General features: G+C 61.6%; 228 protein-coding genes, 4 tRNA genes, 2 other RNA genes and 1 pseudogene (1 of these 235 running past the window's edge). 102 read left to right on the top strand and 133 right to left on the bottom strand.

Going from position 1 to position 224,201, the window contains the following annotated elements; genetic code table 11:
- On the top strand, window positions 1-646 hold the 3' portion of the coding sequence (locus tag JQ863_RS18120; protein WP_204115744.1) for a hypothetical protein. 452 nt of this gene lie to the left of the window's left edge; 646 of the gene's 1,098 nt are visible here — the last part of the coding sequence; its start codon lies off the left edge, out of view; the stop codon is at window positions 644-646.
- On the opposite strand, the gene JQ863_RS18115 is transcribed toward JQ863_RS18120, so the two are convergent.
- The 5 genes from JQ863_RS18115 to JQ863_RS18095 all read right to left on the bottom strand — a co-directional run bounded on the left by JQ863_RS18115 (window position 640) and on the right by JQ863_RS18095 (window position 5,702).
- Window positions 640-1,392 (bottom strand): SDR family NAD(P)-dependent oxidoreductase, encoded by a 753-nt coding sequence (locus JQ863_RS18115; protein WP_204115743.1) that lies wholly within the window; start codon window positions 1,390-1,392, stop codon window positions 640-642. The genes JQ863_RS18120 and JQ863_RS18115 overlap by 7 nt on opposite strands.
- A 19-nt stretch (window positions 1,393-1,411) precedes the next feature.
- Window positions 1,412-2,512 (bottom strand): ABC transporter ATP-binding protein, encoded by a 1,101-nt coding sequence (locus JQ863_RS18110; protein WP_204115742.1) that lies wholly within the window; start codon window positions 2,510-2,512, stop codon window positions 1,412-1,414.
- A 12-nt stretch (window positions 2,513-2,524) separates the two neighbouring features.
- Complete coding sequence (locus JQ863_RS18105) at window positions 2,525-3,433, bottom strand: carbohydrate ABC transporter permease (protein WP_204115741.1); 909 nt, start codon at window positions 3,431-3,433, stop codon at window positions 2,525-2,527.
- The gene (locus tag JQ863_RS18100; protein ID WP_338055545.1) at window positions 3,426-4,343 is read right to left on the bottom strand and encodes a carbohydrate ABC transporter permease; all 918 of its coding nucleotides are present in this window, start codon (window positions 4,341-4,343) and stop codon (window positions 3,426-3,428) included. Before JQ863_RS18100 ends, JQ863_RS18105 begins: the two co-directional genes overlap by 8 nt.
- 81 nt (window positions 4,344-4,424) lie before the next feature.
- On the bottom strand, window positions 4,425-5,702 hold the full coding sequence (locus JQ863_RS18095; RefSeq protein WP_204115740.1) for an ABC transporter substrate-binding protein: 1,278 nt from the start codon (window positions 5,700-5,702) through the stop codon (window positions 4,425-4,427).
- Window positions 5,703-5,946: 244 nt separating this feature from the next.
- Here JQ863_RS18095 and JQ863_RS18090 point away from each other — a divergent pair, with 244 nt between their 5' ends.
- The 3 genes from JQ863_RS18090 (at window position 5,947) to JQ863_RS18080 (ending at window position 7,872) form a co-directional block, all read left to right on the top strand.
- Window positions 5,947-6,729, top strand: a complete 783-nt coding sequence (locus JQ863_RS18090) for an SDR family NAD(P)-dependent oxidoreductase (protein WP_338055544.1) — start codon at window positions 5,947-5,949, stop codon at window positions 6,727-6,729.
- 89 nt (window positions 6,730-6,818) lie between these two features.
- Window positions 6,819-7,568, top strand: coding sequence for a FadR/GntR family transcriptional regulator (locus tag JQ863_RS18085; protein ID WP_204115738.1), 750 nt, complete (start codon window positions 6,819-6,821; stop codon window positions 7,566-7,568).
- Window positions 7,569-7,677: 109 nt separating this feature from the next.
- Complete coding sequence (locus JQ863_RS18080) at window positions 7,678-7,872, top strand: hypothetical protein (protein ID WP_204115737.1); 195 nt, start codon at window positions 7,678-7,680, stop codon at window positions 7,870-7,872.
- 49 nt (window positions 7,873-7,921) lie between these two features.
- On the opposite strand, the gene JQ863_RS18075 is transcribed toward JQ863_RS18080, so the two are convergent.
- Window positions 7,922-8,008 (bottom strand) — tRNA-Leu (locus JQ863_RS18075).
- Window positions 8,009-8,052: 44 nt separating this feature from the next.
- Between JQ863_RS18075 and lipB the strand changes: the two genes are divergently transcribed.
- The 5 genes from lipB to JQ863_RS18050 all read left to right on the top strand — a co-directional run bounded on the left by lipB (window position 8,053) and on the right by JQ863_RS18050 (window position 12,780).
- Window positions 8,053-8,847 carry a lipoyl(octanoyl) transferase LipB gene (lipB, locus tag JQ863_RS18070; protein ID WP_338055542.1) on the top strand — a complete coding sequence of 265 codons (795 nt, stop codon included), beginning with the start codon at window positions 8,053-8,055 and terminating at the stop codon, window positions 8,845-8,847.
- Between the two features lie 274 nt (window positions 8,848-9,121).
- Entirely contained in the window at window positions 9,122-9,643 is a 522-nt protein-coding gene (locus JQ863_RS18065; protein ID WP_204115735.1) for an outer membrane protein, read from the top strand.
- A 201-nt stretch (window positions 9,644-9,844) separates the two neighbouring features.
- Window positions 9,845-10,258 (top strand): c-type cytochrome, encoded by a 414-nt coding sequence (locus tag JQ863_RS18060; protein ID WP_204115734.1) that lies wholly within the window; start codon window positions 9,845-9,847, stop codon window positions 10,256-10,258.
- A 216-nt stretch (window positions 10,259-10,474) separates the two neighbouring features.
- Window positions 10,475-12,151 (top strand): cytochrome c oxidase subunit I, encoded by a 1,677-nt coding sequence (locus tag JQ863_RS18055; RefSeq protein WP_204115733.1) that lies wholly within the window; start codon window positions 10,475-10,477, stop codon window positions 12,149-12,151.
- A gap of 149 nt (window positions 12,152-12,300) precedes the next feature.
- Complete coding sequence (locus tag JQ863_RS18050; protein ID WP_204115732.1) at window positions 12,301-12,780, top strand: DUF2244 domain-containing protein; 480 nt, start codon at window positions 12,301-12,303, stop codon at window positions 12,778-12,780.
- Here the strand turns inward: JQ863_RS18050 and JQ863_RS18045 are convergent.
- Both JQ863_RS18045 and JQ863_RS18040 read right to left on the bottom strand, forming a co-directional pair.
- On the bottom strand, window positions 12,764-13,753 hold the full coding sequence (locus tag JQ863_RS18045; RefSeq protein WP_204115731.1) for a Hint domain-containing protein: 990 nt from the start codon (window positions 13,751-13,753) through the stop codon (window positions 12,764-12,766). The genes JQ863_RS18050 and JQ863_RS18045 overlap by 17 nt on opposite strands.
- A gap of 217 nt (window positions 13,754-13,970) precedes the next feature.
- Complete coding sequence (locus tag JQ863_RS18040) at window positions 13,971-15,044, bottom strand: Mrp/NBP35 family ATP-binding protein (protein WP_204115730.1); 1,074 nt, start codon at window positions 15,042-15,044, stop codon at window positions 13,971-13,973.
- A gap of 253 nt (window positions 15,045-15,297) precedes the next feature.
- Between JQ863_RS18040 and JQ863_RS18035 the strand changes: the two genes are divergently transcribed.
- A complete protein-coding gene (locus JQ863_RS18035; protein WP_204115729.1) occupies window positions 15,298-15,513 on the top strand; it encodes a DUF1127 domain-containing protein in 216 nt (71 codons plus the stop codon).
- A gap of 230 nt (window positions 15,514-15,743) precedes the next feature.
- Here JQ863_RS18035 and JQ863_RS18030 read toward each other — a convergent pair whose 3' ends face one another.
- On the bottom strand, window positions 15,744-18,077 hold the full coding sequence (locus tag JQ863_RS18030) for an ATP-dependent helicase (protein ID WP_204115728.1): 2,334 nt from the start codon (window positions 18,075-18,077) through the stop codon (window positions 15,744-15,746).
- Window positions 18,078-18,221: 144 nt separating this feature from the next.
- Here JQ863_RS18030 and JQ863_RS18025 point away from each other — a divergent pair, with 144 nt between their 5' ends.
- Genes JQ863_RS18025 through JQ863_RS18015 form a run of 3 tightly spaced genes read left to right on the top strand, consistent with a single transcriptional unit; the run spans window position 18,222 to window position 20,393 of the window.
- Window positions 18,222-18,779 carry a DJ-1/PfpI family protein gene (locus JQ863_RS18025; protein WP_204115727.1) on the top strand — a complete coding sequence of 186 codons (558 nt, stop codon included), beginning with the start codon at window positions 18,222-18,224 and terminating at the stop codon, window positions 18,777-18,779.
- Window positions 18,780-18,806: 27 nt separating this feature from the next.
- Entirely contained in the window at window positions 18,807-19,211 is a 405-nt protein-coding gene (locus JQ863_RS18020) for a ribbon-helix-helix domain-containing protein (protein WP_204115726.1), read from the top strand.
- Window positions 19,212-19,259: 48 nt separating this feature from the next.
- Window positions 19,260-20,393, top strand: coding sequence for an alpha-hydroxy acid oxidase (locus tag JQ863_RS18015; RefSeq protein WP_204115725.1), 1,134 nt, complete (start codon window positions 19,260-19,262; stop codon window positions 20,391-20,393).
- Here JQ863_RS18015 and JQ863_RS18010 read toward each other — a convergent pair.
- Entirely contained in the window at window positions 20,390-20,851 is a 462-nt protein-coding gene (locus JQ863_RS18010) for a rhodanese-like domain-containing protein (protein ID WP_204115724.1), read from the bottom strand. The genes JQ863_RS18015 and JQ863_RS18010 overlap by 4 nt on opposite strands.
- Window positions 20,852-21,075: 224 nt before the next feature.
- On the opposite strand from JQ863_RS18010, the gene pyc reads away from it, so the two are divergent.
- From pyc to JQ863_RS17995, 3 genes are all read left to right on the top strand, one after another.
- On the top strand, window positions 21,076-24,519 hold the full coding sequence (pyc, locus tag JQ863_RS18005; RefSeq protein WP_204115723.1) for a pyruvate carboxylase: 3,444 nt from the start codon (window positions 21,076-21,078) through the stop codon (window positions 24,517-24,519).
- Window positions 24,520-24,663: 144 nt separating this feature from the next.
- A tRNA-Gly gene (locus JQ863_RS18000) sits at window positions 24,664-24,738 on the top strand.
- A gap of 23 nt (window positions 24,739-24,761) precedes the next feature.
- A tRNA-Gly gene (locus JQ863_RS17995) sits at window positions 24,762-24,836 on the top strand.
- Window positions 24,837-24,879: 43 nt separating this feature from the next.
- Here the strand turns inward: JQ863_RS17995 and JQ863_RS17990 are convergent.
- The 3 genes from JQ863_RS17990 to JQ863_RS17980 form a co-directional block, all read right to left on the bottom strand.
- A complete protein-coding gene (locus tag JQ863_RS17990) occupies window positions 24,880-26,214 on the bottom strand; it encodes an 8-oxoguanine deaminase (RefSeq protein WP_204115722.1) in 1,335 nt (444 codons plus the stop codon).
- A gap of 122 nt (window positions 26,215-26,336) precedes the next feature.
- Window positions 26,337-27,137 (bottom strand): histidinol-phosphatase, encoded by an 801-nt coding sequence (gene hisN, locus JQ863_RS17985; protein WP_204115721.1) that lies wholly within the window; start codon window positions 27,135-27,137, stop codon window positions 26,337-26,339.
- A 56-nt stretch (window positions 27,138-27,193) separates the two neighbouring features.
- On the bottom strand, window positions 27,194-27,559 hold the full coding sequence (locus JQ863_RS17980; RefSeq protein WP_204115720.1) for a helix-turn-helix domain-containing protein: 366 nt from the start codon (window positions 27,557-27,559) through the stop codon (window positions 27,194-27,196).
- Between the two features lie 309 nt (window positions 27,560-27,868).
- Between JQ863_RS17980 and JQ863_RS17975 the strand changes: the two genes are divergently transcribed.
- Window positions 27,869-28,831 carry an NADPH:quinone oxidoreductase family protein gene (locus tag JQ863_RS17975; protein WP_204115719.1) on the top strand — a complete coding sequence of 321 codons (963 nt, stop codon included), beginning with the start codon at window positions 27,869-27,871 and terminating at the stop codon, window positions 28,829-28,831.
- Window positions 28,832-28,840: 9 nt separating this feature from the next.
- Here JQ863_RS17975 and JQ863_RS17970 read toward each other — a convergent pair whose 3' ends face one another.
- On the bottom strand, window positions 28,841-29,731 hold the full coding sequence (locus JQ863_RS17970) for a LysR family transcriptional regulator (protein ID WP_204115718.1): 891 nt from the start codon (window positions 29,729-29,731) through the stop codon (window positions 28,841-28,843).
- Between the two features lie 129 nt (window positions 29,732-29,860).
- Here JQ863_RS17970 and JQ863_RS17965 point away from each other — a divergent pair, with 129 nt between their 5' ends.
- Together JQ863_RS17965 and JQ863_RS17960 are read left to right on the top strand one after the other, a co-directional pair.
- On the top strand, window positions 29,861-30,070 hold the full coding sequence (locus JQ863_RS17965; RefSeq protein WP_204115717.1) for a DUF1127 domain-containing protein: 210 nt from the start codon (window positions 29,861-29,863) through the stop codon (window positions 30,068-30,070).
- A gap of 150 nt (window positions 30,071-30,220) precedes the next feature.
- Window positions 30,221-30,958, top strand: a complete 738-nt coding sequence (locus tag JQ863_RS17960; RefSeq protein WP_204115716.1) for a Bax inhibitor-1/YccA family protein — start codon at window positions 30,221-30,223, stop codon at window positions 30,956-30,958.
- Between the two features lie 66 nt (window positions 30,959-31,024).
- Here JQ863_RS17960 and JQ863_RS17955 read toward each other — a convergent pair whose 3' ends face one another.
- From JQ863_RS17955 to argH, 13 genes are all read right to left on the bottom strand, one after another.
- Window positions 31,025-31,534 carry a GNAT family N-acetyltransferase gene (locus JQ863_RS17955; protein WP_204115715.1) on the bottom strand — a complete coding sequence of 170 codons (510 nt, stop codon included), beginning with the start codon at window positions 31,532-31,534 and terminating at the stop codon, window positions 31,025-31,027.
- Between the two features lie 111 nt (window positions 31,535-31,645).
- Window positions 31,646-31,813, bottom strand: a complete 168-nt coding sequence (gene rpmG, locus JQ863_RS17950; RefSeq protein WP_007814563.1) for a 50S ribosomal protein L33 — start codon at window positions 31,811-31,813, stop codon at window positions 31,646-31,648.
- 174 nt (window positions 31,814-31,987) lie between these two features.
- Window positions 31,988-32,373, bottom strand: an RNA gene (gene rnpB / locus JQ863_RS17945) — RNase P RNA component class A.
- A gap of 98 nt (window positions 32,374-32,471) precedes the next feature.
- Complete coding sequence (locus JQ863_RS17940) at window positions 32,472-33,140, bottom strand: N-acetylmuramoyl-L-alanine amidase (protein ID WP_420826284.1); 669 nt, start codon at window positions 33,138-33,140, stop codon at window positions 32,472-32,474.
- 3 nt (window positions 33,141-33,143) lie between these two features.
- Window positions 33,144-33,935 carry a hypothetical protein gene (locus tag JQ863_RS17935; protein ID WP_338055541.1) on the bottom strand — a complete coding sequence of 264 codons (792 nt, stop codon included), beginning with the start codon at window positions 33,933-33,935 and terminating at the stop codon, window positions 33,144-33,146.
- A gap of 38 nt (window positions 33,936-33,973) precedes the next feature.
- Complete coding sequence (gatA, locus tag JQ863_RS17930) at window positions 33,974-35,461, bottom strand: Asp-tRNA(Asn)/Glu-tRNA(Gln) amidotransferase subunit GatA (protein WP_204115714.1); 1,488 nt, start codon at window positions 35,459-35,461, stop codon at window positions 33,974-33,976.
- Entirely contained in the window at window positions 35,461-35,748 is a 288-nt protein-coding gene (gatC, locus tag JQ863_RS17925) for an Asp-tRNA(Asn)/Glu-tRNA(Gln) amidotransferase subunit GatC (RefSeq protein ID WP_204115713.1), read from the bottom strand. Before gatC ends, gatA begins: the two co-directional genes overlap by 1 nt.
- Window positions 35,749-35,940: 192 nt before the next feature.
- On the bottom strand, window positions 35,941-36,258 hold the full coding sequence (locus JQ863_RS17920) for a DUF2834 domain-containing protein (protein ID WP_204115712.1): 318 nt from the start codon (window positions 36,256-36,258) through the stop codon (window positions 35,941-35,943).
- 304 nt (window positions 36,259-36,562) lie between these two features.
- Complete coding sequence (locus JQ863_RS17915; RefSeq protein ID WP_204115711.1) at window positions 36,563-37,978, bottom strand: serine hydrolase domain-containing protein; 1,416 nt, start codon at window positions 37,976-37,978, stop codon at window positions 36,563-36,565.
- 51 nt (window positions 37,979-38,029) lie between these two features.
- The gene (locus JQ863_RS17910) at window positions 38,030-39,568 is read right to left on the bottom strand and encodes an amidohydrolase family protein (protein ID WP_204115710.1); all 1,539 of its coding nucleotides are present in this window, start codon (window positions 39,566-39,568) and stop codon (window positions 38,030-38,032) included.
- Window positions 39,565-40,719, bottom strand: coding sequence for a serine hydrolase domain-containing protein (locus tag JQ863_RS17905; RefSeq protein ID WP_204115709.1), 1,155 nt, complete (start codon window positions 40,717-40,719; stop codon window positions 39,565-39,567). The genes JQ863_RS17910 and JQ863_RS17905 overlap by 4 nt, the downstream gene beginning before the upstream one ends.
- Before the next feature lie 639 nt (window positions 40,720-41,358).
- The gene (locus tag JQ863_RS17900; protein ID WP_204115708.1) at window positions 41,359-41,508 is read right to left on the bottom strand and encodes a hypothetical protein; all 150 of its coding nucleotides are present in this window, start codon (window positions 41,506-41,508) and stop codon (window positions 41,359-41,361) included.
- On the bottom strand, window positions 41,505-42,896 hold the full coding sequence (gene argH, locus JQ863_RS17895; RefSeq protein ID WP_204115707.1) for an argininosuccinate lyase: 1,392 nt from the start codon (window positions 42,894-42,896) through the stop codon (window positions 41,505-41,507). Before argH ends, JQ863_RS17900 begins: the two co-directional genes overlap by 4 nt.
- Window positions 42,897-42,918: 22 nt before the next feature.
- Between argH and JQ863_RS17890 the strand changes: the two genes are divergently transcribed.
- A complete protein-coding gene (locus JQ863_RS17890; RefSeq protein ID WP_204115706.1) occupies window positions 42,919-43,521 on the top strand; it encodes a TlpA family protein disulfide reductase in 603 nt (200 codons plus the stop codon).
- A 2-nt stretch (window positions 43,522-43,523) separates the two neighbouring features.
- On the opposite strand, the gene JQ863_RS17885 is transcribed toward JQ863_RS17890, so the two are convergent.
- Window positions 43,524-44,255, bottom strand: a complete 732-nt coding sequence (locus tag JQ863_RS17885) for a class I SAM-dependent methyltransferase (protein ID WP_204115705.1) — start codon at window positions 44,253-44,255, stop codon at window positions 43,524-43,526.
- A 135-nt stretch (window positions 44,256-44,390) separates the two neighbouring features.
- Between JQ863_RS17885 and JQ863_RS17880 the strand changes: the two genes are divergently transcribed.
- Together JQ863_RS17880 and JQ863_RS17875 are read left to right on the top strand one after the other, a co-directional pair.
- On the top strand, window positions 44,391-44,780 hold the full coding sequence (locus JQ863_RS17880; RefSeq protein WP_204115704.1) for a hypothetical protein: 390 nt from the start codon (window positions 44,391-44,393) through the stop codon (window positions 44,778-44,780).
- Window positions 44,777-45,703, top strand: coding sequence for a sterol desaturase family protein (locus JQ863_RS17875; protein ID WP_204115703.1), 927 nt, complete (start codon window positions 44,777-44,779; stop codon window positions 45,701-45,703). The genes JQ863_RS17880 and JQ863_RS17875 overlap by 4 nt, the downstream gene beginning before the upstream one ends.
- Before the next feature lie 2 nt (window positions 45,704-45,705).
- Here the strand turns inward: JQ863_RS17875 and JQ863_RS17870 are convergent, their stop codons facing one another.
- Both JQ863_RS17870 and JQ863_RS17865 read right to left on the bottom strand, forming a co-directional pair.
- Window positions 45,706-46,776 carry a hypothetical protein gene (locus JQ863_RS17870; protein WP_204115702.1) on the bottom strand — a complete coding sequence of 357 codons (1,071 nt, stop codon included), beginning with the start codon at window positions 46,774-46,776 and terminating at the stop codon, window positions 45,706-45,708.
- Window positions 46,773-47,378 (bottom strand): DNA-3-methyladenine glycosylase I, encoded by a 606-nt coding sequence (locus JQ863_RS17865; protein ID WP_204115701.1) that lies wholly within the window; start codon window positions 47,376-47,378, stop codon window positions 46,773-46,775. Before JQ863_RS17865 ends, JQ863_RS17870 begins: the two co-directional genes overlap by 4 nt.
- Before the next feature lie 86 nt (window positions 47,379-47,464).
- Here JQ863_RS17865 and JQ863_RS17860 point away from each other — a divergent pair, with 86 nt between their 5' ends.
- The 3 genes from JQ863_RS17860 to phbB all read left to right on the top strand — a co-directional run bounded on the left by JQ863_RS17860 (window position 47,465) and on the right by phbB (window position 50,555).
- Complete coding sequence (locus JQ863_RS17860; RefSeq protein ID WP_204115700.1) at window positions 47,465-48,307, top strand: EAL domain-containing protein; 843 nt, start codon at window positions 47,465-47,467, stop codon at window positions 48,305-48,307.
- A 151-nt stretch (window positions 48,308-48,458) separates the two neighbouring features.
- The gene (locus tag JQ863_RS17855; RefSeq protein ID WP_204115699.1) at window positions 48,459-49,634 is read left to right on the top strand and encodes an acetyl-CoA C-acetyltransferase; all 1,176 of its coding nucleotides are present in this window, start codon (window positions 48,459-48,461) and stop codon (window positions 49,632-49,634) included.
- Window positions 49,635-49,832: 198 nt separating this feature from the next.
- Window positions 49,833-50,555: an acetoacetyl-CoA reductase gene (phbB, locus tag JQ863_RS17850; RefSeq protein WP_204115698.1), complete on the top strand. Its 723-nt coding sequence runs from the start codon at window positions 49,833-49,835 to the stop codon at window positions 50,553-50,555.
- A 78-nt stretch (window positions 50,556-50,633) separates the two neighbouring features.
- Here the strand turns inward: phbB and JQ863_RS17845 are convergent, their stop codons facing one another.
- Window positions 50,634-50,792, bottom strand: a complete 159-nt coding sequence (locus tag JQ863_RS17845; protein WP_204115697.1) for a hypothetical protein — start codon at window positions 50,790-50,792, stop codon at window positions 50,634-50,636.
- A gap of 108 nt (window positions 50,793-50,900) precedes the next feature.
- Here JQ863_RS17845 and JQ863_RS17840 point away from each other — a divergent pair, with 108 nt between their 5' ends.
- The gene (locus tag JQ863_RS17840; RefSeq protein ID WP_204115696.1) at window positions 50,901-51,848 is read left to right on the top strand and encodes a transcriptional regulator GcvA; all 948 of its coding nucleotides are present in this window, start codon (window positions 50,901-50,903) and stop codon (window positions 51,846-51,848) included.
- Window positions 51,845-52,717: an aromatic amino acid exporter YddG gene (gene yddG, locus JQ863_RS17835; RefSeq protein ID WP_204115695.1), complete on the top strand. Its 873-nt coding sequence runs from the start codon at window positions 51,845-51,847 to the stop codon at window positions 52,715-52,717. The genes JQ863_RS17840 and yddG overlap by 4 nt, the downstream gene beginning before the upstream one ends.
- On the opposite strand, the gene JQ863_RS17830 is transcribed toward yddG, so the two are convergent.
- The 3 genes from JQ863_RS17830 to JQ863_RS17820 all read right to left on the bottom strand — a co-directional run bounded on the left by JQ863_RS17830 (window position 52,709) and on the right by JQ863_RS17820 (window position 53,982).
- Entirely contained in the window at window positions 52,709-52,873 is a 165-nt protein-coding gene (locus tag JQ863_RS17830) for a YdcH family protein (RefSeq protein WP_204115694.1), read from the bottom strand. The two genes, yddG and JQ863_RS17830, sit on opposite strands and share 9 nt — an antisense overlap.
- 145 nt (window positions 52,874-53,018) lie before the next feature.
- Window positions 53,019-53,789, bottom strand: coding sequence for a tRNA1(Val) (adenine(37)-N6)-methyltransferase (locus JQ863_RS17825; RefSeq protein WP_204115693.1), 771 nt, complete (start codon window positions 53,787-53,789; stop codon window positions 53,019-53,021).
- Entirely contained in the window at window positions 53,767-53,982 is a 216-nt protein-coding gene (locus tag JQ863_RS17820; protein ID WP_204115692.1) for a putative signal transducing protein, read from the bottom strand. The genes JQ863_RS17825 and JQ863_RS17820 overlap by 23 nt, the downstream gene beginning before the upstream one ends.
- A 56-nt stretch (window positions 53,983-54,038) precedes the next feature.
- Here JQ863_RS17820 and JQ863_RS17815 point away from each other — a divergent pair, with 56 nt between their 5' ends.
- Window positions 54,039-55,040 (top strand): polyprenyl synthetase family protein, encoded by a 1,002-nt coding sequence (locus JQ863_RS17815; RefSeq protein ID WP_204115791.1) that lies wholly within the window; start codon window positions 54,039-54,041, stop codon window positions 55,038-55,040.
- A 114-nt stretch (window positions 55,041-55,154) separates the two neighbouring features.
- Here JQ863_RS17815 and JQ863_RS17810 read toward each other — a convergent pair whose 3' ends face one another.
- From JQ863_RS17810 to JQ863_RS17800, 3 genes are all read right to left on the bottom strand, one after another.
- Window positions 55,155-55,991 (bottom strand): 4-(cytidine 5'-diphospho)-2-C-methyl-D-erythritol kinase, encoded by an 837-nt coding sequence (locus tag JQ863_RS17810; RefSeq protein ID WP_204115691.1) that lies wholly within the window; start codon window positions 55,989-55,991, stop codon window positions 55,155-55,157.
- Window positions 55,981-57,690, bottom strand: a complete 1,710-nt coding sequence (locus tag JQ863_RS17805; RefSeq protein ID WP_338055540.1) for a tetratricopeptide repeat protein — start codon at window positions 57,688-57,690, stop codon at window positions 55,981-55,983. The genes JQ863_RS17810 and JQ863_RS17805 overlap by 11 nt, the downstream gene beginning before the upstream one ends.
- 112 nt (window positions 57,691-57,802) lie before the next feature.
- Window positions 57,803-59,452 (bottom strand): electron transfer flavoprotein-ubiquinone oxidoreductase, encoded by a 1,650-nt coding sequence (locus JQ863_RS17800; protein ID WP_204115689.1) that lies wholly within the window; start codon window positions 59,450-59,452, stop codon window positions 57,803-57,805.
- Between the two features lie 260 nt (window positions 59,453-59,712).
- Here JQ863_RS17800 and JQ863_RS17795 point away from each other — a divergent pair, with 260 nt between their 5' ends.
- The 3 genes from JQ863_RS17795 to JQ863_RS17785 all read left to right on the top strand — a co-directional run bounded on the left by JQ863_RS17795 (window position 59,713) and on the right by JQ863_RS17785 (window position 62,856).
- Window positions 59,713-61,218, top strand: a complete 1,506-nt coding sequence (locus tag JQ863_RS17795; RefSeq protein ID WP_204115688.1) for a hypothetical protein — start codon at window positions 59,713-59,715, stop codon at window positions 61,216-61,218.
- Between the two features lie 135 nt (window positions 61,219-61,353).
- Window positions 61,354-61,824, top strand: coding sequence for a transcription elongation factor GreA (greA, locus tag JQ863_RS17790; RefSeq protein ID WP_204115687.1), 471 nt, complete (start codon window positions 61,354-61,356; stop codon window positions 61,822-61,824).
- Between the two features lie 9 nt (window positions 61,825-61,833).
- Window positions 61,834-62,856, top strand: coding sequence for a hypothetical protein (locus JQ863_RS17785; RefSeq protein ID WP_204115686.1), 1,023 nt, complete (start codon window positions 61,834-61,836; stop codon window positions 62,854-62,856).
- Between the two features lie 13 nt (window positions 62,857-62,869).
- Here JQ863_RS17785 and rpiB read toward each other — a convergent pair whose 3' ends face one another.
- The 5 genes from rpiB to JQ863_RS17760 all read right to left on the bottom strand — a co-directional run bounded on the left by rpiB (window position 62,870) and on the right by JQ863_RS17760 (window position 66,706).
- Complete coding sequence (gene rpiB / locus JQ863_RS17780) at window positions 62,870-63,319, bottom strand: ribose 5-phosphate isomerase B (RefSeq protein WP_204115685.1); 450 nt, start codon at window positions 63,317-63,319, stop codon at window positions 62,870-62,872.
- A 135-nt stretch (window positions 63,320-63,454) separates the two neighbouring features.
- Window positions 63,455-64,717, bottom strand: coding sequence for a molybdopterin-binding protein (locus JQ863_RS17775; RefSeq protein WP_204115684.1), 1,263 nt, complete (start codon window positions 64,715-64,717; stop codon window positions 63,455-63,457).
- The gene (gene mobB, locus JQ863_RS17770; RefSeq protein WP_204115683.1) at window positions 64,714-65,205 is read right to left on the bottom strand and encodes a molybdopterin-guanine dinucleotide biosynthesis protein B; all 492 of its coding nucleotides are present in this window, start codon (window positions 65,203-65,205) and stop codon (window positions 64,714-64,716) included. The genes JQ863_RS17775 and mobB overlap by 4 nt, the downstream gene beginning before the upstream one ends.
- On the bottom strand, window positions 65,202-65,822 hold the full coding sequence (gene mobA, locus JQ863_RS17765; protein WP_204115682.1) for a molybdenum cofactor guanylyltransferase MobA: 621 nt from the start codon (window positions 65,820-65,822) through the stop codon (window positions 65,202-65,204). The genes mobB and mobA overlap by 4 nt, the downstream gene beginning before the upstream one ends.
- A complete protein-coding gene (locus JQ863_RS17760) occupies window positions 65,819-66,706 on the bottom strand; it encodes a formate dehydrogenase accessory sulfurtransferase FdhD (protein WP_204115790.1) in 888 nt (295 codons plus the stop codon). Before JQ863_RS17760 ends, mobA begins: the two co-directional genes overlap by 4 nt.
- 53 nt (window positions 66,707-66,759) lie before the next feature.
- Between JQ863_RS17760 and JQ863_RS17755 the strand changes: the two genes are divergently transcribed.
- Window positions 66,760-67,473 (top strand): AzlC family ABC transporter permease, encoded by a 714-nt coding sequence (locus JQ863_RS17755; protein WP_204115681.1) that lies wholly within the window; start codon window positions 66,760-66,762, stop codon window positions 67,471-67,473.
- Entirely contained in the window at window positions 67,470-67,796 is a 327-nt protein-coding gene (locus JQ863_RS17750; protein ID WP_204115680.1) for an AzlD domain-containing protein, read from the top strand. The genes JQ863_RS17755 and JQ863_RS17750 overlap by 4 nt, the downstream gene beginning before the upstream one ends.
- A gap of 33 nt (window positions 67,797-67,829) precedes the next feature.
- On the opposite strand, the gene JQ863_RS17745 is transcribed toward JQ863_RS17750, so the two are convergent.
- The 5 genes from JQ863_RS17745 to JQ863_RS17725 all read right to left on the bottom strand — a co-directional run bounded on the left by JQ863_RS17745 (window position 67,830) and on the right by JQ863_RS17725 (window position 71,950).
- Window positions 67,830-68,456, bottom strand: a complete 627-nt coding sequence (locus JQ863_RS17745; protein WP_204115679.1) for a hypothetical protein — start codon at window positions 68,454-68,456, stop codon at window positions 67,830-67,832.
- A gap of 31 nt (window positions 68,457-68,487) precedes the next feature.
- Window positions 68,488-68,622 (bottom strand): aa3-type cytochrome c oxidase subunit IV, encoded by a 135-nt coding sequence (locus JQ863_RS17740; RefSeq protein ID WP_204115678.1) that lies wholly within the window; start codon window positions 68,620-68,622, stop codon window positions 68,488-68,490.
- 91 nt (window positions 68,623-68,713) lie between these two features.
- Window positions 68,714-69,172, bottom strand: a complete 459-nt coding sequence (locus JQ863_RS17735; RefSeq protein ID WP_204115789.1) for a DUF6173 family protein — start codon at window positions 69,170-69,172, stop codon at window positions 68,714-68,716.
- Window positions 69,173-69,188: 16 nt separating this feature from the next.
- On the bottom strand, window positions 69,189-70,235 hold the full coding sequence (locus JQ863_RS17730) for an MBL fold metallo-hydrolase (RefSeq protein ID WP_204115677.1): 1,047 nt from the start codon (window positions 70,233-70,235) through the stop codon (window positions 69,189-69,191).
- Entirely contained in the window at window positions 70,232-71,950 is a 1,719-nt protein-coding gene (locus JQ863_RS17725; protein WP_204115676.1) for an acyl-CoA dehydrogenase, read from the bottom strand. The genes JQ863_RS17730 and JQ863_RS17725 overlap by 4 nt, the downstream gene beginning before the upstream one ends.
- A gap of 117 nt (window positions 71,951-72,067) precedes the next feature.
- On the opposite strand from JQ863_RS17725, the gene JQ863_RS17720 reads away from it, so the two are divergent.
- On the top strand, window positions 72,068-73,006 hold the full coding sequence (locus JQ863_RS17720; protein ID WP_204115675.1) for an L-threonylcarbamoyladenylate synthase: 939 nt from the start codon (window positions 72,068-72,070) through the stop codon (window positions 73,004-73,006).
- A gap of 15 nt (window positions 73,007-73,021) precedes the next feature.
- On the opposite strand, the gene JQ863_RS17715 is transcribed toward JQ863_RS17720, so the two are convergent.
- Entirely contained in the window at window positions 73,022-73,600 is a 579-nt protein-coding gene (locus JQ863_RS17715; RefSeq protein ID WP_338055539.1) for a YqgE/AlgH family protein, read from the bottom strand.
- Between the two features lie 187 nt (window positions 73,601-73,787).
- On the opposite strand from JQ863_RS17715, the gene JQ863_RS17710 reads away from it, so the two are divergent.
- A complete protein-coding gene (locus JQ863_RS17710) occupies window positions 73,788-74,588 on the top strand; it encodes a protein-disulfide reductase DsbD domain-containing protein (RefSeq protein ID WP_204115674.1) in 801 nt (266 codons plus the stop codon).
- A gap of 4 nt (window positions 74,589-74,592) precedes the next feature.
- Here JQ863_RS17710 and JQ863_RS17705 read toward each other — a convergent pair whose 3' ends face one another.
- From JQ863_RS17705 to JQ863_RS17685, 5 genes are all read right to left on the bottom strand, one after another.
- On the bottom strand, window positions 74,593-77,991 hold the full coding sequence (locus JQ863_RS17705) for an efflux RND transporter permease subunit (RefSeq protein ID WP_239113568.1): 3,399 nt from the start codon (window positions 77,989-77,991) through the stop codon (window positions 74,593-74,595).
- A 7-nt stretch (window positions 77,992-77,998) separates the two neighbouring features.
- Window positions 77,999-79,456, bottom strand: coding sequence for an efflux RND transporter periplasmic adaptor subunit (locus JQ863_RS17700; RefSeq protein WP_204115672.1), 1,458 nt, complete (start codon window positions 79,454-79,456; stop codon window positions 77,999-78,001).
- A 92-nt stretch (window positions 79,457-79,548) separates the two neighbouring features.
- Window positions 79,549-80,091 (bottom strand): molybdenum cofactor biosynthesis protein B, encoded by a 543-nt coding sequence (moaB, locus tag JQ863_RS17695; RefSeq protein ID WP_204115671.1) that lies wholly within the window; start codon window positions 80,089-80,091, stop codon window positions 79,549-79,551.
- 30 nt (window positions 80,092-80,121) lie between these two features.
- Entirely contained in the window at window positions 80,122-80,736 is a 615-nt protein-coding gene (locus JQ863_RS17690; RefSeq protein WP_204115670.1) for a metallophosphoesterase family protein, read from the bottom strand.
- Window positions 80,736-81,536 carry a uracil-DNA glycosylase gene (locus JQ863_RS17685; protein WP_204115669.1) on the bottom strand — a complete coding sequence of 267 codons (801 nt, stop codon included), beginning with the start codon at window positions 81,534-81,536 and terminating at the stop codon, window positions 80,736-80,738. The genes JQ863_RS17690 and JQ863_RS17685 overlap by 1 nt, the downstream gene beginning before the upstream one ends.
- A 175-nt stretch (window positions 81,537-81,711) precedes the next feature.
- Between JQ863_RS17685 and JQ863_RS17680 the strand changes: the two genes are divergently transcribed.
- From JQ863_RS17680 to JQ863_RS17650, 7 genes are all read left to right on the top strand, one after another.
- Entirely contained in the window at window positions 81,712-82,665 is a 954-nt protein-coding gene (locus tag JQ863_RS17680; protein ID WP_204115668.1) for an aspartate carbamoyltransferase catalytic subunit, read from the top strand.
- Window positions 82,666-82,767: 102 nt separating this feature from the next.
- The gene (locus JQ863_RS17675) at window positions 82,768-83,322 is read left to right on the top strand and encodes a hypothetical protein (protein WP_204115667.1); all 555 of its coding nucleotides are present in this window, start codon (window positions 82,768-82,770) and stop codon (window positions 83,320-83,322) included.
- Window positions 83,319-83,759 (top strand): hypothetical protein, encoded by a 441-nt coding sequence (locus JQ863_RS17670; RefSeq protein ID WP_239113566.1) that lies wholly within the window; start codon window positions 83,319-83,321, stop codon window positions 83,757-83,759. The genes JQ863_RS17675 and JQ863_RS17670 overlap by 4 nt, the downstream gene beginning before the upstream one ends.
- Window positions 83,756-84,301: an aspartate carbamoyltransferase catalytic subunit gene (locus tag JQ863_RS17665; RefSeq protein ID WP_204115666.1), complete on the top strand. Its 546-nt coding sequence runs from the start codon at window positions 83,756-83,758 to the stop codon at window positions 84,299-84,301. The genes JQ863_RS17670 and JQ863_RS17665 overlap by 4 nt, the downstream gene beginning before the upstream one ends.
- A 2-nt stretch (window positions 84,302-84,303) precedes the next feature.
- Window positions 84,304-85,611 carry a dihydroorotase gene (pyrC, locus tag JQ863_RS17660; RefSeq protein WP_204115665.1) on the top strand — a complete coding sequence of 436 codons (1,308 nt, stop codon included), beginning with the start codon at window positions 84,304-84,306 and terminating at the stop codon, window positions 85,609-85,611.
- Window positions 85,612-85,614: 3 nt separating this feature from the next.
- On the top strand, window positions 85,615-86,223 hold the full coding sequence (gene plsY / locus JQ863_RS17655; protein ID WP_204115664.1) for a glycerol-3-phosphate 1-O-acyltransferase PlsY: 609 nt from the start codon (window positions 85,615-85,617) through the stop codon (window positions 86,221-86,223).
- A gap of 402 nt (window positions 86,224-86,625) precedes the next feature.
- Window positions 86,626-87,282 (top strand): ATP-grasp fold amidoligase family protein, encoded by a 657-nt coding sequence (locus JQ863_RS17650; protein WP_204115663.1) that lies wholly within the window; start codon window positions 86,626-86,628, stop codon window positions 87,280-87,282.
- Window positions 87,283-87,286: 4 nt separating this feature from the next.
- On the opposite strand, the gene lfb1 is transcribed toward JQ863_RS17650, so the two are convergent.
- The 4 genes from lfb1 to JQ863_RS17630 all read right to left on the bottom strand — a co-directional run bounded on the left by lfb1 (window position 87,287) and on the right by JQ863_RS17630 (window position 90,374).
- On the bottom strand, window positions 87,287-87,634 hold the full coding sequence (lfb1, locus tag JQ863_RS17645; protein ID WP_204115662.1) for an LIC10280 family protein: 348 nt from the start codon (window positions 87,632-87,634) through the stop codon (window positions 87,287-87,289).
- Window positions 87,635-87,709: 75 nt separating this feature from the next.
- Window positions 87,710-89,080: a glutamate--cysteine ligase gene (locus tag JQ863_RS17640; protein ID WP_204115661.1), complete on the bottom strand. Its 1,371-nt coding sequence runs from the start codon at window positions 89,078-89,080 to the stop codon at window positions 87,710-87,712.
- A 62-nt stretch (window positions 89,081-89,142) separates the two neighbouring features.
- The gene (locus JQ863_RS17635; protein ID WP_204115660.1) at window positions 89,143-89,652 is read right to left on the bottom strand and encodes a hypothetical protein; all 510 of its coding nucleotides are present in this window, start codon (window positions 89,650-89,652) and stop codon (window positions 89,143-89,145) included.
- Window positions 89,649-90,374: a 16S rRNA (uracil(1498)-N(3))-methyltransferase gene (locus tag JQ863_RS17630; protein ID WP_204115659.1), complete on the bottom strand. Its 726-nt coding sequence runs from the start codon at window positions 90,372-90,374 to the stop codon at window positions 89,649-89,651. Before JQ863_RS17630 ends, JQ863_RS17635 begins: the two co-directional genes overlap by 4 nt.
- 12 nt (window positions 90,375-90,386) lie before the next feature.
- Between JQ863_RS17630 and ubiA the strand changes: the two genes are divergently transcribed.
- From ubiA to JQ863_RS17615, 3 genes are all read left to right on the top strand, one after another.
- Window positions 90,387-91,352, top strand: coding sequence for a 4-hydroxybenzoate octaprenyltransferase (ubiA, locus tag JQ863_RS17625; protein ID WP_239113563.1), 966 nt, complete (start codon window positions 90,387-90,389; stop codon window positions 91,350-91,352).
- Between the two features lie 63 nt (window positions 91,353-91,415).
- Window positions 91,416-93,530, top strand: coding sequence for an OmpA family protein (locus JQ863_RS17620; RefSeq protein WP_204115657.1), 2,115 nt, complete (start codon window positions 91,416-91,418; stop codon window positions 93,528-93,530).
- On the top strand, window positions 93,517-93,843 hold the full coding sequence (locus tag JQ863_RS17615) for a hypothetical protein (RefSeq protein ID WP_204115656.1): 327 nt from the start codon (window positions 93,517-93,519) through the stop codon (window positions 93,841-93,843). Before JQ863_RS17620 ends, JQ863_RS17615 begins: the two co-directional genes overlap by 14 nt.
- Before the next feature lie 23 nt (window positions 93,844-93,866).
- On the opposite strand, the gene JQ863_RS17610 is transcribed toward JQ863_RS17615, so the two are convergent.
- From JQ863_RS17610 to pgsA, 4 genes are read right to left on the bottom strand one after another with little or no spacing between them, the layout of a single operon-like run.
- Window positions 93,867-95,066 carry a winged helix-turn-helix domain-containing protein gene (locus JQ863_RS17610; RefSeq protein ID WP_338055538.1) on the bottom strand — a complete coding sequence of 400 codons (1,200 nt, stop codon included), beginning with the start codon at window positions 95,064-95,066 and terminating at the stop codon, window positions 93,867-93,869.
- Between the two features lie 35 nt (window positions 95,067-95,101).
- A complete protein-coding gene (locus JQ863_RS17605; protein ID WP_204115655.1) occupies window positions 95,102-95,539 on the bottom strand; it encodes a molybdenum cofactor biosynthesis protein MoaE in 438 nt (145 codons plus the stop codon).
- A gap of 3 nt (window positions 95,540-95,542) precedes the next feature.
- Window positions 95,543-95,788 (bottom strand): molybdopterin converting factor subunit 1, encoded by a 246-nt coding sequence (gene moaD / locus JQ863_RS17600; RefSeq protein WP_204115654.1) that lies wholly within the window; start codon window positions 95,786-95,788, stop codon window positions 95,543-95,545.
- Between the two features lie 3 nt (window positions 95,789-95,791).
- Complete coding sequence (gene pgsA / locus JQ863_RS17595; RefSeq protein WP_204115653.1) at window positions 95,792-96,457, bottom strand: CDP-diacylglycerol--glycerol-3-phosphate 3-phosphatidyltransferase; 666 nt, start codon at window positions 96,455-96,457, stop codon at window positions 95,792-95,794.
- A 145-nt stretch (window positions 96,458-96,602) separates the two neighbouring features.
- Between pgsA and JQ863_RS17590 the strand changes: the two genes are divergently transcribed.
- Entirely contained in the window at window positions 96,603-96,932 is a 330-nt protein-coding gene (locus JQ863_RS17590; RefSeq protein ID WP_204115652.1) for a hypothetical protein, read from the top strand.
- 45 nt (window positions 96,933-96,977) lie between these two features.
- A complete protein-coding gene (locus JQ863_RS17585) occupies window positions 96,978-97,778 on the top strand; it encodes a class I SAM-dependent methyltransferase (protein WP_204115651.1) in 801 nt (266 codons plus the stop codon).
- A gap of 3 nt (window positions 97,779-97,781) precedes the next feature.
- On the opposite strand, the gene uvrC is transcribed toward JQ863_RS17585, so the two are convergent.
- The 16 genes from uvrC to hemE form a co-directional block, all read right to left on the bottom strand.
- Window positions 97,782-99,647 (bottom strand): excinuclease ABC subunit UvrC, encoded by a 1,866-nt coding sequence (gene uvrC / locus JQ863_RS17580; RefSeq protein ID WP_204115650.1) that lies wholly within the window; start codon window positions 99,645-99,647, stop codon window positions 97,782-97,784.
- A 294-nt stretch (window positions 99,648-99,941) separates the two neighbouring features.
- Window positions 99,942-100,718, bottom strand: coding sequence for an SDR family oxidoreductase (locus JQ863_RS17575; protein WP_204115649.1), 777 nt, complete (start codon window positions 100,716-100,718; stop codon window positions 99,942-99,944).
- Window positions 100,719-100,734: 16 nt separating this feature from the next.
- On the bottom strand, window positions 100,735-101,697 hold the full coding sequence (locus JQ863_RS17570) for a calcium/sodium antiporter (protein WP_204115648.1): 963 nt from the start codon (window positions 101,695-101,697) through the stop codon (window positions 100,735-100,737).
- Window positions 101,698-101,702: 5 nt separating this feature from the next.
- Window positions 101,703-101,867: a hypothetical protein gene (locus JQ863_RS17565; RefSeq protein ID WP_204115647.1), complete on the bottom strand. Its 165-nt coding sequence runs from the start codon at window positions 101,865-101,867 to the stop codon at window positions 101,703-101,705.
- Window position 101,868: 1 nt separating this feature from the next.
- The gene (locus tag JQ863_RS17560; protein ID WP_204115646.1) at window positions 101,869-102,666 is read right to left on the bottom strand and encodes a S49 family peptidase; all 798 of its coding nucleotides are present in this window, start codon (window positions 102,664-102,666) and stop codon (window positions 101,869-101,871) included.
- A 97-nt stretch (window positions 102,667-102,763) separates the two neighbouring features.
- Entirely contained in the window at window positions 102,764-103,525 is a 762-nt protein-coding gene (locus JQ863_RS17555; protein WP_204115645.1) for an ABC transporter permease, read from the bottom strand.
- The gene (locus JQ863_RS17550; RefSeq protein ID WP_204115644.1) at window positions 103,522-104,451 is read right to left on the bottom strand and encodes an ABC transporter ATP-binding protein; all 930 of its coding nucleotides are present in this window, start codon (window positions 104,449-104,451) and stop codon (window positions 103,522-103,524) included. The genes JQ863_RS17555 and JQ863_RS17550 overlap by 4 nt, the downstream gene beginning before the upstream one ends.
- A 93-nt stretch (window positions 104,452-104,544) precedes the next feature.
- Window positions 104,545-105,084, bottom strand: a complete 540-nt coding sequence (locus JQ863_RS17545; RefSeq protein WP_204115643.1) for an SRPBCC family protein — start codon at window positions 105,082-105,084, stop codon at window positions 104,545-104,547.
- A gap of 69 nt (window positions 105,085-105,153) precedes the next feature.
- A complete protein-coding gene (locus tag JQ863_RS17540; protein WP_204115642.1) occupies window positions 105,154-106,158 on the bottom strand; it encodes an ABC transporter ATP-binding protein in 1,005 nt (334 codons plus the stop codon).
- Entirely contained in the window at window positions 106,155-107,147 is a 993-nt protein-coding gene (locus JQ863_RS17535; RefSeq protein ID WP_204115641.1) for an ABC transporter ATP-binding protein, read from the bottom strand. The genes JQ863_RS17540 and JQ863_RS17535 overlap by 4 nt, the downstream gene beginning before the upstream one ends.
- Window positions 107,144-108,289 (bottom strand): ABC transporter permease, encoded by a 1,146-nt coding sequence (locus JQ863_RS17530; RefSeq protein WP_204115640.1) that lies wholly within the window; start codon window positions 108,287-108,289, stop codon window positions 107,144-107,146. The genes JQ863_RS17535 and JQ863_RS17530 overlap by 4 nt, the downstream gene beginning before the upstream one ends.
- A 5-nt stretch (window positions 108,290-108,294) precedes the next feature.
- Entirely contained in the window at window positions 108,295-109,299 is a 1,005-nt protein-coding gene (locus tag JQ863_RS17525) for an ABC transporter permease (RefSeq protein WP_204115639.1), read from the bottom strand.
- A gap of 118 nt (window positions 109,300-109,417) precedes the next feature.
- A complete protein-coding gene (locus JQ863_RS17520) occupies window positions 109,418-111,457 on the bottom strand; it encodes an ABC transporter substrate-binding protein (protein ID WP_204115638.1) in 2,040 nt (679 codons plus the stop codon).
- 297 nt (window positions 111,458-111,754) lie between these two features.
- Window positions 111,755-113,248 carry an alkaline phosphatase family protein gene (locus JQ863_RS17515; RefSeq protein WP_338055537.1) on the bottom strand — a complete coding sequence of 498 codons (1,494 nt, stop codon included), beginning with the start codon at window positions 113,246-113,248 and terminating at the stop codon, window positions 111,755-111,757.
- 162 nt (window positions 113,249-113,410) lie between these two features.
- Window positions 113,411-113,487: transfer RNA gene (locus JQ863_RS17510), tRNA-Met, on the bottom strand.
- A 68-nt stretch (window positions 113,488-113,555) separates the two neighbouring features.
- Complete coding sequence (gene hemE, locus JQ863_RS17505; RefSeq protein WP_204115636.1) at window positions 113,556-114,596, bottom strand: uroporphyrinogen decarboxylase; 1,041 nt, start codon at window positions 114,594-114,596, stop codon at window positions 113,556-113,558.
- A gap of 101 nt (window positions 114,597-114,697) precedes the next feature.
- Here hemE and hemC point away from each other — a divergent pair, with 101 nt between their 5' ends.
- Window positions 114,698-115,657 (top strand): hydroxymethylbilane synthase, encoded by a 960-nt coding sequence (gene hemC / locus JQ863_RS17500; protein ID WP_204115635.1) that lies wholly within the window; start codon window positions 114,698-114,700, stop codon window positions 115,655-115,657.
- A gap of 123 nt (window positions 115,658-115,780) precedes the next feature.
- A complete protein-coding gene (locus JQ863_RS17495) occupies window positions 115,781-116,356 on the top strand; it encodes a hypothetical protein (protein ID WP_204115634.1) in 576 nt (191 codons plus the stop codon).
- 73 nt (window positions 116,357-116,429) lie between these two features.
- Here JQ863_RS17495 and hemF read toward each other — a convergent pair whose 3' ends face one another.
- The 4 genes from hemF to clpS form a co-directional block, all read right to left on the bottom strand.
- Entirely contained in the window at window positions 116,430-117,323 is an 894-nt protein-coding gene (gene hemF, locus JQ863_RS17490) for an oxygen-dependent coproporphyrinogen oxidase (protein WP_204115633.1), read from the bottom strand.
- A gap of 67 nt (window positions 117,324-117,390) precedes the next feature.
- A complete protein-coding gene (locus JQ863_RS17485) occupies window positions 117,391-118,191 on the bottom strand; it encodes an SDR family NAD(P)-dependent oxidoreductase (protein WP_204115632.1) in 801 nt (266 codons plus the stop codon).
- A 38-nt stretch (window positions 118,192-118,229) separates the two neighbouring features.
- A complete protein-coding gene (locus JQ863_RS17480; protein ID WP_204115631.1) occupies window positions 118,230-119,210 on the bottom strand; it encodes a class I SAM-dependent methyltransferase in 981 nt (326 codons plus the stop codon).
- Between the two features lie 31 nt (window positions 119,211-119,241).
- Window positions 119,242-119,580 carry an ATP-dependent Clp protease adapter ClpS gene (clpS, locus tag JQ863_RS17475; RefSeq protein WP_204115785.1) on the bottom strand — a complete coding sequence of 113 codons (339 nt, stop codon included), beginning with the start codon at window positions 119,578-119,580 and terminating at the stop codon, window positions 119,242-119,244.
- Window positions 119,581-119,670: 90 nt separating this feature from the next.
- Here clpS and JQ863_RS17470 point away from each other — a divergent pair, with 90 nt between their 5' ends.
- The 3 genes from JQ863_RS17470 (at window position 119,671) to JQ863_RS17460 (ending at window position 122,712) form a co-directional block, all read left to right on the top strand.
- Window positions 119,671-120,372 carry an HAD family hydrolase gene (locus JQ863_RS17470; RefSeq protein ID WP_204115630.1) on the top strand — a complete coding sequence of 234 codons (702 nt, stop codon included), beginning with the start codon at window positions 119,671-119,673 and terminating at the stop codon, window positions 120,370-120,372.
- A gap of 201 nt (window positions 120,373-120,573) precedes the next feature.
- Window positions 120,574-121,965 (top strand): D-alanyl-D-alanine carboxypeptidase family protein, encoded by a 1,392-nt coding sequence (locus JQ863_RS17465; RefSeq protein WP_204115629.1) that lies wholly within the window; start codon window positions 120,574-120,576, stop codon window positions 121,963-121,965.
- A gap of 54 nt (window positions 121,966-122,019) precedes the next feature.
- Complete coding sequence (locus JQ863_RS17460; RefSeq protein ID WP_204115628.1) at window positions 122,020-122,712, top strand: fumarylacetoacetate hydrolase family protein; 693 nt, start codon at window positions 122,020-122,022, stop codon at window positions 122,710-122,712.
- Window positions 122,713-122,727: 15 nt separating this feature from the next.
- Here JQ863_RS17460 and ccoS read toward each other — a convergent pair whose 3' ends face one another.
- The 8 genes from ccoS to ccoN form a co-directional block, all read right to left on the bottom strand.
- Entirely contained in the window at window positions 122,728-122,886 is a 159-nt protein-coding gene (gene ccoS, locus JQ863_RS17455; RefSeq protein WP_204115627.1) for a cbb3-type cytochrome oxidase assembly protein CcoS, read from the bottom strand.
- 4 nt (window positions 122,887-122,890) lie between these two features.
- Window positions 122,891-125,080, bottom strand: a complete 2,190-nt coding sequence (locus JQ863_RS17450) for a copper-translocating P-type ATPase (RefSeq protein WP_204115626.1) — start codon at window positions 125,078-125,080, stop codon at window positions 122,891-122,893.
- Between the two features lie 5 nt (window positions 125,081-125,085).
- Window positions 125,086-125,544: a FixH family protein gene (locus JQ863_RS17445; protein ID WP_204115625.1), complete on the bottom strand. Its 459-nt coding sequence runs from the start codon at window positions 125,542-125,544 to the stop codon at window positions 125,086-125,088.
- Window positions 125,544-126,971: a cytochrome c oxidase accessory protein CcoG gene (gene ccoG / locus JQ863_RS17440; protein WP_204115624.1), complete on the bottom strand. Its 1,428-nt coding sequence runs from the start codon at window positions 126,969-126,971 to the stop codon at window positions 125,544-125,546. Before ccoG ends, JQ863_RS17445 begins: the two co-directional genes overlap by 1 nt.
- A gap of 434 nt (window positions 126,972-127,405) precedes the next feature.
- Complete coding sequence (gene ccoP, locus JQ863_RS17435; RefSeq protein WP_204115623.1) at window positions 127,406-128,281, bottom strand: cytochrome-c oxidase, cbb3-type subunit III; 876 nt, start codon at window positions 128,279-128,281, stop codon at window positions 127,406-127,408.
- On the bottom strand, window positions 128,278-128,463 hold the full coding sequence (locus JQ863_RS17430) for a cbb3-type cytochrome c oxidase subunit 3 (RefSeq protein WP_204115622.1): 186 nt from the start codon (window positions 128,461-128,463) through the stop codon (window positions 128,278-128,280). The genes ccoP and JQ863_RS17430 overlap by 4 nt, the downstream gene beginning before the upstream one ends.
- Window positions 128,464-128,474: 11 nt before the next feature.
- Window positions 128,475-129,203: a cytochrome-c oxidase, cbb3-type subunit II gene (gene ccoO, locus JQ863_RS17425; RefSeq protein WP_204115621.1), complete on the bottom strand. Its 729-nt coding sequence runs from the start codon at window positions 129,201-129,203 to the stop codon at window positions 128,475-128,477.
- Between the two features lie 14 nt (window positions 129,204-129,217).
- Complete coding sequence (gene ccoN, locus JQ863_RS17420) at window positions 129,218-130,819, bottom strand: cytochrome-c oxidase, cbb3-type subunit I (RefSeq protein ID WP_204115620.1); 1,602 nt, start codon at window positions 130,817-130,819, stop codon at window positions 129,218-129,220.
- A 196-nt stretch (window positions 130,820-131,015) separates the two neighbouring features.
- Here ccoN and JQ863_RS17415 point away from each other — a divergent pair, with 196 nt between their 5' ends.
- On the top strand, window positions 131,016-131,855 hold the full coding sequence (locus tag JQ863_RS17415) for a universal stress protein (RefSeq protein ID WP_204115619.1): 840 nt from the start codon (window positions 131,016-131,018) through the stop codon (window positions 131,853-131,855).
- Window positions 131,856-131,926: 71 nt separating this feature from the next.
- Here the strand turns inward: JQ863_RS17415 and fnrL are convergent, their stop codons facing one another.
- A complete protein-coding gene (fnrL, locus tag JQ863_RS17410; RefSeq protein ID WP_204115618.1) occupies window positions 131,927-132,673 on the bottom strand; it encodes a transcriptional regulator FnrL in 747 nt (248 codons plus the stop codon).
- A gap of 63 nt (window positions 132,674-132,736) precedes the next feature.
- Here fnrL and hemN point away from each other — a divergent pair, with 63 nt between their 5' ends.
- Window positions 132,737-134,092 (top strand): oxygen-independent coproporphyrinogen III oxidase, encoded by a 1,356-nt coding sequence (gene hemN / locus JQ863_RS17405; protein ID WP_204115617.1) that lies wholly within the window; start codon window positions 132,737-132,739, stop codon window positions 134,090-134,092.
- 32 nt (window positions 134,093-134,124) lie between these two features.
- Entirely contained in the window at window positions 134,125-135,051 is a 927-nt protein-coding gene (locus JQ863_RS17400; protein ID WP_204115616.1) for an endonuclease/exonuclease/phosphatase family protein, read from the top strand.
- Here the strand turns inward: JQ863_RS17400 and JQ863_RS17395 are convergent.
- From JQ863_RS17395 to JQ863_RS17375, 5 genes are all read right to left on the bottom strand, one after another.
- Window positions 135,048-136,646 (bottom strand): ABC transporter ATP-binding protein, encoded by a 1,599-nt coding sequence (locus JQ863_RS17395; RefSeq protein ID WP_204115615.1) that lies wholly within the window; start codon window positions 136,644-136,646, stop codon window positions 135,048-135,050. The two genes, JQ863_RS17400 and JQ863_RS17395, sit on opposite strands and share 4 nt — an antisense overlap.
- Window positions 136,643-137,749 (bottom strand): ABC transporter permease, encoded by a 1,107-nt coding sequence (locus JQ863_RS17390; RefSeq protein WP_204115614.1) that lies wholly within the window; start codon window positions 137,747-137,749, stop codon window positions 136,643-136,645. Before JQ863_RS17390 ends, JQ863_RS17395 begins: the two co-directional genes overlap by 4 nt.
- The gene (locus JQ863_RS17385; RefSeq protein WP_204115613.1) at window positions 137,749-138,834 is read right to left on the bottom strand and encodes a microcin C ABC transporter permease YejB; all 1,086 of its coding nucleotides are present in this window, start codon (window positions 138,832-138,834) and stop codon (window positions 137,749-137,751) included. Before JQ863_RS17385 ends, JQ863_RS17390 begins: the two co-directional genes overlap by 1 nt.
- Before the next feature lie 6 nt (window positions 138,835-138,840).
- The gene (locus JQ863_RS17380; protein WP_239113562.1) at window positions 138,841-140,775 is read right to left on the bottom strand and encodes an extracellular solute-binding protein; all 1,935 of its coding nucleotides are present in this window, start codon (window positions 140,773-140,775) and stop codon (window positions 138,841-138,843) included.
- 191 nt (window positions 140,776-140,966) lie between these two features.
- Window positions 140,967-141,494 carry a c-type cytochrome gene (locus JQ863_RS17375; RefSeq protein ID WP_204115612.1) on the bottom strand — a complete coding sequence of 176 codons (528 nt, stop codon included), beginning with the start codon at window positions 141,492-141,494 and terminating at the stop codon, window positions 140,967-140,969.
- A gap of 118 nt (window positions 141,495-141,612) precedes the next feature.
- Here JQ863_RS17375 and JQ863_RS17370 point away from each other — a divergent pair, with 118 nt between their 5' ends.
- On the top strand, window positions 141,613-142,449 hold the full coding sequence (locus JQ863_RS17370; protein WP_204115611.1) for a prephenate dehydratase: 837 nt from the start codon (window positions 141,613-141,615) through the stop codon (window positions 142,447-142,449).
- A gap of 15 nt (window positions 142,450-142,464) precedes the next feature.
- On the opposite strand, the gene JQ863_RS17365 is transcribed toward JQ863_RS17370, so the two are convergent.
- Both JQ863_RS17365 and nudC read right to left on the bottom strand, forming a co-directional pair.
- A complete protein-coding gene (locus JQ863_RS17365; RefSeq protein WP_204115610.1) occupies window positions 142,465-142,935 on the bottom strand; it encodes an SRPBCC family protein in 471 nt (156 codons plus the stop codon).
- A 49-nt stretch (window positions 142,936-142,984) separates the two neighbouring features.
- Window positions 142,985-143,953, bottom strand: a complete 969-nt coding sequence (gene nudC, locus JQ863_RS17360; RefSeq protein ID WP_204115609.1) for an NAD(+) diphosphatase — start codon at window positions 143,951-143,953, stop codon at window positions 142,985-142,987.
- A gap of 181 nt (window positions 143,954-144,134) precedes the next feature.
- On the opposite strand from nudC, the gene JQ863_RS17355 reads away from it, so the two are divergent.
- The 3 genes from JQ863_RS17355 (at window position 144,135) to rsgA (ending at window position 147,319) form a co-directional block, all read left to right on the top strand.
- A complete protein-coding gene (locus tag JQ863_RS17355; protein WP_204115608.1) occupies window positions 144,135-146,054 on the top strand; it encodes a bifunctional 2',3'-cyclic-nucleotide 2'-phosphodiesterase/3'-nucleotidase in 1,920 nt (639 codons plus the stop codon).
- Window positions 146,052-146,150: signal recognition particle sRNA small type (gene ffs / locus JQ863_RS17350), an RNA gene on the top strand. The genes JQ863_RS17355 and ffs overlap by 3 nt, the downstream gene beginning before the upstream one ends.
- A gap of 122 nt (window positions 146,151-146,272) precedes the next feature.
- Window positions 146,273-147,319 (top strand): ribosome small subunit-dependent GTPase A, encoded by a 1,047-nt coding sequence (gene rsgA / locus JQ863_RS17345; RefSeq protein ID WP_204115607.1) that lies wholly within the window; start codon window positions 146,273-146,275, stop codon window positions 147,317-147,319.
- Between the two features lie 30 nt (window positions 147,320-147,349).
- On the opposite strand, the gene JQ863_RS17340 is transcribed toward rsgA, so the two are convergent.
- Window positions 147,350-147,832 (bottom strand): phosphatase domain-containing putative toxin, encoded by a 483-nt coding sequence (locus tag JQ863_RS17340; RefSeq protein ID WP_204115606.1) that lies wholly within the window; start codon window positions 147,830-147,832, stop codon window positions 147,350-147,352.
- 116 nt (window positions 147,833-147,948) lie between these two features.
- Here JQ863_RS17340 and JQ863_RS17335 point away from each other — a divergent pair, with 116 nt between their 5' ends.
- The 5 genes from JQ863_RS17335 to recR all read left to right on the top strand — a co-directional run bounded on the left by JQ863_RS17335 (window position 147,949) and on the right by recR (window position 151,591).
- On the top strand, window positions 147,949-148,329 hold the full coding sequence (locus tag JQ863_RS17335) for a YidH family protein (protein ID WP_204115605.1): 381 nt from the start codon (window positions 147,949-147,951) through the stop codon (window positions 148,327-148,329).
- Between the two features lie 17 nt (window positions 148,330-148,346).
- Window positions 148,347-150,167 (top strand): DNA polymerase III subunit gamma/tau, encoded by a 1,821-nt coding sequence (locus JQ863_RS17330; RefSeq protein ID WP_338055548.1) that lies wholly within the window; start codon window positions 148,347-148,349, stop codon window positions 150,165-150,167.
- Window positions 150,168-150,178: 11 nt separating this feature from the next.
- Window positions 150,179-150,550 (top strand): hypothetical protein, encoded by a 372-nt coding sequence (locus tag JQ863_RS17325; protein ID WP_204115603.1) that lies wholly within the window; start codon window positions 150,179-150,181, stop codon window positions 150,548-150,550.
- Entirely contained in the window at window positions 150,550-150,903 is a 354-nt protein-coding gene (locus JQ863_RS17320) for a YbaB/EbfC family nucleoid-associated protein (protein ID WP_204115602.1), read from the top strand. The genes JQ863_RS17325 and JQ863_RS17320 overlap by 1 nt, the downstream gene beginning before the upstream one ends.
- 94 nt (window positions 150,904-150,997) lie before the next feature.
- Complete coding sequence (gene recR, locus JQ863_RS17315; protein ID WP_204115601.1) at window positions 150,998-151,591, top strand: recombination mediator RecR; 594 nt, start codon at window positions 150,998-151,000, stop codon at window positions 151,589-151,591.
- A 78-nt stretch (window positions 151,592-151,669) separates the two neighbouring features.
- Here the strand turns inward: recR and JQ863_RS17310 are convergent, their stop codons facing one another.
- Entirely contained in the window at window positions 151,670-152,431 is a 762-nt protein-coding gene (locus JQ863_RS17310) for a DUF1013 domain-containing protein (protein ID WP_204115600.1), read from the bottom strand.
- Window positions 152,432-152,573: 142 nt separating this feature from the next.
- On the opposite strand from JQ863_RS17310, the gene JQ863_RS17305 reads away from it, so the two are divergent.
- A complete protein-coding gene (locus tag JQ863_RS17305) occupies window positions 152,574-153,212 on the top strand; it encodes a ribonuclease T2 family protein (protein WP_204115599.1) in 639 nt (212 codons plus the stop codon).
- Here the strand turns inward: JQ863_RS17305 and JQ863_RS17300 are convergent.
- The 7 genes from JQ863_RS17300 to JQ863_RS17270 all read right to left on the bottom strand — a co-directional run bounded on the left by JQ863_RS17300 (window position 153,209) and on the right by JQ863_RS17270 (window position 156,580).
- On the bottom strand, window positions 153,209-153,592 hold the full coding sequence (locus tag JQ863_RS17300) for a hypothetical protein (protein ID WP_204115598.1): 384 nt from the start codon (window positions 153,590-153,592) through the stop codon (window positions 153,209-153,211). The genes JQ863_RS17305 and JQ863_RS17300 overlap by 4 nt on opposite strands.
- 93 nt (window positions 153,593-153,685) lie before the next feature.
- Window positions 153,686-153,946, bottom strand: a complete 261-nt coding sequence (locus JQ863_RS17295; RefSeq protein ID WP_204115597.1) for a hypothetical protein — start codon at window positions 153,944-153,946, stop codon at window positions 153,686-153,688.
- Between the two features lie 54 nt (window positions 153,947-154,000).
- Window positions 154,001-154,561 (bottom strand): F0F1 ATP synthase subunit B, encoded by a 561-nt coding sequence (locus JQ863_RS17290; RefSeq protein ID WP_204115596.1) that lies wholly within the window; start codon window positions 154,559-154,561, stop codon window positions 154,001-154,003.
- A gap of 4 nt (window positions 154,562-154,565) precedes the next feature.
- The gene (locus JQ863_RS17285; RefSeq protein ID WP_204115595.1) at window positions 154,566-155,117 is read right to left on the bottom strand and encodes a F0F1 ATP synthase subunit B'; all 552 of its coding nucleotides are present in this window, start codon (window positions 155,115-155,117) and stop codon (window positions 154,566-154,568) included.
- An 88-nt stretch (window positions 155,118-155,205) separates the two neighbouring features.
- A complete protein-coding gene (locus JQ863_RS17280; RefSeq protein ID WP_022572950.1) occupies window positions 155,206-155,430 on the bottom strand; it encodes a F0F1 ATP synthase subunit C in 225 nt (74 codons plus the stop codon).
- A 52-nt stretch (window positions 155,431-155,482) separates the two neighbouring features.
- Complete coding sequence (locus JQ863_RS17275) at window positions 155,483-156,190, bottom strand: F0F1 ATP synthase subunit A (RefSeq protein WP_239113580.1); 708 nt, start codon at window positions 156,188-156,190, stop codon at window positions 155,483-155,485.
- Window positions 156,191-156,247: 57 nt separating this feature from the next.
- Window positions 156,248-156,580, bottom strand: a complete 333-nt coding sequence (locus JQ863_RS17270; protein WP_204115783.1) for an AtpZ/AtpI family protein — start codon at window positions 156,578-156,580, stop codon at window positions 156,248-156,250.
- A gap of 378 nt (window positions 156,581-156,958) precedes the next feature.
- On the opposite strand from JQ863_RS17270, the gene JQ863_RS17265 reads away from it, so the two are divergent.
- Complete coding sequence (locus tag JQ863_RS17265; RefSeq protein ID WP_204115593.1) at window positions 156,959-158,296, top strand: metal-dependent hydrolase family protein; 1,338 nt, start codon at window positions 156,959-156,961, stop codon at window positions 158,294-158,296.
- 69 nt (window positions 158,297-158,365) lie between these two features.
- Window positions 158,366-158,719, top strand: a complete 354-nt coding sequence (locus JQ863_RS17260; protein ID WP_204115592.1) for a metalloregulator ArsR/SmtB family transcription factor — start codon at window positions 158,366-158,368, stop codon at window positions 158,717-158,719.
- A 6-nt stretch (window positions 158,720-158,725) separates the two neighbouring features.
- Here the strand turns inward: JQ863_RS17260 and JQ863_RS17255 are convergent, their stop codons facing one another.
- Together JQ863_RS17255 and JQ863_RS17250 are read right to left on the bottom strand one after the other, a co-directional pair.
- Entirely contained in the window at window positions 158,726-159,607 is an 882-nt protein-coding gene (locus tag JQ863_RS17255) for a DMT family transporter (RefSeq protein WP_204115591.1), read from the bottom strand.
- On the bottom strand, window positions 159,604-160,485 hold the full coding sequence (locus JQ863_RS17250) for a LysR family transcriptional regulator (protein WP_204115590.1): 882 nt from the start codon (window positions 160,483-160,485) through the stop codon (window positions 159,604-159,606). Before JQ863_RS17250 ends, JQ863_RS17255 begins: the two co-directional genes overlap by 4 nt.
- A 124-nt stretch (window positions 160,486-160,609) precedes the next feature.
- On the opposite strand from JQ863_RS17250, the gene JQ863_RS17245 reads away from it, so the two are divergent.
- The 9 genes from JQ863_RS17245 (at window position 160,610) to rpsP (ending at window position 166,270) form a co-directional block, all read left to right on the top strand.
- Window positions 160,610-161,152 carry an FMN-dependent NADH-azoreductase gene (locus tag JQ863_RS17245; protein ID WP_204115589.1) on the top strand — a complete coding sequence of 181 codons (543 nt, stop codon included), beginning with the start codon at window positions 160,610-160,612 and terminating at the stop codon, window positions 161,150-161,152.
- Window positions 161,153-161,229: 77 nt separating this feature from the next.
- Window positions 161,230-161,574, top strand: coding sequence for a DoxX family protein (locus JQ863_RS17240; protein ID WP_204115588.1), 345 nt, complete (start codon window positions 161,230-161,232; stop codon window positions 161,572-161,574).
- Window positions 161,575-161,843: 269 nt separating this feature from the next.
- Entirely contained in the window at window positions 161,844-163,352 is a 1,509-nt protein-coding gene (gene ffh, locus JQ863_RS17235; protein ID WP_204115587.1) for a signal recognition particle protein, read from the top strand.
- Between the two features lie 5 nt (window positions 163,353-163,357).
- Window positions 163,358-163,873, top strand: coding sequence for a GNAT family N-acetyltransferase (locus JQ863_RS17230; protein WP_204115586.1), 516 nt, complete (start codon window positions 163,358-163,360; stop codon window positions 163,871-163,873).
- Window positions 163,873-164,427 carry a GNAT family N-acetyltransferase gene (locus JQ863_RS17225; RefSeq protein WP_420826286.1) on the top strand — a complete coding sequence of 185 codons (555 nt, stop codon included), beginning with the start codon at window positions 163,873-163,875 and terminating at the stop codon, window positions 164,425-164,427. Before JQ863_RS17230 ends, JQ863_RS17225 begins: the two co-directional genes overlap by 1 nt.
- On the top strand, window positions 164,424-164,951 hold the full coding sequence (locus JQ863_RS17220) for a GNAT family N-acetyltransferase (RefSeq protein WP_204115584.1): 528 nt from the start codon (window positions 164,424-164,426) through the stop codon (window positions 164,949-164,951). The genes JQ863_RS17225 and JQ863_RS17220 overlap by 4 nt, the downstream gene beginning before the upstream one ends.
- Complete coding sequence (locus JQ863_RS17215; RefSeq protein WP_204115583.1) at window positions 164,951-165,556, top strand: GNAT family N-acetyltransferase; 606 nt, start codon at window positions 164,951-164,953, stop codon at window positions 165,554-165,556. The genes JQ863_RS17220 and JQ863_RS17215 overlap by 1 nt, the downstream gene beginning before the upstream one ends.
- The gene (locus tag JQ863_RS17210) at window positions 165,549-165,845 is read left to right on the top strand and encodes a chorismate mutase (protein WP_204115582.1); all 297 of its coding nucleotides are present in this window, start codon (window positions 165,549-165,551) and stop codon (window positions 165,843-165,845) included. Before JQ863_RS17215 ends, JQ863_RS17210 begins: the two co-directional genes overlap by 8 nt.
- A 44-nt stretch (window positions 165,846-165,889) precedes the next feature.
- On the top strand, window positions 165,890-166,270 hold the full coding sequence (gene rpsP, locus JQ863_RS17205; RefSeq protein WP_204115581.1) for a 30S ribosomal protein S16: 381 nt from the start codon (window positions 165,890-165,892) through the stop codon (window positions 166,268-166,270).
- Between the two features lie 165 nt (window positions 166,271-166,435).
- Here the strand turns inward: rpsP and JQ863_RS17200 are convergent, their stop codons facing one another.
- From JQ863_RS17200 to JQ863_RS17185, 4 genes are read right to left on the bottom strand one after another with little or no spacing between them, the layout of a single operon-like run.
- Window positions 166,436-167,218, bottom strand: coding sequence for a heme ABC transporter ATP-binding protein (locus JQ863_RS17200; protein WP_204115580.1), 783 nt, complete (start codon window positions 167,216-167,218; stop codon window positions 166,436-166,438).
- Between the two features lie 3 nt (window positions 167,219-167,221).
- Window positions 167,222-168,301: a FecCD family ABC transporter permease gene (locus tag JQ863_RS17195; RefSeq protein WP_204115579.1), complete on the bottom strand. Its 1,080-nt coding sequence runs from the start codon at window positions 168,299-168,301 to the stop codon at window positions 167,222-167,224.
- 4 nt (window positions 168,302-168,305) lie between these two features.
- A complete protein-coding gene (locus JQ863_RS17190) occupies window positions 168,306-169,175 on the bottom strand; it encodes a heme/hemin ABC transporter substrate-binding protein (protein ID WP_204115578.1) in 870 nt (289 codons plus the stop codon).
- Entirely contained in the window at window positions 169,172-170,209 is a 1,038-nt protein-coding gene (locus tag JQ863_RS17185; RefSeq protein WP_338055536.1) for a hemin-degrading factor, read from the bottom strand. The genes JQ863_RS17190 and JQ863_RS17185 overlap by 4 nt, the downstream gene beginning before the upstream one ends.
- A 404-nt stretch (window positions 170,210-170,613) precedes the next feature.
- Between JQ863_RS17185 and JQ863_RS17180 the strand changes: the two genes are divergently transcribed.
- From JQ863_RS17180 to JQ863_RS17135, 10 genes are all read left to right on the top strand, one after another.
- Window positions 170,614-172,635: a TonB-dependent receptor domain-containing protein gene (locus JQ863_RS17180; RefSeq protein WP_204115576.1), complete on the top strand. Its 2,022-nt coding sequence runs from the start codon at window positions 170,614-170,616 to the stop codon at window positions 172,633-172,635.
- Window positions 172,636-172,812: 177 nt separating this feature from the next.
- A complete protein-coding gene (locus JQ863_RS17175) occupies window positions 172,813-174,075 on the top strand; it encodes an imelysin family protein (protein WP_204115575.1) in 1,263 nt (420 codons plus the stop codon).
- Between the two features lie 85 nt (window positions 174,076-174,160).
- Window positions 174,161-175,216 carry a hypothetical protein gene (locus JQ863_RS17170; RefSeq protein WP_204115574.1) on the top strand — a complete coding sequence of 352 codons (1,056 nt, stop codon included), beginning with the start codon at window positions 174,161-174,163 and terminating at the stop codon, window positions 175,214-175,216.
- Between the two features lie 188 nt (window positions 175,217-175,404).
- On the top strand, window positions 175,405-175,698 hold the full coding sequence (locus JQ863_RS17165) for a (2Fe-2S)-binding protein (protein ID WP_204115573.1): 294 nt from the start codon (window positions 175,405-175,407) through the stop codon (window positions 175,696-175,698).
- On the top strand, window positions 175,646-176,131 hold the full coding sequence (bfr, locus tag JQ863_RS17160; protein WP_204115572.1) for a bacterioferritin: 486 nt from the start codon (window positions 175,646-175,648) through the stop codon (window positions 176,129-176,131). The genes JQ863_RS17165 and bfr overlap by 53 nt, the downstream gene beginning before the upstream one ends.
- A complete protein-coding gene (locus JQ863_RS17155; RefSeq protein WP_204115571.1) occupies window positions 176,091-177,623 on the top strand; it encodes a di-heme oxidoreductase family protein in 1,533 nt (510 codons plus the stop codon). Before bfr ends, JQ863_RS17155 begins: the two co-directional genes overlap by 41 nt.
- Entirely contained in the window at window positions 177,623-178,642 is a 1,020-nt protein-coding gene (locus JQ863_RS17150; RefSeq protein ID WP_204115570.1) for an imelysin family protein, read from the top strand. The genes JQ863_RS17155 and JQ863_RS17150 overlap by 1 nt, the downstream gene beginning before the upstream one ends.
- 11 nt (window positions 178,643-178,653) lie before the next feature.
- Window positions 178,654-179,718 carry a DUF1513 domain-containing protein gene (locus JQ863_RS17145; protein ID WP_204115569.1) on the top strand — a complete coding sequence of 355 codons (1,065 nt, stop codon included), beginning with the start codon at window positions 178,654-178,656 and terminating at the stop codon, window positions 179,716-179,718.
- Window positions 179,719-179,826: 108 nt separating this feature from the next.
- Window positions 179,827-183,204, top strand: coding sequence for an NHL repeat-containing protein (locus tag JQ863_RS17140; RefSeq protein WP_239113558.1), 3,378 nt, complete (start codon window positions 179,827-179,829; stop codon window positions 183,202-183,204).
- Window positions 183,205-183,228: 24 nt separating this feature from the next.
- Window positions 183,229-183,702, top strand: a complete 474-nt coding sequence (locus JQ863_RS17135; protein WP_204115568.1) for a plastocyanin/azurin family copper-binding protein — start codon at window positions 183,229-183,231, stop codon at window positions 183,700-183,702.
- Between the two features lie 13 nt (window positions 183,703-183,715).
- Here JQ863_RS17135 and JQ863_RS17130 read toward each other — a convergent pair whose 3' ends face one another.
- From JQ863_RS17130 to JQ863_RS17090, 9 genes are all read right to left on the bottom strand, one after another.
- Complete coding sequence (locus JQ863_RS17130; protein WP_204115567.1) at window positions 183,716-185,653, bottom strand: beta-galactosidase; 1,938 nt, start codon at window positions 185,651-185,653, stop codon at window positions 183,716-183,718.
- Window positions 185,650-186,258: a 2-dehydro-3-deoxy-6-phosphogalactonate aldolase gene (locus JQ863_RS17125; RefSeq protein WP_204115566.1), complete on the bottom strand. Its 609-nt coding sequence runs from the start codon at window positions 186,256-186,258 to the stop codon at window positions 185,650-185,652. Before JQ863_RS17125 ends, JQ863_RS17130 begins: the two co-directional genes overlap by 4 nt.
- The gene (locus tag JQ863_RS17120) at window positions 186,255-187,163 is read right to left on the bottom strand and encodes a 2-dehydro-3-deoxygalactonokinase (protein WP_204115565.1); all 909 of its coding nucleotides are present in this window, start codon (window positions 187,161-187,163) and stop codon (window positions 186,255-186,257) included. The genes JQ863_RS17125 and JQ863_RS17120 overlap by 4 nt, the downstream gene beginning before the upstream one ends.
- Window positions 187,160-187,930, bottom strand: a complete 771-nt coding sequence (locus tag JQ863_RS17115) for an SDR family NAD(P)-dependent oxidoreductase (RefSeq protein WP_204115564.1) — start codon at window positions 187,928-187,930, stop codon at window positions 187,160-187,162. The genes JQ863_RS17120 and JQ863_RS17115 overlap by 4 nt, the downstream gene beginning before the upstream one ends.
- Entirely contained in the window at window positions 187,930-189,639 is a 1,710-nt protein-coding gene (locus JQ863_RS17110) for a dihydroxy-acid dehydratase (protein WP_204115563.1), read from the bottom strand. The genes JQ863_RS17115 and JQ863_RS17110 overlap by 1 nt, the downstream gene beginning before the upstream one ends.
- A complete protein-coding gene (locus tag JQ863_RS17105; protein WP_204115562.1) occupies window positions 189,636-191,720 on the bottom strand; it encodes an alpha-galactosidase in 2,085 nt (694 codons plus the stop codon). The genes JQ863_RS17110 and JQ863_RS17105 overlap by 4 nt, the downstream gene beginning before the upstream one ends.
- Entirely contained in the window at window positions 191,717-192,565 is an 849-nt protein-coding gene (locus JQ863_RS17100) for a carbohydrate ABC transporter permease (RefSeq protein ID WP_204115561.1), read from the bottom strand. The genes JQ863_RS17105 and JQ863_RS17100 overlap by 4 nt, the downstream gene beginning before the upstream one ends.
- A 1-nt stretch (window position 192,566) precedes the next feature.
- Window positions 192,567-193,493 (bottom strand): carbohydrate ABC transporter permease, encoded by a 927-nt coding sequence (locus JQ863_RS17095; RefSeq protein WP_204115560.1) that lies wholly within the window; start codon window positions 193,491-193,493, stop codon window positions 192,567-192,569.
- A gap of 80 nt (window positions 193,494-193,573) precedes the next feature.
- A complete protein-coding gene (locus tag JQ863_RS17090; RefSeq protein WP_204115559.1) occupies window positions 193,574-194,812 on the bottom strand; it encodes an ABC transporter substrate-binding protein in 1,239 nt (412 codons plus the stop codon).
- A gap of 138 nt (window positions 194,813-194,950) precedes the next feature.
- Between JQ863_RS17090 and JQ863_RS17085 the strand changes: the two genes are divergently transcribed.
- Genes JQ863_RS17085 through glpK form a run of 4 tightly spaced genes read left to right on the top strand, consistent with a single transcriptional unit; the run spans window position 194,951 to window position 199,807 of the window.
- The gene (locus JQ863_RS17085) at window positions 194,951-195,736 is read left to right on the top strand and encodes an IclR family transcriptional regulator (RefSeq protein WP_204115558.1); all 786 of its coding nucleotides are present in this window, start codon (window positions 194,951-194,953) and stop codon (window positions 195,734-195,736) included.
- 30 nt (window positions 195,737-195,766) lie between these two features.
- Window positions 195,767-196,828, top strand: coding sequence for an ABC transporter ATP-binding protein (locus JQ863_RS17080; RefSeq protein ID WP_204115557.1), 1,062 nt, complete (start codon window positions 195,767-195,769; stop codon window positions 196,826-196,828).
- A gap of 13 nt (window positions 196,829-196,841) precedes the next feature.
- Window positions 196,842-198,332 (top strand): glycerol-3-phosphate dehydrogenase, encoded by a 1,491-nt coding sequence (gene glpD / locus JQ863_RS17075; RefSeq protein ID WP_204115556.1) that lies wholly within the window; start codon window positions 196,842-196,844, stop codon window positions 198,330-198,332.
- Entirely contained in the window at window positions 198,329-199,807 is a 1,479-nt protein-coding gene (glpK, locus tag JQ863_RS17070; protein WP_204115555.1) for a glycerol kinase GlpK, read from the top strand. The genes glpD and glpK overlap by 4 nt, the downstream gene beginning before the upstream one ends.
- Window positions 199,808-199,986: 179 nt before the next feature.
- On the opposite strand, the gene JQ863_RS17065 is transcribed toward glpK, so the two are convergent.
- Entirely contained in the window at window positions 199,987-200,373 is a 387-nt protein-coding gene (locus JQ863_RS17065; protein ID WP_204115554.1) for a pyridoxal-dependent decarboxylase, read from the bottom strand.
- Window positions 200,374-200,474: 101 nt separating this feature from the next.
- Between JQ863_RS17065 and JQ863_RS19495 the strand changes: the two are divergent.
- A pseudogene (locus tag JQ863_RS19495) lies at window positions 200,475-200,656 on the top strand (transposase); the annotation flags it as partial.
- A 60-nt stretch (window positions 200,657-200,716) separates the two neighbouring features.
- On the opposite strand, the gene JQ863_RS17060 reads toward JQ863_RS19495, so the two are convergent.
- From JQ863_RS17060 to JQ863_RS17020, 9 genes are all read right to left on the bottom strand, one after another.
- The gene (locus JQ863_RS17060) at window positions 200,717-201,559 is read right to left on the bottom strand and encodes a fumarylacetoacetate hydrolase family protein (protein ID WP_204115553.1); all 843 of its coding nucleotides are present in this window, start codon (window positions 201,557-201,559) and stop codon (window positions 200,717-200,719) included.
- Complete coding sequence (locus JQ863_RS17055) at window positions 201,556-202,464, bottom strand: dihydrodipicolinate synthase family protein (protein ID WP_204115552.1); 909 nt, start codon at window positions 202,462-202,464, stop codon at window positions 201,556-201,558. Before JQ863_RS17055 ends, JQ863_RS17060 begins: the two co-directional genes overlap by 4 nt.
- The gene (locus JQ863_RS17050) at window positions 202,461-202,793 is read right to left on the bottom strand and encodes an L-rhamnose mutarotase (protein ID WP_204115551.1); all 333 of its coding nucleotides are present in this window, start codon (window positions 202,791-202,793) and stop codon (window positions 202,461-202,463) included. Before JQ863_RS17050 ends, JQ863_RS17055 begins: the two co-directional genes overlap by 4 nt.
- Entirely contained in the window at window positions 202,790-203,953 is a 1,164-nt protein-coding gene (locus JQ863_RS17045) for an enolase C-terminal domain-like protein (protein ID WP_204115550.1), read from the bottom strand. The genes JQ863_RS17050 and JQ863_RS17045 overlap by 4 nt, the downstream gene beginning before the upstream one ends.
- Window positions 203,950-205,020, bottom strand: coding sequence for an ABC transporter ATP-binding protein (locus JQ863_RS17040; RefSeq protein ID WP_204115549.1), 1,071 nt, complete (start codon window positions 205,018-205,020; stop codon window positions 203,950-203,952). Before JQ863_RS17040 ends, JQ863_RS17045 begins: the two co-directional genes overlap by 4 nt.
- Window positions 205,021-205,024: 4 nt before the next feature.
- A complete protein-coding gene (locus JQ863_RS17035; RefSeq protein WP_204115548.1) occupies window positions 205,025-206,095 on the bottom strand; it encodes an enolase C-terminal domain-like protein in 1,071 nt (356 codons plus the stop codon).
- Between the two features lie 80 nt (window positions 206,096-206,175).
- A complete protein-coding gene (locus JQ863_RS17030; protein ID WP_204115547.1) occupies window positions 206,176-207,033 on the bottom strand; it encodes a carbohydrate ABC transporter permease in 858 nt (285 codons plus the stop codon).
- Window positions 207,030-207,917, bottom strand: a complete 888-nt coding sequence (locus JQ863_RS17025) for a carbohydrate ABC transporter permease (RefSeq protein ID WP_204115546.1) — start codon at window positions 207,915-207,917, stop codon at window positions 207,030-207,032. Before JQ863_RS17025 ends, JQ863_RS17030 begins: the two co-directional genes overlap by 4 nt.
- Before the next feature lie 25 nt (window positions 207,918-207,942).
- The gene (locus tag JQ863_RS17020; protein WP_204115545.1) at window positions 207,943-209,259 is read right to left on the bottom strand and encodes an ABC transporter substrate-binding protein; all 1,317 of its coding nucleotides are present in this window, start codon (window positions 209,257-209,259) and stop codon (window positions 207,943-207,945) included.
- 199 nt (window positions 209,260-209,458) lie between these two features.
- Here JQ863_RS17020 and JQ863_RS17015 point away from each other — a divergent pair, with 199 nt between their 5' ends.
- From JQ863_RS17015 to JQ863_RS17000, 4 genes are read left to right on the top strand one after another with little or no spacing between them, the layout of a single operon-like run.
- The gene (locus tag JQ863_RS17015) at window positions 209,459-210,478 is read left to right on the top strand and encodes a LacI family DNA-binding transcriptional regulator (RefSeq protein ID WP_204115544.1); all 1,020 of its coding nucleotides are present in this window, start codon (window positions 209,459-209,461) and stop codon (window positions 210,476-210,478) included.
- Between the two features lie 46 nt (window positions 210,479-210,524).
- A complete protein-coding gene (locus JQ863_RS17010) occupies window positions 210,525-211,580 on the top strand; it encodes a Gfo/Idh/MocA family protein (RefSeq protein WP_204115543.1) in 1,056 nt (351 codons plus the stop codon).
- 4 nt (window positions 211,581-211,584) lie between these two features.
- The gene (locus JQ863_RS17005; protein WP_239113556.1) at window positions 211,585-212,313 is read left to right on the top strand and encodes an SDR family NAD(P)-dependent oxidoreductase; all 729 of its coding nucleotides are present in this window, start codon (window positions 211,585-211,587) and stop codon (window positions 212,311-212,313) included.
- A 12-nt stretch (window positions 212,314-212,325) separates the two neighbouring features.
- Window positions 212,326-213,276, top strand: coding sequence for an amidohydrolase family protein (locus JQ863_RS17000; RefSeq protein ID WP_204115541.1), 951 nt, complete (start codon window positions 212,326-212,328; stop codon window positions 213,274-213,276).
- 96 nt (window positions 213,277-213,372) lie between these two features.
- Here JQ863_RS17000 and JQ863_RS16995 read toward each other — a convergent pair whose 3' ends face one another.
- Complete coding sequence (locus JQ863_RS16995) at window positions 213,373-214,614, bottom strand: L-rhamnose isomerase (RefSeq protein WP_204115540.1); 1,242 nt, start codon at window positions 214,612-214,614, stop codon at window positions 213,373-213,375.
- 23 nt (window positions 214,615-214,637) lie between these two features.
- Window positions 214,638-216,773, bottom strand: coding sequence for a bifunctional rhamnulose-1-phosphate aldolase/short-chain dehydrogenase (locus JQ863_RS16990; RefSeq protein ID WP_204115539.1), 2,136 nt, complete (start codon window positions 216,771-216,773; stop codon window positions 214,638-214,640).
- 154 nt (window positions 216,774-216,927) lie between these two features.
- Here JQ863_RS16990 and JQ863_RS16985 point away from each other — a divergent pair, with 154 nt between their 5' ends.
- The 7 genes from JQ863_RS16985 to JQ863_RS16955 all read left to right on the top strand — a co-directional run bounded on the left by JQ863_RS16985 (window position 216,928) and on the right by JQ863_RS16955 (window position 224,042).
- Window positions 216,928-217,734 (top strand): DeoR/GlpR family DNA-binding transcription regulator, encoded by an 807-nt coding sequence (locus JQ863_RS16985; RefSeq protein WP_204115538.1) that lies wholly within the window; start codon window positions 216,928-216,930, stop codon window positions 217,732-217,734.
- Window positions 217,735-217,830: 96 nt separating this feature from the next.
- Complete coding sequence (gene rhaS, locus JQ863_RS16980) at window positions 217,831-218,775, top strand: rhamnose ABC transporter substrate-binding protein (RefSeq protein ID WP_420826285.1); 945 nt, start codon at window positions 217,831-217,833, stop codon at window positions 218,773-218,775.
- Window positions 218,776-218,854: 79 nt separating this feature from the next.
- Window positions 218,855-220,375 carry a sugar ABC transporter ATP-binding protein gene (locus JQ863_RS16975; RefSeq protein WP_204115536.1) on the top strand — a complete coding sequence of 507 codons (1,521 nt, stop codon included), beginning with the start codon at window positions 218,855-218,857 and terminating at the stop codon, window positions 220,373-220,375.
- Between the two features lie 13 nt (window positions 220,376-220,388).
- Window positions 220,389-221,372: an ABC transporter permease gene (locus JQ863_RS16970; protein ID WP_204115535.1), complete on the top strand. Its 984-nt coding sequence runs from the start codon at window positions 220,389-220,391 to the stop codon at window positions 221,370-221,372.
- Window positions 221,369-222,352 (top strand): ABC transporter permease, encoded by a 984-nt coding sequence (locus JQ863_RS16965; RefSeq protein ID WP_204115534.1) that lies wholly within the window; start codon window positions 221,369-221,371, stop codon window positions 222,350-222,352. The genes JQ863_RS16970 and JQ863_RS16965 overlap by 4 nt, the downstream gene beginning before the upstream one ends.
- A complete protein-coding gene (rhaM, locus tag JQ863_RS16960; RefSeq protein WP_204115533.1) occupies window positions 222,352-222,666 on the top strand; it encodes an L-rhamnose mutarotase in 315 nt (104 codons plus the stop codon). Before JQ863_RS16965 ends, rhaM begins: the two co-directional genes overlap by 1 nt.
- The gene (locus JQ863_RS16955) at window positions 222,663-224,042 is read left to right on the top strand and encodes an FGGY-family carbohydrate kinase (protein WP_204115532.1); all 1,380 of its coding nucleotides are present in this window, start codon (window positions 222,663-222,665) and stop codon (window positions 224,040-224,042) included. The genes rhaM and JQ863_RS16955 overlap by 4 nt, the downstream gene beginning before the upstream one ends.
- Window positions 224,043-224,201: the final 159 nt, after the last annotated feature.

Here is a 224,201-nt window from a genome sequence, read left to right as displayed (position 1 = left end):
CGAGGTTCTCGAAACCGGCAAGATCACCCCGCTGCCATTGGGTCTGAACTATCACAAGCTCGACCCGGAAAGCCCGAACCAGAGCCGCGACATGGGGTTGCCCGCCTCTCCCGCCCAGCAACAGGCGGCGATGAACCGCATTCGCCGTGACATCGCCCCTATCCGCGAACGCCCCCTGAAGGTCTACGCGAATTTTCACCTCAACATGGACACGTTCCTGCGCCACCCCCATGCCCAGAAACGCGCCCTGGCACGCGCCGAAGCGCGCGATGCGCTGAAAGACAAGCCGTTCATGGTCTGGGAACCGATACAAGCACCACGCAACACGGTCTGGAAACGCCACCAGGAAGCAGCGTTCGAAGCATCTCCGCGTGGCAACTCGATCGACTGCCACCGCACCTATGAGGCGCTGATCCTGCGCTCGATTCCGATCGTGAAATCCTGCGAGATGGACCCGCTCTATGACGGCCTGCCCGTCGCCATTGTCGGGGACTGGTCAGAGGTCACCGAGGCGCAGCTGGCCAAGTGGCGAGACGAGTTCGCCCCCTGGTTCGACCAGCCGCTGCCGCCTGAGATGTTTTCAGACCACTGGATCAGACGCTTTCACAGCTTCAAGCCCGGAACCGGACAAAGACCCGGTCAATAGGTCGCGCGACCGCCGGAAATGTCAAAGACCGCACCGGTGGAATAGGAACATTCAGACGAACTCAGCCAGGCAACCATGGCGGCAATCTCGTCCACCGAACCCATGCGGCCCATTGGAATTTTCGACAGCATGAAGGCGATCTGTTCCTCGGTCACGTCGGCCAGCATCTCGGTTTCAATCACCGCGGGGGTGATGACATTTACCGCGATGTTCTTTTGCGCCAGCTCCTTGCCAAGGCTCTTGGTCAGGCCGATCACGGCAGCCTTCGAGACCGAATAGGCGCTGGCGTTCGGGTTGCCATCCTTGCCCGCCATGGACGAGATATTGACGATCCGGCCATAGCCCGCGACCTCCATCAGCGGCACGATGGCGCGGCAGGTGTGGAAGATGCCGTTCACATTGACGTTCTGCACCGCCTGCCAGACGTCCAGAGGATAATCGGCAAGCTGGGTGTTGACCCCGGCAATGCCCGCGCTGTTGACAAGGATGTCGATCCCGCCCAGCGCCGCATTCGTCGCTTCTGTCGCCGCCGCAACACTGTCATAGCTTGTCACGTCCACGACCTGCACATCCACCGTCCCAGCCGGCGTCAGCGCCGCCTGCGTCTTGGACAGAACCTCGCCATTTATGTCCCACAGCGACACCGCCGCACCCGAGCCGAGGAAACGGCGCGCAATCGCCAGCCCCATGCCACGGGCTCCGCCGGTAATCACGGCGCGTTTGCCGCTCAAATCAATCTGGTTCATTTTTACCGCCTTGTCGTGTTCAGGAAATGCGAAGCTCAGTAGCCGGATCAAACAGGCAGATCTTGGCCATGTTGATTGCCAGTTCCACAGCCTCGCCTTCGCGGGGCGCATCGTCCGGCTCGACGCTGGCGACCACGGATTGCCCTGCGACGCTGCTCATCAGGATGGTTTCCGAGCCCGTCGGCTCGACCATGTCGACCAGCACCTTCAGCCGCGCGGTCGGGTCGCCGCGATGGGCGTGGACCGGGTTGAAATGCTCTGGCCGCACGCCAAAGATCACCGCCTGCCCCGGCTTTACGCCCGCCGCCTTTTCTGTCGGCAGGGGCAGCACGCCGCCATCACCGCCATCGATGGTCAGACCCAGCCCGTCACCATCCGCCACCACCTTGGCGTCGAGGAAGTTCATCGTCGGAGAGCCCATGAACCCGGCCACGAACTTGTTGCGCGGACGTTCATAGATTTCCTTCGGCGTGTCGTATTGCTGCAGAACACCCTTGAACATGACCGCGATGCGGCTGGCCAAAGTCATCGCCTCGACCTGGTCATGGGTCACGTAAACGGTGGTCTTGCCGACCCGTTGATGCAGCTTCTTGATCTCTGACCGCATCTCGATCCGAAGCTTGGCGTCGAGGTTCGATAACGGCTCGTCGAACAGGAACAGCTTGGGATCACGCACCAGCGCGCGGCCCATGGCGACGCGCTGACGCTGACCACCCGAAAGCTGGCTGGGCTTGCGGTCCAGCAGCGGCCCGATCTGCAACAGGTCGGCGACCCTCTCGACGGTCTCTTTCTGCTCGGGCTTTGGCACGTTCCGACACTCCATGCCGAAGGTCATGTTCTCGCGGACAGTCATGGTCGGATAAAGCGCATAGGACTGGAACACCATGGCGATGTCGCGATCCTTCGGGGCGTCGTTGTTGACGACGCGCTCTTCAATGCGCACCTCACCCGAGGTCACGCTTTCCAGTCCCGCGATGATCGACAACAGCGTTGACTTCCCACACCCCGAAGGCCCGACCAGCGCGATGAACTCACCGCTTTCCGCCTCAAGGTTGATGTCGGTCAGAACCTCTACCGGGCCATAGCTCTTGCGAAGGTCTTTGATGGTCAGTGACGACATGATTTCTGCTTCCTATTTTACAGCGCCCTGCGTGAGACCACGCACGAAGTATTTGCCGCCGAGGACATAGATGATCAGCGGAGGAATGGCGGCCATGATCACGGCGGCGGCTTCGACGTTGTAGTGACGTTCGCCGGTGCCGCTGCCCGAGAAGGCAACAATGGCCGAGGTGATGGGCTGGTTTGCGCCCGAGGTGAAAACCGTACCGAACAGGAACTCGTTCCAGATGCCGGTGAACTGCCAGATCACGGTCACGATCACGATCGGCGGCGACAGCGGCAGGATGATCCGGCGGAAGATGCGCCAGAACCCGGCCCCGTCGATCCGCGCCGCCTTGATCAGGTCATCGGGGATCGAGACGAAATAGTTGCGGCAGAACAGCGTGGTGAAGGAAATGCCCTGAATGGTGTGGACAAAGACCAGACCAGCGATCGAGTTCGACAGCCCCAGCTTGCCAAGAACAAAGGCCCAGGGCAGCAGCGTCATCTGCTGCGGCATGAATACGCCCAGCGTAATCAGGCCAAAGATCACCCCATCATAGCGGAACCGCCATTTCGACAGGATGTATCCGTTCAACAGGCCGAACATGGTCGACAGCACGGTCGCCGGGATCGTCATCATGAGCGAGTTCTTGTAGAACCGCGACACGCCCTCGCAGGTGCCGCCGATACAAAAAGTACCCCACGCCTCGGCCCAGTATTTTAGCGACATCGTCTCGGCCTCGGGGAGTGCGATAAAGCCGGTGCGCACGATGTCGTCTAGCGGGCGCAGGGTATTCAGCAGGATGATCATCAACGGCGCAAGATAGATCAGGGCAAACAGGCCCAGCGCGCCATAGACGATCCCTTTTGACGTGATCCTGCGGCGGGTGCCGCCGGTGGCCAGCGGATCGAATTCCTGGTGGGTGGCAGCTTCAGCCATGACGCGCGCCCTCCTTGCGTTTCTGCCAGCCGGTCCAGACGGCATAGGGGATGAGTACCAGCGCAAGCGCGACAAGGATCATGACGGCTGCGGCGGCACCCTGGGCGATCTGTCCGCGCTGGAACATGAGGTCATAAACCACGATGGCCGGGACCGTTGTGGCCACGCCGGGTCCGCCTTGGGTCAAGGCAACCACAAGGTCGTAGGTCTTGATGGCAAATTGCAGCAGGACGACCGTCACGGCGACGAAGATCGGCCAGATCGTCGGCAGAACCACCTTTCGGTAGATGCGCGGCATCGACGCGCCGTCGATCTGCGCGGCTTTGACAAGGTCGCCGTCAACGGACCGCAACCCGGCCAGGATCAGCGCCATTGCGAACCCGGACGCGTGCCAGATGCCGGTGATTACCACGACATAAAGCGCAAGGTCCCGGTCGGTGATCCAGTCGAACTTGGCCGCAAGCCATCCCATGTCATGCAGCGCCAGCTCGACCCCCGTGTTGGGATGGAAAATCCAACGCCAGACCGTCCCGGTCACGATGAAGGAAATCGCCAGCGGATAGAGGTAGATCGTCCGCCAGATGCCTTCGAACCGCACCCGCTGGTCGATCAGCACCGCCAGCACCGTACCGACCACCAACGTGCCAATCACATAGAGCGAGCCGAAGATAAACAGGTTCTGATACGCGACGGTCCAGCGCTTGCTGCCCCAAAGCTTCGCGTAATGCTCGAACCCGTGATAGGTCATGTCCGGCAGCAGGGTGGAATTCGAAACAGAAATCCACAGTGTCCAGAGCGAAAAGCCGATCACCCAGATCAGCGCCGCGATCACGGTGGGCGCCAGCACCATTTGCGGTGTCAGGTCGCTCCACTTGCGCGATCCGGTCGAATTGTTGTTTGGGGATTGCACGATGTTTACCTCTTGCGATCAGCGCCCGACGATCTTGCCCCGGCCCGCCTCGAAAGGCGGACCGGAACACTTTGGGACGGTTTACATCTGCAGTTCGACGGCGTCGGCCAGCTGGTTCGCGGCCTCTTCCGGCGAGATGCTGTCATCGGCGACGAACTCGGTGATCACTTCCATCATCGCGCCACGGTATTTCTGAAGGACGGTCATGTTATGCGCCATCGAGCGTACCAGCGTGCCTTCCGACACCGACGCCTTCAGATCTTCCAGACCTTTCTGCTGACATTTGGTGAAGCCGCCTTCGGACAGGTCCACATCTGTCCGCGCCGGGATCGAACCCTTGGCAACGTTGAAAGTGACCTGGAATTCCGGTGACATGATGATTTCGGCCAGCAGTTTCTGACCTTCGACATAGTCGGGATCGTTCTGCTTGAAGAACACCACCGAGTCCGAATTCAGGATGAACCCGTTGCCGCCCCAGTCGACCGGCGACTGGGTGCAGACATAATCCACATCTTCCTTGAACCCGGCCATGTTCGCCGAAGCGACGGTCCAGTCACCCATCAGGAAGAACGCGGCCTCACCGGTCATGGTCATGGTCATCGACTGCTCCCACGAGCGGCCATTGATGCCGTCATCCATATAGCCGACCATCTTGCGCAGCTGGGCAAAGGCCGCAACCATGCCGTCCGAGCGCAACGCGTCCAGATCGGCCTCTTGGAAGGCCTTGCGGTAAAGCTCCTGATCCATGCCATAGACGACGCTGTCAAAGGTGGTCGAATCCGACCAGTCTGCCGCGCCATGCGCGATACAGATCTTGCCCGCGGCCTGGATTTTGTCGCAGGCGGCGTTGAACTCGGCCCAGGTCTTGGGCACGTCGATGCCCAGATCATCCAAAATCGCCTTCGAGGAATACATCCAGTTCACGCGATGGATGTTCATCGGGGCAGCAACCCAGGAACCGGTCGGCTTCATCACGGTCAACAACTCGGGTGCAACAACGTCGTCCCAGCCCTGCGCCGCAGCGGTTTCATCCAGATTGGCGGTTGCGCCGGTGGCGTTCCACTCTGCAATTTCCGGGCCTTTCAGCTGCACGGCGGCGGGGGCATTGCCTGCCACCACGTCCGACCGCAGCTTGGCCAGCGTGTTCGAGGTATGGCCCGAGATCGCCGTTTGCTCCCAGATGCCCCCAGCCGCTTCATACATCTCGCCAAGCAGCGCGATGGCCGCCGCCTCCGAGCCCTGGGCCCATTGGTGCATCATGTTGGTTTTCGGTTCAGCCTGGGCAACGGACACACCGATGCCGAGGGCCGCGATTGCCGCGCAGGTTGCACGCAGCTGGGTCTTGCTTGTTGCTTTCATTCGGAACTCCTCCCGTTTTGTTTCCCGGTCAGACTTCGAACGGTGCCCTCCTGCTCCGCCCGGCCATTTCCGGTCAGGTCGCGGTTCGGTCACATCGATTCCCGCTCCACTCAAAATTTGTTAAGTGGGATTTGATAATTTTACAAGTAGTATTTTAAATTTGACAAATACGACTTGTGATGATTGTTTTCCCGTTATGGTGCAGGCAGAGATTCTGATTGCCACCAAAGGAAGGGAGGCCCCAGTGAGCAATTCGAAGGACGTGTTTGGAACCTATCCAAGCCTGGAGGACCGCCCGGTTCTGATCACCGGCGGCGGCAGCGGCATCGGCGCGTCCATTGTGACGCGGCTATGTGCCCTGGGAGCGCGTGTGGGCTTCATAGACATCGACGCCACGGCAAGTGCCGCCCTAGTGGACACGATCGCGGCGACCGATCCCCGGCATCTGCCGCTCTTTCGCAAGGTCGACATCACCAACCTTGACGCGCTTGCCGCCGCCATTGCCGAAATCGCGGCGGAAACCGGTCCGATCCTTGGCCTAGTCAACAATGCGGCCAATGACACCCGCCACTGCATCGAGGACGTGAACCCGGACAGCTGGCGCGCCGCGCTCAGCGTCAATCTGGATCACCAGTTCTTCGCCGCCCAGGCCGTGGCCGGGGGCATGAAAGCCGCCGGGCGCGGGTCGATCATCAACATGGGGTCAATGAGTTGGCGGGTCGGTCTGGACAATCTGTCAGCCTATGTCACTGCCAAGTCGGGCATCGAAGGGCTGACCAATGGGCTTGCCCGCGAACTTGGCCCCCACCACATCCGCGTGAATTGCATCACGCCGGGCTTCATCCGCACCGAACGGCAGGTCAAGCTGTGGCTGACCCCTGAAATGGAACAAGAGGTCTATGACGGGCAATGCTTGCCGGAACTGATCGAACCTGATTTCGTAGCGAACCTTGTCGCCTTCCTTCTGGCGGACGATTCCCGCATGTGCACATCAGGCATCTTTCCTGTAAACGGGGGGTGGATCTGAGCCATGGCTGACGGAAACAGAACCCCGGCCACCTGTGTCACAGCCGCCAGGCGGCCCGCCCGCGCATCAAGAATTGGAACCGTATGAACATGTCAGGGCATCCCGAACCTTCGCAAGGGCACAACATAACTCAGCATATCGTCGATGTGCTGGGTCGGCGTATCGTGAGCGGGCAAATGATCCCCGAGGAAACCATCCTTTTCGAACAGGACATCATCGACGAATTCGGAGCCAGCCGGAATGCCGTCCGCGAGGCGGTCAAAACGCTTGCCGGAAAGAACCTAGTCGTGTCGGCACGCAAGAAAGGCACCAGCGTGCGCCCGCCCGAAGACTGGAACCTGCTCGACCCCCAAATGATCGACTGGATGATCGCGGATAACTCGACCAACGAGCAGCTGATCAAATCCCTGTCCGAACTGCGCAGGATCGTCGAACCGGAGGCAGCGGCACTGGCCGCAGAGCGCGCCAGCGCCACCCAGACCCTGCGCCTGTTTGAGTGTTACGAACAGATGGTCGCGCATACACATGACGCCGAATTGTCGGTGCATTGGGATGCCGAGTATCACAAGGTTCTGCTCGAAGCCTCAGGCAACCCGCTTCTGCGATCGCTGGCAAAAGCGATCGAGCGGCTTCTGCGCAGCAATTTCACGCTGTTTACCACCGCCAACGAGGGCTACATCCGCAATGTCCACGAGCATCTTCTGATTGCCGAGGCCATTCGGGACCGAAACCCGGACCTGGCGCGGCAGCGCTCCATTGACCTCTTGAACAAGAATGAACGCGACATCGACGAGTTGAAGAAAGGGCTTGACGAGATATCGTTGCCGCCGGCCGAATAACGCCGCGCTGCGGAAACTTGTCCTTGCATGGCAACATCCGCTAGGGTTTCTCCAATGCGCAAATTTGCCGGCGGACGCCCAGCGGCGTACCGCCTGATTGGAGTCACGAATGAAAGCGGTTCTTGTTTTGTTGATTGCGGCATCCGGCCTGGCCGCCTGCTCTGAATGCACACCCGGCGCAACCGGCAACGTGAATGTCGGCGTCGGTCCCGGCGGGGTCCATACCGGCGTATCGGTTGGAAAAAGCTGCGGCCCGGTGAACTTCTCGATCGGCACCGGCAATCGCTATCACGTGGCGTTCTAGCGCAGAACGCAACGGCGTATGCCGCTGAAACACCGGATGTTCGGGAAAATGGTGCGGCCGAGAAGACTCGAACTTCCACGGGAGTTACCCCACAGCGACCTCAACGCTGCGCGTCTACCAATTCCGCCACGGCCGCACGCCTTGACTTGGTGACCGGGTCTATAGCGAGTCGGTCTGGCGATGCCAAGCGGGAAAATGGCCGCTAGATCTCTTGGTGTTGGGAAAAATCGGGCCCGGTCATCTTCGGTGCGCAGAAAGTCGCGTGTCACCGCTTCAAATCCGCCTGTCCAGTGGCTATGGCATGGGGAAAGGAGCGCACAGATGGTTGAGTGGATCACGACAGACGGCCTTGTGGATTACGATGACGCCGTGGCCTTCATGGAAGACCGCGCCGCTGCCATCGCCGAAGGCCGCGCCGAGGAATGCATCTGGCTTGTCGAACATCCGCCGCTTTATACGGCCGGAACCTCCGCCCGGCGCGAAGATCTGACCGATCCCGACCGCTTTCCGGTCTACACGACCAAACGCGGCGGCCAGTATACTTATCACGGCCCCGGTCAGCGCGTGGCCTATGTCATGCTGGACCTGAACAAGCGGGGCCGCGATGTGCGCCGCTTCGTCGAGATGCTGGAACGCTGGGTGATCGAAACTCTGGCCGAATTCAATCTGAAGGGCGAAATCCGAGAGGGCCGCGTCGGTGTCTGGATCCGACGCGATGACAAGCCCTTGACCGTGACCGGCAAACCCGCCGAGGACAAGATCGCCGCCATCGGCATCCGGCTGCGGAAATGGGTCAGCTTTCACGGCATCTCGATCAACGTCGAACCCGATCTTGAGCATTTCAGCGGCATCGTTCCCTGCGGGATCACCGAATATGGCGTGACATCGCTGGTGGACCTGGGACTGCCTGTGACGATGGACGACGTCGACGTCGCGTTGAAACGCAGCTTTGAGCAGGTATTCGGCGAGGCCTGATGATGCCACGTCATGGTTCGCGCAGGAACACAAGCGCAATCGGATTCGGGGATCGGCAACAACCGGCCTAGCAGTTCGCCACCCACACCCCATATTTTCCCATTGCTTTCAATAGACTATCTTGCAGGCGCAAGATTCTGCCAGCGATCATTCACCCGGGTAAGCCATTTCCCGCAGACCGCGTCCCCACATCTGGTTCACCGCCTTCCGACTACATACCTGTGCGCTGCCCGATGGGCACGTAACGAGTCTAGTAAATGTGAAGGACACGAGAATGAAACACTTGAACAAAGCCGCGATCCTGGCCTCTGTTGTTGCTGTGGCGACCCCCGCAATGGCCGACGACTGGACCGGATTCTACATTGGTGCCCACGGCGGCTATGGCGAAGTGTCGGGCGGCGGCGCAGACAATTCCGACTTCCTGGGCGGTGTCCAGGCCGGTTACAACTATGATTTCGGCGGCTGGGTCCTGGGTGCCGAGGTTGATTATTCCTTCGACAACCGCAGCTTTGGCGCCAGCACCATGGACGACACCTGGTCGCTGAAAGGTAAAGTCGGATACGCGTTCAACGACACGATGGTTTACGGCACCGTCGGCGGCGTGCGCGGGGGCATCGCATCGGGCGGCACGACCACCTATGACAACGGCTACATCTATGGCGTCGGTGTCGAACAGCGTCTGGCCAGCAACTGGAGCGTGGCAGGTGAGATTCTGCAGACCCGTTTCGACAGCTTCGGTGGCGGCGCAGACGTCAAAGACACCAAAGCGGTTCTGAAAGTGAACTATCGCTTCTGATTCGTGTCAGCTTCAAAGAACATGGCGGCGCCTGTCCCAGTGCGCCGCCATTTTTGTTTCCTCGGTCAAAACGGCAAATCTCGGCCTGATTCCGGCCTGAGAACCCCCGCGCGGATTTGCGCGTTGCATTTTCTCTCTACATTTTCGATGTTGCCGCCAACGCGCAATTGACCAGACTACTACCGAAAGAGAGAGGATCTCATGAAAGTTATCATTGCAGCCGCAGCCGCGACTCTCGCACTGGCCGCGCCCGCGTTTGCCGAGGGCGACGCCGCCGCAGGCGAAAAAGAGTTCAAGAAATGCAAATCCTGCCACATGATCGTTTCGCCCGAGGGTGAAGAGATTGTGAAAGGCGGCAAAACCGGTCCGAACCTCTATGGCGTGATCGGCCGGACCGCTGGCGCAACCGACTTCAAATATGCCCCCGGCCTGAAGGAAGCCAACGAAGCGGGCTTCGTCTGGACCGAAGAAGCCGTGGCTGCCTATGTTCAGGACCCCAAGGCGTGGCTCAGCGACAACGGCTTTGCCAACAAGTCGAAGATGACCTTCAAGCTGAAGAAGGGCGCCGAGGACGTGGCCGCCTATCTTGCGTCGGTCGCCCCTGCCGCCGAGTAAGCAGTTACGAATCATGCATTTTGTATGTGGTTTCGGGCCGTGGCATTCGCCGCGGCCCGTTTTTTTGACCCAAATCAAACACGGCGCGGCAATTTTTCTTGATCTGCGTCAAAGACGGACATTGCCGCCAGCCGTCGCGCACACTAAAACAAGCCAGAATCCAAGGCGCGCGAAAAGGGACTCGCGCGGCCTTTAACGCACAACAGGAGGCGAGGCATGGCAGACGCAGCCATTCATGGCCACGACCATCATGACGAGCGCGGCTTTTTCACCCGCTGGTTCATGTCTACAAACCACAAAGACATCGGTATCCTTTACCTGATCGTGTCGGCGCTCGTCGGCCTGGTCGCGGTGGTTCTGACCGTATTCATGCGGCTGGAACTGATGGAACCGGGTGTTCAATTCATGTGTCTGGAAGGGTTCCGTCTGTTTGGCGGCGGCACCGAGGCCACATGTACCCCCAATGGCCATATCTGGAACGTCTTTATCACCTATCACGGTGTCCTGATGATGTTCTTCGTTGTCATTCCCGCCCTGTTCGGCGGTTTCGGCAACTATTTCATGCCCTTGCAGATCGGCGCGCCGGACATGGCGTTCCCGCGCATGAACAACCTGTCGTTCTGGCTTTACGTTGCGGGCACCTCGCTGGGTGTCGCCTCGCTGTTCGCACCGGGTGGCAACGGTCAGCTGGGTTCGGGTGTCGGCTGGGTGCTCTACCCGCCGCTTTCGACGACCGAAGCCGGCATGTCGATGGATCTGGCGATCTTTGCCGTACACGTCTCGGGTGCGTCGTCGATCCTGGGTGCGATCAACATGATCACCACTTTCCTGAACATGCGTGCCCCCGGCATGACCCTGTTCAAGGTGCCGCTGTTCTCGTGGTCGATCTTCGTGACCGCGTGGCTGATCCTTCTGGCGCTGCCGGTTCTGGCGGGCGCGATCACCATGCTGCTGACGGACCGCAATTTTGGTACGACCTTCTTTGATCCGGCCGGCGGCGGTGACCCGATCCTCTATCAGCACATCCTGTGGTTCTTCGGACACCCCGAGGTGTATATCGTGATCCTGCCGGGCTTCGGCCTTGTCAGCCACGTCTTCGCGACCTTCAGCCGCAAACCGGTCTTCGGCTACCTGCCGATGGTCTGGGCGATCATCGCGATCGGCGCGCTGGGCTTCGTCGTCTGGGCACACCATATGTACACCGTCGGCATGTCGCTGACCCAGCAGTCCTACTTCATGCTGGCCACCATGGTCATCGCGGTTCCGACCGGGGTCAAAATCTTCTCGTGGATCGCGACCATGTGGGGCGGCTCGCTTGAGTTCAAGGCGCCGATGCTGTTTGCACTGGGCTTCCTGATCCTGTTCACCATCGGTGGTGTGACCGGTATCGTGCTGTCGCAGGCAGGCGTCGACCGGGCCTATCACGACACCTATTACGTGGTGGCGCACTTCCACTACACCATGTCGATGGGCGCGGCCTTTACCATCTTTGCCGGGATTTACTTCTACATGGGCAAGATGTCGGGCCGTCAGTACCCGGAACTGGCCGCGAAGATCCACTTCTGGATGTTCTTCATCGGTGTGAACCTGACCTTCTTCCCGCAGCACTTCCTGGGACGTCAGGGCATGCCGCGCCGCTATATCGACTACCCGGAAGCCTTCGCTTACTGGAACAAGATCTCGTCCTATGGCGCGCTGCTCAGCTTCGCATCGTTCGTTCTGTTCTTCGGCATCGTGATCTACACGCTTCTGCGTGGCGCCCGCGTGACCGAGAACAACTATTGGAACGAATACGCCGACACGCTGGAATGGACCCTGCCCAGCCCGCCGCCCGAACACACGTTCGAGATCCTGCCCAAGCAGGAAGACTGGGACAAGGGCCACGCCCACTAAGGGCCAGTCCGCAACCAAAATCGAAAGGCCCCGGCACATCACCGGGGCCTTTTCTTTGATGTCCCCGCCCCTTTACCCTGCAACCCCGCCTTCTTTCTTGCCAAAATACTCCCGCCGGAGGCATCCCGGCCAGACCTTGCACAAAGCACATGCCCTATCGCTGGACCCCTGACCAACCAACCGTGCTGACACTGTGGCCCTATCGGTCACTGCCCCGGCGTGGCTTTGCGGCGATGATCCTGATGGCCTTCACACTGGGCACGATCCCGCTCTACGGACTTCTAGGCACGGTGCTGCTGTGGGGTATCCTGCCATTTGTCCTTATCGCGGTCGCAGCCCTGTGGTGGGGGCTAGAGCGCTCGTATCGGGACGGTGAGGTGATTGAGGAACTGTCGCGCCAGGGCGACGACCTGTGCCTTGTCCACCGGCCCGCGCGTGGCCCGGTGCTGACATGGCAGGCCAACGTCTATTGGGTCCGCGCCGAACTGCACCCGACGGATGGCCCGGTCGAGGATTATGTCACCCTGACCGGCAATGGCCGTACGGTTGAGATCGGGCGCTTCCTGTCACCTGAAGAACGCCAGCAGCTATTCGACGAATTGACCGACTATCTCAGGTCCGTGCGCTGACGGCCCGCAGCAATGCGCAGCCGGGACCGGTTGCGACCGGGCGCGACGTGACGCCGCCTTCTGCCGAACTGTGAGCGCTCAGCGCCGCCATCTCCCGGTCCACCGCATCAACGCCGCCCGGCAGATAGCTTTCGCTTTCCATGCCATCGGCCATTACGATCTCGTGCTGTTCAAAGACCAGGTGAAAATAGGTGATGCCATCTGTCGGCAACGTGGTGCGAATGGTGCTGTCATTGACCAGACGGGTTGCGGGCACAAGGACCTCATCCTCGCCAAAGAACAGTTCCGCCCGCCAACCGGAAACCAGAACCCGGTGTTGCGGGGACAAAAGCACATCGCGGGCCGGTACGCCGCGCCCTAGCGCATCCCGCTGAAACTGAACCGGACGGAAGGCCATGTGCCGCTTCAGGACCACGTCCGGCAGATGAGTGCGCAACAACCGCTTCAACGGCTGCAGACCCCGGTCCCGCGTTTTGACAAGATCGCCGGCCTGCAAGGTTTCAATCGGGCGCGGTCCGTCCACGGTTTCAATCATCGCCCCTGCGGTGAAACACGGCGGCGCGGCCAGATCGACATATGGCACCGAGGGGCCTTCCTGCGATGACACAACCGTCAGTTCCACGCCGATCGGCGGAAAGCCTCCCACAAAAGCCAGGCCTTCGACCGTGGCATAAGAGGCGCCGCCGCCTTCGTTGATGTTAAAACCGACAACCGTGTATTGATTGCCGTCCGGGTCTTCCAGGGTAAGGCTATATTCTGCCTCGACCCGAACGCCGCCGGAATAGGTCGTACCGTCGAAACTCTGGCTTCCATTCAGCGATTGGCTGTTGTCGCTGTCGTCGAAACTGGCCTCGGTGTCATTGATCTCAATCGCTTCCCAGGCGTTGGCGTTCAGCGTGATCGACCGCCCCACCAGATGAGACCCATTGCCCTGCGTGATCCCCGAAAGCTGTCCGCCCCGGGAGATGGTCATCTGGGACTCGCCCAACGCATAGATGGTTTCAACTGGCATCTGAATTCACTCAACTCTTCCGACGGAACAAGGCTTGCCCCATCAATGCGCCGCAAGTTGGGCACGGAAAAGGAAAGAAAAGGTGATTATTTCCCCCCTCATTTCGACCTTTTCCAGACCGCGCCGGGATCGTGTCGAAAAAAGGGGGGTGTAGCGTCTTGGAACAGGCTTTACCCGCTCAGGCAATCCCGCCGCGGATCAGTCCCTCGGCAATACGGCCAAAGGCCTCTGCCATCGGTCCATCACCGGCGGCAATGGGTGTACCGCCGTCGCCCGCCAGCCGCGTGTCCAGATCAATCGGCAAAGCACCCAGAAGCGGCACGCCCAGCTTCTTGGCCTCGGCGGCCACACCACCATGCCCGAAAATATGGGCCTCGTGGCCGCAATCGGGGCAGACAAAGGTCGACATATTCTCGATCAGGCCCAACACCGGGGTCTTGAGCGTCTTGAACATGTCCAACGCCTTGCGCGCGTCCAGCAGCGCCACGTCCTGCGGCGTCGAAACAAGGATCGCCCCGGTCAGTTCGGTTTTCTGGCACAGGGTCAGTTGCACATCCCCGGTGCCGGGCGGCAGGTCGACGATCAGAACGTCAAGTTCGCCCCATTGCACCTGCCCCAGCATCTGCTGCAAGGCCCCCATCAGCATCGGTCCGCGCCAGACCACGGCCTTATCCTCTTCCAGCATAAAGCCGATCGACATCAAGGTGACACCGTGCGAATGCAGGGGGATGATGGTCTCTCCGTCCGGCGACGCGGGACGTTTGTTGATACCCATCATGCGCGGCTGGCTGGGGCCATAGATATCGGCATCCAGCAGCCCGACCTTGCGCCCCTTCCGGGCCAGGGCCACGGCAAGGTTCGACGACACGGTCGACTTGCCAACCCCGCCTTTGCCCGAGCCGACAGCGATGATCCGTTTCACCCCGGCGACCTTCATCGGACCCTGCTGCGGCTTGGGATGTCCGCCGACCTTCAGTGACGGCGCTGGCTTGGCGGCAGGTGCGGGGCCATGGGCGGTCAGGGCGGCGCTGACGCGGGTCACGCCGGGCAGCTTGCCCACCGCATCCTCGGCTGCGCGACGCACCGACTCCATCCGCTGGGCCACTTCGGGGCTGGGGGCCTCGATCACGAATCGCACGGTGCCGCCGTCAACGGCCAGCGCCCGGATCATATCGCGCGAGATCAGGTCCCCGCCGTCGGACAGGCTGATGCGCCCCAGTGCAGCGCGGATATCCGCTTCGGAAATTGCCATGTTTCGCTCCTTGAATCGCCTTTTCCTATAGGTGGCAGATGCATTTGCAAGGGCAAGAGGCGAATTGCCTCAATGTTGTGCAACACGTTGATGTGACACAGTTGTTTTCGCTAACAGTTGACGTAGCGTCGCTATTCGCTTGCTGCATAGCAGCATTGTTCCTTCGTCCATTGTGCAGCTGCAGCATGACCCTATATGTTGATCACAACAGACGACGATGATGAAACGAAACACGAAAGTTCAGGTGATTAGTATGGCACTTGCAACCAACAACACAGCAGTCGCTGGCGGCCTGATCGCCACCCTGCAAACGCAAGCTCATGAGCTGGCCGCAAAATACCGCGCGCACCGTGAGTACCGCAAAACCATTGACGAGCTGCGCGCTTTGACCGACCGCGAACTGGCCGACCTGGGCCTGCACCGTTCGATGATCAAGCGCGTGGCAAAAGAAGCGGTTTACGACCGCTAAGACAGATTTCGCAGGGGCTTCCTCCCATTTGCTCCTGCGATTGCGGCCTCTTTCTCCTCCTCCCTAAGAGGTCGCACAAAATACCGGTTCTCCTCCTCCCTGAACCGGGCAAGACGCAAGGTCTCTTCTCCTCCTCCCTAGGGGCCTTGTTGACCAAGAACGGCGGCGCCTCTCCTCCTCCCTGGCGTCGCCGTTTCTTTTTTGGTTACGTGATTTGAGCGCCCTGCCGCTTAGAACGGCACGTCGTCGGGTGAGGTCACAAAGCTGGCAACCACCTTCTTGACCCCGGCCTTGTCGAAATCAACCTCAAGCTTGTCGCCCTCGATGTCGACCACCTGGCCGTATCCGAACTTCTGGTGAAACACCCGCTGACCAACAGCAAAGGACGACACCGCGTCCAGGTCGATCACCGTATGACGCGATTCACGAGGCTGGCTGAGACCGCGTTCCCCCGCCCGCGCCTGCATCCGCTTCCAGCCGGGCGAGTTATAGGTGTTGGCCTTCTGCACCTGCGCATCAATGCCTGATTGCACATTGCCATACCCGCTGCCGTAAAGCCCGCCGGAAGTCAGAACTTCGACGTGATCCTCGGGCAGTTCGTCAATGAATCGCGACGGCAGTTGCGACTGCCATTGCCCGAACACGCGGCGGTTCCCGGCAAAGGAAATCGTGCAGACCTCTTCCGCACGGGTGATGCCGACATAGGCCAGCCGCCGTTCCTCTTCCAATCCCTTCAACCCGCTTTCATCCATCGACCGCTGCGACGGGAACAGCCCGTCCTCCCAGCCCGGTAGGAACACGACGGGAAACTCCAGCCCCTTGGCCGCGTGCAGGGTCATGATGCTGACTTTTTGGGCAGAGTCCGCAGCATCGTTGGCATCACGAAGTTCTAAGTATTCTAGGTACTCGACTAAAGTTTCATATTTTTCCAACCGCTCCATTAGCGATTTCAAATTTTCCAGCCGACCGGCTGCATCCGGCGTCTTGGCGTTTTGCCACATTTCAGTGTAGCCGGATTCATCAAGAACCATCTCCGCGAGTTCTCTTAGCGAGACCTCTTGACGACTGGCGAGGCGAGCCCAACGATCTAAGTCAGAGATAAGCTTTGAAAGCTTTGTCGCTCCCTTTCCTTTGACCAGCTTTTCCTCGATTGCAAGCCGCGCGCCCTCGAAAAGGCTTAGGCCATGGGCGCGAGCGCATTGTTGTATGTTTTGCCTCGCCTTGTCCCCGAGGTGACGTCTCGGGGTATTCAAGATTCGTTCCAAAGCGAGATCATTGTCTTTGCTCGCCACAACCTTCAAATAGGCATGAGCATCGCGCCGCTCTACCTTATCGTCATCTCTTGGCCCGACGATTTGATAAGGCAAACCAATCGACATAAACCGATCGGCAAAAGCTTCAATTTGATTGGTGGTCCGAACAAGGATTCCTATTTCTCCGAACACGTAGGAACGCATGCCACGGGTGCCCGATTGCATCGCCTCGATTTCCTCGCCGATCCAGCGCGCTTCTTCCTCGCCATCCCAATGGCCGATCAGCCGGACCTTCTCGCCCTCCTGCGCGTCGGTCCACAACTCCTTGCCCAGCCGGTTTTCATTGCCCCGGATGACGTTCGACGCGGCGGCAAGGATATGCGGGGTCGAGCGGTAATTCTGTTCCAGCCGCACCACATGCGCGCCCGGGAAATCCTTTTCAAAGCGCAGGATGTTGCCCACCTCTGCCCCGCGCCAGCCATAGATCGACTGGTCGTCATCACCGACACAGCAGATGTTCTTGTGATCCGCCGCCAATAGGCGCAGCCACAGGTATTGGGCGACGTTGGTATCCTGATACTCGTCGACAAGGATGTAACGGAACCAGCGCTGATAGCGTTCCAGCACGTCGGGGTGGTTCTGGAAGATCGTGACCATATGCAGCAACAGGTCACCGAAATCGACCGCGTTCAGTTCCTTCAATCGCACCTGATACTGTTCATAAAGCTCGCCGCCCCGGTGGTTATAAGCGCCGGCATCCGCAGCAGGCAGCTTGTCCGGTGTCAGCGCGCGGTTTTTCCAGTCGTCGATGATCCCCGCCAGCATCCGCGCGGGCCAGCGTTTGTCGTCGATATTGGCCGCAGACACCAACTGCTTGAGCAGGCGCAGCTGGTCATCGGTATCCAGAATGGTGAAGTTCGATTTCAGCCCCACCAGTTCCGCATGACGCCGCAACAGTTTCACGCAGATCGAGTGAAACGTACCCAGCCACGGCATCCCCTCGATCGCATGGCCCAGCATGCCACCGACGCGGTTCTTCATCTCGCGCGCGGCCTTGTTGGTGAAGGTCACGGCCAGAATTTCGTTCGGCTGGGCGCGGCCCGTGTTCAGCAAATGCACGATCCGCGCCGTCAGCGCCTTGGTCTTGCCCGTGCCGGCCCCTGCAAGCATCAGCACAGGTCCGTCCAGCCGCTCCACCGCTTCGCGCTGCGCCGGGTTCAATTCGTCCAGATAGGGTGTGGACCGCGCAGCCATGGCGCGGGCGGCAAGCGAGGCACCCTCGAAGGCGTCGGATTCGTCAAAACTGCTCATGACGCGACAATACTGCGGTCCGCGCCCAAGGGAAAGGGACGTTCCGCTTATGTTCCTCACGTCTTTGTCGTAACCCGCTAACACCCGCGCCAACACGATCCGGCCTAGCCTTGCGATGCCATTCAGACATGAAGGAGGAGACAGATGGCCAAGATTCTGATGATCACCGGGGATTTCACCGAAGACTATGAAACCATGGTCCCGTTCCAGACCCTGCTGGCCTGCGGGCATGCGGTCGATGCGGTCTGCCCCGGCAAGATGGCGGGCGACACGGTCAAGACGGCGATCCATGATTTCGAAGGCGACCAGACCTATACCGAGAAGCCCGGCCACAATTTCGCGCTGAACGCCGATTTCGACGGGCTTGAGGTCGCGAGTTATGACGCGCTGGTCATTCCCGGCGGTCGCGCGCCGGAATACCTGCGTCTGAACGCGGATGTTCTGGCAGCGGTGCGGCACTTCTTTGATGCGGGAAAACCCGTCGCCGCGATCTGTCACGGCGCGCAGCTTCTGGCGGCGGCGGGTGTGCTGCAAGGCAAGACCTGCTCGGCCTATCCCGCCTGCGCCCCCGAGGTCGCGGCTGCAGGCGGCACCTATGCCGAGATCGAGGTGACAGAGGCGGTCACAGATGGCAATCTGGTCACCGCACCCGCCTGGCCTGCCCATCCCGCTTGGCTGAGCCAGTTCATGGCGCTGCTCTGACAAGGAAAGCCCCAAAAGGAACCGCTTATGTGCCAGCTATTCATCGGCTCTGATCCCGAGAATTGGACCCCGCGCACCAAGTCGCTGCGCATTGACGGGGTTGCGACCTCGATCCGCATGGAAAACTTCTTCTGGGACGTGCTGGACGAGATCGCGATCCGGGATGCCATGACGACGAACCAGCTGATCACGCGGCTTTATTTCGAAGCGATTGACGCGGGTCACGACCTTGGCAATTTCACCTCGTTCCTGCGGGTCTGCGCCGGTCGCTACCTGTCGCTGATTGCCGATGACGAACTGGCGCGCGACAGCAACGAGGCGCTGGCGGGTCTGGATGCCCCGGCACTACTGGACCGTGAAAAACACCGCGCCCGTAGCCGCGCCGACCGCCTGCGCCGTAACCAGCCGCGCGAGGGTGGTCGTTTGAACTGAAAACAGGAATGGGCTGGACATTTCCGGCCCCTCCGCCCCAATGGGCATATGGATCTGCACGCCCGATACCCTGCCCTGTCCGACCTGCGCGAAAAGGCGCGGCGGCGCATGCCGCGTTTCGTGTGGGAATTCCTCGACAGTGCCACGGGTGACGAGATGACCAAGCACCGCAACCGCGCGGCGCTGGATCAGATCCTGTTCGACCCTTCAATCCTGCATGGCGAGATCACGCCAGACCTGACGACGTCCTTTCTGGGTCACGACTTTCCGCTGCCCATCGGCATGGCCCCGCTGGGCATGTCGGGACTTGTCTGGCCGGATGCCGAACGCAGGCTGGCCCGCGCCGCGAAAGAACTTGGCATCCCTTATGCCATCTCGACCGTGGCCAGCCGCACCCCGGAAGAGGTCGCGCCCGATCTGGGCCCGCATGGCTGGTTCCAGATGTATCCTCCGCGTGACCCCGACATCCGCAAGGACATGCTGGAACGTGCGAAGAAGGCCGGGTTCAGGACATTGATCCTGACCGTCGATGTGCCCGTCGCCAGCCGCCGCGAAAGGCAGGTGCGTTCGGGGTTGACGACGCCGCCGAAACTGACACCACGCCTGCTGGCGCAGGTGGCGATGCGGCCTGCCTGGGCCTTGGGCATGGCGCGGATGGGCATGCCCCGGATGAAGCTGATCGACAGTTACGCCGGCAACCTGACGGGCCTCAGTTCCACCGCCCATGCCGGGTACATGCTGCGGACCTCGCCCGACTGGGACTATCTGCATTGGCTACGTGACCATTGGGACGGGCCGTTTCTGGTCAAGGGCGTCATGCGCGCCCGCGATGCCGCACCCCTGGAAAAGGCCGGGGTCGACGCGATCTGGATCTCGAACCACGCCGGGCGGCAATTCGACGGGGCCGCGGCCACCATCGACGCCCTGCCTGCAATCCGCGCCGAAACCGACCTGCCGCTGATCCTGGACAGTGGCATCGAGACCGGCCTCGACATTCTACGCGCCTTCGCACTTGGGGCGGATTTCGTAATGATGGGGCGCGGTTTCCATGTTGCGCTGGCCGCACTTGGCGACGCCGGGCCCGCGCATCTGGCGGATATCCTCAGGAAAGACCTTGAGGCCAACATGGGGCAACTGGGCCTGCATCGCCTCAAGGACGCACCCTCGGCCCTGCGGCGTTAATCGGCGGTCAGGTTCTTCGGCATGGCGTCGATGGCCTCGGCCGCGCTGACCACCGGCAATCCGCTGGCGATCCAGCCCTTGCCGTTTGGCCCGCCAACCATGCCTTCGGACACGTCCAGAACGTCGTTGATATTGTTCTTCTTCAGGATCGTCTGCAACTGACCCGACCGGTTCCCCGTCCGGCAAATGATCGCAATGCGGCGGTCCGGGTTGCGGGCGATGGTCTCGATCAGCCAGCCGCCGAACGCCTGCTGACGCATATCCAACGGCCATGCCCCCTTGGCCACACCCGTGGCCTCCCATTCATCCGGCCTGCGGATGTCGATCAGGATCAGTTCGCCCGCCTCTATCATGACATTGGCGCGGGTCGCGCTCAGAACGTCCTCGGACGCAAAGCCCAGCGTCGGCGTCACGAAAAAACCGGCAAGAGCGGCAATCAGGGTTCGGCGGAAAATCATGGCTTGGCCTTCCAAAACATCGACGGTGATCTTGTCGCATGAGCCACGGACAGGCGCAATGTCAGACGCGGATTGGCGTCAAATCGACACAAGAACCCCTCAGGAACGGAATGTTTCGGAAATATGTCAGACTCCGTGGTGGTGGGTATTGCGCCGCGACGCAGCGTAATTTAGCAATTCGCCAACTTTTCAGCGGACAGACCTGCAAAGGGGGGAAACTGCCCATGACCGACTTCCAGAAGATCCTGATTGCCAACCGGGGTGAAATCGCCATCCGCGTGATGCGCGCCGCCAACGAGATGGGCAAGAAGACCGTCGCGGTCTATGCCGAAGAGGACAAGCTGTCGCTGCACCGCTTCAAGGCAGACGAAGCCTATCGCATTGGCGAAGGCATGGGGCCGGTCGCCGCCTATCTCTCGATTGACGAGATCATTCGCGTCGCCAAGGAGTGCGGCGCGGATGCGATCCATCCCGGCTATGGGCTTTTGTCGGAAAACCCGGATTTCGTAGATGCTTGCGCCGCCAATGGTATCACTTTCATCGGCCCCAAGGCGGAAACCATGCGCGCGCTAGGGGACAAGGCATCGGCCCGAAAGGTCGCCATCGCCGCCGGTGTCCCGGTCATCCCGGCCACCGAAGTCCTTGGCGACGACATGGATGCAATCCGCGCCGAAGCGGCCGAGATCGGTTATCCGCTGATGTTGAAGGCGTCCTGGGGCGGCGGCGGACGCGGGATGCGCCCGATCTTCAGCGAAAAGGAAGTCGAGGAGAAAGTCCTCGAAGGCCGCCGCGAGGCCGAAGCCGCCTTTGGTAACGGCGAAGGCTATCTGGAAAAGATGATCACCCGCGCCCGCCACGTCGAGGTCCAGATCCTCGGCGACAAGATGGGCAATATCTATCACCTCTACGAACGCGACTGCTCGGTCCAGCGCCGCAACCAGAAAGTCGTCGAACGCGCCCCTGCCCCCTATCTTTCCGAAGCCCAACGCGAGGAAATCTGCGAACTGGGCCGCAAGATCTGTGCCCATGTGAATTACGAATGTGCCGGCACGGTCGAGTTCCTGATGGATATGGAGACCGGCAAATTCTACTTCATCGAGGTGAACCCCCGCGTGCAGGTCGAACATACCGTCACCGAGGAAGTCACCGGCATCGACATCGTGCAGGCGCAGATCCTGATCGCCGAAGGCAAGTCACTGGCCGAGGCCACCGGCAAGGCGTCGCAATATGACATCCGTCTGAACGGTCACGCGCTGCAGACCCGCGTCACCACCGAAGACCCGCAAAACAACTTCATCCCCGACTATGGCCGCATCACCGCCTATCGCTCGGCCACCGGCATGGGCATCCGTCTGGATGGCGGTACGGCTTATGCAGGCGGGGTGATCACGCGCTACTATGACTCGCTCCTGACCAAGGTCACCGCATGGGCGCCGACGCCGGAAAAGGCCATCGCGCGGATGGACCGGGCCTTGCGCGAATTCCGTATCCGCGGTGTCTCGACCAACATCGCCTTTGTCGAGAACCTGCTGAAACACCCGACCTTCCTCACGAACCAGTATACGACGAAGTTCATCGACGAGACGCCGGAACTGTTTCAGTTCAAGAAGCGCCGCGACCGCGGCACCAAGGTCCTGACCTATATCGCCGACATCACCGTGAACGGCCACCCCGAGGTCCAGAACCGCCCGAAACCCCACGCCGACCTGAAACCAGCGCGCTGCCCGGCAAAACGCGCCGACACCCCAGCCAAAGGCACCCGCAACCTGCTGGATGAACAGGGCCCCAAGGCAGTTGCCGACTGGATGAAGGCGCAGAACCAGCTTCTGTTCACCGACACCACGATGCGCGACGGGCACCAGTCGCTTCTGGCGACCCGGATGCGGTCTATCGACATGATCAAGGTGGCACCGGCCTATGCCGCCAACCTCCCGCAGCTGTTCTCGGTCGAATGCTGGGGCGGCGCGACCTTCGACGTGGCCTATCGCTTCCTGCAGGAATGCCCGTGGCAACGGCTGCGCGACATCCGCGCGCATATGCCCAACATCCTGACCCAGATGCTGCTGCGCGCCTCGAACGGGGTGGGTTACACCAACTATCCCGACAACGTGGTGCAGGAATTTGTCCGTCAGGCCGCCGTGACCGGCGTCGACGTGTTCCGCGTCTTCGACTCGCTCAACTGGGTTGAAAACATGCGCGTCGCGATGGATGCGGTGCAGGAAAACGGCAAGATCTGCGAAGGCACGATCTGTTACACCGGCGATGCGCTGGATTCCGGCCGCGCCAAGTACGACATCGCCTATTACGTCAACATGGCCAAAGAGCTGGAAGCCGCCGGCGCACATGTGCTGGGGATCAAGGACATGGCCGGGCTGATGAAGGTCCCGGCTGCCGAAGCCCTGTTCCCCGCGCTGAAAGATGCGGTCGATATCCCGATCCACTTCCACACACACGACACGTCGGGCGCCGCCATCGCAACCGTGCTGGCTGCTGCCCGCGCAGGTGTCGATTGCGTCGATGCCGCGATGGATGCCTTCTCGGGCAATACCTCGCAGCCGACCATGGGCTCGATCCTGGAAGCCCTGCGCTTTACCGACCGCGAAAGCGATCTGGACATTGGCGCCGTGCGCGAGATCTCGAACTACTGGGAGGCCGTGCGCGGCCAATACGCCGCCTTCGAATCCGGGCTTCAGGCCCCGGCGTCCGAAGTCTACCTGCACGAAATGCCCGGCGGCCAGTTCACCAATCTCAAGGCACAGGCCCGCAGCCTTGGTCTTGAAGAACGCTGGCACGAAGTGGCGCAGGCCTATGCGGATGTGAACATGATGTTCGGCGATATCGTCAAGGTCACGCCCTCGTCGAAAGTGGTGGGGGACATGGCGCTGATGATGGTCAGCCAGGGCCTGACCCGCGCCCAGGTCGAGGACCCCAAGACCGATGTCGCTTTCCCCGACAGCGTGATCGACATGATGCGCGGCAATCTCGGCCAACCTCCGGGCGGCTTCCCCTCGGGCATCGTCAAAAAGGTGCTGAAAGGCGAGAAACCCAATACCGAACGCCCCGGAAAACACCTGCCCCCGGTTGACCTGGAAGCCATCCGCAAAGAAGTGTCGGACCAGCTTGAAGGCTTTGCCGTCGATGACGAGGACCTGAACGGCTACCTGATGTATCCCAAGGTCTTCCTCGACTACATGGGCCGCCACCGCACCTATGGTCCGGTCCGCACCCTGCCCACGCGCACCTTCTTCTACGGCATGGAACCGGGCGAAGAGATCGAGGCCGAGATCGACCCCGGCAAAACGCTCGAAATCCGCCTGCAGGCCATCGGCGAGACGGATGAAAACGGCGAGGTCAAAGTCTTCTTCGAACTGAACGGCCAGCCGCGCACCATCCGCGTGCCGAACCGGATGGTGAAATCCACCACCGTTGCACGTCCCAAGGTCGAAGAAGGCAACCCGAACCACGTCGGTGCCCCGATGCCCGGCGTCGTCGCCTCGATCGCGGTCGCAGCCGGACAAGAGGTGAAAGAAGGCGACCTTCTGCTGACCATCGAAGCGATGAAAATGGAAACCGGCATCCACGCCGAACGCGACGCCACCGTCAAAGCGGTCCACGTGCAGGCCGGCGGCCAGATCGACGCCAAGGACCTGCTGGTCGAGTTCGACTGACCCGCCCGCTTCTTTCTTGCCCAAATACTCGCGCCGCAGGCATCGCGCCTGCGGCGCGATTTTTTTGGCTCTTTGGCCGGACTGGGTGAATTTTCCTCTTGCAGGCGGGGCCGAGTCTTTATATCTCACGCCTCACTCAATGATGCGGGCGTAGCTCAGGGGTAGAGCATAACCTTGCCAAGGTTAGGGTCGGGCGTTCGAATCGCCTCGCCCGCTCCATTGAGAAAAAGACCACTTGGTGCGCGGGCGTAGCTCAGGGGTAGAGCATAACCTTGCCAAGGTTAGGGTCGGGCGTTCGAATCGCCTCGCCCGCTCCAAGAGGAAACGAAAAGGCGTCGGTTTTCCGACGCCTTTCGCTTTTTAGCCCGCCAGTTTTGTCGCCAGCGCATTCTGACGCTCGATCACACGCGGCAGGTCGATCGTGGTGACATGGCCGTCGCGCACCACCTGCCGTCCTTCCACAAACAGGTCACGCACACGGGTTGGCCCCGCCAGCAACAGGGCCGCCGGATCCCAGCTTCCGGCGCTTTCAATGCCGCCGACGTCCCAGATGGCGATATCGGCGCGCTTGCCCACTGCGATCTGACCGCAATCGGATCGGCCCAGCACTTCGGCCCCGCCCCGCGTTGCAATCTCCAGTGCCTCGCGCGCGCTCATGGCGTCCGCACCTTGCGCCACCCGCTGCAACAGCATCGCCTGCCGCGCCTCCAGCACCAGATTGCCCGCGTCATTGCTGGCCGAGCCATCAACACCAAGACCAACCGGAACGCCCGCATCCCGCATCGCCCGCACCGGCGCGATCCCCGACCCCAGACGACAATTCGAACAGGGGCAATGCGCCACGCCGGTCTTGGACCGGGCAAACAGGTCGATCTCCTGTCCGTCCAGCTTGACGCAATGGGCATGCCAGACATCGTCGCCGGTCCAGCCCAGATCCTCGGCATATTGACCGGGACGGCAGCCGAAGGTCTCAAGGCTGTAGGCGATATCTTCGTCATTCTCAGCCAGATGGGTGTGCAGCATTACCCCCTTGTCGCGGGCAAGGATCGCGGCATCCCGCATCAACTCGCGACTGACCGAGAACGGCGAACAGGGCGCGATCCCAACCCGCACCATTGCCCCGTCACTCGGGTCGTGATGGGTATCGACCAGACGGATGGCATCGTTCAGAATATCCGCCTCGCGCTCGACCAGCGAATCCGGCGGCAGCCCGCCATCGCTTTCGCCGATGCTCATCGCGCCACGGGTCGGATGGAACCGCATGCCAATCTCGCGTGCCGCGTCGATTGTGTCATCCAGCCGCGACCCGTTGGGATAAAGATAAAGGTGGTCCGACGTCAGCGTGCAGCCCGACAACGCCAGTTCCGCCAGCCCGACCTGAGCGGAAATGAACATCTCTTCCGGGCCGAACCGGGACCAGATCGGATAAAGCGTCTTGAGCCAGCCAAACAGCAGCGCATCCTGTCCGCCCGGCACCGCGCGGGTCAGGGTCTGATAGAGGTGGTGATGGGTGTTCACCAATCCCGGCGTCACCACGCAATTGGCTGCATTGACGGTCTCGCCGGTCGTGGAAAGCCCCTGCCCCACGGCGGCAATCTCCCCGTCGCGGACCAGGATATCGGCAGACACAAGTTCATTGCGCGCATCATCCATCGTCAGAATGGTGCGGGCGTTCTTGATCAGAGTTTCGCGCATGTTTGTCCTTTCACACTTCGTCTGGCCCGTTTCGGAAACCGAAGTGTGAAAGCCCCCGACAGAAAGCGGGCAAAGGACTCGGGGGCTGATGGGCCCAGGTTAACGGACGGGCCCGGACAGGTTCAATCTGGTATTTCCGAAAGGATTTTCAGGGCAGCCGCGTGCAATTCCGGCGTCGCCGCAGCCAGGACACGGCCGCCCATGTGGATTTTCTCACCCTTCCAGCCGGTCACGATGCCACCGGCCGCCTCGATCACGGCAATCGGGGCCTGCACGTCATAGGCATGCAACCCAGCCTCGATCACCATGTCGATTTGCCCCGCAGCCAGAAGCGCATAGGCATAACAATCCATGCCATAGCGTGTCAGCTTGCAATGCCGCGCGACATTGGCAAACCCCTGCCCTTCGTTGGTGGTGCCGACCTCGGGGAAAGTCGTAAAAACGGTGGCTTGATTCAGCGCCTTGACCGATGAGACCCGCAACGCCGCGGTCCCTATCGGCCCCGTGACCTCGGCCACACCCAGACCGCCAGAGAACCGTTCGCCTATGTAGGGTTGATCAATCACCCCATGAATCGGCCCATCCTGGTTCATGACCGAGATCAGCACCCCCCATGTCGGCGTGCCACTGATGAACCCGCGCGTGCCGTCGATCGGGTCCAGAACCCATGTCAGGCCGGTGGTGCCGGGCTTGTCATCGAACTCTTCCCCCATGATCGCGTCGTCGGGGCGGCGCTTGGCAAGAATGGCCCGCATCGCCGCTTCCGAGGCCCGGTCCGCAGCCGTGACCGGATCGAATCCGCCGTCCAGCTTGTTGTCGGCAACCAGGTCCGTCCTGCGAAAGAAAGGCAGAATCGCTTCGCGCGCGACATCCGCCAGTTCGGATGCCACGTCGCGAATATCGTCTTTCTCAGATTGATCCATTGGCTGCTCCTGCACGATCGCCGTTTTACCAGCGCTACTGCAGGTGGATCAGGAACTCAAGCGACGTCCGAAAGGACCCGTGCAAGCTCGAACAGGCGACGGCGCTGGTTCTCTGGGATCGAGTAGTAAGACCGCACCAGATCAAGGGCTTCCTTGTCCCCCATCAGATCGGCGGGCACGGCGGTGGTTTCGCCTGCATCGTCCTTCTCAAGCCCTTCGAAGAAGAAGCTGACCGGCACATCAAGTGCGTCGGCAATATCCCAAAGCCGGGACGCGCTGACCCGGTTTGCACCGGTTTCGTACTTCTGAATTTGCTGGAACTTGATCCCGACCTGTTGCGCCAGCTGCTGCTGGGTCATGCCGGTCAGCCAGCGACGCTGACGAATGCGCTTGCCTACATGAACATCGACTGGGTGCGTCATTATCCGACTCCTTAATGTATTTTTTTGCGCCCGGCTTCCGCCGGCTTAACGCGCCAACTCCCACTGCTGGCGCGCCTCCCCTTGCATTAATGTCGCCGCGCATCCCTACAGCGATGTCAGGAAGCATAACACGTCACACGGGTCGATCAAGAATTTTGCACAAGCAATCGGTTAACCATATCGCGAGCAATACAATCATTGATTGCATCTTACCTTGGGTAAAGCACGCTAAAGCCTCTGATTGAACGGTTTTTTTGACCTTTCGAGGTGCCCGTGTATACCTCGGGGCGATCAAACAGGAGTTACCGGATGCGCGCTTTTTTGACCACTTCGCACGATGCCCCGCCCAGTTTGGCGGACATTCCCGTGCCCGATCCGGGCAAGGGGGAGATTCGGATTCGAATATATGCATGTGCGCTGAACTTTGCCGATCTTCTGATGCAGAAGGGTACATATCAGGACACGCCGCCCCTGCCGTTTGTCGGTGGGCTGGAAGTCGCCGGAGTGGTCGACGCGCTTGGTCCCGACACGGCGGGACCGGCCATCGGCACCCGCGTCGCGGTATTTGGCGGCAGCGGCGGATTGGCTGAATTTGCCGTCTATGACGCGCGCCGGGCTGTCCCTTTGCCCGACGGGATGAGCTTCGAGGACGCTGCCGCCTTCATGGTCGCCTATGGGACCAGCCACGTCGCGCTGGACTATCGCGCCCGAATGCAGCCGGGGGAACGGTTGCTAGTCCTCGGCGCGGCAGGCGGGGTTGGCCTGACGGCGGTTGAAATCGGCAAGCTGATGGGCGCCGAAGTCATCGCCTGCGCGCGTGGCGCCGACAAGCTGGCCGTCGCCAAAGGCGCCGGAGCCGACCACCTGATCGACGCCACCGATGCCGACATACGCGCCGAGGTGAAGGCACTTGGCGGTGCCGACGTGGTCTATGACCCGGTGGGTGGTGATCAGTTCAAGGCCGCCTTCCGCGCCTGCAACCCCGAGGCGCGGCTGTTGCCCATCGGCTTCGCCAGCGGCGACATTCCACAAATCCCTGCCAACCACCTGCTGGTCAAGAACCTGACGGTGATGGGGCTTTATTGGGGGGGCTACATGGGCTTCAAACCCAAGGTGATTACCGACAGCCTGACCACGCTTTTTGGCTGGTACACCGAGGGCAAGCTGCGCCCGCATGTCAGCCACGTCCTGCCACTTGAGGAAACTGCGCAGGCGATGGAACTGCTCAGAAGCCGGAAATCCACTGGCAAGGTCGTGGTGCGGATCGACTGATCCCGGAACCTAAAGCGCGACCACCCGGCGCGGTAGCGGGGCATCCGCCCGCGCAACCGGGGACTTGAAGCCCCGGCGCAACAGGTCGGCCAGGTGCGAGATCACCTCGCCCTTGGCCGCGTTGCCGCCGTAAAGGTTGATGTGCTGCACCCCCAGGTCCGGCAACGCGCCCCCGTGGTCAATGACCTCAAGGTGCGGCGGCTCGGTGCCTTCCAGCATCGCCATGATGCCAAGGTCGGCGCTGACCGTCGCCTCGACCGTGCGGTCGGATTCGGTTTCCACGGCCACATCCCACTCGATGCCGGCCTTGTCCAGTGCCGCCAGCGCGCGGGTGCGGAACACACATTGTCTGCCGGACGCAAAGGGCAAGGGCCGCCGCCGCCAGCACGCCCCGCCCGGCGCGCCGATCCACGCCAGCGGCAGTGTGCAAAGCTCTTCGCCGCCATGTTCGGCCTCGGTGGTCAGGATCAGGTCAAGCTCTCCCCGCTCAAACTGCGGCTTGAGCGCACGCGTGAACGAAGACACCAACTGCACCCGCACACGGGGATAGGTGGCATTGAATTGCTGCAAGACACGCGGAATGACGGGATAGACGATGTCATGTGGCACGCCCAGAGACACCTCGCCTTCGAAATCCTCATCCGTCAGGCGGCGCATCACCTCGTCGTTCAGTGACACCATGCGGCGGGCATAACCCAGCATCTGTTCACCTGCCGGGGTTAGGGCCACGCCACGGCCCGAGCGGTCCAGAAGATCGACGCCGATCAGCTCTTCCAGCCGTTTCAACTGCATCGACACGGCAGATTGCGTCAGGTGCAGGAACCCGGCGGCCTTGGTTACGCCCCCCAGATCCGCAACGGCGACAAAGCTTCTGAGCGTGGTGATATCGAGATTTCGCATTCCATCAAGCCTCGTGATGTATCACGTCACAAACATTCGTTTTCAATATTGATCATAGAATGCCACATACATCAAGCAATTTGATGAAATCAGGACAAAGCATAACGACCGCTTGAAAGGACAACCGCTATGACCTTCGCCAGCACCATTGAACACTCGCGTAAATCCGTGACCCGCAAAGCCATCGGCCTGCGCGCATTGTTTGCCCTTGCCCGTCAGCGCCGCCAATTGGCCCGTCTGGACGATGCCGCGCTGAAGGACATGGGCATCACCCGGGCCGACGCCCGGCGCGAAGCACAGCGGGCGGCCTGGGACGTCCCGTCCCACTGGCGCGGATAATCGGCTTCGACGGCGGGCGCGAATTGCCGCCCTACCGCGGCGATTTCGACTCTGAAATCCTTGAAATCGCCGCAAAGCTCACCGATATTTACACCAAAGGCCGCGGGGATCAGCCCTGCGGCCCCAATGGGTTCAATATCGGAGGCTTCAATGGCTCAATATGATACGGTCCGGACTGCTGCGGGTACCCGCGCGGCCGCGATTGACGAGGGGCTTCGCGCCCATATGAACAAAGTCTACGGCACCATGTCGGTTGGCATGCTGCTGACCTTTGCGGTTGCCTGGGCGGTCGGCACAAGCCCGTCCCTGCTTGGCGCATTCCGCGATCCCATCACGCTGCAACCCAACATCCTGGGCTGGATCGTCATGTTCGCTCCGCTGATCATGGTCTTTGCCTTTGGCGCGGCGATCAACCGCCTGTCCGCCGCTGGCGCGCAGCTGTTCTTCTATGCCTTTGCCGCAGTAATGGGACTGTCCCTGTCGTGGATCTTCGTGGCCTTCACCGGCTTCTCGATCGCACAGGTCTTCCTGGTCACTTCGATCTCATTCGCGGGCCTTTCGCTTTGGGGGTACACCACCAAGAAGGACATCTCGGGCTGGGGATCGTTCCTGATCATGGGTGTGATTGGCCTTCTGGTCGCGTCGATCATCAACATCTTCCTCGGCTCGCCGGCGATCTACTTCGCCATCTCGATCCTGGGTGTGCTGATCTTTGCCGGGCTGACCGCCTATGACACGCAGAACATCAAGAACACCTACCTGCAACACGCTCATCACGGTGACAGCGAGTGGTTGGGCAAAGCCGCCATCATGGGCGCGCTGAACCTCTACCTCGACTTCATCAACATGTTCATGTTCCTGCTGCAACTCCTTGGCAATCGCGAGTAAGCGCAGAACACTGCACACAGAAGGGCCGGCACTGCGCCGGCCCTTTTCTTTTGCGCATCATCCCGGTCAGGCCAGCACCCGCTCCATCTGCACCGCCGGGAAATGCACCCCCGGCGCAAGTGTCAGGTCGATGACGCCCAGCCTCTGAAACCCCACCGAAGCATAGAACCGTTCTGCCGTCAGCGTGCTCAGGCACTTGAGCCGTTCAAGCCCGAAGCCTCGTGCGCTGGTCTCGGCCCGCGCCAGAATCGCACGTGCAATGCCGCGCCGAAGGTGGCCGGGATGCACGGCGACATGGCGCATGTGCCCCTCTCCTGCGCGGGCCACGCCCCGGCTGGGGCTGATATCGGTCCAGCCTCCTGCCCCGACGATCTCACCCGTATCGGATTCGGCAACATAATACGTGCCACTGGTCAGCAGCGCAGGCTGCGCCGTGGTGATCAGCGGCAGCGCCGCCCGCAACAGGGCGGCATCATAGTCGCGCGGCAACAGGTCAGGATAAGACTGCCGGAACAGCCGGGTCACCGCAGGGGCGTCACCGGAACTGGCAAGTCGGATTTTGTAGTCGATGGTCATGTCGCGCGCCTCTTCTTTCGAGTTTCGCGCCGCGAGAGTCCGGGTCCCTGAAAAACAGAAAGCCGCGTCCCTCGGGGCGCGGCTTTGTGTCAGTTCGTCGGATAGGCGATCTTACTTGATCTTGCCTTCCTTGTACTCGACATGCTTGCGCACCACCGGGTCGTACTTACGTACGACCATCTTTTCGGTCATGGTGCGGGCGTTCTTCTTGGTCACGTAGAAATGGCCCGTGCCCGCGGTCGAGTTCAGACGGATCTTGATGGTCGTCGGCTTCGCCATTGTTTTTCTCCTACGACGAGGCCAAGTTCGCCCCGTGAAATCTTATGAAGCCTGCCTTTTACCGATGCGCGCCCCCGAGTCAATGGCAATCAACGGGGAAATCCGCCGATTGCAGCATTTTCTGAAAAATTCCTCAAAGCGCGGGTTTTTCCGCGAAAAATCGAAGGGCAGAACATGCGCAGAGGGCCTGTAAGCCGGATTCTGTTGCGGTGGTTGCCCACCGCCGATGACCATTCATCTTGAGCGCCCGTTGCCGGACGCCCTCTAGCTGCCAACCCGGACCTGCTCGGGGCAAGGCGCCCCTGTGGCCAAGGCCACGCGCGGTCCCTATTTGGCATTGCTCCCGGTGGGGCTTGCCGTGCCTTGCGTGTCGCCACGCAAGCGGTGGGCTCTTACCCCACCGTTTCACCATGACCCCGACGGATCGGGGCTGACTGTTCTCTGTGGCGCTTTCCCTCGGGTTACCCCGGCCGGGCGTTACCCGGCACCGTTGCCTTGTGGAGTCCGGACTTTCCTCGCAGGCGGGTTGCCCCGCCGAACGCGGCCATCCGGCCCTCTGCGCAGGCCCGACATAGGCGCGGGCGTCGCAGCCGTCAATTGGCAAGCCGTGTGGCGGGGGCGGGATTTGGGTATTTTCGACCAGCAAAAAGGCCGGGGTTCACAGCGCAGCAAGTGCGGCGGCGGTGGCCATGTCCTCTGGGGACAGAGGGCCGCGCGCCCAGGGGCGGAACCGCAGGCGCATGGCTTCAAGCAGATCGGGATCATCCACCGAGGGGTAACCGAAGGCGCAGAGATCGTCGCGCAGGCGGTTCGGGTCTGTGTCCGGGACCGCGTTCAGCTCGGGCCAGACCGCGTGCCCGGAAAGCGCCAGACGTCGCCAGTCGAAACGCCGTCCGGGGTCGGATTTCCGCCCCGGCGCCATATCGGAATGGCCAATCACGTTGCGCGGCGGGATCGCGTGTCGCTGGCGCAGGTCGCCCAACAGGGTCTCAAGCACCCGCATCTGAGGTTCGGGGAACGGGTGGTCGCCACGATTGGCCAGTTCGATCCCGATCGAACGCGAGTTCATGTCGCCGATGCCGCACCATTCGCCCGCCCCCGCATGCCAGGCCCGATGCGATTCCTCGACCAGTTGCCAGACCGCGCCACGTTCATCGATCAGGTAGTGACACGAGACTTCGGCAGCAGGGTCGCACAGGCGCGCAAGCGCGTCGGCGGCGCTGTCCATCGCGGTGTAGTGAAGAATGATGTGATCGGCCGCCGCGCCATCCCGCCTTTGGCCGAAGTTGGGCGACGGGCAGGACATGATGTCCAGCGATGCGGCCATGACTCAGCCCCTGGCGGCCTTGCGGAAGGGTGCCGGGTTCCAGGCACATGCAAAGCCATCCCCATCGGGATCAAGCCCAAGCCGGTCAATCTGGGGTCCGCCCTTCGACAGAAACGCCATCTGCGCCTGATCCGCCGAGGGGAACTTGGCGCAGTTCTTCTGATAACGCGACTTCGCGTTCAGCGTGATCCGGCTATAGATGCGGGTCCCGACCGGATTCTGGGTCTCAAGCGCATAGGCAACGACATTCGGGCCGCTTTCCACGCGCTCCGGCACAGTGGTCGCTGCAACCACCTGATAGGCATCGCGGTTGCGTTGCAGACGGTCGGCATCATCCTGGATCGAACGCCGTTCGCCCACGGCGGCAAAGTCGTTCTCGTTCGAGATGCCGGGATTGTTCAGAAGCACCGGCGCCGGGTTCGACGGGCTGGCCTGTACGACGCCGTTCTGTGTCTGCGGGGTGGTGCGGGTGGCCGGGGTGATCCCGGCAGGTGTAGCCGCAGCCGCGGTTTGGGTGGTCGCAGGCGGCAGGGCGCTGGTGGTTGTGGCGGTTTGGCTCTGGGGTTGATCCGTGCGCAGGACACGCGGCGGCGCCAGCGACTGAACGGTTTCATCGGACATCGCCCTTGCCGGGGGCACCGGACTGGCGAGGGGTTTGGACGCGGTTGTCGAAGCGACCGGGCGCCCCATGCCTGCGGACCAATAGTCATCAATCCCCGCCGCGCTGTCGGGAATCTGTGGTGAACACGCGGCCAGCGCCAACAGCGCACAGCCGCCCAGAACCAAGCGTTTCACGATTTTTCTGCCCGTATTTGTTTTCTTTTACGGGTCTTTTACCACCATTTGCCCGGCTTGGCTACAAATCCTGCCGCCTGCTCAAGCGCATAAGCCGTGTTCAGAAGGTCGCCCTCTTCCCACGGACGCCCGATCAACTGCAGGCCAAGCGGCAGGCCCTGATGATCGAGACCGGCGGGAACCGAGATACCGGGCAGCCCGGCAAGGTTCACGGTGACGGTGAAAACGTCGTTCAGGTACATCTTGACCGGATCGGCATCGTCCATCTCGCCCAGTCCAAAGGCCGCCGACGGGGTCGCCGGGGTCAGGATCGCGTCGACGCCTTGTGCAAACACGTCCTCGAAGTCCTTCTTGATCAGGGCGCGCACGCGGCGGGCGCGGTTGTAGTAGGCATCGTAGAAACCCGCCGACAACACATAAGTGCCAACCATGACCCGGCGCTGAACCTCGTGGCCGAACCCTTCGGCCCGGGTCTTTTCATACATCTCCGTGATGCCATCACCCTGCGCCAGTTTCGCGCGGTGGCCATAGCGCACCCCATCATAACGGGCCAGGTTCGACGACGCCTCGGCCGGCGCGATCACGTAATAGGCGGGCAGAGCATATTTGGTGTGGGGAAGCGAGATATCGACGATCTCGGCACCCGCGTCCTTGAGCATCTCGCGGCCATTGGCCCAGAGCGCGTCGATCTCATCGGGCATGCCGTCCATATGGTATTCGCGCGGGATGCCGATTTTCTTGCCGCGGATATCGCCGGTCAGCATAGCTTCGAAGTTGGGCACCGGCAGGTCGGCGCTGGTGCTGTCCTTCGGGTCGTGACCGCACATCGCCTCAAGCATGATTGCCGCATCGCGCACGTTCTTGGTCATCGGCCCGGCCTGATCCAGCGACGAGGCAAAGGCAATGATGCCCCAGCGCGAGCAACGGCCATAGGTCGGCTTGATCCCGGTGATTCCGGTGAAGGCCGCGGGCTGGCGGATCGAGCCGCCGGTATCGGTGCCGGTTGCAGCAAGACACAGGTCCGCAGCCACAGCCGAGGCCGACCCGCCGGACGAGCCTCCCGGCGTCAACTGGGCATCGTCATTGCCACGACGCCACGGGTTCACCGCGTTGCCATAGACCGAGGTCTCGTTCGACGAGCCCATGGCGAACTCGTCCATGTTCAGCTTGCCCAGCATCACCGCGCCCGCATCGAACAGGTTTTGGCTGACGGTGGATTCATATTCCGGCGTAAAGCCTTCCAGGATGCCGCTTGCGGCCTGGCTAGGGACGCCCTTGGTGCAGAACAGGTCCTTGATGCCAACCGGCAAGCCACACATGGCTGGCGCATCGCCTTGCGCAATACGCGCGTCGGCGGCCTTTGCCTGTTCCATGGCAATCTCGGGCGTCTTGTGAACAAAGGCGTTCAGCGCCCCGGCCTTTTCGATCTCGGACAGGCAGGCTTCGGTCAGCTCGACCGAGGTGACAGAACCATCGCGCAACTTATCGCGGGCATCGGCAAGCGTCAGTTTGTTCAGATCGGACATTATTCAACCACCTTCGGAACCGCAAAAAACCCTTCGCGCGCATCGGGCGCGTTCGACAGGATCTTGTCCTGCTGGTCGCCTTCGGTGACCACATCCTCGCGACGCTTGAGACGCATCGGCGTGACCGAGGTCATCGGCTCGACGCCCTCGACATCGACCTCGTTCAACTGTTCGATGAAGCCAAGGATGGTGTTGAATTCCTGCGCCAGCGCGGGCAGCGCGTCTTCTTCCACCTTGATGCGGGCCAGCTTGGCCACACGTGCGGCGGTGTCCTTGTCGATCGACATCGCGAAATCTCCGGGTTGCAACTTGGCACAAGCGTTTAGCGCCCACGCCGATGGGGTGCAAGCGGCGGTTAAAGGCAAGTGGCGCTCCCGCCCGGTTCATGCGCGGCAAAGCCGCGGACAAACCGGTTGGGCGTGGCCCTCGGCTGCGCCTCGGGAAGTGGGTATTTGCGACCAGTAAAAAAGCTGCCGTGTTCAGCGCACAGGCGCGGACCGCAGGAAAAGATAAAGCGGCAGGCCGCAGCTGACACCGATGAGGAACGTGGCCGGGATCGCGACAAGCGCAATCCAGTTGCGGCGCACCGCGACCTCGGCGATGATCCACACCGCCAGCGCAATGGCTGCGATGACAAGGTCCCAGTAGAGCCCTTCCACCGCCGGGCTGCCCTTCCATTCGGCAATCAGCGCAGAGAGGTTGCCGTCATTTGTCAGAAGCCACGGCGCGAAAAAGCTCATCGGGTGGATCGCGCCCCAAAGCGCAAGCCCGAGATAGATCCAACGCAACGGGGACATGGGCACCTCAATCTGATTACCGGGCCGAGACCCTTCTGAAGCGCTTGCATGTGATCGCAAATGACCACGGATCAGAAGGAACAGAACATGGATACGGTAACACACGCAACGAACATTGGCATAGATGTCAACCGTGACTGACGGGACATTCATTGCCTATGGTCAGGATCCAATACTGACAAAGGACAACTGCGCCCGGCGGCAATGGCCGCTGGCAAAATGCACGGTATTGTTTCGAAGCCACCAGTAGGCAGGAATGGCACCTGTCGCTGCGCCCGTCGACCGGGCGCAGCGATGTTTTGCGTCAGCCGCCGGCAAGGCGTTTTGCCGCTTCGCGCAGGTATCCCGGCGTGTAGTCAGGCATTTCGTTTGGCGAGGTCGAAAAGATCATGCCGCAGAAATCTCGGGCCGGGTCGGCATAGATCCCTTGGTGCATGTTGCCATGCTTGAACATGGCCCCATCCGGGAAGACCACATCCCATTGGGCTGAGTTGCGCTCGCCCTTTTCGCCGAACCACTGGGCGTGATAGCCCTCTTCAGTGCTGCCCTTATAGGCCGCAGGATCACCCAGCGTCTGGATGCGTTTGCGGAGATCATCGGTGATCACCTGTTCGTCCGACACCACGTTCCAGCTGGGGGTGAAGATCATCGCGTATTTCAGCATGTCCTCGGGGGTGGTCATGTTCAGACCGCCGCCCACGGCGGTGCCGTCCGACGCCAGGCCAACCATGTACTGGCTTTTCACACCGATCTTCGACCAGATGCGATCGTTGAACAGGTCGGCATATTTCAGACCTGACGCGTTCTGGGCCGCCAGCACCAGAACCTGCGTGATCGAGGTCGAATAGCGGAAGCGGTCGCCCGGTTTCTCGCCTTCCAGCGGCTCGACAACCTTCAAAAGTTCGATCCATTTCGTGGCTTCACCGGCGAAGAGAGTGCCAAAGAACTGCTCGATCCAGCTGGTCGGGTCCGAGAAGGCTTCGGTGGTTTCTTCCACGTTCAGCCCCGACGCCATGTTCAGCGCATTACGCACCGACACCATGTCCCACGCAGACCCGGCAAGCTCGACAGCGTAGTCCGTGACCGGCTTTTCAAGATCCATGCGGCCTTCGCTTTCGAGAATGATGCAGAGCGAACCGACGCAGGTCTTCGAGGCCGACATCCAGATATGGTAATCCCAAGGGTTCATGCCCGGAAACGCCTCGTAGACGACCTTGCCCTTATGGGCCATCATCACCGCCTGGGTGCGGTTTTCGCCAAAGACGTAATCATGCAGCGTATCCGACTGCGACCCGTCCTCGCGGGTGAAGGTCATCGTCTCCAGCTCTGGGCGGATGTCACGCTCCAATTCGCGCGGCGGGTGGCTGGGCATGGCGATGTCGGTCGGTTTGAACGACGGGAAATGCATGTTGACATAAACACCATCGTCCCCCGCCGATTGCCAGTTGGCGACGCTGAACCGCTCGCGCACGCCCTTGGCCTCTTCCAGAGAAAGCGGCAGCTTGGCCTTGGAAATCGGGGTCGTGCGCTCGGTGATCGGGGTGATCACCGGCTTGGCGGCGTCTTTGGCGCGGGCGGCAGTTGGTGCCACCATCGCGGCGCCAAGGCCACCCCCAGCGGCAGCCAGTGTTGCGGCTCCTGCCAGGACGCCACGGCGGGTCAACTTCGGGCCAGCGGACCCTGACGGGCTGCCAGGCTTGCGGGTGTTTTCTTGCGACATGGAAATGGTCCTTTCCTTTGAAATCAACCAGTTGTGTTTAGATAACAGCAATCATTCGTTCGTGATCTGGCGCCTGATAGGGACGCCAGGAAACAAGTTCGCCTGCACCTCGGACTTGTCGACGATCACAACACCGTTCACCAGAACATAGGGAATTCCGGTCGACGGCATGGTGTTCTGCCCGGTTTCCCAGGACGAGTTGTCGGTCACCGCTTCCGGGTCGAAGATGGTGATGTCGGCGATCATGCCTTCCTGCAGACGGCCCCGCAGCTTGAACTGCGGCACGCTGTCGTCAAGAAAATCGGCAAGCTCATAACTGAGCTTCGAAAGCGCTTGCATCATCGTCACAGGCGCATCTTCGCGTACGATACGCAGAAAACGGGCATGCGCGCCCGCACCGCGAGGGTGGCCGCGCCCTGTGCCATAGGGGGCGTCGATGCCCGGGCTTGTTCCATCTTCGTTGAAGAACGGCATCCCGTCCGATCCGAACACAACGCCCGGACGCTCCAGGGCGGCGCGCATGTCTTTTTCCTTCATCGAATACATCAGAAGGTAGGTACCCGGCGCTTCTTCGCGCAGCTTGTCGAATTTCTCATCATCCAGCTGCTCGCCGGTTTCGATGACAACCAAATCCTTGCCAGTGATACCAAGCTGTTGCTGATAGCCCGGCCGCAGGTAATCCGCATTGGCGTAGGTTGAGGCAAATGTGTAGGGGTAGAATTCCCCGACCACGCGAACACCATTGGCGCGCGCCTCGTCGATCAGGTCGAGGCAAGCGGTCGTCAGCCCAAGGCAATTGCTCGGGATATGGTGCAGCAGCAAGGGAACATCCTGCAGGTGCGCCACATTGATCATCTCTTGCATCCCCAGGAAGCCGCTGGGCGGAACCTGCGCAAGATAGCGGGCATGGCTGGTGATGAAGGCGCCGTATTCCTTGGCGATACCCGCGATTTCCATCACTTCCGGGCTACCGACAGCGGTATAATAGCCGATCGGGAAGCCCACACCCAGGCCGCCTTCCTTCAACCCGGTTTCGACGGCAGCACTCACATTGGGCATGTCCAGCGGATCAAAGGTCTTGGTCTGCCATTTTGCGCCATCAGCCAGTGAATCGGCCAGCGAGGTATTGTAGAACCCGCGCCCTTTCGGGTCGATCCCGTCGAGAACAGACATCCGCGCCCAAGGGTGACCGACGGACGCCCCGTAGTTGATCTGCGCCTTGCCTTCCCAGAATTCGTAATAGTCCGAAATCGGGTAGGCACCAAGTTCCAGGTCCATGGCGGTGGTAACACCGTCGCGCAGATAGAGCCGGTGCCCAAACGGATCCTGCGCATGGCTATGCCCATCTATGAAACCAGGGGCAACGACATGGCCCGTGGCGTCGATTGCGCGTTTGCCTTCGATTGCATCTGCCGTGATCCGGGTAATGAACCCGTTGTTGATCCCGACATTGGCAATCTGGTCAAACCCGGTTTCCGGGTCCATGACCCGCCCATTCAGAATGACGACATCGAAATCCTGCGCCGAGGCGGCGATGCCTGACAAAATCGTCAAGGCAATCGCCGCTGCAATCCCTTTGGCAGCCTTCATTCGAACAGCCCAGAGGTCGCGATCGGCCGAAGGAAGCGGTGGAAGGAATCGTCAGGCACGTTGGTCGAGAAAAACGCGATCACCAGATCCTTGTCCGGCGAGACATAGAGCGCCTGGCTCTGCAGCCCGGCCTTCCAGAAATCCCCGTCGGGCCAGACCGCATCCCATTGGCGGCTGTTGGAAATCATCGTGTCGTCGCCCAGACGGTCGGCAAAGACCGGCCCGTCAAACCCGGCGGTGTAGAACTCCTTGCCCCGGACACCGTCGCGAATGCGGGCGATCATGTCGTCGCTGACCACTTTCTCGGTCGCGGTCTTGTCCCAGCTGGGCGTATAGAGCATGCCAAACCGCGCCAGATCCGAAAGGCGGCTGGTGACCAGTCCATGTGCGCCCGCGGTCCCAAACGGCGAGAGGTGCATGTTGAGCGTTCCGTCGGCACCGACCTTGGACCAGACCAGGTCGTTGAAAAGATCCGACCAGCGTTTGCCGCTGACCGCCTCGGCGATCAGAACAAGCATTTCCGTTGTCGGAGACCCGTATTCCAGCTTGGTCCCGGCCGGGGCGACCGACTTTGCGCCTTTCAGGATCTCGGGCACGGTTTCATTGCGCTTGTTGTACTGGAACCCGAATTCGGCATTGAAGACCCGAATGGCGATCGAATGCGGATCGGCCCGGGTTTCGTCGTTTTCTTCGGTGTTCATACCGGGCGTCATGTCAAGAATGTCGATCAGCTTGATATCGTTCCACTCGGTCGATGCCCAGTCCGGCATGATTTCCCCGACGGTCTGCTCCTGATCCAGAAGCCCCTGATCGATCAGATGGTCGATCACGAGACTGGTGGTGGGTTTGGCCGAGGACATCCACAGGTGTGACTCCCACGGATTGAGGCCCGGGTATTCTTCGAAAACCACCTTGCCCTTGTGAACGACAACGATGCCCTTGGCATAGCTCTGGGGATGTGCCAGCCATTCATTCAAGGTCATTTCGCCAAGAAACTTGGTCTGCGCCTTGATCTCTCCGATCTCCGGCATGATGTCCCGCTCCAACGGCATATGCGGCACCTGCACCGGCAGTTGCGCGGTATAGAGAACTTCCGACGTGCGCTGAGAGAACCAGACCGACGCATCACCGCCGGTCAAAAGCGACGGCATGTCCAGCCGGTTGCGAAAGGCCTTGTCCTGCTCAAGGGTAAATCCGTTCTTCTTGAATTCAGCGACCGGGGTGCGGTCCTGCGTATCCTGCGCCAGAGCGGCTGACGACGCGCCGGCAACGGCAAGTGATGCCGCGGCCAGCAGCTAGCTAATTGAATTCATTCTCAAAACCTCTTTTTGACTTCCAAAAAACAGAACCGTCCCCGGCAATTGCAAGGGCACATGACGACATGTTTGAAACGACTAATCTAGGAATGTGCTGGCGACATGACAACCGGAGAGAAAGTGGAACCGACAAGGCACATGGCGCCAACTGGCGAATGTCCGCCGATTGACAACTGTCCGGCATTGAGCCCTGTTTCTGAACAGGTTTTTTTGGGTCAGCGACCCGCGCGGTAACTCATACCGCCCCGGGTCCAATTTCTATCCCGGCATTCTTTGTCGGCGGAACCGGCTCTCCGTCGGCGCCACAGCCGGAAAGGGCCGCCATGGAAACGAAGGCGGCAAGAACGGCGAAATGTCGGATCATCTTGTCCTCGACTGGTCTGTTTCGGCGCTTGGGCGCAAGGTCTGCTGTCCGGGATTCAGGCTACGCCGATTCGGGTCTGGCAGGAAGCCGGCCTTGGCCGCCCATGCCAATCACCCGTTATAGACCACACCCACCCTGGCCGACCCCGAGATCGTCACGCCAGACTTGGGCTGTTCCTTCGGCGCGGGTTGCACTGGTTGGCTGGCAGGGTCGCAGGCCGCCAGCACCAAAAGAGCAAGGACCAGACTTGCGTTTTTCATTTCAGAAGACCTTTCCAGCGCGCGACCTGCGCACGAACGTTTGCCGGTGCCGTGCCGCCGTAAGACAGGCGCGAGGCGACCGAGTTATGCACACCCAGAACGCCAAAGACCTCGTCGGTGATCGCGCCATGGACGCCCTGCATATCGGCCAGCGTCAGGTCGGGCAAATCGCACCCGCGGGATTCCGCCAGCGCAACCAGGGTGCCGGTCACGTGATGGGCGTCGCGGAACGGCATGTTCAAGGCGCGCACCAGCCAGTCCGCCAGATCCGTCGCGGTCGAAAAACCCGACCCGGCTGCGGCTTCGAGGTTTTCGACATTGGCGCTCATGTCCTTGACCATGCCTTCCATCGCCGCCAGCGCCAGCATCAGGTTGTCGGCGGCGTCAAAGACCTGTTCCTTGTCTTCCTGCATGTCCTTGGAATAGGCCAAGGGCAGCCCTTTCATCACCGTCATCAACGCGACATTGGCCCCGAAGATGCGCCCGATCTTGGCGCGGATCAGTTCGGCGGCATCCGGGTTCTTCTTCTGCGGCATGATCGACGACCCGGTCGAGAACCGGTCGCTGAGCGTGACAAACCGGAACTGGGCCGAAGACCAGATCACCAGTTCCTCGGCAAAGCGCGAAAGGTGCATGGCGCAGATCGACGCGCAGGACAGGAATTCCAGCGCGAAATCCCGGTCGCTGACCGCGTCCAGAGAGTTCGCGGCAGGGCGATCGAAGCCCAGCGCCTTGGCCGTCATCTCGCGATCAATCGGAAAAGACGTGCCCGCCAGCGCCGCCGCACCCAGCGGGGATTCGTTCATCCGGGCGCGGGCGTCGCGGAACCGCGACATGTCGCGGCCGAACATCTCGACATAGGCCATCATGTGATGGCCCCAAGTGACGGGCTGCGCGGTTTGCAGGTGGGTGAAACCGGGCATGACCCAGTCGGCCCCGGCTTCGGCCTGATCCAGCAGCGCACGGATCAGCGCCTCAAGCCCGGTCACGGCCGCATCGATCTGGTCACGCACCCACAGTTTGAAATCGGTCGCCACCTGATCGTTGCGCGAGCGGCCCGTGTGCAGACGCCCCGCCGGTTCGCCGATGATCTCTTTCAGCCGCGCCTCGACATTCATGTGGATGTCTTCCAGCGCGGTCGAGAATTCGAACGTGCCGCTATCGATCTCTGACAAGACCGTGAGAAGCCCTTCCCTCATCGCGCTTGCGTCGCTATCACTCACGATGCCTGTTGCCGCCAGCATCGCGGCATGGGCCCTCGACCCGGCAATGTCCTGGGCGGCCATGCGCTGATCGAAGCCGATCGAGGCGTTGATCGCCTCCATGATGGCATCCGGTCCGGCGGCGAAACGGCCGCCCCACATCTGGTTCGAGGTCTTGTTGGTCATCGTCTTCCCTTCGGAGGGGTTCATGAAGTTCAATCGTTCCGCGCTGGTTTATACGGCCCTTCTGGTGGGCGCAATTGTAGGCGTGATCTTTGTCGGCTTGCGCGATGCGGCCAATGCCGGCGGGATCGACACCAGCGCCGCAGCGGCGCTGCGTGACGGCGACATGAAGAAGCTGAACTTCCATTCCGACCCGCGCGGGGTTTCGCAAAAGGCGTTTGTCACCGTCGATGGCGGCGAGGGCCACCTGTCGGATTACCGGGGCAAATGGGTTCTGGTGAACTTCTGGGCCACATGGTGCGCGCCCTGCCGCAAGGAAATGCCGATGTTGGAAGAACTGCAGACCGAGTTGGGCGGCGACAATTTCGAGGTCGTGACCATCGCGACAGGCCGCAACATGCCGCCCGCCATCGACAAGTTCTTTGACTCGATCGGCGTCAAAAACCTGCCGAAACACCGCGACCCGAAATCCGAGATCGCCCGCGACATGGCCGTCTTTGGCCTGCCGGTGACGGTGATCCTCGACCCCGAAGGGCAAGAGGTCGCCCGGCTTCAGGGCGACGCGGACTGGGCCAGCGACAGCGCCAAGGCCGTGCTGCGCAGCCTGATCGGGTCGACAGGCGGTTAAGATCAGGACGCCACCACCAGCCGATAGCCGCAATCGCGGCTGTCCTGCGACAGGACCGCACCATACCGCGTCGCCCATGCCCCGCTGTCCAGATCGCGCCGCAACCGTTCCACCCCGTCGCTGACATCCCCCAGATGCCAGAATGACGACATCGCTGCGCGGATCTTCGGGTCAAGATAGGCATGTGGCCGCCGCCAATAGGCCGACAGGAACCCGTCACGACAGTCATGCGGGATTGGAACCGGCGTCACCTCGACCTGCCCCAGCCACGCGCCATAGGCCGCAATCGGCGGCATCTGTTCATCGTCCAGCGCCACGAGGCCGGGGAAATAGTCGAACAGCCAGAAGTCCCGGAAGGCGGGGTCATAGGTCAGGATCACGATGGGGCCGCGGCTGACCCGCCGCATCTCGGCCATGCCGCGCGGCTGGTCCTGCCAGTGATGCACGGTCAGAACCGCCATGACCGCGTCGAAGGACTGGTCCGCAAATGGCAGGGCCTCAACCACGCCCTGCACCACCGCGGCGGCCCCTTCCGGCCGCTGGGCAATCATCTCGGACGACGGCTCCAGCGCGGTCACCAGTCGGTCGGCAGGTTCGTAAGACCCGGTTCCCGCACCGACGTTCAGCACCGAGTGTGCCCCGCCCAGCGCAGCGTTGATATGGCCCGCAATACGCGGGTCCGGCTGCCTGAGATTGGCATAATCGACGCCGATCCGATCATATTTCGCTGTCATGGCCAGCCCCTCTGCGGTGGTACCGCCCCCCTGTCGCGCAATGCGTTTCAGCAATGTGACACCGAACCTGCCCCTACGCCACCTTTGACAATCCCCTACCCCAGACCCCAACCTGTAAAAGGGGAGGATGGCGACATGTCGCTAGAAATACTGGGCATTCTGGTCGTGGCGGGAATCGGCGGCATTGCCGTCCTGTTGCACCTTCTTGGCCTTTCAAACGGCCGTCGCTTTGATGGCAAGGACGACGCCCGCGCCGCGTGGCTGCGCGAGTTTCCCGACAGGGATGCGACCGACATCCTGCTCAGCGACGACGCCCGCGCCGCCCTGATCCGGGGGCCGGACGGGCTCGGCGTGACATGGTGTTTCGGGGCCGACACGGTGGCGCGGCCTTTGGTCGACTACGACATCGTGTCAAAGACGGACGGGATACAGATCGTGTTTCACGACATCGCCGCGCCGCGCGCAACGATCCGCCTCTCGCCCACCGCCGTGACCCGCTGGCAAGAATGGATGAGACCTGAATGACAGACCAATTGACTTACCCGGACGTGGTGCAGCTGGCGGTGCCCTTTTTCATCGCCGCGATCCTGCTGGAACTGGCGTGGATCGTCATCAAGGGGCGTGGTGGCCGCTATGAAACCCGCGATGCGCTGACCTCGCTCATCATGGGCGCCGGCAATGTCGCCAGCGGTATCCTGCTGGGCTTCATCGCCTGGGGCTTCTTCATGCTTCTGTGGCAGATCACGCCGCTGGACCTCGGGACAAGCTGGTATGTCGTTGTCCTGTGTTTCGTGCTGGACGACCTGCGTTACTATTGGGTGCATCGCTTTGGTCACCGCATCCGCTGGGTCTGGGCCAGCCACGTCAACCACCACTCCAGCCAGCATTACAACCTGACCACTGCCCTGCGGCAGACATGGACCGGCACGTTCACCTTCATGATGATCGTGCGCGCGCCGCTGATCCTTCTGGGGTTTCACCCGGCGATGGTGCTGTTCTGCGGTGGGCTGAACCTGATCTACCAGTTCTGGATTCACACCGAGGCGATCGGCAAACTGCCCCGCTGGGTCGAAGCGGTGATGAACACACCCAGCCACCACCGCGTCCACCATGGGCGCAACCCGCGCTACCTCGATTGCAACTATACCGGGGTGTTCATCATCTGGGACAAGCTGTTTGGCACATTCGTACCGGAACTCGACAGCGAAAAGGTCGATTATGGCCTTGTCCACAACCTTGGCACCTTCAACCCGCTGCGCGTCGCCTTTCATGAATGGGCGGGCATCTTCCGCGACATGACGCGGCGCGGCCTGACCCTGCGCGAACGCGTCATGTACGCCATCGCGCCACCGGGGTGGAGCCATGACGGAAGCCGCGACACCTCGGATGAGATCAAGCGCAAACACCTTGCCGCCCGCCCCGAAGACGCGGGAACGCCGGGCTTTTAGACCTATTGCGAGAACAGCGGGTCGATCTGCGCCGCGGCCCGAAGATACTGGTCGATGTCAAAGCGCACGGCGGGGTCGGTGAACACGCCCGCGCGGTTCAGCCGTTCGATCACCGCCTTTTGGGACCAGTCAGAGCGGATGCCGAACTGGCGCACAACCGTCGGGGCAAGCTGCGGCTCGGCCTCGATCAGGGCGCTGACCTGAAACCGCACATTGCGCTGCAACTCCCTGCCGCCGGTTTCAGCGTGGATCGCCAACGCCTCGATCAGCGCAACGCTCTCCGGGGTGCCCATCTGCCCGGCCCGCCTTGCCGCCTCGATCACCGGCGCGAGGCCGGCCTGCCCGTCGATCTCGATCAACGCCACGGCAAACGCACCGGCCAGGGCGCCACCCGGCAGTCCGCCGTCCTCGAACTGCCCCCGCAGGAATATACGCGCTGCGTCCGCACCGGACAGCCCCAGCAACAAGGTCTTGATCGGGACATGGGTGGCATTCTCTGCCGCCCAGAAATCCTGCAACAGCCACTCGGCGTCCGGGCTCAGTTGCAGCGCATCAAGAATGCTGTAAGGCGCCCGGTCAAGTTCGGCCAACGCAAGGGCCTGAATATCCGGGTGAGGGTGGTTCAGCAGGTCCGCGAAAAACTGAAACCTGTCCTCATCGCCATCCATGATCCAGTCATCCAGCCGCGCCAGAACCTGCGCCATGACGGGTTGGACGCTTTCGTCCAGATAGATCAGCTGCTGCCACGTCCCGTCCTCGGCGCTACGGGCAAACAGAACCGAATGACCCGGGTTCGCCGTCAGTCGCAGCCGGGTCTGGGTATCGATCAGATCCGACATGTCAGCCGCACCACCCGCACCAGCCGCGCCGCGAAAGACCTGTACCACTTCGTTACGAAGAGGATCGGAACGGCTTGGGCGCAGCGACACGACGCGATCGGCCGAGAACATCCGGTCGACGGCAGTTTCCGGCGGCAGATAGCCATGAAAAGCACAGGCCCCAACCGGGCTTGCCAGAACCGACCAGACCCCCAGCGCCACGATGGCAATACCGGCCCGAAATTGTCTCATCATGCCTGCCCTCCGTCTGATCCGACTTGCCTGCGCGAGATATCGGCATGACGAGGGCAACTGACAAGGTGGTCATTCACCAATCCGCAGGCCTGCAACCAGGCATAGACAATCGTCGGCCCGCAGAACTTGAACCCGCGTTGTTTCAAATCTTTCGAGATTTTTCGGGATAATTCCGTCTCGGCAGGAACCTCCGACAGGCTGGTCCAGCGGTTCACAACAGGGGTGCCGCCAACCGCGGTCCAGACGTGGCGCCCAAATGCTTCGGGGCCGCCCATTTCCATGCAGGCACGGGCGTTTGTGATCGTCGCCTCGATCTTGCCGCGATGCCGGACGATACCGGTGTCACCCAGCAGACGGGTCACCTCCGCGTCGCCCCACCCCGCGATCACAGCCGGGTCAAACCCCTGAAAAGCCGCACGAAAATTGTCGCGCTTCTTCAGGATCGTGATCCAGGACAACCCGGCCTGGAACCCGTCCAGGATCAGCTTTTCCCACAGCGCCCGACCATCCCATTCCGGCACACCCCATTCGGAGTCGTGATAACGGACATAGATCGGGTCCACCCCTTCCCAACCGCATCCAGAGTGCTGTTTTCCAGTCATGTCGCGCCAATCCGTCAAATTCTATCTTTAAGCTCCTGTTCAGCCATTTGGCACCAATCTGACCCCCGATTCCAGAGGAGGGTGGCATGGCGCGCAGGAAATACAGGATGGGACGGCCCAAGTCCGACCCGCTGTCCGAAGCGGTCGACGTGCGCGACGCGTCAACTCTGGACATGGTGAAAGAGGCGATCACCCACAAGCAGGTGCGCCTTGCCTATCAACCGGTCATCGCGGCCCATGACCTCAAAACCCGCGCGTTTTACGAGGGGCTGATCCGCGTGCTTGACGAAACCGGGCGGATCATCCCGGCCAAGGATTTCATGCCCCAGGTCGGCGCCACCGAAACCGGGCGGGACCTGGATTGCCTCGCACTGGAACTTGGCCTTGCGGAACTGGCCCGCAACCCCGGCCTGCGCCTGTCGATCAACATGTCGGGCCGCTCGATCGGCTATGGCCGCTGGATGCAGACGATGCACCGTGGCCTGAAACGCAATGCCGACCTTGGCCAACGGCTGATCCTTGAAATTTCCGAGGCATCCGTCATCGACCTGCCAGAGCTGGTGCGTGACTTCATGGACCAGCTGCACCCGCACGGGATCGCCTTTGCACTGGATGAATTTGCGGCCGGGCTGACCTCTCTCCACCATTTCCGGGATTTCTATTTCGACATCATCAAGCTGGACGGGCGCTTTTCCCGCGCCGTCGCCACCGATGGCGAAAACCAGATCCTCGCCTCGGCGGTGGCGCAGGTTGCGCGCGCCTTCGACATCTATTCCGTGGCCTCACGGGTCGAAACCCCGCAGGACGCCGAGATGCTGAAATCGCTGGGCTTCGACTGCCTGCAGGGGTTCATGTTCGGTGCCCCCTCGATCCAGCCCCCAAACATCCAGACCGGGAAAAAAGCCGCGTCAGACCGAAGCGCGGCATGAGGACCGGCAGGCGCAAAACGGATGAGACACACTGTCAGTTGCCGCATTGCGGCGAATCCTCTATTTACGCAGGGTAAAGAAGGCATATGCGGCTTGCACCTTTGAGTCTTTGGCGCAAACCTTCGCCCAGGATTTAAGAGAGGATATCCTTATGACCAATGTTGTGATCGCGTCCGCGGCCCGGACCGCCGTCGGCAGTTTCTCGGGCTCTTTCGCGAATACCCCCGCCCACGATCTGGGTGCCGCCGTGCTTGACGCCGTGGTCGCCCGTGCCGGTATCGACAAGTCGGACGTGTCGGAAACCATCCTGGGCCAGGTGCTGACCGGCGGTCAGGGCCAGAACCCCGCGCGCCAGGCGCATGTCAACGCCGGCCTGCCGATCGAAAGCGCCGCCTGGGGCATCAACCAGGTCTGCGGCTCGGGTCTGCGCGCCGTAGCACTTGCCGCGCAGCATATCCAGCTGGGCGATGCCTCGATCGTTGCCGCTGGCGGTCAGGAAAACATGACCCTGTCGCCCCATGTCGCCTACCTTCGTGCCGGCACCAAGATGGGTGACGTCAAGTATATCGACTCGATGATCCGCGACGGGTTGTGGGACGCGTTCAACGGCTACCACATGGGCCAGACCGCCGAGAATGTCGCCGAGAAGTGGCAGATCAGCCGCGACCAGCAGGACGAGTTCGCCGTCGCCAGCCAGAACAAGGCCGAAGCCGCGCAGAAGGCGGGTAAGTTCGTCGATGAAATCATCCCCTTCACCGTCAAGACCCGCAAGGGCGACATCGTCGTCGACGCGGATGAGTACATCCGCCACGGCGCGACCATCGAAGCCATGCAGAAACTGCGCCCGGCCTTCACCAAGGACGGCTCGGTCACCGCGGCCAACGCCTCGGGTCTGAATGACGGTGCAGCCGCAGCGCTGCTGATGACCGCGGACGAGGCCGAAAAGCGCGGCATCGAACCGCTGGCCCGCATCGCGTCCTACGCCACCGCCGGTCTGGACCCGTCGATCATGGGCGTCGGCCCGATCCACGCCAGCCGCAAGGCCCTGGAAAAGGCGGGCTGGTCGGTCGAGGATCTGGACCTGGTCGAAGCCAACGAAGCCTTCGCCGCCCAAGCCTGCGCCGTGAACAAGGACATGGGCTGGGATCCGGCCATCGTCAACGTCAACGGCGGCGCAATTGCCATCGGCCACCCGATCGGCGCTTCGGGCGCGCGCATCCTGAACACGCTCCTGTTCGAGATGAAGCGCCGCGACGCCAAGAAGGGTCTGGCAACGCTGTGCATCGGCGGCGGCATGGGCGTGGCCATGTGCCTCGAACGCCCCTGATCCATTGCCCCAGAACGGCAACACGGGAAAGGGGCGTCCAAACGGCGCCCCTTTCTTTGATATGACGGGAGGTGACCTGACGTCGAAACCGCACGAATAGCTGCGGTGCGGCAATTTTCACCGCGCAACAATGTTGCGCAATGCATCTTGATTGAGTAACAGAGTTATCAACGGAATACGCCAGATTGGAGGACCCCCATGGCAAGAACAGCACTCGTGACCGGCGGAAGCCGCGGTATCGGCGCGGCAATTTCGAAAGCCCTGCAAGCACAGGGCTGCACCGTCGCCGCCACCTATGCCGGCAATGACGAGGCCGCCGCCGCCTTTACCGCCGAAACCGGCATCAAGACCTACAAGTGGAATGTCGGCGATTACGAGGAAAGCGCCGCCGGCATCGCCAAAGTCGAAGCCGAGCTTGGCCCGATCGACATCGTGGTCGCCAACGCGGGCATCACCCGCGACGCGCCGTTCCACAAGATGACCCCGCAGCAGTGGCAGGAGGTGATCGACACCAACCTGACCGGCGTCTTCAACACCGTCCACCCGATCTGGCCCGGCATGCGCGAGCGCAAGTTCGGCCGCGTCATCGTGATCTCGTCGGTGAACGGCCAGAAGGGTCAGTTTGCACAAGTGAACTATGCCGCGACCAAGGCCGGTGACATCGGCATCGTCCGTTCGCTGGCGCAGGAAGGCGCGCGCGCGGGCATCACCGCCAACGTGGTTGCGCCCGGATATATCGCCACTGACATGGTCATGGCGGTGCCGGAAAAAGTGCGCGAGTCGATCATCGCACAAATCCCCGCAGGCCGTCTGGGTGAGCCGGAAGAGATCGCGCGCTGCGTGGCATTCCTGGCGTCCGACGACGCGGGCTTCGTCAACGGCTCGACCATCTCGGCCAACGGCGCACAATTCTTCGGCTGATCGCCGCCAGTACAAACCAAAGAAAGGGCCGGCCCATGCGACCGGCCCTTTCCTTTTGCCCCGTAAGTGCCCGATCCTTCAGGCGCAGCGGGACGGCTCCGTAAGTACCGGCTGGTTCAGCGGTGCCTTGAATTTCGCAGCGACCCAGTGAAACAGGGCGGCAAAGGCCTGTGCGCGTTCGCTGTGAGCCTTGCGATATGCGGCGGCGATGCAGGCGTTGTGGCTTGTCTCGATCATGGGGAATCCCCTTCATACTGGTGCGTCTGTGTCACTCAATATGACCTTACCTTCCACCCCTCACAAACGAGACTTTTCAACCACTCAGATTAGTTTTACTTAACTGACATGCCCGACCGCCTGCCCCCTCTCACTGCCCTGCGCGCATTCGAAGCCGCCGCGCGCCACCTGTCTTTTGCGCAGGCCGCCGCCGAACTGCACGTCACCCCCGCCGCTCTGTCCTTCCAGATCAAGTCACTTGAGGAACATCTGGGCCAGCCGCTGTTTCACCGATTGAACCGCGCAGTGACCCTGACCGAAGCCGGCCGCACCCTCGCGCCCGGCACCTCTGAGGGGTTCGACGCCCTCACCGCAGCCTGGCGCAAGACGTTGCGCCTTCAGGACGACAACAGCCTGACCGTCACCGCAGGCCCTGCCTTCACCGCAAAATGGCTGGCCCCCCGCCTGTTCGAATTTGCCCGCCAGTATCCCGATATCGACCTGCGGTTCTCGGCCACGTTGCGAATAGTCGATCTTGAGCGGGACGAGGTCGACGTGGCCATCCGCTTCGGGCTTGGCTCCGACCCCGGCCTTTACGCCATGCCACTCCGCAAGGAATGGTTCGTGCCGGTTATGACTGCCGACCTTGCCGAACAGTTCCAGACTGTCGAGTCGCTGCAACAGGCACCGCTGATCTTTGACGACTCGGTACATTTCCTGCGCCCCCGATGCGACTGGCCTACATGGTTCCGCGCCATGGGGCTGGACTTCACCCCCGAACACGGCGCGCGCTTCAGCCAGGCCGACCATGCCGTCGACGCCGCGATTGCGGGGGTCGGGGTTGTGTTGGGGCGGCGCTCGATGGTGATCAAGGACCTGGCCGAGGGCAAGCTTGTCGCGCCCTTCAAGACCGCCATTCAAACCAAGGCCCAGTTCCGTTTCCTGACCCTGAAAGGCGCTGAAGACAGGCCTCAAATTCGTGCCTTCCGCGAATGGATCCTTGCAGAGATCGAGAAAACCAGTTGGATTGCCGACGAATTCACCGTCATCGATGTTGAGGACGTATTGCCGAAATGACCCGCCGCACCGCCACCCTGATCGGGTTCATCGCTGTCCTGCTCTGGGCGCTTCTGGCACTGTTCACCGTGGGCTCGGCCCCGGTGCCGCCCTTGTTGCTGAACGCGATCTGTTTCTCGATCGGCGGGACGATCGGCATTGTCTGGACCCTGTCCACTGGCGGACTGGCGCGGTTGCGGTCGGTGCCGCTGCGCGTCTATGCCTTCGGGACCGTGGGCTTGTTTGGTTATCACGCGCTCTACTTCTCCGCGCTGCGGCTGGCGCCGGCAGCCGAGGCCGGGTTGATCGCCTATCTCTGGCCTTTGCTGATCGTCCTGTTCTCAGGCCTCTTGCCGGGCGAAAAACTGCGGGCGGGGCATCTGATCGGCGCGACTGTCGGCTTCGCGGGCGCGGCCCTGATCATCCTTGGCGGCGGGGGCGGCTTCGATGCAACTGCCCTGCCCGGCTATCTTCTTGCGCTGGCCTGCGCGCTGACATGGTCAGGCTATTCGGTGATCTCGCGCAGGCTGGGCGACGTGCCGACCGATTCGGTCGCGGTGTTCTGCGTTGCCACGGCAATCCTGTCGGCGGTGATGCATCTGGCGCTGGAAGACACCGTCTGGCCACAGACCACCATCGCATGGGCCAGCGCCATTGCCCTCGGGTTGGGACCTGTTGGTCTGGCCTTCTATGTCTGGGATATCGGGGTCAAGCGCGGCGACATCCAACTTCTCGGGACGGCATCCTATGCGGCCCCGCTGTTGTCCACGCTGGCGCTTGTGGCGGCCGGGATTGCCGAGCCGACAGGACGGCTGGCAATCGCGGCCTTGTTGATAACCGGCGGTGCGGTCCTTGCCGCCCGCGCTAGCCTGTCACCTTCGTCAGGCTGACAGGCGCTCAATCTCTTCCTTGATCCTGAGTTTCTGCTTCTTCAGATCGGCAATCTGAAAGTCACTGGAACCCGGAGCGCGTTGCTCGTCTTCCACCTGTTTCGAGAGGACCTCGTGCTTCCGTTTCAGTTCTTCCAAATGCGCGCTGACGCTCATGGGCAGTCCTCCTAGATTTGTTTCCAACACTTCAAGTCGAGCATAAAATTCCCGACCTGTCACGCACCGTTTGTATCGGTTTGATGACACACTAAAAGTTAAGCTGGATTTCGCCGGTCTCAAGGGGGACCGGGGCGATTCGCGATCAGGGAAACGGAATCGGCGATCCCTCGCGCAGGACATCGCCGATCAGGGCGGAATAGTCATCTTGATCGCGCAGATGCACGTCGCCCTCATGCATCACGATTGGCGCATGCAGCCGGAACGCGGCCCGCCCCCCTTTGCGGGCACGCACCAGAACCAGTCCGGGATCGCGACCCCTGCGGGCCGACAACGGCAAGACCTGAACCGAGCCCAGACGTCCCGAAAACGCGGCCAGAAGATCGGGCAGACGCTCGGCCCGGTGGATGAAACTGGCATACCCCTTCGGTGCCAGCCGAGCCGCCGCGACCCTGACCCAGGTGTCCAGCGGCGTGTCCTCACCCATCGCCGCCTCACGCGCGGCCCCTTCGGACGGGGTCGACGCCGCCCGGTCGAAATAGGGCGGGTTGGCAATCACATGGTCAAAACCGCGTGCGCGCAGATCACCCGGCAAATCGGCAAGATCGGCGGTCACAACGTCCATGGCGATGCCATTCAGTTCGCTGTTCTGCTGTGCAAGCGCGGCGTGGTCGGCTTGCCGTTCAACCCCGGTCAGGCGCAGCCCCTGAACCCGCCAGCCAAGGCACATGCTTGCCGTGCCGACACCACAGCCAAGCTCCAACACCGACTGCCCTGCCCGTGCTGGCACAGACGCGGCCAGAAGCACCGGATCAACACCCGCGCGATACCCCTTTCGGGGCTGGCGGATCGTCACACGTCCGCCAAGATATCCGGTATCCGTCAGTTCCACCCTAGCGCCCGGTCTCGATGCCATTGTCGGCAATCACTTTGCGGGCCTCGTCCAGATCCCCTTCGCGTACCAGAATGCGGCGCGGCAATATGCCGATGGACCCTTCGAGGACGCTCATATTTACGTCCATTTCAAAGCAGTCTATACCCTCACCCTGCAACAGTGCCGAGGCAAAGGCGATGACGGTTGGATCGTTGCTGCGCAGAAGCTCTTGCATGTTGGGGATGTAAAGGCAGCACGGGGCGCATGTCCACAGGCTGTGACAGGGATGTGATGGGTCTGGATCACGCAAGCACAAAACCGCACGAGGCGCTTGCCGCGCTCCTCGCAGATGAAATGGACGCGGTCAACGCGCTGATCACCGAGCGCATGGCCTCGGAACACGCGCCGCGCATCCCGGAGGTGACCGCGCATCTGGTCGGCGCAGGGGGCAAGCGGCTGCGGCCAATGCTGACGCTCGCGGCGGCGCGGATGTGTGGCTATGACGGCCCCTATCACGTGCATCTGGCCGCAACGGTCGAGTTCATTCATACCGCAACCCTCTTGCATGACGATGTGGTCGACGAAAGCGCCCAGCGGCGCGGACGGCCGACGGCGAACCTGTTGTGGGACAACAAGTCCTCGGTTCTGGTTGGCGATTACCTGTTTTCTCGGTCATTCCAGCTAATGACCGAAACCGGGTCGCTGGATGTGCTGCGCATCCTGTCGAACGCATCCGCCACTATCGCCGAAGGCGAAGTGCTGCAACTGACCGCGGCCACCGATCTGCGCACCGACGAGAGCGTCTATCTGCAGGTGGTGCGCGGCAAGACGGCGGCGCTGTTTTCCGCCGCAACCGAGGTCGGCGGGGTCATCGCCGGGGCGGACCCGGCCCACGTCAAGGCGCTGTTTGACTATGGCGACGCGCTGGGGATTTCCTTCCAGATTGTCGATGACCTGCTGGACTACCAGGGCGACACCAAGGCGACCGGCAAGAATGTCGGCGACGATTTCCGCGAACGCAAGCTGACCCTGCCGGTGATCAAGGCGGTAGCGCAGGCCACGGAAGAAGAACGCGCCTTCTGGGTGCGCACCATCGAGAAAGGCCGCCAGGAAGACGGCGACCTTGAACATGCGCTTGAGCTGATGGCGAAATACGGCACGCTGGACGCCACCCGCGCCGATGCGCTGGCCTGGGCGGACAAGGCAAAGGCGGCGCTGGCCGTGTTGCCCGAGACCCAGATTCGCGGGCTTCTGATCGACCTCGCCGACTACGTGGTGGCGCGGGTCAGCTGAGGCGCAAAAGGGGCGCTGCCCCTCGCTTCGAAAACAATTCGTTTTCGATGCTCACCCCGAGGTATTTGTCGCAAGAGGAAGTGGCCCATCAGAGTGGCCCGCCACAGTGGCCTGTCAGAGCAGTTTCCCTGCGGCCACCCACCAATTCGGATGTACTTGGGTGAGGGTGTTGGCTGCGCGCTGTGCGTTGCCCCGCCCCGGTTCATAGAGCGCAAAACACGTGGCGCCGGACCCGGACATGCGCGCGATCAGGCAGTTGGTTTCTTCCAGTGCGTCAAGGACAGCATCAATCTCTGGGACCAGCGTGGCGGCGGGTTTGTGAAGGTCATTGCGCATCATGTGCAGCCAGGTCGCAAGGGCGCGCGCGTCTCCCCATTTCGGCAGGGTATCGGGCATCGGCGGGTTGGTCTTGGTCGAAAGCGCTGCAAAGACCGGCGGGGTGGCCACGGCGATGCCTGGATTGACCAGCAGGATTTCGCACGGCGGCAAAGGCGGCAACGGGGTCAGGTCCTCGCCGATCCCGCGCAGGCGCTGCGGGACGTGGGACAGGCAGACCGGCACATCCGCACCCAACGACGCGATCTTCTCAAGCGGCGGCAATGGCGTGTCCCAGAGCCGCGACAGAGCGGTCAGCGCAGCGGCGGCATCCGACGACCCGCCACCGATCCCTGAGGTCGCGGGCAGGTGCTTTTCCAGCGACAGCGCGGCATCGCCATCAGGTGCCATCAACCGGGCCGCTTTCAGGATAAGGTTCGTGCCATCGGTGGGCACGCCATCCGCCATCGGCCCCGATACCGTCAGTGACAGCCCCTTGCCCTTCTCTGCTGTGACACGGTCGCCGATATCTGCAAAACCCACCAGCGAGTCGAGCAAGTGATAGCCATCCGCCCTCTGGCCGGTGACATGCAGTGTCAGGTTGATCTTGGCGGGCGCAAAGGCCTCAGCCCTCATTGGCAACTTTCAGGGGCGCGGCGCCCTCTTCCTCAAGCACCTGATCCAGCCCCACATCCAGCTTACGGCGGATGCGGTCGGGCTTGGCCTCTTCCGCGGTTTCGGCATCGACAAAAGACAGGGCACGCCGCCACTGGAAGGCCGCCTCAAGTTTGCGGCCCACCGCCCAATAGACATCGCCAAGGTGGTCATTCACGACCGGGTCAATCGGCATCAGCTCGACCGCGCGCTCCATGTGATCCACCGCCTCGTCATAGCGGCCCAGCCGGTAGAGAACCCAGCCCAGCGAGTCGACGATATAACCGGACTGCGGTTGCGCGGCGACGGCGCGTTCGATCATGTCCAGCGCCTCGTCCAGCTTGATCTGCTTTTCGACCAGCGAATAGCCGAGATAGTTCAGCACCTGCGGCTGGTCCGGGTTCAACTCCAGCGCGGCGCGGAAATCCGCCTCGGCTCGGTCCCAGTCATCCAGCCGCTCGTGGGAAATACCGCGGGCGTAATGCAGGAACCAAAGACCCGGGCTGCCTTCGTCGATCAACCCGATCGCAGTGTCATAAGCGGCCGCGGCGCGGGCAAACTCTTTCTGGCCCCGCAGCACGTCGCCAAGGCTTGAATGCACGATGGAAAGGCCAGAATGACTGCGCGCCAGTTGTTCCAGCACCTCGATCGCGGCCTCATTCCGGTCCGACCGGCGCAGCGCATCCGCACGGCCAAGCTCGGCCTGGTAATAGGACGGATGTTCGGGAGGAACGCGGCGATAGGCTTCGGTCGCCAGTTCAAATCGGCCCAGTTCCTCAAGCAATCCTGCCGAAAGGATCAGGGCGTCGAAGTGATCCGGGCGCAGGAATTCCGCCACGCGCGCATAAAGCAGCGTGTAATCCGCGTTGGCCTCGTGTTCCAGCGCACTGGCAATCGAGAAAAACACCTCGGCCAGACCGTCCTTGGCGCTGGTGATCTGTGTGAACGGCAGGGTCTCACCGGCTTCTAGTCGCGCGCGGATGTCATTGAGTTCCGGGTTCAGCCCGGCACCAAAGACGCCATCCAGCAGGCTGATCGCGTCGTCGCGGCGATCAAGCTGGCTATAGATCTCGACCAGCGCCCAGGCGCCGCGCTGGGTCAGTTGCAACCCGTTGTCCATCTGTTCCTCGAACAGCGCCGCCGCGCCTTCGAAATCCCCGACCGACGCCAGCGCCAGCGCCTGGTGGTAGGAAGAAAAGGCGATCAGGCCCGGTTCCGAGCCTACAGCCTGAAACGCGGCCAGGGCCTCGGACATCTGTCCGCTGCCGACATGGGCCCAGGCTGTCATCAATCCGTCGACCAGCGGGCCGACACCTTTTTCCGCGTTCATCCGGGCGATCAGGGCGTCATAATCGCCCTTTGACACAAGACCGGCGGCCAGAACCATGCTGGCCAACTGGCTGTCTGCGCCTTTTTCCTCAAGGTGACGCGCGATGGGCAGGGCTTTTTCCACCTCGCCCAGCGCGAGGAAGGACAACACGGCGCTTTCCATAAGCCCGACATTGCCCGGGTCACGGGCCAGCGCCTGGGTGTAATACTCGGCTGCGGCCGCAAAATCGCTGTTATAGCTTGCCTGGCGACCGGCAAGATAGGCCCCCGACAGACCCTCGGCCGTCAACTGCCCTGCCGACAGGGTCAGGACCAATGAGAAAACGGCTTTTTTGAATGTTGAGACGGGCACGGAAGGCTCCTTGTCAGAGGGGGTCCAAGGGAAACCTAGTGCGCGTATGGGCCAGACGCAATGGGGCGGCCCCAGGGCCGCCCGCATCGTGATAGGATTTGAGGATGTCAGATCACATATTGGGATAGTTCGGGCCGTCGCCGCCCTGGGGCGTGGTCCATGTGATGTTCTCGCTCGGGTCCTTGATATCGCAGGTCTTGCAGTGGACGCAGTTCTGGAAGTTGATGACGAAGCGCGGCTCGCTGCCTTCCTCTTCCACGATCTCATAGACCCCGGCCGGACAATAGCGCTGTGCCGGTTCAGCGAATTTCGGCAGGTTGACCTTCACCGGGATCGACGGATCGCCCAGTTTCAGGTGGCAGGGCTGGCTTTCCTCGTGGTTGGTCATCGCAAACGACACGTTGGTCAGCCGGTCAAACGACAGTTTTCCATCCGGCTTGGGATAGTCGATGACCTTGTGTTTCGATGCTTCCTCGGTCGCCTTGGCGTCATTCTTGCCGTGACCCAGCGTGCCAAACAGCGAAAAGCCGAACGTGTTGGTCCACATGTCGAACCCGCCGAACACGGTCGAGGCCAGCATGCCCCATTTCGACCACATCGGTTTGACGTTGCGGACCTTTTTCAGGTCCTTGCCGATGGCGCCGGTGCGTACTTCGACCTCATAGTCGCTCAGTTCATCCCCTGCGCGGCCCGCCTTGATCGCGGCGGCAGCGGCGTCGGCGGCGGCGATGCCCGACAGCATGGCGTTATGGTTGCCCTTGATGCGCGGCACGTTGACCATGCCGACCGAGCAGCCCAGAAGCGCCGCGCCCGGCGCCACCATCTTGGGCATCGACTGATAACCGCCCTCGGTGATCGCCCGTGCGCCATAGGCCACGCGTTTACCGCCTTCCAGAAGCTCGGCCACCATCGGGTGATGTTTGAAGCGCTGGAACTCCATGTAAGGATAAAGATGCGGGTTCTTGTAGTTCAGGTGGACCACGAACCCGACATAAACCTGATTGTTCTCAAGGTGATAGATGAACGACCCGCCACCGGCATTGCCGCCCAGCGGCCAGCCCATCGTATGGGTGACGCTGCCTTCCTTGTGCTTGGCCGGGTCGATCTCCCAGATTTCCTTCATGCCGATGCCGTATTTCTGCGGCTCCTTCCCGGCTTGCAGGTCGTATTTGTTGATGATCTCTTTCGCCAGCGAGCCACGCACACCTTCCGAGATGAAGACGTATTTGCCGTGCAATTCCATGCCCGGCTCGGTGTTTTCGCCATAGGATCCGTCGGCTTCCAGACCAAAGACCCCGGCGACGACGCCCTTGATCTCGCCATTGTCGCCATAGACCAGTTCCGAACAGGCCATGCCGGGGAAGATCTCGACCCCAAGTTCCTCGGCCTGTTCCGCCATCCAGCGGCAGACATTGCCCATCGAGACGATGTAGTTGCCGTGGTTGTTCATCAGCGGCGGCATCGGCCATGTCGGGATGCGGATCTCGCCCGCTTCGCCCAACATGTAGAAATTGTCCTCGGTGACAGGCACATTCAGCGGCGCGCCCTTGTCCTTCCAGTCCGGGATCAGCTTGTTCAGGCCAACCGGGTCCAGCACCGCGCCGGACAGGATATGGGCACCAACTTCTGATCCCTTCTCCAGCACCACGACCTCAAGATCGGGGTCGATCTGCTTCAATCGGATCGCTGCAGACAGGCCCGCAGGCCCCGCCCCGACGATGACAACGTCGTATTCCATGGTTTCGCGTTGGATGTCAGACATCTGGCTACCTTCCTCCGGGGTCGCGTGCGCGACAGAATATTTCGCGTTTTGCTACCGTGACCGGACCAGAAGCGCAATCAGAACCCCACGGCACAAACAATGTGAGCGTAAACATCCGGGTTTCGGTCAGGCATTGTGACCAATACCGGGAAAAATTTCCCCGAACGCATGATCTTTTTGACCTGCGAGTCGGGCAGGCGTAGGATTCAGGCAACAGGCGCAGGACCCGGCGAAGATCGGGGAAACGGGCGGAACCTCACGTGAACCAGCAAGGCATCATTCAATCAGCGGCCCAAAGCGGTCTTCCCATTGCCGCATCCGAGGCGCTGGAACGTGGGGAAACCATGGACCGGCTTTTCCCCGGCCAGTTCGTATTGAGTGAACAGGACAACCTGACCTTCAACGGCTGGGTCGGACACAGGCTGAACCGGTGGACACTTTATTGTGCGCCAGGGCCAAGGGTGCGGCGGCTTTTGGACCGCAATGGAACCCAGGTCGGCTGGTTCCTGGGCGAGGGTATCGCCGCCGACGGCGCTTATGTCCGGGACGGGACGAAACTGCCGTTCAACACGCGCCGCCCGGCCGTGTTGCGAAACACCGAACAGTGGATCGAGGGCATTGCCGGACGTTACCTCGTGATCTTCGACACGCCGGACCTGCATCGCATCTACGGCGATCCCGTTGGCGATTTCGCCTGTGTCTTTAACCCGCAGGATCGTCTGGTCGCGCCGATACCGGCGCTTGCGACATTGTCCACCCCGGTCGAACACCCCTGGTTCACATCTCAAAAGGTTCTGGGCGGGGGCTTTGTGTTCTCATTGCAGCAGACGCCGGATGCCAACGTGCTGCGCGCCTTGCCGAACCATTACCTTGACCTCGACAGCTTCGCCTGTGTCCGCCACTGGCCGCGCAAGGGTGACAATCTGACCACGCCCGACACGTCCTGGAAGGACAATGCCGACCGGATCAGCGATCGACTGGAACAGATCGTCGGCGCCCTGGCCGACAACACGCCTGTGATCCTGCCGGTCTCGGGCGGCAAGGACAGCCGCAACCTGATCGGCGCGGCGCGTCCGCATCTTTCCAAGATCGCGTTCGGCTTTGCCTGGCAGTTCCACAAGATGTCAAAGCTTGACGCCGATATCGGGGAAACCATCTGCACCCGCCTGGGCGTCCCGTTCCGGCGATTGACCTATGTCGAAACGACGCCCGAGCAGCGCGACCTCTACCTGCGTCGCACCGGCTTTACCCATGTCGGCACGCCGCTGCGGATCGAGGGAACCCGGTTGCAGCTTCCCCCCGGTCATGTGGCGCTGCGCGGCAACGTGATGGAAATCCTACGCGCCAACCAGTGGAACCGTTCGTCGATGACACGACGACGTCCGGCCACAAGCTTTGCCATGCGGCGGCTTCTGATCAACCGGGCCGGCGATCAGGACGCAATTCGTGCGGCCTGGCAGGACCGTTACCGCAGCTGGGCCGAAAGCCTGCCCAAATCCGCCTGGCGGCGTCAGCTTGACCTGCAATTCATCGAACATCTTTTGCCCAACAGCCTTGGAATCCGCCATTTCGGAACACCCGACAATTTCGTGATGAACCCCTTTTCCGACCGGGCGCTGATCCAACTGGCGATGCAGATCGACCCGGACGTTCGCAAGGACGACCTGCCCAACCACTATCTTTTGAACCGCAATTGTGCCGATCTGGGTGACATTCCGATGCAACGCGATTATTCCCGCGACCTATCCCTGCTGCCGCCGCCCTGAGCGCCACCTTTCCCTTGCAATCCCCTGCCGCATTAGGTCAGGTAGCTCAGCTTCAGGACGATCGCAGCCCCTGCCCAACGCGGGGAAACGACGACCAATAGACCACGAAACGACAAAGCGACGGACAAGAGAAAAATGGAAAAAGTGCCGATGACGCGGACCGGTTTTGCCGCGCTCGAAACCGAACTGAAACAATTGAAATCGGTTGATCGGCCAGCCATCATCAAGGCCATCGCCGAAGCGCGAGAGCATGGCGACCTGTCCGAAAACGCCGAATACCACTCGGCCCGCGAGAAACAGTCCTTCATCGAAGGCCGCATCAAGGAAATCGAGGGCCTGATCTCGCTTGCCGACGTCATCGACCCCGCGTCCCTGTCCGGCTCGATCAAGTTCGGCGCAACCGTGACGCTGGTGGACGAAGACACGGACGAGGAAAAGACATGGCAGATCGTGGGTGAACACGAGGCCAGCGTCGAAAAGGGGCTGTTGAACATCAAATCCCCCATCGCCCGCGCCCTGATCGGCAAGGAAGAGGGCGACAGCGTCGAAGTCCGCACACCTGGCGGCGAAAAAAGCTATGAAATCCTGACGATCCAATACGTGTAACCAAGCCAGATGCCGCAAGAACCCGAGCAGAAGTCAACGCCGCTGGACGTCTATAACCGTCCAGACCAGCCGCGTGTTACCGGGATCGAAGTGATCGCGGTGGCGCTCAGCCTGTTGTGGCTGGGCGGGACGGTGGTTTTCTTCATGGTCCTGGAACGCGGTGAACAGGGGGCAGAACCGGATTCTCTGCGCTTCCTGATGACGATCCTTGCGATCTTCATGCCGGTTGCGATGATCTGGGTGGCGGCGACGGCGGCACGCTCGTCCCGCGTCATGCGTGAGGAAAGCCGCCGCCTTCAGGCCGCTGTCGACGCGATGCGACGGTCTTACCTGAGTCAGGCGCAGGCCAAGGGCAGCGGCGGCGGGCTTGAGCCGACCGTGACAAAGAAGTTGGACGAGATCGCAGCCGCGCAGCGCAAGACAGAAACCGCGCTGGCCATGTTCCAGTCGACCCGCGACATCGGCGGTATCCGCAAAGCCGCGGACCCCGCACCGGCCCAGACCGAAGCCGAGGATCAGGGCCTTCTGGCACTTGGCACCCCCGCCGAAGACCTGTCGCCGCCCCTGTCGCGCGACACCTTCATCAAGGCGCTGAACTTCCCCGAGAACACCGAGGACAAGGAAGGGTTTTCGGCCCTGCGCAAGGCACTGAAGGACCGGCAGGCGGCGCAGCTTGTGCAGGCGGCACAGGACATCCTGACCCTGCTCAGCCAGGACGGGATCTATATGGACGACCTGCGCCCCGACCTCGCCCGCCCCGAGTTGTGGCGCCGCTTTGCCGCCGGGGAACGTGGCCGCGCCATCGCTGCGCTTGGCGGTATCCGCGACCGCTCGTCACTGGCGTTGGCGGCGGGTCGGATGAAACAGGACGCAATCTTCCGCGACGCGGCACATCACTTCCTGCGCCGGTTCGACAAGAACTTCATCGCGTTCGAGGAAACAGCGTCCGATGCCGAAATCGCGGCCCTGTCGGACACCCGCACCGCGCGCGCCTTCATGCTGCTGGGCCGGGTGGCCGGGATTTTCGACTGATCCCGGCGGGTCGCTACACGCCTGCGCCTTCGATCATCCCGACGCGCGTCGCGTGACGCCCGCCTTCAAAAGTGGCGTCCAGAAACGCGTCCACGATCTTCAACGCCAACCCCTCGCCCACCACGCGCGCGCCGATCGACAGCATGTTGGCGTCATTATGCTGGCGGATCATTTCCGCCGAGAACGTGTCGGAACACACGCCACAGCGAATGCCCGGCACCTTGTTGGCAGCCATCATGATGCCCTGCCCGGTGCCGCACAGGATAATCCCCAACGCGCAATCCCCCGACGCCACCTTTTCGGCGGCAGCCTTGCCATGCAGCGGGTAATGCGTGCTTTCAATCGTGGTCGGACCAATATCGACCACATCCCAACCCTTGGCAGCGATATGGTCGGCCACGGCCCGGCGCAGGTCGATGGCGGCATGATCGCTGGACAGAACGATACGCTTGGTCTGGGTCATTTGGGGGCTTTCGCTTGTACACCGCCTGCCCTCGCATGCCAGCACGGGGTCAGGGGCGTGTTTCACCTGATGTCATTCGCGCGCTTCATAACACGGGTGCGACCAAGGTCCAGACGGTTTGGGCCTCACACGCGTCTAAAGACCAAACGCGGCATAAGGCAGATAACGGACCAGTGTGCCGGGCGCGATCTCAGCGGCCTCGTCGGGCAATTCAACCAGCCCTTCGGCCCAGGAAAGCCCGCTGATCCGGCCCGACCCTTCCGAGCCGAAAACCTCGACCCGGCCATCCCGCAGCCGCGCCCGTAGGTATTCCCGGCGCCCCGGCTTCTTGGATTTGCTGAACGCGGCGGGCAGAAGCAGAGGTTCAGGCAAATTCCACCCCTCGCCAGCCAGCATCCCGAAGGCGGGGCGCGCAAAGATCAGCGCCGTCACCATCGCCGCGACCGGGTTCCCCGGCAGGCCAAACACCGGCGTGCCGTTCCACATCGCCAGCGCCAGCGGGCGGCCCGGCTTGATCGCAATGCGCCAATGCGACAAAGACCCGCTTTCCTTCAGCAGGGCCGAGACATGGTCCTCGTCCCCCGCCGACGCGCCGCCGGATGTCAGTATCACATCAGCAGCCGTGGACGCGGCATCCATCGCCGCCCGCAGACTGTCGCGGTCATCCGCCACGCGGCCCAGATCGACCGGGACAAAGCCCAGCCGTGCCGCCATCGCCAGAAGCATTGGCCGATTGGCGTCATAAATCTGGTCCGCGCGGGCTTTGGTCCCCGCCTCGGCCAACTCGTCCCCGGTCGAGATCACGCCAACCCGCAACGGCATCCGCACCTCGATCCGGTCCACCCCAACCGCCGTCATCAGCGCGATATCGGCAGGGGTCAGGCGGCGACCGACAGGCAGAATCTCGTCGCCGTCGTCCACATCCTCACCCGCGCGCCGCGTATTCGCCCCCGGTTTCAGCGGCCCGTGAAAGGCGATGTTCTGCCCGTCGGTGGCGATGTCCTCTTGCAGGATCACCGTGTCCACCCCCGCCGGGATCGTCGCCCCTGTCAGGATACGGATGGCGTGACCCGGTGGCACTGTGCCGGGGAACGGCTCACCCGCCGCCGAGCGACCTTCGACCAGCGGCATCCGGTTTGGCCCCGGCACGACCCCGGCATGGGCAAACCCATAGCCATCCACCGCCGAATTCGGCTGCGGCGGGTTGCTGCGGCCCGCGATTACCGGCACGGCCAGAATGCGACCCAGCCCATCGACGGCGCGGATCGTCTCAGTCCCGGTCACCGGCGCCAGCCTGTCCCGCAACGCCGCCAGCGCCTCATCGACCGGGGTCCAGTCGACACCAGGCGGCAGGGCGAAACAATCATTGGCCAGCGGCGGCGGGGTGAGGTCTGTCATGCGGCCAGATGCTCCTGAATGAAATCGGCAATCGCGCCGGTATCGTCGAGGTCAAACACAGGCCGATCCATATCCAGCGCCACGTCCGATGCAATGGCGAGGATCGTCGCATCGCCGGGCGCGATCAGCTCATGTCCGGCCACGGCGCGGTGGGTCTCGATCTTGGGGTGGTTTTCACGCTTGAACCCCTCGACCAGCACAAGGTCACAGGGCGACAGCCGCGCCAAGAGGTCATCCAGCCCCGGTTCCGCCGCGCCGCGCAGCTCATGCATCAGGGCCCAACGCCCGCCCGACGCCAGCATCACCTCCTGCGCGCCCGCCTCGCGGTGGCGATAGCTGTCGGTGCCCGGCTGGTCGGTATCAACCCCGTGATGCGTGTGCTTGATGGTCGAGACGGTCAGTCCCCGCGCGGTGAACTCGGCCACCAGCCGCTCCGTCAACCCGGTCTTGCCAGTGTTTTTCCAGCCAGTGATGCCAAAAACCTTCATACGTTTTGCCCCACCAATTCGCGGGCCAGCGCAAAGTCTTCGGGCGTATTGACATTGAAGAACGGGTCGATGCCGTCGACCGGAAACTCTGCCGTCCCCGCCCCGTGGCGGTCGGTCCAGATCACCACCTTGCGGATCCCCTCACCCAGCGCCGCGCGCAGGTCGTCGCGCAGGGCGACGGGCCACAGGCCAAATGTCGGCTGTCTCAGCAGCCCCCGTTTCGGATGCGGTGTCGCCGCCAGCGCCATCTGGTGCGGACGCCCCTCGGCGGCCAGCAACAGGCGCGGGACAAGGTCGCAGGGAAAGAACGGCGTGTCGGCGGCAGCGGTCACGATGGTCTCGGCGCCTTGCGCGGCGGCCCAGTCCAGCCCGGCCAAAACCCCCGCAAGCGGACCGGGAAAATCCGCGACACTGTCGGCAATCACCGGCAAGCCAAACTGTGCCAGCCGTGCCGGATCGCCGTTGGCATTAAGCGCCAGCCCCGCAACCTGCGGTGCCAGCCGGTCAATCACGCGGGACAGGATCGGCTGGCCCTCAAGCTCAAGAAGCCCCTTGTCGCCGCCGCCCATCCGGGTCGCCTGCCCCCCGGCCAGGATCACCCCCAATGGCTGTTTCATTCCGCCCCCTTGCGCCGGTGTTTGCGGTCCTCATCCGGCAGGCTCTCGGGGTCGATGTCGCGGTTCAGCCGATGCTCTCCGGCAAGACAGATGAACCGCTTGCCCCGCATCCGCCCGATCAGCGTCAGGTCGACCTGACGCGCGATGTCGACGCCCCATGCGGTAAACCCGGACCGCGACGCCAGCACGGGTATCCCCATCAGCGCCGTCTTGATCACCATTTCCGAGGTCAGCCGCCCGGTGGTGTAAAGCATCTTGTCCGCACCCGAGACACCTTCGCGGTACATCCACCCCGCGATCTTGTCGACCGCGTTGTGGCGCCCGACATCCTCCATGTAGACCAATGGCCGCCCGCCCTGACACAGGACCGAGCCATGGATCGCCCCGGCCTCAAGATAGAGCGACGGGGTGCGATTGACCGTCGCCGCGACGTGATAAAGCTCGGACGTGCGGATCACCGAGGGCGGCAGGGTCGTGTCCTCAAGGCCTTCCATCATGTCGCCAAAGACAGTGCCCACGGCACAACCGGATGTGCGGGTCTTTTTCTTTAACTTTTCCTCGTGATCGGTCTGCGTCTTTGTACGCACAACGACCGTTTCAAGCTCGTCATCGTAATCGACCGCCGTCACCACATCGCCATCCGACAACATGCGCTGGTTCCGCAGAAACCCAAGCGCCAGATATTCGGGATAGTCCCCGATGCTCATCGCGGTCACGATTTCCTGGCTGTTGAGAAAGATCGTCAGCGGGCGTTCCTCGATCACCGGGATGCTTGTGGGCGTCCCGTCCTGATCGGTGCCCTGCACCGCGCGCGTCAGTCCCGGCGCCGCCGGGTCCGGGGCGATCACGAAGTCGCTGAGGTCATCAAGCGTCGGCAATTGCATCTCCTCATGGGCCGCGATAGGCCGGGTCTTAGCGAACAATCTACGGTCATGCCATGTCGTCTTCCAGTTCCAAATCTGTCTTCTGGCGCGGGGTCCGCGACGGGATGCCCTTCACACTGGTGATCGCGCCTTTTGCGGTGCTGTTCGGCGTGGTTGCGACCGAGGCCGGCCTCAATGTGTTCGAAGTCCTGTCCTTCTCGGTCGTGGTGATCGCGGGGGCCGCGCAGTTCACCGCATTGCAATTGATGCAGGAAAACGCGCCTACCGTCGTGGTCCTTGCCTCGGCCCTTGCCGTGAACCTGCGGCTGGCGATGTATTCGGCGTCTCTGGTCCCCTATCTGGGCAAGGCTCCGCTGTGGCAACGGGCATTGGTGGCCTATCTGACCGTCGATCAATCCTATGCCACGGCGATGATCAAATACGAAAACGAACCCGAGATGCCGCTGAACGAAAAGGTGCGCTATTTCATCGGCTGCGTCATCCCGGTGGTGACGGTCTGGTACATCACCAGCATGATCGGCGCTCTGGTGGGAACGGCGTTGCCGGATGGACTGGCCATCGACTTTGCCGTGCCGATCACCTTCCTTGCCCTGACCGCGCCAATGCTGCGGACGCTGGCGCATGTGGCGGCGGCGCTGGTCGCAGTCGCCACCGCACTGGTCTTTGCCTTTCTGCCCTATAACCTTGGCCTGATCGTCGCGGGGATCGCCGGAATGATGACTGGCGCGCAGGTCGAACTGTGGATGACCCGGAGGGCCGCGCCATGATCGACAATTACAATATCTGGCTCATCATCATCGTCATGGGGCTGGGCAGTTTCGGCCTGCGCTTCGTATTCCTCGGCCTCGTCGGAGACCGCCCCCTGCCCGACTGGGTGATCCGGCACCTGCGCTATACCGCAGTAGCGATCCTGCCCGCGCTAGTCGCGCCGCTGGTGGTCTGGCCCGATGCCACCAGCGGTCATCTTGACCCCGCGCGCATGGCGGCAGCAATCGCGACCCTTGGGGTCGGGCTTTGGAGCCGCAATGTTCTGGCGGCAATCGCGGCGGGTGTGGTGGTGCTTTACGCCGGGCTCTGGCTGACGGTCTGATCCTGTCACAGGCCGACGGGCTTGACGTGCGGCCTAGCTGTCTTTCTTGACCAGCGACGGATCAAATTCGCGCAGCGCCTTGGACTTGTCGTCCTCGTCATACTCATAGAGCCGCTCGAAACTTGCGCCCTTCGCTTCGAAAGCATCCATCAGTTTCAGCGGCGAATAGCTGGGCTTGATGTCTTCGAACCCCGGAACCGTGGACAGGATCTGCGACGTCGACATGGCACAATGCGCCTCGGCGACGGCGCCATAGGCCTGGACCTTGCGCAGCGTCATTTCCGCAACCTCGGCGCTGACGGGAAGTTTCTGGACAACCACGTGGAACGTCTCGCGCGCATGGTAGCGCGTATAGAAATCCACCATGTAGGGGGTCATGCCGTAAACCACGTCGTCCCGCGCCACGATCCCGTCGGCACGGAAAGACCCGGCCGGATCCCAGGCCACGCGCTGAGACGCGTTGATCAGCAACGAGGTATGTGCACCGCTGCCCGACCGGTTCGAGATCATCGTATAAAGTGTCAGGCTGGGCTGCCCGCCATGATGATAGGCCGCGCGTGCGATCTCATCCGCGCTGGCCCCGCCCTTGCCCGGTACCGCACAGGCGCCAAGCAGAGACAAGGACACCAACACGGCGCACAGACGCAGGACTAGGGCCATGACCGGGCCTCCGGCAAATTGTGGAAATGGCTTAGCTGTTGACCAGCGCCAGGAAGATCAGGATGCCAATCGACGCGGCGGCCACCCAGGTCGCTGCCTTGATGAAGCCCGCAAAGGTCTTTTCCTGGACTTCGATGTTCATTTCGCCGTGCTTGTATTCAGCCATGATCGCGTTCCCTCGATACGTTTTTCCGCTCAATACCTGATATGAAACGGGCTGTCACCACGTCAATGGCGCACAGTGTCTTTCACCGTTGTCAGTCGCCGTTTGCAGATTGTTCCAACCCCGCCGCCAGCCGGAAACCGATCCGGTTCGGCGCATCGGTTTCGTGGACGATCGGCAAGGCGCGCAGCATGACGTTCAACTGGCTGACGTGCTGAACAAGCTGGGTTTTCACCCCGTTTGCATCCGAGCCGTAGAAGGTCACGATATCGGGATCGAAAAAGCCCATGCCCTCGATCCTGAGAACCCCGGCATCCCCGCCAGTAAAACCCATCGCAACCTCGTGTTCATTGTCCAGCTGCTGCTCAAAGTTCTGGATATAGAGAATCAGCCGCTCATAGGCCCATTCCGCCGGGCTTTTCTGCGACACCGGACGGGTGGTGACGGCACAGGGTTCGTCATCGCAAACCGCGCCATCGGTGCGCACCTCGTATCGGCGCGGAAGCACGTCCCGCTCTGCGGCCTCGGCAGTGGTTTCAATCTCGTCTCCCATCATCGTCGTGGCCCCCTCAGCCCATCTTCTGCCACAGGAACGCGCCATCGTCGCGGCGCGTGCGGCTGACTTCTCCGACATGATAGAGATGGTTCAGATGGGCGAAAGCTTCAACCAGTGCCAGCCCATATTCCGTCTTGCCGATCTTGCGCTTGAACAGGGGCGGAAAACACTCGCCGGCAGTTTTGGGCGTGTCGAGGTGCCCGGCAAGCCGTTTCAGCGCGCCGTGATGGTTGTCGATCAACTGCCGCATTCGCGTCGGCATTCCGGTAAACGGCAGCTTGTGCCCGCCCAGCGCCAGATGTTCGGGCCGTGCCAGCCGCGCCAGCCGTTCGCAGGATTCCAGCCAGTCGGCGACGGGGTCGGCCTCGGGTTCGGTGGCATAGACACCGATGTTCGAGCTGATCGAAGGCAGGATCTGGTCGCCGCTGATGACAAGGTTGTCATTGCGGCTCCAGAATGTCGCGTGTTCCGGCGCGTGGCCATTGCCGATATGGACATGCCATTCGCGCCCGCCCATCGCGATGATGTCATCCTGCTTGATGCGCCGGAACCCCAAGGGCATCGGCGCCACCACGTCCGAGAAGTTGAAAGGACGTTCGGATGCACGCTGGGCAAAGATGTCCTCGTCCATCCCGGCGCTGCGATAGAAATTCAGCGTCTCCTGCGTCGGCACCGCCTGCACGTCCAGGGACAGCATCCGCGCAAACAGCCAAGCGGTGCGGGTGGTCCATAACTCGGCGCCATGCTCGGACTGGAACCAGCCCGCCAGCCCGACGTGATCGGGATGGTGATGGGTCACAACGACACGACCCACCGGCTTGCCAGCCAGTGGGCCCTTCAGGATCGTTTCCCAGATCCCGCGACTGCGTTTCGAGGCGAAACCGGTGTCGATAATGGTCCAGCTGTCGCCCTCGTCCAACGCGTAGACGTTGACGTGGTCCAGCGCCATCGGAAGCGGCAGGCGGAACCACAGGATGCCGTCCGCCACCTCGATCGCCTCGCCCTCGGCGGGCGGTTCGTCCCACGGATAACGAATGCCTGCCTCGGGTGCCCTGCTCATGCTGACAGATCGTCGATGCTGAGCGCGTAGAGGTCGGATGCGCCTTCGGTGGCATGGGCCAGCAGCCCGGCATGCTCCGGCAACAGGCGGTTGACATAGAACCGCGCCAGCCGGGTGCGCGGACCGTCGCCGCCCTCGGCCATGGCCGCCTTCAGGTGGAAATGCCCACCCAGCACGCGGGCAAAGGCGCGCAGGAACGGCACCGCACCGGCAAACCGTTCATTCATGTCGCCCTGCTCCAGCATCCATTCGACGCCTTCGCGCAGGGTCTCGGTCGCCTGCCAGACGGGTTCGGCCAGTTCCGGCATGGTGCCACGGGCGGTCTCGGCATGTTCCTCGATCTCGTCCAGAATCAGGTTCGCCGCCTCGCCCTTGTCCATCAGCTTGCGGCCGACAAGGTCCATCGCCTGAATGCCGTTGGTGCCCTCATAGATCGCGGTGACGCGCACGTCGCGGCAGAATTGCGCCGCGCCGGTTTCCTCGATGAAGCCCATGCCGCCATGCACCTGCACGCCGGTCTCGGCAACGGCGATCCCGGTGTCGGTGCCAAACGCCTTGGCAATCGGGGTCAGGAAGGCCGCCCGCGATTTCCACGCCTTGTCGCCGGTCGCATGGCCCATGTCGATGGCCACCGCGCAGGACAGCGCAATCGCGCGGGCCGCGAACAGGTCCGCCTTCATCGTCGCCAGCATCCGGCGCACGTCGGCGTGATCGACAATCGTGCCGGTCCCACCTTCGACCGGGGTGCGGCCCTGCTTGCGGTCCAGCGCATAGGCCAGCGCGTGCTGATAGGCGCCCTCGGCGATGCCGATCCCCTGAACGCCAACACCCAGGCGGGCGTTGTTCATCATGGTGAACATGGCGCGCATACCGTCATGTTCCTCGCCGACAAGCCAACCTTTGGCGCCGTCATATTCCATCACAGCCGTGGGCGAGCCATGCAGCCCCATCTTGTGTTCCAGGCTGACCACTTTCAGCGAATTCGCCACGCCGGGATTGCCGTTCTCATCCGGCAGGTTGCGCGGCACCAGGAACAGCGAAATCCCCTTGGTCCCCTCAACGCCGTCCGGCAGGCGGGCAAGAACAAGGTGGCAGACGTTCTCGGTAAAGTCGTTGTCACCCCACGAGATGAAAATCTTCTGGCCGCTCACCGAATAGGTGCCGTCGCCATTGGGTTCCGCCTTCGAGCGCAGCGCGCCCACATCCGATCCGGCCTGCGGCTCGGTCAGGTTCATCGTGCCCGACCACTCGCCCGACACCAGCTTGGGCAGGAACATCGCCTTGACCTCATCGCTGGCGTGGTTTTCCAGCGCCTCGATCTGGCCCTGCGTCATCAGCGGGTTCAGTTGCAGCGACAGGTTTGCCGCCGACATCATCTCGTTGACCACGGTGGTCACGGTCATCGGCAGGCCCATGCCGCCAAACTCGGGATCGGCCGAGGTCGAGACCCAGCCGCCTTCCTTAATCTGCTCATAGGCAGCGGCAAATCCGGGCGATGTGCGCACCACACCGTTTTCCAGCACCGCCGGGGTCAGGTCCCCGTTGCGGCGGGCGGGTTCCAGCACCTCTTCGCACATGCGTCCGGCTTCACCCAGAATGGCGGTCACGAGGTCCTTGTCGGCCTCGGCGAACTTTTCGGTCTGGGACAGGGCCTGGAAATCGACGATATTGTCGAACAGGAAGGTATAGTCGGGCAGCGGCGCGCGATAAGGCATGGCGGGCTCCTGGTGTATTGGCTTTGCGGTCAGGCGCTTGTATTGAGCGATTTGCCTCAAGGTAAAGGTCCGGCCCCGACGCCGGAAGCGAAACGCAACGTCACGGGAGATACCCGCGTGGATACGGAAACTCTGGGACCGGACGAAGACGGGCTGTCCCGCGCGGCGGAAATCCTGACCGGGGGCGGGCTGGTCGCCTTTCCCACCGAAACCGTATACGGGCTTGGCGGAGACGCCAAAAACGACCATGCGGTGGCGCGGATTTTCGCGGCCAAGAACCGGCCCACGTTCAACCCGCTGATCGTGCATGTCGCCGATGTCGACACCGCGAAACGTTACGTCAGTTGGAATGACGCCGCCGAAATCCTGACAACCGCCTTCTGGCCGGGCCCGCTGACGCTGGTGCTGCCGATCCGCGACGATTCGGGATTATCGGAACTGGTGACCTCGGGACTGCCGTCGCTGGCGGTGCGCGTCCCTGCGCATCCCGCCTTCCGTTCCTTGCTCAAGGCATTTGGCGGCCCGCTTGCGGGCCCGTCGGCAAACCCGTCGGGCCGGATCTCTCCCACCAGCGCCGACCATGTGATTGCGGGGCTTGCGGGCAAGATCGACGCGGTTCTGGATGGCGGCCCCTGCGAGGTTGGGCTGGAATCGACCATCATCGGCCTGACCGACACTCCGGTCCTGCTGCGCCCGGGCGGACTGCCCGTCGAAGCAGCCGAGGCTGCGCTTGGGTATCCGCTGGGCCGTCACAATGACGGCGACCCCCTGGTCGCACCGGGACAGATGACCTCACACTATGCCCCCGGCGCCCCGGTGCGGCTGAACGTGACCGAGCCCCGCGAAAATGAAGTTCTGCTGGGATTTGGCCACGTGACCTGTGACCTGAACCTCTCGGAAAGCGGCGACCTGACCGAGGCTGCGGCGAATCTGTTTGGATACCTGCACAGGTTGGATGAAACCGGCGCGCCCATCGCCGTTTCCCCGATCCCCGATCACGGGCTGGGCCGCGCGATCAACGACCGCCTTCGCCGCGCCGCCGCGCCGCGTCCCTGACGAAAAGCAATCCGCTCAGGCGTGACCAGCCGTTGCCGACAGCATCAGCGCGCTGACCCCGATGCTTTCCAGCGCCGCTTCCCATTTGCGGTCATTGGCCCGGTCAAAGACCAGTTCCAGCGACGCATCGCAGGTCAGCCAGCCATTGGCGGCGATCTCATCCTCAAGCTGCCCCGGCCCCCAGCCGGCATAACCCAGCGCCATCAGCGCCCGCGACGGGCCATTGCCCTGCCCCATCTCTTCCAGCACATCCAGCGTCGCGGTCATGGCAAACTCTTCGTTCACCATCAGCGTCGAAAGATCCGAGCGGTAATCAGTGCCATGCAGCACGAAACCCCGGCTGCTTTCCACCGGCCCGCCAAAATGCAAGGGCGCCGAACCGGGGCGCGGCTGGCAGGGGATTTCCAGCTGATCCAACAGGGATTTAAAGCTCATCCCCGGCACCAGCTTGTTCACGATCAGCCCCATCGCACCCGTTTCGGAATGGGCACACAGGTAAACCAGTGAATTGGCAAATCGCGGATCGCCCATGCCGGGCATCGCTATCAGAAGGCGGCCGGTCAGGTCAAGTTGCTCTGTCTTGTCTTCAGTCACGCGCGGGAACCCTCGCTTTCAGCGTTGTTCATACCTTGCCTTTTCAAGATGATACCCAGCCGCCCCGGACGCAAGCCCCCCTGCGCCGCAGGTTTCAGAATCGTCGCATATTCTCGCCCGAATGTGAGTTGGCATTTACCGCGCGATAGCCCATGTCTGGGACATGTTTCAAAAACGTGTCTCCATAATGGCCCGTGTATTGGCCTGTGCGCTTGCTGCCCTCATCTCGGTTCCTGCGACCGTGATGGCCCAAAGCTTTGACCGGGTGGTATCGGCCAATATCCTTCCGGGGTGGCGCAATGGCGACGGCAGTCACATGGCCGGGCTTGAGATTCAGCTGAACCCCGGCTGGAAGACCTATTGGCGCGCACCGGGCGATGCAGGCGTTCCGCCACTTTTTGAATGGTCCGGCGCCAATATCGCCGGGGTCGAGGTGATCTGGCCGACGCCCGAAGTGTTTTCCCAGAACGGCATGAACTCTGTCGGCTACAAGCAAACCGTGGTTTTGCCGGTCAGAATCACGCCCCGCGACAAAAGCCAGGCGATCCGGCTGGACGGTGATTTGAACATTGGCGTCTGCCGCGACATCTGCGTGCCACAGGATCTGCACGTATCGGCGCACCTGCCCGCCAAAGGCAAACGAGATGCTCGGATTGCGGGCGCGCTGGCCGACCGCCCCCTGACGGCAAAAGAGGCCGGCGTACGCGACGTGACCTGCCGCATCTCTCCGACACTGGACGGGCTTGCCATCGAAACCCGCGTCGACATGCCCAGCGCCGGCGGCGCCGAGGTCATGGTGATCGAGGCCGGCGATCCACAAATCTGGGTGGCCGAAGCCAAGACCCGGCGGAACGGTGGAACACTGATGGCCAAAAGCGAAATGATGCACGTCTCGGGACGCGCCTTTGTCCTTGATCGGTCCGCGATCCGCGTCACCGTTCTGGGCCAGCGCCAGGCGGTCGATATCAAGGGATGCCGCGCCGGATAAACGGTCAGGTCAGGGCGTGCCGGCGGCGACGCAGCAACGCGATCAGAACCGCCGAGGCGACAAAAACCAACAGCGCGATCACCGCCGCACCGATGACAAACAGCGCCAGCGCGGGCAGCACGCCCGCCAGTGCCCCCGACAGTCCGGTGGCCGCGGTCAGCAGCGGGTGCATGGCACCGGTCACAATCGCATAACCCAGGGTCAGCGCCCCCCACCCCGCCGTGGCCAGCGCCGCCAGAATCACCGGAACCCGCACACCCTGCGCCCGCAGCCCGCGCCGGAACGCCACCGCCTGACGGCTGACGTCGGCCTGCACCGCGATCAGCGCAGGCACCACGACCAGCACCAGCACCATGCCAAACCCCAGCCCATAGACCAGCGTGATCACGGTCGGTTTCAGGAACTGCGCCTGTTGCGAACGCTCGAACAACAGCGGCATCAGCCCCAGAACTGTCGTCATCGTGGTCAACATCACCGGCCGCAGCCGGTCCGCCGTGCCATCAAGGATCGACGGCAACAGCCCGCGATCTTTGGCATAGTCGTCAATGGTCGTCACCAGAACGATTGAATCGTTGATGATGATCCCGGTCATGCCCAGCAAGCCGACGACCGTAAACATCGACATCGGCAGGTCATGCACCCAATGGCCAAAAATCGTCCCGACCAGCCCGAAAGGTATGATCGCCATCACCACGACGGGTCGCGTCCAGCTTGAAAACACCCAGGCCAGCACAAGGTAGATCCCGACAAGGCACATGGCGAAACCGAAAGTGGCATCGGTCAGGAAATCGCCCTCTTGCTCGGCCAGCCCTGCCAGCCGCCATTCAACCTGCTGTTCCTCGGCGATGCGCGGCAGGATGTCCGTGCGCAGCGCAGTCATGATCTCTTCGGCGCGCACCGGGTCGTCCTCGGAAATGTCCCCCGTGACCGAGATCACCCGCACCCCGTTTTCCCGCCGCACGGTCGAGAACCCCGACCGGCGTTCGACCGTAACGATGTCGGCCAGCGGCACATATTGCCCACCTGCAGCACGCATCAGGCTGCCTTCCAGGAAATCGGCGTTCAATTCGCCATCCGGCAACTGCACCCGAATCTCCGCCGTACGCGGGCCCGACGGGTAAGTCGCGGCCTCAAGCCCGTTCAGACGGTGCCGCAGCACCCGGCCCAGACCTTCGACGTTGAAGCCCAGCGCCTGCCCCTGCGGGGTCAGTTCAAGGATCAGTTCTTCCTTGTCATAGGCAAGATTGTCCTCGACCGCCGACACCTCGGGGAACCGGACCAGCGCATCCTTCAGCGCCTCGGACGCCGCCTTCAACACATCGCTGTCGGCACCAAAGAACTGCACATCCAGCGCCTCGCCCCCCGGCCCTGACCGCCAGCCCCGGAAGGACACGGTTTCGGCCAGCGGATGCTGCACGACGCGGTCCTGTAACTCGGCGACAAAGGCAAAGCTGGAATAGGGCCGCAGGTCCGCGTCGATCAACTCGATCGCGATACCGCCCAGCAGATCGCCATCCTTGGCTTCGGACCCATAAAGCGGACGGCCCGAGTTGCCGCCGATCTCGGCCAGCACGAAATCAATCGGATTGCGGCCATAGCGGTCTTCGTATTCGCGGCCCAGTTCTTCGACCGCACGCTGCATCTCGCGCATCTGGGCGAAGGAATCCTCGCGCGTCGCAGACGGCAGCATGGCAAAGTTCCCGGTGACCGAGCCGCGTTCCGGCGCGTTCCAGAACCGCCATTGCACGTCGCCCTTGATGAACAGGACCGATTGCGAGGCTAGGATCAGCACCGCGAAGGCCAGAACCGGATAACGCGCCCAGACCACAAGACGCATGACCGGGCGGAACACGTTTTCGCGGTACCAGCGGAACCCGGTATTCACGACACGGCTGGGAATGTCGTACCAATGTTCCTTGGCCGTGTGATGCAGGGCGTGCGCCATGTGATGCGGCAGGATCAGGAAACACTCGATCAGCGACGCCAGAAGCACCACGATCACGGTAAAGGGAATGTCGGCGATCAGGTTGCCGAAATGCCCGCTGACGAAGGTCAGGCTGAAGAAGGCGATCACCGTGGTCAGGGTGGCGGAAAAGACTGGCATCGCCATGCGGCGGGCAGCATTTTCGGCTGCGGTGAACGGCGCCTCGCCCAGCCTGCGGGCGCGCATGTCGGCATGTTCGCCGACGACGATGGCGTCATCGACCACGATACCCAGCGTGATGATAAGCCCGAACAGCGACACCATGTTGATCGTCAGCCCGGCAACATACATGAACGCAATCGCGGCCAGCATGGCCACCGGAATCCCCATCGCAACCCAGAAGGCGGTGCGCGCGTTGAGGAACAGGAACAACAACACCAAGACCAGCGCCAGCCCAGTCAGCCCGTTGTCCAGCAGGATGTTCAAACGGCCCGTGATCGCCTCGGCCCGTGTGCGGATCAGGTCCAGAGTCACGCCTTCGGGCAGCGTGACCTGCATTTCGGCCGCAACCCGCTCTACCGTGCGCTGGATGCCAATAGCGTCGCCCTTGTCGCTGCGGTCCACCCGGATCGAGATGGCCGGGTTTTCACCCACGTAATAGGCGCGGTTGCGGTCGATGCCCTCGACCGTGATTGCGGCGACGTCGCCGACAGTCAGCGTGGTGCCGTCGGGATTGGACCGCAGGATAATGTCGGAAATCTCGCGCGCACTGCGCTTCTCGGTGCCCATGCGCACACGGGCCGAGGCACTGTCGACGTCGCCAGCAGGGTTGGCATCGACCTCGGCGGCGATGGCCTGCGCGATCTCGGCCATGGTGATGTCATAGGTAATCAGCTTGACCGACGGCACCTCGACCAGCGTGCGCGGCGCGGCAAGGCCGCGGATCGTGGTGCGCGTGACCCCTTCGGCAAAAAGCCGGGTCAGGAACTCATCTGCAAACCGCCCCAGCTGATCGACTGCCACCGGGCCGGTGATGACCACATCCGTCACCCGGTCACGCCACGCACCGCGCCGGACCTGGGGATCGTCGGCATCCTCGGGCAGGGTCGAAATCGTGTCCACCGCGGTCTGCACGTCATCCGCCGCCCGCGCCATGTCCCAGCCCGGTTCGAATTCAAGCGATATCCTTGCGCTCCCTTCGGTCGATCGCGCCTCGGAACTGGCGACCCCCTCAACCGCAAGCAGCGCAGGTTCAAGCACCTGCACAATCGCCGCGTCCACGTCATCGGCGCCGGCCCCGTCCCACGCGACCGAGACCGAAACGCTGTCGACAATCACGTCGGGAAAGAATTGCGCGCGCATCCGGGGCGTCGCGGCAAGCCCGGCAACGATCATCAGGATCAAAAGCAGGTTCGCCGCCGTGCGGTGGCGCGTAAAATAGGACAACAGCCCCTGCGCCGGTCCGGGTATGCCGCGCATCACCACGTCAGCCCCCCATCCGGGCTTCGATCCGCTCGACCATCTGCGCCGGGACGCGGGGTTGCGCCAGCTGGCCAAGGATACGCTGCTTGGCCTCGTCGGGAATGCGGTCGTTGGCCTCGACAAAGGCAACCAGCTTGGCCCGGCGTTCCTCGCTCAGTTCCAGCGTGGCCGGGGCCTCGGGCGCAGTGCCATCGTCGGGGCGCAGCGGTTTGACGCGGATGCCCGCCCCTAAAAGCGGGGTCCGCCGGGTCACGACCTCACGCCCCGCCAGCCCGGTCGCACGGACCAGAACGTCATCACCCTGCCGCCGCAGAAGCGACACGGGCAGCGCCTCAAGCCGGTCGCCTTCGCCCAGAACCAGCACCTCGTTGGCAGCGTTCAGTGCCGCCGCAGGAAGCTGCACAACATTGTCGAGCGGCGGTTCGGCCACGCGCACCGTGACATAGTCACCCGGTTTCAACCCGCGAGACTGGTCCAGATGGGCAAACAGCTGCCGCCCCGACTGCCCCTGCCCCACCGACGCGCTGTCGCGGGTCACCGTGCCGTTTGCGGCCAGGTCCAGCCCAAGCACATCAAGCGTCACCAGCACGGTCACCGGCTTCAGCGCGCCGCTTTCATCCAGCAGTCGCGCATATTGCGGCGTCGACAGTCGGAACGCCACTTCCAGTGCATCCGGGTCGATCAGCTTGGCCAGTCGTTCATTCACGGTCACCAGCCCGCCCTCGATCACCGCGACCTCGGACAGGGTCCCGGCAAACTCGGCCCGGATCTCGGTGTCACGAAGACGCCGCTTGGCCTCGGACAGCCCTATCCGCGCGCGCTGAAGGCGGGTCGCGGCCTGATCCACACGCGCTTCGGCCTGCGCCAGCGCCTGACGGCGCGACAGCACCTGTTGCCGCGCGCTGGCGGCGGCCAGGTCTGCCGCCTCCACCGCGGCCTCTGTCCCAACCCCGCGTTTGCGCAGATCATCCTGGCGTGCCGCGGCCCGCGCCCGCAGGTCGGACTGCACCTCGGCGGCGGCAAGGTCATCGCGTGCTAGGATCAGGGCGCGATCCGCGTCGCGCACCTCTGCCTCGGCATCAAGAAGGTCGTTCTGCACCTTTTCCAGCGCCGATTGCGCATCCGCCGGGTCGATCTGCACCAGAACGTCCCCCGCCTGCACGTGACCGCCCTCTTCGAACTGCGGCGACAGTGCGATCACCGTGCCGCTGGTCGCGGCGCGGATATCCAGCGTCCTGCGGCTGCGGATTTCGCCATAGGCCGTCAGTTCGGGCGTAACCGTTCCCGGCACCGCCCTGACCACGTTCACCGCAAAGATGCGTTCACGCCCCTCGGGACGGATCGACTGGCGCTCCATCCGGGCTTCGACCGCAGATTTGATCATGTACCCGGCATAGAGCAGCGTCCCCACCGTCACGGACAGCAGGAACAACCCCATCAGGCTTTGTCGCAGGAACCTCATTACCGGTCGATCTCTCTTGTTCGGGCCGGGCTACAATCTGCGCCCAACGCCAGAAAATTCAAAGGCATTCCCGCTTCAAACGTGCGTGACGATCATTTCCGTCGCAAATGTTCGTCCAGCCGCGGCATTATTTCGACGAAGTTGCACGGCGCATGGCGGTAGTCCAACTGGTGAACAAGGATTTCGTCCCAGGCATCCTTGCAGGCCCCCGTGCTGCCCGGCAGCGCAAACAGATAGGTTCCGCCCGCCACGCCCCCGGTGGCACGGCTCTGCACCGCCGAGGTGCCGATCTTCTGCATCGACACGATGGTGAACACGGTCCCGAAAGCGTCGATTTCCTTTTCATAGACATCCCGGTGGGCTTCGACAGTGACATCGCGCCCGGTCAACCCGGTGCCCCCGGTCGAGATCACAACATCCACCTCGGGGTCGGCGCACCACGCGCGCAGCTGATCGGCGATCAAATCACGCTCATCGGGCAGAATCTTGCGGTCGGCCAGTGTGTGGCCCGCATCCTCAAGACGTTTCACCAGCGTATCGCCGGATTTGTCCTGATCCAGCCCACGCGTGTCGCTGACGGTCAGGATGGCGATGCGGACGGGAATGAACGGGTTGTCGGGATTGATGCGGGACATGGGGACTTTCTGCGGAATATGGAATACAAGTCAGATGTTTACGCGACGACGGTCGAGATTGAACCAGTTGGGTCGCGGGCCAAGGTTGAAAACGGTCGTCGCGCCGATCTTGCCCTTCACGCCCCAGCAGTCATGCACATGACCGCAGACCGCCAGCTGCGGCTGGACACGCTCGATCGCGTCCCGGATCGCAGTGGACCCGACCGACTCGCCCCGCGAGGTGCGGTCCGCCAGCCCCTTGGGGGGTGAATGCAGAACAAGGATGTCGGCGCGGTCGCAATGATCCAGCATCGCGGCGGCCTCGTCCTCGGACATGTCGCAGGACCACGCGCCAAAAGGGGTCTCGGGGATGCCATAGCCAAGGCCGAACACGGTCAGCTTGCCCACCGTGACCCCGGCCCCGTGCAGCACCGTGGCCCCTGTCGGCGCGGCCTCGGCCAGTTCTCCGGCGCTTTCGGCATTGCCGGGGACAAGCACAAGCGGCGCTTCAATCCCGGACAGGGCCTGCATCGCCTCGTTAAGCCCTTGTCGGGCATTACAGAAATCCCCGGCCCCGATGACTAGGTCGGCCTTGGCGCTGGCCTCGGTGATCTGGCGCGCGACACGGGCAGACCCATGCATGTCGGAAAACGCCAGGATCCGCATCAGCCCTGCCCCAACCGGGCCTTGAGACTGAGCAGATCAGCCCAGGCCTGTCGCTTGGCATGGGGCTGGCGCAACAGATAGGCGGGGTGGAACATCGGCAGGGCGGGCTTGCCGAACGCCTCATGCCATTTGCCACGCAGACGGGTGATCCCGCGTGTTTCGATCGCCGCCTGACAGGATATGTTGCCCATCAGCACCAGCACCTCGGGCGCGACGATTTCGACATGGCGCTGCAGGAAAGGCACCATCATCTGGATCTCTTCCGGCTTCGGATCGCGGTTCTGCGGCGGGCGCCACGGCAGGACATTGGTGATATAGACCGACTGCGCCGACATCTGCGCGTCACGGCCCATGTCGATGGCCGCGAACATGCGGTCCAGAAGCTGCCCCGCCCTGCCGACAAAGGGCTTGCCCGCGCGGTCCTCGTCCCGGCCCGGCGCCTCGCCGATGACCATCACCCGCGCGGCCGGGTTGCCGTCGGAAAAGACAAGGCTGCGCGCGCCGTTTTTCAGGTCGCAATGCTCAAACCCCGCCATGGCCGCCCTGAGACCGTCAAGGTCGGTCGCGGCCTCGGCTGCTTTTCTGGCCTCGGCCACCGGGTCGACAGAGCGGGTCTGTACCACCGGCGCGGCCGTGGCCCCGGCACTGGCAGCCCGCCGGGGCTTTGGGCCTGTGTCCGGCAGGTCATACCTGTTCACCGGCACATCAAGGATCGCCTCGGTCACGCCAAGTTCAACCTGCCATTCCAGCAGGGCACGCGCCGCGTGATAGTCGAGGTGAGTGTCGAGACCCGATTCCATGAACCAGAGATTATGCGCAGGTGGAAGCGGGGGAAAGGGGCGCTGCCCCATCGTTTGAAAATGCGGAGATTTTCAAACTCCCCCCGAGGTATTTTCCAGCAAGAGGAAGCGGCGGCTTGTGTGTGTGGGCGCGTGTTTCTATAAGCGGCTGAGTTTGGATGCGAAGGAGCGCGGCATGGCTTTTCGGCGGAAACACCTTCTGGGGATCGAGCCGCTGCACCCGTCCGAGATCACCGCCATACTTGACCTTGCCGACCAGTATGTCGACCTGAACCGGCGCGACGTGAAACACGCAGACGCGCTGCGCGGGCTGACGCAGGTCAACATGTTCTTTGAAAACTCGACCCGCACGCAGGCCAGTTTCGAACTGGCCGGGAAACGGCTGGGCGCGGATGTGATGAACATGGCGATGCAGGCCAGTTCGATCAAAAAGGGCGAGACGCTGATCGACACCGCGATGACGCTGAATGCGATGCATCCCGATCTTCTGGTCGTGCGCCACCCGCATTCCGGCGCCGTCGATCTTCTGGCGCAGAAGGTGAATTGCGCGGTCCTGAATGCCGGTGACGGGCGGCATGAACACCCGACGCAGGCCTTGCTGGACGCGCTGACGATCCGCCGCGCCAAGGGCCGGCTGCACCGGCTGAACATCGCGATCTGCGGCGATGTCGCGCATTCCCGCGTAGCGCGGTCAAACCTGATCCTGCTGGGCAAGATGGAAAACCGCATCCGCCTGATCGGGCCGCCGACACTGGTCCCGGCGCAATTCGCCGAGTTTGGGGCAGAGGTCTACGAGGACATGCGCGAAGGGCTGCGCGATGTCGACGTGGTGATGATGCTGCGGCTTCAGAAGGAACGCATGGATGGCGGGTTCATCCCCTCGGAACGCGAGTATTACCACCGCTATGGGCTGGACGCCGAGAAGCTGGCTTTCGCCAAGCCCGACGCCATCGTTATGCATCCCGGCCCGATGAACCGCGGGGTCGAGATTGACGGCGAGATTGCCGACGACATCAACCGGTCCGTCATCCAGGAGCAGGTCGAGATGGGGGTTGCGGTCCGCATGGCCGCGATGGACCTACTGGCGCGCAACCTGCGCGCGGCGCGGGCCGAACCGGTGGAGGCCTGAGCCCATGGAAGACCCCAAGGACCCGCGCGCATCCGGCATGGTGGCCATGGTAGCCCTGATCGTGCTGTTTGCCATTGTCGGGCTGATGGTCTGGGTGGCGGGATGACCGGGGCGCTGGCGGTATCGGAACACGAGACCGGGCGCGTCCGGGTCTTTGGGTTCGAACCGCGCCCGGGTGAGGTTGAATTCCTGAAAACCGAAGACCGGGTCGACGGTGCGGCGGTGGCGCATCTTTTTGGTGTGGCTGCGCTGGATGGCGGTCACGTCGACCTGTTCCGCATGTCCGAAATCGCCGACCTGGGCCTTGCCGGTTTTCTAATCGACGGTGCCGGAGTGCCCGAGGACCAGGTCGCGCCCCACGCCCCGGCGCTGGATCAGGCGCAGGGCGTGGTGATCGTGCTTTACTCCCGCGCCTTCGGCGGCACCGCCACGCAGCTGGTCCCGGACCCGCGCCTGATGCTGCTTGGGGATTTTCAACAGGCCAAGGCCGACTTCAGCTTCGACCCCCTGCCCAGCGCGGCCACCGTCGGGTCAGTGTCGCGCGCCGGGGAAACACGCACGCCTGCAAACCCGCACCTGACCCTGATTGCCGCTCTGGTTGCCTTGCCAGTGGTGGCGCTGATCGTTGGGGCGATCCTGTGGGGAGTATTGCGATGAGCGATCATATGCAACCGACCTCGCCGCTTTCCGAGGGCGAAGAGGTTCTGACCAGTTTCCGCGCCGACCGCGCCACCTATGTCCGGGCCAACACCTGGCTTGCCGCCGGCGCAATGGCCGCCGGCATGATCGTCCTGTGGCTTCTTGGGAACCCCTATGTCTGGACCGGCGCGGTGGGCGGGCTTCTGGCTGTGGCGGTCCGCACCTTCTACCTGATGTCCGAGGAACTGTCGGTGCGCTGGGACCTGACCAACCAGCGCCTCCTTGGGCCGCAGACCCGCGCGATCCGGCTGTCCGAGGTCAAGGCGCTGAACACGCTGGGGTCGATGGTGCAGGTGGTGACTCTGGCTGGCGACAAGCACCTTATCAAATACCAGGCCAACCCCGCGGACACCATCGCCCGGATCAACGCGGCCTGCGCCGGGGGTGCGACATGAGCGATCCGTGGCAGGGTCTCCTTGATCCCGGCGAGACGATCCTGTGGCAGGGCCGCCCGGAGCCCGGCATCAGCTGTGGCGCGGGGAATATCATGACCTCTGCCTTTGGACTGGTCTTTGCCGGGTTCGCTCTGTTCTGGATGATCATGGCGTCGCGGGCGGGCGGGTTCTTCTGGATGTTCGGGCTGATCCATTTCTCGGTCGGGATCGGCCTTGCCTTCGGGCCGTTTCTGTTCGGTGCCTATCGCCGCCGCCACACCTGGTACACGCTGACCGATCGGCGCGGCTTTGTGGCCACCGATCTGCCGGTGGTGGGCAAGCGGCTGAAGTCCTATCCGATCGACGCCGGAACGGTGATCGATTTCCTGCCCGGCCCGCCGCCCTCGATCCATTTCGCCGAAGAATTCCGGCGCACGAAGAACGGGCGCCGCCGCGTGCCTGTCGGGTTTGAACGGATCGCGGATGGCACGGAGGTTTACAAATTGATGCGCGGGATACAGACCGGGGGCACGGCCCCATCCGCCGCGGAAACGGAAGAATGACGATGACCACGATTTTCACCAATGCCCGCCTGATCGACCCCGACGCCGGGTCAGAGAGTTACGGAACCCTTGTGGCATCGGACGGCCTGATTAACGAAATCTTACCGCAAGTCATTGAAATTGCTGACTTGTTTCGCGCGCGAAACGTGACGGCGGATCAGGTCGAGGTCGTCGATTGTCATGGCAAATGCCTTGCGCCGGGGATTGTCGACATCGGCGTGAAGGTTTGCGAACCCGGTGAGCGCCACAAGGAAAGCTTTCGCTCGGCGGGACTGGCGGCGGCGGCCGGAGGGGTGACGACCATGGTCACCCGCCCTGACACGCTGCCCGCGATCGACACGCCAGAGGCGCTTGAGTTTGTCGCCCGCCGCGCCAATGCCGCCGCGCCGGTGAATGTTCTGCCGATGGCCGCCCTGACCAAAGGCCGCGAGGGGCGCGAGATGACCGAGATTGGCTTCCTGATGGATGCCGGTGCCGTGGCCTTTACCGATTGCGACCACGTCATCGCCAATACCAAAGTCTTCAGCCGCGCCCTGACCTATGCCCGCGCGCTGGGGGCGCTGGTGATTGCCCATCCGCAGGAACCGGGCCTTTCTGCCGGGGCCGCGGCGACCTCGGGCAAGTTTGCTGCTTTGCGTGGGTTGCCCACAGTCAGCCCTATGGCCGAGCGTATGGGGCTGGACCGTGACATCGCCCTTCTTGAAATGACCGGCGCCGCCTATCACGCCGACCAGATCACCACCGCCCGCGCCCTGCCCGCGCTGAAACGGGCCAAGAAGAACGGGCTTGATATCACCGCCGGCACCTCGATTCACCACCTGACGCTGAACGAACTGGACGTGGCCGACTATCGCACCTTCTTCAAGATCAAGCCGCCCCTGCGATCCGAGGACGACCGGCTGGCCACGGTCGAGGCCGTGCGCTCTGGCCTGATCGACATCATCAGTTCGATGCACACGCCGCAGGACGAGGAAAGCAAGCGCCTGCCCTTTGAAGAAGCCGCCAGCGGCGCGGTGGCGCTGGAAACCTTCCTGCCCGCCGCCATGCGCCTTGTGCACGCCGGTCACCTCACCCTGCCCGAACTGTTCCGAGCCATCGCGCTGAACCCGGCAAAGCGGCTGGGGTTGAACAGCGGGCGTCTGACAACCGGCGCGCCCGCCGACCTGGTATTGTTCGACCCCGACGCGCCCTTTGTGCTGGACCGCGCCACTCTGCACTCGAAATCCAAGAACACGCCGTTTGACGGGCAGCGCATGGAAGGTAAGGTGCTGGCAACCTATGTCGCTGGCACCCCCGTCTATCGGAGATGATTGATGCCCCCCGTTGAAACCTCGGTCACGCTGCTTCTGGTCTGGGCGGCCATTGGCTATCTGCTTGGGTCGATCCCATTTGGCATGGTGCTGGCCCGCGTCATGGGTCTTGGCAACCTGCGCGAGATCGGGTCCGGCAATATCGGCGCCACCAATGTGCTGCGCACTGGCAACAAGAAGGCGGCGGCGGCAACGCTGGTGCTGGACGGGGCCAAGGGCGCCGTCGCGGTGCTGCTGGCCCGGGCCATGACCGGAGAAGACGCGGCACAGCTTGCCGGGCTGATGGCTTTTCTCGGCCATTGTTATCCGGTCTGGCTGGGGTTCAAGGGCGGCAAGGGGGTCGCCACCTTCCTTGGCCTGATGCTGGCGCTGGCCTGGCCGGTGGGCATCGCCTGCTGCCTGACCTGGCTGGCCACCGCCGCGGTCAGCAGGATCTCGTCCCTCAGCGCGCTTGTCGCCGCGGCCAGTTCGACCTTCTGGATGCTGTTCCTCGATCAGGGCGGCGCGTTTTTTCTGGGGATCGTCCTGACGCTGACGGTGTTCTGGCGCCACCGGGAAAACATCCGCCGCCTGCGGGCAGGGACCGAGCCAAAGATCGGCAAGAAAGCCTAAATTGCAAGCAACCTCATAGGAAACCATTTCATCGTTTCGTCCGAAGATAAGGCTGGGCCAGTGTCAGGTCCGATTTCTCAGGCAGAGCGTCGCGGCATCCGGCGGGAAGCGCGTCGCGTCCTGGCGCATGTTCTCGACAATGGGTTGCTTGGCTCAAGCGGGCCGCCTCCGATAGGCACATTGCGCGGCATCGACGTGATGGGCAAAGACGAAATCGCCCAAAAGCTGAGCCGCGCCCTCATCATTGCCCGAAGCGGACGCGGCGTGACTCCCGACTTGCTTCGGCCCAGGACGTTCTTTGAGAAACTGGTGTTGGCAAAATTGTTTGCGCCTGTCCCCATGCCCTCGCCTGCGGACAAGTTGGCAGTCGGGGCATACATTCCGTGCGCTTGGCGCGAACAGGTGACAACGATACCGGTCAAATGGGCCAGCCGTGATCCGCAATTGTCCGACGCGCTGAACAATGCGCCAATCCCGTCCGGCCGCTATTGGTTGAAATCAAACTGCGGCTCGGGCGGAAACATACCCGTAGAGCTTCCTGCCGACCGCGAGAAACTTGAATGGCTTGAGATGAAGGCAGGCAAGTGGTTGAATTTTGAACATGGCGTCAAGTCCGGGGAGTGGTGGTATTCGTTGATCGGCAAACAGGTTTTTCTGGAAACCGACATGACCCCAACAGGTGGCAGCGCACTGACGGACTGGAAGTTCTTTACCGGCCGTGGCCGTGTTCTGGCGGTTCAGGTCGATCTCGACCGAAGCACACAGCACCGGCAATTGATGTTTGATCGGAATTTCAACTTTCTGCCGCACGAGATGTTCTTTCCAACCGGCGCTCCGATTGACCCGCCGGACATGTTTGAAACCATGCGGTCGGTGGCTGAGGCCATTGCCCAGCCCTTCGAATTCGCCCGCGTCGACCTTTATGAAACCGACAACCGCCTTTACCTGGGCGAAATCACCCTGGCTCCGATGGGCGGCGTGCGCCTGCCCCGCTCGGCGCAGCTGGATGAGATGATGGGGGCGGCGTGGGTCAGCCCGTTCTTCGAAGGTCTTTGCTAACGGCTCACGGGATCAGTCGTTCCAGTGCCGCGCCGTTGGCCCATGTGCCGTGCAGTTCTCCGCTTGGCATGCGGACATAGACCACCGGGTATGTGTCACCCCAATTGACGATGATGACATCGCCATTTCGCTCGCCCGTGCCCTGATAGGACTGCCCCGCGATACTCCAGGTCATGGCGACGGCCCCGCCGCGTTCGGTGATCTGGACGGTGCCGGAATAGGCTGTGCCATCCGGGTTGCGGCCTTCGGCGCGATAGCTTCCACTGATGGATTGGGCCAGTGCCGGGCCAGCGAGCGCCAGCGCGACAAGGCCACCAGTCAGGATGCGGCGGGTCATGGAACGGACGGGCATGGCGACCTCCGGGGCAATGGATCAGGATAGCCTATCCTGCCCCGTCAGGGTGTCCGTCGTCACGGGATTTGTCGGTTAATAGCTGAAACCGCTGTAAATCCGGGTCAGATCGCCATTCCAGTCGCCGTTGTAATGCTCAAGTAGTTCATCTGCCGGGACCTTGCCGCTTTCGATGCTTTCCTTCAGCGCGTTCAGGAAATGGGTCTCGTCCGGCAGCAGACCGCCAGCACCCTGACGCGCGCGGGCTTTCAACCCGGCCTCGGAGATCGCCAGAACCTCGCGGGCGAGGTCATGCATGTTGATGCCGCCGACCTGCGCCTGCAATGCCTGCTCGGATGCCGCGACCCGCAGACCTTCCCGCGTTTCGGCATCCCAGCCCTTGGCCAGATCCCAGGCCGCATCGAGCGACGACTGGTCATACATCAGCCCGACCCAGAAGGCGGGCAGTGCGCACAGGCGGCGCCACGGGCCGCCATCGGCGCCGCGCATCTCCATGTATTTCTTGATCCGCGCCTCGGGGAAGATCGTGGTCAGGTGATCGGCCCAATCGCTGAGCGTCGGGGTCTCGCCGGGCAGAGCCGGCAGTTCGCCCTTCATGAAGTCGCGGAACGACATGCCCAGCGCGTTGATATACTTGCCGTCGCGATAGACGAAATACATCGGCACATCGAGCGCGTATTGCACATAGGATTCAAACCCGAACCCCTCGTCGAAGACAAAAGGCAACATGCCGGTGCGGGCATCATCCAAACTGCGCCAGACCCGGCTGCGCCAGGATTTGTGGCCGTTGGGCTTGCCGTCGATGAAGGGTGAATTGGCAAACAGCGCGGTTGCAACCGGTTGCAGCGCCAGTGCCACGCGCAGCTTCTGGACCATGTCGGCCTCGGACGCGAAATCAAGGTTCACCTGAACCGTACACGTGCGGCGCATCATGGTCGTGCCGGTGGTGCCGACCTCTTGCATGTAGCTGTCCATCAGCTTGTAGCGGCCCTTGGGCATCAGCGGCATGTCCTCGTGCCGCCAGATCGGGGCCGCGCCCAGCCCGATGAAGCCGACACCGATCTTGTCAGCGATATCCTTCACATCCGCCAGATGGTGGTTCACTTCGTCACAGGTCTGGTGGATATTCTCAAGCGGTGCGCCCGAAAGCTCTAGCTGCCCGCCCGGTTCGAGAGAGATATTGGCGCCGTCTTTTTCCAGCCCGATCAGGTTGCCGCCCTCTTCGATCGGCGCCCAGCCATGGCCGTCGCGCAAGCCTTTCAGCACAGCAAGGATCGAGCGTTCGCCCTCATAGGGCAGCGGCTTCAGGCTGTCTTTGCAGTAACCGAACTTCTCATGCTCGGTGCCGATGCGCCATGTCTCGCGCGGTTTGCAACCGGATTCCAGATACTCGGCCAGTTGCGACTGGTGTTCGATCGGGCCGCCGCCGGATTGGGGGATGGACATGATGCGCCTCGTCTCGTCGTGTTCGCAGGTCCGGCCAGTGGTGCGCGGAAAGCGGGGGGGTGTCAATGCAGGCGGGGAATATCCTTTTGCCAGATCACGACAGGGTGATCCGCGCCGCCGTTCAGTTGGGTCAGCATGAATTCGGTCCTGAGACCGGGCAGCGTGGCAAAAGCGTCAAACAGCGCCTCGGCCCCAGTCGCATTGACCGGGATCTGCAGGTCGGGCTGCTGCGGCTGTCGGATCAGCCACGCCTTGGGCCGCGATGTCGGATCGAGCGAGACCAGCGTGACCTCGCGCAGGTCAACCGCGCCGCCGTTGAGCGGGCCGAAATAGGTCACGCGCCCCTCGTCCACCTGCACCACGCCCGGCCCGGCCTGATCGCTGCGAAACCGGGCGCGCTGCCATCCGATGAAGGCCAGCACAACGCCCGCCAGCAAGACCACGCCACCGACGATCTGCAAAAGGCCGAACCCCGAGAGCCACATGGCCCCCAACGCCATCACGGGCAGCGCCGCCAGCACCTCGCGCCAGCGCCACAGGGCGGCGCGCGCCTCGGGACGGATAAAGCTCATCCCCAATCCCCCAAGGCCTGCTGCCACAGCGTCATCGCCGCCACCGCCGCCGTATCGGCGCGCAGGATGCGCGGGCCGAGGCTGACGACATGGGTGAAGGGCAGGTTGTGCAATTTGGTGCGTTCGCGATCGGAAAAGCCACCTTCGGGGCCGATCAGGATCGCCCAGGGGCCAGTTTCTTGCGCGGCGAGCTTCTTTGCACTGCCAACCTCGGCCTCATCACAGAACATCAACTGTCGGCCCTCGGGCCAGCCCTCCAGCAGGGCCTCCAGCTTCTGCATCTCGCAGACTTCGGGCACATATGTTCCGCCGCATTGTTCCGCCGCCTCGACCGCGTGGGCCTGCAACCGGTCCTGCCGGATACGTTCGGAATTGGTGAAGTCGGTCTGCACCGGCATGATCCGCGCCGCGCCCATCTCGGCCGCCTTCTCGACGATGAAATCGGTGCGCGCCTTCTTGATCGGCGCGAAGATCAGCCACAGGTCCGGGGGCATCTGCAAAGGTTTGGTCAGATCGACACAGGCCAGCACGCCGCCGCGCTTGCCCGCCTCGGCGATCTCGGCGCGCCATTCACCATCCCGACCATTGAACAGCGCCACGACGTCGCCCACCGCAAGCCGCATCACCCCAAAGAGGTAATGCGCCTGCTCGCGCGACAGAGGAACCGATTGCCCTTGCCCCAGCGGGTGATCTACATAAAGCCTGACTTTTGCGTCCTTCATGGAGACCTACATATGACCGGCCAGCCCTCAACGCCAGAGCCAGAAGGACAGGTTTCCGACGCGGTGCGCGGCAATTGGGTCGATCATACCGCGCCCGCATGGTCGCGCCCCTACCTGCGCCTTTCGCGCGCAGACCGGCCGATCGGGACTTGGCTGCTCTTGTTGCCCTGCTGGATGGGCCTTCTGCTGGCGATGTTGTCGGACAACCGCGCCACGTGGCAGGACCTGTGGATCGCAGTGGGCTGCGCGGCGGGCGCGTTCCTGATGCGCGGTGCGGGCTGCACGTGGAACGACATCACCGACCGCGACTTTGACGCCAAGGTCGAACGCACGCGCTCGCGGCCCATCCCATCGGGTCAGGTCAGTGTCAAGGGTGCAGCGGCCTGGATGGGGCTTCAGGCGCTGATCGCCTGCGGCATCCTGCTGACCTTCAACACCAGCGCGATCCTACTCGGCGTGCTGTCGCTGCTGCCGGTTGCTATCTATCCCTTTGCCAAACGGTTTACGTGGTGGCCGCAGGTCTTTCTTGGCATCGCCTTCAACTGGGGCGCGTTGCTGGCGTGGACGGCGCATACCGGGTCGCTGGGTGTGCCTGCGGTTGTTCTCTATCTGGCCGGGATTTCATGGACGCTGTTTTATGACACGATCTATGCCCATCAGGACACCGAGGATGACGCGCTGATCGGGGTAAAATCCACGGCTCGCCTCTTTGCCGAGAAAACCGGGCAGTGGCTGCAGGGCTTCCTGATCGCAACCGTCGCGCTGATGGGGATCGCTGTCGTTCTGGCGGCAATCGGGCGGTCGCCCCTGTCGCTGGTGATTGCACTGGGCGGGGTCTGGGCGATGGGGTGGCACATGCAGTGGCAGCTGCGCCAGCTGGACACGGAGGACAACGACCGCCTGTTGATGCTGTTTCGGGCCAACCGCGATACGGGCCTTATTCCTCTGCTGTTTTTCGCCGGTGCCCTGTTCCTTTGATTGCATGGGCCAAGCGCGCGTCGTATCAACATCGCCAACAAACAATGACAAGACCTTGACCGGATGCGCCTTTCCTCACTTCTGACCCTGTTCGCGACCTTTGCCGTCGCCGCCATCCTCAGCCTCGTCGCGGCCAGCCTTTCGGCGGACCTGATCGAGAACACGTCGCAGGAAAGTGTCGAGATCGCGCTGCACAAGGAGGGGCTGGACTGGACCGAGGTCCATGCCGAAGGGTTGCAGGTCTTTGTTACCGGCGTCGCCCCCACCGAGGCCGCGCGCTTCAAGGCGATCTCGGTTGCCGGGGGGGTCGTCGATGCGGCCCGCGTGATCGACAACATGCAGGTCGAGGCCACCGCCGCCATCGCGCCGCCGCGCTTTTCGGTGGAAATGCTGCGCAACGAGGCCGGAATTTCGCTGATCGGGCTGATGCCCGAGGCGTCAAACCGCGAGGACGTGGTCAAACGCATCATCAAGCTGGCCGGGGACGCGCCGGTTACCGACCTTCTGGAAACCGCCGCCTATACCCCGCCGGCCGGCTGGACCGGGGCGCTGGATTACGGGCTGTTCGCGCTGGACCTGCTGCCGAAATCGAAGATCTCGGTCGAGGCCGACAGGGTCACGATCCGCGCCATGACGGACAGCCTTGAACACCGGGTCGAGACCGAGGGGCGCCTGACGCGCCGCGCGCCCGGCAACCTGCGGCTTGTTCTGGACCTGCAAGCGCCGCGCCCGGTCATCACACCTTTCACGCTGCGCTTCCTGATCGACGAGGCCGGGCCGCGCTTCGATGCCTGCTCTGCCGACAGCGACAAGGCCCGCACCCGCATTCTGACCGCTGCGCGCAAGGCCGGGGTTCCCGGCAGAGCGGATTGCACGATCGGTCTGGGCGTCCCCACCCCGCGCTGGGCCGAGGCGGTGGAACTGGCAATTGCCGGGCTGACCGAACTTGGCAGCGGGACGGTGACCTTCTCGGATGCCGATATCACGCTGAACGCGGCAATGGGCACGGATCAGGCGCTGTTCGACAAGGTCGTGGGCGGCCTTGAAAACCGCCTGCCCGAAGTCTTTGCCCTGCATGCCACCCTGCCCGCCCCGCCCGAGGGCAACGAGGCCGGTGTCCCGGAATTCGTCGCCACGCTCAGCCCGGAAGGGCTGGTGCAGCTGCGCGGTCGCCTGCGCGAGGAACTGACCCGCGCGACGACACTGTCCTATGCCCATGCCCGTTTTGGCAGCGAGGCCGTCCATATGGCGGCGCGGCTGGATGACACGCTGCCTGCGAACTGGTCGTTGCGGGTAGCCGCCGGGCTGGATGCGCTGGCCCAGTTGCACAATGGCGTCCTGACAGTCACACCGGACATGGTCACCCTGCGCGGCATTTCAAACCGCCCCGACGCCAACGACGATATAAGCCGTATCCTGGCCGAGAAGCTGGACCAGTCAGACCGCTTCCAGATGGATGTGACTTATAACGAGGCGCTGGACCCGATTGCGCAGCTTCCCAAACCCGAGGATTGCGTTGCGGACATCCAAACCATCCTGAAGGAACGCAAGCTGACGTTCGAACCGGGGTCCGGCACGCTGGATGCCAGCGCCGCCGAGATTCTGGACGACATTGCCGCCGTGCTGCGCGACTGCGTCGAGGTGCGGATCGAGATCCAGGGCTATACCGACAGCCAGGGCCGCGAAGAGATGAACCTGGCTTTGAGCCAGACCCGCGCCACCGCCGTTCTGAACGCGCTGCATGACCGCCGCATCCTGACCTCGGGTTTTGTCGCCAAGGGGTATGGTGAAGACAACCCGATTGCCGACAACGACACCGAGGAAGGCCGCGAGGCAAACCGCCGGATCGAATTTGTCCTGATCGACGGAGAGACCGACGACGCAACCGAAGAATCCACCGAAACCGGGGCGGAGTCGGGGGGGGAATCGTCACAATCCGAAGAAACGAAGGTTGATACGCCCAACGAATCAGGCGATGACGCTGGAAACGAGGCAGGCTCGGGCGATCAGGGCGCGGGGGACGAAGGTTCCAGCGACCAAGGTTCCGGTGACGGGGGTTCGGGCGACGATGGCAGCGGCGACGCGGCCGATGCGGAGTCGGGCGCAGAACCGGACGCAGACAATAACGCCGAAAACGGCGAGGCAGGACAGGAGGCTGGTACAAATGACCAGAATTGAATTCATTATCACGGCGGCCGTGATCCTGTTCGTGGCCTTTTGCATGGGCTGGTTCGCCAACTGGCTGGTGCATCGCTTTACCCGGGTCGCGCAATCCGATGTCGATCAGCTTGAGCGCATGAGCCAGGAACTGCACGAGGCCGAGGAAACCCGCGATCAGGCGATCACCTATCTGCAGCAGCGCGAAGCGGAATTGACCAACCAGCTGACCCAAACCGAGGCGGAACTGTCAGCGGCGATGGAAGGTCTGCGCGAAGCCCGGCACGAGGCCGAAGAACTGCGCGCCTATGTCGAGCGCACGAACCAGGGCTGACGATGACTGGCCCTGACTGTCAGTCAGGCCGCGATCTCGGGCTGAGCGCCACACATCCAGACGATTTCGGGACAACCGACAAAACGTGACATGCGCTGCAATTCTGCAGCCAGCTTGTCCGCGCGTGCGCCAGTCCATTTGATGCCGGGTTCGGCCCACAGACGCTGAACACGCAGTTCGTTGGCCTTTCTGTCGGCCTTCACCTCGATGCGGCCAACCATGCGGTCGCCTTCCAGGATCGGATAGACATAGTACCCGAAACGCCGCTTTGACGCGGGAACAAAGACCTCGATCCGGTAGTCAAAACCGAACAACCGCAGCAGGCGGGCGCGGTCGCGGATGACCGGATCAAACGGGTTCAGAATACGCAGCCGCGATGTCGGCGCGCGAAGGTCGGCCAGACGCTGTTCGATGTCCGGCGGGGCATATGCGCGATACCAGGTCTTGTCCGCACCCTGATACCTGACCTCGACCAACCCGGCCCCGGCAAGGGCCAGCCAGCTTTTCACCTCGTTGGCATTTGCGATGTCCCAGAACCGCTGAATTTCGCCGGCTGATCCGAAGGCCAGCCGGTCCAGCGCCGCGCAGTGCAGGAAATCCAGTTGATCCTGTTCCGGCACTTCGAGATCCCGCACCGTTTCGGGGATCACCCGGTCTGTCAGATCGTAGAATTTGACAAAATTCTCGCGGTGGGACGTCGTCAGTTCGCCGCAATGCCACATGTAGTCCAGCGCCAGCTTGTGCGGCGGGCGCTGCCACATGTGTTTTCGTTCCTTGATACGGGTGTCGAACGCATGGGACGACAGCGGCCCCTCTCGCGCGATCCGGTCACGGATTTCGGCGCGGCCCCTGGCGTCCGGCAGCCCTTTCAGCCATCCGGCCCGGTCCATCTTTTCCCGCATCCGGCGGAACTGCCGTGTCCAATAAGGAAAGACCTCGATCGGCATCAGGCAGGCGTCATGGCTGAAGTGCTCGAACACAGCGCGGTCTTCGGCGTGCAGCTTGTGCAACATCGGCTCACGGTAGTTCTGGTTGCGGGACCAGAGGATATGGTCATGCGCCCGCGCCACCACGCGGATCGTATCAAGCTGCAAAACCCCAAGCCGGTCCACGATATCGCGCAGGTTCACGGGGCCGGTCGGTGTCGTGGAAAGACCCTGGGACTCGAGCCAAAGCCAGCGGGCTTGGCGGTTGGTGATCTCTAGCTGTGTCATGTCCTGCATCGCCTCGCGGCGAACGTAACAGGGTCAGTTCCAAGTTACCACCGGGTCAGGGCGTCCTCGTCCTCGTCCTTGGCGGCGACCCAGGCGCTGCCGTCGGCGGTGAATTCCTGCTTCCAGAACGGGGCGCGGGATTTGAGGTAGTCCATCAGGTATTCAGCGGCCTCGAACGCGTCCTTGCGATGCGGCGCGGCGGTGGCGACCATCATAATCATCTCACCCGGTTTCATCGCGCCGAAACGGTGGATGACCAAGACATCGCCCAGCGACCAGCGTTCCCGTGCTTCGCCCGCGATCTTTTCCAGCGCCTTTTCGGTCATGCCGGGGTAATGCTCGATCTCCATCCGGTCGAGCCCGCCATCACCCCGAACGATGCCGGTGAATGTGACAACCGCGCCCATATCGTGATGCCCGGCGGCAAACTCTCCGGCTTCGGCGCCGAAATCGAACGGGTCGGACTGGACGACGATCCGCATGACCTAGCCGCCTGTCATTGGCGGAAAAAACGCGACCTCACGCGCACCGGCCAGCGGCGCGTCGAAATCGGCGAGATCCTGATCGATCGCCACACGCAGCGCGGTCAGATCGGCGAAGGCGGCCTGATACCGTTCCTCGCGGTTGCGCAGTTCCTCGACCAGTTCCATGACCGTGGTGGCCGATGTCTCGACCCGCTCTTTCGGCAGACCGATGCGTTCGCGCACCCATGCGAAATAGAGGACATCCATGGCCTACCCCTTCAGATACGGCAGCGATTTGCGGAAGTAATCGATACCCGTGATCAGCGTCAGCACGGCAGCAACCCACAACAGCACCAGCCCGATCCGCCCGGACCAGATCATGCCGTCATATTTCCACAGGATACCGTGCAAATCCTCGGTCTCGCCCGCCATGATCGACTGGAACAGCGCCTGATCCATGCCAAGGACCGACATGCCGAGGTAATGCTCGAACACGCCCTGTCCGAACAGCACGGCAATCGCCACCATCTGCGTCGCGGTTTTCCACTTGGCCAGCTTGGTCACCTTGAGCGTGCCGGCGACATCGCCCAGAAACTCGCGCAGCCCGCTGACAAAGACCTCGCGGAACAGGATCACGGTGGCGGGCAGCACCAGCCACGGCGTCCAGTGTTCCGCCGAGTATCCGACGATCACCATCAGCGCGATCACCACCATTGCCTTGTCCGCGATCGGGTCGATCATCGCGCCCATCTTGGTTTCCTGCTTCCACAGCCGCGCAAGGTAGCCGTCGAACCAGTCGGTCACCGCGGCCAGCAGGAACAGGCACAGCGCGAACCAGTCGGCATAGGGGCGCGTGAAGTAAAGGAACATGACCGCCACCATCGGCGCGGCCAGCAATCGGAGGATCGAAAGGATGTTGGGGATATTCCAGACCATGACGCTTAACTAATGCGTTTCCGGCGCAGTGGGAAGCGTCGAAAATGCCCCGCCCCCCGGAACGCGGCAATCTGTGCTAAACTGATTGTGCCGGTCCCATTTTCCGGGCCCGGCGAGAACCGAGCCTGCGAGGAAAGGAGACCACATGAAACCTGTTGTTCTGCTTGTCGGCAAACTCCGTCGCGTGATCGACGATATCCCGCGCCAGCTGGACCATTTGCCGGTCAACTGGCTGGGCGCGCATGACCACGCCGAGGTGATGCGGCAGCTGGATACCGAGCCAGGGATCGCCTGTGTGGTGATCGGCGGGTCGTTGCCGGATGATATCCGTGGCGATCTTGTCAGCCTGATCGCCACGCGGCGGCCTGATATCTGTATTCACGTGAAAGACCGTGCCTCGGGACCGGATGCGATGGCGGCGTTTGTCGAAAAGGTCGTGCGCATGCAATTCGGAAAGGAACGCGCATCGGCCTGACGGCAAAGCGCCATTTTGAATGACGCATTGATATTTGAGGTGATTATGGCCGACCCGTTTCAGGACCCCGATGCAGCGGGGCCCGAGTTCATCAAGCTGTTTGCCGACTCGATGGAGGTCCGGCAATCCGATCCGGTGATGGAGGCGGTTGTCGCCGACTACCTGTCCAAGCTGACATTTGCCCCGGATGGTCTGACTGTTGAGACCGGGGCGGGCGCCGGGGCGGTCACCCGCAGGATCGCCGCCCATGCCGCGCCCGCGCGGGTTCTGGGGTATGATCCGTCGACCGGCTTTGTCGCCGAGGCGCGGGACCGGGCCGCGGGGATCGACAACCTGGCCTTCGAAGTGGCGGACGGTGCGCAGCTGCCCCTGCCAGACGCCTGCGCCGACCATGTGATCATGCACACGGTCCTGACCCATGTGCCTGACCCGGCGGCGCTGATCTCCGAAGCGCAACGTGTATTGAAACCCGGTGGTCATCTGGTGATTTGCGACGTCGATTTCTCGAAAGCCTCGCTTGCCAGTTTCGCCAATGACCCGCTTGACGCCTGCGCGCGAGAGTTTGTGCGGGTCTTTGTCACCGACCCGTTTGTTGTCGGAAAACTGGGCCGGTTGATCGACGGTGCGGGACTGACCCAGGTTGAATTCACGGTGCAAAGCCGGGTGGTCTCCAGCACATCGCAAATGCTGCCGTGGGTCGATCTTGTGGCCAATGGGATGCAGGCAAACGGGGACATCAGCCCCGAGTTCGCCGCTGCCCTGATCGCGGAACACAACCGGCGGCTGGCTGCGGGCACGCTTTATGGCTATCAGGCCATCGCGACGGCCATTGCCCGCAGGGATTAGGCCCTAGCCCTTTTCGTGGAAGAAATCGTAAATGGTTTCCGCCAATGTCCCCGAGATTCCATCGACCGCCTTGAGATCGGCAAGGTTGGCGCGGCTGACCGCCTTGGCCGAGCCGAAATGCGCCAGAAGCGCGCGTTTGCGGGTCGCGCCGACACCCGGCACGTCATCGAGCGGGGTCGCGCCGACGGCCTTTGACCGCTTGGCGCGGTGGGTGCCGATGGCGAAACGGTGCGCCTCGTCCCGGAGGCGCTGGATGAAGTATAAGACCGGGTCGTTGCGGCGCAGGGCGAAAGGCATCTTGCCAACCCGGTGGAACTCTTCCTTGCCGTGGTCGCGGTCGACGCCCTTGGCGACACCGACCATGGGGATGTCCTCGACCCCGTATTCGGCCATGATTTCCGCCACCGCACTGACCTGCCCGGCACCGCCGTCGATCAGCAGCAGGTCGGGCCACATGCCGTTTTCCCGATCCGGGTCTTCCTTGATCAGGCGTTTGAAGCGGCGGGACAGGACCTCTTTCATCATGCCGAAATCGTCGCCCGGTGTCAGGTCGACACCCTTGATGTTGAACTTGCGATAGGCGTTCTTCATGAACCCGTCCGGCCCGGCGACAATCATCGCGCCAACCGCGTGAGCCCCTTGGATGTGGCTGTTGTCATAGACCTCGATCCGCTGAGGCGGGGCGTCGAGGTCGAACGCCTCGGCGATGCCGCGCAGCAGTTTGGCCTGCGTCGCGGTTTCCGACATTTTGCGGGCGAGGCTTTCGCGGGCGTTGCGGGTGGCGCTGATGACCAGTTCCGCCTTCTCGCCGCGCTGGGGCACAAGAATATCGACCCGTTTTCCCAGCTTCTGGGTCAGCGCCTCGGCCATAAGGTCGGCGTTTTCGATGGCATGGGACAGGATCAGCTGACGGGGCGGATCCTTGGTGTCGTAGAACTGGCCGATGAAAGCCTCAAGCACCTCTGCGGCCTCGATATCGGCCCCGACGCGCGGGTAATAGTCGCGGTTGCCCCAGTTCTGGTTGGCGCGGATGAAAAAGACCTGCACACAGGCCTGCCCGTTTTCCAGATGCAGCCCGATCACGTCGGCCTCTCGCACGCCGCGCGGGTTGATGCCCTGCGCGGTCTGCACCGATGTCAGCGCCTTGATGCGGTCGCGCAGCGCGGCGGCGCGTTCAAATTCCATGGCGTCGGACGCCTGCTGCATCTCGATTGCAAGGCTTTCCTGCACCTGGGTCGAGCGCCCGGACAGGAAGCGTTCGGCATCAGCCACCGACGCGGCATAGTCGGCTTCCGAGATCAGACCCACGCATGGGGCCGAGCAACGCTTGATCTGATAGAGAAGGCAGGGACGCGTGCGGCTTTCGAACTGCGCGTCCGAGCAGTTGCGCAGCAGGAATGCCTTTTGCAACTGGTTCAGCGTCCGGTTCACCGCGCCGGCGCTGGCGAAGGGGCCGTAATAGGCGCCCTTTTCCTTCTTGGCGCCGCGATGCTTCTTGATCTGGGGAAAGGCGTGTTCGGCGCTGACGAGGATGTTGGGAAAGCTCTTGTCGTCGCGCAGCAGGACGTTGTAGCGCGGTTTCAGCTGCTTGATCAGGTTCTGTTCAAGCAGAAGCGCCTCGGTCTCGGTCTTGGTGGTGAGGAACATCATCGACGCGGTTTCCGAGATCATCCTCGAAATGCGGGCCGAATGCCCCTGCGGACGGGCATAGTTCGACACCCGCGCCCGCAGGTTTCGCGCCTTGCCGACATAGAGAACCCGCGCCTGCGCATCCAGCATCCGATAGACGCCGGGGGAGCCGTCAAGGGTCTTGAGATAGGCGTGGATGCGGGCATGGCCCGTCTGGGGCGTGGCGTCAGAACTGGTCATATTGACGAGATATGATTCTTTCCCCCTCGCTGCAATCTTCGCGCGTCTCACGCAAGGGTAAAGACATCCACGAAAGCTGTGGATAACTCTATGGACAAACTTCGACGAATTGGAAATTTCGCTTGTTTTCGGCGGGTTTCGTTACTTTGCCTATTTTTTGAGCAGGTTTTTAACTCGTTGTTTTTAAACAGTATTATTTTGTGCGCCACGCAAATTATTGAAAACATTAGTGTTTTTGTAACACTTTTGTAACTGCACTGCCCCCAGTGCAAAACTTGCAAACCGAAGTCAGGTTTACTCTACCCCCACTACGTCCGGGGTCTGCCAGGACAGGTGTTGCCCGCCGTCGATGCAGACCATCTGACCGGTCACCGCCGGGGCGTCCAGCAGGTAGCCCAGCGCCGCCGTGATGTCATCCGGCCCAGCCCCCCGGCCCAGCACGGTTGCGGCGCGTTGGGCGGCAAACTGTTCGGCTGTCTGGCGGTGACCGGGCAAAGTGGGACCGGGTCCGATGGCATTGACACGCAGATGCGGAGCCAGTCCCTGTGCGGCGGTCCGGGTCAGCGCCCAAAGTCCCATCTTTGCAATCGTATAGGTCGAGAACTCAGGCGTAAGGCGGTGGACCCGCTGGTCGATCATGTTGACGATCAGCCCCGCGGCGACGGGTTCGCCATTCTCGTCCGGTGTCGCGGTCAGCCCCTGTGCCGCCATCGCCTGGGTCAAAACGTAGGGCGCGCGCAGGTTGCTTTCGATATGGCGGTCCCACGATCTGCGCGTCGCGGTTTTCAGCGTGTCATGCTCGAAGATCGAGGCGTTGTTGACCAGGCAGGTAATCGGCCCACCCAGCGCGTCGCTGGCACGCGGCAACAGGCCCTGCGCATCGCCTTCGGACAAGAGGTCGGCCTGCACTGTGACCGCGCGCCGCCCCAGCGCCCGGATGTCCTGTGCGACGGCTTCGGCATCTGCTTCGGAGGTCGCATAATGCACGGCGACATCATGGCCGCGCCGCGCAAGATAAAGCGCCATCGCGCGGCCAAGGCGCTTGCCCGCACCGGTCACCATTGCGCGCATCGGGATCTCCTTGTTGTCAGCTCAACACGACAACAACATAGAGGATATACAGCGCGGTCAAGGCCAGCCCCCACAAACGGTTGATGTCCCTGCCGAAGAATACAAACGGCACGATCAGGATCGACGCGCCCAGCATGACCCACAGGTCAAAGACCAGGAATTCATACGGCACGGGGATCGGGCCAACGAAGGTGGCGACACCGATGATGGCCAGAAGGTTGAACATGTTCGAGCCGATGACATTGCCCAGCGCCACATCCGCCTGACGACGCAGCGCGGCCATCATCGTGGTGGCAAGCTCTGGCAGTGAGGTGCCCAGCGCGACAAGGGTCAGGCCGATCACCGCCTCGCTGACACCATAGGAGAGCGCGATGATCTCGGCGTTTTCGACAAGGAGTTCGGCACCAAGGGGCAGACCGGCAAGGCCAAGGATCAGGAAGACGATGATCTGCCACCAGGGCATGTCCGGGTCGGCGCCTTCGATCTCGTCCGGGTTCTCGGTCGCACCAGCAGGGTTTGCGCAGGCTTTGCGATGGGCATGGGCGTCGCGCACTGAATCCGCCAGCACCAGGCCAAGACCAATCAGCAGGAATATCCCGCTGCGCCACGTATAGATGCCATCCATTGACAGGGCGATGAACAGCAAGGTCGCAAAGACCATGTACACATAGGTCTTGCGGCTGTCGCAATGGCTTGTGTGCAGGGTGGAGAAGATCGCCGGCAGGCCCAGAACAAGCAGGATATTGGCGGTGTTGGACCCGACCACGTTGCCGATGGCGATGCCCGGCGCGTTATCCAGGATGGCCTGGATCGAGATCAGAAGTTCCGGCGCCGACGTCCCGAAGGCGACGATTGTCAGGCTGACGATCAGCGCGGGCACCCCGAGGCGCAGCGACAGATTGACCGCGCCGCGCACCAGCGCGTCACCGGCCAGCAGCAGGATCACAAGGCCAAGGCCAACAAGAAACCAAGACATCATCGTGGTCAGCCCTTCCTGCCACAGGCACAGGGCCCGCGCCCGATGCGGTAGCGCCCGCAGGACGGGCATTTTGCCGAACTCAGCCGTTTCTGGCCGGGAAAGCTGAGCTTGCCGAACATCGCCAGCACGCCCATGCCGATCAGGAAGAGGACAACGACCTTCAGGATCATATCAACACCCGAACCGCGCGAATTCTGCGCGCTCTTCGATGCTGACCAGCGCATCCTGCGCCAATGTCGCCCCGAACCTCTGCCAGACCGGTTTGCGCATTCCATAGCGGCGGAAGCGCACGTCCTTGCCAAAGCGTTTCTGCATTTCCGGCACCAGATGGGCGATGCCGTCGATCAGCCCGATCTCGGCGGCCTTGCGGCCGATCCAGACCTCGCCGGTGAACATCTCGGGCACGGTGTCCAGTTTCGGACCGCGGCGCGCTTTCACATGGGCGATGAAATTGGCGTGGATTTGTTCCAGCATGGATTTCAGCCGCACGACATCCTCTTCCTTTTCCGGCTGGAAGGGGTCGAGCATGGATTTCGATTTGCCTGCGGTGTGGACGCGCCGTTCCAGCCCCTGACGGGTCAGGAACACATGCGCGCCGAAACTGGCCGAGATGACGCCGATCGAGCCGACGACCGAGCTTTCATCGGCAAAGATCTCATCCGCAGATGCCGCCAGCCAATAGCCGCCCGATGCGGCGACATCCTCGACAAAGGCGATCACGGGGACGTTCTTTTCCTCGGCCAGACGCCGAATGCGCGCCCCGACCAGCGAGGATTGCACCGGGCTGCCACCGGGCGAGTTGATCTCAAGCGCGACAGCAGCGGGTTTCCCCTTGGAGAAGGCTTTTTCAACAAGCGGCGCAAGCCGGCGGTCGTCGATGCTGCCGCGCCCCCCCGCACCGATCACACCTTGCAGGCGCAGAACGGCGACCGTGGGCCGGGATTTCAGGAAGGGGATCCAGCGTTTCATGGCTTCGGATGTAGAAGCCCGGAGGGGGACAAACAAGGCATGTCCCCCCACAAAGACGTAACGTGGCAGAAATATCAACGCCCGTGAACGGCGGGGATCAGCTTCGGATGCGCCAGCCGGTGCGGAAGATCCACCAGATCAGGCCAAGGCATAGCACCATGAAACCGCCGATCGCCATCAGGCTGACGGCCACCGGCACGTCTGCAAGGCCAAAGAAAGACCAGCGGAACCCCGAGATCAGGTAGACCACCGGGTTGGCCATGGCGATGGTCTGCCACGCGGCAGGCAGCATCGAGATCGAGTAGAACGACCCGCCGAGGAACACCAGCGGCGTGACCACCAGAAGCGGGATCAGCTGCAACTGTTCGAAATTCTGCGCCCAGATGCCGATGATGAAGCCAAACAGCGCAAAGCTGATGCAGGTCATCACGAGGAAGGCCAGCATCCAGATCGGGTGCTGGATCTGGAGATCGACAAAGAAGGACGCGGTGCCAAGGATCACCAACCCGATGAACAGGGATTTCGTCGCCGCCGCGCCGACATACCCCAGAACGATCTCGAAATAGTTGATCGGCGCGGACAGAAGCTCATAGATCGTGCCGATGAATTTCGGGAAGTAGATGCCGAAAGATGCGTTCGACAGGCTTTGGGTCATCACCGACAGCATGATCAGCCCCGGCACGATGAAGGCGCCATAGCTGACGCCTTCGACCTGATCGATGCGGCTGCCGATAGCAGAGCCGAAGACCACGAAGTAAAGCGAAGTCGAGATCACCGGAGATATGAAGCTTTGCGCCAGAGTGCGGAAAAACCGCGCCATTTCGGAATAGTAGATAGCCCAGACTGCGGAGAGGTTCATGCCGCGTCCTCCTTCACCAGACCGACGAAGATGTCCTCAAGGCTGGATTGCATGGTTTGCAGGTCGCTCATGTGGAGACCCGTCTTGGCGAGGTCCGACAGAAGCTGGGTGATGCCGGTGCGTTCGGCCTGGGTGTCATAGGTATAGATCAGCGCATGCCCGTCATCGACACGGTCAAGCGCATAGGCCGACAGCGCCTCGGGGATGGCGTCACAGGGATCGGACAGCTCGATCTTCAGCTGTTTCTGGCCCAGCCGCTTGATCAGCGATGTCTTGTCCTCGACCAGCAGGAGTTCGCCCTTGGTGATGACGCCGATGCGGTCGGCGATGGCCTCGGCTTCTTCGATGTAATGGGTGGTCAGGATTATGGTGACGCCGGAGGCCTTCAGCTCGGCGACCACGTCCCACATTTCCTTGCGCAATTCGACATCAACCCCGGCGGTGGGCTCGTCAAGGAACAGGATGCGGGGTTCGTGGCTGAGCGCCTTGGCGATCAGCACCCGGCGTTTCATGCCGCCCGACAGTTCCATCACGCGGGCATTGCGTTTGTCCCAGAGCGACAGCTGTTTCAGGATCTTTTCCAGATAGGCGTCGTCGCGGCCCTTGCCGAACAGCCCGCGCGAAAAGGCGACGCTGTCCCAGACCTTTAGGAAAGGTTCAAGGTTGATTTCCTGCGGCACCAGACCGATCAGGCGGCGCGCGCCGCGAAACCCGGTGACGACGTCGTGCCCTCCCACAGACACGCTGCCCGAGGACGGGTTGGTGATACCGCACACGGTAGAAATCAGCGTCGTCTTGCCCGCGCCGTTCGGTCCCAGAAGGGCAAGGATTTCGCCCTCTTCGATATCGAGGGTCACACCTTTCAGCGCCTCGAAGCCACCTTCATAGACCTTTTTCAGGTCCTTGATCTGGACAATGGATGTCATGGAAAAATCCCTGTTTCGCCGCGCGACCCTATCAGCACGCCAAGCGGATGAAATCTGTGATGACAAGAGAGGCGCCTGTGCGCCCGCGCAGGGTCAGCTGTCCCCGCCGCGCCCCGTAAGCCGTTTGATCCAGCCCTTTTTCTTCTGCTCCGGGTCGGCGTCGGCCGGGGTCTCGGCATCCCCTTCGTCAGGCGAGCCTTCCAGCGCCGTTTGCAGATTCTGGAAAAACTGGTCGGCCATCTTCTTGGCAAAACCGTCGATCAGGCGGCTGCCCAGTTGCGCCAGCTTGCCGCCGACCTTGGCGTCGACCTCGTATTCCAGCAATGTGCCGGTGTCGGTCGGGGACAGGGCCACCTTTGCTTCGCCCTTGGCAAACCCTGCGGCACCGCCCTTGCCTTCGCCCGTCAACGTCAGGCTTTCGTGTTCGACAAGATCGCTGAGCGCCACGTTGCCCTTGAAGGTCGCCTTCACCGGGCCGACCTTTTGGACCACGGTCGCCTCGAACCCCTCGGCGGCGGTGCCGGTCACTTCTTGCGCGCCGGGGACGCAGACCGCCAGCATCTCGGCGCTGAGAAGCGCGTCCCAGACATCCCCCACGGGTGCCGCGATTTCGCGGCTGTCATTCATGTGCATTGGCGCGCTCCCTCCCGTTTGCGTCCCCAGAAGATATGCACCCGCGCTCGAAGCACAAGTGCCCGCGCGTCATCCCGGCACCTGCTCCAGCAGTTCGCGCCAGCGATGGCAGGCGACCTCGTGCCCGTCGCCGGGGTTTTCCAGTGCCGGTTCCTGCACTTTACAGATGTCGATCGCGTTCGGGCAGCGGGTGTGGAACTTGCAGCCCGGCGGCTGGTTCGTGGGCGACGGGATCTCTCCGGTCAGCTTCTGCGCCCGGCCCCGGTCATCGGGGTCAAGCGACGGAATCGCCGAAAACAGCGCCTTGGTATAGGGGTGACGCGGGGCCGTGAACAGCTTTCGCGTCGGGGCCGTTTCCACCAGCCGTCCCAGATACATCACGGCGACATGATCGCAGGTATGGGCCACCACGCTGAGGTCATGGCTGATGAACAGGAAGGTGATGCCAAGATCGCGCTGCAATTCCTTCAACAGGTTCAGAACATCCGCCTGAATCGACACATCCAGCGCCGCGACGCTTTCATCCGCGACGATGAATTTCGGCCCCGAGACCAGCGCGCGCGCGATCGAGATGCGCTGACGCTGGCCGCCGGAAAAGGCATGCGGGAAGCGGCGCAGGTGTTCGAGGTTCAACCGGCACTTGGCCGCGATCTCGCGCACACGCTGGTCGGTTTCTTCGCGGGTCCTGGTCAGGCCCATCACCTCAAGCGGTTCGGCGATGATGTCGCGCACGGTCATGCGCGGCGAAAGCGCGGCATAGGGATCCTGGAAGATCAGTTGCGCGCGCTTGCGATAGTCTTTCAGGTCCGGTCCCTGCAGGGTGGTCAGGTCATAACTGACTTCGCCATCGTCATAAGACGCTGTCCCGTCCGAGATCGGCACCGCCTTCAGAAGCGCCCGCCCAAGCGTGGTCTTACCGGAGCCGCTTTCGCCAACCAGCCCGAAGAAGGACCCGCGCGCGATGTCGATATTGACGCCGTCGACGGCCTTCAGGATGTGGCTGTTGAACAGCCCGCCGCCGATTTTGAAGCCAACAGACAGGCCATCGGCGCGGATCAGTGTTTCGTCAGTCATGCCGCCCCCCCGGAATAGATGTGGCAGGCGACACTGTGGGTGTCATCGACCTGATCGGCGACAGGCAGTTGCGCACGGCACACATCGCCGACGATTTGCGCGCAACGGGTGTGAAAGACGCAGCCCGAAGGCCGTTCCAAGGGCGACGGGATGTCGCCGGGCACGGGCGTCAGCGGCGCGTCGAGGTCGTCGAGCTTGGGCAGTGCCGCCAAGAGACCCTGGGTATAGGGGTGTTTCGGGTTGCGGATGACCTCGCGGACCGGGCCTTCCTCGACCAGCCGGCCAAGATACATCACCGCCACCTTGTCGGCGGTCTGGGCCACGACGCCAAGGTCGTGGGTGATGAAGATGATGCCCATGTGGAATTCATCCACGAGGTCCTTCATCAGGTCGATCACCTGCGCCTGAATGGTCACATCCAGCGCGGTTGTCGGTTCGTCCGCGATCAACAACTTGGGTTTGGTCGACAGGGCCATGGCGATCATCGCGCGCTGGCGCATGCCGCCCGAAAGCTCGAAGGCATATTGGTCGAACCGCTTTGCGGCATCCGAAATACCGACGCGGTCCAGCATCTCGACCGACAGCGCCTTGGCCTGCGATTTGGACATGTCCGAATGCAGCTGCAACTGCTCGACCATCTGCTTGCCGATGGTGATCGCGGGGGCGAAACTGGCCATCGGTTCCTGGAAGATCATCGAGATCGCCCCGCCCCGCACGATCTGCAGGTCGGCGGGTTTCTTCAGCGACAGCACGTCCACCGGGCCGGCGTCACTGTGCAGGGTTATCCTGCTTTCAGGGGAATAGACCGCATTGCGGGCATTCAGGTGCATCAGCGATTTCGCCGTGACCGACTTACCCGAGCCGCTTTCGCCGACAAGCCCCATCACCTCGCCCTTGTTCAGGGAAAAGGACACGTTGTCGACGGCGGTGATCAGCCCCTCGTCCGTCCTGAATTGCAGGGTCAGGTTTTCGACGTCGATCAGGCTCATTTATTGGTATCCGAATAGGGGTCGGCGGCGTCGCGCAGACCATCGCCGACAAAGACGAAGGCCATCACGAGCGCGATGAAGAAGATGACGGGGATGAAATACCACTGGTAGTTCAGCATCACGTCGGCGCTGGTTGCCTTTTGCAGCATCACGCCAAGCGACGATACCGGGTCTTTGAGGCCCAGCCCGATGAAGGACAGCGCGGTTTCCGACAGCACCATGTAGGGGAAAGAAATCACCAGATCGACGATGATGTAGCTGGTGAACGAGGGCAGCAGGTGGCGGCGGATCACGTGGCTTGAAGATGCGCCACAAAGCTGTGCGGCCAGCACGTATTCCTGATTTCGCTCGGTCAGGAGATGCGTCCTGACCCGCCGTGCCAGCGTCGGCCAGCCGATCAGCCCAAGGATCAGGGATATGTAGAAGAACCGTGCCTCGGCCGTCATTTCGGGTGGCATGAAGGCCGCGACCGCCATGAAGAGCGGGATGGCAGGCACGGTTCGGACCGCGTCCGTGACCATCTGGATCACACCGTCGATCCAGCCGCCGTAATAGCCGGCAACCCCTCCGATAATCAGGGCCAGCACAAAGGCGATGAACACCCCGATCGAGCCGACCTTGAGCGAGGTCCAGATCGCATGAAGCGTACGGCTGAAAATGTCCTGACCGTCCTCATCGGTGCCAAACAGGTGGATCTTGCCCTCTTCGGCACCAAACAGATGCCGCGAGCCGGGGATGAAACCGAACAACTTGTAGCTGTCCCCCTTGGGCAAGAAGGTCAGGTGGATGCGCTTGTCCTCGTTGATCTTGGTCACCCAACGGAAGTTCGTCGCCATCGACCGTTCCCGTTCGACCGCGTGGATGAAAGGCCGGATCGTGCAGCCGTTCTTGTCGCAGAACTGCGGGATCTGCGGCGCGCCGTTGGTATAGTCCTTGTCGCGCCCCGCAATGGTCGGGTCATAGGGCGACAGGAAGGGCGCAAAAATGCCCGAGACGATCAGCACCACAAGTACCATCGCGGCAATCATGGCAGCGCGCTGTTTCTTGAACCGCGCCCAGATCAGTTGCCGCTGCGAGGCGGTGAAATAGGCCTCTTTCGATTTCTGGTCCTGCAGGGTCAGGTCGGTTGTCTGGTCTGTCATCGCGCCTACCTCATGATGGACTTGCGCACGCGCGGGTCGATGATCGCCAGCGCCACGTCAGTCACGAAGTTGAGCGTCACGATGGACGCGGTGAGAAGGAAGATGATCGCGCCCGCGAGCTGCTGGTCATTCGAGCGCGCAAGGGCTTCGATCAGAAGTGCCCCGGCCTCGGTCAGGGTCAGGATCAGCGCCACGATGGGCAATTCGTTGAAAATGCGGTTCAGATCGAACCCGAGCGAGTTGATGATCGGCCCCAGCGCATGTTTCGCCGGGTAGCGCCACAACAGCCGCCGCCCATGCACGCCGCGCGCCGCCGCCGCGGTGACGTAAAGCTTGCCGATCTCGTCCGACATCAAGGCGCGCACGGTCTGAAGTGCAAAAGCGGTCGCCGACCAGCCGAGGATGAAGATCGGCAGCCAGGCATGTTTGATGAGGTCGACGAACTTCGGCCAGCCCCATGGGGCATCGCGAAATTCCTTGGAAAAGAGCCCGGTCAGAGTTTCGCCGAACCATATGGTCGAGACCAGCATGATCAGGAGCGCCAGAAGGAAGTTCGGCATGGCAAGGCCCAGATAGCTGACCAGCCGCAGAGAGTTGTTGAGGAAAGCGTTGTTCGACGCCGCCGAGATGATCCCGACCGGGATCGCGATCAGATAGGCCAGCGCAAGCGAGGCCAGACAGACCCCCAGCGACAGCCAGAATTTCGAGCCCAGAAGCTGGGCGATGTTCACCCGCAGGATACAGCTGTCGCCGAACTCGCCCTGGAAGGCGTTGACGATCCACGTGCCCCATCGTTGCAGGAAAGGTTTATCAAGACCAAGGCGTTGACGTTCGGCCTCGATGTCGGCCACCGAAATGCCGGACCCTTGGGTGTTCTTGAAGGCCAGATACCGTTCGGCACAGTCGCCGGGCACCAGTTCCATCAGCGAGAACACGACAAGGGACACGATGACCAGCGTGATCATCGCCATGACAGCCCGCACCAGCACAAAACGCGCGAAACTCAGCATATCCCTGTTTCCCCCTCACGCGCTTGTTCCCGGTTCAGGACTGCGGTGACTTGTTTTTGTTGGGAAATGCAGGCGGAGAAATCCCCGCCTGCACCGTTGTTTCGGGATCGGGGTCCGATCACTCGTCCAGATACCACTGGGTCGCGCGATACGGATAGGTCCGATAGTACTCGTAGGAATGCGTCTGGAACTGGTGGAAGTTCTTCAGCGCGGTCCGGTGGATCATCGGCGCAGGCGCGTTCACGGTGCCGATGAACAGAAGGTTCTCGGTCATGTTCTTCACCATGCTCTCGGTCAGGGCCGCGAATTCCGGGCTGGACTGATCCGCCGATTGCAGCGAATTGATGTCCGCCATCAGAGCCTTGACGTATTCCGGCGGCTCAACCCCGGCGGACCCGCCGGATTCAACCCATTCAGCCCACAGCATGCCGTTGCGGTTGCCAAAATAGTTCTCGAACGGCGGCACCCACAGTTCGTTGTTACCAAGCACGATGGCCAGCGGCTGGCCTTTGCGCCACATCGACACGTCCAGCTTGTTGGCCGACTGCGCCGAGCGGTACTCATCCGGGGTCACCTCTTTAACCACCGAGTCGATGCCGACATCGCGCCAGAACTGGGCCACCAGTTCGACGGTCTGTCCGGCGATGCCCTGGGTCGAGAAGTTCAGGTTCAGAACCAGCTTGTCGCCGTTGGGCAGTTCGCGGATGCCGTCGCCATCGGTGTCCTTCATGCCAAGATCGTCCAGACGGGCGTTTGCGCCAGCGGGATCAAACTCGGTCATGTAGGTCATCCAGTCGCCGTTGACCCCGTCGGGCTTGGGCGAGAAGCCGATGTATTGCTGCGGCACGCCTTGCCCGAAGAAGCCGACCTCGTTCAGTTCCTCGCGGTTGATGGCGATCGACATCGCCTCGCGGAAGCGCAGGTCGCCAAAGACGGCGCGCTTGGCCTCGTCCTCATGCGTGACGTTGAAGCCGAAGGCACCCATGGTGATTTCAGGCCGCAGGTCGACGACATAGCCGCCCTTTTCCTGGTTCTCCAGAAGGATCGGCGCGGACGCCAGTTGCAGCGACTGCGACTTGTAGTCAACTTCGCCGTTCACGATCTTCAGCAGACGGACTTCGTTATCGTTGATATAGACCTCGTCCTGCTCAGAGATGTAAGGCAGCTGCTGGCCGGTGACGTCAACCTGATGGAAATAGGGGTTGGCAACCAGGTGCCGCCCATCCGTGGTGTCGGTGACGTAGATATGGCTTTCCAGCGTCGGGTAGGTGTGCTTGGGCAGACCGGCAACAAGGTCGGGTTTCGAGAGCATTGGCGTCGGCGTGTCGGTCCAGTCCGAGTTGCCGTAATACGCCTTGATCGCGTCATAGCCGTTTTCGAATCCCAGCGACTGCGCATAGCTGTCCGCGTCCGCGTTGATCGCGGGGTGGAACTGACCCAGGAAATGCTTGGGCAGGAAGGGCTGTGAATAATGCGTGGCAAAGTGGGCGATCAGGCCCGGCTTCGGCGCAGGCAGGTTGAAAATGACGGTGGTATCATCCGGTGCCTCGACCGTCATCGCCTCGCCCGCGACGGTGATATAGTCCTTGGGCGTTTCGAAGATGTTCGTGTCGTGCATGATGTTGTCATGGTAGAACACGATGTCGGCAGAGGTGAACGGCGCCCCGTCCGACCATTTGTGACCCTTGCGCAGCTTGATCGTCAGCTGGGTGAAATCGTCGTTCCACTCCCACGATTTGGCGATGTTGGGCACGATGGTCTGCAGGTCGTCGGAATAGCGCACAAGGCTGACGTGACGCACGGACAGGAAGTCCGATGTACCGGCCTCGGTCGCGTTGGACAGAACGTCCAGCGTACCGCCATAGGTGCCGACACTGTCATAGGGCACGACAACCAGCGGCTCGGCCGGGATGCGCTCGGCCAGCGGCGGCAGGTCACCGTTGCCGGCAATCTTGCTGTTCAGCATGGCAGAATCGGGGTTCGCCGAGAACTCCATCTTGCAGCCAGCGGCGGCCTCGAACTCGGCCAGATCATATTGTTGCGGGAAAGCCCCCGGCGCGACACCCATCATGTCGGCGACCGAGATCGCGGGACAATTGGCAGATGCCGCGGCTGGTATCACCAGCAGGGCAACGCCCGACAAAAGAATTCTTTTCATGTTCTCTCCTGTTGCTTTTAACAGTTTTTGGTACGGGTATTTTGTTTTTTTCCCGAAAGCCCAAACGCCACGGATCGTGACGCACAGGCGGTGAATGGATATGCTCAGAAAATTGGCCGCGGGTAGCGGCCAGGTCTCAATCCGGTTATCAGGTCCCGCAAGAAGTGATCTTGGCCCCCTTTGGCAAAACCCGTCAAGGCCGGACTGCGTGCCTCGGTCGCTGTGATGACCTGTGCATGTGACAAGGGTGTGACAGGGCAGGATGGCAACACCCACCGACCAAATATTTGTAATTTATCAAAAATCCCCACGCTGAAGGCCATCCGGGGTGACCATGACACGGGCAAACAGACCCTCGGCATGTCGCATCCTGTGATCCAGCATGGCCCGTGTCAGGCGCAAGAGATCGGACTGTGCCTCGGGCCGTGCCGCAATATTGACCGCTTCGCCTGCACCATCGGCATCAAAAAGAAGCGGGGGCAGACCGCCGTTGAAATGGACCAGAGTGTACCGGCCATCGCGCAGGATGCACAGGCCCGCCTCGTCCGCGCGCAGGCCCAGATCGGTTTGCCAGCGGGTCGGCGCGACCGGGTCTCCGAAGTCCAGCTCGGAAAAGCTGTGGCGACGCCAACCGTCGGGCAGATGGCCCTGCAGGAACGGCAACAGGCTGTGGCCATCCATCGTGTCCGGCGCAGCGCGCCCCATCCAGTCGAGGATCGTCGGCGCAAGATCCACGGACTCGGTCGGCACCGAGACCGCCTGACCACGGGTTTCGCTTGCATCCGGGTCGCGAATGATGAGCGGCACGTGATAGGCGGCGGCGTGATAGTTGGATTTCCCCCAGAAATGGAAATCTCCCAGCATCTCGCCGTGATCGGAGGTGACGACAATCAGCGTGTCGTCATATTGGCCCGTCTCTTTCAGGGCATCGACCAAGCGGCCGATATGGTGATCCACCTCAACCGCAAGTCCGAGATAGATCGCACGCAGCATCTGGATGTTTTCATCCGTTGGCTGAAGGTCGGGAAAGCCCTCGACCGCGCCGGACGCGGGAGACTTGGCAAGGGCTGAGGCGTTGAACGGATGTTTTGCCCCTTCGTCCTGCATCGACCCGGCGCGTTCCGGCAGGGGCAGCGTGGCCGGATCGACAATGCGGTTATAGGGGTCCGGCGCCACCAGCGGCGGGTGCGGGCGGATATAGGTGACATGGGCAAACCAGCCCTCCGGCCGCGCCTTCAGGTGCCGGATCACACTGTCGGTCAGGAAGGCGGTGTCGCTGTCCTCGGCCCGATAGAGCGCGGGGTCATCGGGGCGCGGGCCATTGGGCCGGAAGATGTCGGGATAAGGGGGAACGTCATAGCCCTTTTCGATCAGGTGCGCGCGCCAGGGCCAGCTTTCCTCGAGCCGCATCTCGACCACTTCCTCAAAACCGGGAATGACCTGTTCATAGGAGGTCAGGCGCGGGTCGGCGGGGTCATGGGCCCGCGGGTCGGGCGCGATATCGGTATAGCCGAACAGCAAAGGCAGATAACCTGCCTTGCGTGCTTCGGTCGCGACATTCGGCTTGTCCTGTGGCAGCGGGGTGCCATTGCGTGTGCTGCGGTGGTTCATCGCGTACTGCCCGGTCAGAAGCGACGCCCGCGACGGGCCGCAGGGATTGGCCACGGACCAGTGATTGCGGAAGCTGACCGCGTCACGTTCCAGCGCCTTGAGATTCGGCAAATCGACCGCGTCGGCCAAGGCCCCATGCAGGCAATCCGCCCGCATCTGGTCAATTACTACGAAAAGCACATTCCGGCGCGGTGCCACGCTGTTCCCCTGTCAAAGTCGACCTTCGGATCAGGAAAGACGCTTGCCGGGCCGCAATCAAGCAAAAGATTTGCGACAGGACACAGGCATTCCCGAAAAGCAAAAAGACCCGGACGGTTGGTCCGGGCCTTTTCAGGAATTCTGTGGTGGCGGTACAGGGACTTGAACCCCGGACACGCGGATTATGATTCCGCTGCTCTAACCAACTGAGCTATACCGCCACGGTGACGCGGGATTTAAGACAGGGGGTCGGGCGCGTCAAGACCGAAAAGACGTGTTTTTCGCCCTGTCACGACCGGTTTTCACGCACGGTATCAATCATCAGCTGCACGTTCTCGGGATCGGCGTCAGGAGTGATTCCATGGCCGAGGTTGAAGATATGCGGCCCGTTCGAAAACGCCTCGACAATGGCGCGGGTTTCACGCACCAGCGCCTCGCCACCGGTGACCATGTGGGACGAGGCAAGGTTGCCCTGCACACAGCCGTCTTTCTGGACATGCGCGGCGGCCCATGCCGGTTCGGCGCTGTCGTCCAGCGCGACACAATCCGCGCCCGTGGCTTTGGCAAAGCCTTCATAGCGCGGACCGGCCTGACGCGGGAAGGCGATGACGGGAATACCGGGATGGCGTGCTTTCAGTTCGGCGATGATGCGCTTTGCCGGGTCCAGTGCGTATTTGTCGAAATCCGCGCCGTTCAGCGATCCTGCCCAGCTGTCGAACAGCTTGACCACCTCGGCCCCGGCGTCGATCTGCATCGAGAGATAGTCGATCGTGCCTTCGATCAGCCGCTCGATCACCTGATCGAACAGCGCGGGGTTTTCGTCTTTCAACGCGTGGGCCGGGCCCTGGTCGGGGGTGCCGCGCCCGGCGATCATATAGGTCGCGACGGTCCACGGCATTCCCGCGAAACCGATCAGCGTGGTTTCCTTTGGCAGCTCACGCGACAGGATGCGGACGGTCTCATATACCGGGGCCAGCGTGTCGTGGATGTCGTCGCGCCCGCCCAGCTTGTCAAAATCCGACTGGCTCTGGATTGTCGACAGGCGCGGGCCCTCTCCGGTTGCGAACCAGAGGTCCGCGCCCAGCGCCTGCGGCAGCAGAAGGATGTCGGCAAACAGGATCGCCGCATCGAACCCGTAACGCCGGATTGGTTGCAGCGTGACCTCGGCGGCAAGGTCCGAGTTGTAGCACAGCGACAGAAAATCGCCGGCCTGTTCACGGGTCGCGCGGTATTCGGGAAGGTAGCGCCCCGCCTGTCGCATCATCCAGATCGGCGGCGTCGGAAGGGTCTCGCCCGCCAGCGCGCGCAGAATGGTTTTTGTCTCGGACATGATCCACCTCAAGTTCGTCCCCCGCTTGGTCGTGCTAGAGCGACAGGATGTCAAGGCCTGCACCGCTTGTCAGGACCAAAGGACGCGACTAGAGGACATATATGACTTTGCACCTGCCCACCCCCGACTCGCCCCTGAAGATCGGCACGCGCGGCTCGCCGCTGGCACTGGCTCAGGCCCATGAGACACGCCGCCGGCTGAGCGCGGCCTTTGACCTGCCGGAAGAGGCGTTCGAGATCGTGGTCATCAAGACCACCGGCGACGATGCCAGCCTGATCGCCAAGGATCGGCCGCTGAAGGAACTGGGCGGCAAGGGGCTGTTCACCAAGGAGATCGAAGAGGATCTGTTGTCGGGCGCAATCGACATCGCCGTCCATTCGATGAAGGACATGCCCGTGGCCCAGCCCGAGGGGTTGCTACTGGACACTTACCTGCCGCGCGAAGACACGCGCGATGCATTTGTCTCGCCTGATGTGGCGCGGCTGGCCGATCTGCCCGAAGGCGCGGTTGTGGGAACCTCGTCCCTGCGCCGCCGGGCACAGTTGTTGCATTTCCGCCCGGACCTGAAGGTGGTCGAGTTTCGCGGCAACGTGCAGACCCGGCTAAAGAAGCTGGAAGACAAGGTTGCCGACTGTACCTTCCTTGCCATGGCCGGGCTGAACCGGCTGGGTATGAGCCATGTCGCGTCCTCGGCCATCGAGCCCGAAGAGATGCTGCCCGCGGTGGCGCAGGGTGCAATTGGGATCGAACGGCGCGCCGACGACATGCGCACCGCCGAAATGCTGGCGGCGCTGCACGACACCCCGACCGGCCACCGGCTGGCGGCGGAACGCGCGTTTCTTGCCGCGCTGGACGGGTCGTGCGAGACGCCGATTGCCGGGCTTTCGGAACTGGAGGGCGGCACGATCCGCCTGCGCGGTCAGGTATTGCGCCCCGACGGGTCAGAAGCGATCGGTGACGACCGGACGGCCCCGGTCGAGGATGCCGCCAAGCTGGGCCGGGAAATAGCGCAGCATTTGCTGTCCCTCGCTGGACCTGACTTCTTTTCCTGGCGCGGCTAGGCAAATCCCACGCCGCCCCGGTTGGACTACAAAAATCCCGAAAAATTTTCCCGAAACCGGCCAGCTTTTGCCATCTTTCACCGCAAAGTTGAGAGAAAGTTACCCGGCTCGGGAGATAGGGACATGAATGCCATGAATGGTGTGGCACATTCGCTGGCGCAGGATGGCGCCGATTGGAAATCACCTCCGTCCAAGGAGGACAAGCGCGGGTATCAGGTCAGCAATACCAGAAGCGGTCTGAGCATCGGATCGGGCGTCGATGCGGTTGCGCGATTTGTCGGGGTTCTTTTGGTCCTTGGCGCATTGATCCAGTGGACCGTGCCGCGTGTCGACCTTTCGGGCAACGTCGTTCACAACCAGATCATGCTGTCGATTGCCTTTTCCGTCATCGGGATGGCGATTTACGCTTATGCCATTCGCGGCCACCGCAGCGAGATCGTCCTGGACATCCGCAAGGGCGAAATCACCGTCAACCAGCTGACCCGGCAGGATCGCGTCCGGTCATCCACAACCGTCCCGCTAAGCCGGATCAAAAGCATCTATGTGCGACGTAAGGCCGGGATCGAAGACACGGCCACCCTGCAAATCCGGCACAAAGACAGCAATTCAGAAATCTGCGCCATTCGCGGCGACTATCAGGAACTGGAAGACCTGCATCGCCAGCTGTGCCACGACATACGCATGGTGCGCCCGATCTGAGGGTCGCCTCCGCAATGATGTAACGAACGGCGCAAGGCACAGCTTGCGCCGTTTTTCGTTTCAGATCAGCGGGTCAGACCCATTTCGCCATGGGTGGCAAGCTCATCAATACCGCGTTGGCGTCATGCCCAGTCTCAAGTCCGAACTTGGTGCCCCGGTCATAAACAAGGTTGTATTCGGCATAAAGACCACGGTGGATCAATTGCGCGTTCTTCTCGGTCTCGCCAAATGCCATAGTGCGGCGCTTTTCGACCAGCGGAACGAACGCGGGTAGGAAAGCCCGGCCGAGATCCTGGATCAGGGAAAAATCAGCCCCCCAGTCGCCAGAGTTGTGATCGTCAAGGAAGATGCCTCCGACACCGCGCGCGCGTTTGCGGTGCGGGATATAGAAATACTCGTCGGCCCAGTCTTTCAGCCGGGGATACAGCGCGCGGTCATGCTTGTCGCAATGGGTCTTCTGGACTTCGTGGAAATGGGCGGTGTCCTCGTCATATTCCAGGCAGGGGTTCAGGTCCGACCCGCCGCCAAACCACCACGCGTGCGGGGTCCAGAACATGCGGGTGTTCATGTGGACAGCCGGGACATGGGGGTTCTGCATATGGGCGACAAGACTGATGCCGCTGGCCCAGAACCGGGGATCGTCCTTCATGCCGGGCAGCCCCTTGCGCGCCGCCATCGCCGCCTGCGCGCGCTCGCCCAGCGTGCCAAAAACCGTCGAGATGTTGACGCCAACCTTCTCGAACACCCGTCCGCCGCGCATCACCGACATCAGGCCGCCGCCGGCATCTTCGCCATCCGCACCTTCGCGTCGGGTTTCGGTGACTTCAAAGCGGCCCGGGTTCATGTCGCTGAACGGACCCTTGGCATGGCTGTCCTCAAGCCCTTCGAATGCTGCGACGATGTCATCCCGCAGGCTGCGGAACCATGTTGAGGCACGGGTTTTCTCGGCTTGCATCTGGTCGCTCATGGGTCGTCAACTTTCTGAATATCGTGCAAATTCCGGCCATCGGCAGGGCAATTGTCAATCGGACGGATCAGTGCGCCGGGGCGGCGACCGGATCAAGCAGAGTGCGTCCGCCATCCAGTGTCACGATCTGCCCGGTCATGAACCCGGCACCCTCGCTGGCAAGGAACTGCACCGCTTCGGCCAGCTCATGCGGCGCGGCCACCCGGCCCAGCGGCGTGTGATCCTCGATATCCTCGCGATAGCCGTCATTTTCGCGCAATGCGTCCTGGAGGCTGGCACTCATCACGGAACCGAACGAGACCGCGTTCACCCGGATGCGATGTGGCGCCAGCGCCACCGCCATCGAGCGGGTCATCTGGTCCAGCGCGGCAGTTGAGACGGAATAGCCAAGAAGGTCGGGATGGGTGCGGCGCGCCGCGATTGAGGACAGGTTGACGATCGACCCCACCTGGCCCTCTGGCTGATCCTCGCCCTGTTTGATCATGCGCTTGGCGATGATCTGGCTCAGTCGCAGGCTGGTCATCAGGTTCTGCTGGATCATCAGTTCGACAGACGCGTCGTCGGGGTCCAGAGGGTCGGTCGTCACCACCTGGCGGCAGGCATTCACAAGGATATCGACCTTGTCATAGGCATCCAGCGTCGCTGACAGAAGATTGGCAATCGACAGTCTTTCGCGCAGGTCGCAGGCAAAAAACCGGATATTGCCATCGTCGGGGTTTTCACCCAGTTCCCGCTTCAGGCTTTTGTCGTCCATGTCAGCAAACATGACATTCGCGCCGTTCTCGACGAAATGCCGCGCGATGGCGAGGCCGATGCCATTGGCCGCCCCGGTCACGATGGCAGTTTTGCCCGCGATGGAAAAAGACATTGGGCTGACCTCCTGATTCTGGCCGAGGTTACGCGGTTTCAGCGCCGCGTGCGAGTTGGTCTTTGCGCAAGGTGCAGCTTGAACCGGCTGTCGCCGCCGATCTCTTCGACCTTTCCAAAGCGCGCCTCAAGCTCGGCCTCGTAGGGCAGATGACGGTTTGAAACCATCCACAGCTTGCCCGACGGCGCAAGATTGCGGGCGGCGTTGGCGATAAAGGCGCGGCCCAGTGCGGGTTCGGCGGCGCGCGACGTGTGAAACGGTGGGTTCATCACCACGGCATCCAACAGTTGCGGCGCGGTCCAGGCGGTGCCGTCGGCCCAGTGGAAACTTGCGCGCGGGTCGCCGATATTGGTGCGCGCGCAGCTCAGCGCGTCATGGTCGGCCTCGACCAGATGCAGGGTTTCCACCCCCGGTCGGGTCAGCACGGCGGATGAAAGATAGCCCCACCCTGCCCCCAGATCGGCAACATGTTTACCCAGCTTCTCGGGCAGGGACGCTGCAAGAAGCCTTGAGGCCGGGTCGATCCCGTCGGCGGAAAACACACCGGGTCGGGTAAGGAACCCGCCGTCTATGGTCTGGCTTTCCGGGGCGGCCCAATCCGCGAAATCGCCATTTTGGAACCAGAACAGCCGGCCATGCCCCTTGGACATGCCGCCCAGAATATCGGCGCGTTGGCGGCAGGCTTTCCAGATCGAGTCGACTCCGTCCGTCTTTTGTCCGTCGACGATAACCAGCCGCGCCAGCCGCGCCGCAATTTCGATGCGCGCCTGTGCCAGCGCCTTCGCGCGCGGCAAGAACACCAGCGCCGCATCAAAGTCGCCCGTTGCCTCGGTCACGCAGTCATAACCCTGCGCCTGCAGCGCGTCGTAATCGGGTTTGAACCCGGTGACGACCTGCACCCGGTCACATGGCAGGACGGACAGATCGGTCAGGGCATTCGGTCCGAAAACCGCGATCCTTCCCTCAGGCAGGACCAACCCGGCCCCATCGAGCGCCAAAGGCAAACGCGCATGAGTCATTGGCAATCATGATCCCGCCAGACGGCGCGGATCACTCCTTTTCCATGGTGCATTGCAGGGGATGCTGGTGACGGCGGGCGAAGTCCATGACCTGCGTCACCTTGGTTTCGGCGATCTCGTGGCTGAACACTCCAACGACGGCGACGCCCTTCTTGTGGACGGTCAGCATGATTTCAAAGGCCTGCGCATGGCTCAGGCCGAAGAACCGTTCGAGAATATGAACGACGAACTCCATCGGGGTATAGTCGTCATTCAGCAGAAGCACCTTGTAAAGCGGCGGCCGCTTGGTGCGGGTGCGCGTTTGCAGGGCGACGCCGACGTCATTGTCGTCGTCCTTGTCGCCTGACATATGAAGCGGCTTTTGGGCCATCAAATTGCGCATCCGGTTTCCTTGCATCGAAACCCTATATAACCTGACCACGGCCCCAGAAAAGAGGGGCAAACCGCAGGAGACCCTTTCATGGCGCAAAAACTCACCACAATCGGTTTCGATGCGGATGATACGCTGTGGCACAACGAGCGGTTCTTCCGCATGACCCAGGAACGATTCGCAGCGTTGCTGGCGGATTTCGCGCCCGCCGATCATCTGGATCAGCGGCTTCTGGCGGCAGAGCGGCGCAACATCGGCCACTACGGGTTCGGCATCAAGGGCTTCGTGTTGTCGATGATCGAAACCGCCATCGAAGTGACCGAGGAACAGGTCCCCGCCCGCGTCATCTCCGAAATCATGGACGCAGGCCGCGAGATGCTGGCCCATCCGATCGAATTGCTGCCCCATGCCCGCGACGCGGTAGAGGCGCTGGCCGGGTCGCACCGGTTGATCCTGATCACCAAGGGCGACCTGCTGGACCAGGAACGAAAACTGGCGCAATCGGGACTGGGCGACATGTTCGACTGGGTCGAGATCGTGTCGCAGAAAACGCCGCAGGTCTATTCGGATGTCTTTGCCCGCCACGGCGACGGGGCGGATCGGGCGCTGATGGCGGGGAATTCGATGAAATCCGACGTGGTGCCGGCGATCGAGGCCGGAAGCTGGGGGGTGTTCGTACCACATGACCTGACGTGGGATCTTGAACATGCCGAGGCACCGGACAGCCATCCACGTTTTGTCGAGCTGCCCGACCTTGGCGGGCTGCCCGCGCTGGTCGAAACCATCGGCTGACCCCGCCATATTCCCGCCACAATCGACAGTGTTGGGGGTGCGGCGTGTGTTTCCACAAAATCTGGAGCGGCAGAAAGCAGACAACATGAAAAATCAATGCAAGCTATGGGTTTATTCGCGCATTGGGCTGTGTTAGCCTGTTAAGCAATTAATGTGACCAGCCGGAAAACCGGCGGCATGAGGCAAAAAAAGGCAGTTATCATGAAGGTTCGGCTGAGTGCGCCGACCCGCTTTGGGTTCATTCTGATTGCGGCATTCTGGATGTTGATCGCGGCGCCGGTTTCGGTTGCCGCCGCGCCCTATGCCGCGATGGTGGTTGACGCCCGGTCGGGTGAAGTTCTGCATGCGCGCAATGCCGATACCCGGCTGCACCCGGCCTCTCTGACCAAGATGATGACCCTGTATATTGCCTTTGAGGCGGTGAAAAACGGCGAAATCTCGCTGGATACCCGCGTGCGCATCTCGACCCACGCGGCCTCTGAGCCACCGTCGAAGCTGGGACTGAAGGCGGGGCAAAGCATCGCGCTGCGCTATCTGATCCGCGCCGCCGCTGTGAAATCGGCCAATGACGCCGCCACCGCGATCGGTGAGGCGATCAGCGGCAGCGAGGCCGCTTTTGCCCGCCGCATGAACCGCACGGCGAAGGCGCTTGGGATGACCAACACGACATTTCGCAATGCCCACGGGCTGACCGAGTCCGGGCATCTGTCGACTGCGCGGGACATGACCACGCTGGGACGGCACCTGCTTTATGACTATCCGCAATATTACAACCTGTTCTCGCGCCGCTCGACCCATGCCGGGATCAAGGAAGTGTCGAACACCAACCGCAGGCTTCTGGATGCCTATCGCGGCGCCGACGGGATCAAGACTGGATACACCCGCGCCGCCGGGTTCAACCTTGTGGCGTCGGCGGAACGCGGCAATGAACGTATCATCGCAACCGTGTTTGGCGGGCGCTCGACCGCGACACGGAATGCCAAAGTGGCCGAGCTTCTGGACCTTGGGTTCCGGCGCGCACCCAGCCAGGTGGCCTTTCGCAAGCCTCCGCTGCCCGACTACACCGGCACGGGTTCATCGGATGGCGGCAAACGCGTCCGCGTCGCGTCAGTGGTGAAACAAAGCCCACGCCCGAAACTGCGGCCCAATGGCGAAATTGCGGTGGCAAAGGCCACGCAGCTGACCACCGCAACCGAGATCGAGGACGACATCCGCCAGGCGCTGAAAGAGGCGCAGAAGGTGAAACCCGCCGAAGACGGGTCGTTGGTTCTGGCGTCCAAGGTTGAGGATGAAACGGCCGAAGAGATCGCATCCTCGGAACCCGAGGTCGTGACCCGGCTGTCCACCAGCGGCGGGCGGCACTGGGGTATCAATGTCGGGCGCTATGCCTCGCGCTATGCGGCCGAGAAGGTTTTGTTGAAAACCGCGCTGTCGGAGATGGCGACGCTGGATGGCGCGCTGCGCAAGGTCGTGCAGACACCGCGCGGGTTCGACGCGAATTTCATGGGGCTGAACCGCGAAACCGCGGAACTGGCTTGCCGCCGGTTGCAGGCGCGGCACGTCAATTGCTTCATGCTGGGACCGCCGTCCTGACCGTCAAATTGCCTTTTGCTTGCCAAGGTCCGAACCGCGCGGCATGACTGGCGCATGACCCAGTCCTTTGTCCTCCCCGCCCCTGCCCCGACTTGCCTGCCAGTTGCCGGGTCGGATGACCTGTTTCCGGTGCGCCGCATTTTCTGCGTTGGCCGCAACTATGCCGAACACGCACGCGAGATGGGAAATGACCCGGATGCCGAACCGCCGTTTTTCTTTACCAAGCCCGCCGATGCCGCAATTCCGTCTGGGCTGACGATCCCGTTTCCGCCGATGACGCAGAACCTGCATCACGAGGCGGAACTGGTTGTGGCCATCGGCAAGGGTGGTGCAAATATCGACGCGCCGGATGCCATGGAGCATATCTGGGGATTTGCCGCCGGAAACGATCTGACCCGTCGTGACCTTCAGGCCGAGGCCAAGGCCACGCGGCGGCCCTGGGACATGGCCAAGGGCTTTGACAATTCCGCCGTAATCGGCCCCCTGCACCCGATCGCGCAGACCGGGCCGATGACGTCCGGCGCCATCACCTGCACGGTCGACGGTGAAGCGCGGCAATCGGGCGATCTGTCCGAGATGATCTGGCCCACCGCCGACATCATCGCCTTCCTCAGCCGTCTTGTGACACTGGCACCGGGCGATTTGATCATGACCGGCACCCCGGCGGGGGTCGGTGCAATCGAACCCGGTCAGACCTGTGCTGTCGAGATTGCCGGGCTGTCCCCGGCAGAAGTGACCTTTGCCTGATCCGGGGACAGTGCGTCAGGATCGGGGCTTGTCGTCATACTGACCGCTGAGGATGCGGTTGGCGTCGCCCTCGGGGTCGTCATACTGGTTCGAGCGCACGGTATAGAGAAACGCGACAAGGCCCACGCCGCCCAGAAGCAGCGAAATCGGGATCAGGAAGAACAAGACGTTCATCGGCTTACCTCAGGCGCAGCGCGTTCAGGGACACTGTGATCGACGACAGCGACATGGCAAGCGCCGCAATCAGCGGTGTTGCCAGCCCCGCCACCGCCAGCGGAACCGCAATGACGTTATAGACCGTGGCGATCTGGAAGTTCTCGCGGATACGCTTGATTGCCGATCTTGCCGTGATCAGCGCGTCGGCGATCGGGCTGAGGTCGCCGCCAAGAAGCACGATATCCGACGCCACCCGCGCCGCATCCAGCGCAGATGCGGGTGAGATCGAGACATGCGCCCCGGCAAGCGCGGCGGTGTCGTTCAGCCCGTCACCGACCATCAGCACCTTCTTGCCCTGATCGCCCAGCGCCGCGATCCGGGCGGCCTTGTCTTCGGGCAGGGCCTCGGCGATCCATTTGGTGATGCCCAACCGGGTGGCAAGCTCCTCGACCGCGCAGGTGGAGTCACCCGAGATCAGCATGACCTCGATCCCGTCGTTGATCAGCGCATCGACCGCCTCTTTCGCGCCATCACGCAGCGAGTCGGTAAAGCTGAAGGCGACCGGAGCTGCGTCCCCGATCCGCAAAAACGCCGAGGTTTGGGCCAGCGGTTGCGTCCCTATCCAGCTGGCCCGCCCCAGCCGGACGCGTTGCCCGCGCCAGCCCCCCTGGGTGCCAAAGCCCGGCACTTCTTCGATATTTTCCACATCGGCCGCGATGATCCCGGCCTTTGTCGCGGCTTCGGCCAATGCGCGTGACAGCGGGTGGGCGGATCCTGCCGCCAGTGCCAGCGCAATGGACAGGTCGCGCGGGTCATGATCGGCAAGATTGGTCAGGCTGGGCGTGCCAGCGGTCAGCGTGCCGGTCTTGTCAAAGACCACCGTGTCCACGGTTGCCAGCCGCTCCAGCGCGGTGGAATGCTTGATCAGCATGCCCTTGCGGAACAGACGGCCTGACGCGGCGGTGGTGACGGCAGGAACGGCAAGACCCAGCGCACAGGGGCAGGTGATAATCAGCACCGCAGCGGCAATATTCAGCGCGGTGCGCATGTCGAAGGTGTAAAGATACCAGCCCAGGAACGAAAGCGCCGACAGGATATGCACGCCCGGCGCGTAAAGCTTGGCGGCGCTGTCGGCCAGCGAGGTATAGTTCGACCTGCCGGACTCGGCGATGGCGACAAGGTCGGCCATGCGGTGCAGCGAGGTCTGCTCTCCGACCGCAGTGGCGCGGATCAGGAGCGGGCCGGTGAGGTTCACCTCTCCTGCGCTGACCGCCAGACCGGGTTCGGCAAAGACCGGCAGGGTTTCTCCGGTCAGAAGCGAACGGTCCAGTTCCGAGCGGCCCTCGACGATCTCGCCGTCCACCGGCATCCGCCCACCGGGGCGCACCATGACCAGGTCGCCAACAGCCAGCGTTGCCACCTGAACGGTTTCCTCGACGCCATCCACGACGCGGATGGCGCGGGGCACTTCCAGCGCGGCCAGTTCCTCGGCGGCGGACCGGGCCACGGCGCGGGTGCGGTGATCGAGGTATCGCCCCGCCAGAAGGAAGAAGACCAGCGCAAGCGCGGCGTCGAAATAGGCGTGTTCACCCGAAAGGGAGGTTTCCCAGAGCGAGGTCACAACCGCCAGCACAATCGCCAGAACAATCGGCACATCCATGTTCAGGCGGCGGTGTTTCAGGGCGTTCCACGCGCTGACATAGAAGGGGCGGCCGGCAAAGACGATGGTCGGCAGCGCGATGGCGGCGGAAATCCAGTGGAACATGTCACGCGTCGCGGCCTCGGCCCCGGACCAGACTGAAATCGACAGCAGCATCACGTTCATCGACGCAAACCCGGCCACCGCCAGCCGCATCAACAGGTCACGCCCCGCCTTGTCCGTCTGCGTTGCGCTGAGGGTCCCGGCGTCCAGTTCATGCGCCTCGTATCCGACCTTGGCCAGCACTGCGACCAGATCGGCGGCGGCGACTTCGGGGTCGGCCTCGACGCTGGCGCGTTTCAGGGTCAGGTTCACCCGCGCCGACTTCACGCCCGGATGCTTGGCCAGCGCCCCTTCGACGGTCGAGATGCAGGCGGCGCAATGCACCCCCGGCACAGATAGCGCCACGCGCGCGTCCTGCTGTGCCTCGGCCCCGGCCGCAAGCGCTTCGGCGGCGGGGACGGCGTCACAGGCGGGACAGGCCGAAACAGGAGGGCGCAGGGTTGCGGTCACGTCATTCAGTCTCCGACAATCAGGACGACGCGCTGGGTGAACTCGGTGCCATCGGGCGCCAATGCGGTCATGCGGATGTTCCAGTTACCGTCCGACAGTTCCACGGGTGCGACATAGGCGGTGCCGTCAAACTTGAAATCGGGGGTCATGTCGTCCTGCACATGGGTTGGCCGGCCTAGCACGGCGTCCAGAGTCTGAACCTCAACCGGCTTGCCTTGCGCATCTGTGATCGACAGGATCAACAGGCCGCCGGTGGAACGGGCCTTCACGGTCCAGCCCAGCGCCTCTTGTGCTTCGCGGCGGTCGTCGAACTCCTGGCTGGCGACATAAGAGTTCTTGACCTCAAGGCCCGGGAAGGTCTTGACCGCGCTATAGGCCAGAACAATGTTCACGCCGATGATGATGGCAAAGGCGCCGATAAAGACCATGGCGGCATGGCGCCCGGTGAATTTGCGTTCGGCCATTATTTGCCCTTTCCGTTAAACACGGTGTCCTGATGGACCCGGTCGCCGTTTGCCGTATCCTCGACCCAGAAGCGGAAGTCGGTCAAGGCACTGGAGGCCGGTTCCGATCCCGGTGGTGCAACCACATAGACGCGCTGCAACTTGGTCGAGTCCGCGGGCACCTTTACCGTTTCATAAGGCGTGCCTTCAAGCTCGACCCGAAGGAAGTCGCTGCCTTTCAGGGTAATGCGGAACGGGCGTTCCTCGCCATGTTTGTTGCGCAGCCGCACCTCATAGGTGTTGCGGATCGACCCGTCGGACAGGGTCACGAAGGTCGGGTTACGCACTGGCGCAACCGTGACCGAGATGTCAGGCCGGATGAACAGAGCCACCAACAGCAGCACACCAACCAGCGACCAGAGCGAGGTGTAAAGGATAGTGCGGGGCCGAAGGATGTGCTGGATGACGGGCTTGGCGGTGCCGCCCCGCTTTTCGCGTTCTTCGTCGGACCATGCCATGTAGTCGATCAGACCGCGCGGCTTGCCGATCTTGTCCATGATCTCGTCACAGGCGTCGATACACAGGGCGCAGGTGATGCACTCAAGCTGCTGGCCGTCGCGGATGTCGATCCCCACCGGGCAGACATTGACGCAGGCCATGCAGTTGATGCAGTCGCCCTGCTCTTCCCCGGCGCGCACCTCGGCCGAGCCTTTGCGCGGCTCACCCCGCCATTCGCGATAACCGACAACCAGCGTGTCCTCGTCCATCATCGCGGCCTGAATACGCGGCCAGGGGCAGGCGTAGATGCAGATCTGTTCCCGCGCGAAACCGCCGAACAGGAAGGTGGTGAAGGTCAGGACGGCCATCGTGGTATAGGCCACCGGATGGGCGTTGCCGGTCACCAGGTCACGCAGCAGCGTCGGCGCGTCAGCGAAATAGAACACCCATGCCCCGCCTGTGGCGAGGCCGATCAAGAGCCAAAGCGTCCACTTCGTCATGCGCAGGCGGAACTTGCGGAAGTCCCACTTTTTCTGACGATGCAGGCGCAGGCGGGCGTTGCGGTCACCTTCGACCCAGCGTTCGACAAGGATGTAAAGGTCGGTCCACACGGTCTGGGGACAGGCATAGCCGCACCAGACCCGGCCCAGTGCCGAGGTGAACAGGAACAACCCCAGCCCGGCCATGATCAAAAGACCGGCGATGAAATAGAATTCATGCGGCCAGATCTCGATCCAGAAGAAGAAAAAGCGGCGGTTGGCGAGGTCAACGAGGATCGCCTGATCCGGCAGGCTGGGGCCCCGGTCCCAGCGAATCCACGGCGCGAGATAGTAAATGCCCAGCGTCACCGCCATGATGATCCACTTGAGATTGCGGAACGGGCCGGACACCCGCTTTGGGAAGATCGGCTCTCGGGCGGCGTAAAGGCTTTCTTGGGGTTCGGCGCTCACTGAATCACTCGCTCTCGGAATTGTAAGGGTCTTTTCTCAGGACCGGGCAAAGATCACTTTGACCTGCATCAATTGGCTGAAATCTCATTCGAAATTCCGCATGTGTTATTGCGTGTTTCGACACCTTCCACCATCTGACTTAGCGTCGCGCGAGGGATTGTCACACCTGGCTTGGCAGAAAAGATGTATTTGATATTAATGAAAAAGGCGCCGGCTTTCCAGGAAACGCGCGAACAGGACGGAAAGCCAGCGCCTGACACCCAAACCGTCGGTATTTCAGTTCGGGATAATGTGGGCGGCATCTCTGCCGCTCTTGTCCCGACCATGCCTGATTCGAACCGAAGCGCACTTGACTAAGATCAATTGCACCTTGTCGGGGACAAAAAAACCGGCCCCGAAAGGCCGGTTTTGTCTGTTTTTCGTGTTTCTGGCGCTTATTCGCCGCCACCAAGCTGATGGACATAGGACGCAACGGCGCGCACTTCTGCTTCGCTCAGACGCTTGCCCCAGGCGGGCATGACACCATAGCGGCTGTTGTAGACCGTCTCGTAAATCGAGTCGTAGTCACCGCCAAACAGCCAGATCGCGTCGGTCAGGTTCGGTGCGCCCTGCGCGCGGTCACCCGAGCCGTCCTCCATGTGGCAGGCTTCGCAGTTCTCGACATAGACTTCCTGACCAGCGGCCACCAGCGATGCGTCGACGGGATCACCCGACAGAGACATCACGTAGTTGACCACCGCGTCGATCTGGTCTTTCTCCAACAACTCGTCGCGGCCAAAGGCTGGCATCTCGGAGTAGCGCGCATCGTCATCCTCTTCGTTGCGGATGCCGTGCTTGATGGTGAGATAGATATTCTCGATGTCACCACCCCAGAGCCAGTCGTTGTCCAGAAGGTTCGGATAGCCAACCGCACCGGCAGCCCCCGAGCCGTGACACTGGGCGCACCAGGTCTTGAACACCGCGGCCCCGGCCGAGGTCGCATAACCGCCCAGTTCGGCGTCGCCGGCAATCGCGGTCAGTTCGGCGGCTTCCAGCTTGGCGTTGATCGGCGCGTTGGCCGCTTCCACCGCAGCGATGTCCGCCGCAACTTCAGCCCGCGTCGAATAGCCCAGCACACCGGCCGTTGCCGAGTTGATCATCGGCCACGCCGGATAGGCAATGGTATAGCCGATGCCCCAGACGATGGTCGCATAGAAGGTCCACAGCCACCAGCGCGGAAGCGGTTTGTTGTATTCGTGGATGCCGTCCCACTCGTGACCGGTGGTTTCATAGTCGAAAGACGGATCCGGGTTCTTCTTGTCGTCGCTCATGTCCTCGCCTCCTTGTCCGTGGCGGGTTTGTCTTCGTGCCGGAACGGGATGTCCGCGGTATCGCGGTATTCCTTGCTTGCCCCCGGACGGAACACCCAGAAGATGATTCCGATGAAGAAGCAGAACAGGAACAACAACATCCAGCTGTCAGCGAATTCACGCAGGAAGGAATATGTTTCCATGATGTCCCTCCTTACCGCGACGCGTCAGGCGTGAAGGTCGAGAAATCGACAAGCGTGCCCAACATCTGAAGGTAAGCGATCAGCGCATCCATTTCCGAGATACCCGGCTGACCATCGAAGTTGCGCACGTTGACCTTGTCGCCATAGCGCTCAAGCAGCCCGTCATAGTCGCTGTCGGGATCGGCTTGTGCGGCGAAGTCGGCCTGTGCGTTTTCAATCATCTCGTCGGTATAGGGAACGCCAACAAGCGCATTGGTCGCCATCAGGTCACCAATATACTTGCCGTCGATCTTCTTGCGCTCGAGATAGCCGTATTTCGGCATGATCGATTCCGGGACAACCGACTGCGGATCGCGCAGGTGGTCCAGGTGCCAGTCATCCGAGTAGCGGCCACCCACACGGGCGAGGTCGGGACCGGTTCGTTTCGACCCCCACTGGAACGGGTGGTCATACTTGGACTCGGCTGCCAGCGAGTAGTGGCCATAGCGTTCGACCTCGTCCCGCATGGGGCGGATCATCTGGCTGTGGCACACGTAGCAGCCTTCGCGGATGTAGACCTCACGGCCCGCCATTTCGAGCGGGGTGTAGGGGCGCATGCCCTCTACATCCTCGATCGTGTTCTCAAGGTAGAACAGCGGAACCAGTTGAACGATGCCCCCGATGGTGACGACCAGGAAGCTGAAGATCAGCAGGAGGGTCGCGTTGGTCTCGAGGATTTTATGTTTGTCGAGAATTGCCATTGCTCCGGCCCTCCTTATTCAGCCGGGACTGCGACAGTAAGGCTGGCTTCTTTGGCCGGCGCCTTTCTGACAGTCATCCACAGGTTGTAGCACATGATCACGGCGCCAGCGAGGAACATAAGTCCACCCAGACCGCGCACCACATACATCGGAAGCTTTGCAGCCACGGTGTCGGCGAACGAGTTCACGAGGAAACCGTTTGCATCCACCTCACGCCACATCAGACCTTCCATGATGCCGGTCACCCACATCGACGCGGCGTAAAGCACGATGCCGATCGTGGCGAGCCAGAAGTGCCAGCTGACCAGCGACAGCGAGTAGAGACGTTCGCGTTTCCACAGGACAGGCACGAGGTAGTAAAGCGCGCCGAAGGTGATCATGCCGTTCCATCCAAGCGCGCCGGAATGAACGTGACCGATGGTCCAGTCGGTGTAGTGCGACAGCGAGTTCACCGCGCGGATCGACATCATCGGACCTTCGAAGGTCGACATGCCGTAGAAACCAACCGAGATCACCATCATGCGGATCACCGGGTCGGTGCGCAGTTTGTCCCATGCGCCCGAAAGCGTCATCAGGCCGTTGATCATGCCACCCCAGGACGGCATCCAAAGCACGACCGAGAACACCATGCCAAGGGTCGAGGCCCAGTCAGGCAGCGCGGTATAGTGCAGGTGGTGCGGACCAGCCCAGATGTAGATGAAGATCAGCGCCCAGAAGTGGATGATCGACAGCTTGTAGGAAAACACCGGACGTTCAGCCTGTTTCGGGATGAAATAGTACATCATGCCCAGGAAGCCCGCGGTCAGGAAGAAGCCCACAGCGTTGTGGCCATACCACCATTGCGTCATGGCGTCCTGCACACCGGCCCAGACAATCACCGATTTCGAACCCCAGATGCTGACCGGGATGGTCATGTTGTTGACCAGGTGCAGCATCGCCACGGTGACGATGAACGACAGGAAGAACCAGTTTGCCACGTAGATGTGAGGCTCTTTCCGCTTGATGATCGTGCCGAGGAAGACCGCCAGGTAAGCCACCCAGACAACGGTCAGCCACAGGTCCACATACCACTCGGGTTCAGCGTATTCCTTGGATTGGGTGCCGCCCAGAACATAGCCGGTTGCGGCCAGAACGATGAACAGCTGGTAACCCCAGAACACGAACCACGCCAGGTTGCCGCCCCAAAGACGCGCGGCGCAGGTGCGCTGCACGATATAGAACGACGTCGCAATCAGCGCGTTGCCGCCAAAGGCGAAGATCACCGCCGAGGTATGCAGGGGACGCAGGCGGCCAAAGTTGGCAAAGCCCTGAGCCCACTCGAAGTTCAGTACCGGAAAGGCCAGCTGGAAGGCGATGAACACACCGGCCAGGAAACCGACAACACCCCAGAAAGAGGTTGCGATGACACCGGCACGGATCACATCGTCCATGTATTCGTCCTGCGGATGCGTCACCTTGGTGCCCACGTTCCGCAATGTGTAGATAAACAGCCCACCAGACACGCCCACGATAATGAGGGCGTGAACCATATAGGCCAGATCGCGCGCATAGTTGGCCGCCATCATCGCGAAAAGCGTGATGAGACCAAGCGCGATCAGCTTGATATAATTAACCATTTTGCGTCCCTTCGTCTTGCCGGATCGGATTCGTTTTTAGTGATCCGGTGGTTAGACTGTTCAGCGTTTTGCATTCGCAGCAATTAATATGCCTTGATCTGCATCAAAGCGCGTCTTCGTCAAATGTTTCCAAATCAAATAATACGGCAGGGCGGCGCTCTGTCCATCCTGCCCTGACGGTATCCCGGAGATTGAGATGGCTTTTAAATCCCTGCTCACAATTCTGACTGACCCGGATTTGGTGGACGGCCCGCTGGCTCAGGGCATCGCCCTGTCCCGCGCGCTGGATGCCCATTTTGATGCGCTGTGTCTTGGCGTGGACCGCAGTCAGACCGGCTATTACTATGCCGGGGCAAATGCGATGATCCTGCAGGAAACACTGACCCGCGCACAGCAGGAGTCAAAAGAGCTCGAATCCCGCGCCCGTGACATTCTGTCCCCCAGCGGAATTCGCTGGGGAACGGAGTCCGGTGTGGCCCAGATCGCCGACATCACCCGCCACGTGGCGGCGCGGGCGCGATTTTCCGATCTTGTTGTCCTGCCCAAACCCTATGGGGCCGAACATGGCGCCGAGCTTGAGCCGACAATCGAAGCCGCACTGTTCGAAGGTCAGGCCCCGGTCCTAGTGGTGCCGGACAAGGCCGAGCCCAAAACCGACTTCAAGGAAATCATCATCGGCTGGAATGAAAGCGCCGAGGCGCTGAACGCCGTGCGTGCGGCAATGCCATTCCTGACCGCTGCGGACAAGGTCCGGGTGGTGGTCATCGATCCGCCGACTCACGGTCCTAACCGCTCGGATCCCGGCGGGCAGTTGTCACAGTTTCTGGCCCGCCACGGCGTCCGGGTCGAGATCGACGTTCTGTCCAAGACCCTGCCGCGTGTCAGCGACGTGTTGATGCGCCACGCCCGTGACACGGAATCCGACCTTGTGGTGATGGGGGCCTATGGCCATTCGCGTTTCCGGGAGGCGATACTGGGCGGCGCCACGCGCAACATGCTGGAACAAGCCAGTATCCCGGTCTTCATGGCGCACTAGAACGATACCCCTAGAAGCAAAAAAGCGGGCCAATGGCCCGCTTTGTTACTTTGACTGTCCGCCGGCCGGCCTCAGGCCATCAGGCCGCCGTCACTGTCGTCGCCGGCCTCTTCCAGAAGGCGCGGGTAATCCGGCACGGTCACGTGGCGTTTTCCCTCAAGTTCGATAACCCCGTCCCGTTTCAGCGCCGACATTTGCCGGCTAACGGTTTCAAGTGTCAGACCAAGATAATCCGCCATTGCCTCGCGGGTCAGCGGCAGGTCGAAGACAATCGGCCCGGCGGTCCCGTTGGAATTGATCGAGGCATCGCGCCGCGCAATGATCGACAGAAGGCTGGCGATTTTCTCGCGTGCGGTCTTGCGGCCCAGGACCAGCATCCATTCGCGGGCGGCATCCAGTTCGTCCAGCGTCATTTCCAGCAGGCGCTGGGCGATGTGGGGCGTTTCGCTCATCAATTGCTCAAACGGCTTCTTGCGGAAACAGCACATCATCAGGTCGGTGGTTGCGGTCACGTTATAGGCCGCGCCATCGCGCCCCGGACGACCGACGAAGTCGCTGGGAAGCAGCAGACCCACCATCTGGGTACGCCCGTCCTCCATCGTCTGGCTGAGGGTGGCAATGCCGCTGACAACCGATCCGACGAACTCCATCTTGTCGCCCGACCAGATCACGGTCTGCCCGGCCTCAAAACTGCGGTAGTACTTGATCTCCTCCAGCCGGGTGAGTTCTTCCGAATCGCAACGGGCACAAACGGCACGGTGTCGAATGGGGCACCCCTCACATTCAATGGGGGCGGAAACTGAAATATCATTAAGCATTCGTGGTTCGCGCTTGATCTGCGTCAATGTGTGACGGTCCAGTCGGCATTAAAGCTGATTTTCATGACAACGAAAACCCAATTGGCAAAACTCGGACTGTTTGACGCAAAAGTGCCGCGCTACACGTCTTATCCGACGGCTCCGCACTTCAAGAATGACGTCACGCCCGACCTGTTCCAGAGCTGGATCGAAGCGATTCGACCGGGCTCGCAAATCTCGCTTTACCTGCATGTGCCCTTCTGCCGGCGCCTGTGCTGGTTCTGCGCCTGCCGCACGCAGGGCACGTCCAGCGCGTCGCCCGTTGCAGCCTATGTCGAGACCCTGAAAACCGAGCTGGCAATGCTGGCCCGACATTTGCCCGAAGGGGTCACGCTGTCCCGACTGCATTGGGGCGGCGGCACGCCGACTCTGCTGGAAGCGGGTATGATGACCGATCTGGCCGGGGCGGTTTTCGACGTCGCGCCGATGGCCGAGGATGGCGAGTTTTCGGTCGAGATCGACCCGAATGAGATCGACGATGCACGCCTGTCGGCGCTGGCTGCAGCGGGCATGAACCGGGCCTCGATCGGGGTGCAGGATTTCGACGACGAGATCCAGAAAACCATTGGCCGGATCCAGGGCTATGACGTCACCCGTGACGCCGCCGAAGCCATTCGTGCACATGGCGTAAAATCGCTTAATGCGGACATTCTCTATGGCCTGCCGCACCAGAGCCAGGCCCGAATCACGGAATCGGTTCAGAAGCTGTTGTCGCTGTCGCCGGACCGTGTTGCGCTTTATGGCTATGCCCATGTGCCATGGATGGCCAAGCGCCAGCAGATGATCCCATCAGACGCGCTGCCTACACCACAAGAACGGCTCGACCTGTTCGAAACCGCCCGCAAACTGTTCATGTGGGACAATTACGACGAGATCGGGATCGACCATTTCGCGGTGCCGACCGACGGTCTGTCGATTGCGCAGAAGAACGGCACGCTGCGGCGCAATTTCCAAGGCTATACAGACGACACTGCCGACGTGCTGATCGGGCTCGGCGCCTCGTCGATCTCGCGCTTCCCGCAGGGCTATGCGCAGAACGCGCCCGCGACCTCGGCCTATCAGGGCAAAGTGCGCGACGGCAAGTTCACCACCAGCCGCGGACACGCCTTCAGCGCCGAGGACAAGCTGCGCGGCCGCCTGATCGAGATGCTGATGTGCGATTTCGAGATCAGGACCGAGGACATGCGCGCCGAGTTCGACGTCTCGGCCGATGCGCTTGGCGGCTATTACAACCGGGTGGCCGAACAGTTCCCCGGCATGGTGCGGATCACCGATCGCGGGCTTTACATCCCGGCCGATGCCCGTCCCCTGACCCGGATGATGGCACGGGCGCTGGATGCCTATGACCTCGACAAGGCGGGGCATTCCTCGGCAATCTGAGCGCGGTAACATGATGGGCTTTGCCCTTCGAAATGCGACTGGCAACGTTCAACGTTCAGAATATGCGGCTGCGCCGGACCCCCGGCGCGGTATCGCTTGATGGCGCGCGCGACCGCGATTCACCGCTGGATGACACTGGCCCGGCAACATTGCTGGACAGCTATGACCGTGCGTTAACCGCAAAAGTCATCGCAGCGGCAAATCCCGACGTGATTGCGCTGCAAGAGGTGTTCGACGCCAGCACGCTGGATCACTTCCACGACACCGAATTGCGTACCTCGGGTGTCGCACCCTATCCATTCCGCTACTGCCTGCCGGGGAATGACGGGCGTGGCCTGGACGTGGCCATGCTGTGCCGCATCGAACCTGTAGCGGTGACCAGCCACGCCGGATTGCGCGCAGGTGATCTGGGGTTGGCGACCCCACAGGGCATGGATCCCGCGCAACCAATCTTTCGCCGTGACTGTTTGGAAGTCGCCTTTCGCGGCCTGACGGTGTTCAACTGTCATTTCAAGGCACCCTATCCCGATCCGGTGATCACCCGGACTGTGCGCCATTTCGAGGCTGTTGCGTTGCGCGCCCTGATCGAACAGCGCTTCCGCGACCCGGCCACCGCGCATTGGATCATCACCGGCGACCTGAACGCGCCCCGATCCAAGGCGCGACCCGCCGATTCCCCGGTTCGCCCGCCCTTCTCGGTCGATCTGATGGCGCGACGCCCATCTGGGGACCGCTGGACCTATCACGACCCCCATTCCGGTCGGTACGGACAACCAGATGTCATGCTGGCCTCACCCGCGCTGGCCTCTGCCTGCCCCGACGCCATCCCAGAGGTGGTGCGGACCGGCATGGGGCACGAGGCGTCGCGGCACCGGGGCGCTCGCCTGCCGAATGTAGGCCAGCATCGCCCCCATGCCAGCGACCATGCGTTGTTGGTGATTGATCTTCCGGGTTTCTAGGCCGGGATCTCGATCAGGTCGGGGGCCGCGGCAAGAAGCTTTTGTGTGTATTCGGTCTGTGGATCGGCAAACAGGGCCTGCGCCTCTCCGGTTTCGACCACGTCGCCCTGTTTCATCACCATGATCTTGTGGCTCATGGCGCGGACCACGTGCAGGTCGTGGCTGATGAAAAGATAGGCCAGCTGATACTTGCGCTGGAGGTCGCGCAAAAGGTCAACGATCTGCACCTGCACGGTCATGTCCAGTGCCGAGGTCGGCTCGTCCAGAACCAGAAGCTTGGGGCGCAGGATCATGGCGCGGGCGATTGCGATGCGCTGTCGCTGACCGCCGGAAAACTCGTGCGGATAGCGGTGCATGGTGGCCGGATCAAGCCCAACCTCGACCATCACCTCGGCCACCAGTTCCGGCACGTCGCGCCCGTCGGGGTTGCCATGCACGCCCAGACCCTCGGCGATGATCTGTTCGCAGGTCATGCGTGGGCTGAGGCTGCCGAACGGGTCCTGAAACACGATCTGCATGTCCTTGCGCAGCCGCCGCAATTCGCGGGTCGACCATTTCCGAACATCCTGCCCGTCGAAGGTGATCCCACCTTCCGACGAGATCAGCCGCATGATCGCAAGCGCCAGTGTGGTCTTGCCCGATCCGCTTTCGCCGACAATGCCAAGCGTTTCCCCGGCGCGGACCGAGATTGTGGCATCGTTCACCGCCTTCACATGACCCACGGTGCGCTTGAAGAAGCCGCGCTGGATCGGGAACCAGACCTTGAGGTGATCGGTTTCGGCCACCACGGGCGCGTTCGCGGGCACCGGGTCGGGCGCGCCTACCGCGCGGGCCGACAACAGCTTGCGGGTATAGGGATGTTTCGGATTGGCAAAGATGTCGGCAACCGGGCCGGCCTCGACGATCTCGCCGTCTTTCATCACGCAGACCTTGTCGGCGATGCGACGCACGATGCCAAGGTCATGGGTGATGAACAAAAGTCCCATGCCTTCGGATGATTTCAACTCGGCCAGCAATTCGAGGATCTGGGCCTGAATGGTGACGTCCAGCGCGGTCGTCGGTTCGTCGGCGATCAGGACGTCGGGCTTGTTGGCAAGCGCCATGGCGATCATCACCCGTTGCCGCTGGCCGCCGGACAGCTGGTGCGGATAAGCGCCCAGCCGGGACTCAGCGTCGCGGATGCCGACCTTGGTCAGCAGTTCGATGATCCGCTCACGCACGGCGTCGCCCACTAGCCCCTGGTGCAGGGCAAGGCTTTCGGCCAGTTGCTTTTCAATCGTGTGCAGCGGGTTCAGCGATGTCATCGGCTCTTGAAAGATGAAGCTGATGTCGTTGCCACGCACGCGGCGCAGGTCGCGTTCCGGCGCGCCGATCATCTGGGTGCCGTCATAGGTGACGCTGCCCGAAACCTCGGCGCTGGACGGTAGAAGCGACACGGTCGACAGAGCGGTCACCGATTTGCCCGAGCCGGATTCGCCCACAAGCGCGACCGTTTCGCCGCGATCGACACTGAAGCTGACGCCGCGCACCGCGTCGACGATCTTGCCGTCCTGCCGGAAGCCGATGCGCAGGTCCTTGACCTCGAGAATGCTCATGAAAACGTCTTCCGGGGGTCAAAGGCATCGCGCACGCCTTCGAAGATGAAGACCAGAAGCGACAGCATGATAGCGAAGGTGAAGAAGGCGGTGAAGGCCAGCCACGGCGCCTGCAGGTTCTGTTTTGCCTGAAGCGTCAGTTCCCCCAGCGAAGGTGCCGACGACGGCAGGCCGAAGCCGAGGAAATCGAGCGAGGCCAGAAGGCCGATCGTGCCGGTCACGATGAAAGGCAGCATGGTCAGCGTCGCCACCATCGCGTTGGGCAGCATATGGCGGAACATGATGACCCGGTCACTGACCCCCAGCGCGCGAGCGGCACGGACATATTCAAGGTTGCGGGCGCGCAGGAACTCGGCCCGGACAACGCCGACCAGCGCGGTCCAGCCGAACAGCACGGTGACGAAGACAAGCAGCCAGAAACTGCGCCCCAAAATCGCAAACAGGATAATGATGACATAGATCTGCGGGGTGGATCCCCAGATCTCGATCAGGCGCTGGAAGATCAGGTCGATCTTGCCGCCGAAGAAACCCTGAATCGCGCCGGCCATGATGCCAACCACACTGGAGAGCGTCGTGACGATCAGGGTGAAGAAGATCGACAGGCGGAAGCCATAGATCACCCGCGCCATCACATCGCGCTTGCGGTCATCGGTGCCCAGAAGATTGCCGTCGCCCGGCGGCAGCGGTGCGGCGCCGGGACGGTCAACGGGCGTGTCATAGGAATATGGGATCAGAGGCCAGAGCGCCCAGCCCTTTACGATCTCTTCGCCGTCGATCACGCCATCGGCGGCATCTTCGATCAGCTGTTCAGGTTCATCCAGGCACATATCCAACCCGCCCGTGGCGATCAGGCATTGCACCACGGGGTCGCGATAGTCGGCCTCGGTCTTGAAGTCGCCGCCAAAGGCGGTTTCGGGATAGAATTTGAACACCGGGGTGAAGTAATCGCCGCGATAATTCACGAGGATCGGTTTGTCATTGGCGATCAACTCGGCAAACAGGCTGAGGCCGAAGGCAATGGTGAAGATGATCAGCGACCAATAGGCTCGCCGGTTGCGCCGGAAATTGCGCCAGCGCCGCTGGTTCAGGGGGGACAATGCCATCAGCCCTCCCTCCGCTCGAAATCGATGCGCGGATCGACCACGACATACATCAGGTCACTGAGGATGCCGACCACAAGACCGATCAGGCCGAAGATAAAGAGGGTGCCGAAGATGACAGGGTAGTCCCGCGCGACCGCTGCCTCGAAACCAAGCCGCCCGAGCCCGTCGAGCGAGAAGATGGTTTCAATGATCAGTGAGCCGCCGAAGAACACGCCGATGAACACCGCCGGGAAGCCCGCGATCACGATCAGCATCGCATTGCGGAAAACATGGCCATAAAGCACCCGTTTTTCCGACAGACCCTTGGCGCGGGCGGTCATGACGTAGTGCTTTTTGATCTCGTCAAGAAACGAGTTCTTGGTCAGTAGCGTCAGCGTGGCAAAGGCCGAAATGGTCGAGGCGAGAACAGGTAGGGTGATGTGCCAGAAATAGTCGAGGATCTTGCCGATCAGCGACAGGTTTTCCCACCCGTCAGAAGTCAGCCCCCTGAGCGGGAAGATACGCCAGTATGACCCGCCCGCGAACAACACCAGCAAAAGGATCGCGAACAGGAAGCCGGGGATCGCATAGGCGACGATGATCGCGCCACTGGTCCATGTGTCAAACGGCGTACCGTCATGTACCGCCTTGCGGATGCCAAGCGGGATCGAGACCATGTAGGCAATCAGCGTGGACCAAAGCCCCAATGTGATCGAGACCGGCATCTTTTCCAGCACAAGGTCGATCACCGTGATCTTGCGGAAATAGCTCTCGCCGAAATCCAGCGTCAGGTAGTTGCCCATCATCGTCAGGAACCGCTCGAGCGGCGGTTTGTCGAAGCCAAATTCCTTCTCAAGCTCCTCGATGAATTCCTTGGGCAGGCCACGCGCGCCCAGATACTTGCTGTCCGAGCCGAAGGTGTCTTCGGTCAGGTTCTCGGCACCGCCGGCAAAGCTTGAAAACGCATCGCCCTCGCCCTGCATCTTGGCGATGACCTGCTCGACCGGGCCACCGGGGACAAATTGCACAAGCGTGAAGTTGATCACGAGAATCCCGATCAGTGTCGGGATCACCAACAACAGTCGTCTTAGGATATATGCGCCCAAGGCCAGTTACCTCAGCGCGCCTGCGGCAACCAGAGCCGCCCGTTTTTCTTCGTTCAGCCACCAGAAATCCAGCACGCCCAGCGAATAGGGCGGCAGGGTCTCGGGACGGTCGAACATGTCATAGCGCGCGATCCAGTATGCCGGCACGAAGCCGTCCGGCACCACGACCCGTTCATAGCGCAGGGCACGGTCCAGCGCGGTCAGGGCGGTGATTTCCTCTTCCCGCGACTGGGTGGCCAGGGCCTTGTCGATAATCGCGTCGACCATGGGGCTGCGCAGGGCACCGGGGTTGTAGGAAGACACCATCGCGGTTTCGGCGCCGAACATCTGGAACAGTCCCGTCCCGGCGGACGAGAAGGTCAGGTAACGGGTGTGGATCAGGTCATAATCCTTGTCGAGGAACCTTTGTTGTCCCTGAGCGCTGTCGACCTTGTCGGCGTTGACCTCGATCCCCCAGTCGCGCAGCGTATTGGCATAGGTCTCGATCACCGCCTGACGGGTGTCGTCCCATGTCGACAGCACGAGGAAATCCAAAGACAAGCGGTTGCCCTCAGCATCGCGCATTTCGCCCTTGTCATTGACGCTCCAGCCCTCGGCCTCGAGCATCCGCAGCGCGGTGCGCTTGTTGCGGCGATCGAGCGGCGTGTCGGGTTTCGATTCATGCGCCATGACCGCGGGTTCGGTCAGCACCTCAGGCGGAACAACGTCGCCCAGCGCCCTCAGAAGCTCAAGTTCGGCCCCCTCCGGCACGCCCTTGGCCTCCCACTCTTGGCGTTCGGCAAAGGAATGACGCTGGGTGGTCAGGCCGAATTGCAGCGAATCCCGCGTCCATTCGAAGTTGAAGGCGAGCGACAGCGCGTGGCGGATATTGCGGTTGTCCAGCGGCGGGCGCGAGGTGTTGAAAATCACCCCGGTATTTGTGGGCGCGTTGCTGTGCGGGATTTCTTCCAGCACCACATGGCCCTTCTGCACCGCCGGGAAGTCATAGCCCGTCGCCCAGCGCTTGGTCGAACCTTCAGAACGGAAGCTGTAGACACCGGCCTTGAACGCCTCGAACTCGGCGGCGTCATCGGCGAAATACTCGATGCGGATGCGGTCGAAATTGTGCCGCCCGGCGTTCAGTGGATGATCCCAGCCCCAGTAGTTCGGGTTGCGTTCATAGACCACGTAGCGGTTGAATTCGTAGTCGCCGACTTGATACGGCCCTGAGGCCATCGGCGACAGGACCGAGGGTTCGTCCAGCCGTTCGCCGGTTTCCTTGTACCATTCTTCCGAAAAGATCGGCGTGCCACCGACCTGGTCGATCAGCGAGCGGCGCGAGATGCCGTCGACGAACTTGTAGCGCAGGGTGTGGTCGTCCACGACCTCGACCGCTTCGATCCGCTCTTTCACGGAACGGGCATAAGACCGAATGCCCTGCTCAAGGAACAGATTGTGTGTGAAGGCCGCATCCTGCGCCCGCAGGGGCGAGCCGTCGCGGAACACCACGTCGTCACGCATGTGGAAGACGCACCACGACTTGTCCTTGGGATACTCGACCTCGCGCGCGATCAGGCAATAGGCGTCGGTAATGCTGTCGGCGGGCAGACCGCCGCCCCAGGGCATTTCACCGAACATCGACTCGGCCACGACGCTCGAACTGGTTTCGGGATTGCCGCGCCAGGCCCAGCGGTTGAACCCGTCAAAGGTGCCGCGCGATGACAGTGTCACCTCGCCGCCTTTCGGCGCGTTGGGGTTCACGTAGTTGAAATGCGAAAAGCCCTTGGCATATTGCAGGTCGCCAAAGAAGGAATACCCGTGCGAGCGGATGATGTCGTCATCAGCAGCAAACAGGCGTCCCGGCGCCGTGGTCCCCAATGCCAGCGCACCGGCGCCCATGAAGCCAAGCGCCTGACGACGGTTCATCGTCGGGCCGCTGATCTTGATCGTTTTCTCTTTCATTTCCGCCTCTCCTGCTGGTCGCAGTTTTGCGTGTTGCCCCGCTTTCCCTTCAATAAACAGGGTTCGGGTGCGCAGATTCAAGATGCGATTTCATAAACAGGGTGTGAACGCACTGTGTAGGTCGTCAAAAGGCAAAGAAAAAGGCCGCTGAGGATCAGCGGCCTTTCGCACATGGATACCTTGCGCGGCGATCAGTCGTCGAGACTGTCGAGATAGGCGATCAGGTTGGCGCGGTCCTCGGCCTTTTTCAGACCCGAGAAAGACATCTTGGTGCCCGGCGCATAACCTTTGGGGTTTTCAAGGAAGCCATCCAGGTTTTCCGGCGTCCAGACATCGGCGACCTGTTCAAGCGCACCCGAATAGCCAAAACCGTCAACCGAGTCGACCGCGCGGCCAACGATTCCGTACAGATGCGGACCGGTTGCGTTGGCGCCATCTTCCAGCTTGTGACATGCCTTGCACTTGCCAAACACCCTGGCGCCCTTGCCAACGTCCGCGCTGGCCAGCAGGTCCTCGAACGACGGGCCTTCTTCGGCTTCGGCGCCACCATGGTCGTCACCGCCTTCGACTTCGATCACATAGGCCTGCTGCGCATGATCGCCATGCCCGCTGGGTCCGGTGTGATAGATCGATTCGGCCGCCCAGGCCCCCATCAGATAAACCAGGAGCGCGCCGCAGAGGCCGCCCACAACCTTGGTAATTGTCATCGTGTCAAACATGCTACGTTTCCATCTCGTGGCGTTTGCGCGGTATCTATCCGCTTCCTCTTGCGGAACGCAAGGTATAGTTACCGCGACGAAACGCCTTATACCCGCCAATTCTACGGACACTGACCTCATGACGAACCGTATCGCGTTCCAGGGAGAACCCGGCGCCTATAGCCATGAAGCCTGCAAACAGGCCCGACCCGATATGGAAGCCCTGCCCTGCCGGACCTTCGAAGAGGTGATCGCAGCGGTGAAAGAGGGCAAGGCGGATCTGGCGATGCTGCCGATCGAGAACACCACCTATGGGCGGGTCGCCGACATCCACCGACTGTTGCCCGAAAGCGGGCTGCATATTGTCGACGAGGCGTTTGTGCGCGTGCGGATCTGCCTGATGGCCAATCCCGGCGTCGCACTTGAGGACGTGGCCAAGGTGCGCGCGCATCTGGTTTTGCTGCCCCAGTCGGCGCAGTTCCTGAAACGTCACGGCATCCGGGGCGAAGCCGCCGCCGACAGCGCCGGCGCCGCCGCCGAACTTGCCGCAACCGGCAGCCGCGACGTAGGTGTCCTGGCCTCGGACCTGGCGGCGGAAATCTATGGGTTGAACGTGTTGGCCGCGGATATCGAGGACCACGGCCACAACACCACCCGGTTCGTCATCATGTCACGCGAGCCCGATCACTCGCGGCGTGGCGAGATCGAGATGATGACGACTTTCGTTTTCGAGGTCCGCAACATTCCGGCCGCGCTCTATAAGGCGATGGGCGGCTTTGCCACCAACGGCGTCAACATGACCAAGCTGGAAAGCTACATGGTGGACGGATCGTTCACCGCGACCCGGTTCTATGCCGATATCGAAGGTCACCCGGACGACCCTGCCGTGCGTCGGGCGCTGGAGGAACTGGATTACTTCACCAGCACCCTGAAGATCGTCGGCGTCTATCCGGCGGCACTGCCGCGCCACAACTAGGCTGAAGCGGACCGCCTACCCGGCGCTGCGGCGATAGCGGTCTTCGATGTCCTTGGCGTGGCCAGCCAGCTTGCGGTCCATCCGTTTGGCGATCTTCGCCTTGGCCAGCTTCAACGACTGAACCAGAAGCTTGGACGGCAGCGACTGAGGCTTCAGGTCTGCCGCCACGTTGATCCGGGTGCGGGTGCGCGACAGGGCGACCAGTTCCACCCTGGAATCGACATCAAGCCCCTGCATATGGGACTTGAACACCATCTCTTCGGGGCGATTGTATTCGACAAGCTCCAGCTCAAGCTGCCTGTCCTTGCCGCGGAACTGGAACTTCAAATCCCATTTCGCGCCAACGCCCGCACCGCCAAGCGTGTCCAGACGTTCGACTTCGATCCCGCGCCGCAGGGCCGAACGTTCATATCCCTCAAAATCGCTGAGCGTTGCGAACACGTCCTCGATGGGCACGTCCAGCGTCGCCTTTGACTTGATTTCCATGATCTTCACCTGCTCATTCTCAAGGCCGCTTTTTGGCGGCAGTCTGGTCTCAATCCAGCCTGTCCGCAAGCCAATTGCGCAGGATAAAATGCGCGATGGCCCCCTTTCGGGCCGGCATCAGCACGGGATGCTCACCGGCGAAAGCGGCCATGATATCTTCCCGGCTTACCCAGATCGCATCCTCGATTTCCACCGGGTCGATTGTGATCTGGTCATCAAGCGCCCTGCCATAGCAGCCAAACATCAGGGACGACGGGTAGGGCCACGGCTGACTTGCCAGATAGCCAACGTCGCCCACCGGGATGCGGGCCTCTTCCATGACCTCGCGGCGGACGGCGGCCTCAAGCGTCTCGCCCGGCTCCACGAAGCCCGCCAGCAGCGAATACATGCCCTCGGGCCAACCGGGGCTGCGACCCATCAGCACGCGGTTGCCATGGGTAATCAGCATGATGACGACCGGATCGGTGCGCGGGAAATGCTGCCCCCCGCAAGACGGGCAGTTGCGCTGCCATCCGGCCATCGCCATTTCGCTTTCAGTGCCGCAGACAGCGCAGAACCGGTGCGACCGGTGCCAGCCCATGATCGCCTTGGCCGTCACGGTCAGTTCGGCATCACGCGGGGTCAGCCGGGTCATCACACCTCGCAGTTCGCGAAACACGTGGTCTGGCGGCATGGCCGGGTGATGCTGTTGTGACGGGTCGAAAAACTGTTTCAGCTGCTCTGGGTCCAGATCATCGGGCGTCCAAGGGCTGATATCGGTTGCGAACACCGCCGCGCCTTCGTCGCGCCCCAGGAAAACCGGCGGCGATTTGGCCTCGTTCAGAACGGGGTGATCCATCGGAACGCGTACAAGCTGATCTGCTGCCGCACCTGCGAGCATGGGCTTGCCGCGCCAATGCACGATACTGCGGGCGGCAGGATCGGCGCGCAGGGTTTGCAACGCCTCGGGGTTGCCGCGTAGTTCCGCAGCACGGTCCAGTCCCGAGCCCCCGAATGTCACTGTTTCCGCATGCTGCATCTGGCACCTCCTGTCGCGTCTAGCTGCCACACCAGGCAATCCAATGGCAATGGTCCATTCCACCCACCGCACTTCGTCCGATGATCCGCGAATGTGTTGTTGATACACGCACAAGTTGTTGTATGGTTGAGAAAAATCGCCTTGTCGAACACCCCGACCCCTTGAATGTGAAACGCGCCCAGTGACGACGAACCAGTTGAACGCCAAACCTGCGCCGGAAATAGATCTGCGGATACTGGCGACCTCGGACCTGCATGGCGATCTGTTGGGGGTCGACTATTTTTCGCGCGATCCGGCCCCGGCAAGCGGGTTTGCCCGATGTGCTGGCCTGATCCGTTCGGAACGCGCCTCGGCGACGAACTCGATACTGGTAGACAACGGTGACTTTCTGCAGGGCACCCCGCTTTCCGATTTCTTCTATGAAACACAGGCATTCCGGGACGGGCCGCACCCGCTGATCGCAGGGATGAACGCGCTTGGCTATGACGCCGTCGGCCTTGGCAATCACGAGTTTACCTTTGGTCTGGAGCCGCTTTTTGAGACCTTGCGGCATGCGCATTTCCCGGTTCTGTGCGCCAATATTCAAGGCGCGACCCAATCGATGGACGCCGTTTGGCGCGGGCGGGTTCAACCGGTTCACATCCTGGACCGCGCCTTGATGGATACGGACGGCACTTCCCATTGCGTCAAAATCGGTTTGTTCGCCGTGCTGCCACCTGCCGTTCTGAACTGGGAGGCAACGCGCGTCGGAACCCGCCTGACCGCGCAGCCAATTCTTAAGGCTGCACGGGAAGCCGTCGCGACGCTCAGGGACCGTGGCGCCGACGTCATTGTCGCACTGGCACATTCCGGGCTTGTGGCCACGGGATCCGATGGGCATGGCGAAAACGTCGGGGCAGATATCGCGGCGCTGGAAGGCATCGACGCCGTGATCGCGGGCCACACGCACGAGGTTTTTCCAAGTCCCGACCATCCGCCCCATACCGGGATCGACACAGGCACAGGGCTGGTGCATGGGGTGCCAGCCGTCATGGCCGGCGCGGGCGGCTCGCATCTCGGCCGCATCGACCTGCGCCTGACACGCAAAACCGACGGATGGGACGTCGCATCGGTGCGGGTTCAGGCGCTTTCGGTCGCGGGCCAAGCCGAAGACCCCGAGGCCGCAGCGCTTGCCGCGCCGTTCCATCGCCGCACGCTGGACCGGATCGACCAGCCTGTTGCCAGCCTGCCCCGCCCGGTTCATAGCTATTTCGCATTGCTGACAGAAGACTTGTCGACCAGGCTGGTCGCCGAGGCCAAGGCCGCATTCGTGCGCGATCAGCTGGGTGAAACCGAGTTTGCCGGCCTTCCGGTTCTGGGCAGCGCCGCGCCCTTCAAAAGCGGTGGACCGGGCCGCCGATCGCAGTTCACCGATGTTGCACCGGGCACCATCACCCAACGCGATATCGTGGATATGCAGCATTATCCCAACGACATTGCCGCTCTGGTTCTGACCGGCCACCAATTGCACGAATGGCTAGACATGGGCGCCGGCCAATATGCCCAGGTTCTGCCCGGCGACAGGGACAAGGCGCTGATCCTGCCGCAATTCCCATCTTACAACCGCGACCTGGTGTCGGGGGTGACATTCGAGATCGACCTCGCGGCCCCGCCCCGTTTCAGCGGGTCTGGCGAGGTGCTGAGCCCCCGCGGAACGCGGATCGTCAACCTATGCTATCAGGGCAGGCCCATCGCCCCAACGGACCGCTTTGTCATTGCAACCAACAACTACCGCGCTGGTGGAGGCGGTCATTTCCCCAGCATTGCGGACGCGCCGCTGGCTCTGGCAACGGACGTTCCGGTCCGCAACGCCCTTGCGACCTATCTGGAAGGCCCCCGCGACTTCTGCGACCTTGCCCGCCCCGGATGGCGGTTTGCGCATTTGCCGCAAACCTCGGTCCTGTTCGAGACCCACCCCCGCGCCATGGCGCATCTGCGCGATGTTCCCTGGCTCAACCTTTCGCCGGTCGCGGAAACTGCGGATGTGTTGACGCTGCGCCTGTCTCTGGATGCCGACAGCCGCCTTGCATCACGTGCAAACCACGACTATATCGACGCCTGAGAGGTTGGCGCGGGCAAGCGCCTCGCCAACCCGGTCAGATCCGGAAGGAAGCAGCCGTAACGAGTCCCGCTTGGGTCGATGTTCAACCTCTCACCTGTCGAAGCCCGATGAGGCGTTCATGCAAGCGATTGCCTGCCTTGGGGAAGCCTGCATTTCCCCAGACCGACATGACAGCACCGCCATGGTCCTGTCTTTCCCTGTTTGGCCCCGTGTCCCCGATGACAACTGATCCTGACCTGAAGGCGCTTGGCTGGTCCACGCATTTTGCGCGGCAGCTGGACGATGATGAAGCATCCCTGCCCCGTTTGCGTATTGCCAATATTCATCGTGATCGGTTGGGCGCGATCGGAATTAGCGGCGAAGTTACCCTGACCTGCCCGCCCGACATGCCGACCTCGTCCCTTGCGGTTGGGGACTGGGTTCTGGCCGAAGCGGACACCCCGGTAATCCGCCGCCGCCTGACCCCGCGCGGCGAGCTGCGGCGCAAGGCGGCGGGCAAGGTGGTGGAAAGCCAGCTGATCGCAGCAAATGTCGATACTCTGTTCATTGTCACATCCTGCAATGCCGATTTTAACATCGCCCGTCTGGAGCGCTATCTGGCGCTGGCCGAAGCGGGCGGGGCGCTGCCGGTGATCGTGCTGACCCGCGCGGACGAGGTGGATGATACCGCCCCTTTCCTGTCACAGGCGCGGCGACTGTCGCCGATCGTGACCGCGCTGGCGCTGGATGCCCGCGACCCGGAACAGGCGACGGCACTGACCCCGTGGTGCGGCCCCGGCGATACCGTGGCGCTGGTCGGGTCTTCTGGTGTGGGCAAGTCGACACTCCTGAATGCGCTGGCCGGGACTGACGTGGCCACCGGCGCGATCCGCGAGGACGACGCCAAAGGCCGACACACCACCACCCACCGCGACCTGAAACCGGCGAAGGCGGGTGGCTGGATCATCGACACGCCGGGGATGCGCGAATTACAGCTTGTCGACGCGGCCGAGGGGATCGATGCGGTGTTCGAGGATCTGGCCGAGCTTGCGCTGGAATGCCGCTTTTCCGATTGCGCCCATGACAGTGAACCGGGCTGTGCCGTGCGGCGAGCCATCGACACCGAAGAGGTGGAAGAGGCGCGTTTCGAGCGCTGGCAGAAACTGTTGCGCGAGGATGCCCGCAATACCGAAAGTGTTGCCGAGGCGCGGCAGCGCGACCGCTCGCTCAGCCGGGTTTACCGTGAGGGTCAAAGCCGGGGACGGTACAAGCGCGGGGACTACTGACGCCCGTTCAGACCCTTATGGCCTGTCGTTTCAGGGGCGTATTGCCCAAAGCTTCTGATCCTCGGTCTCAATCGCGCAGGGACGCACTTGCCTGAGACGCGCCAGTGCCGGGGCCGGGTCCTCGCCCATTTCCACCAAAATCCGGGCCGCCGCCATGCCGGACCGCCCACAGCCCCCGTAACAGTGGATCAGCACGCGCCCGCCCTGTTGCAACACGGCCTGCGCGCGCCGGGACGCATCAGGCCAGACATCCAGCGTCTTGCCTGTGGGAACGTCGAAATCGCGGACCGGCAGATGCACCCAGTCGATGCCCGCATTCCCCAGATCTCGGCCGAGGTCGCCTGCCCCTGCGCCCTGCATCTCGGCCCATTCGGTCATGCTGAGAACAAGTCCCGGTGCCCAGCCGATCACCCGCGCGAGGTCACCGGAATAGTCCCCGAACCGCCCCGGCAGGGGCGCGAGGGCCAGTTCTCCTGTTCCTGCAGACAGCGAAAAGATGTCGAAGCGCAACACGTGCCCCCTTGCAACCAAGTGGATCGGGTTTCGCGCAAAACACTAGGCGCGCAGTCGGATAGCCGGAAGAGAAATCGGCACTCGCAACCTGCCCGGGACGTCGATACTCTGGCGGCATGACACAGGATGTAGCGCAGGACGACGCGCCGGAAAAGGCGGAAGCGCGGACCAAATGGGCCGAGGACCGGACCATCATGGCCAATGAACGCACCTTTTCGGCATGGATGGGCACCGGGCTGGGCGCGGTGGGCGTGGCGATCGGGTTGAAGGCCGTGTTTGGCGATTTCGAACCGACTTGGGCGGCCAAGCTGGTGGCGACCCTGTTCCTTATCACTGCCATCGTGATCTATTGGGCGGCACGGCGACAGGCCTGCGCGACGCTGCGGCGGCTGAATGACAATGACGCCGAAGCGATGCCCGGAAGCGCGTTCACCCGGCTTGCCGTCCTGATGACCGTGGCCACGGTTGCGACCGGTGCGGTGCTTTGGGCGCTGTAGCCGTGATTTGACCGTGCATCGGCTGTGGACCTCGACCGGTCCGGGCCGTAGTCTCGACTGGACCTGACGAATCCCGACAAAGGCCCCCGATGAGCGACACCAAAGACTCTGCCTACCAGGTGCTGGCGCGCAAATACCGCCCCGAGACCTTTGCCGATCTCGTTGGGCAGGACGCCATGGTGCGGACGCTGAAGAATGCCTTTGCCGCCGACCGGATCGCGCAGGCCTTCGTGATGACCGGCATTCGCGGCGTGGGCAAAACCACCACAGCGCGGATCATCGCCAAGGGAATGAACTGCATCGGCGAGGACGGACAGGGCGGCCCGACGACGGAACCCTGCGGCAAATGCGAACACTGCGTCGCGATCATGGAAGGCCGCCATGTCGACGTGATGGAGATGGACGCCGCCAGCCGTACCGGGGTCGGCGACATCCGCGAAATCATCGACAGCGTGCATTACCGCGCGGCCTCGGCGCGCTACAAGATCTACATCATCGACGAAGTTCACATGCTGTCGACTAGCGCGTTCAACGCGTTGTTGAAGACGCTTGAAGAACCGCCCGCGCATGTGAAGTTCATCTTTGCGACCACCGAGATCCGTAAGGTTCCGGTCACCGTCCTGTCGCGTTGCCAGCGGTTCGACCTGCGCCGGATCGAACCCGAGGACATGATCGCCATGCTGCGTCGGATCGCGGATGCAGAAGGCGCCGCGATCACCGATGACGCGCTGGCGCTGATCACCCGCGCCGCCGAAGGCTCGGCCCGTGACGCGCAGTCCCTTTTGGATCAAGCCATCAGTCACGGTGCCGGCGAAACCACCGCCGATCAGGTCCGTGCGATGCTGGGGCTGGCGGACCGGGGGCGGGTTCTGGACCTCTATGACATGATCCTGAAGGGCGACGCGGCGGGCGCGCTGAACGAGTTGGGCGCGCAATATTCCGACGGGGCCGACCCGCTGGCGGTGCTGCGCGACCTGGCCGAGATCACCCATTGGGTTAGCGTGGTCCAGATCACGCCGGATGCCGCCGACGACCCCACGATCAGCCCCGACGAACGCGCCCGGGGACAGGCCATGGCGCAAAGCCTGAAGATGCGCACCCTGACGCGCATGTGGCAGATGCTGTTGAAGGCGATCGAAGAGGTCTCGGCCGCGCCAAATGCGATGATGGCGGCGGAAATGGCGATCATCCGCCTGACCCATGTTGCAGACCTGCCCAGCCCCGAAGAATTGGTGCGCAAGCTGCAGGATACACCTGTGCCGCCTTCCTCTCCGGGTGGTGGTGGCGGGGCACCGGTGCCGAATGGCGGTATGACGTCGGCACAGGGACAGCCGATGCCGACAGGCGGCGGCGGTGGTGGTGTCACCATGGCAGCGCTTGCCCCGGCAGCGGATCACGCGCTGGATCGCTATGCCACGTTCGAACACGTGGTCGAGCTGATCCGCAAGAACCGTGATGCGAAGTTGCTGATCGACGTCGAGACCGGCGTGCGCCTGGCGTCCTATCAGCCTGGCCGGATCGAGTTCGTCCCGGCCGAGAGCGCCCCGCAGGACCTGGCCCAGCGATTGGGGCAGCGTCTTCAGGGGTGGACCGGAAACCGCTGGGCGGTGATCCTTGTCAACGAAGGCGGCGGGGAGACCATTGCCGAAAAACGCGACGCCGCCGAAAACGCATTGAAAGCCGAGGCACGCGAACACCCGATGGTACAGGCCGTGCTTGCCGCTTTCCCCAAGGCCCGCATCACCCAGATCCGCAGCCGCGCCGACATTACCGCCGAAGCCCAGGCCGAAGCCCTTCCGGAAGTCGAGGACGAATGGGACCCCTTCGAAGAAGACTGACCCTTGCGTTGATGCTGATGCCGGGAGCCGCGCTGGCGGATGCCTGCACGGACCTTCGTCCGAACTGGGACGGCACTCCGGTTTCGGCGCTGGATGAATTCGTGGCGCTGATGTCGACACCGCCTGCATTGGTTCTGCTTCTGGCCACCGCGCTGGTTGTGCGCTTTCGCAAACCCTGGGGCGGGGTTGTGGTGGCGCTGTTGTGGGGCGGGTTCGGCACTTTTCTGACCTGGGGCGACCCCACGGGACTGCGCGACGCTGCGATTGCAGAGGGCTGCGTCGGTTCGCCCTCCTTGTTTATCGCCTCGACGCTTGCGATATGTGCCGCAATGATCGCAATCACCGCGCCGGCAAAGCGCGACAAGACGGACGGAGAAAACTGATGCTCAAAGGACTAGGCGGACTGGGTGGTCTCGGCGACATGGCCGGGATGATGAAAAAGGCCCAGGAGATGCAGACCAAGATGGCGCAGATGCAGGACGACCTGCACACCATCATGGTTACCGGAGAAAGCGGCGCGGGGCTGGTCAAGGCCACCGCCACCGCCAAGGGTGACCTGACTGCGCTTGATATCGACCCCTCGATCTTCAATGCCGATGACAAGGAAGTGGTCGAGGACCTGATCCTTGCCGCAATCAAGGACGCCCAGGCAAAGGCGGCTGAACGCGCGCAGGAAGAAATGGAAAAGATCACCGAGGGTCTTGGCCTGCCCAAGGACATGAAACTGCCGTTCTGACCAGACGGTTTCCGGCGCGGGTGGTTTTCGTTGGTCACCCGCGTCGATGCCCTGCTATAGTCTCGCGGACGCGCACAAACAAAAACGCCCGCACATGAGCAGCAACAACGATATCGACAACCTGATCGAGATGATGGCCCGCCTTCCCGGGCTGGGTCCACGTTCGGCCCGGCGCGCGGTGCTGACCATGATCCGCAAACGCGGGCTGTTGCTGACGCCGCTGGCGGACCTGATGCAAACCGTCGCCGCCACCGCGCGGGAATGCCTGTCGTGTGGCAACGTCGGCACCACCGAGATCTGCGACATCTGCCGCGACGAAAAACGCGCCACGGGCGAGATCTGCGTGGTCGAGGATGTCTCGGACCTGTGGGCGATGGAGCGGGCGGGTGTGTTCAAAGGGCGCTATCACGTGCTGGGCGGCACCCTGTCGGCGCTGGATGGCATCGGCCCCGAGGACCTGTCGATCCCGCGTCTGATTTCGCGTGTTGCCGATGAAGGCATCACCGAGGTGATCCTTGCGTTAAACGCCACAGTCGACGGGCAGACGACGGCCCACTACATCGCCGACCAGTTGGAAGGCCGCGTGGCGCTGTCATCGCTGGCGCAGGGCGTGCCGGTGGGCGGGGAACTGGACTACCTCGACGAAGGCACCATTTCCGCCGCGCTGCGCGCCCGCAAGCCGGTCTGACACTGGCACAGAGCCCACAAAGAAAAAGCCCCGGCCAAATGACCGGGGCTTTGATTTTCTTTGTCACGCAGCAGCCAATCAGGGCTGTTCGTCTTCGTCGTCGCTGTCGCCGGGCAGGTTGAAGAAGCTGTCGGCATCGGCGAAATCGCCATCCTTGCGCTTGTCTTCTTCGTCCTCATCATCCGAATCCGACAAGCTGAAGGTCTCAAGCCCTTCGATCGCGGTCGGGATCTTCGGCTCGGCTTCCATGCCAAGCGAGGTTTCGGTCGAGACCAGCTTGCGGCGTTCGTCATCGGACATGACCTCGCCCTCGGCGGCTTTCTTCGACGCGGCCTTTTGCACGGCGGCATCCAGTTCGGACTGTTTGCACAGACCCAGCGCGACCGGGTCGATCGGCTGAATATTGGCGATGTTCCAGTGAGTCCGCTCGCGGATCGCCTGAATGGTCGGTTTGGTGGTGCCGACCAGCTTGCCGATCTGACCGTCCGACAGTTCCGGGTGGAACTTCACCAGCCACAGGATCGATGCGGGGCGGTCCTGGCGTTTGGACAGCGGGGTGTAGCGCGGGCCACGGCGCTTTTCTTCACCCTCGGCGGCGGCGTTGGGCTTGAGTTTCAGCTTGTGCAGCGGGTTGTTCTGCGCGGCGTCGATCTCGTCCTGGGTCAGCTGGTTGTTGGCAACCGGGTCGAAACCCTTGACGCCGGTCGCGACGTCACCATCGGCGATGCCCTGGATTTCCAGTTCGTGCATGCCGACAAAATCGGCGATCTGCTTGAAGCCGATTGTCGTGTTGTCCACCAGCCAGACGGCGGTTGCCTTGGGGTGCAGCAGCTTGGCCATGTTCAATTCTCCTGTCTCTTGGCCCCGAATACATCTATCCCGTCGCCTGGAGGCCAGGCGGCACCTTTTGAGGGGTGCGGGTTTCCGTTGTCGGGGAACTTGTCGCCTATATAGTGGCATCAAGCGCGGAAGGGAAGAGTGAATGCGGTTACTGAATATCCTGGCTGTTTTGGCCTGCCTGAGCGGTTCGGCATGGGCCGAAGGTGAACCTGCCGGTCAATTCGACTATTACGTGATGGCACTGTCATGGTCGCCGAACTGGTGCGAGGTCGAAGGCGATGCCAAAAGCTCCGAGCAGTGTGACCGGGGCTCGGGGCATGGCTGGGTGCTGCACGGTCTCTGGCCACAGTTTCACCGCGGCTGGCCGTCCTTCTGCCGGACCACGGAACGCAATCCGCCGCGCAGCCTGACCAATGAAATGGCCGATATCATGGGCACGTCCGGGCTGGCCTGGTATCAGTGGAAAAAGCACGGGCGATGTTCGGGGTTGAGCGCCGAAGACTATTACGCGCTGTCGCGCCAAGCCTATGACAGCATCAACCGCCCACCGGTCTTTCGTCAGCTGGAAAAGCCGGTGAAACTGCCTGCCGCGGTGGTGGAACAGGCGTTTCTCAAGGCCAATCCCGGACTTCGGGACAACATGATCACGATCACCTGCCTGGACGGGATGATCCAGGAGGCGCGGGTCTGTCTGTCCAAGGACCTGACCCCGGTCCCCTGTGGCCGCGACGTGATACGCGACTGCACGCTTTCCGACGCAGGGTTTGCTCCGCTGCGCTAGAGATTGTTGATGCGCACCGATCCGCGTTTGGCATCGGCACATTTGCGGGCCGAGAACTTGGCGCTTTCGGGCGCCGCGTTGACCGCAAGAACATGCTGGCCCCGTCCGCGCATGTAAAACGGGACGTAGTCGCCATAGACGCCGTAGTCATCTTTGGCGGACATCGACCCGCAATAGATCCGGTCGCCGTTGCTGACCTGATAAACCGTGAAATCTTCGAACCGGGCCGAACCGGGATCCTCGGTTTGCTCGGCAATCGAGTTCTTGGCCCAGAAGGTTTCGGCGGCTTTGGCCGTCGTCGCTTTGGTCGACACGGAAGTGGTGCTGCCCGAGCATCCCGCCAGAAGAAGGGCGACTGCGCCAAATAGGATTGTCCTCATGATATTTACCTTGGAATTCATGTTGTTGGATACTTGATGCCAGCCCAATACGGCGAATTGAGGGCATTGCGTCGAAGGCGCCTAGGCAAGAGTCTAATCCAGCTTTGCCTGGACAACCGGGTGGCAGGCGGCGCTGCCAAACTTGGCAACACCGGCATTTATCAGCGTTCCGACCGCCGCCATTTCGACGCGTGAAAGATGATCAAGATGCAGGTGCTCGCCACGTTGAATCCGGTGCCTGATATCATGCAAGACCTCTTCCGGATCGCGGCGGTCTTCCCGCGTCGGACTCCAGAAACCCATGCTGCCCTCCATCGTTGCCGCATTGAGGATAGCACAAAAATCACAAGACACGAAAAAGCCCGGCGCGAGACCGGGCTTTTTGCAAAAGTCTTGATGTGAGCGGGCTTAGTGCAGCTTGGCGTCCACATCGTCGATGGCGGCGTCGATCAGCTTGTTGGCGTCGGCGGCGGTCATCTGCTTGGCGATGACGTCCTTGGCGGCGGCAACGGCGATGGTGATCGCCTGGTCGCGCACTTCCTTGACGGCACCGGCCTCGGCCGACGCGATCTGATCTTCGGCAGCGGCCAGACGGCGCGCGATCGATTTCTTCAGCTCGTCCTTGGCCAGTTCCGCGGCATTCGCGGCCTCGGCCTTGGCATGCTCGACGATACGGTCGGCCTGGTCCTTGACCTCTTTCTGCTTGCGCTCATAGGACGCCAGCAGGGTCTGAGCCTCTTCGCGCAGGGCCCGGGCCTCGTCCAGTTCAGACTGGATGCCTTCGGCGCGCTTGTCCAGCATGCCACCCAGCATCGACGGAACCTTGAAATAGAACAGGACCGCGACAAACAGGATGAAAGCCAGCAGCACGACAAAGTCGGTGTTGCCAAGCGAGAAGAACGGGCCGCTTGCGGCAAATGCCGGGCTTGCGGCGGCGCTCAGGGCGGCAATCAGGGTCAGTTTCCGCATGATCTTACCCTTTCATCCGTGCTTCGATAGCGGCGGTAACCGCCTTGGCGTCGGTCTCGCCACCCAGCGCGGAGACGATCTCGCCCGCGGTGTCGCCTGCGACTTCGCGGATGCTTTCCAGCGCGCCGGCGCGGATCGCAGAGATGGCCTTTTCCGACTCGGCAGCCTTGGCCGCGATTTCGGCGTCGGCCTGAGCGGTGGCGGCATCCAGTTCTGCCTGGATTTCGGCCTTGGCCTCGGCGACGATGCGCTGCGCTTCGGCGCGGGCATCGGCCAGCGCCTTGTTATAGGCGTCCTCGGCCTCGACCGCTTTCGCCTTCAGCTCTTCGGCTGCGGCGATGTCATTCGTAATGGTCCCCTGGCGCTCGGCCAGAACCGCGGCGATGCGCGGCAGCGCGATGCGCGACAGGACGAAGTAGATCACGACAAGCGTGACCAGCAGCCAGAAAATCTGGTTGCCCCAGTTCGAGAAGTCGAGCTGCGGCATGCCGGGCGCGGATGCGGCGTGTGCGGCATCGGCAGCGTGGCTTGTGGCTTCTGAAGTTGTAGATGCCATGTCGTCCTCCTGGGAACTTCCGTTAGATCACGGGCGGGGCACGGTCAGTCCGCGCCGCCGCCCGCACGTAAGGATAAGTCCAGTCGGCTTAGACGGCGAACATCAGCAGCAGAGCAACCAGGAACGAGAAGATGCCCAGTGCTTCTGCGAACGCGATACCGATGAACAGGGTCGCGGTTTGCGATGCGGCTGCCGACGGGTTGCGCAGGGCGCCTGCCAGGTAGTTGCCTGCGACGTTGCCCACACCGATTGCGGCTGCGCCGGAACCGATTGCTGCGAGACCTGCGCCGATATGTGCGAGTTGACCTTCCATGGGGGTATCTCCTTACGATTGGAAGTTAATAGGATGTGTTGAGGTTCAGACCTTAGTGCGACGGATGCAGCGCATCTTTCAGATACACGCAGGTCAGAATGGTAAAGACGTATGCCTGGATGAAGGCGACCAGCACCTCGAGGCCATACATCGCGGTGATTGCGACGACCGATACGGGGCTGACCACGGCGATGGCGGCGAAGCCCGCGAACACCTTGATCACCGCGTGGCCCGCCATGACGTTGCCGGCCAGACGAATGCTGTGGCTGACGGGGCGGACGAAATACGAGATCAGTTCGATCACGGCCAGGATCGGGCGCAACGCCAGCGGTGCCGACGAGACCCAGAACAGACCCAGGAAACCAACGCCGTTCTTGACGAAGCCGACGATGGTGACGGTCAGGAAGACCAGCAGCGCCAGCACCACGGTCACGGCAAAATGCGAGGTTGTGGTGAAGCTCATCGGCAGCAGGCCAAGGAAGTTGGCGGTCACGATGAACATGAACAGGGTCATGATATAGGGGAAGAACTTGACCGCGTCCTTGCCGGCAACGTCCTCGACCATCTTGTAGATGAAGCCATAGGCAAGTTCGCCGATCGACTGGCTACGGCTGGGAACGATCGCGCGGCGGCGGGTGCCCAGGACCAGAAGGCCGATGATCGCAACCACGGCAAGAACCATCCACAGGGTGACGTTAGTCGGTGTGTACCAGTGGATCGCATCGCCGCCAAAGAGCGGTTTCACGATGAACTGGTCCATCGGGTGGAATACCAGGCCGCCGGCCTCTTCTGCTCCGTGCGTGTCGCTAGCCACGTCTCACTTCCCTTCGTCTTTTGCGGCCTCTTGGTCGGCCACCTGTTTCGCCTGGATTTCCTTGGCACTGCGTAACATGACGTTTACGCCGGCCGCGAAGCCCAGAAATATGAACAGCACCAGGAAGATCGGCATTGTGCCGAAAAGGGTGTCCAACCCGTACCCGATGCCAAAACCGATCCCCAGACCGGTTACAAGCTCTATCACCATCCGCCAGGCAAGCTGTGCTTGCGAATAGTGCTCTTCCATATGAGGCTTGGGCGCGTTGGCCTTTTTGTGCGCTGATATCCGCTCTTCCAGCTGCGCCAGGCGCTCTTTCGGATCGAGATCGGACACGTCGCACCACCCCTCAGGACTTGGCGCATTGCTATTGGCGGGCGCGCAATGAGTCAAGCGCCACGCATCGCTCCATTGTTTCCGAATAACACGTTGAAAAAACTCTATAAAACGCTCCCGCGGATAGAAGGGGAGAATCCGCCACACCTGTTGAAACACCCAATTTTCCGAAATTCGCATATTCAACGAAATGGTTGAGTTTCTCATGTCGCCCTCTGCCCCATATCGGGCGCTGACCCTGCGGCACCTTGACCAAAGGATCAAACAACCTTGACGATGGCGACCACATTACTACCTTTGGGGCACGGCCCGAAGGGGCCGGGAGTCCTGAATTATTGTCACCTCCATTTATTGAACGCTTCAAGACTGGAAACCTCGATGACCCCAACAATCCGCGCCTTGCTGATGACGACCGCGACCGCCTTTGCCGCGTCCGCTGTCGCCGCAGAAGACACCCCCCCGATCCTGATTACGAACGTGAACGTGTTTGATGGTGTGAACGAAGCACTGATCGAAGACGCAAATGTCGTTGTCACCGGCAATCTGATCACCGCAGTCTCGACCGAAGACCTGGCCGTTGCAGGCGGCACCGTGATCGACGGTGGTGGCCGCACGTTGATCCCCGGCCTGATCGACGTCCACTGGCACACGCTTTATTGCTGCAACCCGCAGACCGCGGTTGTGACCGGCGACATTCTCGAGGTCGCCATTCGCGGTGCGAACGGTTCCGCAGATACGTTGATGCGCGGTTTCACGACAGTTCGTGACGTTGGCGGCAACTCTTTCGCGATCAAAAAGATGATCGACCACGGCGAGATCAACGGCCCCCGCATCCTGCCGTCGGGTCCGCCGGTAACGCAAACCGGTGGTCATTTCGACTATCGCCCCTATCAGGCCGTGCCCACCAACCCGGCGGATTCCAAGTGGTACTGGTACAGCGTTGGCCTGATGGCGCAGGCCGATGGCGTGCCTGAGGTCATCAAGACCTCGCGCGAGATTTTCCGCATGGGTGCATCGCAGATCAAAATCTCGGGCGGCGGCGGCGTGTCGTCTACCTATGACCCGCTGGACGTCAGCCAATACACCGTGGAAGAACTGAAGGCCTTTGTCGAAGTGGCCGAGACCTATAACAGCTATGTCGCGTCGCACCTGTTCACCGACAAGGCGGTTCAGACTGCCATCGAAGCGGGCATCAAATCGGTGGAACACGGCTTCCTCATGAGCCGCGAAACCATGGAAATGATGCGTGACAACGATGTCTGGTTGTCGGTTCAACCGCTTCTGGATGACGAGGACGGCTTTACCTTTGCCGATCCGGTCAGCCAGCAGAAATGGATTGACGTGACCAACGGCACCGATTTCACCTACAAGACCGCGAAAGAGGTCGGGGTGAAGGTTGCGTTTGGCACCGACATTCTGTTCGATCCCAAGCTGGCCGAGCGTCAGGGTGCCTTCCTTGCCAAGCTGCAACGCTGGTACACGCCTTATGAGGTGATGAAGATGGCGACCTCGACCAATGCCGACCTGCTGAAGCTTGCCGGTCCGCGTCACCCCTATCAGCAGGGTGAACTGGGCGTGATCGCCGAAGGCGCCTATGCCGACCTGATCCTGGTCGACGGCAACCCGCTGGAAGACATCAACCTTGTTGCCGACCCGCATGCCAATTTCGATCTGATCATGAAAGACGGCAAAATCTACAAGAACGAGATCGAATAAGCCAACAGGACGGTCAGGCCAAACACAGCGCGCTTGACCGTCCCCACCCTTTTCGCTTAGGCGAAAAACGTGACCCAGCCCCAATCCCTTGACGCGGTTTTTGCCGCCCTTGCCGACCCGACCCGCCGGGCGATCCTGTCCATGCTGTTGGAGGATGACATGGCGGTGACGGATGTGGCGGAACCGTTCGACATCTCGCTTGCCGCGATTTCCAAACATCTGGTGATCCTGACCAAGGCCGGATTGATCAGCCAGGAAAAGCGTGGTCGGGTGAAATGGTGCAAACTGGAGCCGGACGCCCTGCGAGAGGCCAGCGTCTGGATGCAAGGATTTGGTCAGTTTGAACCAGTCAATCTGGATGCGTTCGAACGTTTCCTTGAAACCGAGTTTGACAAGCAGGACGACGACACCAGCGCCAGCTAGCGCCGGTCAGTGTTCGTCGCGAAGCAGCAGGACCAGCGCAAACACGGTCATCACCACTCCGGCCAGCACCAAGGCGGGCGGAACACCATTGCCCAGCGCGATTTCCCACAGGATGACCCAGCTTGGCACCAGATAGGTATAGGCCATGACCTTGGCCGAGGGCAGCCGCAACGACGCATATTGCACCGCGACAAAGCTGGTCGCGGTGGCAAAGATGACAAGATATCCCAGCGCGACCCAGACCACGGCGGGCAGCGCCAGCCAGTCGGTCGCCGCAATGTCGCGCCAGCCATAGGCGGTAAGCAGCAGAAACCCCGCCACCAACACGCCGAAGGTAAAGACAATCGGGGTCTCGCCCCGGTTCAGCTTGCGGATCATCGGTGTGTAGAGCGCATGGGCCACACAGCCAATGAAATAGAGAAACTCGCCGCGCCCCACCTCGAACCGCAACAGCGCGGCAAGGTCGGCACGGAAAATCACCCAAAGCGCGCCGATCCCGCCTATGGTCAGGGCCACCCACATGCGGCCCGTCATGTGCTGCCCCAGAAGCACAAAGCCAAACCCCGCCGACAGGATCGGGGTCAGGGTGAACACCGCTGCGGTCGAGACCGGCGGCGCGGTTTTCAGCCCTTCGAACATCAGGACGAAATAGGCCGCGAACAGCCCGCCAAGCACAAGATACCGCCAGGGCGCCCGTGCCGCGCTGCGCGGTATGCCGGTCGTGGCGGCGGCGACGACACCGATGAAGATACCCGCCAACAGAAACCGGGCCGCGTTCAACGCAGCTGGCGCGATTTCATTCGCCGCCTGTGATCCCAGTGAAAACGACCCGGCGACCAGCGCCGAGAATGCCAGCATCGCAAGATGCCCGCGCTGCGGCTCGGTCATTCCAATTCCCAGTCTTTGGCCTTTTCCTTGAGGAACTTCAGAAATGTCTGCACTTTGGCCGTTCGGTGCAGATCGACATGGGTCACCAGCCAAAGTGCCGCTGACCAATCGTCCTGGGACGGCATGACCTCGACCAGCCCGTCGACGCGGCGGGCGTCCCAGTAGGTCATGAAACCGATGCCCGCGCCTTCCACAATCGCCCGGCTCCATGCTTCCGGGTCCGAGGCGCGAAAGACAAGCCGGTCACGCGGCACGTTTTCATGCAGCCAGGCAAAAAAAGGCGCGCGGCTGCGGACCGAATCCGAGCCGACAAAATAATGGTTCTGATAATCGTCCGGGCCGTCGGGCAGCCCATGGCGTGCGACATAGTCCTCACTGGCAAAAAGCCCCATCTTGAGGCAGGCCAGCTGCTGTACCACGTTGTCGGGCTGGTCTGGCGCCGCCCCTGCCCGTAACGCCACATGCGCCTCGCCATATTCCAGCCGAAAGACACGATCACCCGTCAGGTAGCGCACAATCAGCCCGGGATGCATGCGCTGAAACTCGGCCAAAACACTGGTCAATCGCGGGATCATGGAGGCCAAAGAGGTGACCACCAATTCGCCGGTCACGTCGGCTCCGCGCCCCTTGATGCGGCCTTCAAGCTGACCGAACTGGTCATCGGTCGCCTGAGCAACGCGCAACAGATCCTCACCAGCCTCGGTCGGCGTATAGCCGCGGGCATGGCGCTGAAACAGCTTCACGCCCAGCTTGCCCTCCAGCGCATCGATATGGCGGATCACCGTCGCGTGGTGGACACCCAGCACATCGGCGGCCCCACTGACGGTTCCCATGCGTGCGACCTGATAGGCCGTGCGGATCTCATCCCAGTTGTCCATGCCGCGCGCGCATCCTTTGTGTGCATTATTTCACAGCCAGTCTGCATTTGGCGGGATTGAGTTCGCGAATGCAAGAGCAAATGTAGGGTCCACAACATTGCTACACACCCATGAGGAAAGACCCATGACCACCACCGTTCTTCACATCGACGCTTCCGCCCGCAACGAAGGATCGATCAGCCGCATCAACTCGGCCCGTATTGTCGACGACCTGCAACCGGCCCGCGTTATCCGCCGCGACCTGGCCGCCGGCCTGCCCTTCCTGACCGAGGATTTCACCACCGGCACATTCGCCGATCCCGAAGACCGCAGCGCGGCGCAGGCCAAGGCGCTTGAATTCAGCGACCAGCTTGTCGCCGAACTGCAAGAGGCCGACGTCATCGTGATCGGGACCGCGATGTACAATTTCTCCATCCCCGCCGTGCTGAAAGCCTGGATCGACCAGATCGGCCGCGCCGGAGTGACGTTCAAATACACCGAAAACGGTCCGGTCGGCCTGCTGGAAGGCAAAAAGGCCATCGTGACCATCGCCACCGGCGGGACCCCGCTGGGATCGGATTTCGACTTCGCCAGCAATTATGTCCGCTTCATCCTTGGTTTTGTCGGCATCACCGATGTCACCATCCTCGACAAGGACGGCGCGGACGCGGCGCAAAAAGCGGCTTGAACGGAAACTGGTTGCGCGGCGCGCTCAAAAACGCCGCGCAACCACTTGATCCGCGACGAAAATCAGGAGACGCGACAATGCAAAAATACATTCTTATCGGCGCCAAGGCGCTTTTGACCCTGGCCTTTGCCGCAGCCGGCGTAGCCAAGCTTGCCGGGGTCGAGATGATGGTCGGCACCTTCGAGGCCATCGGATGGGGCCAGTGGTTCCGCTATGTGACCGGCGCGATTGAACTTGGCGCGGCGGTGCTGCTGTGGGTGCCCGGCCTTCAGGCAATTGCCGCTGGGCTTTTGGTTTGCACCATGGTCGGCGCGGTGCTGGCACATCTGTTGATCCTGGGCCCGTCCGCCGTGCCCGCGCTGGTTCTGGGGGTGCTGGCCGCTTTCGTGCTGTATCGCCACCGCGACCAGCTATCGGCCTGACCGATCAAACCCCAGCCTTTCAAGGGCGCAAGGCTTGACTCCTTGCGCCCGCGCGCGTAAACGCCGCCCAACATTCCGGGAGTCCGTCAAGCTTCCGGTCCCATGGCCACAGGCCGGGATCGCCCCCCGTCAGCGAGTTTCGCCCACGGGGGCGCAACGCATTTGGGCGTTGGTCTCACTGTCGCGGCAAGGGTGACGCATTGGCGAAAGAGCGGTCCGTGCTTATGTTCGGGCCAGGTTGCAACAGGCAGTGAAAGGGCCGGAAAGCGATGTTTGAAAATCTGAGCGAACGCCTCTCTGGTGTATTTGACCGCCTGACCAGCCAGGGCGCGCTGTCCGAGGATGACGTCAAGACGGCCCTGCGCGAAGTACGTGTCGCGCTTCTTGAGGCCGACGTGTCGCTGCCCGTGGCCCGCGACTTCGTCAAGGCGGTGCAGGACAAGGCAACCGGACAGGCCGTCACCAAGTCGGTCACGCCCGGCCAGCAGGTCGTGAAGATCGTCCATGACGAGCTGAAACACGTGCTTGCCGGCGACGATGAAGAGCCCGGCGAGTTGAAGATCGACAACCCGCCCGCGCCGATCTTGATGGTCGGCCTTCAGGGCTCGGGCAAGACGACAACCACGGGCAAGCTGGCCAAGCGGCTGATGGAAAAGAACGGCAAGCGGGTGCTGATGGCATCGCTCGACATCTACCGCCCTGCCGCGATGCAACAGCTTCAGGTGCTGGGCACGCAGATCGGCGTCGACACGCTGCCGATCGTGCCCGGTGAAACTGCCGTTCAGATCGCCAAGCGCGCCAAGCAGCAGGCGACGCTGGGTGGCTACGACGTCTATATGCTGGACACCGCGGGCCGGTTGCAGATCGACGAAGTCCTGATGAAGGAAGTCGAGGACGTCCGCGACGCGGTGAACCCGCGCGAGACGCTTCTGGTCGTCGACGGTCTGACCGGTCAGGTCGCGGTCGAGGTTGCCGAAGAGTTCGACGGCAAGATTGGCATCTCGGGCGTCGTGCTGACCCGGATGGACGGCGATGGGCGCGGTGGTGCCGCGCTGTCGATGCGCGCCGTCACCGGCAAGCCGATCAAGTTCGTCGGTCTGGGCGAGAAAATGGACGCGCTTGAGACCTTCGAGCCCGACCGCATCGCGGGCCGCATCCTTGGCATGGGCGACATTGTCGCGCTGGTCGAGAAGGCGCAGGAAACGATTGAGGCCGAACAGGCCGAGAAGATGATGAAGCGGTTCCAGAAGGGGCGCTTCAACATGAACGATCTCAAGACCCAGCTGGAACAGATGATCAAGATGGGCGGCATGGAAGGCATCATGGGCATGATGCCGGGCATGGCCAAGGCCGCCAAACAGATGGAAAACGCCGGGATCGACGACAAGATCCTGAAACAGCAGATTGCCCTGATCCAGTCGATGACCAAGATCGAGCGCGCCAACCCGCAAATCCTGCAAGCCAGCCGCAAGAAGCGGATCGCCAAGGGCGCTGGCATGGAGGTCAGCGACCTGAACAAGCTTCTGAAAATGCAGCGCCAGATGGCGGACATGATGAAGAAGATGGGCAAGATGGGCAAAGGCGGAATGCTGAAACAGGCCATGAAGGGCATGATGGGCAAGGGCGGAATGCCCGGCGGCATGGACCCGTCGGCGATGGACCCCAAGGCGCTGGAACAGGCGGCCAAGGCGATGGGCGGCAAGATGCCCGGCGGATTGCCGGGTCTGGGCGGCGGATCGCTGCCGCCGGGTCTGTCGGGTTTCGGGAAGAAGAAATAAACGGAATGAGCTTTGCGCCCACCATAACCACCGCGCGCCTGACGCTGCGCCATCACGTGCTTGAGGATTTCGAGCCGATGGCAACGCATTTCGCGACGGACTGGGCGCAGTACATGGGCGGCCCGGTATCAGCGGACGAACTCTGGCGCTGGCTGGGAGCCGAGATCACAAGCTGGCAATGGCTGGGTTTTGGCAGCTGGGCGGTGGACATCACTGATACTGGCGCGTTCATCGGTCAGGTCGGCATCAACAAGCCGCCACGTTTCACTGAACCTGAACTGGGCTGGTGCTTCTTCCCCGAAGCGCAGGGCAAGGGCTATGCGTTCGAAGCCGCCAGCGCCGTGCGCGACTGGGCTTTTGGCACTCAGGGCATGGCCACTCTGGTCAGCTATATCGACCCGCCCAACGCGCCCTCGATCCGGCTTGCCGAAAAGCTTGGCGCGGTGCGGGACGACGCAGCGCAACGCCCCGAACCGAATGACCTGGTCTATCGCCACCACGGGCCGGAGGGCACACAATGATGCTGCCCACCCCCCTGCCCGTTCTGGAAACCGAGCGCACCCTCCTGCGCCTGCCAGAAGCACGTGATGCCGAGGCGGTGATTGCCTTCCTGCTGGACAAGGACCGCGCCGAGGGTTTTGGCGCGGCCGAGAACCGGGGCGAGGCATGGCGCTGGTTTGCGCTGAACATCGGCCACTGGCACCTGCACGGCTATGGCTATTTCACGGTCGAGATGAAGGACAGCGGCGAACCCGCCGGGCTGGTCGGCATCTGGAACCCCGAAGGCTGGCCCGAGCCGGAACTGGGCTGGGTGATGTTCGCCGGTTTCGAGGGCAAAGGGCTGGCATATGAGGCCGCGCTTGCCGCCCGCGACTGGGCCTATGCAGTATTGGATTTCGAGACGCTGACCTCAAACATCGTGCCGGGAAACACCCGCTCGGTCGCGCTGGCCGAACGGCTGGGCGCGACCTACGAGCGGACCTATCAAAACGTCCACATGGGCGAGGACATGCTGTTCCGGCATCCCGGCCCTGACGCTTTGGACGCGGACGGATCGGTGGAGGCTTACGCATGAGTGCGATGACCCTGCCCATCCCCGTGATCGAAACCGACCGCCTGATCCTGCGTGGCCCGAAGGAAAGCGATTTCGAGGCATTCAACGCCTTTGGCGAATCCGAACGCGCCAAGCACATCGGCGGTCCCTACCCCCGCTTCCGCAATTGGGGTGGCTTCCTGACGACATTTGGTCACTGGGCGCTGCGTGGCTATGGCATGTGGATGCTGGAAGACAAAGCCACCGGGACCCCGGCGGGGCGCGTCGGCATGATATATCACGAAAGCTGGGACGAGCCGGAACTGGGCTGGCAGGTATACGACGGATACGAGGGCAAAGGGATCGCTTTTGAGGCCGCAACTGCCGCCCGAGACTACGCGGCCCGTCACTTTGGTCTGGATGGCGTCGTTTCGTATATCGACCCCGCCAATACCCGGTCGGTCGCGCTGGCCAAGCGGTTGGGCGCGGCGTTCGAGCGGGAAGGTACGGTTCTGGGACATTCCTGCCACGTCTACCGCCATCCCAAAGTGATGGAGGCCGCGTAATGGCGACCAAGAACATCCCCATCCTTGAAACCAAGCGCTTGAGCCTGCGCGGGCCGGAACCCGAGGACTATGCCGCGTTCAAGGCGACCTTCGCCAGCTATCGCTCGCGCTTCATGGGTGGACCGCTGAACGCCTATGAAACATGGATGCTCTACGCTGCCGAGATCGGGCACTGGAACATTCGCGGCTATGGCATGTGGATGATCCACGACAAGATCACGGACGAGACACTTGGCATGGCGGGCGGCTGGAAACCGGCACAATGGCCCGAGGCCGAACTGGCCTGGATCATCTGGCCCGAGGCCGCCGGCAACGGCTATGCACTTGAGGCGACCCACGCGGCGCGGCGCTATTTCTATTACACGCTGGGATGGGAGGGCGCGGTCAGCTATCTCGACCCGAAGAACCTCGACTCGATCCGCCTTGCCGAGCGTCTGGGCGCGGTCAAGGACAAGGACGCGCCATCGGTGGATGGCAATGACGTCGTCTATCGCCATCCCAGCCCCGAGAAGCTGCGGTCAAGCCAGATCGCCGACGCCATCGAGATGGAGATCAGCCACTATGCCGATCCCAAGCTTACCCCGAAAGGATACCCGCTTGACTGATCCTGTGACCAAAGCGGCCGAACTTCTCAAAGGCCACCGTGAAAGCATCGACCGGCTGGACGCGATCCTTGTCTATACGCTGGGCGAGCGGTTCAAGCACACCCAGGCCGTTGGTGTCCTCAAGGCCGAACACGACCTTCCCCCGTCCGATCCCGCGCGCGAGGCGCATCAGATCGCACGGCTTGAAGACCTCGCGAAAGAGGCGGACCTCGACCCCGATTTCGCAAAGAAGTTCCTAAACTTCATCATCGCTGAAGTCATTCAGCACCACAAACAACACCAATCCTGAGACCGGATATCCGGCTCATACTCGCCATTTAAAGGAGAAACCCCATGGCAATGAAAATTCGTCTCGCCCGCGGCGGCTCGAAAAAACGTCCCTTCTATCGCGTTGTCGCCACCGACAGCCGTATGCCGCGTGACGGCCGCTTCATCGAGAAGCTGGGCACCTATAACCCGCTTCTGCCGAAAGACAGCGAAGAGCGCGTGAAGCTGGACCTGGAGCGCGTGCAGTACTGGCTGGACCAGGGCGCACAGCCCACCGACCGCGTGTCGCGCTTCCTGGAAGCCGCTGGTGTCCTGGCCAAGAAAGAGCGCAACAACCCGAAAAAAGGTGAGCCCGGCCAGGCCGCCAAGGACCGCGCAGAAGAAAAGGCCGCCAAGGCGGCCGAAGCTGCTGAAGCACCGGCAGAAGAAGCAGCAGCCGAGGAATAAACCCCTCTGGCCTGCTGGCAAAAAAAGAAGAGGCATCGCGTTGCGGTGCCTCTTTTTTGTTGCCCTGATTGGCGCGTGCGACCTGTTTCAGGATCCTTTCCGTGGATTGGCAGCGCCGGCACGCCATTGCGCCGCGCCTTTTGTGCTGACAGGCGTCGACCTCGCTTAACCCGTCAACCGCGCCATCTGGGGCAAGACAAAGACACCATCTTTTGGCACGGTACCGACCGAGATAACGTAGCCATAGGCATCGGACAGGGTTGTATCGCTCAGAACATCGGATGTTGCCCCGAACCCCATGATCCGCCCCTCGCAGAACAGGGCCACGCGGTCGGCAAACATCGCCGTCAGATTAAGGTCGTGCATCACCGCAACCACCCCGCCCCCAGCGTCGGCAAAATCCCGCGCCACCTGCATGATCTGCAGCTGGTGCCCGATATCCAAACTCGACACAGGCTCATCCAGGAAAAGCCAGCGCGGACCGTCCTTGGCGACCGGCTGCCAGACCTGGCACAATACGCGTGCCAATTGGACACGCTGCTGTTCGCCGCCGGACAATTCTTGAAAATACCGCCCCTGGTAGCCGTCCAAACCCACTTGTTGCAGCGCCTGTGCTGCGGTGCGATCACAATTGAATGCCGCCCCCTGTGTTTGCCCCAACCGGACGACCTCCAGCACGGTGAAGGGGAAGGACAGCGGGGTGAATTGCGACAGCACCGCGCGGATTGCCGCCAGCGCCGGGGGGCTGGTGCGGGAAATGTCGTGGCCTTCCAGCGTGATCCGCCCGTGATAGGGCAATTCTCCGGTCATCGCCTTCAACGCCGTCGATTTTCCCGAGCCGTTCGGTCCGACGATTGCCGTCACCGTGCCGGGGCGGGCGTGCAGATTGATCCCGTGCAACACGGGCCGTTTGCCATAGGACAGAGACAGGTTTTCGACGCTCAGCATGGCTCAGATATCCACGACACTGCGTTGACGCAGCAGGATCCACAGAAAGAACGGACCGCCCAAAACGGCGGTGATGATCCCGATTGGCAGTTCGGCAGGTGCGATCACAACCCGACACAACACATCCGCGAGAATGAGGAGGGCCGCGCCCAGGATGGCGGAATTCACCAGCAGGAAGCGATGGTCTGGCCCCGTAATCAAACGCAGCAAATGCGGCACCACGATACCGACAAAGCCGATCCCACCGCTGACGGCCACCGCCGCGCCGCAGGCGCAGGCGACGGTCAGGAAGGTTGCGGTTTTGATCCGCTGAACGTGAATTCCAAGATGCAGCGCCGCCGCTTCTCCCAGTGCTAATGCGTTCAACCCCTTGGCCACACTTGGCCCCACCACAAGCGCCGCCACCATCAACGGGCCCGCCGCCCATAGTTTTGCCCATGTCGCGCCAGACAGCGATCCCATACTCCAGAAGGTGAAGTCGCGCAGTTGCGCATCATCGGCAGCAAAGACCAGAAGTCCGGTCAGCGCCGACGACAGAGCCGCCAGCGCGATGCCCGCCAGCAACATTGTCGCCACAGATGTCCGGCCCGCTCGGGTGGCGATCCCGTAAAGCGCAAAGACCGAGATCCAGGCAAAGACAAATGCCGACACCGAGACCAGGTGCGGCCCCGCAATCGCTGCCAGCCGGGGGGACACGACCCCGCCCAGAACGATCGCGCCGACCGCACCCAGCCCCGCCCCCGCACTGACCCCGACGATGCCCGGATCGGCCAGCGGATTGCGAAACAGTCCCTGCATCAATGCACCGCTCATGGCCAAAGCTGCCCCGACCAGCCCGCCCATCAACAGGCGTGGCAGGCGGATCTCGGTCAGGATGATCCGGTCCCGGGCGTCCATACCCCGTCCGGCAACAATATCGACCAGGACCTGTGGCAGGGAAACCCCCGACGCCCCCGTCGTCAGGCTAAGGGATCCGGCCAGGACCAGAAACGCAATCAACACCAGCCGGACACGCCGCGCCGCCCGCGACCGGTCGCCCGGCTCGTGCGCGGCTGCGGCGAATGTTACGTTGGTCGATACCATTGAATCAGCTTCCAGCATCCCGCAAGGCCGCGGAAAGTTCGGTCACCGCCTGCCCGGTGCGCACCGAGAACCCGAGCATCAACATTCCATCCATGCGGACCAGACGCGCCTTCTGCCCCGCTGGGGTAAGCGCAATCGCTGGGTGTCTGAGAATGTCATCATCGCTCAGTGCCATGCGACCGCCATTGGCCATGACCAGCAGAACATCGGGGTTTGCCGCAAGGACCGCTTCGTCCGAGAGGGGTTTGTAGCCCGACATGCCCTGAACGGCATTTGTTGCACCGGCCAGCTCTATGATGCCCTGCGCGGCCGTGTCACTTCCAGCGGTCAAGACGCGTCCGCCCTGAAGCGACAGGATGAACATGACCCGCTTTCCCGTCAGCCCATCCGTCATCTCTTGCGCCTTGCCGATCCGGGCATCGACCTCGGCCGCAAGCAGTTCCCCTTTTTCGGCCACCCCCAGCGCGTCGGCAACCGTGGTGATCTTGGCCGTCACTGCCGCTCGGTCAAAGCCAAGCGGCACTTCGACCACGGGAACACCCGCCTGTTTCAACAATTCGATTGCCTCCGGCGGTCCGGCGCCTTCTTCGGTCAGGATCAGGTCAGGGTTCACCGACAACACGCCTTCGGGCGACAGGCGGCGGATATAGCCGATGTCTGGCAGCTCCGCCGCTTCCGGCGGAAATGAAGAGGTCGTGTCGCGGGCGACAAGACGATGTTCCTGCCCCAGCGCATAGACGATCTCGGTGACCGAACCGCCTACCGAGACGATCCGCATCGCCGGCTCGGCCAGCGCCAGCCGTCCCCCGGCAACGGCCAGCAGAAGCCCGATCAACCCAACCTGCAGCCACGACAGCGGGGAAAGCCGGTTCATGCCTCTGCCCCGCGTAGTGCGCCCACCAGGTCGTTCCAACGCGCCGCTGCCCCGGGATCGGCCAGCACGCCGAAGAACTGCACGATCAGCGCGCCATCCTTGTCAAATGCCTCGACCGAGATCGCATCGCCGCGTTTTGTGGACTTGGTCACCTGCCAGACCTCGGAGATATGGTCACCGCGCAGATGGAGGTTGAAGCCCGGATCAAGGATGTTCAGCCACGGCCCCATGACCTTGTAGGTTTCAACGGCGCCGGTATGGATCTCGATACAGCCCATGTTGCCGACAAAGGCCATGATCGGGATGGCCTGTGCAGCCGCGGTCTCAAGAAGGGTTGCCACGCTGTCCGTCGCCAGCGGGCGGACATAGGGCGCGCCGGCCATGCGATAGGCGCCCAGCCGGTTCAATTTCAGCCGGCGCACCATCATCAGAAACTGGTGGGTATCGGTCAGCTTGTCCCATTCGGCGCGCAGTTTTTCGGCCTTTTCTGGCTCAACCTTTGGCGGCTCGACCGTCGCGCGGGCGACAACACCGATGGTATCGCCTTGCTCGGGTAGTCGCAGCGCTTCGACAACGGCGTCCCATTCCTCGACCACGGAGGTTTCGCGCAGGAAAACCTTGTGAACCGCATCACCCGCCGCGTCGAATACCTGGATCGAACGCTTCATTCCTGTCGCGGTCGGGGTTTCCAGGGCATAACCATGTACCCAGTGTTTGGGGAACATGCGCAGATCGATGTCGTTGTTCAGGATCATCGAGGCATGTTCGCCCGAGTGGAACTTGTCATAGATCCCGACCTTTTCGATGACGCAGCTTTCGTTGCGGGTCAGGGCCATGACCTCACCCAGCCGATTGAGCGCGGGCATGAGGTGGTCCAGCTCCGGCGAGATACGCGTGCCCCCGTGGCCGACCGACGCGGCAACCAGTTCGGCCTCGCTGATGCCAAGGGTGTCCGCAAGGTCACGCGGACGAAGGGTGCTGTCCTGTTGCGCTGCGCGAATGTCGCCGGGGGTAAGCGTGCTGCCGTCTTTCACCAGATGTCTCCGTATTGGGTGGATGTCTGGCTGGGCGAAGCGGGCTTCGAAAGCGGCTGGACGTGTGCTGAGATATAGTCGACTAAAATAGTTGGATTCAAGGGGGCCATTTTGTCGAACAGAACATGAAAGCAATTTTCCGCTCATAATACTGAAATATAACGATTAAATAGGAATGATCAGGCCGCCCCCCAGAAAAGCTGTATCCAGTTTACAACATTTTTTGCCCAAACAGGAAAATTTATCTTACTATTTTTGTCGGAAACATATATTCCCCCGCCGACCCCGCGCATCGCGCTGGGGGCAACTGACATCACCCAGCATTTCGCAAGGCAAGAAACGACCCCGCCAACCGGTGCGGGACAATAGTTTTGTGCGCCAAGCGAAGGCGCAGGGGGAACACTGTGAAACGAAACAACATCTTTCTGACAAACGTGTCGGCATTGACCATGGCCCTTGCCTTGCCCGCAACGACGGTTGCGGCCCAGGACATTGCGCCCACGGTCCTGGACGAGATCATCGTCGTCGGCACGGGATTGCCAACCGAAGTCATGCGCAACCCTTCCTCTGTGCAGGTTCTCGGCGAAACTGAAATCCGCCGGGTGCCGCCCAGTTCGGTGGCGCAGATCCTGGCCGGAGTGCCGGGTGTCCGGGTCTCGGAGTCCGGAATCGAACGGATCAAGATTCGCGGCGAGAGTTCCGAACGTGTGTCGATCATGATCGACGGGCAGGCGATCACGGATCACACCAACTATGGCACGCCAATCCTGATTGCGCCCGATTCGATCGAACGGATCGAAGTGGTGCGCGGACCGTCTTCGGTTGCCTCGGGCAACCGGGCGATCGGCGGGGTCGTCAACATCGTGACCAAGCGTGGCGCGGACAAGCCGGTCGAGATCACGGCCTCGGCGGGTTACCTGTCGGCCAACGAGGGCTATCGCACCTCGCTTTCAGCGGCGGGGACGGTCGGGGATTTCGACTATCGGCTGACGTGGTCGCAGTCTGAACTGGGTGACCGCCGGACCCCGGAGGGGACGTTGACACCGTCGGGCCGCGCCGACCGGGATTTGTCGGGACACGTCGGCTATCGGATCGGCAACCACTATTTCGGGGCAAAGGTGCAGGATTATGACCTGTCGGCCGATGTCTATACCGGCGACCCGAACTTCACCATCGACCTGCCCAAGCGCGACTTGCGCAAATATGGTGTTTTTTATGAGGGCACCGACCTGACCCCCTGGCTGACTGACTTCAAGGTCAACCTGTTCAGCCAGACCATCGACCGGGAATACAGAAGCGACATCACCTTCCCGACCGGCCCGTTCATGATGAATGTGCTGTCAACGTCGGATGACATGCAGACCACGAGCGGTTTGAATATCCGCGCCAACATGGACTTTGCCCCCGGACACCGCACAGTTGTCGGACTTGAGCTGGAAGACGACCAGCTTGAGGCCTACAAGACGTCGACCGTCTCGATGATCCCGCCATTTGGTCCGCCAACCGAATCCAGCAGTTACAGCGATGCCAGCATTCAGACCCTGTCGGTCTTTGCCCAGCACGAAGCCGAGCTTACATCACGGACCACGGCCACTTTCGGCGCGCGGTATTACCATGTGCAGTCTTCTCTCGACCGGTACGAGATCGACGGCGTGGCCCAACCGGGCGAAAAGAACAGCGATGACCGGCTGCTTGGCTCTGCAGGGCTGGTGCATGAGTTGACGGACAATACGATCCTGCGCGCAAGCATCAGCCAGGGATACACTTACCCGTCGCTCTCGCAGCTTTACCTGACCTCCAGCGGCGGCGGTGGCACCACGATCGGCAACCCCGACCTGAAGCCCGAACAGGCGACAAATTACGAGATCGGCGCGCGCATCAACACAGGTGCCGTGGTGTTCGACGGGACGCTGTTCTACACAGATTCCCGCGACTACATTGCCAGTATCGCAACGGGCAATCCCAACGAATACCAATATGAAAACGTCAACAGCGCAAAGTCCTACGGCGCCGAGATCGGGGCCGAGTTCGACCCCGCCGGTTGGGGTGTGCGCCCCTATGTCACCGCCGCCGCCATCCGCCGCGAGTTCAGGTATGAAAACGGGTATGCAACCGCCGACAGCGGTTCTCCCGGATTTATGGGCACGTTCGGTGTGCGCGGCGACTGGACAGCTGGTCGGGTCGAAGGCACCTGGGACGTTTTCCTGCGGGGCGAATCCGCTGCCCGGCAACGCGACGACACTGGCGCAATTGTAGATCAGTCGGATGCCTATGCCACGCTGAACCTGCGGGCCAGCGCGATGCTGACGGACAACCTTCGGATCAATTTCGAGGCTGCCAACCTGACGAATGAATCCTATCGCCCGATCAATCAGATTCAGGCAGCAGGACGCAGCTTCAGCCTGTTTGTGACCGGCACGTTCTAAAGCGCCGCCTCGGTCCAGAGGCTACTGACAACACTACAAGCGGCGGCATGTTGATGCCGCCGTTTTTATTCGCGCGACCATATCTGACCAATTTTGTCAGGTTGACATATCCGACCATTTCTCTCAGGTTGCACCGCAACACCAACAGCACAAAAAACCCGGAAGGACAGTCCCCGAATGAAACGAACGCTTCTTGCATCGACGCTGATCAGCCTGACCATGGGGTCGGCGACTCTGGCCGGAACCAAGGCAGAGGTTTTGACGACCTACGCCGACATAGCTGCCGCAAAATATGCCGACAGCCTGACGACGGCAAAAACACTGCAGGCTGCGGTGAATGCACTTGTTGCAAATCCGACAGACGCCACCCTTGCCGCCGCAAAACAAGCATGGCTGGACGCCCGCGTGCCTTATCAGCAGACGGAAGTGTTTCGCTTTGGCAACGCCATTGTTGATGACTGGGAGGGCAAGGTAAACGCATGGCCGCTGGACGAGGGGCTGATTGATTATGTCGATGACGGCTATGGCGGTCCGACGGACGAGAACGAACTGGCGATCCTGAATGTCATTGCAAACCCGACGTTCGAGCTGGGTGGCCAGACCATCGACGCATCAGAGATCACCCCGCAGCTTCTGGAAGAAACCCTGCACGAAGCGGATGGCGTCGAGGCCAATGTCGCGACGGGCTATCATGCCATCGAGTTCCTCTTGTGGGGGCAAGACCTGAACGGGCACGGCTCGGGCGCAGGCAACCGTCCGGCCACCGACTATGCGGCGGGCGACGACTGCACAAACGGCAATTGCGACCGGCGTGCACAGTACCTTGTCGCCGCAACCGACCTTCTGGTCAGTGACCTCGAGTGGATGGCCGCGCAGTGGGTTGACGGAGGCGCAGGCCGCGCAACCCTGACTGCAAACGAGGATGCAGGTCTGGTGGCGATGCTGACTGGCATGGGGTCGCTGTCTTATGGCGAGCAGGCCGGCGAGCGGATGCGCCTTGGGCTGATGCTGAACGATCCCGAGGAAGAGCATGACTGTTTCTCGGACAATACCCACAACAGCCATTACTACGACGGCAAGGGTATCCAGAACGTTTACTTGGGTAGCTACACCCGGATCGACGGCACCGTGATTTCGGGCGCGTCCCTGTCCGATCTCGTCGCTGCGGTGGACGCCGATCTGGACGCCGAGATGCGCAGCAAGCTGGCCACAACCATGGATGCGCTTGGCGCGATCAAGGCGGCGGCCGAAGGCGGGTTTGCCTATGACCAGATGCTGGAAGCAGGCAACGCCGAAGGCGAGGCGTTGATTATGGGCGGCGTGAACGGGTTGATTGACCAAACCAAATCCATTGAACGCGTCGTCACCGTGCTTGGACTGGATGGGGTCGCGGTCGAGGGATCGGACAGCCTTGACAACCCGGATGCCGTATTCGAATAAGCGGCCACGTTGCGGGAGGGTCCACAGATCGTCCCGCAATTCCCTCCCCAAAGTCCCGACCACTCCGGGCAATTAGGATAGTATCATGAAGAGTACCCCACTGCGGGCGCTGGGTTTTGGCGCCTCTTTCGTATTTGTTGCAACTCATCAGGCATTCGCCGAGGACACAGACTCCCAGGATCTGGCGCTGGGTCTGGCAGGCGCCAGTGAATCCGGCCTGAGCTGGGAAGGTGAGATCGAACTCGGGAACGAAACGATTCTACGCTCCGACAACGCCGCCAGAGAGGGCGGCGCATATTATGGCATCGGTTCAGTTGACGCGGCCTATTCCTTCGGCAATGGAATTGCGATTTTCGGTGGCGCGACCGTTGAGGAACTGGAAAACGGGTCAGGTGACACCGGTTATGGCGCATATGTCCATGAGCTGGGTGTGGAAATCGACCTTGGCAGCACCGCCCTTCAGGTCGGTAAAGTGTCGCCCCGGTTTGGGACGGCCTTCAACGAAACCGCGGGCTATTTCGGCGGCTCCCTTGCCGAAGACTACGAGCTGACCGAGCAGGTTGGTGTATTGGCCGCCATCGACATGGGCGCGGCAGGCACGCTGTCACTTGGCGCGTTTTATGCCGACAACACCTTCCTCAGCGAATCCGTAGGATTCAATCGCGGCCGCAATTCGACCACCGATGGCGGCGCGGGCAACACCGGGAAGTTGAACAACTTTTCGATCCAGTGGCAAAAAGAGTTTGGCGACACCCGCGTATGGGCCGGTGCCCGCCACCTGAGCGCAGGGGCTGGCGATGTCTCGGATGAAACCGGTGGCTTCGTGACCGTGGCGCATTCCTTTGGCTCAACCTTTGATCTTTTTGCCGAGGTCGCGGCATTCGAAGGGTTTGGCGGAACGGCAGACGACGCCACCTATGCCACATTGAATGGGGTCTATTACGTCGGCGACTGGTCGCTGTCAGGCACAATCGCGCGCCGTGAAGTCACCAGCACCGGCATCACCGACCTGGTCTCGGTCGGCGCGGAATATGAGTTGTCGAATGGCGCCACGCTGGGCGGTGCACTGGCGTTTGTTGACGAAGCTGGAACCAAGGACACGGTTCTGGGCCTCAACATCGTGATCCCCCTCGGCGGCTGATCGCTGAAACCTTCTGTCGGGGCCGCATTTGGTGGCCCCGATACCTCTACCCACACGGCAAACCGCATTTCTGGCGCGACCTGGCGTCGCGCCTAACGATTACCCGACAGTTTTGCTTTGCTTTTCCGTCTGCGCGGAATATACCCGAGGCAATCACTCGGGAAAAGCGCGGCTGGAGGTCGTCAGCAATGATCGTTTGCCACTGTATGAACATCCGCGACCGCGACATCCACGCAGCGATCAACTGGATGCGCACCGCGGACCCGAATACGATCATCACCCCCGGCAAGGTCTATCATGCCCTCGGAAAATCCGCCGATTGCGGCGGATGCATGCCGTTGTTCCTCGACACCATGCGCGGCAATGCTAACCTAGAAGTTCCCGCGCACCTGCGCGGATTGAAGCAACAGATTTCCAGGGAGAGCCACCATGAAAGGCGATCAGAAAGTCATAGAATACCTCAACAAATCGCTGCGCCATGAGCTGACCGCCGTCAGCCAATACTGGCTGCATTACCGCCTGCAAGAGGATTGGGGCCTGGCGCATATGGCGAAGAAAAGCCGCGAGGAATCGATCGAGGAAATGGAGCATGCCGACAAGCTGATTGAGCGCATCATCTTCCTTGGCGGGCATCCGAACCTGCAAAAGCTGGACCCGCTGAAGATCGGCGAAACGCCACGTGAAACGCTGGAATGCGATCTTGCCGCCGAAGTCAGCGCCGCCGCGCTTTACAAGGAAGCCCGCGAGGCCTGTCAAGCGGCGGGCGACTATGTCTCGATGAAACTGTTCGAGGACCTGCTGGCCGATGAAGAAGGCCATATCGATTTCCTCGAAACCCAACTGGAACTGCACGACCGGATCGGCGCAGAAAACTATGCAAAACTCAACGCAGCGAAAATGGACGAGGCCGAGTAAATTTGGCCTGACCCTTGCCCTGGCCGCTTCGGCGGCCTGGGCAACCGATCTGGAAGACATCCATCTCGACATCTTACCCCGAACGGAAGCCGAACAGGCCAGGATCGACGCTGTAACAGCGCGGGCCACGTCGTTCGATCAAGCCGAGCCTTATGAGGAAATGAGCGCCGGCGCCGCCACTGTGCGGGCGCGGTCGAACCGAGATGCCTTTTCCCAGCCGTCAGCAAACATGGCCTTTGACCGCGAACTGGATTTTAAAGTCGGCAACGGGTTGTTCAAGAAACTTTGGGTCTCGTCCCCCTCATCCACCAAGGCGTCGGACGGGCTGGGGCCGCTTTACAACGCCCGGTCCTGCCAGCGGTGCCACGTGAAGGACGGGCGTGGCCATCCTCCTGCCGGTAAGGACGACAATTCGATCTCGATGTTCCTGCGCATGTCCGTGCCGGGGGGCGAGACATTTGGCATCGACGGATACCACGCCACGAAGCCGCACCCGGTCTATGGCGGCCAGTTGCAGGACTTTGCTCTGGCAGGCATGGCGGCGGAATACAGGCTGGATATCAGCTATGAAGAAATCGAAATCTTCCTTTCCGACGGCGAGGTCGCCCATCTGCGCAAGCCGACCTATTCCGCCGCCGATCCCGGCTATGGCCCCTTTGGCGACGAAGCGATGTTCAGCCCGCGCATCGCGCCGCAGATGATCGGGCTGGGTCTTCTTGAAGCAATCCCAGCCGCCGACATCCTGGCCCAAGCCGACCCCGAGGATTCCGATGGGGATGGCATTTCCGGCCGCGCCAATATCGTCTGGTCCGAGGAGTTCCAACGCCCGATGCTTGGCCGGTTCGGGCACAAGGCGGGGATGCCCTCGATCCACGAACAATCGGCTGCGGCCTTTGCCGGAGACATCGGAATCTCGTCCCCACTGTTTCCCGATCCCTGGGGCGATTGCACCGCTCGGCAGACACGGTGTCGCGAGATGCCCCATGGGGATCAGGACGTGCGCGGCGCCGAAATCGACCAGACCGGCATGGATCTTGTGACCTTCTACAGCCGCAACCTTGCGGTGCCAGCCCGCCGCGATGTCGATGACGCGACTGTCCTGCGCGGCAAGCAGATGTTCTATGAAACCGGCTGCCCCACCTGCCACGTGCCCAAATTCGTCACGCATCGTTTGGCGGACCAGCCCGAACAGAGCTTTCAGCTGATCTGGCCGTATTCCGACCTCTTGCTGCATGACATGGGGGACGGGTTGGCCGACAGTCGCCCCGAAGCTGTTGCCAACGGGCGGGAATGGCGCACGGCCCCGCTTTGGGGTATCGGCCTGACGCAACAGGTCAATGGCCACAGTTTCTTCCTGCATGACGGCCGGGCGCGCAGCCTTCTTGAGGCAGTTCTATGGCATGGCGGCGAAGCCGAACCGCAGCGCGACAAGGTGATTTCCATGTCGGCAACGGATCGCGCGGCCCTGATCGCATTCTTGGAGAGTTTGTAATGTTTCAGAGACTTGCACTTGTCATTTCTTTTGCCTTGGCGACTGGAACCGCGACCGCCGAACCTGATCTGGCGCGGTTGAACACAGATGCGGTCAACGGACACATCCTGCCGCTGGTCGACAGTTTTCAGAGCGCCGCCAGCGCACTTCAGACGGCTGCGGAGGATAACTGCGAGGCCACATCGCCCGCGCTGGTCGCCGCCTTTCACGACGCGGTCGACGCCTGGACCCGGATGAGTCACCTGCGCTTTGGGCCAACCGAAAAGGATGACCGCGCCTTTGCCATCGCTTTCTGGCCGGACAGCCGTGGCAAAACCCCTAAGGAACTGACGGTACTTCTGAAGTCGGACGAACCGGCGTTCATGGATGCAACGTCCTTTGCCGAGGTCTCGATCGCGGCACGTGGAGTTTATGCGCTGGAATTCCTGTTGTTTGACGCCCGCGTTCAATCGGTAGGCACAGCCGAGGCATCCTGCCATCTGATCCAGGCCATTGCGCGCGACATCGCCCGAAATGCCGACGCCATCGCGACGGATTGGGCCAGCTATGCCGAACTGATCCTGTCGCCATCGGAAACCGGCCCTTATCGCAACGACGCCGAGGCCGCGCAGGAGTTTTACAAGGCTCTGTCGACGGGACTTCAGTTTACCTCGGACACGCGGCTGGGCCGTCCGCTTGGCACCTTCGAGAAACCCCGCGCGGCACGCGCCGAATTGCGACGCTCGGGACGTTCACTCAGACAGGTCCGGCTGTCGCTTGAGGGCACCCGCGACCTTGCCTTGATCCTGGCGCAGGATGCGCCTGCGCTTCAGGCGCAATTGGATGCGCTCTACATGGTCGCGTTCGAGGTGGCCGATGGTTTGGACGACCCGGTTCTTGCCGGGGTCGCGGATCCGCAGGGCCGTCTGCGGGTCGAGATCTTGCAGATGTCGGTCGACCAGATCCGCAGTCTGATCGGCGCGGAACTTGGCCCCGCGCTTGGAGTTGCGGCAGGCTTCAACGCTTTGGATGGGGACTGAGGGCAAGGGCCATGACGACACGCCGCCAATTCATCGCCGGAATGCTGGCCGCCGGCCTTGGCCCGGTACCGACATGGGCCGACGCGGGCAGCCCTGCGTTTCTGAGCGCCGCAAAAACCGCATCGGGGGATCACGTGCTGGTAGGGTTGCGCCCTGATCTGAGCGAAGCCTTCCGCATCCCCCTGCCGACGCGAGGCCACGCGGCGGCGGCCCATCCCAATCGCCCGGAAGCTGTGGGCTTTGCCCGCCGCCCCGGTACCTTTGCCCTTGTCATCGACTGCCGCTCGGGTCAGGTCGCGGCGCGGATGGACGCGCCCACGGGTCGCCATTTCTATGGCCACGGCACGTTTTCGCGCGATGGTGATCTGTTGTTCACCACTGAGAACGACTATGAGGCCGCGCGCGGCGTGATCGGCGTCTGGGATGTGACACGGGGTTACCAGCGGATCGCAGAGTTCTCATCCGGCGGTGTTGGACCGCATGAAATGGTGTTGATGCCGGATGGAGAAACGTTGGTCATTGCCAATGGCGGCATCGAAACCCACCCCGACAGCGGCCGAGCCAAGCTGAACATCCCGATGATGCGACCCAACCTGAGCTATTGCCGGCTTGAAGGAACGGTTCTGGACAGGGTCGAACCCGACTCCACCATGCGCCGCAACTCAATCCGCCACCTTGCCGTCAGGCCGGACGGCACCGTGATTTTCGGGATGCAATGGCAAGGTGAGGCCGAGCAGATTGTTCCGCTGGCCGGTACGCATCGGTTGCAAGAGCCGTTGAGACTGTTGGAAGCCCCCGATCAGGTCTGGCGCGACTTGTCCGGCTATGTCGGCAGCGTCGCCGCATCGCAATCAGGCGATCGGGTTGCGGTGACCTCTCCACGCGGCAACCGGGTGGTCGAGTTTGATGCTGACGGAACATTCACGACCGTTTCGGTTCACCAGGACGTATGCGGCCTTGCCGGGACAGACGAAGGCTTTGTCGCCACGACCGGCAATGGGTTGATTACATCTCTGACAGGTCAGACCATGCAGCAATCCGAGCTGGCGTTTGACAATCACCTTCTGCGGCTATGAGGCCCCAGCCGCCAACTATTTCCGACAAAAACAATCAAATTTGTTTAAAATCAAGTTCATGCATGGCGCAAGGCGATACCCCTTGCCGGGAACTTTGCCCAACACCCAATGAATGCACGGCCCGCGATGCACACCGACGCCACCAACAGCACAACATTCCAACGGAAACTGGCAACGGCGTCCTTCTGGAAACGTCAGGGATACCGATCCAAATCGGCCGAGCTGGTGCTTTACGGGCTGGCGATCAGCGGGATCATGTTGTGGGACGGGTTTGCTTTGCCTTGGCAGCTGCAGCGCAGCACGTTGGCGCTGCACATTCTGGCGTCGCTCTTGTTCTTTCCCGGCGTCGTGGTGCTGTTCTGGATGGCGCATCGGGATTTGCTCGCCAGCTCGACCAAACCCCGCTTGCGGCGCACCGGACAGATTATCGAAATCGGGCTGATCCTGCTGACGGTCAGCGGACTGTTCCTGGCGTTTTTCGGCAACCGTGGCGACTTTGCTGGCGCTCTGGCGTATTGGATGCACCTTCTGCCAGCCGTGCCACTGACGGCGCTGGTGATCTGGCACGCCTGGCGCTGGTCGATGTTGCGTTACGCCACATGGCTGATCGCGCTGATGCTGACCTTGCTGGCGCTCGCCGGGGCCGCCCTTGCCGGCGAAGAAAGTGGCTCATTGGTTCTGAGCGACGACGGCTCTACCCTGTTCAGCGCCAATTTCGAGACCGGTTCGGTCAGCTGGGTTGACCGTGAAACCGGCGCACGAATGGGCGAGATCCAGATCGGCGGCGACATCCGCCGGGTTGCCCTTGGCCGTGACGGAGAACTGGCGGTCACCGACATGACCGGCGGGCGTGTGGTCTTTGCCAATTGGAAAACGGGCAAAGTGACGGGCGAGATCGAGGTTGGCAACCGACCATTCGGTATCGTCTATGACGCCGCCCGTGACCGGTTCTGGGTCGCGCTATTCGAGGACCACCAGCTTGTCGCCGTCCACCCGAAAAAGGGGCTGATCTATCGCGTCGGAACCGAGGACACCCCGCGGGGTCTGGCGCTGTTGTCCGACCGGCGTCTTGTCGTAACTCATGCCATGGTGGGCAAGGTCTCGGTCCATGACGCCACCACGCTGCCGCTGCGCCACCTTGCCACGATCGACCTTGCGGTGACACAGGACAGGAACGAGTTTGTGTCGCAGGGTCATCCCCGCCTGCTGGACGACATCGCCGTCAGCCCTGACGAGACCGAGGCATGGTTGCCGCATGTGCTGTGGAATTTCGACCACCTGTTTCAATTCCAGTCGACCATCTTCCCGTTGCTGTCGGTTCTGGACCTGACAGCCGGAGCCGAGCGCGAAGTGACCGGCAGGCGCAAGCACCTGTTCCGCCAGATCGACCTGAAGGACCCGGTATTGACGCGGTTCGACGGGTCGCCGAAACCAATCATCGTCTCAAACCCGCATGATGCCGCGTTCTCGGAAGATGGATCGAAGGTCTTTGTCACCCTGGCGGGCAGTGAGGACCTGCTGGTTTTTGACCTGTCGGCCCGCGACGCGATCACCAACAGCGCCAATGCCAGCCAGATCCTGCGCCACCTGCCCGGCGCCAACCCGCGCGGGCTGGTGGTTTCAGGCGCAGAACTGTTTGTTCAAAACGCGATGAGCCTTGATGTGACCCGGCTTGGCGACGCGACAGGTGGGGTCGCGGTTTTGGACGACCGCTTTGCGTCACTGGTCGGCGCGGACCCGTTATCGCCAGAACTGCGCAACGGGCTGACCCTGTTTCACACCGGGAATACCGACCGCCACCCTGACACCCCGATGACCGGGGATTTCTGGATGAGCTGCCAGTCCTGCCACGTCGACGGGTTCAACTTCACCAACGGTTATCTCTTCGAGTCCACCGAGATTGACAAATACCGCTATGCCAGGGTCGGCCACGGCAACCTGTCGTCCATGATCGCAGGCGATTTTGTCGGTGACTATATCCGCATCATACAGGGAACGCAGGGAGGTATGGGGCATGACGGCGAGGGGATGGCCGAATTCCTCGATCCCGACGATCCGCCCGCGCCGGTCATCGACATGATGCTGGACCTGCACGAGGTCGTGACCGCCAAAAGCAACCTGCCTCTGGTTTCAAGCTGGCTGCGTTTGGATGACGAACGCGGCACGGTGCATGAAAGCGAATGGACCAATTCAGCCCAATGTGCGTCCTGCCATTCCGAAATGTTCGATCAATGGGCGGATTCTCTGCACCGTTTGATGGGGGATTCAAACCCCTATTACAAAGTCCTGGAAGACGTCGCCGCCGCGACCGAGGGCGAGGAGTTTCGCAAGTGGTGCATGGGCTGCCACCACCCGCAGGGGCTGTTGTCGGGGCTGACTGCGACATCGGATGCCGGGCACATGTTCGAAAAGGGCGGTGGGTCGCTGTTTGAGGCGCTGGATCGGGGCGAACCCGATCTGGACGAAGGCACGGGCTGTCTGTTCTGTCACCGCATCACCAAACTGGAAAGCGCGCAGGGGCGCACCGCCGGGGGCAATGCCAGTTTCACGGTGAATATCAAGGACCGCGCTACCTATGTTTTCGAGGACAGCCAGAACCCGGTCCTGGGTTGGCTTGGCAGGCACGGCATCAATGCCAAACCCGAAGCCCATGCCAAATCTTACAGCCAGGATTTCTACAGCGACTCGGCCCTGTGTAGTTCCTGCCACAATGAATTTGCGCCGGGTAGCGGAGCGGTGATCGTAGACACCTATGGCGAATGGGAAGCATCACCCTTCAACGCACCTGACAATCCCGAGCAGCATCGAAGTTGCATAGACTGCCACATGCATGGCGATATTGCCCGGATCGGAGAGGGCATTCCCGGTCGGTCCACCGACGGCGGGCGGATCAAGGACAATGTTGTGACCCACCAGTTCACCGGCGCCAATTACCATCTTGTCGGGCTGCGCAATGAAACGCTCAAACAGATGAGCATCGAATTGCTTCAAAGCGCGGCCCAGCTTTCCGCCAGCATGACCTCAGACGGCGACCTTGCGGTGCGCGTCTCAAATACCGGCGCGGGCCACGCGCTGCCCACGGGGGTTGCGGACTTCCGGCAGGTCTGGCTGGACGTGACCGTGCGCGACGTCACCGGCGCGAAGGTTCTGGAAAGCGGCAAAATTGATGCCGCCGGAACGGTCGACTCGCAGGCGCGGTTCTTCCGCAAAGTTTTTGGCGACAAGCGCGGCAACCCGGTCGGCTTTGCCTTCTGGCGGTATGAGAAAATGCTGGAGGACACAAAGATCCCCGCTGGCGGCTTCCGGGACGAGGTCTTTGCCCTGCCCCATGACACCGCCTTTCCGATTCAGGTTGACGTGAAATTGATGTTCCGCACCTATCCGCAAGCGGTGACCGATCTTGTCCGTCAGCAATACCCGGACCTTACCAATCCCCAAGCCGTGGTCATGACCACGCTGACCGCCCAATTGTCGCCGGACAGCTAAATGCCCCAATTGAGGACCAACACCATGAAACCTACCCTTCCCGGCCTTTTCCTCGGCGCGATCCTGTCGCTTGGGCTGTTGCCTGCGGCACAAGCCGAAGTCCACGACATCGACCAACTCATCGACCTGAACGCAATGACCCCGGAAGAAGTCTATCGTTTTGATCCAAGCTATCTCTGGATCGAAGAGGGCGACTCGGTCCGGTTCCTGAATTCAACCGGAAACCATACGGTCACCGCGCTTGAGGGAATGTGGCCCGAGGGGGCGGAACTGGTCAATATCGAGCATGCGCCGGAGGCGGTGATCTCGTTCGACCGACCCGGCATCTATGGCTTTCGCTGCAAGGTTCATGGCCGCCACGGGATGTATGCGCTGGTTGTCGTCGGCATGCCCGAGCCAAACATTGACCAAATCGACTTTTCCAAAGTCAGCACTCCGGGCCGCGCCCTGCTTGAGCAATTGCTTGCAGAAATGCAGCGCGACCGGGTCACTAGATAACCTTTGACGCCGGTCAAGTTTCGGGTTGCGGTGCCGGGCTTGCCACCCGCACCACGGACAACGGCGCGAGATCCATACCCTGTACCTGCGCGGCTTCGGTCGTGTGATTGAACCAGAAGCATTCATCCGCCGTCTTGCGGCGGCGCACACCCTCGGGCAGATCCACCGTATCAATCTGAACCAGGTCGGCCGCCCGTTGCAGCACCCGCCGCATGCCTACCGGGTCAAGCCAGCCGCACAGGTAGATGAGGTTGCCGTCCACAACGACGGCGGGTTGGTCGTCTTTGGTCCGCTCAAGAACGTCAAACGCGCCTTCCACGAACTCACGATACAGAATGACCGCACCGCCAGTTTCAAGTGGCAGCGGCATGTCGGGCCGAAGACTTTCGACACGACTGACCGTCAGGCCCTGCCCCGAAAGCGCGGGTGGCAGGGGGATCGGCGCGCGCATGGTTGCATCTCGCGCTCCGGTGCGCGGGCCCAGTACCCATAAGGCTTTGCTGTCTTTTTGCGCCTGTTTCAGAGCATCGGGCATGTGCATCAGCCCCGGTGCCAGGATCATGCGATAGCCGGTCAGCTCTCCGTCAGGACGCACGATGTCAATGGACAGCCCCAACTGGCGCAGAGCCCTGTAAGTGTCGAAGACCAGATCGAAATAGTCCATCCCGCGACCGTGCGGTTGGATCTGCCAGGCCCAGACAGCCTGGTAATCGAAGATCAGCGCCACATCCGCCAGACCAACCGTAACTTCGGGTGCATCGGCGATCTCTTGCGCCACTTGCCGGGCCTCGGCCAGTCCCTCAGCTTCGGCGCTGTCCGGGCGCAACAGACCTGCGTGCATTTGTTCCTGTGCCATGGGCGCCTGCCGCCAGCGGAAATAGCAGACGGCCTCGGCGCCGTGGGCAAAAGCCTCCCACGACCAGAGCCGCACCATCCCCGGCAACGGGGCCGGGTTAAAAGGCGCCCAGTTCACCGGGCCGGGCTGTTGTTCCATCACCCACCAACGCCCGCGGCCGACTGCGCGATACAGGTCGTGGTGAAACGCCTGAAAGTCCGGGTCACCCTGGCGGGCATAAGCGCGCTTATGGGCATCGTCAGCCTTGACCCGGTCTTCGAGAAACCCAAGCGGGTAGCTGTCCCAACTGGCGATATCGAGGTCATCGCCAACCTTGAAATGGTCGAAATCGGTGATCCGGCCCATGTAGTTATGTGCGATCGGTGCGTCGGAATGGGCACGGATGATGTCCACCTGCAGCCGGTTGAACACAACGACCTGATCCGAACTAAACCGCCGGAAATCCAGCACATGCGACGGGTTCGGCTCGGTCACGGTGAGGTTGGGCAGGTCGATCTGGTCAAAGCTGTCATATTCCATCGACCAGAACACATTACCCCAGGCTTTGTTCAGCGCGGCGATATCGCCGTCATTTCCATTCCCCGGATAGCGCGCCCTAAGCCATCGCTGAAAGGCGATGCGCGCCGCGGCGCTGTATGACACGGTCGTATCATGGCACCCGTATTCATTGTCCGTCTGCCAGGCGGCCACATTCGGGTTGTTGCCGTAGCGCTCGGCCAGAAGGGTGACGATCCTGGCACACTCGGCCTTGTAGCCTTCATGGCTGAAGCAATAGTGGCGGCGCGATCCAAATTTACGCGGTCGCCCCTCTGCATCCAGGGCCAGCATGTCGGGGTGGCGGTCCAGCATCCAGCGTGGCGGTGTGGCAGTCGGAGTTCCCAGAACGACTTTCAACCCGGCCGCGCCCAGAACCGAGATCGCCTGGTCCAGCCAGTCAAAATCATATTGCCCGGGTTGTGGTTCCAGCCGGGACCAGGAGAATTCGCCAATGCGAACCCAGGTCAACCCGGCCTCGGCCATGCGGCGGGCGTCTTCCTGCCAGATGTCGCGTGGCCAGTGTTCTGGATAATAGCAGGTGCCAATCGTTCGTTTCATGAGAGTTTCACCGCTTCGTAAGTGGTAACGATTTCCGCAGCACGCCGAGCCACATCATCCGGGGACATGCCGGGTTTGTACAGCGCCGATCCGATCCCGAAACCGGTCACGCCAGCTGCGAACCAGTCGGCAAAGTTTTCAGGACCGGCACCGCCGACAGCATAGGTCCGTGTGCCGGCGGGCAGTACTGCGCGAAGCGCCTTTAGCCCTTCTGGACCAAGCAGCGAACCGGGAAAGAACTTCAATCCGTCCGCGCCGTGGCGCAGCGCCAAGAAGCATTCGGACGGTGTCAGAACACCGGGATAGGAGGTCATGCCCAGCGCCTTCGTACGCGTGATGACGTCGGGGTTACAGTCCGGCGAAACGATCAGGGTTCCACCGACATCGTGGACCGGGGCCACGTCATCGGCGGTCAGCACGGTGCCGGCACCGATCTGCGCCCGTCCGCCCAGACCGTTTGCCAAAATGCCGACCGAGCGCAGCGGGTCAGGCGAATTCATCGGCACCTCGATCTGGTCAATCCCGGTCTCGACCAGCGCGCTGCCGATTTCGAGCACCTCGTCGGGGCGCACCCCGCGCAGGATTGCAATGATTTCACGGCTCATGTTGTGATCCCTTCTTGGGCGGCTTTCAGACCTGCCAGAACGATTTCAGCGCCATCGGCTTCGCGTACTTCGGCACCTTGCGCGGCAAGCGCATCATAATAGAGGGCGGTCAGCCGCGGCGCCCCGATCAGAACAACCTCGCGACCAAGCCAGTAGTCCCGCGCCCCGGCGATCTCCAAGCCCATGAGCCACCCGGAAAGACGGGCGCGGCCAGTTGCAACATCGGTTCCTTCAAGAAGAGACCCGGCCCGGATCGAGAACAGTCGCGCAGCTAATCGTTGTGGCGCGCTCATCGCGTCGCTGACCGCTTCGGCAAAGGCGGTGTTGTCCCAACCGTCCGCCGCCACCGAATGCCGAAGCACCGACTGTTTGGACAGGAGCGCGAACAGTTCGCCGGTCATGAAAGTGCGGAAACTGACCAGTTCCCGGGCGCTGATGTGAACCCATTTTGTGTGGGTTCCCGGCAGGCAGATCACACCGTCGAAAGATGGGTTTTCACGCAGGAACCCGGCGATCTGTGTCTCTTCGCCACGCATCACGTCGCACGGGTTGACCTGCTTGACACCGGGAAGAATACGAAGATCAAGGCGCGGGTCGGCAGCCGTCGGGTGTGACGCCTCGGACAGACCGGGCGGAGGGCACGGGACCGCTACATAGGGCGCCTCTGCCCACCCCTGTTTCGCGCCAACCATGCCGCAGGCGATGACCGGCACGCGGCCATCTTCCGACAGGTAGGCGCCGATGAGGTCCATGAGCGCGGGTTCGAACCCGTCCGGGTCCAACACCCCCATTCCCCGGTCAGAGCCCAGCGCGGCGATTACTGTGCCTTCCGGTCCCATCACCCATGCACGGAGGTTCGATGTTCCCCAGTCGACCGCAATCCAACTCGCCTTGCCGCCCGTCATCCCGTCCCCACAACACCGCCATCCACAACCATCGCCTGTCCGGTCATCATGCGGCTGGCATCCGACGCCAGAAACAGGGTTGCATCGACAACGTCCTGTGGCGCGAGGTGATCCTTGAGACACTGGCGTTCCAGATGGGCCGCCAGAGCCTCGGGCGAGGCCCACATGTCCATTTGCTTTTCGGTCAGCACCCATCCGGGCGCCAGCGCGTTGACGCGGATACGGTCTGGACCGAACTCGCGTGCGAGGCTGCGCGTCATGCCATTGATACCGGAGTTGGCGGTTGTATAGATGCTGTAGCCCGCATTCCCCATCATGTAGCTGATCGAAGAAAAGTTCACGATGGCCCCACCCCCGGCATTGCGCATCATCGGGATGACGGCCTGGCAGGCAAAGAAGTAGGCCTTGAGGTTAATCGCCTGCGACCAGTCCCAAAACTCTTCGTCAACTTCCAGCGCCGCGTGGCGCTTGTCGTTGGCGGCGTTATTTACAAGTACGGTGATCGGCCCGTGAGCATCGCTCGCCCTGGCGATGCAGTCGCGCAGCGTGGCGATGTCGGTTATGTCGCATGGCATATAGAGCGGCCTTTGTCCGTGCTTTTCCTGCATTTCATCGCAGAACTCCGAGGCATCCGACCGCTGGACAAAAGCCACCCGTGCGCCTTGCGCCAGGAATCCATCGGTCAGGGCCGCGCCGATCCCCGAGCCCCCGCCCGTAATGAAGACACTTTTTCCGTCAAGGTCGTGAAATGTGGCGGTTCGGCTCATCAATGGCTCTCTCTTGTTACGGGGCGGGTGTCCTTGCCGACGAGGAAATCCAGGTCGGCACCCTGGTCCGCCTGCAGGACGTGGTCGACATACATCTTGGCATATCCACGGGTGTAATGCGGGGCGGGAGGTGTCCACCCTGCACGGCGCATGGCCAGTTCTTCGTCAGAGATCAGAACATCCAACGCACCATCCCTTGCCGAGACCCGGATGCGGTCGCCGGTCCTGACAAGGGCCAGCGGTCCGCCGTCATTGGCCTCGGGCGAGACATGCAGGATCACCGTTCCAAAGGCCGTGCCCGACATGCGGGCATCGGAAATCCGAACCATGTCGCGGACGCCCTGTTTGACCAGTTTTGCAGGCAGTGGCATGTCGCCGACCTCGGGCATGCCGGGATATCCCTTGGGGCCACAACCTTTGAGCACGAGGATACTGTCAGCGGTGACCGGCAGGTCGTCGCGGTCGATGTTGGCTTTCAGGTCTTCGATGCTTTCGAAAACAAAGGCCTCGCCCTCGTGTTCCAGAAGCGCATCAGTGGCCGCCGACGGTTTGACGATGGCCCCGCGCGGGGCAAGGTTGCCGCGCAGCACCCGCAATCCAGCGGCAGGTTTCAACGGATCGTCGAAAGGCCGTATCACGTCGCGGTTATAGCATTCGGCACCGTCGTGATAGGCACCGATCATGCCGCCCAGAACGGTCTTGGCCGGGCGCAACAGATGCGCGATTTCCGACAGAACCGCCGGCATGCCACCGGCATAGCAGAAGTCCTCCATCAGGTACTTGCCCGACGGCATGCAGTTCACCAGAAGCGGGATATCGCTGCCGATCTCGAAATCCTTCAATTCAAGGTCGATGCCGACCCGCCCCGCCAGTGCCAGAAGGTGCACAACCGCGTTGGTCGATCCACCCACTGCGGCATTGGCAATGATCGCGTTCTCAAAGCTTTCGCGTGTCAGCACCTCGGACAGCTTCAAATCCTCTTCGACCATTTCGACGATACGCCGACCGGTCATATGCGCCAGCGCCATGCGGCGGGCATCCACTGCCGGAAGCGCGGCATTGGTCGGCAGCGCCATACCCAGCGCCTCGGTCAGAGACGCCATGGTTGATGCCGTGCCCATGGTCATGCAGACCCCTTTGGACCGGCTCATGCCGCTTTCGGTTGCCATGAAATCCGCAAGCGTCATTTCACCGGCCTTTACCGCGATCGCGAATTTGCGCACATCCGTGCCTGAGCCCAGATCGCGGCCCTTCCACTTGCCGTTCAACATCGGCCCCGATGACACAACGATGGTCGGCAGGTCGACCGATGCCGCGCCCATCAACTGCCCCGGCGTGGTCTTGTCACAACCGCCCAGTAAAACCACGCCGTCCATGCCATAGGCCCGGATCGACTCTTCGACATCCATTGCCAGCAGGTTGCGGAACAGCATCGCAGTGGGCTTCATCTGGGTTTCGCCAAGCGACATCACCGGGAATTCGACCGGGAATCCTCCGGCCTCCCACACCCCGCGTTTTACGCCTTCGGCGAGGTCTCGCAGGCCACTATTGCAAGGGGTCAGCTCGGACCAAGTGTTGCAGATGCCAATGATCGGCCGCCCGTCAAACGCGTGATCCGGGAAGCCCTGGTTCTTCATCCAGGAGCGGCGGACAAAGCCGTCCTTGTCGATCATGCCGTACCAGTTGCGGCTGCGGCGGCCCCTGGTCACAACAGCTCTCCCTTCACGACCCACATGGTTTCGGGGAAACTCCAAGGAAGTGTCAGGCCGTTGTTCATCAGGTACGCGCCGCTAAGCACCAGCGGGCCCGACTTTAGGGCCTGATCGCCACGCGACAGGCCGGGCGCATCGGCGCGGTTCACAAGCTCAACCCGATAGTTGCGATCCGCTGTCAGGCGGGTCAGGCGCAGCGGCCGTGGCGAGATCTGGGCCGAAGTCTGGGACTTGCCAGCGAAAACCACGAACTGACCACCGCCCTGCGCCAGATGCTGTTCGGCGATCACAGCAGGGTCCGCACTGTCCAGCCGAAGGATATCCGCCCCGGCCATCCAATCGCGATTGGCCTTCCACCAGGCGGTGACCTGACGCAGCACCTGGGCTTCGTCCGCGGTCAATTCGCGCGGGTCCATTTCGAACCCCATATGTCGCTGTGCAGCGACCCAGGCGCGGAATCGGATGTCGATGATCCGACCAGACGTGTGACAGGTACGCGGTCCGACGTGGCTTCCGGTCACCACCATCGGCAGGAACAGCGCGGCGTTGTGCTGCATCCTCAATCGCTCGACCGCATCGTTGCTGTCACTCAGCCAGACCCGGTGCGTACGCCCTAGAATTCCGAAGTCGATCCGCCCGCCACCCGACGCGCAGCTTTCGATTTCAACCGTCGGGAACGCGCTGCGCAGCCGGTCAATAAGGTCATACGATCCACGGGTCTGAGCCGCATCGGGCATGGGCAGCACCCGGTTATGGTCCCATTTCACATAGTCGATGTCGTTGTCTGCCAACACCTTGCCGACGCGTTCGAACAGGAAATTGCGCACCTCGGGCAGCGCCATGTTGAGCGCCATCTGCTGTCGCCCAAGGATCTGGTCTTCGCCCCCCAGCGCCCAGTCAGGATGCGCACGGAAAACGTTGGAATCCGCGTTGATCATCTCGGGCTCGAACCAGATGCCAAAGGTCATGCCCAGCCCATGCACGTGGTCAATCAGCGGCGTCAGGCCATCGGGGTACTTGCGCGGGTCGACCTCCCAGTCGGACAGCGCGCGTGTGTCGTCGTCGCGTTCACCGAACCAGCCATCGTCCAGCACGAACCGCTCGGCCCCCAGATCTGCGGCGCGGGCGGCGATCTCTTTCAGTTCTGGCAGGTTGTGATCGAAGTAAACCGCTTCCCAGCAATTGTAGTGAACCGGGCGCGGGCGGGCCGGGTCGGGGAATTGCACGATGCGGTCGCGCAGATGGCGCTGGAAGGCAACCGAACAACCGTTCAGCCCGTCATCCGAGAACATCGCAAAAAGCGTCGCCGTGGCAAAGCGCGTCGCCGGTTCGGTTTCGATCCGCGTGGCGTGACCGAACTGCACTTGCCGACGGCCGTCTGGCAATTCCTCTGCCACCATGCGGTGCCCGCCCGACCAACCGTAGTGGAAGCCATAGGCCTGGCCAGAGGCATTGGTCGCGCCACGGCAGGGAACGATCAGGCCCGGAAAATGTTCGTGACCTGTGCGGCCGGTTCGGTTCTCGCGATAGCGGATGCCGGCGGACCATGCGGTCCTGTTCATCTGGAACTCACCACACCACCGCCCCGCGAAATCGATCATTTCATCACTGAGCTGAGGCGCGGGAAAGACAGGCGCGGCAAGCCAGTGAAGATACATCGGCTGCGTGCTTTCAATCTCGGCCCGCGCTTCGATCACGTGTGTGTCCGGGTCGATTGAAAAATACGCACGGTAGGTCAGGACACCGCCCTGGTCGCGAAATGTCAGAATTAGCCGATCCTTTTCCGCCTGATCCTCGACAAAGCAGAACTTGGGCAGATAGGGCCGCCCTGCCCCGTCGCGGATCACCAATCCGGGCTGGCCCGGAAAGGTGCGGGTGGCCTCGGGACAGATCGACAGTTCCGGGTTTGTGTCCAGCATCCCGCCGGTTACGTCGATGGAATGGGCCCGGGTCAACGTTTCCAGCTGTTCGTCGTCAGGCAGGCGCGGTCCCCAATAGACCACCTCGGCGAGGTGGTCTTTCTGAGAAGCGAGGACCAAGCTTTGCCGGCTGTCATCCAGCCGCCAGCATCGGATCATTTCACGGCTCCAAGTGTCAGACCGGCGATAAAGTGCCGCTGCATCAGGAAAAACATCAGGACAGGCGGCAGGGCCGCGACGATCGAGCCGGCGGAAACAAGGTGCCAGGCGGCGACCCATTGGCCGTTCAGCGAATATAGACCCGCCGTGATCGGTTGGTTGTCCGCGCCCTGCGTCAGCACCGTAGCCCAGAAATAATCGTTCCAGATGAAGGTGAAGATCAGAACGCTGAGCGCCGCAATTGCCGGTTTCATCAGGGGCAGCACCACGTACCAGAAGATGCGAATTTCCGAAATACCCTCGACCCGGGCGGCCTCGATCAGTTCGAACGGCAGCGCCTTGATGAAGTTGCGCATGAACAGGGTGCAGAAGCCCGCCTGGAACGCAATGTGGAACAGCGCCAGCCCGTACCATGTGTTATACATGCCCAGATCAAGGGTCAGGTCGCGCACCGGCACCATCAGGATCTGAAACGGCACGAAGTTGCCCGCGATGAACATGAAGAAGATCAGCAGGTTGCCCTTGAACTTGTAGACAGCCAGCGCGAAGCCGGTCATGCAGCTGATGGCAACGGCACCGATCACCGTGGGAATGGTCACCTTGAACGAGTTGAGGATGTACTGACCAATTGGCGTCTGCTTGAAAATCGCAGTGTAGTTTTCGAGCAGATGGAACTCGGTGGGCCAGCCCCAGTAGTTACCGGCGGTTATGTCACCAGCGGACCGGACCGAAGTCAGAGCCACCGCAATCAGCGGCAACAGCCAGACAACCAGGGCAATCGGCAGAGCGACCTTGTAGACGGCTTGCACCGCAGCGGATTTCTTCTCGATCGGAGTGGGAAACATCTCAGCGTCCTTTCTCGTCGCGGTACATTTTCCAGAGGAAACCCACGATGTAGACCATCATGATCAGGAACAGCACCACGGCGATGGCCGCGCCATACCCCATGCGGAAGCCGTATTCGGAAAACGCCTGTTCATACATGTAGAAAGCCAGCACGCGGGACGATCCCCAAGGGCCGCCGTCGGTCATGATGGAGATCAGGTCAAAGCTGCGCAGCGCGCCGATCACTGTCACCACGATGGCAATGAACGTCGCGGGCCGCAGCTGTGGCAGGATCACATACCACAGCATCTTGACGCCCTTGGCGTTGTCCAACCGCGCCGCCTCGATCTGCTCTGGATCTACGGCATTAAGGCCGGTGAGATAGAGGATCATGCAATAGGCCGTCTGCGGCCAGAGGCCGGCAGCAATAATGCCATAGGTCACATAGCGCTCGTCCGCCAGGACCGCGATCGGGTCGATCCCGAACCAGCCCAGCGCAATGTTCAGCAAGCCGTAGCTGGGGTCATAGAACCAGGCGAACACCAGCCCCACTACGACCTGCGAAATCACAAAAGGAAAGAAGAACAGCGACTTGTATATGCGAATTCCCCGAACCGTCTGGTTCAGGAACAGGGCCACGAACAGCCCCATCGGGATCGCCAGCATGTACAGCACAAGCCAGATGACGTTGTTCTTAAGCGAAGTATAGAACGCGTCATCATCCATCAACTCAACATAGTTTCCGGTACCGACCCAGGTGGCTTCCCCCAGACCGTCCCAGTCATAAAACGAGATATTGATCGACTGAAAAATCGGGATGATCACGTAGACCAGGAACATGAAAATGCCGGGGGCCAGGAACAGCCACGGCGCGAGGCGCTGCTGATTTTCCTTCCACCACCCGCGCGAGGTTGGCGCGTCGGCATTCGGAACGGTCGGGCTTGTCATGATGTCTCCTCCTCGGGCGCGAAAATCGGTCGCGCGAACCCCGCCCGGCGACGCCGGACAGGGTCATTTCATGCGGAATGTTACTTGTAGACCCGCTGGCGGACCTTTTCGAGCCGCTCAAGGATGGCGTCCATGCGTTCAGGTTTGACCATGAACTCCTGGAAGCCCTCCATACCAGCCTTGGCCATTTCCGCCGGATAGTCCCGATCAAAGAACTGGGCGATCCCGCCGTCGGTGTTGGACAGCATCTCGTAGCCAGCCTGAAGGAACTTGTCGTCACCGACAGTCGAGCCCTTGTTGATCGGCAGCTGGCCAAGAGTTTCGTTGATCTGCGACTGCACGTCGGCGCGCGCGAGGTAGGCCAGGAACTTCTTGGCGTCTTCCTTGTTCTTCGCGTTGGCCGGGATGTGGATCGTATCGGTCGGCGCCTCTTCTGCCAGGGGCACCTCAGGATTGATGACCGGGAACTGGAAGAATCCCAGCTGATCGTCGGTCAGACCGGCCTCACGCAGCGGCGCAACAGCGAAGTTCCCCATGACATACATTGCCGCGTCACCCTGCACCATCGGGGCCAGCGCCTCTTGCCAGGAATAGGCGGCGTGGTTTTCGATGAAGAACCCGGCGTCCAGCAACTCTTTCCAGTTATTCATGGTGGCTTTGACGCGGTCGTCGGTCCAGGCCACCTCGCCCTTGCCCAGCGCCATGTGGAAATCATACCCGTTGGTACGCAGGTTCAGGTAGTCGAACACACCGCCAGCGGTCCACAGATACTTTGTCCCGATGGTGATCGGGGTGATCCCCGCCTCGTTCAACTTGGCACCGGCCGCCTTGAACTCTTCCCAATTGGTGGGCACGGCGATGCCATGCTGCTCGAACAGGTCTTTGCGGTAATAAACGCCCCACTGGTAATAGGTGTACGGCACGCCCCAGATTTTGCCATCGATAGTCATCGAGCCAAGCGACGAGCCAAGCGATTCTTTCAGCCCATGCTCTTCCCAGACATCATCGACCGGCTCAAACAGCCCCGCATTCACATAAGGTAGCATCCGATTGCCCGCGTACCAGTTCGCCAGGTCCGGCGCGTCGGCGGTCAGGAAGTTGCGGATCGACGTCTTGTAACCCTCGTGGTCAAACAGGTTCCAGGTCACCTCAATGTCGGGGTTTTCCGCCTTGAAACCTTCAATCAACGCCTCGAACGCGGCCTTGGGCGCGGGATCCGATGTGTCGGTATTGATGACCAGCTCTCCGGCGATGGCCGCCGAAGTGAATATCGTGGACGCAGCCAGAGCCGCCGTCAGAACCTTTACTTTCTGGAACATGAATCTCCCTTTCTCCTCCAGTGCAAAGTTCCAAATAATGGAACAATTGTTTTGCATGTTGACCTGATAGTCTCAAATTGCTATCAAGTCAATAGTTGCTTTCAGCGGCAGCCGGTCAACAATCGACGGAAATTGGGCATGAACAAGCAGGTCGGAAGCGATGGAACAGTCGGAAAGGCGCTTGATATCCTGGATATCGTTGTCGCGTTCGGACGTGCCGTGCGCTTTTCCGAAGTACTTGAAGCCAGCCCCTACCCCAAGGCGACCCTGCACCGAATCCTGCAGACCCTGACAAGCCAGGGCATGCTGGCTTATGACGAAGAGCGGCAGGTCTATGTTCCCGGAATGCGTCTGGTGCGGATCGCGCGGCACGCGTGGAACCAGTCGTCGCTGGCACCGCTGGCATTGCCCTTCATCGAAACCCTGGCGAATGACGTCGGCGAAACGGTCCATCTGGCGCAGATGGAAAACGGCCGCGTAGTCTTTGTCGAAAAGACGACCCCGTCACAGGGTTTCCAGACTATGGCACAGCCCGGCCGCCGGTCACCGGCCCATTGCACCGGCGTCGGAAAGGTCATGTTGGCCTTCATGGACGACGAGCGCCGCGCGAATGCACTGGAACAGCAGAAATACGAGCCATTCACACCGGCCACGCACAAAGGTCCCGAAACACTGCTGCCGGAGTTGGAACAGATCCGGGTCGAAGGCGTGGGCTATGACCGCGAAGAACATGAGCAGGGGATCATGAGCATCGCCGCCCCGATCTTTGGCAGTTCAAACCGCGTGATAGGTGCGATTTCGGTTGTGACATCGACATTCCGCCGGTCACCCGAAGAGCTTGAAAAATTCCGTCCCGCGCTGCTTCGGACTGCCGGACAAATCGGGTCGGAGGCAACCGTCTGGCCATATCCGCTGGCGCAATAGCCAGTTAGACTTCTAGGGAGAGAGTAAACCATGTCAGGTGTCGCACTTCAAAGTGCCGTGAAACGCTACGGCGACGTACAGGTGATCCACGGCGTAGACTTGCAGATCGAAGATGGCGAGTTCTGCGTTTTCGTCGGTCCGTCAGGTTGCGGCAAGTCCACGTTGTTGCGCATGATTGCCGGCCTCGAGGAAACCACCGACGGCCAGATTTCCATAGGGGGCCGTGATGTGACTCGTGCGGACCCGGCTGATCGCGGCGTGGCGATGGTATTCCAGACCTATGCGCTTTACCCGCACATGACTGTGGAAGAAAACATGGGCTTCGGCCTGAAAATGAATGGTGTCGACAAGGCCACCATCAAGTCCAAGGTCGGCGAGGCCAGCCGAATCCTGAAGCTGGACGAGTACCTTGCGCGCAAACCCAAGGCATTGTCGGGCGGTCAACGCCAGCGCGTTGCCATTGGCCGGGCCATCGTGCGCGGTCCGGAGGTGTTTCTGTTCGACGAACCGCTGTCGAACCTTGACGCCGAACTGCGCGTCGACATGCGGGTGGAAATCGCGCGCCTGCACAAAGAGATCGGCGCGACGATGATCTATGTCACCCATGACCAGGTCGAGGCGATGACCCTGGCGGACAAGATAGTCGTGCTGCGTGCCGGACATATCGAGCAGGTCGGCAGCCCGATGGAACTGTATCAGAACCCGGACAACCGCTTTGTCGCCGGCTTCATCGGCTCGCCCAGCATGAACTTCATGGCCGGCAAGGTTTCGGGCGGGCAAGTTGTTGTGCCCGCACTGGACAATGTCGCAATCCCCACCTCTGTCGCGCTTCCCGGCGAGGGCGCCGAAGTAATCGTCGGCCTGCGCCCACAGCACCTTGCGGTGCAAGAGGCCGAGGGCCCCGTGACAGTCGACATTCGCGAACGGCTGGGAGGGGTGGCCTATGACTATCTTCAGACCACCACCGGCGAACGTATCGTGGTCGAAACCAAGGGTGACGAGATGATCCCGGAAGGTGCAAGTGTAAAGGTCACTTTCGACCCGGCAGACGCCATGTTCTTTGACGCAACGTCCGAAAATCGGCTGCGCTGAGCGAACTATTCCGATGCAAACCGAACCCGTCGATCTTTTTGTCATCGGCGGCGGCGTGAACGGGTGCGGAATTGCCCGCGACGCCGCAGGCCGGGGCTTGTCTGTCACGCTGGCTGAACAGGGTGATCTTGCTCAGGCGACTTCGTCCGCTTCTTCCAAACTGTTCCATGGCGGATTGCGCTATCTGGAGTATTACGAATTCCGGCTGGTCCGCGAAGCGTTGAAAGAGCGCGAGGTGCTGATCCGGGCTATGCCGCATATCAGTTGGCCGATGCGCTTTGTCCTGCCGCATCACCGGGGTCTTCGACCGCGTTGGCTGCTGCGGCTTGGCTTGTTCCTCTATGATCACCTGGGCGGGCGCAAGATTTTGCCGCCGACGCGGGCGGTTGACTTTACCACCGACCCGACGGGCGCACCGTTGAAGGACATATATCGCACCGGGTTTGAATATTCTGATGGCTGGGTTCAGGATTCGCGCCTGGTCGTTCTGAATGCCCGCGACGCCGCCGACCGCGGTGCCGAGATTGTGACGCGCACGCGTGTCACCTCGGCGCGCCGCGGCGATGACGTCTGGACCATCACGCTAGAGGATGTTGAAACCGGAAAGCTGTCGGAACGCACTGCGCGCAATCTGGTCAATGCCGGCGGGCCGTGGGTTGCACAGATCCTGAACGGTACGATTGGCATGGACACCGAGGAAAAGATCCGACTTGTTCGCGGCAGCCACATCGTAACGCGCAAACTGTTCGACCATGACCAGCCCTATATCCTGCAGGGTGCTGACGGGCGCATTGTATTCGCAATTCCTTATGAGCAGGACTTCACCCTGATCGGCACCACTGACGTCGACCACGACGCCGATATGGACTCCGTGCATTGTAGCGATGAGGAAGCGGCCTATTTGTGCGATTTCGTCTCGGACTATTTCCGCACAGCCGTCACACCGGACGATATCGTCTGGCGCTATTCAGGTGTCCGGCCGCTTTATGACGACGGCGCAAGCTCGGCCACGGCTGCGACGCGCGACTATGTCCTGTCATTGAACACTGACGGCGCGCCGCTGTTGAATGTCTTTGGCGGTAAGATCACCACATATCGGAAACTGGCGCAGGCTGCCGTGAACAAGTTTTGCCCGTCGGGGGCATGGACAGCCGGGGTGCCATTGCCCGGCGGAGACTTTCCCTGGGACGGGGCGGCACCCCTTACCGACGGGCTTTTGCGCGACTACCCCTTCCTTGATCGAGCCCATGCAGGCCGACTGGTGCGCACCTATGGCACTTGCGCACGACAATGGCTTGGTGCCGCTCAGTCCGCGGCCGACCTTGGCCACGACTTCGGAGCAACCCTGACCGAGGCCGAACTGAGGTGGCTTCGTGACCGCGAATTTGCCCTCACCGGCGACGATGTTCTATGGCGCCGCACCAAGCTGGGGTTGCTTATGAACGAGGAGCAGAAAACCGCCGTTGACGCGTGGATGCGGCAGAACACGCGAGGTTCGGCGTGACCCATATTCTTGCCATCGACCAGGGCACAACATCGACCCGCGCCATCATATTCGATGCGGCCATGGCCCCCGTCGCAACGGCTCAGCAGGAATTCCCGCAGCACTTTCCAAGCAATGGCTGGGTCGAACACGACCCGATGGACCTTTGGGCCACAGCAGAGGCGACAAGTCGGGCTGCGATCCGCAAAGCCGACCTTTCTGCCGCGGGAATTTCCGCGATCGGGATCACCAACCAGCGTGAGACCACGGTCGTCTGGGACAGGGCAACCGGCCTGCCGATCCATAACGCCATTGTGTGGCAGGACCGCCGGACCGCATCCCTGTGCCGCGGGCTGTGCGCCTCGGGGCACGAAACGGTTGTCACCGAAAAAACAGGGCTTCTGCTTGATCCCTATTTCTCGGCGACCAAGCTGCGCTGGATCCTTGACCATGTAGACGGAGCGCGGGCGCGGGCGGCGGCGGGCGAGCTGGCCTTCGGTACGGTCGACAGTTGGCTGATCTGGCGACTGACCGGCGGCGCGGCGCATGTGACTGACGCCACCAATGCCGCGCGGACCATGCTTTATGACATCCGCAAAGGCCATTGGTCACAGACCATGTGCGACATGTTCGACATCCCGATGGCCCTTTTGCCCCAGGTCAAGGATTGCGCCGCAGAGTTTGGGGAAACGGAAATTTTTGGTGGGCGCATTCCCATTCTTGGCGTTGCCGGCGATCAGCAGGCGGCCGCGGTTGGACAGGCTTGCTTTGAACCGGGTATGATGAAGTCGACCTATGGCACCGGTTGTTTTGCCCTGATGAACACCGGGCAAAAACCCGTGACCAGCAAGAACCGCCTGCTGACCACGATCGCCTATCAACTTGACGGCACGCCAACCTATGCGCTGGAGGGGTCCATTTTCATCGCGGGGGCAGTCGTCCAATGGCTGCGCGACGGGCTGGGAATCATTGGATCCGCAAGCGACACTCAGTCTCTGGCAGAATCGGCCGATCCGTCTCAGGACTTGGTCCTTGTGCCCGCATTCACCGGTCTTGGTGCGCCCTACTGGAACCCGGGCTGCCGCGGTGCAGTGTTTGGACTGACCCGCAATTCGGGCCCTCGGGAACTGACCCGAGCGGCGCTGGAAAGCGTCGGTTACCAGACCCGTGATCTGCTGGAAGCGATGCAGGCCGACATGGGAACCTGCGGCAACGCAACGCTTCGGGTCGACGGCGGCATGAGTGCTTCTCGCCATGCCATGCAATTCCTGGCGGACATCCTCCATGCGCGGGTCGATCGGCCGAAGGTCATTGAAACCACGGCCATGGGCGCGGCGTGGCTGGCCGGTCAGTTTGCCGGCGTTTTTCCCGGCCCCGCAGAAATGGCTGCTCATTGGGCGCTGGACCACAGCTTTGAACCGCAAATGGACCTTGATACCCGCAACGCGAAATACAGCAGGTGGAAGCGCGCCATCAACGCGGCACAAGCGGTCTGACCCCCAAGCTTGGCTGGGCTGAGACGGTTCTCCAGACCCGGCGAATTTCGTCGTAGAAACCCCAGCCACGGGCCGAAGCCTTGTCCCCAGCCGCCTGATCGATGGTTTTTCTGCTTGTCTGAAAGAAAATCATCCTGCCGCGTGCAAACACTGATTGTCCCGTTTTCGCCGGATATTGCTCATCCCATAACAAGCCGCGACCGCGCCGCTTTCACGGCGTCCAGCGTTGTTTTTGTGTCGCTTTCCGTGGTCTTCCAGGACGAAACCGAGAACCGGATGGCTTCGCGACCGTTCCAGTGCGTGGGCCCGAACCATGCGTCGCCGCTTTTCTGCACGTCGTCCGATAACCTGCCCGACCAACCGTCCGCATCAGGAAGTGCTGCGACCACCTGGTTCAGAACAACATCATTCAAGATGTCAAATCCCAGTTCGGCCAGCCCATCGGCCAGTTTCCGAGCATGCCCACACGTACGATTGATCAGGTCTTCCAAACCCGAACGCCCCAATGAATGCAGTGCCGCCCAGATTTCCACCGCACGCGCGGACCTCGAAAATTCCGGCACCATGTCTTTCGGCACGCCCCAAAGACCTTGTTTTGAAACGTCCCAGCCCCGTCTTAAAAGAATGGCGGCTGTGCGTTTCACCGCGCAAAAAACAAGCGGCGAACGTGTCTGACCTTTTTTGGTTGAGCCAAGAGCAGATGGGCCGTCTCAAACCATATTCCCGAGGTCACACAGGAAACCTCGTGTGGAATAGTGTCGGGTGCAGAGTGGCATTAACTTCATCAGCCGCAACGGTTTACAACGGCGCGATGCGCCCAGGGAATACGACCCGCACACGACACTCTTCGCTGCTCTGCGCGTAAAGATCAGGCTACCAAAGCGCCATAATTCGACCCGTAAAAGCAGATTAGGTTTTGCGAACCAATTGCCGTTGTTCGCCCAATCCCTCGATACCCAACCGCATTTCGTCTCCGTCCTTCAGAAATCGCGGGGGTTGGAAGCCAAATCCGACGCCGGGAGGGGTTCCGGTCGAGATGATGTCGCCCGGTTGAAGGGACATGTAGCGCGAAAGGTATGACACTACTTGCGCAACACCGAAGATCATGGTCCGGGTCGACCCGTCCTGGACCCGTTCGCCGTTGACCTCAAGCCACATTCCCAGGTTTTTCGGATCGGCGACCTCGTCCTTGGTCACCAGCCATGGACCGGTCGGACCAAAGGTGTCCGCCGACTTGCCCTTGACCCACTGTCCGCCATGTTCCAGCTGAAAAGCACGTTCCGATATGTCGTTGATCACGCAATATCCCGCCACATGATCCATGGCGTCAGCTTCGGACACATCGCGGGATTCTTCCCCGATAACCACTCCAAGTTCCACCTCCCAATCGCCCTTTTCCGCGCCGCGCGGAAGGATGACATCGTCATTGGGACCGCAGATCGCAGAGGTCGCCTTCATGAAAACCACAGGTTCCGTCGGGACATCCATGCCGCTTTCCGCGGCGTGATCGGCGTAGTTGAGACCAATGCAGATGAACTTTCCTACCCGGCCGACGCATGCCCCGATCCGCTCGGACGGATCGATGGTCGGCAGGGTCGCAAGATCAATGGCGCGCAGTTGATCCAGTGACTCCTGTGATAGTGCAAGTCCGGCGATATCCTCGACGATCCCGCTTAGGTCGCGAATGCTGCCGTCGGCATGGAGAATGGCGGGGCGTTCGTGGTCCTTTGGACCGACGCGCATAAGTTTCATGTAAGTTCCTCTTGTTTTTGTTGTTTTTTCGACATCCGCGCCACCATTCTGTCGATTTCGGCCCTGGTGACCGGATCAGGTTTGGCGGTCGGGCACCTGACGCGGGCTGACTTGAAAACACCACGCTGCTCCAGCAACGCCTTGTGGATGTGATAGAACAGGTCCGCCGACTGGAACCCCAGACGACTGATAGGCAGAATGCGGTTTTCAATCAGTTGGGCGGCATCGTCGTCTTCACCCCTGTTCAAAGCCTGCCAGACCTGCATGAACTCGACCGCCTGGCTTGCAAAAGGCATCGTGCCACGCGCGCCGCGACGATATTCCTCGACCAGTGTCCCCCCTCCGGCTCCGCCAAGGATCGTCAGTTTGTCGCCAGCGGCACTGACCATTGACTGCACCTGCGCAACGGTGGGCTGCGTTTCCACCTTGATCGTGTCGACAAGCGGGATTGCTTCGGCGATGCGCAGAGCCAGCGCGGGTGAAATCGGGGCCTGCGGTACGTCCTGCAATACGATGGGAAGGCCGGTCGCGGATGCGATCCAGTCGATGTGTTCGATAACCGAGTCCGGCCCCGTGGCAAAGAAATCCGGGGGCCAGATCATCAGGCGTGTTGCCCCGGCCTCGGCGGCTTCTGTGGCAAGCTGAACGGCCACGTCCGTTCCCGGTGCCGACACATTCATGATAACGGGCATCTGTCCTTCGATTTGATCGGCAACGGCACGCAGCATGTCGCGTCGCTCTTCGCGGGTCAGCTTGAAGATTTCGCTGCCAATGGCGATGCCAACGCCATGTACGCCCGCCCCGATCATCGCATCCACTTCTAGCCGCAAACTTCCGTAGTCAATCGACCCATCAGCATTGAAAGGGGTTAGTAGGATGGGAACTATTCCGGTCAATCCGGTCATATGTCTGTCTCCGTTTCGGTCAGGGCAAAGACTTCGTTCAGGGGGTAGTGAATTGGCCGCCCGCTGGGATCCGTTTCCATCAACTCGGCCATCCGCGCCCACCAGCGCGCGGTGGTATCGCTCGGCGCGGTGTCCACTGCCGGAAACGGATGGTCCCGCTCCTGAAACGCAAAGATCGTCTGTCCACTGCGAAAAAGGAAGAAACGCCGGATTCCCGAAGTCCGCATCTGGGACAGAAGCTCGGGCCAAACGGCAGCATGTGCCGCGTCATAGTCCAGCTCTGCGCCCTTGCGCAGGCGCATGGTCCAGGCTTTGCGATAGGTGGTCATGCCGCCACCCGGTTATCGCCGATGTAGTCCCAGACAATGTCGTACCCGAGACCCGGTCGGTCCGGCAGCGGCACATAACCGTCGGCATCCATCGGGTCGCAATTGCCATTCAGGTAGGGGTGCGGCGCATCATAATCGACACCTGGCGCCAGAAGCCCCTTTTCGTACCATTCGCTGGTGTCTTCCGACGTCGCCCCCATGACCTGAAGGTTGCCCCAACCGGCCATGTGGATTTCGCAGCGCTGTCCGTAGGCTTCGCAGACGATGGCGGTCTTTCGGCAGCCGGTGATGCCGCCGCGCCGGATGTCCATGCGGCTCATGTCCGAGGCGCCTTGAAGGATCCATTCGGCCCGGGTGAACACCCCTCCTGCGGCGATTTCGGGCGCAAGGATTGGGATCGACAGTTCACGGCACAGGCGACGATAGCTTTCCACGCGGTATTCCGGCATTGGATGCTCGAACCAGTAAAAATCATTGCGCTCAAGCTCGCGCCCGACTTTGATGGTTTCCTCGATCGTGTGATATGTGCCCCAGACATCATACATAAGCACCATGTCCGGCCCGACCGCCTCGCGCACGAGGTTGATGGTCTCGATATCTGCGCGAATGTTCGAGGGGCGGCCATTGGTGGGCAACCCGGTGTCAGGGTTCCAGAAGTAATGCGGGTGGATTTTGTAGGCCTGATAGCCTTCCGCTTTGCAGGCAAGCGCGTGCTCTGCATAAACCTGCGGTTGCCCGATGTTGGGATAGGTCGACGCATAGGCGGGCACCTTGTCGCGCGCGCCGCCCATCAGCTTGTAGACCGGCAGGCCAGCGGCATTGGCGGCCAAGTCCCACAAGGCGCAGTCAATCACGCTTTGAGCCACTTCGGGAATGTTGCGCACCCACATCCATTTCCAGATCAGTTCCCGGTCGAAGGGATCAGCACCAAGGATCATGTCGCGGACCTGACCTTCGATCAGGCGTTGTTCGTCGGGCGTCATGCCATCCTGATCGCCATGTTTGCCGCCACCAAAGAAATGTCCGACCAGCCCCTCATCAGTTTCGATACGGGTTACAGTCTGGATGACTTCGGCGTTCTTTTTCAGCCGAGCATGACCGATGTCCCATCGGTCGGCATGGGTCTTGAACCGGATGACCTTGACGTCGCTGATCTTCATTGTCCGGCCGCGTCCTGACGGATGGCCGCCTCTGTCTCGGCGTCGAAGCAGTGCAGTTTGCCGGGCTCGATCTGAAGATGAACGGTGTCGCCAGGGCCGACAGAAATCCTGTCGCGCGTAGTAAAGACGATGTCACCGTCGGCCATGCGCAGCATCAGCTGGGTCTCGGCGCCAGTCGGCTCAACCACAACCACCTTGGCTGGCATGCCGCTGTCGGCCAGGCGCAGATCCTCGGGACGGAATCCGGCAATCACCGAGCGCCCCTCGTCCACCCCAGCGGGCGCTTTCCCCACCGAAACGCTGGACTTGGTAACGAGTGTTCCGCCCGTTGCCGCCGCTGGCAGGAAATTCATAGCCGGAGAGCCGATGAACCCTGCCACGAAGACACTGGCCGGTCGGTCGTAAAGCTCAAGCGGTGATCCTATCTGCTCCACGTGACCGCCGCGCATCACCACGATCTTGTCTGCCATTGTCATGGCCTCGATCTGGTCATGTGTGACATAGATCGTCGTTGTTTTCAGTCGCTGGTGCAGTTCTTTGATCTCAGCCCGCATCTGGACGCGCAGTTTGGCGTCAAGGTTCGAAAGCGGCTCGTCGAACAGGAAAACTTCGGGGTCGCGTACAATGGCGCGGCCCATGGCGACACGCTGACGCTGACCGCCTGACAGTTGACGTGGATAACGATCCAGTAACGGAGCGAGGTCGAGGATCTCGGCCGCGTCGCGCACCTTGCGGTCAATCTCATCCTTGGGCTGCTTGGCCAACCGCAGCGAGAAGGCCATGTTCTTGGCCACATTCATGTGCGGGTACAGCGCATAATTCTGGAACACCATGGCAATGTTACGTTCCTTGGGCTGCAACTTGTTGATGACCGCTCCGTCCAAGGCGATCTCGCCGTTCGAAATGGTCTCCAGACCGGCGATTGAGCGCAGCAGGGTGGACTTGCCACAACCCGATGGCCCGACCAGAACGGTGAATTCGCCGTCGGCGATATCAAGGTCGATGCCATGCAGGACCTCGACCGCACCATAGGACTTGCGGATGTTTCTAAGTGCAACAGATCCCATTGGATCAACCTCCCTTGGATGATGATGTGTCCGCCTCGAACGCGGGCAGAACTGAGTCAGGTGGGCGATTGCCCTCGGGGTCACGGGAAATGGCGACACGGCCATCCGAAATCTCGGGTCGCGGACCCATCAAACTATAGAGCGGAGACGTCTCGCCCCTATCGACACACTCCACCAGAGCATCAACCTGGCGCGTGGCAGCCAGAGCCAGCGCCCAAGGCTGTTCGCAGGTGTTGTGAAGGATTACTCTGGTCTTCGTTTCTCCGGCCAGATCCAGAATTCGAAGCGTTTCAGTGACACCGCCCGCCCATGCAACATCCGGCTGAAGGACACCGACCACACCGCTGCGCAACAGGTCGGCGCAATCAGCCAGCGAAAACGCGAAGTTCCCAAGCGCAAGGTCAATCTTCGGGTCCAATGCGTCGCGAATGCGCTGCAACCCCTCAATGTCCTGCGGCGGAATGGGATCTTCGATCCAAGCAACCGGCAGATCCGAGACGGCTTCGGCAAATCGCAGCGTATAGTCGGCGTCCCAGGCAAGGAAAGCGTCGATCATGATTGGAACGTCTGGACCCGCAGCTTCGGCAAATCGGCGCATCAGTGCGACATTGGCCTCAAGCCCTTCCTGCCCGCTTTCGGGGCCGTAGGGTGCCGCAGCCTTGAGCCCCGGCCAGTAGGTCCCGGCAAATGCCTCGGGGCGCGGCGTTGTCATGTAGACAGGCACGCTGTCGATTGAGGCACCCCCCAAATGATCCACCAGCGATGTCGCCTTGGACTTGGCCGTCAAGTCCCACAAGGCGATGTCGATACCCGCGACCGCCATCATTGCAAAGCCCGAACGGTCGTTCGGCAACAGGGACGCGGACATTTGTCGGTTTAGCATTTCGAGATCATCAAAGGACTCACCCTCGAGCAATCGGGCCAAGTGCGAATTGATGATCATCTCGACCACTTCACCACCGTTGGTGCAACTCCAACCGATGACACCAGTGTCAGCCTCGACGCGGACAAAGACCTTCTTGGTTGGCCACATCCAGCTGGCCCGCGCTTCGGCAAACCGGGGAAACTGAGACATCGGCGACGCAACGCGGGTTGTCTGAAGCGCCTGCCTCTGGAACCCGACGTCAACAGCGCGCGCAGTTATCGAACGGATCATCATCCTTTTACCGCCCCCGCCAATAGGCCGCGCGTGAAGTAGCGCTGACCGAAGAAGAAGACGAGCATGATCGGCAAGGCGACGATTGTTGCTGCCGCTCCGACGAACTGGAATTCGAGGGTGAAAAGTTCGACAAAGCTGGCAAGCCCGATGGTCACGGTCTTGTTCTCATTGGATTCCAGAAGGATCGAGGCAAAGGCGAACTCTGACCATGCGCCTACAAAGTGCCACATGGCGGCAGTGATCAGCGCGGGCGTCGCCAGCGGCAGAACAACGAGTGCCATGCTCTGCAGACGGCTTGCGCCATCCATCATCGCGCTTTCCTCAAGCTCACGCGGGATTTCGCGCAAGGAAGATGCGATGATCCAAGTCGCGAAGGGCAGACCAAAAGCTGAGTATAGGAGAACAAGGCCGATGGGGCTGTCTTGCAGGCCAATCATGCTCATCAGCCGGTAGGTCGGCAGAAGCAATGCGGCGCCCTGGAACATGCGGCTGATGAGGAGACCGCCAAGGATCAGGTCACGCCCGGGAAAGTGGAGCCGGGCGAATGCGTATCCAGCAAGTGTCCCGAAAAACACCACCAAGATTGTCGAACTGATCGCGATGAAGAAGCTGTTTCCGATCAGGCGCGGCCAGTCCAGAAGCTGTCCTTTCTGGTGTGTAGGCGAGAACAGCGCCTTGTAAGCGTCCAGCGTCGGAGCTTCCGGCCAGAACGAAATCGGCAGGGCTGCAAGCTCGGCCTGTGTCTTGAATGAAGCCAGGAACAGCCAGAAGATCGGAAACAGGATGTAAATGGCGATGACCAAACCGACCAGGCTGAGGGCCAACCAATAAAGCGTGCGGGGTGTCTCGTTCATTTCGAACCCTCCGATGCCCAGGAGCGGCGGTTAATGTAGAGGTAAAGACCAACAATCGACGCCAGCATCACGAGATTGATGACCGACATGGCCGACGCGACGCCCCAATTGAAGAACTCGAAGCTCTGTTGATAGATGTAGGTCGCCATGATTTGGCTGGCGTTGGCGGGCCCGCCACCAGTCATGATCCAGGGCAAGGCAAATTCAGCCGTGATCCAGATCATCGAGATGACAGTTACGGCGGTCAGCGAAAACGCGATGTTGGGAATGACGACGAAGCGGAACCGTTCGAACGCGGTGGCGCCATCCATACGTGCCGCCTCGATCTGATCATCGGGAACGGAGCGGATAGCGGCACAAAGGATCAGCGCGACCAGCGGCATCTTGCGCCAGATCAGCACGACAACAAGGGTCCACATGACCAGCTTTGGATCCCCAAGGAACGAGATCGTCTCTTCGGTCAACCCAGTGGATTCCAGGGTTTGACCGATGATCCCGACCTGCCCGTGCAACATCCACTTCCATGCCATTGCAGTCACCACGTCAGGCAAGACCCACGGCAGAAGGATCAGGGCGCGCAGCCCGGTCGTCATCCGGCTGTCGATGGCAAGGAAGGTCCCCACACCCAACCCCACCAGAACGCACATAAGCGTGCCGCCAAGGATCCAGATCGCGGTGTTTTTCATCACCAACCAGAACACCGGATCCGATGTCAGGGCGGTGAAGTTGCTGAACGTGCCAAAGCCGCGCTCTTGGCCCATGACGATTTTCGTCAGGCTGAGCGTGCCCACGTTGTAGGTGGGCCCGATGACGAACGCCAGAACGGCGGCCACCACGGGCAGTATCATGAAATACGCCAATAGGCGGTCGTTTTGCATGGTCATCGAGCCCCTTGCTTGCTGGTTCAGATCAGCCGCGGATCAGATCGATCTGCGCCTGTGCTGCTTTTGTTGCGTCGTCCAGCGCCTGCTGCGGCGTTTTCTGGCCAAGGACCGCCTCTTGAATGGCGGTTCCCAGCGCGGATTCGATGGCCGAAACGCCAATGAAACGCGGCATCGGGGCAGCACCTTCGAACAACGAACCCGCGTTGTAGGCTTCGACCCAATTCGGCCAGACCTCGGCAAGCTCTGCATTGTCCCACGCGGCCTTGCCTGCGGGAATTCGTGCGACCTCGGGCTGACCACCCCAGATTTCCAACTGCTCGTCCTGAGACCAGAAATCGAGGTACTCGACAGCTGCTTCAGGGTTCTTGGCACGCGACGACACCATCAAGATGGCAGTCGGATCCATGATCGCATTGACCGGGGCATAGCTGCCGGATGGTGTATCAGGGCGCGGCATCGGCACGCCGGTCCACCGAACGTCGTCGTTCACGCCCCAGGGGGTGTTCAGCCACGACAGGCCGATCCACATCGCCGAGCGGCCCTGACCGAACAGTTGCGCCGTGTCACGGAAGAATGTTTCTGTCAGCGATGTCGCCGCCGGCGTCGACCCGTCTGCGATCAGATCGACATAAAGCTGAAGTGCATCAACCACACCGGCGTCATTCAACGTAACCTTGCCGGTCTCTTCGTCGAAGATCCGACCACCATTGGCATAGGCGATGCCCTCAAAGATATTGATGTCGACAGGTGCTGTTGTCGCCGGGAAAGCAAGACCTGGACGGTCAGGCTTGGTCATGGCCTTGGCGTATTCACGCAACTCTTCCCAGGTCGCCGGGGGACGGTCGAAACCGGCCTCTTCCAGCGCATCTAGGTTCACGGCAAGGAAGCTGGCCATGTCAACGTAGGTCGGCAGGCCATAAAGCTTACCCTCATGCATTCCCGAGTTCATGACCTCGGGAACAATACGGTCTTTCCAGCCGGGGATCTTGTCGGCGGCAATGTCATCCAGCGGCTGCACCATGTCGAAACCGACAAATTCCGGGATATCTTGACCGAAGGCGATAATCACGTCGGCCAGACGTTTGGTCTGGAAACCCGCCAATATCTTTTGACGGCGGATCTGCCCGTTGAAGTATGAGTAGTTCAGGTTGATGTCGGGGTGACCCGCTGAAAATGCATCATTGCGCCCGGCCCACTGCTCGACCTCATTCGGCGTCCCACCGAATTTCCACACCGAAAGCTCGCCCGAGGCGGCAAACGCGCTGTTCAGGGGGGCAAGTGCAGCTGCCCCTGCTGCGGCCGTGGTGCCCAGGAACCGGCGCCGGCTAATTGGGTTAGTCATGGTTTTCCTCCCGTTTGTGGCGCGGCCCTGTGCGGCGCCGAGAATCGAATGACATACGTGTATCATTTGATATTGACGGAACCTAGATGCAATGATACCCGTATGTCAATTGAAAATCGAAAACTGAGTTTTTGATCTGTTTTGAACGCCGGCTGGCTCGCAAAAGCGGCGCGCGCGGCACAGGGGAAGTGAGAATCGCATGGCGAATGAGGTCGGCAAGAAAGTGACGCTCAAAGACGTGGCCAGCGCTGCGGGGCTGTCGCTTATCACCGTTTCCCGTGCGCTCCGAGAACCGGATACCGTTCACCCCGCGACGCGCGACAAGATACAAAAGACCATTGACGAGATCGGCTATATCCCAAATCTCGCCGCCCGCTCTCTTGTATCGCAGCGTTCGGACATGATTGGCGTGGTTGTGCCAATTCTCGCCAGTTCACTTTTTGCCGATTTTGCTGAGGGGGTTTCGAAGACACTCGAACCGAATGGGCAGCGAATGCTGTTGGCCGTCAGCAACTGGTCGCCGGAACTTGAAGAAGAGGCCGTCAGGACATTCATCGCCCGCCAGGCGGACGCAATCATCCTGACCGGGTTCTCACACACTGACGCAACCCGCAGACTTCTGGACCGTTTCCCCGGCCCCGTCGTCGAGGCGTGGAACGTGCGTGACAACGTGATCGACAGCGCGGTCGGTTTCAACAACCACGCCGCTGCCGCCGAGATGACTCGTTACCTGATCGAAAAGGGATACCAGGAAATTGTGATGGTTGGGGGCGCATCGCTCAACAATGACCAGGCCGCCGACCGGACACGAGGCTTCATCGACGCGATGACACAGGCCGGTCGAGAGATCCGCCCGGATACAATTGTCGAATTCAACAACCCTGCGACCATTGAGGCGGGCGGCCCTATTCTGCGCGAATTGATGGCCCGTGACCGCAAGCCAGACGCCGTGTTTTTCCTTGCGGAACTTCCCGCCCATGGCGCCATGCTTTGGTGCATGTCGCACGGAGTTTCTGTCCCCGACGACGTTGCCATCGCCGGATTTGGTGACCTGAGCCTGTCTGCCTTGTTGCCGGTCCCGCTGACCACGGTTCGCATCCGTGGACGCGAAATTGGTGAACAGGCAGCGACGCAGCTGATCGACAGATTGAATGGCGCAGCGCCCAGACAGCAGATCAAGGATGTCGGCTATCGCCTGCAGATCAGGGGCAGCACGTGAACCGCCTCGCCCCGTCCAAGCCGTTCAATTTCGGAGACCGGATCAAATGGTAAAAGCAGCAGTTATCGGTGCGGGGCATTTTGCTTATCGCATGCACATTCCAGTTCTCGCGGCGCGGCCCGAGGTGGAACTGGACAGCGTGTGCCGGTTGGGTCGGCCCGAGTTGGACTTGATTCAAAAGGAATTCGGTTTCGCCTTCGCCACGGAAAACTGGCGCGAAGTACTTGACCGCGACGTCGACATCGCGGTCATCGCGTCCCCGCATGACCTGCACTATGAGCAGGCAAAAGCCTTCCTGGAAAAAGGATGCCACGTGTTGGTCGAAAAGCCGATGTGCCTGGAACCGGCAGAGGCATGGGACCTTGTCAGAGTGGCGGAAGGATCAAAGCGCGAATTGCTGGTTGCGTATGGCTGGAACTACAAGCCCGGCCTGGACGCAGCACGCGAAATGATTTCCCGGATCGGTGAAATCGAACATGTAGTCTGCCACATGGCCTCTTTCACGCGCGGGATATTCTCGGGGCAAGGCATGGGGCGCTGGAAGCACATCGCAATCCAACCGGACCGCTCGACATGGGAATCCCCGGATCAAGGCGGCGGCTATGCTTACGGTCAGCTTTCTCATGCGCTTGGATTGCTATTCTGGCTGACCGATTTGCGAACGGCACAGGTGCAGTCCATGACATTCGACGCCCCTACCTTCATCGATCTGCATGATGCCGCGTCTGTGCGTTTCACAAACGGAGCGACCGGGGTTTTCTCTGGCAGTTGCGGCGTCCCGGACGGTCACGGTTTTGAAGTCGACATTCGTCTCTATGGTGCGAAAGGGTCCGTCGTGCTGGACATCGAAACCGAACGGTTGACCCTGAAGCTTGGCAACGGTGAAACCGAAACAGCCACGGTGCCAAAGGGTGCCTGGGCCTACAGCTGCGAAGGTCCCGCCGGTCGCCTTGTCGATATCGCGCTGGGACGCGGGAAGAACGAAAGCCCGGGGCATGTCGGGGCCCGCGCGGTTGAAGCGATGCACGCGATCCTCGGCTCGTCAAATGCCGGAGGCACCCCTTTCAACATTAAACTGGCCGAGATGGTCAATGCGGAGTGACACAATGGAACAAATGGCAGTTGTAACCGGCGGCGCGCAGGGAATTGGCCGGGCAGTGGCTGACAAACTGACCCGGAATGGTGTGCGTGTCGCAGTCTGGGATCTGGACACGGATCTTGCAGAAAAGGCCGCGACCGAACTTGGCAACGGGGCATTCGCCTGCCATGTGGACGTCAGCAATTGGCAAAGCGTGGAAGCCGCAGCAGAACGTACAATTTCTCTGGGTGGACCGGTTTCGATCCTGGTGAACTCAGCAGGAATTGCGGGGTCAAACGCACCCTTGGTCGATTATCCTGTCGATGAGTTCAAGGCGATTACCGAGATCAACTTGTTGGGCACGTTTCATGTCAACCGCGCGATTGTTCCTTCAATGATCTCGGCAAAATACGGGCGGATCGTGAACATCGCATCGGTTGCGGGCAAAGAAGGCAACCCCAATGCCTCGGCATATTCGGCGTCGAAAGCGGGTGTCATTGGATTGACCAAGTCGCTGGGAAAAGAGCTGGCGCACATGGATATTGCCGTAAACTGCGTGACCCCTGCCGCCGCGCGCACACGAATTTTCGATCAGATGAAGCAAGAGCATATCGACTACATGCTGTCGAAAATTCCGCGCGGGCGGTTTCTTGAACTCGAAGAGGCGGCATCCATGATCGTTTGGCTGTGCTCACCCGAGAACAGCTTTACCACGGGGTCAGTCTTTGATCTTTCCGGTGGTCGGGCAACTTATTGACCTGCGCAGTAAATGGACATCAGCCAACCCTCCCGGTCATCTGGCTTTGACGACCTGTTCGACAACCTGCCGATCATCGACGGCCACCACCATCTTTGGCAAATCGACCGTTTCCCGTATCGGTGGCTGGTGCCAGATGCGCCCGCCGCCCGGTTTGGGGACAAGCGCGGCATCGCGCGAGACTATCTTTTAGACGAGCATCGTACGGCCTTTGGGGACCGGCAGCTGACGGGCAGCGTTCATGTTGAGGCCCATTGCGGTGCGACGGACCCCGTGGAAGAAACCCGGTGGCTGCAGGATGTGTCGGATCAATCTGGCTGGCCGCTGGCGATTGTCGGTGCCGTGGACTTGATGTCAGAAGGCGCGCGCGACCTTGTTGATCGCCACCGCGCCTTTCCAGCGCTGCGCGGCGTGCGATCGCCGGTAGCTTGGGATCACGCCGGCAGGTGGCGCGTGGCTTCGGAATCAGGCGTTCTTGAGTCACCAGTCTTCAGAAACGTTGCGCAATACCTGGCCGACCAGGAACTGTGCCTTGAGATGGTTGTGGTCCCCGACCAGCTTGACGAACTGGCCGAGTTTGCGCACTCGGTCCCACAGCTACAGATTGTCGTAGATCATTTTGGCACGCTTGAGCCCGATCAGCCGGACAATGCCGCGCGCTGGCGTCGTGGTATTGCAAGACTTGCGTCACTGCCAAACGTGTGCGTCAAACTTTCGGGTTTGTGGACAGTCAGCAAATCCTGGGATGCGACCGCCCTGACCCCGTTTGTTCACCATCTTCTGGACAGCATCGGCGCGGACCGCGTGTTCTATGGATCAAACGCGCCGGTTGAGATTGTGAATTGCCCCGTATCGCGCCAATTCGAGCAGTTGAAGACGGTCTTGGCCGATCGCTCCAAGTCGGAGGTTCGCTCGATTTTCCACGACACAGCGAGCCGAGTTTTTCGGTTCTCTGACGCCTAGCCCAAAACGCATCAGCGCAGACGAAAAGATGAGCATGGCGCGAACGGCACGTTGACGGGGAGTTGGCAATTGCCGTTCGCGTTGTTGCCGCCCCGATCAGGTTCGTGCGGCAACCTTGGACTGATAGGACGCCAGATCCGAGATCAGCGCCTTTCCACAGGGCACATCCATCCGGGCACAGAATTCCGCCCAGACCGCGCCGAACGGCAAATCCTTGGCCTCTTCCGTCAGCATCAGGCGGCTGGTGAAATCAAGCGCATTTTCCACGTCCTTCAACTCGGACATCGGCAAAAGAAGCGCACGCAGCAGCGCCTTTTGCATGTTGCGCGTGCCGATCACCCAGGCAGCGGTGCGGCTGATCGTGGCATCGAAGAAATCGAGCCCGACATGGGTGCGCCCCAGAAGATCTGATGCCACCAATTCCTGCGCCATCATCAGGATGTCGTCGTTCTGCAGAATGACGTGGTCGCTGTCCCAGCGCATCGGGCGCGAGACATGGAGCAGGATCTCGTCCACCGACAGGGCCACCGAACTCAGCTTGTCGGCGATGTTCTCGGTCGGGTGGAAATGCCCCATGTCGAGGCACAACACCGTGTTGTTGCGGATCGCATAACCGAGATAGAATTCGTGACTGCCGACGGTGCAGGCCTCGACCCCGATGCCGAACAGCTTGCTTTCCACCGCGTCCAGCATCCGGTTCTTGTCAATCTTCTGCGCCAGCATTTGATCCAGCGATGCCTCAAGCCGGGCGCGGGCGGCCATGCGGTCGATTGGAACGTCCTTGTAGCCATCGGGCACCCAGATGTTGTTCACCACCGGGCTGGCCAGCGCGTCGCCCATCTGCGCTGCGATCTCACGGGTGCGCTTGCCATGTTCGATCCAGAAATCGCGGATTCCCTTGTCAGGGTGGCTGAGCGTCAGGTTGTCGTCGGCCTTGGCATGGGCAAAAAAGGTCGGATTGAAGTCCAGCCCTATGCCCTGATCCTTGGCCCAGTCGACCCAAGGCGCGAAGTGGCGGAACTCGATCTCGTCTCTCTCGGGACTTTCATCCGTGTCCAGATACATCGCGTGAAGATTCAGCCGATGACGGCCGGGAATGCGCGAGTAGGCATAGTCGAGATCGGCCCGCAATTCGTCCGGCGTGCGGGCACGACCGGGGTGGTTCCCGGTGGCCTGGATGCCGCCGCCGGAACTGCCCGACTTTTTCTCAAAACCGACGACATCGTCGCCTTGCCAGCAATGCATCGAGATCGGAATCTCTTTCAGCGCGGAGATTGCTGCCTCGGTATCCACGCCCCAGTCCGCGAACTGGGCCTTTGCGGTTTCATATCCTGTCACTGTCTTCCTCCCCAGGATGCAGGTCAGCGCGTGAACGCCTGAACGTTGCCTGCGTCGACATTGATGATATTGCCGGTCGACTTGGCGGATGTGTCAGCGGCAAAGAAATAGCACGCTTCGGCGATATCCTCGGGCAGAACCGACCGTTTCAGCATCGAGCGCTGGCGGTACATCTCTTCCAGCCCACCCTTGTCGGTGCCATAGGTGCCTGCGCGCTGTTCCAGCCACTCGCCTTCCCAGATCTTCGAACCGCGTAGAACCGCATCCGGGTTGACCACGTTGACTCGGATGCCCGCTTCGGCCCCTTCCAGCGCAAGGCAGCGGGCCAAATGGATCTCTGACGCCTTGGCGGTGCAATAGGCCGAGGCATTGGGAGACGCGGCCAGACCGTTCTTCGACGCCACGAATACGATTGACCCGCCCATGTCCTGCACGCGCATCACCTTGAAGGTTTCGCGGCTGACAAGGAAATAGCCGGTGCTAAGGATGTCCATGTTCCGGTTCCACAGGTCCAGTGTCGTGTCTTCGACCGATGCGGAGGACGCAATCCCGGCGTTGGAAACCAGAATGTCGACGCCGCCAAACTCAACCGCCACTTCAGTGAGAGCGGCCATAACGCTTTGTTCGTCAGTTACGTCCATGCGGACTGTGCGCACGACGTCTTTGCCAAACTGCGACGACAGTTGGTCCTGTGTCTTGGCCAGGTTGCCCTCGTCGATATCGGCCAGCATCACGCAGGCCCCTTCCGACAAATGACGTTGCGCCGTAGCGGAGCCGATCCCACCCGCACCGCCGGTGATCAGCGCCACGCGCCCGGCCAGAGATTTGGGTTTCGGCATACGTTGCAGCTTGGCTTCTTCGAGAAGCCAGTATTCGATGTCGAAGGCTTCCTGCTCGGGCAGGCCCTGATATTCGCTGATCGCGCTGGCGCCGCGCATGACGTTGATCGCATTGACATAGAACTCGCCCGAGATGCGGGCCGTGGCCTTGTCCTTGGCAAAGGTGATCATGCCGACGCCGGGCACGAGATAGACAACCGCGTTCGGGTCACGCAGGGCCGGGCTGTTGTCCTTCTTGCAGCGCTCATAATAGGCGGCATAGTCGTTGCGATAGGCTTCGATCTGCGCCGGCAGCCCTTCAAGAACCGCATCGATATTGTTGGCGGCCGGGTCGAAATTGACCACCAGCGGCCGGATCTTGGTACGCAGGAAATGGTCGGGGCAGGATGTACCCAGCGCGGCCAAGGGCTCCATTTCCCTGGCATTCACGAATTCCAGAACCGCGTCAGAATCGTCGAAATGGCCAACCATGTGCTGGTTGCCCGAGACAAAACCGCGGATTGCGGGCATCAGGCGGGCCGCAACCGCGCGGCGCGCCTCGGGCGCAAGGCTTTCATGTCGCGCGCCACCGAAGGCGGGGACATCGCCGGTCTTTTCGCCCAGCCATGCCGTTGCCGCGTTGATCACATCAATGGTGGTGTCATAACAGGACCGCGCCGTATCACCCCATGTGAAAAGCCCGTGGCTTTCCAGCACAACGCCATCCGCATCCGGGTTCTCAAGGCAGAACTTCTCAAGCCATAGCCCCAGTTCATAGCCCGGTTTTTTCCACGGCAGCCAGCCGATCCGGTCGCCGAAAATCTGGGCCGTCAATTCGCGCGAGTTTTTGGAGGCGGCGATGGCGATGATCGCGTCGGCATGGACGTGGTCGACATGTTTGCGCGGCACATAGGCGTGCAATGGTGTGTCGATCGAGGCCGCACGCGGGTTCAGGTTGAAGGTGCAATGCGGCAGGTAGCCGACCATCTCATCCTCGAACTCGACCCCGCGATAAAGCCCCTTCAGCGCCTGCAGCTTGTCCATGTAGAGGGTCGAGAACCCGTCCATCTTGATCGAACCGATGTCCCCGCCCGATCCTTTGACCCAAAGCACCTCGGTCTGGTCTCCGGTCAGCGGGTCAGTCTCCATCACTTTGGCGGATGTGTTTCCCCCGCCATAATTGGTCACCCGCTTGTCCGCCCCGAGAATGTTCGAGCGGTAGAGAAGCAATTCCGATTCGCTCATCTTGGCGGTGGCGTCGTTGTCCCAACGGTTTTCAAGAAGCTGATTCCCAGCGGTTTTCACAGTCAAATCCTCCCAGTTGGCACCGATTGGCGCCATAGAAACTTGCAATGAACCTGATAGAATAGGCTCACAAAGTCAATCACTATCAATCATTAACAATCATCAAGTGACCGTTTGTGATTGAAATTGACAAATAATGATTGACACAAACCATCGAAACCCGCAGCATTGCGGACCAAGGGAGGACTTCATGCACGAAAAAGAGCGCCACAGGATTATTCTGTCCGCCGTTCAGGACCGGCCGGTTGTAACCGTTGCTGACCTGTGTGGGCTGACAGGTGCGTCCGAAGCGACCGTGCGTCGGGACATCGCCACATTGGACGAACTCAAGAAGCTGCGCCGCGTGCGCGGCGGCGCCGAAGCAATCAGTCCGCCGCAATTCGTCGGCCTTGCCGGGCGCCCCTTCTCGGTCAACCAGACCATGAACATTCTTGAGAAAGAGGCAATCGCGCGGGCCGCGGTCGATCTCTGCGAAGATGGTGACCCGATCATCATCAACGGCGGCACAACCACTTTCCAGATGGTGCATCCTCTGGCGACACGTCGGGTGCAGGTCTTTACCAACTCGTTTCCGATTGCCGAACACCTGCTGAAGCATTCCAAGAACACGATCATGCTGTCCGGTGGCGCGATCTATCGCGAACAGAACATCATCCTGTCGCCCTTCGACAATGACGTGACGCGCAACTTTTACGCCAAACGCATGTTCATGGGGGCACAGGGCATTGGCCCGCTTGGACTGATGGAGGCCGACCCGCTGATCATTCAAGCGGAGCAGAAACTGATCGGGCAAGCGGACGAGCTTGTCGTGCTGGCGGACAGTTCGAAGTTTGCGGTCCGGTCCAGCCTTGTGCTGTGCCCGCTCGCACAGATTGACACCGTGATCACCGACGACGGGATCTCGGACAGGGATGCGGCCATGCTTGAAGCGGCCGATGTGAAACTGATCGTCGCCGCATCCGGCGCAGGTCAGGACGATAAGGAAGTCGCCGGATGACCGGCGGAACCTGACAGAAAGTGTGACATTAGGGAGGACACCATGAAACGTCGCAACTTTACCAAACTCGTAGCCGGCCTCAGCCTTGTGGCCAGCATGATGGGCACCACGGCCATGGCCGACGACATGCGCATCGCGCTGGTTGTGAAGGCACTTGGCATCGGCTTCTTCGAAGCGGCGGCCAAGGGCGCCGAGGAAGCGGCCGCAGAACTGGGCGGCGTTGAAATCATTTATACCGGCCCGACCGACACCACTGCGGAAGGCCAGATCGAGGTGATCAACTCGCTGATCGCGCAGGGTGTCGACGCCATTGCGGTTTCGGCAAATGACACCGACGCGCTGGTGCCGACCCTGAAGAAGGCCCAGCAGCGGGGCATCACCGTGATCTCATGGGACTCAGGAGTTGCGCAGGAAGGTCGTCAGGTTCACCTGAACCCGTCGTCGAACGCGCTGATCGGCAACATGATCATCAAACTGGCCGCCGACCACCTGCCTGATGGCGGTGACGTGGCTGTCCTGTCGGCAACCACGACATCGACGAACCAGAACATCTGGATCGAAGAGATGACCAAAGTGATGGGCAATTATCCCGGCATCAACGTTGTTGCCACCGTCTATGGTGACGATCTGGCCGACAAGTCCTATCGCGAAGCGCAGGGCCTGATGCAGTCCTATCCCGATCTGGATGCCATCATTGCACCGACTTCGGTCGGAATCGTCGCCGCCGCTCAGGCTGTCGCGGATGCCGGCAAGATCGGCGAAGTCAACGTGACCGGACTGGGCCTGCCGTCCGAGATGGCCGGAGCCATCGAAAGCGGCGCATCCAAGTCCTTCGCCATCTGGAACCCGATCGACCTGGGTTATTCGGCTGCCATGATCGCCCACCAGCTGGCCACGGGCGCGGCAACAGCTGAACCCGGCGCGGAAATCTCGATTGGCCGCATGGGGACGATCACGCTGGACGACACCAACGCCGCAGCTATGGCCGATCCGTTTGTCTACGACAGCTCGAACATCGACGACTTCAAGTCGATTTTCTAAACCAAGCTGACAACTCAGAACATCCTGCCCCGGCGCCGTTCCAGTGCCGGGGCAGACTGAAACAGGTCGACGAATTCCCATGCAAGCCGAAAACCATATTCCCACTGGGTTCCAAAGCGCACCGGTCATGGCGCTGGACGGAATCACCAAAACCTTCCCGGGGGTCAAGGCGCTTTCCGATGTGGCGCTGAAACTTTACCCTGGCGAGGTGACTGCGCTGATCGGTGAAAACGGTGCGGGCAAGTCGACAGTGGTGAAGATTCTGACCGGAATCTATCAGCCCGACGGCGGCGCGATCCGTGTCGATGGCAATCCGGTTGTCTTTCCCACCGCCCAGGATGCCGCCGACGCGGGCATCACCGCCATCCACCAGGAAACAGTGCTGTTTGACGAATTGTCAGCGGCAGAGAACATTTTTCTGGGCCATGCACCGCGCGGCAAGTTCGGCCTGATTGACTGGGCCGAGATGGAGCGCCGGTCACGTGCCATCCTTGACAGTATCGGTGCCGAGATCGACCCGATGGCCAAGCTGCGCGACCTGGGGATTGCCAACAAGCACCTTGTCGCTATCGCCCGTGCCTTGTCGATTGACGCCCGAGTCGTGATCATGGACGAGCCAACTGCCGCCCTGTCGCACAAGGAAATTCACGAGCTTTATGAACTGGTCGAAAAGCTGAAGTCACAAGGCAAGGCCATCCTGTTCATCAGCCACAAGTTTGACGAGATATTCCGCATTGCCGACCGCTTTACCGTCTTCCGCGACGGCCAGTTCATCGGCGACGGCAAGATCAGTGATGTGACCGAAGCCGACCTCGTGAAGATGATGGTCGGGCGCGACGTGAGCCAGATTTTCCCGGATCGCACCCCCGTCATCGGCAATGAAGTGCTGCGGGTCGAGGGTTACAACCACCCGACCGAGTTCGCCGACATCTCGTTTGATCTGAAACGCGGTGAAATACTTGGGTTCTATGGGCTTGTCGGCGCTGGCCGGTCGGAGTTCATGCAGTCGTTGTTCGGGATCACGCGCCCTGCCAGTGGGACCGCAACGATCGACGGAACTGCAGCCCAGATACGATCCCCCGCCGACGCTGTCGCAAGCGGCATCGTTTATGTGCCAGAGGATCGGGGCAAACAGGGCGCGATCACAGCACTTCCGATCTTTCAAAACGTCACCTTGCCTTCGCTTGCGCGCACGTCGCGGCACGGGTTCATCCAACTGGCCGAAGAATTCAAACTGGCCCGGGAATACACCAGCCGACTTGATCTCAGGGCGGCGTCGCTGGACACGCCCGTCGGCAACCTGTCAGGCGGCAATCAGCAGAAAGTGGTGATCGCCAAATGGCTGGCAACCCAGCCCAAGGTGATCATCCTCGATGAGCCGACCAAGGGGATCGATATCGGATCGAAGGCGGCAGTACATGAATTCATGGCCGAACTCGCCCAGCAGGGGCTTGCGGTAATCATGGTCTCGTCCGAAATCCCGGAAATCCTGGGCATGTCAGACCGCGTCATCGTGATGCGGGAGGGGCGGATCGCGGCCAAGTTGTCGGGAGAGGAACTGACCCCGGAAACCCTTGTCCGCAACGCGGCCGGAATTTGAGAGGACCAAGCAGATGTTGAAACGTTTTCTTGCCTCACGTGAAATCCTGCTTTTGGGTGCCATTGTTGCGCTTCTTGTGGTGATCGCCACCCGGTTTCCCGCTTTCGTTGCCCCTAGCAACCTGGCGGATGTGTTCAACGACACCTCGCCGCTGATCCTGCTGGCGATTGGCCAGATGATCGTGATCCTGACCAAGTGCATCGACCTTAGCGTTGCTGCCAACCTCGCCTTGACCGGAATGGTGGTGGCGATGATCAATGTCGCCGCCCCGGGCATGCCAATTGTTGTTATCATCATGATCGCCGTGGGCCTTGGCACGCTTATGGGAATGACGAACGGGCTTCTGGTCTGGAAGCTGCAAATACCGCCAATCGTCGTGACCCTCGGCACCATGACAATCTTCCGTGGCATTATCTTCCTGATCTCGGACGGAAAATGGGTCAACAGCCATGAGATGAGCAGCGCGTTCAAGGCCTTCCCGCGTGCAGATTTGTTGGGCCTGCCTGTCATGAGCTGGACCGCGATCATTGCTGTGATCCTGTTCACCATCGTCATGACACGCACCACGATGGGCCGGTCCTTCTATGCCGTCGGTGGCAACCCCCACGCCGCGACCTATACCGGCATCGATGTCGGCAAGACCCAGTTCCGCGCCTTCACCATCTCGGGCGCCCTGGCCGGGCTGACCGGATACCTGTGGGTCTCGCGCTACTCAGTGGCCTATGTCGACATTGCCGGCGGGTTCGAGCTGGACGTGGTTGCGGCCTGCGTGATCGGTGGCGTGTCCATCGCAGGCGGAATTGGCACCGTCGGCGGCGCGCTTTTGGGGGCATTGTTCCTTGGCGTGATCAAGAACGCGCTGCCGGTCGTCAATATCTCTCCTTTCTGGCAACTGGCTATCTCGGGAAGCGCGATCATCATCGCCGTGGCACTGAATGCCCGCGCCAACCGTGAAAAAGGCCGGATCATCCTCAAGACAGCGGAGCATGCCACATGAGCCAGTCCGAGCGCATCATTGTCGACCGCCTGCAATCTCCGGCCGAGCGTTACCTGAAAAGCTGGGAAAGCCTGCTGCTGCTGGTGGCGGTCGCGATCTTCATCGCCAACAGCTTTGCCTCGCCCTATTTCCTGAATGCCTGGAACCTCAGCGACGCCACTTTCAACTTTACTGAAAAGGCGATGATCGCCTTTGCCATGGCCCTGTTGATCATCTCGGGCGAGATCGACCTGTCGGTTGCCTCGATCATCGCGCTGGCTTCGACGGCTATGGGGGCCGCTGTCCAGATGGGTGTGGGCACACCGGGCCTGATCATGGTCGGTCTGGGCACCGGATTGCTGTGCGGCGCCTTCAACGGCTTCCTTGTGACACGGCTCGGGCTGCCTTCAATTGTCGTCACCATCGGCACGATGAGCCTGTTTCGCGGCATCAGCTATATCGTGCTGGGCGACCAGGCCTATCGCGGATACCCCTCGGATTTTGCCTTTTTCGGACAGGGATATGTCTGGTGGGTGATTTCCTTCGAGTTTGTTCTGTTCGCGATCATCGCCGTGATCTTCGCAATCCTTTTGCACAAGACCAACTTCGGCCGTGCCGTCTATGCCATCGGCAACAACCCGACCGGCGCCTTGTTCTCGGGCATCCGGGTGCCAAGGGTAAAATTCATCCTGTTCCTGCTGACCGGGTTGATGTCAGGGGTAGCGGCAATTTGCCTGACATCGCGCCTTGGTTCGACCCGTCCCTCGATCGCCTTCGGCTGGGAGCTAGAGGTCGTCACCATGGTTGTCCTTGGCGGCGTCAACATCCTCGGCGGGTCCGGGTCTATCCCCGGCGTTGTGATCGCAGCCTTCGTAATGGGGCTGGTCACATTCGGACTTGGCCTTCTGAACGTGCCGGGTATCGTCATGTCCATCGTGATCGGCGCCTTGCTGATCGGGGTGATCGCGCTGCCGCGTCTGTGGGAAAAATGGAGGCGGTGATGGAAAAATACGCGTTCAAGATGCGGCTTTCACCCGGCTGCGAAGCCGAATACAAACGCCGCCACGACGCGATCTGGCCGGAGCTTGTGGCACTTCTGAAAACCGCAGGAATCTCGGATTACTCGATCCATCTCGACCCTGAAACCAATATCCTGTTCGGCGTTTTATGGCGGATTAAGGATCATACAATGGACGACCTGCCGTCGCATGACATCATGAAACGCTGGTGGGCGCATATGGCGGACATTATGGAGTGCCACCCAGACAATGAGCCAGTCGTAACGCCACTTGCAACCGTCTTTCACATGCCATGACCAATAGGCACATTGCGGTCATAGACATAGGCAAGACTAACGCCAAACTGGCGCTCGTCGATCTTTCCGATCTGAGCGAGATTGCCGTCGTTACCCGGCCAAACAAAGTGCTGCCCGGTCCACCATGGCCTCATTTCGATGTCGATGGGCATTGGGATTTCCTTCTGGACGCGCTTCGACAATTTCACCGGGACCACAGCATCGATGCGATTACTATTACGACGCATGGCGCTTGCGCTGCGCTTCTCGATGAAAACGGCAGCCTGGCAGCGCCAATCCTGGACTATGAATTTGACGGCCCCGACGCGGCGGCCGAAGACTACTGCCGGGTCCGACCCGACTTTTCCGAAACCGGTTCGCCCGGCCTGCCCATGGGTCTCAACCTGGGTGCCCAGCTGCATTGGCAATTCGTGACGGATCCCCTGTTGCTGGGTCGCACGCAGACGATCGTCACATACCCTGGATACTGGGGATTTCGACTGACAGGGGTCGCAGCGTCCGAACCAACATCTCTTGGCTGCCACACCGATGTCTGGGCGCCTTATGAAGGTAACTATTCATCCTTGGCGGCTCGGCTAAACATCAGGGAGAAACTGGCTCCGGTCAAACAACCTGGCGAAATGTTGGGACCGATCCTACCCATCGTCGCGAAGAAGACGGGATTGCCCGCGGATACATTGGTTTATTGCGGGATCCACGATTCAAACGCCTCGCTCTTGCGGTATCTTCTGAACGACACTGGACCAAAGTCCATTGTCTCAACAGGGACTTGGGTGATCGCCATGTCCTTGGGTGGAAGGGAAATTCCATTGGATGCCACAAAGGACGTTTTGGTGAATGTGAACGCCTTGGGTCAACCCGTTCCATCAGCACGCTTCATGGGTGGTCGTGAATACGATCTTGCAATAGGAAAAAATCCCCCCCCCCCAACGACAGAGGACGTTGAGGCCGTGCTTCGTGAACGTGTGATGCTGATGCCTTCACTCGAACCCGACTCGGGCCCATTTCAGGGACACCTCGCGCGTTGGATCGGTTCAGAGCCACCGATAGGCAGCGCAGGGCGAGGGGCTGCAGTAGCCCTATATCTTGCCCTCATGACTTCGGAATGCTTGTCGAACATCGGGCATTCCGGCGAAATCGTAGTGGAAGGCCCATTCAACAGGAACGAGATGTTCCTGCATGCGTTAGCAGCCGTGACAGGCTCAAAGGTCTTGGCAGCAGACGGCGCAACGGGAACAAGCCAGGGTGCCGCACTTCTGGCTGGACGTTCAAGCCCTCACAACATGGACAACCTTCGGCCCTTTTCCGGTTCGATCTTCGATCGGGACGCTGTTCAAGCTTACGCGATGGCCTGGAGAGATCTGGCCCAAGGATGAACCAAAGATTTTGATCCAGAGTATCCCCGGCAACGGACTGGTGAAAATTCTACCGGATGATTGTTCGGTTTTGAACTTTGATACGTGTCCCGTTTCCGCGGGATTCGACCAACTGTTTTTCGAGGTGGTGTCCGCTTTGGGGGATTGCTGGGTTTTGGC

The organism is Shimia biformata (genome assembly GCF_016888515.1).
GTDB classification, from domain to species: Bacteria; Pseudomonadota; Alphaproteobacteria; order Rhodobacterales; family Rhodobacteraceae; genus Shimia_A; species Shimia_A biformata.
The sequence above is the reverse complement of the archived record's forward strand: the minus strand, read 5'-3'. Positions and strand labels throughout refer to the sequence as shown.

Excerpts from the sequence above, each read along its gene's own strand:
- JQ863_RS17875 (WP_204115703.1), top strand. The coding sequence starts at position 44,777 with ATGACAGACCAATTGACTTACCCGGACGTGGTGCAGCTGGCGGTGCCC.
- JQ863_RS17255 (WP_204115591.1), bottom strand. The coding sequence starts at position 159,607 with ATGACCGAGCCGCAGCGCGGGCATCTTGCGATGCTGGCATTCTCGGCG.
- JQ863_RS17105 (WP_204115562.1), bottom strand. The coding sequence starts at position 191,720 with ATGATCCGATGCTGGCGGCTGGATGACAGCCGGCAAAGCTTGGTCCTC.
- JQ863_RS17415 (WP_204115619.1), top strand. The coding sequence starts at position 131,016 with ATGGCTTTTAAATCCCTGCTCACAATTCTGACTGACCCGGATTTGGTG.
- JQ863_RS17045 (WP_204115550.1), bottom strand. The coding sequence starts at position 203,953 with ATGAAGATCAGCGACGTCAAGGTCATCCGGTTCAAGACCCATGCCGAC.
- JQ863_RS17155 (WP_204115571.1), top strand. The coding sequence starts at position 176,091 with ATGCAAAACTCAACGCAGCGAAAATGGACGAGGCCGAGTAAATTTGGC.
- JQ863_RS17480 (WP_204115631.1), bottom strand. The coding sequence starts at position 119,210 with ATGACTCATGCGCGTTTGCCTTTGGCGCTCGATGGGGCCGGGTTGGTC.
- JQ863_RS17910 (WP_204115710.1), bottom strand. The coding sequence starts at position 39,568 with ATGAAGGCTGCCAAAGGGATTGCAGCGGCGATTGCCTTGACGATTTTG.
- recR (WP_204115601.1), top strand. The coding sequence starts at position 150,998 with ATGAGCAGCAACAACGATATCGACAACCTGATCGAGATGATGGCCCGC.
- rsgA (WP_204115607.1), top strand. The coding sequence starts at position 146,273 with ATGACAACTGATCCTGACCTGAAGGCGCTTGGCTGGTCCACGCATTTT.
- JQ863_RS17310 (WP_204115600.1), bottom strand. The coding sequence starts at position 152,431 with ATGGCCAAGCTGCTGCACCCCAAGGCAACCGCCGTCTGGCTGGTGGAC.
- JQ863_RS18025 (WP_204115727.1), top strand. The coding sequence starts at position 18,222 with ATGGCCAAGATTCTGATGATCACCGGGGATTTCACCGAAGACTATGAA.
- JQ863_RS17485 (WP_204115632.1), bottom strand. The coding sequence starts at position 118,191 with ATGTCTTTTTCCATCGCGGGCAAAACTGCCATCGTGACCGGGGCGGCC.
- JQ863_RS17870 (WP_204115702.1), bottom strand. The coding sequence starts at position 46,776 with ATGATGAGACAATTTCGGGCCGGTATTGCCATCGTGGCGCTGGGGGTC.
- JQ863_RS17150 (WP_204115570.1), top strand. The coding sequence starts at position 177,623 with ATGTTTCAGAGACTTGCACTTGTCATTTCTTTTGCCTTGGCGACTGGA.
- JQ863_RS17745 (WP_204115679.1), bottom strand. The coding sequence starts at position 68,456 with ATGGCCCTAGTCCTGCGTCTGTGCGCCGTGTTGGTGTCCTTGTCTCTG.
- pgsA (WP_204115653.1), bottom strand. The coding sequence starts at position 96,457 with ATGGTCTGGAATATCCCCAACATCCTTTCGATCCTCCGATTGCTGGCC.
- JQ863_RS17670 (WP_239113566.1), top strand. The coding sequence starts at position 83,319 with ATGAGCGATCATATGCAACCGACCTCGCCGCTTTCCGAGGGCGAAGAG.
- JQ863_RS17680 (WP_204115668.1), top strand. The coding sequence starts at position 81,712 with ATGGCTTTTCGGCGGAAACACCTTCTGGGGATCGAGCCGCTGCACCCG.
- JQ863_RS17525 (WP_204115639.1), bottom strand. The coding sequence starts at position 109,299 with ATGCTGAGTTTCGCGCGTTTTGTGCTGGTGCGGGCTGTCATGGCGATG.
- JQ863_RS17575 (WP_204115649.1), bottom strand. The coding sequence starts at position 100,718 with ATGCGCGCAATGGTGACCGGTGCGGGCAAGCGCCTTGGCCGCGCGATG.
- JQ863_RS17610 (WP_338055538.1), bottom strand. The coding sequence starts at position 95,066 with ATGCAGGACATGACACAGCTAGAGATCACCAACCGCCAAGCCCGCTGG.
- JQ863_RS17020 (WP_204115545.1), bottom strand. The coding sequence starts at position 209,259 with ATGACTAACCCAATTAGCCGGCGCCGGTTCCTGGGCACCACGGCCGCA.
- JQ863_RS17700 (WP_204115672.1), bottom strand. The coding sequence starts at position 79,456 with ATGAGGTTCCTGCGACAAAGCCTGATGGGGTTGTTCCTGCTGTCCGTG.
- JQ863_RS18040 (WP_204115730.1), bottom strand. The coding sequence starts at position 15,044 with ATGGCAATTTCCGAAGCGGATATCCGCGCTGCACTGGGGCGCATCAGC.
- JQ863_RS17195 (WP_204115579.1), bottom strand. The coding sequence starts at position 168,301 with ATGGTATCGACCAACGTAACATTCGCCGCAGCCGCGCACGAGCCGGGC.
- JQ863_RS18080 (WP_204115737.1), top strand. The coding sequence starts at position 7,678 with ATGAAAGCGGTTCTTGTTTTGTTGATTGCGGCATCCGGCCTGGCCGCC.
- JQ863_RS17810 (WP_204115691.1), bottom strand. The coding sequence starts at position 55,991 with ATGAGGGCTGAGGCCTTTGCGCCCGCCAAGATCAACCTGACACTGCAT.
- JQ863_RS17460 (WP_204115628.1), top strand. The coding sequence starts at position 122,020 with ATGACCCAGTCCTTTGTCCTCCCCGCCCCTGCCCCGACTTGCCTGCCA.
- nudC (WP_204115609.1), bottom strand. The coding sequence starts at position 143,953 with ATGCAGCATGCGGAAACAGTGACATTCGGGGGCTCGGGACTGGACCGT.
- JQ863_RS17885 (WP_204115705.1), bottom strand. The coding sequence starts at position 44,255 with ATGACAGCGAAATATGATCGGATCGGCGTCGATTATGCCAATCTCAGG.
- JQ863_RS17005 (WP_239113556.1), top strand. The coding sequence starts at position 211,585 with ATGGAACAAATGGCAGTTGTAACCGGCGGCGCGCAGGGAATTGGCCGG.
- JQ863_RS17055 (WP_204115552.1), bottom strand. The coding sequence starts at position 202,464 with ATGACCGGATTGACCGGAATAGTTCCCATCCTACTAACCCCTTTCAAT.
- JQ863_RS17240 (WP_204115588.1), top strand. The coding sequence starts at position 161,230 with ATGCAAAAATACATTCTTATCGGCGCCAAGGCGCTTTTGACCCTGGCC.
- JQ863_RS17200 (WP_204115580.1), bottom strand. The coding sequence starts at position 167,218 with ATGCTGAGCGTCGAAAACCTGTCTCTGTCCTATGGCAAACGGCCCGTG.
- JQ863_RS17280 (WP_022572950.1), bottom strand. The coding sequence starts at position 155,430 with ATGGAAGGTCAACTCGCACATATCGGCGCAGGTCTCGCAGCAATCGGT.
- JQ863_RS18095 (WP_204115740.1), bottom strand. The coding sequence starts at position 5,702 with ATGAAAGCAACAAGCAAGACCCAGCTGCGTGCAACCTGCGCGGCAATC.
- JQ863_RS16955 (WP_204115532.1), top strand. The coding sequence starts at position 222,663 with ATGACCAATAGGCACATTGCGGTCATAGACATAGGCAAGACTAACGCC.
- JQ863_RS17120 (WP_204115565.1), bottom strand. The coding sequence starts at position 187,163 with ATGACGGGCGGCAAGGCGAGTTGGATTGCGGTCGACTGGGGAACATCG.
- JQ863_RS17880 (WP_204115704.1), top strand. The coding sequence starts at position 44,391 with ATGTCGCTAGAAATACTGGGCATTCTGGTCGTGGCGGGAATCGGCGGC.
- rhaS (WP_420826285.1), top strand. The coding sequence starts at position 217,831 with ATGATGGGCACCACGGCCATGGCCGACGACATGCGCATCGCGCTGGTT.
- JQ863_RS17840 (WP_204115696.1), top strand. The coding sequence starts at position 50,901 with ATGCCCGACCGCCTGCCCCCTCTCACTGCCCTGCGCGCATTCGAAGCC.
- JQ863_RS17640 (WP_204115661.1), bottom strand. The coding sequence starts at position 89,080 with ATGTCCATCCCCCAATCCGGCGGCGGCCCGATCGAACACCAGTCGCAA.
- pyrC (WP_204115665.1), top strand. The coding sequence starts at position 84,304 with ATGACCACGATTTTCACCAATGCCCGCCTGATCGACCCCGACGCCGGG.
- JQ863_RS17920 (WP_204115712.1), bottom strand. The coding sequence starts at position 36,258 with ATGTCCCCGTTGCGTTGGATCTATCTCGGGCTTGCGCTTTGGGGCGCG.
- hemC (WP_204115635.1), top strand. The coding sequence starts at position 114,698 with ATGACTTTGCACCTGCCCACCCCCGACTCGCCCCTGAAGATCGGCACG.
- JQ863_RS17320 (WP_204115602.1), top strand. The coding sequence starts at position 150,550 with ATGCTCAAAGGACTAGGCGGACTGGGTGGTCTCGGCGACATGGCCGGG.
- JQ863_RS17960 (WP_204115716.1), top strand. The coding sequence starts at position 30,221 with ATGGCTCAATATGATACGGTCCGGACTGCTGCGGGTACCCGCGCGGCC.
- JQ863_RS17815 (WP_204115791.1), top strand. The coding sequence starts at position 54,039 with ATGGGTCTGGATCACGCAAGCACAAAACCGCACGAGGCGCTTGCCGCG.
- JQ863_RS17620 (WP_204115657.1), top strand. The coding sequence starts at position 91,416 with ATGCGCCTTTCCTCACTTCTGACCCTGTTCGCGACCTTTGCCGTCGCC.
- JQ863_RS17025 (WP_204115546.1), bottom strand. The coding sequence starts at position 207,917 with ATGACCATGCAAAACGACCGCCTATTGGCGTATTTCATGATACTGCCC.
- JQ863_RS17085 (WP_204115558.1), top strand. The coding sequence starts at position 194,951 with ATGAACAAGCAGGTCGGAAGCGATGGAACAGTCGGAAAGGCGCTTGAT.
- JQ863_RS17335 (WP_204115605.1), top strand. The coding sequence starts at position 147,949 with ATGACACAGGATGTAGCGCAGGACGACGCGCCGGAAAAGGCGGAAGCG.
- JQ863_RS17785 (WP_204115686.1), top strand. The coding sequence starts at position 61,834 with ATGCCGCAAGAACCCGAGCAGAAGTCAACGCCGCTGGACGTCTATAAC.
- mobB (WP_204115683.1), bottom strand. The coding sequence starts at position 65,205 with ATGAAGGTTTTTGGCATCACTGGCTGGAAAAACACTGGCAAGACCGGG.
- JQ863_RS18110 (WP_204115742.1), bottom strand. The coding sequence starts at position 2,512 with ATGTCGTCACTGACCATCAAAGACCTTCGCAAGAGCTATGGCCCGGTA.
- glpD (WP_204115556.1), top strand. The coding sequence starts at position 196,842 with ATGCAAACCGAACCCGTCGATCTTTTTGTCATCGGCGGCGGCGTGAAC.
- JQ863_RS17230 (WP_204115586.1), top strand. The coding sequence starts at position 163,358 with ATGAGCTTTGCGCCCACCATAACCACCGCGCGCCTGACGCTGCGCCAT.
- JQ863_RS17135 (WP_204115568.1), top strand. The coding sequence starts at position 183,229 with ATGAAACCTACCCTTCCCGGCCTTTTCCTCGGCGCGATCCTGTCGCTT.
- JQ863_RS17445 (WP_204115625.1), bottom strand. The coding sequence starts at position 125,544 with ATGGCCGAACGCAAATTCACCGGGCGCCATGCCGCCATGGTCTTTATC.
- JQ863_RS17225 (WP_420826286.1), top strand. The coding sequence starts at position 163,873 with ATGCTGCCCACCCCCCTGCCCGTTCTGGAAACCGAGCGCACCCTCCTG.
- JQ863_RS17050 (WP_204115551.1), bottom strand. The coding sequence starts at position 202,793 with ATGACCACCTATCGCAAAGCCTGGACCATGCGCCTGCGCAAGGGCGCA.
- JQ863_RS17080 (WP_204115557.1), top strand. The coding sequence starts at position 195,767 with ATGTCAGGTGTCGCACTTCAAAGTGCCGTGAAACGCTACGGCGACGTA.
- JQ863_RS17495 (WP_204115634.1), top strand. The coding sequence starts at position 115,781 with ATGAATGCCATGAATGGTGTGGCACATTCGCTGGCGCAGGATGGCGCC.
- JQ863_RS17065 (WP_204115554.1), bottom strand. The coding sequence starts at position 200,373 with ATGGTGCCGGAATTTTCGAGGTCCGCGCGTGCGGTGGAAATCTGGGCG.
- JQ863_RS18055 (WP_204115733.1), top strand. The coding sequence starts at position 10,475 with ATGGCAGACGCAGCCATTCATGGCCACGACCATCATGACGAGCGCGGC.
- JQ863_RS17395 (WP_204115615.1), bottom strand. The coding sequence starts at position 136,646 with ATGAGCATTCTCGAGGTCAAGGACCTGCGCATCGGCTTCCGGCAGGAC.
- JQ863_RS17970 (WP_204115718.1), bottom strand. The coding sequence starts at position 29,731 with ATGCGAAATCTCGATATCACCACGCTCAGAAGCTTTGTCGCCGTTGCG.
- JQ863_RS17855 (WP_204115699.1), top strand. The coding sequence starts at position 48,459 with ATGACCAATGTTGTGATCGCGTCCGCGGCCCGGACCGCCGTCGGCAGT.
- JQ863_RS17905 (WP_204115709.1), bottom strand. The coding sequence starts at position 40,719 with ATGCCGTCGCTTTTGACCGGCGGTGATGCGTCGGTCTGGTTCTCTCAG.
- JQ863_RS17380 (WP_239113562.1), bottom strand. The coding sequence starts at position 140,775 with ATGAAAGAGAAAACGATCAAGATCAGCGGCCCGACGATGAACCGTCGT.
- JQ863_RS18010 (WP_204115724.1), bottom strand. The coding sequence starts at position 20,851 with ATGATTTTCCGCCGAACCCTGATTGCCGCTCTTGCCGGTTTTTTCGTG.
- JQ863_RS17090 (WP_204115559.1), bottom strand. The coding sequence starts at position 194,812 with ATGTTCCAGAAAGTAAAGGTTCTGACGGCGGCTCTGGCTGCGTCCACG.
- JQ863_RS17030 (WP_204115547.1), bottom strand. The coding sequence starts at position 207,033 with ATGAACGAGACACCCCGCACGCTTTATTGGTTGGCCCTCAGCCTGGTC.
- JQ863_RS17165 (WP_204115573.1), top strand. The coding sequence starts at position 175,405 with ATGATCGTTTGCCACTGTATGAACATCCGCGACCGCGACATCCACGCA.
- rpsP (WP_204115581.1), top strand. The coding sequence starts at position 165,890 with ATGGCAATGAAAATTCGTCTCGCCCGCGGCGGCTCGAAAAAACGTCCC.
- JQ863_RS18060 (WP_204115734.1), top strand. The coding sequence starts at position 9,845 with ATGAAAGTTATCATTGCAGCCGCAGCCGCGACTCTCGCACTGGCCGCG.
- JQ863_RS17820 (WP_204115692.1), bottom strand. The coding sequence starts at position 53,982 with ATGCAAGAGCTTCTGCGCAGCAACGATCCAACCGTCATCGCCTTTGCC.
- JQ863_RS18105 (WP_204115741.1), bottom strand. The coding sequence starts at position 3,433 with ATGGCTGAAGCTGCCACCCACCAGGAATTCGATCCGCTGGCCACCGGC.
- JQ863_RS17860 (WP_204115700.1), top strand. The coding sequence starts at position 47,465 with ATGGCGCGCAGGAAATACAGGATGGGACGGCCCAAGTCCGACCCGCTG.
- JQ863_RS17390 (WP_204115614.1), bottom strand. The coding sequence starts at position 137,749 with ATGGCATTGTCCCCCCTGAACCAGCGGCGCTGGCGCAATTTCCGGCGC.
- JQ863_RS17400 (WP_204115616.1), top strand. The coding sequence starts at position 134,125 with ATGCGACTGGCAACGTTCAACGTTCAGAATATGCGGCTGCGCCGGACC.
- JQ863_RS17685 (WP_204115669.1), bottom strand. The coding sequence starts at position 81,536 with ATGGAATCGGGTCTCGACACTCACCTCGACTATCACGCGGCGCGTGCC.
- JQ863_RS17245 (WP_204115589.1), top strand. The coding sequence starts at position 160,610 with ATGACCACCACCGTTCTTCACATCGACGCTTCCGCCCGCAACGAAGGA.
- JQ863_RS17730 (WP_204115677.1), bottom strand. The coding sequence starts at position 70,235 with ATGAGCAGGGCACCCGAGGCAGGCATTCGTTATCCGTGGGACGAACCG.
- JQ863_RS17300 (WP_204115598.1), bottom strand. The coding sequence starts at position 153,592 with ATGAGGACAATCCTATTTGGCGCAGTCGCCCTTCTTCTGGCGGGATGC.
- JQ863_RS17375 (WP_204115612.1), bottom strand. The coding sequence starts at position 141,494 with ATGTTTGACACGATGACAATTACCAAGGTTGTGGGCGGCCTCTGCGGC.
- JQ863_RS17725 (WP_204115676.1), bottom strand. The coding sequence starts at position 71,950 with ATGCCTTATCGCGCGCCGCTGCCCGACTATACCTTCCTGTTCGACAAT.
- JQ863_RS17755 (WP_204115681.1), top strand. The coding sequence starts at position 66,760 with ATGTCGTCTTCCAGTTCCAAATCTGTCTTCTGGCGCGGGGTCCGCGAC.
- ccoP (WP_204115623.1), bottom strand. The coding sequence starts at position 128,281 with ATGAGCGACGACAAGAAGAACCCGGATCCGTCTTTCGACTATGAAACC.
- JQ863_RS17570 (WP_204115648.1), bottom strand. The coding sequence starts at position 101,697 with ATGATGTCTTGGTTTCTTGTTGGCCTTGGCCTTGTGATCCTGCTGCTG.
- JQ863_RS17035 (WP_204115548.1), bottom strand. The coding sequence starts at position 206,095 with ATGTCTCAGTTTCCCCGGTTTGCCGAAGCGCGGGCCAGCTGGATGTGG.
- hisN (WP_204115721.1), bottom strand. The coding sequence starts at position 27,137 with ATGGATCAATCTGAGAAAGACGATATTCGCGACGTGGCATCCGAACTG.
- JQ863_RS17900 (WP_204115708.1), bottom strand. The coding sequence starts at position 41,508 with ATGAAAAACGCAAGTCTGGTCCTTGCTCTTTTGGTGCTGGCGGCCTGC.
- JQ863_RS17115 (WP_204115564.1), bottom strand. The coding sequence starts at position 187,930 with ATGAGCCGAACCGCCACATTTCACGACCTTGACGGAAAAAGTGTCTTC.
- moaB (WP_204115671.1), bottom strand. The coding sequence starts at position 80,091 with ATGTCCCGCATCAATCCCGACAACCCGTTCATTCCCGTCCGCATCGCC.
- JQ863_RS17015 (WP_204115544.1), top strand. The coding sequence starts at position 209,459 with ATGGCGAATGAGGTCGGCAAGAAAGTGACGCTCAAAGACGTGGCCAGC.
- JQ863_RS17975 (WP_204115719.1), top strand. The coding sequence starts at position 27,869 with ATGCGCGCTTTTTTGACCACTTCGCACGATGCCCCGCCCAGTTTGGCG.
- JQ863_RS17615 (WP_204115656.1), top strand. The coding sequence starts at position 93,517 with ATGACCAGAATTGAATTCATTATCACGGCGGCCGTGATCCTGTTCGTG.
- argH (WP_204115707.1), bottom strand. The coding sequence starts at position 42,896 with ATGACCAACAAGACCTCGAACCAGATGTGGGGCGGCCGTTTCGCCGCC.
- JQ863_RS17175 (WP_204115575.1), top strand. The coding sequence starts at position 172,813 with ATGAAACGAACGCTTCTTGCATCGACGCTGATCAGCCTGACCATGGGG.
- JQ863_RS16970 (WP_204115535.1), top strand. The coding sequence starts at position 220,389 with ATGTTGAAACGTTTTCTTGCCTCACGTGAAATCCTGCTTTTGGGTGCC.
- hemF (WP_204115633.1), bottom strand. The coding sequence starts at position 117,323 with ATGAGCGACCAGATGCAAGCCGAGAAAACCCGTGCCTCAACATGGTTC.
- JQ863_RS17370 (WP_204115611.1), top strand. The coding sequence starts at position 141,613 with ATGACGAACCGTATCGCGTTCCAGGGAGAACCCGGCGCCTATAGCCAT.
- JQ863_RS17845 (WP_204115697.1), bottom strand. The coding sequence starts at position 50,792 with ATGATCGAGACAAGCCACAACGCCTGCATCGCCGCCGCATATCGCAAG.
- phbB (WP_204115698.1), top strand. The coding sequence starts at position 49,833 with ATGGCAAGAACAGCACTCGTGACCGGCGGAAGCCGCGGTATCGGCGCG.
- JQ863_RS17275 (WP_239113580.1), bottom strand. The coding sequence starts at position 156,190 with ATGGACCAGTTCATCGTGAAACCGCTCTTTGGCGGCGATGCGATCCAC.
- hemN (WP_204115617.1), top strand. The coding sequence starts at position 132,737 with ATGACAACGAAAACCCAATTGGCAAAACTCGGACTGTTTGACGCAAAA.
- fnrL (WP_204115618.1), bottom strand. The coding sequence starts at position 132,673 with ATGCTTAATGATATTTCAGTTTCCGCCCCCATTGAATGTGAGGGGTGC.
- rpiB (WP_204115685.1), bottom strand. The coding sequence starts at position 63,319 with ATGACCCAGACCAAGCGTATCGTTCTGTCCAGCGATCATGCCGCCATC.
- ccoS (WP_204115627.1), bottom strand. The coding sequence starts at position 122,886 with ATGAACGTCTTGTTCTTCCTGATCCCGATTTCGCTGCTTCTGGGCGGC.
- JQ863_RS17665 (WP_204115666.1), top strand. The coding sequence starts at position 83,756 with ATGAGCGATCCGTGGCAGGGTCTCCTTGATCCCGGCGAGACGATCCTG.
- ccoN (WP_204115620.1), bottom strand. The coding sequence starts at position 130,819 with ATGGTTAATTATATCAAGCTGATCGCGCTTGGTCTCATCACGCTTTTC.
- JQ863_RS17040 (WP_204115549.1), bottom strand. The coding sequence starts at position 205,020 with ATGGGATCTGTTGCACTTAGAAACATCCGCAAGTCCTATGGTGCGGTC.
- JQ863_RS17560 (WP_204115646.1), bottom strand. The coding sequence starts at position 102,666 with ATGAAACGCTGGATCCCCTTCCTGAAATCCCGGCCCACGGTCGCCGTT.
- JQ863_RS17555 (WP_204115645.1), bottom strand. The coding sequence starts at position 103,525 with ATGAACCTCTCCGCAGTCTGGGCTATCTACTATTCCGAAATGGCGCGG.
- JQ863_RS16975 (WP_204115536.1), top strand. The coding sequence starts at position 218,855 with ATGCAAGCCGAAAACCATATTCCCACTGGGTTCCAAAGCGCACCGGTC.
- bfr (WP_204115572.1), top strand. The coding sequence starts at position 175,646 with ATGAAAGGCGATCAGAAAGTCATAGAATACCTCAACAAATCGCTGCGC.
- JQ863_RS17095 (WP_204115560.1), bottom strand. The coding sequence starts at position 193,493 with ATGACAAGCCCGACCGTTCCGAATGCCGACGCGCCAACCTCGCGCGGG.
- JQ863_RS17465 (WP_204115629.1), top strand. The coding sequence starts at position 120,574 with ATGAAGGTTCGGCTGAGTGCGCCGACCCGCTTTGGGTTCATTCTGATT.
- JQ863_RS18035 (WP_204115729.1), top strand. The coding sequence starts at position 15,298 with ATGGCACTTGCAACCAACAACACAGCAGTCGCTGGCGGCCTGATCGCC.
- JQ863_RS17010 (WP_204115543.1), top strand. The coding sequence starts at position 210,525 with ATGGTAAAAGCAGCAGTTATCGGTGCGGGGCATTTTGCTTATCGCATG.
- plsY (WP_204115664.1), top strand. The coding sequence starts at position 85,615 with ATGCCCCCCGTTGAAACCTCGGTCACGCTGCTTCTGGTCTGGGCGGCC.
- JQ863_RS17220 (WP_204115584.1), top strand. The coding sequence starts at position 164,424 with ATGAGTGCGATGACCCTGCCCATCCCCGTGATCGAAACCGACCGCCTG.
- lfb1 (WP_204115662.1), bottom strand. The coding sequence starts at position 87,634 with ATGCCCGTCCGTTCCATGACCCGCCGCATCCTGACTGGTGGCCTTGTC.
- JQ863_RS18050 (WP_204115732.1), top strand. The coding sequence starts at position 12,301 with ATGCCCTATCGCTGGACCCCTGACCAACCAACCGTGCTGACACTGTGG.
- gatC (WP_204115713.1), bottom strand. The coding sequence starts at position 35,748 with ATGTCGATCGACAAGGACACCGCCGCACGTGTGGCCAAGCTGGCCCGC.
- JQ863_RS17965 (WP_204115717.1), top strand. The coding sequence starts at position 29,861 with ATGACCTTCGCCAGCACCATTGAACACTCGCGTAAATCCGTGACCCGC.
- JQ863_RS18030 (WP_204115728.1), bottom strand. The coding sequence starts at position 18,077 with ATGAGCAGTTTTGACGAATCCGACGCCTTCGAGGGTGCCTCGCTTGCC.
- uvrC (WP_204115650.1), bottom strand. The coding sequence starts at position 99,647 with ATGACCAGTTCTGACGCCACGCCCCAGACGGGCCATGCCCGCATCCAC.
- JQ863_RS17550 (WP_204115644.1), bottom strand. The coding sequence starts at position 104,451 with ATGACATCCATTGTCCAGATCAAGGACCTGAAAAAGGTCTATGAAGGT.
- JQ863_RS17865 (WP_204115701.1), bottom strand. The coding sequence starts at position 47,378 with ATGACTGGAAAACAGCACTCTGGATGCGGTTGGGAAGGGGTGGACCCG.
- JQ863_RS18020 (WP_204115726.1), top strand. The coding sequence starts at position 18,807 with ATGTGCCAGCTATTCATCGGCTCTGATCCCGAGAATTGGACCCCGCGC.
- JQ863_RS17145 (WP_204115569.1), top strand. The coding sequence starts at position 178,654 with ATGACGACACGCCGCCAATTCATCGCCGGAATGCTGGCCGCCGGCCTT.
- mobA (WP_204115682.1), bottom strand. The coding sequence starts at position 65,822 with ATGAAACAGCCATTGGGGGTGATCCTGGCCGGGGGGCAGGCGACCCGG.
- ubiA (WP_239113563.1), top strand. The coding sequence starts at position 90,387 with ATGACCGGCCAGCCCTCAACGCCAGAGCCAGAAGGACAGGTTTCCGAC.
- JQ863_RS17290 (WP_204115596.1), bottom strand. The coding sequence starts at position 154,561 with ATGCGGAAACTGACCCTGATTGCCGCCCTGAGCGCCGCCGCAAGCCCG.
- JQ863_RS17170 (WP_204115574.1), top strand. The coding sequence starts at position 174,161 with ATGAAGAGTACCCCACTGCGGGCGCTGGGTTTTGGCGCCTCTTTCGTA.
- JQ863_RS18045 (WP_204115731.1), bottom strand. The coding sequence starts at position 13,753 with ATGACCATCTCCCGGGGCGGACAGCTTTCGGGGATCACGCAGGGCAAT.
- JQ863_RS17955 (WP_204115715.1), bottom strand. The coding sequence starts at position 31,534 with ATGACCATCGACTACAAAATCCGACTTGCCAGTTCCGGTGACGCCCCT.
- JQ863_RS17530 (WP_204115640.1), bottom strand. The coding sequence starts at position 108,289 with ATGACAGACCAGACAACCGACCTGACCCTGCAGGACCAGAAATCGAAA.
- JQ863_RS17325 (WP_204115603.1), top strand. The coding sequence starts at position 150,179 with ATGCTGATGCCGGGAGCCGCGCTGGCGGATGCCTGCACGGACCTTCGT.
- JQ863_RS17000 (WP_204115541.1), top strand. The coding sequence starts at position 212,326 with ATGGACATCAGCCAACCCTCCCGGTCATCTGGCTTTGACGACCTGTTC.
- JQ863_RS17750 (WP_204115680.1), top strand. The coding sequence starts at position 67,470 with ATGATCGACAATTACAATATCTGGCTCATCATCATCGTCATGGGGCTG.
- JQ863_RS17060 (WP_204115553.1), bottom strand. The coding sequence starts at position 201,559 with ATGAAACTTATGCGCGTCGGTCCAAAGGACCACGAACGCCCCGCCATT.
- ccoO (WP_204115621.1), bottom strand. The coding sequence starts at position 129,203 with ATGGCAATTCTCGACAAACATAAAATCCTCGAGACCAACGCGACCCTC.
- JQ863_RS17915 (WP_204115711.1), bottom strand. The coding sequence starts at position 37,978 with ATGTCGCAAGAAAACACCCGCAAGCCTGGCAGCCCGTCAGGGTCCGCT.
- JQ863_RS17890 (WP_204115706.1), top strand. The coding sequence starts at position 42,919 with ATGAAGTTCAATCGTTCCGCGCTGGTTTATACGGCCCTTCTGGTGGGC.
- JQ863_RS17605 (WP_204115655.1), bottom strand. The coding sequence starts at position 95,539 with ATGCGGATCGTCGTCCAGTCCGACCCGTTCGATTTCGGCGCCGAAGCC.
- JQ863_RS17705 (WP_239113568.1), bottom strand. The coding sequence starts at position 77,991 with ATGCGCGGCATACCCGGACCGGCGCAGGGGCTGTTGTCCTATTTTACG.
- JQ863_RS16990 (WP_204115539.1), bottom strand. The coding sequence starts at position 216,773 with ATGGCGCCAATCGGTGCCAACTGGGAGGATTTGACTGTGAAAACCGCT.
- clpS (WP_204115785.1), bottom strand. The coding sequence starts at position 119,580 with ATGGCCCAAAAGCCGCTTCATATGTCAGGCGACAAGGACGACGACAAT.
- JQ863_RS18115 (WP_204115743.1), bottom strand. The coding sequence starts at position 1,392 with ATGAACCAGATTGATTTGAGCGGCAAACGCGCCGTGATTACCGGCGGA.
- JQ863_RS17285 (WP_204115595.1), bottom strand. The coding sequence starts at position 155,117 with ATGGCATCTACAACTTCAGAAGCCACAAGCCACGCTGCCGATGCCGCA.
- JQ863_RS17940 (WP_420826284.1), bottom strand. The coding sequence starts at position 33,140 with ATGGCCGCATCGCTGGACATCATGTCCTGCCCGTCGCCCAACTTCGGC.
- JQ863_RS17190 (WP_204115578.1), bottom strand. The coding sequence starts at position 169,175 with ATGAACCGGCTTTCCCCGCTGTCGTGGCTGCAGGTTGGGTTGATCGGG.
- JQ863_RS17775 (WP_204115684.1), bottom strand. The coding sequence starts at position 64,717 with ATGACAGACCTCACCCCGCCGCCGCTGGCCAATGATTGTTTCGCCCTG.
- JQ863_RS17675 (WP_204115667.1), top strand. The coding sequence starts at position 82,768 with ATGACCGGGGCGCTGGCGGTATCGGAACACGAGACCGGGCGCGTCCGG.
- JQ863_RS17140 (WP_239113558.1), top strand. The coding sequence starts at position 179,827 with ATGAATGCACGGCCCGCGATGCACACCGACGCCACCAACAGCACAACA.
- rpmG (WP_007814563.1), bottom strand. The coding sequence starts at position 31,813 with ATGGCGAAGCCGACGACCATCAAGATCCGTCTGAACTCGACCGCGGGC.
- JQ863_RS17430 (WP_204115622.1), bottom strand. The coding sequence starts at position 128,463 with ATGGAAACATATTCCTTCCTGCGTGAATTCGCTGACAGCTGGATGTTG.
- JQ863_RS18015 (WP_204115725.1), top strand. The coding sequence starts at position 19,260 with ATGGATCTGCACGCCCGATACCCTGCCCTGTCCGACCTGCGCGAAAAG.
- JQ863_RS17590 (WP_204115652.1), top strand. The coding sequence starts at position 96,603 with ATGAAACCTGTTGTTCTGCTTGTCGGCAAACTCCGTCGCGTGATCGAC.
- JQ863_RS17545 (WP_204115643.1), bottom strand. The coding sequence starts at position 105,084 with ATGCACATGAATGACAGCCGCGAAATCGCGGCACCCGTGGGGGATGTC.
- JQ863_RS17990 (WP_204115722.1), bottom strand. The coding sequence starts at position 26,214 with ATGCGCGAAACTCTGATCAAGAACGCCCGCACCATTCTGACGATGGAT.
- JQ863_RS18065 (WP_204115735.1), top strand. The coding sequence starts at position 9,122 with ATGAAACACTTGAACAAAGCCGCGATCCTGGCCTCTGTTGTTGCTGTG.
- pyc (WP_204115723.1), top strand. The coding sequence starts at position 21,076 with ATGACCGACTTCCAGAAGATCCTGATTGCCAACCGGGGTGAAATCGCC.
- JQ863_RS17690 (WP_204115670.1), bottom strand. The coding sequence starts at position 80,736 with ATGCGGATCCTGGCGTTTTCCGACATGCATGGGTCTGCCCGTGTCGCG.
- JQ863_RS18085 (WP_204115738.1), top strand. The coding sequence starts at position 6,819 with ATGTCAGGGCATCCCGAACCTTCGCAAGGGCACAACATAACTCAGCAT.
- JQ863_RS17125 (WP_204115566.1), bottom strand. The coding sequence starts at position 186,258 with ATGAGCCGTGAAATCATTGCAATCCTGCGCGGGGTGCGCCCCGACGAG.
- JQ863_RS16965 (WP_204115534.1), top strand. The coding sequence starts at position 221,369 with ATGAGCCAGTCCGAGCGCATCATTGTCGACCGCCTGCAATCTCCGGCC.
- JQ863_RS17635 (WP_204115660.1), bottom strand. The coding sequence starts at position 89,652 with ATGAGCTTTATCCGTCCCGAGGCGCGCGCCGCCCTGTGGCGCTGGCGC.
- JQ863_RS17540 (WP_204115642.1), bottom strand. The coding sequence starts at position 106,158 with ATGACTGACGAAACACTGATCCGCGCCGATGGCCTGTCTGTTGGCTTC.
- moaD (WP_204115654.1), bottom strand. The coding sequence starts at position 95,788 with ATGGATGTCCTCTATTTCGCATGGGTGCGCGAACGCATCGGTCTGCCG.
- JQ863_RS17215 (WP_204115583.1), top strand. The coding sequence starts at position 164,951 with ATGGCGACCAAGAACATCCCCATCCTTGAAACCAAGCGCTTGAGCCTG.
- yddG (WP_204115695.1), top strand. The coding sequence starts at position 51,845 with ATGACCCGCCGCACCGCCACCCTGATCGGGTTCATCGCTGTCCTGCTC.
- JQ863_RS17520 (WP_204115638.1), bottom strand. The coding sequence starts at position 111,457 with ATGAAAAGAATTCTTTTGTCGGGCGTTGCCCTGCTGGTGATACCAGCC.
- JQ863_RS16985 (WP_204115538.1), top strand. The coding sequence starts at position 216,928 with ATGCACGAAAAAGAGCGCCACAGGATTATTCTGTCCGCCGTTCAGGAC.
- JQ863_RS17565 (WP_204115647.1), bottom strand. The coding sequence starts at position 101,867 with ATGATCCTGAAGGTCGTTGTCCTCTTCCTGATCGGCATGGGCGTGCTG.
- JQ863_RS17740 (WP_204115678.1), bottom strand. The coding sequence starts at position 68,622 with ATGGCTGAATACAAGCACGGCGAAATGAACATCGAAGTCCAGGAAAAG.
- JQ863_RS17825 (WP_204115693.1), bottom strand. The coding sequence starts at position 53,789 with ATGGCATCGAGACCGGGCGCTAGGGTGGAACTGACGGATACCGGATAT.
- JQ863_RS17800 (WP_204115689.1), bottom strand. The coding sequence starts at position 59,452 with ATGTCTGACATCCAACGCGAAACCATGGAATACGACGTTGTCATCGTC.
- rhaM (WP_204115533.1), top strand. The coding sequence starts at position 222,352 with ATGGAAAAATACGCGTTCAAGATGCGGCTTTCACCCGGCTGCGAAGCC.
- JQ863_RS17830 (WP_204115694.1), bottom strand. The coding sequence starts at position 52,873 with ATGAGCGTCAGCGCGCATTTGGAAGAACTGAAACGGAAGCACGAGGTC.
- JQ863_RS17585 (WP_204115651.1), top strand. The coding sequence starts at position 96,978 with ATGGCCGACCCGTTTCAGGACCCCGATGCAGCGGGGCCCGAGTTCATC.
- gatA (WP_204115714.1), bottom strand. The coding sequence starts at position 35,461 with ATGTCCGATCTGAACAAACTGACGCTTGCCGATGCCCGCGATAAGTTG.
- JQ863_RS17100 (WP_204115561.1), bottom strand. The coding sequence starts at position 192,565 with ATGTTTCCCACTCCGATCGAGAAGAAATCCGCTGCGGTGCAAGCCGTC.
- greA (WP_204115687.1), top strand. The coding sequence starts at position 61,354 with ATGGAAAAAGTGCCGATGACGCGGACCGGTTTTGCCGCGCTCGAAACC.
- ffh (WP_204115587.1), top strand. The coding sequence starts at position 161,844 with ATGTTTGAAAATCTGAGCGAACGCCTCTCTGGTGTATTTGACCGCCTG.
- JQ863_RS17250 (WP_204115590.1), bottom strand. The coding sequence starts at position 160,485 with ATGGACAACTGGGATGAGATCCGCACGGCCTATCAGGTCGCACGCATG.
- JQ863_RS17760 (WP_204115790.1), bottom strand. The coding sequence starts at position 66,706 with ATGCAATTGCCGACGCTTGATGACCTCAGCGACTTCGTGATCGCCCCG.
- lipB (WP_338055542.1), top strand. The coding sequence starts at position 8,053 with ATGCCAAGCGGGAAAATGGCCGCTAGATCTCTTGGTGTTGGGAAAAAT.
- JQ863_RS17265 (WP_204115593.1), top strand. The coding sequence starts at position 156,959 with ATGACCCCAACAATCCGCGCCTTGCTGATGACGACCGCGACCGCCTTT.
- hemE (WP_204115636.1), bottom strand. The coding sequence starts at position 114,596 with ATGTCCGAGACAAAAACCATTCTGCGCGCGCTGGCGGGCGAGACCCTT.
- JQ863_RS17710 (WP_204115674.1), top strand. The coding sequence starts at position 73,788 with ATGGCCCGTGTATTGGCCTGTGCGCTTGCTGCCCTCATCTCGGTTCCT.
- JQ863_RS17365 (WP_204115610.1), bottom strand. The coding sequence starts at position 142,935 with ATGGAAATCAAGTCAAAGGCGACGCTGGACGTGCCCATCGAGGACGTG.
- JQ863_RS17130 (WP_204115567.1), bottom strand. The coding sequence starts at position 185,653 with ATGAAACGAACGATTGGCACCTGCTATTATCCAGAACACTGGCCACGC.
- JQ863_RS17470 (WP_204115630.1), top strand. The coding sequence starts at position 119,671 with ATGGCGCAAAAACTCACCACAATCGGTTTCGATGCGGATGATACGCTG.
- JQ863_RS17735 (WP_204115789.1), bottom strand. The coding sequence starts at position 69,172 with ATGGGAGACGAGATTGAAACCACTGCCGAGGCCGCAGAGCGGGACGTG.
- JQ863_RS17305 (WP_204115599.1), top strand. The coding sequence starts at position 152,574 with ATGCGGTTACTGAATATCCTGGCTGTTTTGGCCTGCCTGAGCGGTTCG.
- JQ863_RS17535 (WP_204115641.1), bottom strand. The coding sequence starts at position 107,147 with ATGAGCCTGATCGACGTCGAAAACCTGACCCTGCAATTCAGGACGGAC.
- JQ863_RS17980 (WP_204115720.1), bottom strand. The coding sequence starts at position 27,559 with ATGACGCACCCAGTCGATGTTCATGTAGGCAAGCGCATTCGTCAGCGT.
- JQ863_RS17630 (WP_204115659.1), bottom strand. The coding sequence starts at position 90,374 with ATGAAGGACGCAAAAGTCAGGCTTTATGTAGATCACCCGCTGGGGCAA.